Origin of the sequence: Psychrobacter sp. P11F6, from assembly GCF_001435295.1 — a bacterium.
Taxonomy (GTDB): domain Bacteria; phylum Pseudomonadota; class Gammaproteobacteria; order Pseudomonadales; family Moraxellaceae; genus Psychrobacter.
The window spans coordinates 692,060-922,745 of record NZ_CM003594.1 but is presented as its reverse complement, the minus strand read 5'-3'; the positions used below and the strand labels follow the sequence as shown (position 1 = coordinate 922,745).

Sequence of the window (230,686 nt, the reverse complement as noted above, 5' to 3'; positions counted from 1 at the left end):
GCTTACTTATCAGACATCCTATCGTCTCCCCTACAATAGCTATGCCCCAGCATTGATTCTAAATTGATAAAGTCAGCTATAATTAATGACAATAAATCATGGCATTATCTGTCTTGGAACGCTGATTATGGGCTATTTAGCGACACCTTATAAGCTTGTTCATCAGGCTTATAAGTAACAAAAAAGCTTACGGTCATCCTGTTTATACCAACAGGATGACCGTAAGCTTTTTTATGACAGTCGAATTATTTCTATTCGAGACATTGTAGCAGTCCTAGTCTGAGCAAACGTTTACTTCTTACCACTCTTTCTTTTTAATCGGGTCTTTTTTTGCATTTATCGATTCCCCATCGGTTGGCATTTTGCTAAGATAAGGCGTTAATTTTATGTCTGTCGCTCAGCCATCACCACTCTTATTAATACATTGTTTTTAAACAGAATGTTTAAGACAGGCTACTTAAAATGATGCATAAGATTTAGTGCAAGGTACAAGCGGTAGATACATTTGGTTTCATGATGCGGTGTAACGATATATGACAGTAAAGCGTGTAAAAAATCAGCTGGTGCAGCTGGTAGTCGGTGTGAGTATCTCTATGAGTGCAGTGATGGCAAACGCAGCCATCCAGCCGCCTGAGATGGATAATACCGCCTATGTATTGATGGATTATAATACTGGTGAGATTTTGGCACAAAAGAACGCCAATGAGTCGCTACCGCCAGCGTCTTTGACAAAAATGATGACCAGTTACATCATTGAGCAGCGCTTAGCATCAGGCGACCTTAAAGAAGATGACCAAGTCATAATGAGTCCAAATGCTTGGTGTCGTGGTAGTAGCAGCCAGTCTTGCATGTATGTGCCGGTAAATAAATCTGCGAGTGTTATCGACATGCTACGCGGTATTATTATTCAATCAGGTAATGACGCCTCAAAAGCTATGGCGGAGCATATCGCTGGTAGCGAAGCCTCATTTGCTATCTTGATGAATGAGCAAGCGGAAAAGCTTGGTATGAAAAACACCCATTTCGTCAACTCTACTGGTATGCCTGACGAAGGGCATGAGGCATCAGCACTAGATTTGGCCAAATTGTCACGCGCTATTATCAAGAATAGCGGCGACTATTATGGTATTTATGCAGAAAAAGAGTTCACCTATAACGGTATTACTCAAGGTAACCGTAATGCTCTACTTGCAACCGACCCAACCGTTGATGGTCTAAAAACTGGCCACACTGATGCCGCAGGCTATTGCTTAGCGGCTTCAAGCAATCGTGATGGCATGCGCTTGATTTCTGTGATTATGGGAACAGAGAGCCAGCAAGCACGTGCCGATCAATCACGTGAGCTGCTCAACTGGGGCTTTGGCCACTTCACTACTGTCACCAAAGCACCTGCCGGACAATTCGTCAGCAAAGTTCCGGTCTGGTTCGGTGAAGCTGATGAAGTCGAGCTAGTTACTGCGGATAATTTGCAAATTCTAACCAGCAAAACGCAAAAAAATAAAATCACGACTGTGGTAGATATTCCTGAGAGCCTAGAAGCACCCATCAAAAAAGGTCAAGAAATTGGCAAAATGATGGCCGTTATTGATGGTAAAGCGGTGGCTTCAGTGCCTATTATAGCGACCAGTGATATCGAGCAATCAGGCTTTATGAGCCGCACTTGGCAGCGTGTCGTACGTTGGGCACAAAATCTGTTTTAGAGAATATTAGTAGAAGCTATTTCTCAAGAACATTACTGACAAAAAAGACGCCTCAAAACTGGGCGTCTTTTTTATGTCCTCATTCACCGCACAGATTTTATTATTGCTATTAAGTAGTGTCATCATCAAACTGTGATAAACACTGATTTACTAGACTCAGTAAGCTTGCCCTCGTTCATCATACTTTTCAGATTAAAAGCAAGCACCTTTGTCGAAAATACGATGTTCGAAACTATTTACAGTAAATGAGAGGCAACGGATTACATTAAACGAGGTTAGTACAGTAAGCGTGACAAATACTTTGACCTATTACGTCCATACCAACCAGCGCTTAAGCAAGTCGCTTAATGCTTTATCTTTATAAGTGGCGCTATAACAGTAATCGACACCAGCTGCTTTCAAACCATGCTCAAAGCTATCTAACTGCTTCGCTCGATGTGGTGGATACCAATATACCAATAAAGCCCGATGTTCACTTTCAAATTGACGAATACGCTTGGCTAACGACTCAGCTTTACTTGGAAAAATATCTTCCGCAAACATCACCATATTCACCTGTTTTATACTCATCTCCTCTATAACCAGTGCTTCATGCTGACGATAAATGACCATCGCGCCTAAACGCTCTAGCTCCTTCGCTAAAAACCCAACTTCATGATAATAATAGTAAATAATAGTCAATCCAGCCAATAAATGCTGCTGCCGAGACTGCTGTTTATTGGTCATCGATATGGTCAGCATGAATTGGGTACCTGACCCTAACGTACTATCGACTTCTATAGTAGCGCCCATCAGCTGAGCCATTTGCTTGACGACTGGCAAACCAACACCTGAGCCTTCATATTGACGAGTTTGTGATGAATCCACTTGGAAAAACGGATTAAAAATATCATCGATATGAGTGCTATCGATACCAATACCTGTATCTTTCACACTGATTTGCCAGCGATTGCTTTTATCAAAATGAGTCAATTGCGACGTAATAGTCACCTGCCCCGCTGGAGTAAACTTAATCGCATTACTCAGTAATATCGATAATATTTGTTTTATTTTTTCCGCATCCCCTTCCAGACCATAGTCTATATGATGAATACGGCTGATCAACTCTAGCCTTTTTTGCCGAGCAATAGGCTCATATTCTGCCAACAGATCGGCGATTAACTGCAGTGGATTGAACGCAATACGATTAATACTCATCTGACCTTTTTGTATTTGATTCAATTGAATAATATGATCAAGCGACGACACCAATTTATCACTACCGTCACTGATAATTTCAACCGCATCTTTTTGTTCTCTATTGAGGGTATCGTAATCTAACAGCTGTAAACCGCCTACGATAGCATTTAGCGAGGTTTTCAACTCATGGGTGATCATGCTTTGAAAGTTATGCAGCTGCACATCGAGTGATACGTCTTTGTTGTGTAATTGCTGCTCAAAAATAGCAAGCGCCTCATAATCTTGTTGGACTTTCTGTAAACGATCAAACAATACAGCCAAAGTTTGCTTGATTTGCACCAGTTCCTGAAATTCAAAAAGCTGTGGAATCACTGGTAACTGCTCAAGCTCTGGGTTTTTTACAACGATGTGACAGACTTCTTTCAAAGCTTCAATATCTCTGATTGGCCATTTGAGTTTGCGCAGAATGTACAATACCCAAAGTACCGTCAATATCGTGGTAATGAGCCATAGCAATATATTGCTTCGAAACCAATGTGAACGTAGGGTGTTCACATCTAAAGTGAGATTAATATATCCAACTAACGCGCTATTTTTATTGGCCTCACTAGACGCTGACGATTCTTGCTCACTATTTGATAAAGTCGTGGACGATTGCTGACTGCTGTTTAACGTATTTAGCGCGCTATCATCACCGATATCGTCACTGGTAACGGGATAATTGAAGCTGACAGTATCTGCAAATAAGGCATTCTTCCAATCATCTCTGGATTGATTAACTTCATCAATAGGTTTGGGTGTTGAATAAAATAAAATACTTCTAATGCTGGGTTCACTTTCTAACAAGAATCTCACTTGCTCAGCCACGATATCAGCACCATCGGCTGTCGATGCGCTGGTGGTCAACATGGTAGCCAATTGCTGGATATGCTGACGCTTCTCTTTATAGTGGTATAACAAACCATAAACGATAGACATCAAGAAGCCTGCCAACACAGCCAAAATAATGGCTTGTACGACAGAACGCCAAATAAGCGTAGGGATGGTTTGAGAGGGACGGTTGTTCATATTACTTAACTGAGTTAAGAAAACTTTTGATTATAGTACAGGTATTTTGTAGGAGTAGTGAGGGAAATATCACATGTTAATAAAACTTAACAACGTATTAATATATCATGATGACCGATATAATCATCATGATATGGCACATTACAGAGAAGCATGAACAATAGAATAAAACAGTCTTTATTTACTACAACAATATAAAGACCGTCATCATTTTGCTAAATTAACGCTTTTTATCTTTATTGGTGAATTTCTGCTTATCTTTGGTAGTAAATTTCTGTGCCCGATTACGCTCGCGTTGGCGCAACTGTTGCGTCTTCGCTTTGGTTGGCGTATCGCTCTTGTTGGCATATGGGTTGTCATTTTGTTTAAGGACAACGTTGAGCGGCGTGCCTTCGAGCTTAAATACTTGACGGAATTGGTTTTCAAGATAACGCTGATAGCTCTTAGGTAGCGCGCTGGTTTGGTTACCATGAATGACAATCACGGGCGGATTGTGACCACCGATGTGAGCGAAGCGCAGTTTAATACGGCGACCAGCAACCGTTGGTGGTGGATTGGCTGTCACCGCGTCTTGCAGAATCTGAGTCAAGCGATTGGTTGATACTTCAAACATCGAAGATTTATAAGCACGCAAGATAGACGGGTATAGATTACCCACACCAGTGCCATGTAGTGCTGAGATTAGATGCACTTTTACATAAGGGATAAAGTTAAAGCGGCGATCCATCTCAATCTTGATATAATTTTTCTGATCAGCAGTCAGACCATCCCACTTATTAATCGCAACAACTAAAGCACGACCCGCATCAAGCGCATAGCCAATCATATGCAAGTCTTGATCAACGATACCTTCATGCGCATCAATAACAATAACGGTTACGTTAGAATCTTCGATTGCTTGCAGGGTTTTAATGACCGAGAATTTCTCTACTTTTTCATCAATTCTGCCGCGGCGGCGTACACCAGCGGTATCGATTAAGACGTAGTCCTTACCTTCACGTGTATAAGGAATATAAATACTGTCACGTGTGGTACCGGGCATATCAAAAACCACTACTCGGTCTTCACCCAATAGACGATTGACTAGCGTCGATTTACCAACGTTTGGACGACCTATGATCGCTAACTTCAAACCTTTTGGCTCTACGACATTCTCTTGCTCAGGCATATCAGCCGTCAATATTTCAAGCAAATTACCGACACCGCGACCATGACTTGCCGCCATCGGGTATGGCTCACCCAATCCTAATGCATAAAATTCGGCAGGTGCAGCGTCGTGAGCACCATCGACTTTATTGGCAACCACATAGACTGGTTTGCCAAGGGTGTGTAAAAACTTACCAATCTCCGCATCTGCGCCGATCATACCAGCACGAGCATCTACCACAAATACGATGATGTCCGCTTCATGAATCGCTGTATGTGATTGCTCAGACATATAGTCATCAATGTTGCCGCTACCGTCATCCGCCTCACCAATACCACCAGTGTCTACAACGATAAAAGATTTGTCTTCATAGGTCGCATCACCGTACTGACGGTCACGAGTCAGTCCTGACAAATCAGCAACCAATGCCTGCCGACTTTTTGTGAACTGATTAAATAAGGTAGATTTACCGACGTTTGGACGACCAATTAAGGCGACCACAGGCTTGATACTCATGGGTTACTCTCAGTGAAAGGCACAATGGCGGGCAGTACAGTTATTCTTATAACCAGTGATATAACAGTAGTCGTGAATAAGCTGCTCTTGACCGCAAATTAAAATGAATGATAAAACAATAGCAAAAATAATAGTCAGCTATTTTACAATTAGCAAGTGGTACATAGGATGACTAAATGATAAATATATATGGATAACACCTACGGCGCATCGGTCGCATAGAGTACGCGAAAGCCTGTATTTAAACAAGCAATTTACACAAGGCACTAAACGCTGACGAAGCAGCGTTTGTGTTCTCTAAAATTGCAATCAACCAGTTGGTTTAACGATAATATCAAACATACTATCTAAGTAAGCATTAACCGATAAAAAGCTTAGCGGGCTAATTGCCAAATAGCAACCTGTCCTGATGTGCTCTGTGTCATCAAACGGCTGCCTTGTACTTGCAAGCTACTCAAAGCGCCCTTAGTTTGTACACGGCTAACGATTTTACCGCTAGCTGGATCGAATAAGTGTACCATGCCGTCAAAATCACCCACGGCAATATAATTACCAATCATTACAGGATTGGTTAAATGACGATAAGCCAGCTCTTCACTTTCCCAAAGAACCTCACCATTACTGCGATTATAGGCAACCACTTTGCCCTCTAAGCTGGTACCAATCACTTGCTGGTTATTTACAGCAAGTGACTTTAAGCTGGCAAGCTCGTTGACAAACATGACTTGACGCGAAGCCAAATCAATACCTAATAACTGACCGCTATAACTGATGGCAAATAGCTGGTTTTTATCGACGATCGGCGTACCATCGACATCACTCATGCGCTCAACTTCACTACTACCAGTGCCAACGCCAACACGTCTTGACCACTGCGGTAAACCACTATCAGTCGTCACCGCATGTAAACGACCATCAGCAGTCGCCAATAATGCCGTTTTGCTATCTAATAACGTTGGCGCCGCACTACCGCGTACACTGATGGCTGGAACTTGTGTGGCAAACTGCCAGACAGACTGACCTGTCTGTAGTGACAAGCCATGTAAAAAGCCATCGTTCGCTGATAGAATGACACGGTTATTGGTAATTAAAGCGGGTGTCAATACTGATCCTGATAACTGCTTCTGCCAGCGTTTTGCGCCAGTCACACTATCAAATGCCATCACTTGACCGCCGCGTGTGCTAATAATCGCTGTTTGGCTTAAAGCATCTAAAGCAACGCCGCCCGTGATTTGATCGCCAACGTTGATCGACCATAAACGTTCGCCTGCACTGTTAAAACCGGTCAAATCCCCACCGCGCGATGCAGTGACGATTTGTCCATTGACATAACCTACTTGCAAGTCTAATGGATCTTTCTTACTGGCTTTTTTATTGCCAATATCTGTGCTAAAAACCGGTTGCAACACACTGATAGGCTCAGCAATCTGTACCAGCTTGACTGGATCATTGACGACGGGTTTAATACCGCGATTACACCCAATCACCGCAGTGCTCATCACTGCCAATACTGCCACATGCATCACCGTCGATTTGATGGTTTTAGCTTTTGATATCTTGCTAGAGCGAATAGATTGAGTCATTATGAGTTCTCACTACAAATAAATTATTATTAATTAGTAAATTGGTTATCAGTAAATATCAGATCGGCGCTTAGTATTCACCAAGCACATTCAATGAGTGCTGGCTGTCCATGCGACGCGATTGTTTTACTGCACCACTTAGCTTGTAGAACGGTTATAGATACGCGCTATTGACTAGCAATTATCAGGCATTAGGTAGAACGCAAACGCTATTATTGGTTAACAGCGCTTGTCACTGTACAATTATTGCGCAACCTCGGCAGCAGCATTTTCTTCCACTAAGGGCTGTGCAGCACTACTTGACTCTTGAATCAGACTGACTGGTTCGTCGATAGGCTCAGGTACGATGCCCAGACTCTCCATCTTTAATGCCAATACTGCACGCGTCTCTTGACGGTTGCGTAACAACTCCCAAGCATTATTATAAGACTTGATCGCTGAGTCTTTATTATCTTGTGCCAAATAAATATCCCCTAACAACTCTTGTTGGCTGGCTTCAAATGAGCTTGGCATATCATTGTTGGCTTCTGCTAATGCAGCATCCGCATCGCCTGCCGCTAGTAACGTTGTCGCATAGCGCAAACGAGTAATTGCCTGTAAGCCTGCATCACCTAAATCAATGGCCAATGCTTTTTTGAGGGTTTCACTTGCTTCGGTAAATTCATTATTATCTACTTGCTGACGCGCTTTAATCATCAGTGCCTGCCAAGCGTAAACCGACTCACCATGCTTGCTGACTAGCGCATCAATATCTTTATTTAGCTGGGTGCGACTTTGTGCAAGTGCTGCCTTTGCTTCTGCTTCCAAATCAGGGTTTTGTGAGGCCAAACTGACTTCTTCATTCAACCGCTGAATGTCTGCGTAATGATCTGCTGCAACGGTGTCTACGCGCGCATGGTTGTCCTGCCAATATGTCCAACCAAAATAAGCGGCCAGTGCCAACAAAATCGCAGTGACAATATAGCTGCCATACTGCTTTAACGCTTGCATTGAATTGTCTGCATTCGGCGAATTGGGTGTCAGAGCCATATGTGTTTACCTGATAAAATTGTTATGAAATTGCTAATGCTAAAACCGCAATCGATTACTGACGGATAAAATTTTCTTTGCTCGACAGCCAATCTGTCGCAACCGTCTGTTGTTCGCCCGTCTGCATGTCTTTAACGCTAAGGGTATTATCATCCAGCTCTTGCTGTGCAATAATAACGGTCAATGCAGCACCTGACTTATCGGCTTTCTTCATTTGCGCTTTTAGGCTCGTCGCACTCGCCATTTTCACCCGAATATCTGGGCGACTATAGCGTAGACGTTGAGCATAGCCAATGCCAGCACTATAAACTTCTGGATGTGCAACCACGAAAACATCGCAAGCGGGAACATCAGCAATCGGCGCAACCGCTTCCATTAAAAGTAATAAACGCTCAAGCCCCATGGCAAATCCAACAGCAGGCTCAGATTTTACTGGCTTATTGCCATGAGTACCGATGGATTTTAGTTGCCCGATCAAACCATCATAACGGCCGCCCGCACAAACGGTCGCTTGGCTACCAAGCTTGTCGGTCACCCACTCAAAAACCGTTTTGTTATAATAATCAAGACCGCGTACTAAGTGTGGATTGATCTCAAAATTAATACCCAGCTCTGTTAAATAGGCTTGTACTTGCTCAAAATGCGCCACGCTTTCTTCACCTAAAAAGTCAGCAAGCTTAGGCGCGTCTACCAATAGAGCTTGGGTGCTTGCTTCTTTGCTATCTAAAATACGTAGCGGATTGGTGGTCAAGCGGCGCTTGCTGTCTTCATCCAGCTGATCTTTTTTATCGGTAAGATAGGTGACCAATGCTTCGCGATAAGCATAACGCTCATCAATTTCGCCCAGACTGTTTAGCTCTAAACGCATCTCATCTTTTAGACCCAGCTCTTGCCACATCAGATGGGTCATGGCGATCAGCTCAGCGTCAGCGTCTGGTAAGGCACTACCAAAGCTTTCAACACCTATTTGGTGAAACTGACGATAACGACCTTTTTGTGGACGCTCATAGCGAAACATTGGACCGATATACCATAACTTTGGCGTATCACCGCGCAGCAAGTTATGCTCAATCACAGCACGTACTGCACCTGCTGTACCTTCAGGGCGTAGAGCCAACGGCGTTGGTGGCTCAGACTTATCGGTAAAGCTATACATCTCTTTTTCGACAATATCAGTCGCGCCGCCAATGGCACGCGCAAACAAATCGGTTTGCTCAACGATTGGCAAGCGAATATGCTCAAAGCCGTATCTGCCCAGTACTTCAGCCAATATCGCTTCTAAATGCAGCCATTTTGCGGACTGATCAGGCAAAATATCATTGAACCCTTTGATAGCTTTAATCATGGTACGGTCGTATCCTTAAAAATTTTAACAAGTGTCTCTTTTATTTTTTGCTCATAATAGTGTTTTATTTTACGCGGATAATCTCATTCTCGCGTTTTTTAGCCAAATCTTCGGCATGTGCGCGTACCATGCCTTCTATTTCATCGACCAAATTGTCGGTATCGATAAGATGGCTTTTTTCACCCATACGATATACCAAGGATCTTGGTGCGGCACCAACAATGCCAATATCGGCCTCTTTCGCTTCACCAGGACCATTTACCTTACAGCCGATCACAGACAGATTCATCGGTTCACGAATGTCTTCTAAGCGCGACTCTAAAGCGGTCATGACTCTAATCACATCAAACTCTTGGCGCGAGCAGCTTGGGCACGCAATAAAGTTGACACCATTAGAACGTATATTTAGCGATTTTAAAATATCAAAGCCGATTTTAATTTCTTCTTCAGGCTCTGCCGCCAGTGAGATACGAATGGTATCACCGATGCCATCTAATAATAAACCGCCCAGTGCAATCGCAGATTTAACCGCGCCCGTACGATAAACGCCCGCCTCGGTGACGCCTAAATGCAGCGGATTATCAATTTGGGCAGAAATCAGGCGATACGCATCCAAGGTCAAAAACACATTGCTGGCTTTAACCGATACTTTATATTGATCAAAATTTAGACGCTCTAATATATCAATATGGCGCATGGCTGATTCAAGCATCGCCTCGCCAGTTGGCTCGGTATATTTGCGCTGAATGTCTTTTTCGAGCGAGCCTGCATTAACACCGATACGAATAGGGATGTTGTAATATTTGGCACAGGCGACCACTTCACGTACTTTGGCATCGCTACCGATGTTACCTGGATTAATACGCAGACAGTCAGCCCCTGCTTCGGCAACTGCTAACGCAATTTTGTGGTCGAAATGCACATCTGCAATCAAAGGCACACTGACCAGCTTACGAATTTCGCCAAAAGCTTTGACCGTATCCATCGTTGGTGTCGACACCCGCATCAAATCCGCACCAGCTTCAACGCAGCGTTCGATTTGAGCGACAGTTGCTGCCACATCGCAAGTATCTGTATTGGTCATACTCTGCACACTAATCGGCGCATCACCACCAATCGCGACATCACCGACATATATTTTTTTGGTAAGGCGACGGTTAATAGGCGCTGACGTTGACATAGACAAACCCTTCAGTTAGAGCGAAAAAACGCAGAAAAAACACACTTATAATAGCTTGCAGATAGCAACTTTTAAAAATAAATCTTGTACAGCAGTCGATAAGACTAGCATTCAAAATTAGCCGCTTAAAAAGTTAAGGCGCTAACTCAAAATTGGCTTGCTTATCCGTTGCATAAGTATTTAGCGCAACCGCTTCTTGGTTAAGCATTATGCTGACATTATCGACATTATCAATTTGTACATTAAACGGCGGCGTACCTGACAGTTTATAATCCCCAGATGTCTGCGAGCCACTCATTAAACTACTACCAGAGGCATCAGTAATACTCACGACGGCAGTATCCGTCAGTTTGACATCTAAAGACGCTGGACTTGCATCGCCGCCCAAGTTTAGAGCAGAGCCAGAGGCACCAACGCCCATCTCATCAGTATTGATTGCCGCACCTTGCGCTTGCTCTATCGCTGAGACGTCTTCGACCGTCGATACTGGCTGCTCGGTATTCTCTTTACTTGCATTACTCACCATGCGAAATAAGAAAATCGCTAAAATAATGACACCAATAACGGCGATGATCAGTAGTGGGTTAAAACGAATACGATTGTGCGTATCACGTTGCAACGTGCCCATTGGACGCAGTGGCGTATCCGTGTTATTCACTGACTTTGCTTTCAGCTCCGTAGGATAAGCGGCATCAAAGCTGGTTGCTATTTTTACAGGATCCAAACCCAAAAACTTAGCATAATTGATGGCAAACCCACGGGCAAAAGCAGCTTGCGGCATCTCCGAAAAATTTTCATTCTCAAGCGCTTGCAAATGACGCTTTAAAATAAATAACTCGGCAGCTACCTCGTCTAAGCTGACTTGCTTATTTTTACGGGCTTGCTGCAACACGGCACCAAATGATCCCTGAGCGTTAGATTGAGTGTTTAATGATGGGGTGGTCATTTCCATGGTGCCTCTGGATTGTTAAGCCAAGTCTTAAGTTGTTTTGCTTCATCACTTAAAGGATAAGCAGATAAAAGCTGCTGTGCCAATTGCTGGCGCGTCGTTATGTTATTTTGTGCAGCGGCCAATTTGATACCTTGTAATAGCAAGCGCGGGCTAATGCCCTGCCCTTGCACCAGTATCAAGGTTTCATCATAAAGCCTTTGAGCCTGTGGAACACGTTGCTGCTCAAGCAGTAAGTCGACCAACTCGATATGGGCAATAATACTATTACGATTGCCATCAAGTGCCCGTAAAAATGCTTTAGCAGCCGCACTGCGATCCCCTAGCTGTAAGTAAGTGCGCCCTAGATTCTCTAGCGCACCAATACGACCTTCGTAACCTAATGCTGAACCTGCAATCTCAAACTGCTCTGCCGCCTCACGATAGCGCTTCATTTGTGACAAATAAACGCCATAGTTATTGTGGGCTTGCTCAAAATCTTTATCAAGCGTAATCGCTTTTTTAAAATACTGATCGGCCTTTTCGAGATTGAGTCGACTGCCCTCTTGCTGCAGCAAAACGCCCATCATATCATAGGCTGGCGCGTAACGGCTATCGGCAGCAAAGGCTTTTTCGAGTTGGCGCTGAGCGGTATCAAGCTCATTTTTGCGGATATATTGCGCGGCAAGTGAAGTGCGCACGCGAGCAATTTCTTGTTGGTCTAAGTTACGATTGTCATTGGGTCGCGTAGACGTTTGATAAGCCGCGATGTTTGTCAAATCATTGGTCGGCGTGCTTTGACAACCAGTGAGCAGCAGCCCTACCAATGCCGTCACTAATACCGTACGCTTCGACATCGCTACTGGGTCAATAGCCCCTAGTCCATTCGCTGTACTCAATCGCTTATAAGTCTGAGAAAATATTTTTTGATAATTGAACTGACAAGAATTTCTAGAAGTCATCATAGCCGCCATCATAAAACTGTGATTCAATGCGTTCGATCCTCGAGGCATCAGTTTAATAGATTTAGCCCGCATAAGTACAATTTAGTTGTCATTAATTGCTGTGCACATCCAAACTAATCGTTATTGCTACATTTTTATTACCATTGCGACAGATAAAAGACAAATACGATGCTACATCGAAAATGTCTATTCACCATTTATATGACCATCATACTAAACACTTTCACGATCCTTGATGCTTTGCTGCCATGCGGCTGAACGACGCGTTCTATCAGCAACTTGCCCAACCAATTGACCACATGCCGCATCAATATCATCACCGCGTGTTTGACGTATGGTACAAACAAAACCTGCTTCACTTAATATGTTGCTAAAGGCATGAATACGATTATTACTCGACTTATCATAATTTGCATGAGGGAACGGGTTAAATGGTATCAAGTTAATCTTACTTGGTAAATCGCCCAATAATGCGACCAATTGCTCAGCATGCTCATTACTATCATTGACACCATCTAGCATCACATATTCAATAGTCACGTGTTTTTTATGGCGCGGATTTACTTCAAAAACGTAATTTCTCGCTGCCGCCATGAGCTGCTCTAATGGATATTTTTTATTGATCGGCACTAATTCATTACGCAGCTCGTCGTTTGGTGCGTGCAATGAAATCGCTAAAGCCACGTCAAGCTCCTGTGCCAACTCGTACATTTTTGGCACCACACCTGAAGTCGACAAAGTAACGCGGCGCTTTGATAAACCATAAGCATGGTCACTGAGCATCAATTCCATCGAGCTGACAACGGGACGATAGTTTAATAACGGCTCGCCCATGCCCATCATGACAACGTTGGTGACATTGTTTTCCCATAAACTATGGTCAACATTTTCTAAACTATCATTTTCATCGGTCATATAAGAGGCATTTGCCACCCATAACTGTCCAAGAATCTCAGCCGCCGTCAAATCGCGCTCAAAGCCCTGCTTACCCGTACTACAAAAGCTACAGTCGAGCGCACAGCCCACTTGCGAAGAGACACACAAGGTTTTACGACCGTTTAATTTACTATCATCTGCGGGAATCAATACGGTCTCGACCAACGAGCCACCCGTGACTTCAAATACCCATTTACGCGTACCATCATCGCTGTATTGACGATGAATCACTTTTGGCGGAATGACGCAGGCATTGGCTGATAATTTATCACGCAAAGATTTACTCAGATTGGTCATTTGCTCAAAATCAGTGACACCCTGCTGATATATCCACTTAATGACTTGCGTCGAGCGAAACGGCTTTTCACCAATACTCTTAAAGTATTCCGCCAGCTGCGCTTGGGTCATACCTAGTAGATTGGTTTTCGCCTGCGCCTCGTCTACTAATTTTATACTCTTAGTAGTCTTAGCAGGTACATGTTGGACGTCAGTTTGAATAGGAGTTTGAGCAGTTGACATAATAAATAGCCTTTTTGCATCTACTGGTATGAGCGATGCAATTGTTGAGATGGGTGTTGCTAGACGTACTCAATATATGAGTGCATGAGCAATCCGTTATGAGCGCATTTTTTACCAAAAACTGAAAGTAATATGCTGATAAAGGATTGATAACGCTATATAAAACCAATAATGAGGGAGAAAAGTTGAAATTTCAACACATAGTCAGACTATTATAATAGCTAAAACGGCTTATACCAAAAGATATAAGCCGTCTTGCCACACTAATAATTTATAGTCAATTTTATAAGCTATTGGTGCATAGTGAATCAAATATAGAGCTGGTACAAGGAAGACAAGCGCCAATTGTACATTGAGTACATTAAGCGAGTCTGACACCGTAACAGACTATATTTGGTTTACTATATTAACGCGTACGTGCACAAACTTCTTCTTCATTGAAGAAGTAGCTGATTTCACGTGCTGCTGATTCAGCTGAATCTGAACCATGAACCGCGTTTTCATCGATGCTGCTAGCAAAGTCAGCACGAATAGTGCCTTCAGCGGCGTCTTTTGGGTTAGTAGCGCCCATGATGTCGCGATGCTTAGCGATCGCATTTTCGCCTTCTAATACAGATACCAATACTGGACCTGAAGTCATAAATGATACTAGATCGTTGTAGAATGGACGCTCAGCGTGCTCAGCGTAAAAACCGCCCGCTTTTTTATCATCAAGTTGCATCATTTTAGCGGCAACAATTTTTAGACCTGATTTTTCAAAACGATCGTAGATAGCGCCGATGTTGTTGCCAGCTACTGCGTCAGGTTTGATGATAGATAAAGTACGTTCGTTAGCCATGAAAAGCTCCTAATAAATAATGAATTCGATAAAAATGAGATGGTAAATACTTTGTTTTATCTTTGGCCGCAATGTTGACTTAGGCATATTTAAATAACTCATGGTCTATCAATGCGATAATATGAGCGCCAACACAGGATTGCTGCCTATTATAATGATTAGCGCTATAAATGATAGGGTTAATTTATGACCGCACCTTGCATAAAAGTAAATTTATTACCGCAGCGTATCTTAAGACAAAGTGAGCATTCATCAATAGCAGATTCTTACCCTACGTATCTCATCACTAACTATCTTTGTCATTAATAAGCATAAAACCAACTTGGCGAAAACTCTATGTAAGTGTTACCAACAAAAATCCCTCAGCATATAATGCTAAGGGATTTTATTAATACGCAGCTATGAAGGTCACTGCTTTCAAGCAATACTAAAAAACAACTACTCGCCTAAGCGGCTGTCGCGGCAACTGCCAGCGCTACATTCACGCACACGATCATTTAAGAAGTTCACTCGCTCAGTTGTCACCCGAGTCGCACAGCCCATATTGACAAAAAATCCTTCATCATTATTATAACTACATTGGTCATTACGCTCGCGTATCCACGCCAATTGTCCACGTTTGAGTTTGGATTTTTGCTGGCTATTTAACTGCTTAGCCAATTTTGCATAAGAATTATTCAGCTCTTTATCCGCTTCTAAATATACTTTCGTTAAGCAATATAAATCATCAAAATCATTGTTGGGTTTGTCACAGTTTTGCGCGCCCCATGACAGCATAGGAAACATAAAAGCCGCAGACGTTAGCAGCGCTAAAGCTGTTTTGCCTATAGAATGCTTGATAATAGTCGCTTTCATCACGTTTTCCTTTTTATATATTGATAAAGTTACATTCATTTATGACATAATATACCAATTAAACCAGAATAATGTTAGCAATTCTCTCTTTTATACTATTTTTTCTTATCTCAATTTATTCAATTGCCAGATATCTTGATTTTTTATCATTAGAGATTAATAGTGATTAACACTTTTTATCACTTGGCATTAATAATAGTTAGCATAATAAAAAATGATGAGAATTTACTTATAAGACATTATTCACAAGGTAATACTCATAAAAAAAATCCCAATGCTCAGCACTGGGATTTTTTATGAACGCTTAAACTAATTAAATTTTACGATAAGAAACTAAGCATCATACGGGTCACGCAATACGATTGTCTCTTCGCGATCAGGACCGGTTGAGATAATATCAACTGGGCAACCAATCAACGCTTCGATACGTTTGATATATTTTTTCGCATTTTCTGGAAGTTCATCATAGTTAGTGATACCAACGGTTGACTCACTCCACCCTTGCATCGTCTCATACTTAGGCGTGACTGACTCATAGAATTCAGCATCGTGTGCACCTGCACATTCAGTCTCAGGCAAGTTATAACCCACACCGATTAGTAACTCTTCAAGACCATCTAATACGTCAAGCTTAGTTAAGCAGATACCTGACATAGAGTTCAGTACCACTGCACGGCGTAATGCTTCCGCATCGAACCAACCACAGCGACGCGCACGACCAGTGGTCGCACCAAATTCATGACCGACTTTAGCCAAATGCGCACCAACATCATCAAATAGCTCAGTTGGGAATGGACCGCTACCGACACGGGTAGTATAAGCTTTAGTGATACCAAGTACGTAATCTAAGTACAATGGACCGATACCTGTACCAGTCGATACGCCGCCAGCGGTTACGCTTGAGCTGGTCACAAACGGATATGTACCATGATCGATATCAAGTAATGTACCTTGCGCGCCTTCAAACATCAGGTTCTTACCAGCCAAACGCAATTGATTAAGGTCTTCGGTTACATCAGTAACCATGCCTTTAATCTCCTCTTTCCACTCTTGGCAAAGCTTAAGTGTCTCATCAAAATCAATCGCTTCAACTTTATAATATTGAGTCAATTGGAAGTTATGATATTCGATTAAGTTGCGGAGTTTTTCTTCTAAATCATCACGGAACAAGTCAGCAAGCTTAATAGCACGGCGCGCCACTTTGTCTTCGTAAGCAGGTCCAATACCGCGACCTGTCGTACCAATTTTACCAGTACCGCGTTTGGCTTCGCGTGCTTGGTCAAGTGCCACATGATACGGCATGATAAGTGGGCAGTTTGGAGAGATACGCAGACGCTCACGTACTGGTACGTTGTTGTCTTCTAGCTCTTTCATCTCTTTTAATAATGCGTCAGGTGCTAACACCACGCCGTTACCGATGAAGCAGGTAACGCCTTCACGTAAAATACCTGATGGGATTAAATGTAGGATGGTGGTTTTGCCATCGACAACTAGCGTGTGACCAGCGTTATGTCCGCCTTGAAAACGTGCAACTGCTGAAGCTTTTTCGGTTAGTAAATCGACGATTTTACCTTTACCTTCATCGCCCCATTGGCTACCCAAAACTACGACATTCTTACCCATGATCAATCCTTACCTTTATGTATTGAGGTGTGTGCAATAACGGTTTAAAACCTGTGATAACTTTCGTTATCTTGATTTTAAAGACGTTAAAAAATGGTAATACTATTTAAATTAATGCTTAAATACTCTGTAACTGCCAATGATTATCTCTAAAGCTCAAACGATGCGTCATACCAACTGGGCAATCCTCTGCATTCAATGGCATGGTGACACGATAGCCTTGCTCACGTAAACTCTCAACCTGCTGTAGCAGTATCTGTCTCTGTTCTTGGTTCGCACTGCTCAATGCTTCATAGTCGACCAATACGATGATTGGTGCCTCAAGCTGCGTGTGTGCAAGCAAACGACTGACATCCATACTAAAACCAGTGGCTTCACGTGGCTGATTGATTGCTAACTGGTTGCCGCTTTGCATACCATCGAAACGACCGCCACGTACCAGAGGTTGCGTCTCACTATTGATATAGCCGTTGAATACGATACCCGTGTGGTAATGATAGCCTGATAATTCCGTCACATCGATACTCACAGGGCATTGCCACTGGTCTTGTAGATGTGTTTTTAAGCATTGTAATTCATTGATAGCAGTCGCGACTTGCGTGTCCTGCTGTGCAGTCTCTGACAATCTCGCCAATAGATTGGTAATATCATGACCAAAACGTGCCAAAGCATAAAAATCATCACCCATTGGCAATAACTGGCAGACACGCTTTAGCTCTGGTAGATTTTTATTGGCATATAAATGCATGAGTTGCTCAGTGTCATTATCAGACAACGCTGCCAACTCAGCCAAGCGTTTAAATATCGCCACATGACCCAAGTCTATATGTAGTGCAGCACTCATATTTAGCTTATTTATCATGCCAAATAACACATCTATCAGCTCAATATCTGCGGCAAGTGAAGCACAGCCAAATATTTCAGCGCCAAGCTGCAAAGGCGTACGTGAGCCAAACAGCCCTGATGGCAAGGTATGAATCACATCACCTGCATAGCAATAACGTGCAATACCTGTGCCGCCCCAATGCGCATCAATACGCAAAATCTGCGGGGTAATATCCGCACGCAGACCCATCAAGCGACCCGTTAGCTGATCGATAATCTTGAAAGTTTGACGCTTTAAATCTTCTGAGGCACCACTCAACAATGACTCAGTAAATTCAATCATTGGTGGATTGACCAACTGATAACCATGACCAATAAGTTGCTGAGTCAGCTGATACCTAAGCACTTCTTGCTTACGCGCATCTTCGAACAGCACATCCACCACCCCATCAGGCAACAGCCAGCTATTGGCAACGTCGCTGGCAAGGTTGTTCAAATATGGCATGCTAGTAGAGGTAGCAGTGTTTTCAGCAGGCTGAGCCGCCGCTTCATTAGTCGTATTTAACTGGGCAAGTTTTGCAGAATCAGAACTGACAGACACAATAAATCCTTGTTTGGCGTATCGCTTACCAAAAACGCGGTACTGATGCGGTACTTAAAGGTTATATTTACAATTGCATTGACGCCATGCATTTTTATTTTTAACGCGCAACATCATTGACCCAATTATTTATAAACAAACTAGGTAGCCGCAAAAGGGTGAGTAATAAGTATAATTTAGAATGATAAGACGAGTATCTTTATGCGCTAATAAACGGCGTTAAATAATCAAGGCACTTTATGCTTTAGTTTAGCATAGCAGCCAAGGTTCGCCTAGTGACAATTAGCCACAATTACTATCTAATTACGTCTTATCAGCACTTAATCTATGAAGGTTATCTATAGACTATATAAGTAATCGTTGACTCAAAAATGGTTACCATCATTTTATATCATGAAGAAAATAATGAGCAAAGTGAGAACAACGCCTTCGATACCGACTCATGGTACACTAAGCCATATTTTTATCTCGGAAGCCTTATGTCATCTGATTACCACCCAAACCCTGCCAACAATCAAGCCAATGTCTTAGGTACGGCACTTGCCAGCTGCTGCTTCGACCCTATTACCGGTTATTACCGCAACGGCTTTTGTCATACTGGCAACCATGACGTTGGTCAACACACCGTATGCGCCAAGATGACCAGCGAGTTTTTGAACTTTTCTGCCAGTCGCGGCAATGATTTGATTACGCCGCTACCTGAGTATGGATTTTCTGGCCTCAAGCCTGGTGATTACTGGTGCATTTGCGCGTTACGCTGGGTTGAAGCTTTGGACTTTGATATTGCCCCGCAAATCAAACTAGAAGCTTGCCACGAAAGCTTATTGAGCTTGGTCGATATTGATACTTTGAAAAGTTACGCCCTTTAATAACGATCATTATTAACAACAATCATTATAAGTTCTGATTGTGACACGTTTTTTACTTTATAAAGGGAGGGTGTATGGAAAACAATAACGACCAGTTGATCAAAAAAACCGCGCGTATTGCACCTGACTCTAATATCAATCGTATTTACGCCGATATGAATGATGCACATCTCTATCTAGACAATGATGACAGCTATATCTATGGCGATGCTGATACCACCACTGAGGACACTATCGAGACCATGACGGTCTACGATCCTGACTCTGAACGCTATGAAGATATTGACTCTTCCAGTGCTGATGAAGTCGTCAATTGCTATGCTTACTCACGTAAGACGGGTGAAAATCTCGATAAATTGGCGCTAAACGATGTTAGTCGTGCATTAAATAATAATGGTCAGTTTATTTGGCTTGGTCTCTATGATCCAAGCCTAGAGACCATGGTCAAAGTCAAAGAAGCCTTTGGGCTACATGAGTTGGCGATTGAGGATGCATTTGCCGATCACCAGCGTGCCAAAGTCGAGAACTATGACAATGACATGGTGTTTGTGGTATTGCGTACCGCTAAGCTTGAGGACAATGTCATTCGCTATGGCACCACCGCGATATTTATGGGCAAAAACTACCTGATTACCATCCGTAATGGTCCATCAAACTCCTACGCACCTGTCCGTGAGCATTGTCATCGTCGCCCTGAAAAGCTGCGCATGGGACCGATATTTGTACTGCATGCTATTCTCGATTTTATCGTGGATAATTATATGCCGATTACCGATCGTTTAGGTCGCTATTTGCGTGAGCAAGAACGTTACGTGTTTACCTATGAGTTTGATAAAGGTACATTAAAAAACCTTTATGAGCTCAAATCGCAACTCGTACATATGCGGGCGATTATTTTACCAGTACAGGATATCTGTAGTTTTTTTATCAATCATAAAAAAAGTGAGATGGTCTCTGGGTTTTCTCAAGCCGCTAAGCCCTACTTTCGCGACGTCAATGACCATTTGCTGCACTCATTAGACGCTATTAATGGTCTAAATGAGATGCTGAGTGTGGTCATGAATACCTATATGGCCATGGTTAATATGGGACAGAACGAGGTGGTGCGTAAGCTTGCTGCTTGGGCAGGTATTTTAGCTGTACCGACGGCCATTGCAGGTATCTATGGTATGAACTTTGATTTTATGCCCGAGCTGCATTGGCAATATTCCTACTTTGTCATCATGCTCATCATTGGGTCATTATGTGGCTATTTATATTACAATTTTAAAAGACTTAAATGGTTATAACTAAAATTTATAGTTGATGTTTCATTGATAGTCAGCGTTCAGCTTTTAAAAACAGCATCCTTCATGGTGCTGTTTTTCCACTTTATTATTGATAATAATTCTTATTTGTAATACTATTCACATTTATTATTGCTAAACTCTTGCCGCCATTTCTATTATTCCAACGCCACCATGTACGATTGACTCAGTCAACCGCACAAATCCTACAACCGTCGGATTTGTATGGGACGGTTTTGTTATTTTACGGCTGGCATACTGACATATTGTCAATTTGCATCTATCGAGGTTTTTATGCGTTTATCCCGTCTTACTCAAGCTGTCGCGGTCGTTACCGCAGCCTTGATTCTTACTGCTTGTGGCAATGATTCCGACACAGCCACTGCTATCATAGATGGGACACCGCCACTACTAACCACTGATAGCAACTTTACTGATGGCTATAGCGCGGTTGCAGCGGTATTTGTCTCAGGACAAGTACAAGATAGCAGCGGCGTCAAATCATTGACTTATATGCATAATAACGAATCAGCCCAAGCGCTAACGCTAGATACTGACGGTTATTTTGATGATCGTATTTTATTAACGCTAGGTAGCAATACCATTGTCTTAGAAGCCACAGACAATGCTGGTAATATCATGCGCTCAACCAAAACCATCTACGTAGGCGATACCATAGCGGCAGGTGGTTCGCATACCGCTGCCCTGCGTGATGGTCAGCTATATGGTTGGGGTCGCAACAACTATGGTCAGACAGGACTCGGTCTGACCACAAAAATCAGCGATATTATGGGACATCCAAACACGCCGATGCTGATGAACAGCGCACCAAAAGATTTGCTATCTATTGGCTTTAATCAAAATCATTCACTCGCTATTGCTCAAAATGGTCAAGTTTATAGTTGGGGCGAAGACAAATACGGGCAGCTGGGTCGCGGTGATGGGGGTCGTAATGACTGTAGCAAGACTGCAGACTGTCGTTTGGATATCAGCGCGATCGAAGGTATCGAAAATGCCGTCATGGTCGCACCCGGCTATAGCCATAACTTGGTATTGACCGAAGAGGGTACGGTTTGGGCCTTTGGTGCCAATGGGTATGGTCAACTTGGTAATAATACCAGCACCGATAGCAGCACCCCTGTCAAAGTTGACTTTACAGCAGCCACAGAGGCAGGACATATCGTGCAGGTGGTTGTCAGTGGCAATAGCTCTTATGCCTTAGATGACAAAGGTCAGGTTTGGGGTTGGGGCAGCGATGCTTACGCCAATCTTGGCAAAGGCAAAGTCTGTAACACTACAACCAACTGTATCAACGTCAATTCTACCCCTGTACGTATTCATGTCATTAATGAAACGATTAATCACGCCATTAATGCTAAGACAGATGACGCCACTCAAAAAGATGACGACCAACCCGCTATAGATGTAGAAAAAGTGACCCAATTGACGGCTGGCAAAGATCATATCTTAGCATTGACCAATAAAGACACAGTTTATGGTTGGGGATTAAATGCCACTAGTCAATTGGGCTACAATGGTGAGACATTTAATGGCAGCGAAAAGGCATGGGCAGATGTCATTACCTCACCGACCAAACTGCCTTGGTTTACAGATAAAGAAGTTCGCCGCGTCTATGCCAATGGCAATGCCAGCTATGCGTTATTGGATAATGTCGCCACTAATAATGGCTCATCAACAACGGATGGTATTCTCTATGCATGGGGCATGTTTGGGGAGACAAATGGCGCAGGCAAGACCATTTACAACGACCTAGATGAACCAACCAATAAGCTGCCGAATCTAAAGAATATCGATAATATGGCCATGGGTGCCATGCATCTTATTGCTCATGAAAAATCGTTTGACCAAGATAATAATACGCTGAAAGCTGGTCATTTATTTACGTGGGGCTGGAGCTTTGAAGGCTCACTCGGCAACAAAGACACCACTCATATTTGGATGTATAACAACCCTATCCCAGTTGCTTTACCTAGTCAGCTATAAGTGTTTTAAGTATGACGAAGCGAACAGTGCATAGTTGGTTGAATTTCCTATCATAAAATTCTCAAACAAGCAGCCTCGTTTATGCTGCTTGGTTGAGTCAATACGCCTAACTATTGCGCGGTAGCTTATCGCATAATCCTCAGGATATCCTCAATTAAATCGTCAGCCCTCTAAATAGGCTGACGATGAGGGTACACCCTAACCCCTTATATTTTAGCCATTTCAGGTCAGCCCATGTTTTTACGATCAAACTCGTCAACCATATCAAATTCTTCACTGTATACATCACCTCCTATCATACGTAACACGCTACTCAGTGTAAGTATGGCGATGCTGCTCACTGCTTGTGGTGGTTCAGATGATTCAAATAATTCCAGTAATGATGGCAATACTAATGCACCCAACCCACCCACTACTCCTGACACTCCAGAAATCGATACCAACTGGCAGCCAGCAGGTGGCAGTGCTACGATTGCCGCCAATGGATCACAGCCTTTTTTGCAAATCATGCCCAATCTACCGAGCAGCGCTTTAGGCGGGGTATCACCTGGACGTGAGTTATTTATCACCGAGTGGACACCAGCAAATGAGGGTCGCGTACTGTTCGATGGTGTGGGGCCACTGTTAAATGCCAATGCCTGTACCCAATGCCATAGCGCTGACGGTCGCAAACCCATTTATGCAGCCAATGGTCAGCTGAGTGATGCGATTTTATTCCGGTTGGGTAATAAGCAAGGCCTGCCACATGCTTATTACGGTGAACAGATGCAGCATCAAAGTATTGCCACAAGTATCAATCCCGAAGGGAGCATGCGCTACGCAGCAATGCCCAGTCAAAATGACAAGCCTGCTGGCATACAGTTTAGCTTTACTCCAACTGACCTTAATCAACCCTTAGGAAATACAGCAATTAGCGGACGTATCTCACCGCAGCTGGTCGGCATGGGCTTGCTCGACCTGATTCCTGAAGCGAATATCATTGCGGCAGCTGACCCTGATGATAACAATCAAGATGGTATCAGTGGCCGCGTACACTGGGTAAATAATAACAACCAACAACGAGTGGGACGCTTCGGCTGGAAAGCCATTAATACCAATCTACGTACCCAAAACGCCAATGCCATGTCGCAAGATATGGGCTTGACCACCTCGGTATTTATGGATCCTAACTGTACGGTAAATCAGCCTATTTGTTGGACAGCAGCGAATGGCGGCTCTCCAGAAGTCTCAGACAGCAGTCTAGACGCTGTGACTGATTTTATGACCGCCCTTGCCGTACCTGAAAGACGAATAGACGATTTATCAGATTTTAATAAAGGAGCGCAACTGTTTGCACAAGTCGGCTGTGCTGGCTGTCACACACCCAAGCAAAAAACAGGCAATAGTGATCGCTTCCCGCTCCTATCACAGCAAAACATTTATCCTTATACTGATTTATTACTGCATGATATGGGTGCTGGACTAGATGATAGCGTAAAAGAGAAAAATGCAGAAAGCTTTGAGTGGCGTACACCGCCATTGTGGGGAATTGGTATTGTGGCACGTGATCCAGAAGCGCGGTTTTTGCATGATGGTCGTGCCAGCAGCTTGACTGAAGCGATACTCTGGCATGGTGGTGAAGCAGAAGGTACAAAGACGCGCTTTACACAGTTATCCGCCACGCAAAAACAAACATTAATGACCTTCTTAAAGGGGATTTAACGCTCAAACAATGAAATGTGAGAGTTAAGAAGGCAAAAAAGGGCGACCAGTGGTAACCCTTTTTTATGCTGCTATTTAATAGTTATTCACGGCGATGCTTGGTATGACTATCAGGCGCTTGAGCATTATCAGGTAACAGCGCTTTAATCGTTAAGTTTGCATGCTGTTTATCTAGATTGTCCTCTGGACGGCCAAACGTTTTTGCTGTCCAAGTTAATACTACGATAGAACCGCTCAATAGCATAATGGCCACAGAAATTGTCGCCAGCAGCCATAAATGAAAATAGTCTGAGACCGCCTGTACATCGACCACCAAATGTCGTGATAAAGCAGTAATCGCGATAAATATTAAAAACTGTACCGGCAGACGATGGGTTTTAAAATAAATACCTATCATGGCGAGCAGCTCAAGATAAATAAACAACATCAATATGTCTTTTAAATCCGCTGAGCCTTTTTGAACAATACCAACGAATTCTTTGCCAGCGGTCCAAACGACAACCACACTGATTAGAAATAAAATAACGTAATGACAGACATCGACAAACTCTCTACCGATACCTTGTAGTCGCTCATGAACACCTACGTTTTTTTTAGCCATGTTTAGGTCCTATCAACTGAGATGTGGTTGATTTAGCCTGAGTATATATTACCTCAGGCCCCTTATTTATCGGCAATCAGTATTCGTATGACTCTCTTTTTAGCCGATATTCAAACCGGCAGATTTTTCAGCAGCATCAACCGTTTGGCGAATCAAGGTATTAATGGTCATTGGACCCACGCCGCCCGGTACAGGCGTATAAGCACTGGCGATATTTTCTACGCCTTGCAATTCGATATCACCAACGCCGCCATTATCCGTTGGATGAAAGCCTGCATCGATAACCACAGCGCCCGCTTTGATCCACTCCGCTTTGATCAGTTCAGGCACGCCCACTGCCCCAACCACGATATCCGCACGCTTAATATGAGACTCTAAATCTTGCGTTCTTGAATGGCAAATCGTTACGGTGCAGTTGGCATTCAATAGCATCATCGCCATTGGTTTACCTAAAATTGCACTGCGGCCTACGACCACGGCTTCTTTGCCAGCAAGCTCAATATTATTGTGCTCTAGTAAATGCATGATGCCTTGCGGGGTACATGAACCATAAGCGCTCTGCTGCATCGCCATACGACCAAATCCAAGACAGGTCACACCATCGACGTCTTTTGCCAAGTCAATCTGCTCAAAGCAAGCACGCTCATCGATATGTGCAGGCACTGGATGTTGTAGCAAGATACCATGGACGTCTGGATTACTATTGAGCTCATCTATTTTCGCTATCAGCTCTTCAGTGGTTGTCGCACTTGGCATCTCAACGCGTATAGAATCCATGCCGACACGTTTACAAGCATTACCTTTCATACGTACATAAGTCGCAGAAGCGGGATCGTCGCCGACCAATATCGTCGCTAAGCTTGGGGTGCGTCCTGTTTTATTCTTGATAGCGTCTACACGCGTACTCAGTTGCTGTTCTATTTGTTTAGCAAGTGCTTTACCGTCCAAAACGGTAGCAGATCCTTGGGCAGTTGACATAGTAACTCCAATAGAGGGTGCGATAAAAAAAAGAAAGACAGCGCCCGCAACTATTTGCATGCCTGTCTTATGCTTGATCAATGTATGATTAAGACTGATATTGTACCTGTCTGGGCTAAAAAATCCTAGCGTGAGATAAGACTTGGATACCTATAAATTTCTATCACTCGCCAATCCAGCAATATCATGTCATTACCGATGCAACCTTGACAACCTTTACCGTTTTATAAGAAAGTCCAATCAAAAATAAAAGTTAATAGCCGCAACTATTTATAAATACTCAACACGCCTTAATAAGCGATATTCTCACATTACTGAATCATTGAAGCAAACACGCGATCGATTGCATCTATCGTTTGCGCGATTTCGGCAGTGGTTAAGGTAGGATGAACCAAAAACATTAAGCTAGTCTCTCCCAACTGTTTTGCTATTAGCAGTCTGTTTTCTGGACGCAAGCCTGTATCATCGAATGCTTTTTCTAAATATACCTCTGAGGCAGACCCTGAATAGCAAGGCACGCCTGACGCATTTATTTCTTCAATGATGCGATCACGCGTCCAGCCCTCAGCTAGGTTATTTGGTTGCACATAAACATACAATTTATAATAGGCATGGGTAGAGTTTGGAAACTGATAATCTTGCTCTAATGTCGGCACCGATAGATAGCCTTTTTCTTCCCATTTAGCACATACCTCTAATATCGCTTGAGCATTAGCACTGCGCTTCGCTATCCAGTCACTCATATGTGCCAATTGAATACGCCCAATCACGCCTTGAATCTCGGTCATGCGCCAGTTGGTGCCAAAGCTCTCATGTAGCCAATTATAGCCGGGCAGCTGCTCGGTCTCATAGACCGCCGCATAGCTTTTGCCATGGTCTTTATACGCCCACATTTTTCGCCATAACTGCTCGTCATCGGTGGTGACCATGCCGCCCTCGCCGCCTGTGGTCATGATCTTATCTTGGCAAAAACTCCACGCGCCAATATGACCGATACTACCAACGCTGCGACCTTTATAGCGTGCACCATGCGCTTGTGCACAGTCTTCAATGACATATAAATGATGCTGATCTGCCAGTGCCATAATGCCATCCATATCACAGGGCCAACCTGCCAAATGTACACAGACGATGCCTTTAGTTTTGTCCGTCAATACCGCCGCTATCGACTCTGGAGTGATATTCCCTGTCGCCTCATCAACATCCGCAAAAATGGGCGTCGCGCCTGCATTAACCACTGAGGAGATACTGGCAATAAAAGTGCGCGGCGTCACGATAACTTCATCACCCACACCTATACCAAGTGCCTGCAATGCCGCGTCCAATGCCAAAGTTCCGTTGCCCAATGCAATCGCGTATTTGCTACCCGCCCAGTCAGCGAATTCCTCTTCAAACTGACGGCATTCTTGCCCTGTCCAATAATTGACCTTGTTGGATAACAATACTTGACTGACCGCATCCGCTTCTTGCTGAGTAAAACTAGGCCAAGGTGAAAAAGGAGTATTTAGCATGCGTTCCTCATCAAAGCGTGTTTTTATCGACGCTATTACCTGTGAATTTACTCATGGTCGCTTCACCATCAGCACTAATGCCATCTTTGATAATGACTTTTTTTACTGTTTTAACCAAGATCATAATGTCTAACCATAATGACTGATGATCGACATACCATGTGTCGAGCGTAAATTTTTCATGCCAACCAATCGCATTGCGACCATTAACTTGTGCGTATCCCGTAATACCCGGACGTACACGGTGGCGACGCGCTTGCTCATCATTATATAGGGGCAGATATTCCATTAATAGTGGTCGCGGCCCCACCAAACTCATATCGCCTTTAATCACATTCCATAGTTCAGGCAGCTCATCGAGACTGCTATTACGCAAGGTCTTACCAAATGCCGTCAAACGCTCATCATCCTCTAAAGGATTACCCTCTGTATCGATAGCATCTTTCATCGAGCGAAACTTAATCATCTCAAACGGCTTGCCATTTAGACCAGGGCGAGTTTGTTTAAATATCACTGGTGATCCTAAGTTTTTTTTGACTTTATAAGCCGTAATAGCATAAACAGGAGATAATATTACCAAGGCCGCCGTGGCCGCCGTGATGTCAAATAGTCGCTTTATCATTTTGCAGCCCGCCTTTTGTCGTTTACGCGGTCATCCCTATTACGTAAATAAAAACTTAAATAACTTTGCCACAATTGCTTGCGTTCAAAATTTGCAATGGCCCAGTCTCTTGCATCAGGATATCTTTTTTCAAATTCCTTATCAGTAGCAGCAGCACTGATCGCTTCGGCGACAGACGACATATCCTTAAAATTAAATTTTCGACCACTGATACCTTCTTTGACACTATCCTTTACACCAACGACATCATAGGCAAAAGTTGGAACAGCGCAACTTGCTGCTTCAATAGCGACACTGCCAAACCCTTCACGATAGCTCAAAAATAAATGTAAATCAGCACACTGAAAAACCTCGTGTACATTTGGATTGGCTGGTATATATACACCTCTATTATCTTTGACAACTTTCTCAACGACTACTTTTCCTACGTCGTCTTCACAGTCTCCTATGAACATAAAGTAGACGTTTTCTGCTCTTAGTTTTTCGGATATATACTCAATATCTTTGAAGCCTTTATCATCACAAACTCGTCCTACCACGCAAATCACAAAGGTATTTTCAGGTATCTTGTACTTCTTTCTTAACGCCTCTTTTTCTAGCTGAGCCATAGGTTGCAGCAAATCAGTATCGATGCCGTTAAATGAGCCATTATCAATGACAGTTGCCTTACTTTTTTTGAGGATATTTTCTGCTAAGCATACGCTGAGCAAAGACTCAGAAACAAATAAAACCTCGTGAGATAAGCCAAAGCTTAATATATCCAGACCCTGAAACACCCTCTTTTTTAAACCTGAAAAATTCTCATAGGCTCTACCCACGCTAAAAGCAATTCGTCTCTTTTGCAATGTAACAGCACTTGCGATACTCCCTAACAACAAGGCTTTAGGTGTTAAATAAACCACCACATCAAAACGATTCGATAGCATATAGCGGGTTAAAAGCGCGAGTGACTGAGCATCTTTAAACAAAGAAGGCTTACGCTGAAAATTTAAATTAATCACCTTGCCTATTTTGCGCTCACGTAAAATATCTAACTGCTGTTTATCGCCACCGCAGATTAAGGTGATCTCAACATCCGCGTGATCTCTAATGTATTCAAGCTGATCGCGATATAGCACATTAAATGACACCGCATCTGTCATTAGAAAGCATATCTTTAATGTCATTTCAGCACCTCAGCATTTTTTATATATTATTTTATCAGTGACATTTTATAAAAAATGTCATTTAGCACAAATACTATTTACCACTGACTGATGATGATTTCTTAGCGTGTCAGATATTGTTAATTTATTTCTTTTATTGGCTATCTTTTGTAATAATCCTATCGAATCTAAAAAATTGACTGTTGTCAGTTTTGCTGATAATTTCAAAGAACCTAAATAACTGTTTCCTTTATATTCACAGTACGTTTTAAAACTGTCTTTATATGATCTGGTTATTTTAGATAATGATAAATTCCCTTCTTCTCTATAATAGTATAATAAATCGGGCAATACCGCTAAATTTAAATCTTGATTTGAGATAGCTCTACACCACAAATCATAATCTTCAGACCTTGGATAATTTTCATTATATTTATTTCGTTCGTACCAACTCTTTTTTGCCAAAACAGCAGCATGCACAATAGGATACGCAGCGGCTATTTCTTTAAATTCTGTGTAAATTTGATCGATATGACGACAACCATAAACTTTATTAAAATTATCAATAGACACGACACCTGTAGAAACCAAATCATAATCTGGATTTTTTTCTAAAAAACTTAATTGAATCGCCAGTCTATCCGGATGAATTAGATCATCGGCATCCATGCGCGCTATATAATCATAGTTCGCTTCTTCAATAAGCTGATTTAATCGAGCAGGCAGTTTTTTATTTATCCCATCAGCAATGACCTTTATTCTATGATCAGACTCTTCAAAACGCTTGGCGATGGCCAATGACGCATCAGTAGAGCCATCGTCGATCAATATAAGCTCCCATAACTCATGCGTTTGAGCCAATATGGATTTGATAGCATCTTCCAAGTACGCTTCAGCATTATAAATGGGAATACCAATAGATATATATGTCTGATTTTTCATTAGAAAACCTCAAATATCGGATTGATAATATACGGACTCAAGTTACTAAATCTCGATGTCGTCAAGACAAAATACATGAGAAAAATAATGATACTCGCTATATATAAATAAATATTATTAATTCTTTTTAAAATCATAGGCAGTATCAAAACTAATGTCCATGTAAAATACGCAAGCAGCCTTTGAGGACCTGAAGGACTGGTGCCCAACATCGCTAACGGTATGATAAAAACCACGCCTGACGCATAAAATGTTATTAATTTTTGAAACTCTTTGTCTTTGATTTTATACAGATAACTGACCAAGATAATTAAAATCATGATAGCCGCGTAAAAACCAAGCGTTAAAAATCCGCCTGCTTCATCGGATGCTTTCGCATAACCCTCGTATCTATCGTTAGTAGAAGAAATATAAGCGACCAAAATCCCACTCACTAATAGCGACCCTAAAAATGTTGCCAAAATCTTATATAAGGGCTTTACTCTTAAATTGACGATAAAATAAAATGGAATCATAAATAATGCGGTTACATGAAACAATGAAGCAATTGCACAAATCAGCAGGTATGGAATAAATCGTTTTTCTAACAGATAAGGAATGGCCAAGGTAAAGATCGCCATTGCCAATCCTTGACGCAGTCCATTAAAAGAAAAAGTATAAACACCTAACGTAATAAATAAAAATACGGAAAACCAATAATTTACGCTGTATTTTTTAATCACTCTAAGATAGCAATAGACAATAATTAAACTGGTAATAACAAGCAGCCAAAAATAATGAGTGGTCATACGTAACAACGCATACTCTAATAACTGATAACCGAACTCAATGTCTTCGTTGAACCTAAAGTATTCGGCATTCAATTGACTGTTGAAATTTCTCGTATAGTTTCCTGTATCCGTACCAACTCGGTAGCTACGAAGGCCTGCAAACAATGTCAATATAATTAGCGGCAGCCAAAAAGACGTACGATTGAGAGATTTTTTCTCCAGTACGATCCAAAAAATAACAAGGCTAAGAACCAGCAGGTATGGAAGCATTTAACCCTCTATAAAAGTAGATGTCGTCAATCTTATATAAATCGGATATGGTGGCAGGTTTACACCGTCTAGTATCTTTTGTACCGTCCAATACCTATATAACTATAGCCTATCCACCTCGATTTTTTTCTCATTCCGTCCAAACTACCTTGAAACGACTATAAATAAGAAGCAACCACTCCGTCACACACTCAAGTACTTTTGCATTAGTATTTGCGCGTTGGTAGCAGCACTAAATCCATATAAATTCAGCGCTGCGGTTATGTCTTTTTCATTGGGCTTTGGCTGTTTAGGCGCTAATAAGCAATCAACCCAATCCTTGGCTGAGTTAATCGGTAAAAACTGTACTAATCCAAGTCCTAAATCTACTTCAGGCGATACTTGGTCAGAAACCAGCGCCTTTAACCCAACTGTTTGGCTCTCGACCAAGACGACAGGGAAACCCTCGTGCAACGAAGGCATGATCATATAGTCGGCGCTGGCCATTAATTCTGTGATATCCGTACGCATCCCTAAAAACTTGACCGTATCTAGGAGTGACTTATCTGCTACTTGTTGCCTGAGCCTCGCCTCCAATGAACCTTGTCCAACAATATATAAGGTAAAGGCGATCTGACGTTGTTTTAACTGCTCAGCGACCTCTAAAGAAAACTGATGGTTTTTAACCTCATTTAGACGACCAACTTGGATGATTTTTAGCCCCTCATCGCCAAATTCTTGGTCGATATACTGTCGTGATTGGTTAGCGACTGTCATCATCTGTTTTATGTCCACAGCATTGGGCAATAGCCACACGTCTTTTATGCTGCCAAATAGGTAATTTGCCGCTTGTTCACCGCAACTCATTTTATCCGTGGCCAATTTACGATTGGTAATGAACGCCCACTGTTCATATATTTTTTTAACAATATTGGTTTTACCATTACTGGTACTATGAGAATGTGAAATACGATGCGGCACGCCAGCACCTTTAGCAGCCAGCAGATGAAAAGCATTGTTTAATAGCATATGAGCATGAACGATTTGATAGTCAGGATGTTGTTTAAGGAAGTTTTTAAGCTTCCACATACGCGCTAATGAATGATCCGCTAAAATCGGTATAATCCTACCGCCCAGCGCTATTATTTCAGCATCATAGTCACCGACCTCGTCGGTAAAAGTGATAAAATCAAACTGCATCTGGCTATAATCTATATGGCGATATAGATTCATGAGCATGGTCTCTGCCCCAGCCCGATCCATTTTCCCCACGATGTGCAGCACTCTCTGAATAGTCATCTCTTTACCTATTAAGAAGCCATAAAACCAAACGTATTTTTCAAAACTATTCTGAATCTGTCATCCCTTGACCTTTAACCCTTGCTCTTTTGTCTAGCGCTTGACGAAGCACCTGTAACATCAGAAAGGCAACTTGCGTCGGCATACGTACGATATTACTAATCATCATATTTCTTACGGTCAAATCGCTCTTATAACCTTTTAGTCGTAACGTTTTATCTGCTTTTTTAGCTTGTGCCAATGCAGCTGCTAAATAGTCATTATCTATACGAGTAAGGATACTCCAATGACTTTGTTTAATTTTATTGGCGAGTGTTTTTTTAACCTCATCCGCTTGATAGTCCTCTACTAAACTGATGACTTCTGCGTGGATAACGAAAAGGTCTAATAGTTTTTTATCTGTTGACCCTGTGATCGACGTGCCACGCTGTCTGTATAGATAAAAATCAATGGGCAGGTGATACTTAATATTAGTAGCCAAGCCAAGATGCCAATGAAAAGGCCAGTCTTCGTAGTACAGACCCACTGGGAACTGTAACGAGGCAGACCGCACTGCGCTAGATTTAATAAATTTGAGCCATGCAAAATGCGGTAAGCTAAAATATGAGCCGTCTATTTCGGTTGCCTCAAATGCTAAATTGCTAGCGGGATACGGTAGATCTGTCTCCGTGATACCATCTTTGAACGGTGTAAAGCCATACGTCACGACCTCTGCATTCGTGGTGAGCGCACAATCCACACACGCTGCCACCAAGCGAGTGTCTATAATGTCATCAGAATCAACGAACATCATGTATTTGCCTATCGCAGACTTGATACCAGTATTACGAGCCGCAGAAAGACCGCTGTTTTCATGATGCTGAATGACTTTGATGCGCTCATCTATGAGATGTGACGCAAGTGCTTGTTTTGAATCATCAGTGGAGCAATCTTCTACAACGATAATTTCAATATTCTGATAAGTCTGCTGCTTGATGGATGCCAAGCAAGCATCGATATATGACGCAACGTTATACACTGGTACGATGATACTTACTAATGGCGTTTCGATAGTCGTCATATCGCTACCAGCGCTTTTTTTAGGTCATCATACTCAGCTATATCAACTGGAGACTCATCCATCGTACCGTGAGGCAGGGACAGAAGGCTATCGATGAATGTTGCAATATCAGCAATCTCTTCCAATTCTAAAAACACCAGCCTTGGATGACCGCCTAACCAGTCCAACTGCGTCTGTCTTATCTTATGATTGGCGTTCGGGAGTACCAAGCACGGCGTACCCGATAGCAAACATAAAATCATGCCATGCAGCCGGTCAGTCACGACCAATTTTGCAGCACGGAATTGACTAAGCTTGTCCGTCAGTAATTTTGTGCAATGTGCCTCATCGAGTTGCGAACCACCAGCGTGTGTATCGGTCTTTTCAATTTGATAGCCAGTATCTGCTAAGGCTTTGTCTATCATGGCGTATTGCTCAGCTGATAATGCGGCTTCTTTGTCATCTCGTAAGCAGCGCAAAATACCTGAAGGCGCTAAGCAATCTGTCGTACCCAGCACTGTTGCATTCGCGCTCATCACAATATCTGGTACGAGACCAATATGCACATTACTGTACTCAGCAAAAAGCTCGATGAGTTTTGCCGCTGTTATCGACTCTCTGGCAAAAACATGTATATCTGGATGCTTGGCGTAAACTTTCACAATACGCTGCAAGGCACGTTTAGATTGAATAGAATCATTCCAATCTAGTGTCTGAGGAAAACAAACGATTCGATTGGCAGGAAATGACTTGATGACTAATTGGCGCAGCTCCTCAATATCAGGATACGTGCCACCCATATTACCGCCGCCGATGATAGTGACGATATCCGTCTCTTTTATTTGCTGTTTAATTGAATTGAGCACAAATCTGGTTTGACTGATAGCCACACTAACAACGTCATAATCCGTCAGCACACGTTGCAAATACTGCTTTTGCGCGTGAGAAATAGCAATATCACCAATATTGCCATAGTCGGCGGCAAGAAAAACAAAGCATCGTTTACCAGTTGGTAATGGTAAACCTCTCGCTCCCATATAGGCGGCTAAGTGTTTTTTTAGTTTGAGTGGAATGAGCTTTTTTATAGCAGCAATATTCATTTTTAATACTCCCTTATTCGTTTCTCATTAACAGCTTCTTCACCCACATACGACGCCTTGAGCCAACAGGAAACAATCTATTCAAGTTAGGAGGCGGTTTACGTTTGAGTGCTTTTTCAATGTATGGCAGCCATTCAAGACCTCTACCCGTTTTAATCATCTCATGACGAATTAACTTCCAATCTATGCTGACAGCCCTGCCCTTTAGAGCCATTGATTTAAAAAGTGATGAGTTTATGGGCTCGCTAAAACATTGAGGGTTATCTATACCTGCAACCAAAAAATTGAGACGCGTCCTAACACATTTCTCACAGCGACCACAGTTGCTATCATTTTGATCACCCGCCCAACAGAAACGCAGGCCTTCAATACCCAAGGGCCATGCTGAAAGAGTTTGAAGCTTCTCTGAACGACTAAAGCCTGCACCATCATGAATCACTCTAAAGTCACCTGAACTTAGCAGCGGGTCAGTGATTGGGTGTGAGCCCCAAGGACTAATTAATACATCATAAGAATCACCACTACCAATGAGCCCAATTCCTGCATATCGTTTCAAGCCGCATAATACTGAGGCAATAGCAGCAGCATGATAGTCTTCCCAGTTGATAGACCAAAGCGTGCGAATATTTGTCTCAACTGGCAATAGCTCGATATTGATATCTGCGAGTGTGTTTGCCGCTATTTTTGCCGCACTGGCAAAGCCTTTTGTATCCTCTAAAGGTATATCAAAGCCATGCACAAAAACCCCTGCTTTAATATTTCGTGTGGCGTATCCTGCTCTGCCTGTCGCATGACGATAAGCGGTAAACTGAGCATCAACGCCACCAGAAAATGCAGCGATAGCACCATCTATATGGCAGTCTTGTTCTCTTATACGATCCACTTTTATATCAATCAAAAAATAACGCTCTGGCAACCACTTATTCCAAACATACTGTAGCTCTGTCAGGTTGGCTAATAGCTCATGCGACACGCTACCATGCACATGAATGGCTGCTCGCATCTGCATCGCGGGCAATAATGTGGCCAGTAAATAAGCATCACAATCATCGTCTTCTGGCATTGGCAAGTTCGCTGGATATACAAACCACAATGCCTTCTCAGTCATTTGCCCGCTAGCTGTTGTCTGTTGCAGTAAACAACAGCGCTTTTGGCCCTTTTCATCACTGCGTAAAGGCTGAGGCAACAAATCAATATTAAGCATATTTTTTCACCTTTGCTTTAGACCAAGACAGTTGAAGAATAACCAGCGTCATAACATACCAACGCCGTGAAAAACATAAAATCAATACACGAATGCCGCGTGCTGGATGCCTTTGATAATAATGCGGCAAACAGTTCTGATAAACGAAAGACTGGCGTATTTTAACCAGCTCTGCACGACGTTTTTTCATATCGATATGCGCCAAATTATTAAGTAAATATGGCAGCATATGCTCGACATAACTACGAGCAAAGTCCGATAATAGCACTTGCTTTTCAGTAGCACTGATCGACCAATCATGTATCCTGACTCTGGCTGTATAGTCCGCTTCAATGGATTCCAAAAGCCCTGATTTATATTGTGAGCTTGTTATCGAGGTCGCATTTTCATAGTAGTTGTATGGACAGTCTGGCAGCACCGATAAACGATTCGCTTTGCTTAGACATGCGATATTAAAAATACCATCCTCACCAAATTTGACGTCGCTATCGAAACGCAGCTCTGCGATTAAGTTTTTGCTATACACCTTGGTGCAGGCGTACCAATATATATGTCTATTCTCTGTCACTCTCAGTTGTAGCATTTCGATATCTTGCCGTGAGTATTCTGCCGTACTATTAGGACGCTCAATAACAGAGCCATCCAGCATCATGCGTTTATGACCAAATGCCAACATCTCGACATCTCGATCTACAGCTTGTTCAAAGACAAAATCAAAATACCAATCATCAATGGTGTCATCCGCGTCTATAAAAACGATGTAATTGCCGGTTGCGATATCGAGCCCAGTATTACGAGCCTCTGCCACGCCACCATTTTTTTGAGATTTCACCGTAATCCATGACCTAGCACTCGCCCAGCTATGCAATAGGCTAGCAGTATGATCTTTAGAACCATCGTCAATGACTATCAGTTCAATGTCGTGACTCTTTTTCGCAACGTCAATACTATTAATACAACGATCAATAGTAGCAGCGGCATTAAATGCAGCGATAATGACTGAAATCATAGTGAGCCTCTCAAGTTGAGACTTCTCATACATATCCTTTGTGACATTCAAAGCAGTCAAAAAACATACCTACTGCTCCACTTCATCGATATGAACAAGACGCCGAAAAGCGACATAAATGATAGATAAACTGAGCAACACCCCAACAAATGAGAAAAGGGCAATGGCTATCATATCTGACTCAAAAACGTAAAAACCTACATACAGCGCTGCAGCACGAAATACCACTGCGAACACTTCTCTAATCAAAAGGAATCGCTGTAAACGTAATGCTGGCAATGCCGCAGTACTCGCACCAGACACTAAACTGGTCAAAAGCCAAATAGACAGCCACTGCGAATAACTACCTGCCAATGCCCACTCTGCACCGAACACTAAAGAAAAAAGATAATCGCCAAAAACGAACACCGTACCGAATGGCACAATACCAACCACCAATAAAATCAACGTCACTTTTAATAAAAATTGATAAGCCTCAGGTGAATTTGCTGTGATGGCACGCGTAATTTTAGGATAGAAGACCTCTCCAACCGCCTGACCTAACAGCATCGCTGGCGCGCCAAGCACAAGGACAGCCAACGAATACTGCCCTGCAGAAGAGGCACTAAATAGTGATGCTAACAAGATAGTTGGCAACCCCACTGAAGCCGCATTCAGGATACTTTGTGGCATACGATATATAGCAAAATCACGCTGCGATATGGCAGCATGTCGAATACCCTTAGTGCCAAACCAATGACGGACATTTAATACACCTACTCTAGGTACACGAAGCATCTGCATGATAAAGTTTGTGAGCTGCCCTGCTATCGTCAATAAAATAAGCAACATCCCTGAAGGCGCTAGCATACCGCCTATCAGCTTACTACTATCTGTCACAAGCTTGCTTTCGACATAAGCTCGAGCTTTCGCTTTAAATAAGCCCACTCTAATAGCAGACTGATCAGCGACAGAAAGAAAGGCACCGACTAATAGCGTTAATGGTATGAGATATAGCATGTTTGGCGTGCTTTCCATACCCATCCAACTTGCCAAATGAAACTTGCCAACATAGACAACAATGAATGAGAAAACGGCTATCACCACACTGAGCAATATGGACAATCGGGCAATGGCCGCAGCATCCTCATCACTGTCAGGCATCACGATTGCATTGGCATAGCCCATAGTGGCAATCGGCGTAATAATGCTGACGATAGCAGTAAAGGCAGCAGCGATACCGAAATCCTCAGGTCTATATAGTCTGGTGAGAAATGGCATAAAAATCATGGCGATGGCCTGTCCAGCAGCAATCCCGCCACCGACCATGACCACATCTCGCACAAAGTGACTGGTTTTCAACCTATTTATTGTGCTCTGTATCGATGAAAATACTCCAGAGCTCATGACATATTGTCCAATTTAGTGACTCACAGAACTTGTAAGGAATTTATGACAGCGCGCCTCTCTCTATTAACCCATTTCATTGGTCAATGTGGTATCTACTTTCTCTACCTCAACATCTTTATCAGATCCTTCTCGGTAACCTTCGACAAAAAACTTAAACTGTGTTTTCAGCCAGACCACATCCTGCTGCTTTGCTTTTTCTGCAAATTCAAATAAAATATTTTCGATATCTTGCAAAGGAAAGCTGTGCTCCATTGCTTGCATAATCAATGGATGAAAAGTAGGTTCGATATTGTCTTCACCAATGATTAACTCCTCGTAAAGCTTTTCACCCGGTCTCAAGCCAGTAAATACGATTTCGATATCGCCATGGGGATTGCTATCATCTTTTAGCTCACAACCTGTCAAACGAATCATACGTTTTGCCAGATCAACAATTTTGACGGGCGCGCCCATATCAAGCACAAACACTTCACCACCGAATGCCATCGCACCTGCCTGAATAACCAAACTGGCCGCTTCTGGAATCGTCATAAAATAGCGTGTGATCTCTGGATGAGTGATGGTGATCGGACCGCCTTGCTCAATCTGTTTGGTAAATAACGGCACCACAGAGCCTGATGACCCTAAAACATTGCCAAAACGCACCATGCTAAAACAAGTCTGACTGTTACTTTGACTCAATCCTTGGCAGACCAACTCAGCCAAGCGTTTGGACGCTCCCATAACATTGGTAGGTCGCACGGCTTTGTCAGTAGAAATCAGCACAAAAGTCTCAACGCGAGCCTGTATCGCAGCACGGGCACAATGGTAGGTGCCTTTAGTATTATTAATGGTGCCCTCAAAGGGATTGGACTCAACAATAGGCACATGCTTATAGGCGGCAGCGTGATAAATCGTTTTTATATGGTTTTTTTCGAATATATTGATTAATTTTTTTTCGTTACTGACACTGCCGATGATGCTAATAATCTCAATATTTTGATAATCAGCATTCGCTGTTTTTAGATTACCAAGTTCTTGATCTATGGTGTATAAAGCATACTCAGACTGTTCATATAGCACCAAGCATTTAGGTTTATTTTTGATGATTTGCCGACACAGCTCACTACCGATTGAACCACCTGCCCCTGTAACGAGAACGTTTTTACCCGTGATGTTTTTTTGTAGCAACTCCGCAACAGGTTCGACTGTTTCTCGTTCGAGCACATCTAATATGTCAACGGGTCGTATATGACTGACAGTTACTATCTCATCAGCAAGCTCACGTAAGCTTGGCAAGTCTTTTATCTTAACGGAGATACCTGACAGACTGTCCATAATCTGTTTTTTACGACTACGGCTCATAGAGGGCATGGCCAAAATCACCTGCGCCACATTGAGTTTTTCTATCAACCACGGAAGCGCGTGAGCTGCATATATTTGTTTGCCATGTAAATAGGCCCCAGTAAGCTGCGGGTCATCATCGATATACGCCACTACATTGTACTGATAAGAATGTCTCAAACTTTCTAGCAACTCTCTACCAGCTTCTCCTGCACCATAAATAATCACGTTGTCACAACAGACATCTGGACGACGGCTTTGACCTGCACCTTGTAGACGTTTCAGTAACGCGCGGATCATGAGCCTACTATTCCACAGCCAAATAAAAAATAGGAATAAAAATATAACGGGGGCTGAGCGCGGTATCGTCGCTGATGGACTCAAATAAATGATGACTTGATAAACAATAATAAGTAAAAAAAACAGTTGCAGCACACGACCCATCACTGCATCAAAAAACCCTCGAGAGGCGCTGCGATAAAAACCAATAAGATATAAGCTAGCAACCGGCACGAATGCATAAAAAGCCAATGCTGCAAGACTGATATGAGAAGCCACATACCCTTGTCGTAGCATCAATGCCAATAATAGGCAAAAGATCGACATGGCAAAATCTATACTAAATAAGAGGGTGCTTTTAGTCAGGCGTGGTAATGACAATAAATACAGAGCCACACGCTTCGACCATTGATTAAAACCACTGGACGATTGATAAGCATTGTTTGACTCTGTTTTTATCAACATAATATCCACCCAATTAAGTTGGTTTGCTTATGAGCGACAACCACGCAAACTAGCGGTTATCTCCATAGGCATAATGATAGTGATAGCTATATTTATCCATAAGACCCTGCTGTACATCGTTGAGAATAATGCCATCTACTTGTACATTGGCTTTATTCATTTGCTTGATCGCATAAACCAGTTGCCCTTCTATTGAATGATTAAACTTCGTGACGATAAGCACTTTGTCTGCATGTTGCGCAAGTACCATAGCATCTGACGCCGCCAATATCGGGGGTGAGTCGATGACAATATAATCGTATTGAGTTTTTAATTCTGCCATCAAATGATTGAATTTTTCGCCCATCAATAAGGAGGTGGGATTATGCGGCTGCCGTCCGCGCGGTATGAAATCAATCAACTCCATACCAGTGGGATGAATAAAGCTTTCGACCCCTAAGCTAGGAACCTCACTGTCTGATCGAGTACCATCAATCGGAGAAAAATGCTTTTTATCCTGCAACAAATAATCGGCAAGACCATCATGTTGGCTCATATTAAACATTTTATGCAGCTCACCTAAACGCATGTCACCATCGATGACCAAGACTTTTTTGTTGAGCTGGGCAAATACCTCTGATAAATTGGCAGCGATAAACGACTTGCCCACACCAGGGCTCTCCCCAGTAATCAATATGACTTGCGCAGGCTGCCCGACCGCTATCCCCATTGGCATACCAAACATCAAATTGGTTCTTAAACTTTTGATCGCCTCATAACTCAAACTACTGTGATCAACATGAGCGAGCATGCGAGGGGTAGTATTCTTCTTTTTACTCAACCTCGACAGTAAGGGTGAGCGTGGAATCGTTGCAATGACAGGGATGCCCGTTGTGACCTCTAAATGCTCTGGATCTTTTACGACATTTCTAACAAGGTTCTTCAAGAGCACCAGCATCACCCCAAACATCATGCCTATCAATGTGGTCAACATCAGAATTTGTAGTTTATTTGGTGCAATGGCATTAAAGGTACTGGTCGGTGAATCGATAATACGGGCATAGCCGATTTGACCAGCCTTGACGATTTTAAGTTGCTCATAATTTTTGAGCAGCGTCAGATAGATTTCTCGATTGATTGCCGTATCTTCTGATAGCTTTAGAAACTCTCGCTGTATTTCAGGTAGACCTGCAATGGTATTATCTATCTCTCTTGTTCTATTATTAAGTACTTTGAGCTGTTCATTAATTTGAATGACCAGTGGATGTTCTTCGGTATAATAAGTGGTTAGGTCTGCTTTTTTGAGTTTAAGCTCATTGAGCTGCTCATCGATGCGAGACTTCTCATTCAATAACAACTCGGCTTCTTTACCCACATCAATCGTGCCATATTTTTTACGAAAGTCATTAAACAGTGCTTCAGAAGTCTCTAATTTTTCTTTTAATAGAGGGATCTGCGTTTCCATAAAGGCAAGTGTTTTGGTCGTTTCTTCAGAACCGCGAGATTGGTTTTGATCGACGTAAGATCGGACGATCTGATTGAGGATAGTCGTGATTTGCTCTTGGTTAGGACCCGTCATCGACAGCTGAATAATACCCGTTTTTTGACCTTTTTCTTCAACGGATAAGGCGCCGTTGATAGCGTCAGTCGCAGCCTTTATCGTCTGCTTACTAATATTAATGGGGTAACCATCAGCAGGTAACTCTGTGACAGTGATATTAATCTGACCGTCCAACCCTTTGAACTGATGCGCCTGACCAAGCTGACCTTTGAATTCATCAAAACCATTGCTCAAAACAAACCCTGTAGCAGATTTTGTTAGTATAAAAGATTGGTTCAAGTACGCTGGTGATACATCAAATTGGCGGACTTTTACTATGCCATTTTCGGTATCAAGTGACACATCATCCGGTGTGTTTAATTGCGTGTAAGTACGATTGCTTTTTATTCTATCAAGATGACCAATATTGGGATCTGTTAGCTTAATGCGTAGGTGCAATAGCTCAACCACCGGCTCCAATATCATACGTGATCGTATCAGCTCTGCTTCTGTCTCCGCTTTGCTGACTTCTGCACCAACCAACTCTGAGATACTCTCACCAAGCGCCTCTATTCCTTGAGTATTTTCTTCAATCTGTATCAGCGCATCTGATTTATAGATGGGATTCACATAGCGGGTATACAAAAGCCCTAGTAAAAGCCCCAATATCGCCATGAGAGCAATGATTTTCCAACCACGTAACAATACTAAAACCAGCGCCATTAAATCGATGTCGTCATTGTTTTTTTCGCCCGTAGACGTTGATAGGTCTTTTGAATCCATATTATTCATAACCATATACTCATCGCTCAATGTTGATCGTTTAATAGCATTCGCTGAACTTCAACGCTCTAATCGATGTCGTGTCGCTAATCTTGTCAGTCCATTGTTCAAGACTATCGATAATATCTTGTCTACTCTTCTCAAATGCTGAGTCATCCTGCTGATAAGGGTCAGCAATATCTTTATCAAGCCAATGCCCAATTCGAAAGACTTTTCCGCGACAGTGCGGCCACTGATTTTCAATCCATTTGGTTTGGCTGGTTGTCATCGTCAAAATTAAATCTGACTGACTGACTAACGCTTCATCAATTTGCTTGGCGATATGAGCACTGATGTCTATATTATGAGTGGCCATCAATGCAACCGCTTTGGCATCAGCTGCGTGACCTACGAGCGCTGACAAACCAGCAGAGTCGATGTGCTTTTCTGGATAATATGCCGTTAATATGGCAGCGGCCATCGGGCTGCGGCATATATTACCAACACAAACAACCAAGATCTGATCAAACGCTCCCATGACTGACTCCTATATCCCTGAAATCACATTGATTGCTGATGTTGAAGGCAGTATGGCGCTGATAATACGATTCCAGCGCGCCAAGCCAGTTGGATCAACATAAAGAATGTCATTGGCTTGCATGTCAAAACGACTGGCCAAGGCAAAACTCGTAATGCTCTGCATGTCGACATAATAAATATTGGTGTATTGATACTTTGGATTATCGCGAACAATATATACTTTGGCGGCGTTGGCCGTATTAGAATTCAATCCATTTGACTCACCTAATACATGCGCTAGGCTCAGCCCTTGCTCAGGAATAGCAACGGGCTCAATTTTGCCAAATTCTCCCAATACATAGACCTTATTGCGGCTTTGGCTATTGACATGAATAGCATCGCCGTCTTGTAAGTATATTTGATTGGCAGACAGCCCCATTTGATTTAATGATTGGATACCGAGCTTGTAACTTTTGCCTTGACGGTTTAATACGATATGGTTTGAATCACCCGTATCAGTCGTACCACCCGCCATAGAAATAGCGCCATATACTGAGATGGGCACATCTGCGATAGCAAACTCACCAGACTGCTTGACCTCACCATCCACAAAAAACTTACTACCACGGTAGTTGATGATTTTGACCTGAGGATCTGAGTATTTGAGATAGCGTTGAAGCTTGCTTTGCAAAGTGGCAGTGAACTGCGGCACACTGAGACCACTGGCTTTGACTCTCCCTATTAAGGGGAATTGTATAAACCCTTGCTGGTCAACGGTCAGACTAGACGTTGAGGCATTAATATCTGGATAATTGGTCAGGATAATATTGAGAACATCCCCTTTAGCAATGCCATAGCTGACACGCCCAGATGTTTTTACTAAATGATATAAATCTCGATCAAGGATGACGGCTTCTTTAGGTGGTAGATTAGCCAAACTCAAAGGTTGAATATAGAATTGTAGACCGTTTTCTGCAGTGAATGTCCCTGACTCGGGTAATTTTCCAGACTTAAGTCCTGAATTTATGGTGCAACTGCTGAGCAATACTGTCAGCAATAAGCAAGACGCACTTGCTATTAAGGAGCGCTTTTGTACAGAAATGAAATATTTATAAACCATAACAGTTACTCATATTTATATTCGTGAATCAAAAATAAGTGCCTTGCTGCTATCAATATATTCATAAAAAAGGATGTATTTATTGAATATACACCTAAACTATACATAACGCAATATTTATAAACATTGATGTAAGAACAATTTTCTTAGTTAATTTATTTTAGGTAAACCCTTTTTGTAAATGGCGTATAGCGCATATCAATGAAAACAAAAAGACAGAAAAATCTAAATCTAAAGACATATTCAAAGGAGTTAGCAGTATTTTTTAGGGTTCATGCTGTCGAAAATAGAAATTTGGTATTGGTTATGCTGCTTAACTGATCTTAATAACATTCAAAGAAACCACTGTTTTATTAAAAGATAAATATAAGCATTTGTGTGCAAATATCTTATTTTTATAACACCCTAATCAACTTTTATTTTAGAAATCTATTTTAATTTAGCAAACTTTCTTTTATTAATATAAAACGATAAATTGATACCGTTTGTAGATACTGGTTTGCGTGCTAAAGTCATCAAAATAGCGTAGAATAGTCAATCCAATTTTTTACATTGAGAAATGTAAACCCACCGACTCAAGGACATGATTATGAAAGATGAAAAATTACAGAAAGCCCTCGCCCGTATGGGTCTTGGCTCACGCCGTCAAATGGAAGAAGTCATAAAATCAGGGCGTGTTACTGTTAATAACGGACCTGCGACCATTGGTGATCGTGTTGAGCAAGGCGATGAGATTCGCGTTGACGGTCGTCAGATTAAATACACCTCTGAAAACGAGAAGCGTCGCCGTGTTATCGCTTACTACAAACCTGAGGGCGAAGTCTGCTCTGCTAAAGATCCAGAAGGCCGTCCAACCGTTTTTGAGCGTTTACCAAAACTAACTCATGATCGCTGGGTGATGGTTGGTCGCTTGGACATCAATTCAACTGGGCTATTATTGTTTACCAATGATGGTGAGATGGCGCACCGCTTGATGCATCCGTCTGGTGAAGTCACTCGCGAGTACGCAGTACGTGTATTGGGTGAAGTCACGCCTGATATCGCTCGTGCGCTAACGGCTGGCGTTATGCTAGAAGATGGCCTTGCAAAGTTTGAAGATATCAAAGAGGGCGGTGGTGAAGGCGTCAACAAGTGGTATCACGTCCAACTAAAAGAAGGTCGTAATCGCGAAGTACGTCGTTTGTTTGAATCACAAGGCCTGAAAGTAAGCCGTCTACTACGCACGCGCTATGGCACGATTGCTCTACCAAAAGAGCTACGTACTGGTCGTTTCTTAGAACTCGACAGAAAAGACATCAATACGTTGACCGATCTAGTGAGCTTGCGTCCTCGTTATGGTACGGGTCTGCATGGCGCAGCGAAAGAGAAACAAGAGCGTATCAGAAGCAAGCCGCTTAAAGCGCGTCGCGCTACTGACAGTCGTAGCGATAGCCGCAGTGGTAGCGACAATCGTAACAGCAGCGCGAAGCCTAAAAGTAGTGCTAGCCCTGCCAGCCGTGGTACGCGCAATACTCGTGACCGCAACGACAAGCGTTAAGTAATACCAAACCCAAAAAATACGATTAGCTGTGTCAAACTCGTTTAGTCTACAATGTGTAGTACTTGCACTTGTTTTCCTTGCTACTCTAATTTTTGTGAATGGTATCGTTTTAAAGTTATCGCTTTAAAGTAGACAACAAAAAAGCAGCCAATGATGAATAATCATTGGCTGCTTTTTTATGAGTCATTTATAGCAATTCATTGTAAGTCTGACGATGTATAGTCGATTCAATTTAAAAGTAGTACAAAGCAACCGAGTGTAGATATATATTCAATACTTCAAGAGAGGTTAACGCAGTAACACTTTTATAGTGGAATGACTATAGGCTTAACTATCGTGACTATTAATATAATTCCTCATTACTCGTAGCTCTTGCAACTGCTGACTTTCCATTTGTTCTAATAATCTATCTAGACGCTGCTCAATATTATTAAATACCTGCTGTAATAACTGATTGGCTTCTGCCTTTTTTTCATTATCTGCATTGTCAGCGCTTATATTAATATTCGCTAGATGATGATGACTGGCAAGCATTTCAGGGAGTCGAGTGTGCAACATCTTATTCAATACAAACTGTTGCTCGGTTACGGCAGGCGTTTTATGCTGAGCTTGTAGTGATTTTTGATACGCTTGATAGCGGGTTACTTTTTCATCGATACGTTTTAATTGGCGCAGCTGTAGTTCTGACAGATTTTTCAGGTGTTTTTTATTTAAGTTTAGTTGCTGCCAACTGAGTTTGGACAATGACAACGGTGCATCATAATCCTGATAAGTGAGTACACCTGGCGAAATACCGACCGCTTTGTGCAGCGCATGCCAGCCTTTTTTACCCAAATAAAAGGTGGTGACGGTCGTTACAATGCCAATGCCTATTAAGATGCTCATATACCCTTACTCTTCATCGTTTAATCACACCACTTTGCCTTTACAGTTTAATATTCTCAGCACTCACATTCTTACCAGTTGCGCCAGTTGGATTTTCAATCGCTTTAATTTCTATATCGGCATTAGCACTATTGACACTACTAACATTGCTATCGAGCTTTTGCATATCTGCAGTAGCAGCAGGATTATTAAAGCGTTTTTGTAGATAGCGGTTGGTCGCCAGCAGCTTTTGACCATCTTGATGATAAGAGGCATTCAGTAAATCATCAAACTGAGTATTAATGGTACGTAATACATCTAATAGCGCTTCTTTTCCAGTCACATTAGAGTGCTTGATTTTGGTCGTGTCAGCGCGCGCGCCATCGCCCACATCTAGGTCATGCAAGCGGCGATAGTCAGTCACAGCAAGTGGCACATGTCTGTCCATTAAATTTTGAATCATAATGTAGGTTTCATTGACCGTGTCCTTATCGTCTATCTTGCCATCATTATTGGTATCGCCATAAATGACCCGCAGCTTCTCCCCTTTTTCATTGATTTGGTCGAGTGCTGTTTTGACTTCAACAGGCAAGCTTTTTTCTGGGATGTAACCCAATTGCGGCATCGCTTTGTACTCAAGCATTTTAGGCGCAGTCATTTTTTTGATACCACGATACCCCAGATATAACCCAGCTACTGGTAACACTCCATATAAAATGAACATGACAAACATCGCAGTAACTTGAGTCATTAGAGTATCCTAATTGTTGAATAAAATGGCTTAGCTAAATAGCTTGGTAAATTTCTTATTATTTTAAATAGCTTATTATTCTAAATAAGATAGATAGTTATTATTAAACAAAAAAATAAGGCTCTATTAAAGCCCTATATTGTTATGCATTGCGTCGCTTGTGTGAAAACCGTGTTAGGGCGTGTCCCCAATTTAATCACAGCTCTGAATTATGTTAATTTTATAATGCCAATTAACAGGCATTAACTATTAGCCATTAACTTTTTGTCCGGCTTTTGACATAACGGTGCGTTGAAGCCAAACGATTCATCACCGTTTGATGCAGCTCATCTAACAATTCATCAAGCTCATAATCAATCTCTAAAAACAAATCCGTCAGCATGTCACCTGCCGTCATTTTTCCTTGCACCATATTGTTTTTGGTACGGTGCGGACTAAAACGCTGTAGCTGCTCATAATGATGTAGGGCTTCTGGAATGCTCTCTGAAACCAGCTTATCGATGACAAATTGGCGTTCATTATGTTGCTGTTGTTGCTGTTCGTTGAGCTCACTGCTCCACTCACGATAGCGTTTTAACTTACCATTGATACGGTCTAGTATCGCAACCGCCTCGATGGGCATGGCGTTTAGGGTGGCTTCATCGACCACATCAACAAGCTCAGTCATAATCGGGCAGCGTCCATGTTTGAGATACCATAAAGTATCGGGGTCAAAAGGTGGTCTATTGGTCGGGCGCATCTGAGCGCGATTGGACAGGTAGCGATCAGTCAATGGTGTCGGCGTTCTGATATCACTCACTTGCGCCAAAGCATCACAAATACGTTCGCTGCGCTCAGGCGGCGTCAGTACAGAACGCTGACTGACAGCTTGATCGTTTTTATCATTGTTTATACTATTATTATCAGTCACCCCTATATCTTGACTGATAGCCATCTCCTGAGCATTTTTGGCTGCTAGCGTTGGCAGGTCATCTTGAGCTTGCCCAAATGACTTTAGCATTCTTGTCAGACTTACCACCATGACCTACCTTGCCCCTCGTCCCGTGCACGCTTATTGCGCTCGTATTGCATAGATTTATTCAATAGCGTATCTTAACAGCTTTTTACCGCTCTGCCAGTAAGCAAAATGTCAACACCTCTCATCCGCCCCATGCTAAGCACACTATTATGAATGCGACCGACTACACCTCTGGATTCTTACTTGGGCTATCGCTCATTATCGCGATTGGCTCACAAAACGCCTTTGTACTCAAACAAGGACTCAAACGCGAGCACATATTTTTTGTCTGCTTATTTTGCGCGGTCAGTGATGCGCTGTTAATCTCTGCTGGCGTTGGCGGTTTTGGCGCGGTCACGGCGCAATATCCACAAGTGGTCAATATCGCAAAATTCGCTGGCGTCATATTCTTGCTAGGCTATGGATTGCATAGCTTATATGCCAGTGTGCGCGTCACACATGCACTCACCGTCGAGGGACAAGTCGTCACCAGCTTAAAAAAAGCACTGTTATTATGTTTTGGCTTTACTTGGCTCAACCCACACGTCTACTTAGATACATTGGTACTCGTCGGCATGGTTTCAACGGGTGCTAGTAGTAAGCTGGCATTTGCAGTCGGTGCAGTCAGCGCCTCATTCTTTTTCTTTTTTGCGTTAGGTTATGGGGCGCGATTACTCAAACCATTATTTGCCAAACCAAAAGCGTGGAATATACTCGATGCTTTGGTAGGGATACTCATGTTGTATTTGGCGTGGCATCTGTACCAAAGTTAAAAACAGCGATAAAGGCAAAAATAGGTGATAGGCTAAACCATTAACACAGTCCCTACATATGAATATAAGTATAAAAAAAGCCAAACACCTTGTATAAATGCGTTTGGCTTTTTGGAATCTGACACTTTTACTATTTACGATACTTTTTTACGCTTTTTAGGCTTAACGAAGGTTAAGTTCAAAAAATGCTCAAGCGAGTCATCAAGGACGTCCAACCAAGGCTCTGGCAACTCAGGCGATAGCGTGCCTGTTAACGTAGAGCGATACGCCTTTTCTCTAAAGGTCATGATATTATCGGCTTTATCTTTTTGCCATTCTTTTAAGATTTCACCTTGTTTTTCAACAGCAAATTCTGGATAATCGGTCGCATTGGTTAAATCACGAATATAAGCGGCTTGAAAATCGATTGAGTCACTGACCGTCACGCACTTCACGTAAGTTGCCAACCACTTTTTCTCATCTGCTTCACGGTGTACCAATTCAGGCAATTCGATATCGCCCATCATCACATCACGTGCATACCATGCTTGAGCGTCAAACATATTAAAGGTGAAATACTGATCCTGCATACCTAAATAAATGGGCTTTGGGTTTGGCTGCCAGAAAATCCCTTTGTACAAGTTGGCTGGATATAAGCAGTTATGCGTTTGCAGACGTAGCTCATCGGGCATAAAGGGGAAATGAAACAGGTAACCAGTACACATAATAATGGCATCAAATTTTTGGCTGCTACCATCGGCAAAGTGCGCCACATCTTCTTCAAAATGGGTGACCAAAGGCACTTCTTTGATGCCATCTGGCCAATCATAGCCGAGCGCTTGCGTGCGATAGCTGATAGTGACTGATTTGGTACCATACTTATAGCACTGCGTGCCAATGTCTTCGGCTGAATAACTACTGCCGATGAGCAAAATATCTTCGTCTTTGAACTCTAAGGCGTCACGAAAATCATGCGCGTGCAGAATGCGACCGGGGAAAGCTTCTAACCCTTCAAAGTAAGGCATGTTGGGCGTGGAGAAATGACCCGTCGCCACGACGACATAATCAAACTCTTCCACTTCTTGCTCATTGGTTTTATGATTCATCACCGTCACGGTGAATTTTTGCGTCTCATCATCAAATGACACCCAACGTACTGAGCATTCAAAACGGATGTATTTTTGGATATCTTGTTTATCGATACGCCCCATAATGTAGTCTTTTAGGACTTCACGCGGTGGGTACGAGGGGATCGCTTCACCAAAATGCTCGTCAAACGAATAATCAGCAAATTCTAAGCACTCTTTGGGACCATTGGACCACAAATAACGGTACATACTACCGTGAACAGGCTCACCATTTCTGTCTAATCCTGTGCGCCAGCTATAGTTCCACATGCCACCAATAGCGTTTTGCTTTTCATAACACACTATCTCAGGTAAGTTTTTTGCGCCAGCCAAACGAGCCGCTTCAAAAGCGCGTAATTGTGCTAAACCACTTGGACCTGCACCTAAAATAGCAATTCTTTTATTACTCAAGACTAACTCCTATGATAATAGTTGTCTGTCCACTGTAACATATTTTTATGAATGGTGTTTTTTCGAATACTTTTGGTGATTAATTAGCCATAGCTTAAGACATGACTATTCTCCAAAAATGACTTCTAACCGAATCTTTGGTGTTTAAATTTGATATGAGTTAACACGTGCTTTTCATTAAGGCGTATTAAACATTCATAAATCAGCACTGTCAGTGCTAGGGTTGAATACACAACACGCCCTAAGAGGAATAAGTCAAAAAAATGACGGACAAACATAACGTAGCAGCGTCATTACACTAAATCAGGAAATAAAGTGCGTAAGCCATTAACGATAATTTCGATAGAAACTGCCGCCAATAACATCCCCATAATTCGGCTCATGATGTTCAATCCAGTATCACCCAGCAAGCGACTGATACGACCTGCCGCCATCAGTGCTAGATAACAAAACAGACTGATAAATAAACCAGCAATCAATATGGCAGATACCTGCAAAATACCAGAGACTTGTGAAGAATAAATAATCACCGTCGAGATACCACCTGGTCCAATCATCATTGGAATAGCGATCGGCACAACCGCTGCTGCCATGGTGGGCGGCGCGTCTTGCACATGGTCAACATCGAAGTTTTCTTGATCGGGCTTCACGGGATTACCGTCGCCATTCATCATATTAAGAGCAATCAAAAACACCAAGATACCACCTGCCAGCTGAAACGAGCCGATAGAAATACCAAGTGCTTTTAGTAATGTCTCGCCTGCTACCGTAAAGAAACTAATAGTGATAAAAATCGTCAAACAAGCAACACGCGCCACTTTGCGTCGATTATTCATCGAATAACCACGGGTCAAATCCAAAAATAACGTCAAAGCGCTAAAGGGATTAATCAGTACCATAAAGGCTAAGATTATCTTGATGATTTCAGTATTCACTGAGCGCTCGCTTGTCTATTAGTCAAATCGGGCAAAAAGATAAGGTCATCGTGCGAGTGCAACGATGACCCAATAGATGGTTAACAATAACTTTGTAGTTTATATTGTATCATAGGCAGATAAGCTAATTAAATCATTAACTTTGCTTACCTTTCTGACAGCAGACTATCTATAAAAACAGATACTTAACATTGACCAGTCAACCACTATTTGGCGGGTAAAAAACCTCATAAAGCCTAATCGCTAAAACAGGTATGTGAAGACAGGCAGGTGAAGACAGCCATGTTGAAAATCATGCACTAAAATCAAGACCAATATCTAATGCCGTGGTACTGTGCGTCAAATAACCCATGGCAATAAAATCAACACCCGTTTTTGCCGCGGCTTGCACCGTTTCAGGAGTAATACCACCTGAAGCTTCTGTTCTAGCGCGACCTTTACACATCGTTACTGCCTGCGCTAGCATTTCAGGGGACATATTATCTAATAGCACCAAGCTCACGCCAGCGTCTAATGCCTGCGCTAGTTGCGCTAAATTATCGACTTCTACTTCGATGGGAATTAAATGCCCAGCGAAGTTTTGTGCTTGTCTAATCGCAGTCTTTATATCACCAGCGATAGCAATATGATTGTCTTTGATTAAAATAGCATCATCCAGTCCCAAACGATGGTTGCGCCCGCCGCCGCAGCGTACCGCGTACTTTTGTACAATGCGCAAGCCTGGAATGGTCTTACGTGTACAAGTAATTTGCGCAGGATACTCTGCCACACTATCTACAATTTTTCTGGTATCTGTCGCAATGCCACTCAAGTGGGTCATAAAATTGAGCGCGGTACGTTCTGCTGTCAGCAAATGGCGCGCATTACCACGCACACTAGCCAAGACTGTACCCGCATCAACCCATTCACCATCAGCAACTTGAGCCACAAACTCAATCTGAGAATCAACCATCGCAAACGATAAACGTGCCAAATCCATACCACATATCACGCCTGCTTGCCGCGCTTTAATCTCTAACTTCGCTTGCATATCGGCTGGAATGGTGGCTTGTGATGTGACATCCCCGCGTCTGCCCAAATCCTCAGTTAGCGCAGCTTCAACTAAAGGTTTGAGCAATACGTCATCCAATGCTGGTTCTTTTTTAACTGTCATTTTTAACCCTTAAATAAACGTGGCGTTCATATATGCTGATGCAATTAAACTCAAAATGAGCATAAATATAGCGTAAAGTTAACAGCCTCGCAAGGAACCGTCATCATTTTGTGCGGCCGATAGGGTTTTATAATCATCAAAATAAAGATGGCAAGGTAGTATATTGACGCCTATTTACGCTTAGGCAACTTACTATCCATCAATAAGCTTTGTAGTTCAATATCATGACGAAATCGATAAAGCTTGGCAGGACGACCACGTTGGGCGCTACTACTCTGTCCTGTTTCCATCACAAGTTTTTGTGAATCTAGCAAACGACGGAAATTTTGCTTGTGCAAGCGCACTCCTGAGAGCGCTTCTACGCTTTGTTGTAATTGTGACAAGGTAAATACATCTGGCATCAAGCCAAAAATAAGCGGTCGGTATTCAATTTTGGCACGCAGCCGTGAAATAGCCGTTGCAATCACTCGGCGATGATCATAATACATCGGCACCCCAATGAGCTGTGACCAGTTTTCAGGTAGCTTATTCTGATGGCTCGGTTGGTGAGCACTTTGATGGACGCTTTGATGATTCATTGAATAGCTGGGTGGATAGTTTGGTGCTTCCGGTATCAGCCCCGCTTCATACAGCATCTCATAGCGCAGTAACACATGCTCAGCGACCCACTCTCTATTTTCATAATGCTCATAGGCTGTGTATTCATTATCCGCATTTTCACTTGTGGTCATATCACCCACTAAGAGCGCTTCACTTACACCCCAACATAAACCAATACGCTGACGGCGGCGCTGCTGGATGCCTGAATCTTTAGCGCTATCTGCCCAGCTCAATAATCCTGGCACAATATTACTCATAATGATGCTAGGTATGCCATCCAAATGATTTTCCCAAGGAAAGTAATCATACCAATCGCGCCACAATGCTTGGCTTTGTAGCTGCTGCGTTTGTGTCTCTTGCACCAGTCCCAAATAGCTCACGTAGACCAATGCGTGACCATCAACATTGCGCCTATTGGTATCGACAAAGGTATAGAGCTGCTCCAAATAACCAAGTGGTTGCTGTGTTTGCTCCTCAACCCATTGGCGCACACCCGCTTGCAATGAGCGATGCAACGGCATCAATGGACCATTGGGTAACAGCTTTCCTTGATCAACGGTTAAGACCCGAGCGGTATGCTCAGTAATGGCGACTAGCACGGCCACGACTTCTGTGGTGCCACTACCTTGCTGATGCGCGTGTGAATAAGACAACGTCATGACTTTAGTGATTACCTTTTATTTTAATTATTAAATAAAGCTCAACTGCTAAGCTGTTGACCATTTGCTCAGTATAGCTTGAATCAACGACTATCATAGTTCGTGGTTGTAATTATATAAAATGAGTCTTTGTAAATCATAAATGTACAAATCATAAATGTATAAAAAATACTTGTATTTATGCTCAAAATGAGCATAATTAAAACATCTGATTAGCCAGCGGTATTAATTGACTTATTTTTAGCGGCATATTGCTTGTCGTTACTGCCTAAAAGGTTTGCATCTATGAAAACTTATCCTTACGACGCGCCCATCATGAGTAATGACAATCGTATTGCCACTCAAATGAATATTGAATATGCCAAAGCTAAAATGCCAGCAGACTTGCCGCGTTCTGAACGTCTCACAGTCGAGGAAAACATTAAACAGCTATTAAATGCGCATAATGCAGTATTGGTCGCCCATTATTATGTCGACCCCTTTATTCAGGATTTGGCATTGGCAACGGGCGGCTGTGTGGGTGATTCGCTGGAGATGGCACGCTTTGGGCAAGCGCATAGCGCCCAGACCTTAGTGGTCGCTGGCGTCCGCTTTATGGGTGAGTCGGCGAAAATCTTAAGTATGGAAAAAACAGTACTGATGCCAGACCTAGAAGCCGAGTGTTCGCTTGATTTGGGCTGCCCTGCTGACGAGTTCTCCGCATTTTGTGATGCTCACCCTGAGCGTACAGTTGTCGTTTACGCCAATACCAGCGCCGCCGTCAAAGCTTGTGCCGACTGGGTGGTGACGTCATCGGTTGGCATCGACATCATTCGCCATTTGCATGCTAATGGTGAAAAAATCATCTGGGGGCCTGATCGCCATTTAGGTAAATATATTGCTGCTGAGACTGGCGCAGATATGCTGCTTTGGCAAGGCTCGTGCCTCGTACATAATGAGTTTAAAGCGACCGAGCTGATGCAATTAAAAGAGGATCATCCAAACGCCAAAGTATTGGTGCATCCTGAATCCCCTGATAGCGTGGTGGCGCTCGCCGATGTGGTCGGCTCGACCAGTAAGCTGTTGCAATCGACTTATGAGATGGATGCCGATACCTTTATCGTCGCCACCGATTTGGGTATTTTGCACGAAATGCAAAAACGCTCACCATATAAGCGCTTCTTAGCTGCACCTACTGCAGGTGAAAGCGCCAGTTGTAAGAGTTGCGCGTTTTGCCCATGGATGGCGATGAATGGTCTACAAGGTATCGAGCAATGCCTGATCAATAATAGCGGTGAAGTATTAATGACACCTGAGCTGGCAGTCGCGGCTAGAAAACCCTTGCAACGCATGCTTGATTTTGCCGAATCACAAAAACAGCGTGTGACAGCGAGCGGCGATATTGTCAAAGACCGTGAGTTATTTGCCAATGTCGGGGCTGCCTAATATGAGCGCGGCATTGAAAGCGGAATCATTAGGTCTCGATAGCCCTGCTGCTATGGTACAAAATGACGTACTTATCATTGGCGCGGGATTAGCAGGCTTAAGCACGGCTCTAGCATTACCAAAATCGCTAAACATTACCGTATTGAGCAAAGCCGCCTTGGAAGTCTGTTCCAGTCATTATGCCCAAGGTGGTATCGCGGCAAGCTTGGATAAAGAGGACTCTGTCGCTGACCATATCGCCGATACCCTAATCGCTGGCGCAGGGTTATGCGAAGCTGACAATACCAGCAGCATTTTAAGTGCCGGGCAACAGGCCGTCCAATGGCTATGTGAGCAAGGTGTGCCTTTTACCCAAATACCGCAAGAAGATAATGCAAAACCTGTCACCAAACTACAGACTGAACTACAAACTGCCGACTTACATTTAACCAAAGAAGGCGGGCATGGTTGCAGGCGGGTCGCACATGCGGATGATGCGACTGGTCGACACATAATGGAAGCCTTGACTATAAAGGCGAAAAACGCTGCCAATATCACTATTTTACCTTATCATGAAGCGCTGAGCCTTTTAACAGACAGTGCCAATACAAATAAGCAATGCCAAGGGGCGCAAGTTTTTGATCATAATAATCAACGACAACTGACTTTTTATAGTCGCGCAGTCGTACTGGCTAGTGGTGGCATGGGTCAATTATTTAAGCGTGCCAGTGCACCCAACGTCTGTGTCGGCGATGGTGTGATGATGGCGTGGCAAGCAGGCTGCCGATTAGCAAATTTAGAATTTATCCAATTTCATCCGACGGGCTTAGCAGTGGCAGACAGCAGTTTTTTAATATCTGAAGCCTTACGCGGTGAAGGGGGGCATCTGACCTGTCCACAAACCGGTGCGCGCTTTATGTTGGAAATTGATGAGCGGGCAGAATTGGCACCGCGCGATATCGTCGCTCGCGCCATCGCTGAGCAGATCAGTAATAACGGACTTGGCTACGTACATTTAGATGTCAGTCATTTACCAGATCAATTTTTACGAGAACACTTCCCGCAGATTTATAAAACGCTATTAGAGCTTGGTATTGATATCACGAAACAACCTATCCCCGTTGCCCCGACTGCGCATTATAGTTGCGGTGGCGTGGTTACTGACGCCAATGGTGTAACCGATGTAGCAGGGCTTTATGCAGCTGGCGAAGTTGCCTATACAGGTTTGCATGGGGCTAACCGCTTAGCAAGTAATTCACTTTTAGAATGTGTAGTCGTTGGGCGCAATATCGCCGCTGACTTACCACGATATTTAAAAGCATTAGAAAACCTAACTCCCGTTGCCAGTTATGATCACTCGAACTTATTAGCAACTGCCATTTGGACAGCACCAACGCTCAAAGATATTCAAACTATTAAGCTTCCTTCTTCTCCTACCATTCTATTTAATTTATCTCATTGTGATGACACTGATATCATTACCCATGATTATGCTGGCAAAATAGTCACAGAATTGAAAGTTTTAATGACTTCCTATATGGGTATCACCCGAAATGCCGAATCATTAGAGCAAATGTTAATACAGATACAGCAATGGCTTGAAAAAACTAGGTTAAATCAGTCCAGTATGAGTACTTTAGATAGTACTATCACTGCTAATGAGCTGACACTATTTCAATTAGCACGACAATTACAATTAGCCACATTGGTTATTCAGTCAGCTTATCAGCGTTATGAGAGTCGCGGTGGTCACTATCGTCAAGACTATCCACATTTGGCATCCACACCTCAAACCAGTGTGATTGCGCCATTATCGAAGTTGAGAGAAGCTGACAAAACAGGTAGCAAAGAGGGTGGCATTGATTGGCTGCTTCAGCCTATAATCGATGACACAGAGGCTAGAGTGGTAAATACAATTGCTAACATCTAACAGCAATTGGAGGCTGCCACTTTAGCCATGACAAAACGGTAATTCACCGTTTTCTATTGAACTCAAAGTGCTAAAAACATGGCTTCTGATTTACGGTTTGTGATCGTTCTAATGCTAGTCGTCAGTTCGGTTTGGGCGATGCTTGCCCTACCTCGCTTACGTCAGCGCTTACCGAAAATCTATTTAATCGCGCGCTCATGGTGGCTCATGTTAGCGGCGCTTTGTGCTTGTTATGTCATCGCTAAGGTAACGGATCATAGCCAACCCTTACAGGCTCACACATACCCCTACCAGTGGCTGCTCATCGCTTTTTTCGTTTTAATTGGTCTGCGTGGCGGCTATGAGATCAAACGCTTATGGTGTCTGCGCAACAAAGCTGTGCTGATTGAGAAACTACAAGCGCGCGGTCTACAACCCAAGATATTGCCTTTTAGCCAAACCTCTTCCCATTCTACTCCAGCTTATACGCGTCTAAATCTGTTAGACCTAATCTTTAGCTTTGCTTTTATCACAATGATTGTCAGTCTCATTGCTTTACAACAATTAATCTGGCAGCGCGAGCAGTATGGCGTTTTATTTTTTGTGTTATTCGCCAGTCAATTTAATGATATTGCCCAGTATTTATGCGGACGATTGCTTGGTCACAAGCTGTTTACGCGTGGTCTTGCCCCAACCATTAGCCCGAATAAAAGTATCGAAGGCGCTCTTTTCGGCAGTATGCTAGCAGCGATATTGGCAACGCTATTAGGCATTTGGCTCACGCCTTTTAACTGGTGGATTTGCTTATTAGCCGCTTACGGCTTAGCGGTCAGTGGTATCGCTGGAGATTTATTAGAGTCCGCCTTTAAACGTCAGCATGGGGTTAAAGACACGGGTACGATGCTCGCCGGACATGGCGGCGTATTAGACAGAGTAGATAGCTTGCTCATTGGCGTGCCGCTATTTACCTTGTTTTATTGGCTGCTTGGGTAACCTGTTATCAAGTAATTTTATCCAATTTACTGCGCAATATCCAGTTAAGCATAGGCTTAGGTAAATGATTCAGCGCCCGTGTGATATAGCGCATGGAGCATGGAAATATGGCCAGCTCAATATTTTTATCAATGGCTTGCATAACATGCTTCACCGCCGTTTGCGTATTTATTATGAATGGCTTATGACTGGCATCGCCGTCATTCAAATCGCGTAATGCTTGAGTATCGATATAGCCTGAGGCGATGCAGTTGACTTGGATGTGATACGGCGCAAGTGCCGCTCGATAAGCGCTTGCAGTCGCAATCATCGCGCGTTTGCTTTTGGCATAAAGGCTGGCATAAGGATAATCCATAGTACCGGCGATAGAAGCGATACAAATCAGGCTGAGTTTGTTGCTTTTATTAAAATCCACTGAATAACTTTGCTGTTTTAATTGCTCACTTGCCCACCTAAAAACTTGCTCGAACGCTTGCAGATTAATCGCTAGCATTTTATCGCTGTCAGCTTGACTCAGATGATGAATACGCTCATTGGTGTAACTACCCGCGCTATAAATTACTCTTTGAAAACTAATATCTGACAAGTTATCTACCAACGTTTGTGTTTGCGCGCTATCGGTTAAATCACAGCAGTGAGTAGCAATATCAGGATACTGACTATTGATACGGGCTATCTTCTCTACGCTATGACCAACCACGCTCACTTGCCAGCCAAGCGCCTGATGATGCAGCGCCAACGCCAAGCCAAGTCCACTCGTACCGCCAAAAACGACAATATGCGATGGCTTATGAGTGGAAGTAGATTGTGTAATATTTTTCATTTGTGCGTTCATAGACCATGCTGCTGTATATATTCAGCCGTACGCTGATAGCCATATTGCCATTGCGCCTGCATTTGCTGCACAAAACCGTCATAGTCACTGTGAAGGAGCTCAACAGTCAGTTGTTTTATGTTAAAACGCTTTTGTACATGCTGTCCTGCCAACTGCTGACCATTATCTGCAAAGGGTAACCAATGCAATTGATGGCTATTTCTTTCTGACTTCATAAGTGATGACGTTTCCATTGGCTCATAACCATGCACCTGTGCCAAACGCTCATTGGGGTCAAAACCAAAAACGCGCTGAATCGCAGGTGCCGCCAGCCATGAATCATAACCTGCCTTGGTCTCTGCAAATACCGTCTGCCCTAGCTGACATGCCAGCTCGATCGGAGTGAGATTAATCACCCCACCTAAGCACCACCCCAAATCGTCTATATGCGTTGGCGGTAGATAATACATATCTGCCATAGAAGCACGAACCGCTGGATTGAATTCCCACTGCTTTACGATATTTACTGACTGATGAATACGCCTATCGGCAAACGTATGCGCAGGTGCGTTAAGTATTTCATCAAAATGCTCTGATACTCCCAAACACGGTGGCGCAAATAATAACTCTTGTAGTTTAAACTCATCGTAAACAGAGCTGTCAGTAGTAAGCGTTTGATTGCTGGGTTGATTGGGCGCTTGATACAGTCGACTGGCAATAATGGCTATCTCTGGCGCGGTAGGGTTATATAGATTATTGTGATTAGGAGAAAAATGAGACAATTCATCGAGCCATTGCCCCTCGTTATCTATCCGAAACATCGCTAAATACTGCAACTCATCCAATAGTCGTTTGTAGCTGTCTGATTGCTGCTGTTTTTGTCTTTTACCTCTTTGTTTTGATAACTGCCAACGTTTAAGCGCCTGAGTCATATAACGCATTTTTAAACGTTTATTGGCTTCGTCGGGCGCAACATGTCTAATCGCAATAATGACACGATACAACTCACGACTGCACATGAGCGCCTGTAAATCCTTGGGGTCAGGCGCTAAATTAACCAAATAAGCCGACAGACTACCACCGCAAGTGCCAACAATCATATCTGGCTTTAAATCATGGGCAACCAATGCCGCATAACTGCCCAAATAATAGCCAAAACATGAACCGCCCCCTGAAAAAAGTTGCACACGCTCATAGGGCTTGGCATGCGTATTATTCATGATTGGTTGAGGTGATTTTAATTGCCAATGACACGGTAAAGATACCAAAACGATCGATACGCATAGCGACTTTCTTAAAGCCAGCATTTTCAACCAATTGATCCATTTCCGCTTGCGAGCGACAGCGCATCACCCAACTGCTACCGCGATGATTGTTTAAGGTTTTACTAATGAATTCCTGCTCAGGATGCCAAGGCTGATTGGTATAAAGTACATAACCACCAGATTTTAAACTTGCATAAATGCCTGCCAATGCCGTCGTTGGTAGCGTATTGTCAGAAAATAATTCAAAAACCCCAGAAGCAATGGCGATATCAAATTTTTTATCGTCAAGGCCTTTAGCATCAAGGCCTTTAGTCTTGTCACTTCCCTTCTGTTCATGAGAATAACTAGCAGGGTCAAATGCATCTTTTTGACAAGTCGTCATGCGATCAGCAATCTCTAATTGCTCCGCCTTTGCCTGTAACGCTTGGATATTATGCTGCTCATAATCGCGTAGCTCAGCATATAAGTTTTCAAACTCTGTCAATAAATCAAACGCATAAAAGCCATGTCCACTAGCGATATCTAGTAGTTTTGGTTGGTATGGTTTAGTAATGCTCTGGTTTTTGTCTTCAATATCTGCCAGAGCCTCCCGTGCGAGTTCTAATATATGCTCGCGGCGAATACGAATTCCTTGCCAACCAATATTGCTTAAGTAAAACTTATCGACCGCCTGACCAAATTTATTTTGACCACTAGGCTGATTATAATAAACGTGATCGAGCGAGTGACCAGAATCAAATCCATGCTCCAGTCCTGTAGCAATCGCGTCGCTGACATGACCAAATTTTTGTATGGCAAATCGAGTAATGGCAAAGCTTGGGTTAAAGGGTTTAATCGCTAAACGGTCAACCTTATCTTTACTGGCACTATTCATATGCGCCAAGCTCAAATCAGGCGCTTCAGTGTCCTTACTGAATACTTGCTCAGCGAAATTAATACAATCGGCGAAGACATCCGCTTTATTGGTCTCATGAAAGATTGCATGATAGCTGTCTGGATATAATTGCCAGCGTTTATCAGTCGTATTAATTGCCTCATAAAAATCGCGCTCTGCCTGCTTGTCGACCACGTAATCTTTACCTGCACATAATACAAACGTCGGTACAGTAATAGCGCTAGCATCATCGAGCAAGCGTTGACCGGTTGCATGAGTATCGATAAGCAGATCAGTTGAAATACTATTAGAAATCAGTGGATCGGCATTATAAGCTTGCTGCGCTTCTTTATCATGGGTTAATACTTGCGCCTTGACGTAGCTGCTCACGCGTGACATCAGTCCAAGCGCGCGAGCCACCTTTAGCGACGGTATGGCAAATGGCATGTATAAACGAATACTCAACGCTGGTGTACCCAATATCATGCCGCGAATATTTGGCGCATAATCATGTACCCATGCTGCTGCGAGTACTGCGCCGATACTACTGGCAACGATTAACGTATCCTCGATAGCAATGCCCGTTTGCCCGATAACCAATTGTACAAAATCGTCTAAATCGCGCTCAAGCTCGGTGACACTTTCGGCATGGTCTTTGATACCACCTGAGCACCCATTACCGCGCGCATCCCAAGCGAATACTTGATAGCCTGCAATGGCAAACTGCTCTCCAAGTTCTGCTAAGCGTCCCGAATGCTCGTGACCACGATGTAACAGAATGACTTGACGCAAAGGCTGACTGGCTTGTTTGATACCCTCTAAAGGCATCGTCAGCCAATAGCGGTAATAAATCGCCGTGCCATCGTAAGCATTGTAGCAACTTTCACCGCTTATCAATTTGGAAGACGATAAATTGAGCGTATCGCTAACCTGCTCCACTTTTTCATGACTATCGAGAGGGGTGGTTGGCATTGTCTTAGGCTCCAAAAAGGAAGTTTTAATAGCAGAATTTGATAAAGGGACATTTAATGAAGAAAAATTTGATAGAGGATAGCTTAATAAAGAATAATTTGATGAAACAGCATCGAAAAATAGCGTATTGGGTTGACCAACATTCTCTTGGCAACCAAGAAGAAAAACTGATTTATGCGATGATTCTGCTATTGACTCAATACTGTCTAAACAGTTTGAGCGTAGCACAGGTGGTTTACGCATCAAGTATAAATTTGCCATATAACGCAGCCGATTCAAGCAGGTTTTTAGTAGCAGCGCCTCTGTCAGTATCAATAGTGGACTCACTTTGATATGCGATAGCATGATCGGCATTTTAGTCGCCATGAAAGCGCCAAGCAAACCTAGTAGAAAAGCACGATCGCTTTTGCCTAAAGGCCCTTGGTTTGCTCTAATGTCTAACATCGTATTACTAGTGATACCTAGTAACTCAGTGCTGATACTAAGCGCAATCAGACCGATAATATGACGCTGATGGATTGATATACGGTTTGGTAAATTGACTGCCGACGCTTGTAAGTTACCATTAGCAAGATGAGGAGCTAAACTTGCGATAAGCGCCGTATCAGCCACGATATCGCCCACTTCATTCAAAACTGCCCCAAGCCTTGAGGCTTGCCCATGCTCACGCGCCATCATGCCATCGATAGCATTGAGCGCCATACGCACAAACAGTGATGAAGGTAACAGCAACCATAATGCCTGCTGCTCAGTTGCGGGTTTGGCAATCATATAGGCCGTACCAAGGCTCAGTACTACGGCTGACACCGTCACTTGATTGGCAGTCACCTTTTGCTCGACCAACGCATCACTTATTGGGCGCAGCTGATCTTGAAACTGAGACTTGAGCTGATATAGCGACATGAGGCAAGCCAAATATAGTAAGTCTATTAATGTAGCAACAAAAGTTGGTCAGGTAAATACTTAAGCGTTGTTAGCAGTCAAATTATCATGAGTGAAATCCTGACTTACGGCTTAGTGATTTAGGATTTTATCTTAACGCTCAATAGTTGGTCGTTAAACAGTCGGCTTTTACAAGGAATCTTAGCCGCTCATGGCAGCATTGATCGTTTCATGTGATACAATTTCCAGCTTCTTAAAAACGCCTTTGAAAATGCCGCGAGCCAATCACCATGCAAAGCCTAGTTACCCTTGTTCTGGTATTAATGCCAATGTTTATTGGCTTTGCCATTCCTTCTCATCCAACCATGACAAAGCTTGCAGATAAAGGCTTATCTTATCTGGTATTTATCATCTTAGCGCTGATTGGTATCGAGCTGTCACAAGTTGAAGGACTTGGCAGTCAGATAGGCGAAATTGCCCTTTATGTGACTATATTATCGATATTGACAATTGGCAGTGGTTTGTTTGCCCTGATGCTATTTGACCGAATGCGTCCATGGCATGCCAAAAAACCCAGCGTAAAATCTAAAGAACATCGCGTGAGTATCCGTGGTAGCCTCGCTCAAGTTATTTGTGTGGTCATTGGTATGGTGATTGGTTATTTCTTACCAGACAATTATATGCCGCCTGAAAATACCATGACGGTGATGCTGATGATATTAATTTTGTTGGTCGGCATTGGCTTAAAAGGCTCAGGTATTACGCTAAAAGAAGTGCTGCTGAATAAGCGCGGCGTTGAGATGAGTGTCATCTTTACACTAGCTGTACTGGTTGGTGGCTTGATATTTTCGCTGATATTCAGTGAAGTATCGTGGACCAAAGGCTTGGCACTGGCGTCAGGATTTGGTTGGTATTCGCTATCAGCAATCGTCATGACCGATGCTTATGGCGCGGTTTGGGGCAGTGTCGCGCTATTTAATGACTTGGTGCGTGAGTTTTTTGCGTTGATATTTATTCCCGTGTTTATGCGTAAATATCCATCAGCAGCCGTAGGACTTGGCGGCGCGACGAGCTTGGACTTTACCCTGCCAATCATTCAACAATCAGGTGGTCTAAAGGTCGTGCCATTGGCGATTAGTTTTGGCTTTATTATTAATATTGTCTCGCCAGTGCTGATGGTGGTATTTTCGGCGTTGGGGTAGTTTTTATTACTTTCAAAAACTATTAAAGTCAAAATATCTGACAGCTTTCTCCATTACTATTATTGAAATTACTATTATTGAAGTTTTCAATATTATTTTTGGTATCAACGAATACTGCATATAGGCGACGGTTGTATCGGTCAGTTTCTTCAGTATCAGAAGAAGCAACAGGTTGCTCTGCCCCATAACCATGAGTTTTAATGCGATTACAATTGACTTGATATTTAGAAATCAAAAAGTTTTTAAATCTTTCGGCACGATTGTTGGCAAGGGTTTGATAGCCCTGGCTTTCTTCGCGTGTACTTATATGAGCCTCAATAACTATCATTATATCTAAGCGCTTTTGCATTAGCGCACCTACTCTATCCAACTCTTCAAAATACTTGCTATCTATCTCACTACTATTTTCATCATAATAGACTCTAACTTCTCCTTTTATGAAATTCTTGTCAGTAATTTCTAATGAAGGTGGGCAGCCGTTCTCATCTATCATAACGTTTGAAGGTGTGTTTGGGCAATAATCCAATTTGTCCGAAACACCATCGCCATCTGAATCAATCTCTGCTTGCATCGTCCTGATATTTTCATCTTTAGGTATCTTTTTAGACGGCGCAGTTGTAGTAGTTTGACAGCCAGCTAAAGCAATAGATGCTATTAATAATAAAACGCTATAAAGTCTCATCAGTAGACTTCCTCTATACAATTCAATACTACTTTAGCATTCGTAAAAAATTAATTAAGAAAAGTATAATCTAAGCCATCTCTAGATTTTTTTCCACCTGACAAACTCTATCATGCCACTCGATAAAAGCATCAATAGCTTGCGTAGCTGCTGTATTTCTATCAATCGTTTCTTTACCAGAAAAACTCTCGACATAATGACAAGCACGATAGCCTTGGGTAAAACGATCATAGTCAACAATCCACTGTTTACGCGCTTTTAACTCATCTTGACGTTGCTCAATGCTACTATCTATATCTGTGTTCTCAGAGCCAAACCCAAAATTCTTAGCAGGGATATCTTTAGCTAACTTCTTATTTTCAACTTCATTCATACGCCACGGCTTGGCAGTAATCCGCGCTCGAAAGCACTGTTGCACCTGACACAGACGAACGTAATTGGTATCCGCATGGAAATACGCAAACCATTCTTCGACCACGTTATCACTTGGCGAAATGATATCGTGTGTGGCAATAATGCGAAATCCTGCTGGCGTTTGATATAAACGAAAACATTCGATAGGATGATTCGCAACACGTTTTTTGATTAAATCCGTCATATAGGGCAGTAGTAAGGCGGCGTCATCGGCATATTTTTGCGCGCGGGTCTTGTCTCTGGCACTGGCTTGTTGCCACAAATAAGCAGTGGCACCAAACATAACTACTAACAGCCATAACCATGACAACCCCAACCAAGCGATAACACTGGCGATGAGTATAAAAACAACAACAAAAAACCAAATTTTAATTTTGCTGGCGGGATTGTTTTGATTAATGAGAAAGGCAGGCATAAAGCCATGATGGTTATAATCATCAGGATAGATATGACTCAATAAATCTTCATTATCAACATCAATAATAGCGATGTTATCAACGTTGGCGACTTGTGCACCGTAGCTGTTACGCGTAACGATAAGCTTCGTTACTGCTGCACTATTATTAGATAATTCATTTTCTGGAAAATCATGCTTATCAATAATCTCTTCACGAATAGGAATGCTATTGCCTTCGTTATACTCTTCCTTGCGCTCACGACGTAAAATATCTTCACCTGCCAGCCAGCGATGATGCGCCTCATTGACTCGTGATTTAGCATGGGATAGCGCTTCCATTTGGCTGATATCTGACCAACCATAACGTTTAATGGTCGCTTGTCTAGCAGGCTTGTTAGGCGTCTCGCGCAATTCAAAGCGCTGCTTGTATTGCGCCCAGTATTTGGGGATGAGCATGGTGTTTTGCCTTGGAGTATTTGGATTAAACGACTGGTCAATAATTGATAAAAACTTGATTTAAAATTTAACGCAGATGCCGTTTTTTAAATTGATAGGATACTCATTATCAGGTTCAGTTAATAAACCATAGACCCGACGATTAAAAGACCTCCCCTCATCCGTATCATTGGGTGCGATAGGCGCTCTAGCCTCACAATTTAAAGGCGTCAAACGACTAGGCTCTATATTATGTTTTAATAAAAGATAGTTTTTGACCATCAGCGCCCTATTTTTAGGTAATGAGGGTAACTTTTTATTAATTTCATCTTCTGAAGCATGGGCTTCAATTTTAAAGATAGCGATATCATACTCTTTCATTCTTGCCGCTACTTTATCCAGCTCAACATGATATTTAGATGTTAATTCACTGCTGCCCTTAGCAAAAAAGGCACGGTATTCCATTTTTAGGCCTATCCCTGGCATCGTAAAAGGACAACCCCTTTCATCTGTTACCACATTTCTTGGAGTGGCTGGACATTGATCCAAATCATCAGGCACGCCGTCACCGTCGCTATCCAAATTAACTACAACTGTTGGTATGTTGACGGTTGGACTTGTTTGCTTAGACACATCCGCCGTTTGGCAACCTGTTAGCCCTAATGCACCTATCATGATTGGCGCTATTGTCAATAATTTAACGTTCATATTTCACTTTTCCGTAAGTTAAAGCTATTCCTAAACCCCACTCGCCTGCTTAGCAAACAGTCTCATTAATGGCTTAATTTTGCCAACGCGATACATACCTTCATTACGAATTTGTTGAATAGGACGCATCTGTGCAAGTGACCCTGCGAATAGCCAATTAAGCGCGGAAAAGCTGTGCATCATTATACTATTATGCGGACGACGCAAACGCTCGTAACTACGCAACGTTTGATTGCTGCCCCAACTGGTTCCACCACTACGTTCAAAATCATGTGCCAATTGCTCGCTTAAGGCCTGTACATCGAGCATGCCTAAATTCAACCCTTGACCCGCCAGCGGATGCACGCCATGCGCCGCATCACCGATCAAGACTAAGTTGTCCGCGACGTAGCTTTTCGCTTGTTGCGCGGTCAGTGGAAAGCTAGCGATTGACTCAATCTGAGTGATAGCACCTAGCTCATAGTTACTGGCAGCAGCCAATTTATCAGCAATGACGCGCGCGTCCTCCTCTATCAACGCCAATGCTTGATTGCGAGGCAATGTCCATACGATCGACTGCCAGTGCTCTGGGTTGGCTTTGTCTTCATCAGTAATATCAGCGAGCGGCAATAGTGCCAGCGTACCTGTGGGCAGCATTGCTTGGCGCGCAGTCGCTTGATGCGGTTTTTCGGTGTGAATCGCACAGCAAATAGCGGTTTGCTTATAATCAAGTGTATCGAGCCCAATCGCCGCTTGCTGACGCACAAATGAGCCACGACCATCGGCACCAACCAGCAGAGCCGCTGCTATAGCAGTATGATCATCTAAAGTCACACGGTAGCCTTGCTCTGCACCCAGCCAATCCATATTGATAACTTTATGTCCAGCGATGACGGTTAAATAGTCACTGACATCATCCTCAGATAAACGCTGCCATAACGCATGTTCAATGACGGCAGGCTCAACCATGCTGCCGAGCATTTGCGGTAGCGTAGTATTAGAATGATTATCACCACTGTCGCCAAATAATAGCTCGCCCATGCCGTTTAGCTGCCACACCTGCATTTGTGAGTAGTCCGCTTTACGCTCAGAGGCAGCAATTTTTTGCCACGCGCCGACATCGTTGAGCAAGTTAATACTGGCCAGGCTCAGTGCATAAACGCGCGCATCCCGCTTGCCAAGCACCTGTTGCCATTCTGAGTCATCACGTGCAGGGCGAGCATCAATTAACGTCACAGGCATTTTTGCTTGTGCCAACTTTAAAGCAAGCGTTGCCCCAACAATACCGCTACCGATAATCAGCGTATGATTATTCTTCATAAGTTATTCCTACATTTAAGTGCAATCGTATAGAACATTGGTCTAGACCGTTAATATACCGTGATATGGCAAACTAAGACTTTAACCCCATCGCGTAGTTAGCGACTAGTGGCTTAATATTTGGCAGTTTATCAAAGGCAACCAAGGCTACATTTCGCGCCAACTTGATGACTGGGTTAGGATGGGTAAAACCATGTACCACGGCATCACAGAACCGGATAACACGTTTTTGATCGCTTAGACGTGCTTTCTCATAGCGTTTTAACAGTTGCGTATCGCCGATGTCTTCGCCTTTTAGCACTTGCGCGCTCATCATTTGTGCCAGCACATGGGCATCGCGCATACAGAGGTTAAAACCTTGACCAGCGACAGGATGCAAAGTGTGGGCGGCATTACCCATGATGACACAGCGACCCTCTACTTGCTTGTCTGCCAGCACGCGTGTCAATGGATAAGCGCCGCGACGACCAGCAGCGACAAACGTGCCAGCGCGCTCACCGAAAGCTTGCTGTAGGGTCTGTAAAAAGTGTGCGTCATCCTCTAGATAATTGGTCTCTTCACCTTTTGGACAAACCCAAACCACCGAGCGTCTATAGCCTGTCTGATAGTCGTCATTTCCATCGCCGTCTGGATCGGTCAGTGGCAACACCGCCAGTGGCCCTGCTGGACTAAAACGCTCAATCGCCACATGTTCGTGTGGCTTGTCAGTTTCTACCACACCGACGATAGCGGTTTGCTGATAATCAAAAGTCGTCGTGCTAATATTTAATAATTGGCGTACCGTCGAATCGCGACCATCACAAGCGACCAACACGCTGGCCTGCAATTGCTGCTCATGCTCCTCTTCACCATAATAGTTAAAGCTGAGCGTCACCCCATCTGCTTGTTGGGTCACGGCGCTGACACTGGCATTATCGATCAAAGTGATTAATGGCTCTTGCTGCGCGGCTACTAAAAGCTTACGTCCGAGCCACGCATTTTCCATCACTTGTCCAAATGACTCGACCCGCTCTTCAGCTTTGTTTAATTGTGCACGCCCAAAGCTGCCTTGCTCACTAATTTGCACCGCATCGATACGACAAGCATGACTTTGCAACTCATCCCATAACCCAATTTCTTGATAGATCTGTACCGTACGACGTGACAGTGCTGTATTGCGGCTGTCTAAATAATGGCTGCGATTGCTGTCATCATTTGGACTGATGGTTGGGTAGCTATTTTTTTCTAATAAGGTGCTAGCAATACCGTGATGCGCTAGTAACAGTGCAAAGGACAATCCCACATGACCACCACCAGCGATGAGAACTTGCTGCTCAGTCATTGCCTTTGTATTTTCAAACGAGTTTTTAGCATTCGATAAATTTACATCAGTATTTTGCATTATTATTCCTAATTTTTATGTCTATTTTACGCTGTTGGGCGCACGCACTATAAGCGATGAATAATCGCTAGAATTCTTTTAATTTTTTAGGGAATACTGAACATTCACACATCGGCATAGCCTTAGTCGAATGCGTAATACGCCCTAACCTTCGTCAGCTTTCATCAGCCTTTATCATTTTATTCATATTTTAAACTCAGCGATAAAGCACTATGACATCACCCATAGATTACCACAAATCACTCATCATTCTGTGGCCTTAACAGTAGCCAAAACGTATAACTGAAACGCTTGATTTCGTCACGCTCCAAACGTTATTTGACATGCCGTAACCCGCTCAAAAGTAGACATAAAAATATCAAGGTCGAAAAGCGGTTGCAATCGTCGTACAAAAACAGTGGCATCTGTTCGACGTATGGCTTGAAATTTAAAATCTATCGACCATAATAAAGGCAAGACCGTTACTTATCATCACTCCTAAAACGAATAATAATTCTATTGTCATTTCTATCTCTATAACGTAAAGCCAAGACCATAACTACCGACCATTTTATTTCTTAAACCCGCAATGCCATCAAAACCAAATCATAACGTTGGGGTACATAATAAAAGGATAATCGCTTGACTGATTCCATGAGCCGCCGTATAAAGTTTGAATCATTGACACCAGCACAGCTCAAAACCGTACTTGGTGAATACAACAACCACATGAAATATATCCAACAACGCCTCGATATCAAAATCATGCAGCGTCAAGGTGACTTCTGTTTGAGTGGCGACATATCGAATGTCGAGCGCGGTGAACGTATTATTTATAAACTGGTAGATGAGGCACAGAATACCAAGGACATTAGTGCAGCGGAGCTACATCTTATTATCCAATCGAGCATTTCTCGTGATGAAGATATGGAAGCGGATGAGCAATTGGCAGATGACGAAGATAACTTAAGCCCAGCCAGCGACTTTACGCCTACTAGCCTGCGTACTCGAAATGGTAAAATTGTACCGCGCGGTGGCAATCAGCAGCGCTATGTTAAAGATATTTTATCCTCCGATGTGTCATTTGGTATTGGTCCTGCCGGTACAGGTAAGACTTATCTAGCTGTCGCTTGCGCTGTCGATATGCTTGAGCGTAACGAAATCGAGCGTATTTTACTGGTGCGTCCGGCGGTAGAAGCTGGTGAAAAACTGGGCTTTCTGCCAGGTGACTTGACGCAAAAAATCGATCCCTACTTGCGTCCATTATATGATGCGCTATATGAGATGATCGGCGTTGAAAAAGTGGGCAAGCTGATTGAAAAACAAGTCATCGAAATCGCACCCCTTGCCTATATGCGCGGTCGTACGTTAAACAACTCGTTTGTCATCTTAGATGAAGCGCAAAACACCACGCCTGAACAGATGAAAATGTTTTTGACCCGTTTGGGTTTCGGTTCACGAGCAGTAATTACAGGTGATATTACACAGGTCGATTTGCCACGTGGTCATAAGTCAGGCTTAGCGCAAGCAATGGAAATCTTAAGTGGTATTGAAGAAATTCATATCACCAAGTTTGATTCAAAAGATGTGGTACGTCATCAATTGGTACAGAAAATTGTAGAAGCCTACGATGTTTATGATGAAGAACAAGTAGCGTTAGAAGAAAAGCGTAAGTTTGAGCGCAGAAAAGAGCAAGAGCGTAAACAAGTTATTGCTAATGCTGCATCCAAGCTATAAACGGTCTAGCCTGCTACTTAATGTTATAAAAATGCAAAGCCGGATTACTGTCAGTAATCCGGCTTTTTACGACGAGAGCTTTTTAGATTTAGTCATAAGTTCTATCAGATGATAAAGCACACCATCTTACAATAAAGTAAAAGGATAATGGCATGAGCCAAGAGAAGGGTAACAACAGCTTTGACAACCATGATACAAATGAGCGTGCTGGCGATGATGCCAGTTTGGCAGCACTGGATATCAGTGCCACCAGTAGTATTGATGATGACATACTAGACACTTTTTATGATCGTAAGCACTTACAGTCTGTGATGATGGCAGCGTTGGATTATATCGATGGGCGCATTAAAGAAGGTCTAACGCTACCCTATTTTTTAGATATCGACCCTGAGCTGTGGCAAGAGAAATCTAAAGTATTAGACATATACATTACCGATGAAATTGAGGGTCAGGCATTAAATCTGGAAGCACGCGGTAAGGATTATGCGACCAATATTTTATCTTATCCAAGTGATCTGCCAGCCGCAATTATTGAGCTGATGCCAACGCTACCTCTCGGTGAGCTGGTCATCTGTCATGGTGTCATAGTACGTGAGGCTGCAGAGCAAGAAAAGACAACCGCACAGCACATTAGTCATTTACTGATACATGGGGTGCTGCACTTATTGGGTTTTGATCATGAGCTTGGACAAGCCGAGCAAGATGAGATGGAACGGTTTGAAATTAAGATTTTAGCAGGTCTCAGCCTTCCAAACCCTTATACTTAGTTCGAATTTTTAGCGACTAATCTTTGGTCATCGGTAGCTTTTGTGCTTGACTCATCTGATTAATCATCTGATCCAGTCCTTTGACATGGACATTACGCTGCGGGAATGGAATGTCGATTTTTTCATCATCTAAGGCGTATTTGAATTGCTCCAGCAAATCACACTGCATGGTCCACCAGTCAGCATTGGTTGTCCAAATATTGAGCGTCAAGTCTACTGAGTTATCACCCAAATTGGTGACGCGTACGATAGGTTCAGGGTCTGTAAAGGCCAACGGATTATTTTTTGCCAAATTCAACATCACGTTTTTGGCAGTTTTGATATCGGCATCATAGCCAATACCGACCGTGATATCGACACGGCGGTTGGGTAGCGCCGTATAGTTCGTCACGGCTGAAGTCGTAATATCACTATTTGGGATAATGATATCGTGATTGTTTATCGTCGTTAGGTGGGTATTGACCAAAGTGATTTCTGTTACGGTCCCTGTGTAGCTGCTGATTTGCACATAATCGCCGCGCACAAAGGGGCGAAACGTCACAATCATGATGCCAGCGGCAAAGTTAGACAACTGATCTTTTAGTGACAGACCAATGGCTACTGCGGCACCGCCCAATATAGCGACGACTGAGGTGGTCTGTACGCCAACCTTACTCAAGGCAGCTAATGCAACCACGACCAGTAACACTCCGTAGATTAAACGACCTAAAAAGTTCGCAACGGTGTCATCTAAGCGACTACGCAACATCATTTTGTGAGCAACGGTGACTGCCTTTTTGGCAAGCCAGCGACCTACGACGAATATTAATATCGCTAGCGCAACTTTAATGACCAAGCTTAATGCGTTACTGGTTAAGTTGGCAACATCTATTGTAAAACCTAAAAATTCCATACTGACTCTTTATTTTATAGCGGTGTGTGGTATTCGTTTGTTATAAATATTGGTATCTTATCTGTTTGCAGCGTAGCTAACGCTCATCATCTATATATTCAACACGCCCTAATAAGTAACATCCACTTTATCGCTGTAACGATAGGTACGTATCAAACGCAGCTCAACAATATCTTCCATGTCTTTGGTGAATTTACCAAAGGGTGCTGCTTGGCGCACCGACTGCTTTGCTGCTTCATCTAGTAATGTGGAGTTGGAGCTTTCAAGCAGACGTATGGCTTTAATATTACCATCACTACTGATGATGACCATAAGGCGCACTTCGCCCGTGATACCTTGAGCCCGTGCCTGCATGGGATAATGCAAATTCCCAATGCGTTCGACATGCTCACGGAAGGTATTAATATAATCAGCCGCGGCACCACGCGTCGTCGAGTTGCTATCGACCGTCACGACTTTTGATTTGGTTGCATAGACTTGCTGACGTTGAGACAGCTGTGTCTCTAAAGTAGCAATTTGTTTACGCAGACGCTCTTCTTGCGCCATCATATCATCTTGTGCTTGCTTGCTATCATTATCAGACTCCACGCTCGCTTGACGCCAGCTTAAGGTGGTACGCAGATAGCTTTCTTGATAATGCTGCTGGCGGACTTGACGCTGCAGGCTAATCACATCTTGCGTCTCACTTATTTGCTCAGCAGACAATGGGCTGATTTGGTCGTTCTCTTGTCTTAATTGCTCCTCCACTGTGCCGCCACCTTCTTGGGAGGCATTAGCAATAAAGTGAGCGTCTTCATTTGGCTGCATATTGTCGGTTAGCGCTTTTGCCACATCTTGCATCATTGCTGCAGGATCTTTGCCCATCGAAAAGCCAATACCAAAAATAATAATGGCGTGTACGGCCACAGCGATAACGATAGCCACTGGTAAACTAACATCCCGCTTAGGTGCTTGCGCGGAAAAATGATAGCTTTGTGAATCTTTGATATAGGCCACAATGGGTCTCAGCTTATGAATATGAGCTTATAAATACAAGACAGCAAGTAATAAGCGTTATGATAATGGGCAGGATTTATGCTGGCGCTATCATAACATGACATAGAATTCTGTCGCTAGCACAACCGTTGCCGACTTATTTTAATCCGCTCACACATTACTTATCTTCTTTGGTCAATTTATTGACGAGCGTAACCAGCAAAAATGATATAACACCAATACGGTTATGTCATCGCTAGACCGCATTTTGAACATATAAGCATTGCCAATTAAATGATTTGCGACAAAACCCATGTGTCCATTTTGAAGCCATCATATTTGTTATATACTGTTTTATAATTTTTGTGTCATTAGGGCGGGTTAAACAGGCGTGAATAGACAGGGCTGATTTAGCAAAAACGCATACAATGACCACTAGCCAGCTTTCATTAAAGAACAGTCTGTCTGTCATTTTTTAATCAGTCGCTCTTTATGCCATTGAGTCAGCTACCTCCCCTATAATTATAAGGATAATAAGTTTGAGTGATTTTGATAACAGGGATAATTCAGACAATTTTGATGAATTTTTTGAAAATATGGGCTATCGTTTCGACGAATCATTTAGCGATGGTTGGGAGCGCCTTACCCAATCAATCAAACAGATATATCATAGAACGACTGATAAATTCGAAGATGAGTTGTCGCTGCCAGTGGCACAGATTTATGTCAATGATGCGCTGCAGAAGTTCGTCACTGATAATGTAAAAGCCATCTTAGAGCTACGTGTTGAGATGCATGATGACTGGTTTCGCTTATACTGTACGGTCGATGCTGGTGGCATTTATGCAGAGGTGGCGAGTAATTTTAGTTTGATTCAGGTACAGCTCGATCGTAACGTCCAGCGATTTGTCTTTGGTCAACAGACTTATACTGATGTGCTAAATCTACGTTGTGAGTCGTTTATTAAGCGCCAAGGTATCAAACTGTTTATTTGGTTTTATCACACTATTCTGAAAAAAGACCCATTAGGCTTTATTCTCTCCTATATCAATATCGCCCGTGCAAAAGACGAGGTTATCTACCTTGACATCAATCGCTGGTTAAAAAAGAACAAAAAAATTATGAGCACTTTACATAAAGTTCAAGTCAACTATGGCGAGCTTGAAGAAGAGCAAATGATTTTGAAAACTCAAATCAATTATCGTGATTTATTGGCTGCCAGCAGTAACGAAGATATTATCGGCGATGATGATGAGCCTGAGCTGATGCAAGGCCCTATTAACCCAATAGATGATGCGACCGAACCGAGTCAAGTATAAATCCCTCAGTATAAAAAGACGTTTTTGACTTAGCAAAAAAGCGCTAACACTTAGAGACTATTGTTGTCTTTTAGCGTCAGCGCTTTTTTATCATGCAAATTTTCAATGGCTTCTAAAGCGTGCCGTCATCAATCATGCAACTACCAGTAATTTTCTACCGCAATATTGCCCTCGCCGCGACGATTCATCACCAAACCTAAAGTCTTGAGCGCTTCTTTGGTATCTTCCACCATGTCTGGATTGCCACATAACATGACGTGCGTGCTATCAACATCCAAGGCAATCCCTGCTCGCTCTTGCAGCGTACCATCTAGCAGCAGCTTGGGCAGACGCTCTGTCAGGGCGCCTTCGACAGGTTCACGGGTAACGATAGGAATAAAGATTAGTTTTGCAGGATTTTCAACCAAAGAACCAAAGTCTTCTTGCAAACTTTCAATCTTGTCGATATAGGCAAGCTCTTCTATCGAGCGCGCACTATAAGCCAAGATGATGTGCTCGTAATCTTCCCACGTCTGCAAATCTTGTAACATTGATAAAAATGGTGCCAATCCCGTTCCAGTCGCGAGCAACCACAAGTCTTTTGGTAAAGGCTTTTGATAACGTGCTAACGTCAAAAAACCAAACGGCATGGTATTAAGCAGCAGCTCATCGCCCACTTCTAAATGCTGCAACTGCGACGTAAATGCGCCATCAGGAATTACGATAGAGAAGAATTCTAGCACCTCATCAAAAGGTGAAGAAACGATGGAATAAGCCCGAAAGATGTCTTCGTTTAGTTTTTCATTCTGTTCTTGATTAGCAACTGCATTACCTGCTGCACACTGCTGTTTATAATATTTTAATTGACTGGGATTGACGCCCAAACGCACAAATTGACCCGCAGTAAACTTAAAGCTATCAGGACGGCTGACAGTGAAGCTAAATAGATTTTGCGTCCACGTGGTCTTACTAAGCACGGTTACTGTCTGAATATTATCACTCATAAGAATTATCGACTCACTTTTTAGTAATCATTATTTTTATCAAGACTTTGAACGACACAAAATAAAAGATGCGCCAAGCTTATCATAAAGCTGGCGCATCTTGGGTTTCTGACCGTAATAACAGATAAGCAGCGGTATCAGTATACCCCTACTTACCCTTTTGCTATTTACCAAATACGTGCCAGACTTGCCCATTCAATCATGCTGTTTGGCAAGATACCAAAGAAGATAATCATCGCGGTCACCGCAATAACCATGATCCCGCCAGTACGCATCGCCCATTGGCTAGAAACGTCAAACTCAATGAACTGTTTCGGACGTTTAAAGAGGGTGAGCATCACGCGCAAGTAATAGAATAAGCCGATCGCACTACCCAAGATAATCATCGCTGCCAAGAACCAATTAGTTCCTTGTACCGCTGCCAATATCGCAAATAGCTTGGTAATAAAGCCTGCCGTCAAAGGAATACCCGCCAATGACAACATCATAATAGTCATAACCGCAGTCAATACGGGACGACGCCAAAACAGCCCTTGATAATGGGTCAGCTCATCAGCCTCACCAGATAAACGATAAGGGCTCGACATCAAGGTCACAACACCAAAGGCACCGATAGAGGTTAATGCATAAACAGCCATATACATACTAGAGATACTATCCGCTGCCGCGCCGATACTGACGATGACAATCAACACATAACCCATATGGGCAATGGATGAATAACCCAATAGGCGTTTGAGGCTGGTTTGACGTACTGCTAATAAGTTACCGATCAAAATAGATAAAGTTGCCATGACCATTAACAGCATTTGCACCGATGGCAATGCCAATAAAGACGTATCAATTAAGAAACGAACCGCCAAGCCCATCATGGCTACTTTTGATACCGATGCTAAAAAGGTAGCGATTGGTGCTGGAGCGCCTTCGTAAACATCTGGTGTCCACATATGAAGCGGCGCAGCAGAGAGTTTGAAGGCGATACCGAACATCATCATCGCCGCACCAAGTATCAGAAGTGGCGACTCAAAAACATCACCTAATACCATACTGATTGGCTTAAAGGCGAGCGAGCCTACTTCGGCATAGATAAATGCCATACCCATGAGCAATGTCGCCGATGCCGTCGCTGATAGCACCAAGTATTTCAGCCCTGACTCGAGTGAGCGGTTGCGCATATAGGTATATGACAGCATGCCGTATAGCGGTATAGACAGCATCTCTAAGCTCATAAAGAATGACGCTAAATGCTGAGCACTGACCATCAGTAAAGCACCAATCGTCGATAGCAACATTAGCAAATATAGCTCTTCTTTATTATCCTTGAGGTTGGCTAAATACGCATAAGAGAGCGTACAACAAGCCAATGCACAGATAAAAATAATCACCATATTAAACTGAGCAAAGTTATCGATCACGAATAACTGCTCAGCATTAGGCACAAGAGTACCGCTATTTACCATACCTGTCATTTGCCCAATGAGGGTAAACAGACCAATATTTAAGCCGACGACCGTTATCGTACCAGTCACCATATGTGAGCGTTTAATTGCGATGGCAATCATGACCACCAATACCGTAATAACGACGGCAATGATTGGCGCATAAGGCAACAATCCCATCAAATCATTCATCGTAATATCATTCATGACTTAACGTGCCTCCATTGCATCAAGCAGTTGCGACGCATCTACTTGTGTGACTTGACTGTATATATAAGCGTTATTGATCCACTGCATTGCATGACTTGAAGTATCAAGGAACGGCTGTGGATATAGACCGAGCCAGACCAAACCTGCAGCGAGCATCAATAACAATGACAGCTCACGCTTGCCCAAATCTTTTAATGGACGCGTAGGCAAACCATGTGACTTGGTTTCTTGCATGGCGACTGCTTCGATGTTGTTTTTGCCAAATAGTGCACGGTGAATCAAAATAAGCGAGTATAGCCCTGCTAGTACCAGACTGAATGTTGCAAAGACCACAAATACTGGATACTGAGCAAAAGCACCAAATAAAATCATGAACTCGCCGATGAAGTTACCTGTCCCCGGAATACCGAGCAACGCGGCACAGAAGAACATCAGTATCGGTGCGTAGTAACGGAACTGACCCCACATACCACCCATCAAGGTTAGATCGCGCGTATGTAGACGCTCATATAACTGCCCTGCCATGATGAATAGCGCTGCTGAGCTTAAGCCATGTGCCAGCATCTGAATCATCAGACCTTGTAAGCTGAGTAAAGTTCCAGCATAAATTGCTAATACCACAAAGCCCATATGCGAGATACTGGTATAAGCCAGCAAACGCTTCATATCGGTCTGCATAAAGGCGAGCCATGCACCATAGAAGATACCAATCGTACCTAAGGTCATCGCAATCGGCGCAAAATCTTGTGATGCTGCTGGGAATAACGGCAACACGAAACGAATCAAACCATAAGCGGCGGTTTTAATCAAAACCCCTGCCAAATCCACCGAACCTGCCGTTGGTGCTTGTGCATGCGCATCTGGCAACCAACCGTGGAACGGGATAATAGGCAGCTTAACAGCAAAGCCAATAAAGAAGCACAGCATGATCGGATATTCCCAGCCGCCAAGTGACGTACCGAGCAAATCATTATAATTAAAGCTAACCACCCCTTTTTGAGCGTAGCTGATAATGACCAATATCAAAATGCCGACCAGCATAATAAGCCCAGACGCTTGAGTATAAATAAAGAACTTAGTCGCTGCGTATTCCTTGGTTTTGCCAACCACATCATGACCCCAAATAGCGATCAAGAAGTAGATAGGAACCAGCATCATCTCCCAAAAGAAGAAGAATAGGAACAGATCAATGGCTAAGAAAACACCAATGACGCCGCCCAAACTCCACAAAAGGTTGAGATGGAAAAAGCCGACTCGACGCTGAATCTCATTCCACGAACAAGCCACTGCAGCAATACCGAGCAATCCTGTCAACGCCACCATCATCAGTGACAAGCCATCCATCGCTAAATGGAAGCTAATACCAAAAGTCGGTATCCATGGCACACTAAATTCAGCGACCCAAGGCACAGCAGCGTCTGGCGCAATGACTTGTTTACTCATACCGCTAAAGTCGCCGTATTGCCACATCACTAGCGACAATACAAAGGTCAACGTCATACCGATTAGAGCAATCCATCGCGGCAGACGTTTATTAAAGCGCTCGACCAACCAACATAACAACCCGGCAATAAAGGGAATTGCAATTAATGCTGGTAGCATCCACGTTTGTTGTAACTCAATCATCTTATACCACCGTCATCATTACCAGCACTAGTAATACAGCCATGCCCAAGCCAAAGCTTGCAGCGTAACCTCGAAGTGACCCAGTTTGCGTCGCAGACAATACCTTATTACCAGCAGATGCCAGCTTAGGCAAGACGAGCCACGCTTTATCGATAGGGTCGGCTTTAAATAAGCGGCCGATGAACAAAAAGGGTTTTACAAAAATTACATCGTATAGCGCATCAAAACCTAGACCATGATAACACCAGTGATATAGCGCCCCACCAACACGTGAGTGCTTAAAGCGGGTGAGCATGCGACCTTTATCCACCACATATAATAGCGCCGCTAATATCAAGCCTGCTGCCATCGCACCCATGGCGATAAACTCAGCCGTATGCTTACCATGCGCTTGACCAGCGACTTCCAATAAATGCCCAACACTCTCTGGCAAGACGCCTTGTAATGGCGGGGTAATAAATGCGCCCACTGCCGTTGATAATACGAGCAACACACTAAGTGGCAGCCAATATGACACACCTGATAATTTGTGTGCATGGGTCTTTTCTTCACCAAAGAAAATAATCCAAATCATACGGAAAGTATAAAGCGCGGTTAAGAAAGCACCGAATACACCCATATAGAATAAAACCATGTGACCGGTTGCATAACTCTCCCAAAGAATCGCTTCTTTAGAGTAAAAACCGACCGTGACCCAAGGTATCGCCGCAAGGGCACCGCCACCGACGATATAGCACCAAAATACCAACGGTATCTTTTTACGTAGACCGCCCATCTTAAAGATGTTTTGCTCATGGTGTACCGCAAGGATAACCGCACCTGATGATAAGAATAACAGGGCTTTAAAGAAAGCATGGGTCATCAAATGGAAGATAGCGCCTTGCCACGCGCCAACGCCGAGTGCTAAAAACATATAGCCGATTTGGCTCATCGTTGAATAAGCAAGAATACGTTTGATGTCAGTTTGTGCCAGTGCACAGAATCCAGCAACGACCAACGTCAACGCCCCTACGCCGCCGACCCAATATAATAAAATACCAGGGGTCAGCTCAAACAATGGATGTAAGCGAGCGATTAAATAAACACCTGCCGTGACCATCGTTGCCGCGTGAATAAGCGCTGATACTGGCGTCGGACCTGCCATCGCATCAGCAAGCCATGTATGTAATGGCAGCTGCGCTGATTTACCCATCGCGCCGCCAACCAACATCATGGTGGTCAACATCATCGTTGGATTGTTGATATCAAACACTTCTGGCGCACGAGTAATAATTTCTTGAATATTAAGCGTACCGAATTCGCGGAATAACAAAAACAGACCGAAGGCTAAGAATACATCACCTACGCGCGTCACCGTAAAGGCTTTCATCGCTGCAAGACCATTGGCGCGGTCATGGTAATAAAAACCGATCAGTAAGTACGAACAGATACCAACGCCTTCCCAGCCAAGATAAAGCAAGAACAAGTTATCTGCCAAGACTAGCAATAACATGCTGGCGACGAACAAGTTCATATAGCTAAAGAAACGGGCAAAGCCAGTGTCACCTTTCATATACCAAGCGGCAAAGAGATGGATTAAAAAGCCAATCCCAGTGATGACACCCGTCATCGTCAGTGCCAAACCATCAAAACTCAGACCGAAACTTGGGGCAAAATCTCCGACTTGGAACCATGTCCACAGCGGAATCTCTATGACCGTTCCTGCTGGATTATTGGTCAAAAAAGTATAACTAACGATTAGCGTGCATAGTGCTGATAACAGCATACTACCGACACCGACAATCGCTGCCACCTGCTCTGTTAGCTTGTCGCGCATAAAGGCTAAAATCAAAAAGCCAACGAGCGGGAATATAAAGGTTAATGGTAATAAACTCATGACATCATCCTTTCATCTCATTGGCGCTATCGACATCGAGATGCCCACGCTGATGATAAAACCGCAATAATATTGCCAAACCAATGGCGGCCTCTGCTGCTGCCAAGGTCAAAATAAAGATAAACATAATCTGTCCATCTGGATCAACCCAACGACTGCCTGCCACCACAAATGCTAATGCTGTTGCATTCATCATGATCTCAAGGCTCATTAGCATAAATAGGAAGTTACGTCGTACCATGACGCCGCACAGACCAATGGCAAATAAGATACCTGCCAAAATCAGTCCATGACTCATGGGTATCATGCCCAGTACATTCTGCGCCTCAGCAACGGGCTGTACTAAGCCTGCTACCTCGTGGGCAAACGGCACGTTTGACACATCTTGTGCCACGCTCGCTGCTAGTACCATTAGTCTGACTCCTTGCGCGTGACTTTATTCACACCCAGCTGCGTACCTACATTCATACTTACATAGTCATGCGGGTCAACATCTTTATATTCGTAAGGTTCTGCCATTTTCGCCGCGTCAGCATCTATCGGCATGCCGTGATCATCGTAGTGTTTGATACTCGCAACATTAGCATTAGATCCTTGACTACCATTACTGTGGTTTGCATTAACAGTAACCTCATCAGCGATAGACTCTTTGCCCAGATGATAAGCGGCGACTAAGGCTGCCAATAGTAGCAATGCAGCCACTTCTATCAACATCACATATTTAGTAAATAGCACCGTACCGACTGCTTTGGCAGATATTGTCGAGCCACCAATCATTGCCGCTTCGTCATGACCCATACCAATCATCGCATACAGCACAACCGCGATAATAATCGTTAACCCTGTCGGTAGCGCCCAAGTACCAGCATCAAGCCAGCGCTCTTCACGCTCATCATTGCTCATACCTAAATTAAGCATCATGATGACAAAGACGAACAGCACCATAATGGCGCCGGCATAAACGACCACTTCAAGCGCACCAGCAAATGGCGCGCCTAGTACAAAAAATATCCCTGCGATTGCCAGTAACGACACAATCATCGATAAGATAGCATGCACTGGATTGGCTTGAGTCACGACGCGCAGACTGGCAAATATGGCCACTGCTGCAAGCGAATAAAACCCAGCCAGTTCAGGATGGTTCAAAATATTCATCATGGTAGCAAGCTCCTTAGATCAATCGGTGCAGCTTCGTTTTGTGCTGCGCCTTTTGGTTTGTCCGCTACCGCCATACCCGTCACACGATAATAGTTATAATCAGGATATTTACCCGGCCCTGAAATGAGCAAATGCTCTTTTTCATAGACCAAGTCTTGGCGCTTATATTCACCCAACTCAAAGTCAGGCGTCATTTGAATGGCTGTCGTTGGACACGCCTCTTCACACAATCCACAAAAAATACAGCGCGAAAAGTTAATTCGAAAAAACTCTGGATACCAACGACCGTCTTCACGTTCCGCTTTTTGTAAGGAGATACACCCTACCGGGCATGCCACCGCACACAAGTTACAAGCCACACAGCGCTCGTCTCCATCAGGGTCACGCGTTAGGACAATACGTCCACGAAAACGCGGCGGCACAGGTACTGGCACCTCAGGATAAAGGATGGTGTCACGTGGCCTAAGCGCATGACTATTGACCATCCACATGCTGCGGACAATGGTAAATAGTCCAATGACGGTCTTTTTTATGGTAGTAAACATGGGATTATTATCCTTATCAGCTTTACCCTAGTTCATCAATGATGGCTAGTGATGGCTACTAGTGATGATTACAACGTTGGGGAAAAGATCAAAATGACCGCAGCAGTAACCAACAGATTAATCAGCGTTACTGGCAGACAAACTTTCCAGCCAAAGTTCATCACTTGATCATAACGCGGACGCATGAGTGAGCCTCGAGCCAAAATAAACATGGTCATAAAGAACAGCGTTTTAATCATGAACCAAAAAGCTGGTGGAATAAATGGAATATCTAAATTAAAAGGTGCCAACCAACCGCCAAAAAACAAGCAAGTCATCAATGCAGAAATCAGGACAACGTTGACATATTCTCCGATAAAGAACATACCAAACTTCATGCCAGAATATTCAACATGATAGCCTTCAGCCAGCTCTTGCTCTGCTTCTGGCTGATCAAATGGATGTCTGTGCGTTACTGCCACGCCAGCTACCACAAATGTCAAAAAGCCAAAAAACTGCGGAATGATATACCAGCCGTCGATTTGCGCCTCAACAATGGCGCGCAAGTTAAATGAGCCGGTTAATGCCACTACACCCATCAGTGATAAGCCCAAGAAGACTTCATAACTGATCGTCTGTGCAGCAGAGCGCAAACCACCAAGTAACGAGAATTTGTTAGCAGAGGCCCAACCACCGAACATGACTGCATAGACGGCAATACCTGCCATCGAAAAGAAGAACAGAATACCGATATCCCAATCAGCCACACCAAGCGTTGGCGAGATAGGAATGATGGCAAATGAGGCCAATGCGGTAAACATTGCGACCGCAGGTGCCAACGTGAACATAAACTTATCGGTAAAGTTTGGCGTCCAATCTTCTTTAAAGAAGATTTTTAGCATATCAGCAACCAGCTGCAACGAACCAAAGGGTCCGACGCGGTTTGGACCGTAACGGTCCTGCCATAAAGCTAGCATGCGGCGCTCATAGACAATCATCATAGCGGCAACCATAACCACGACCAAGAAGATGACCAGTGATTGCCCGACCATAAATAAAATGGACCAAGCATCAAAGCTCATGCTACCAGCCAAGAAGCTTGGCACATCAGGGATAATACGGGTAACTTGCATATTACACCTCCTGTGTGGTGGTCGGTGCTGTGTTCATTTGCGCAGCATCGTTATTGTTCATCATATCGTTAGCCATGCTACCCAACATCGTCACTGGTGCATCCACTTTGCGAACCGACGCTGGCATTGATGGATGAATAATACTCACCTGACCAACTGGGTAACCAATACAGCCTTCTGCTAAATAACCGACAATCTGTACTGGCAAGGTGATTTGTTGCTTATCAATCTCAATCGCTAAGTAATCGCCATTAGCGATGTTCCAGTCCTTAGCATCATCCATCCCGATACGCCATGCAGCAACAGGCAGTTGCTCCGCAACCACTGGGCTACGTGACGCCATCATAGAGCTGGCATAGATATTATGGATAGGCACCAGTTTGGCTTGTCCTTGCTGCATATCCGTCGTCGTCGCAGACATAGCATCTGGTGCAACATATTGACGTGTTTCTAAACGTGCTAGCTGATCGAACATGCGCACACCTGGGTCGCCATTTTTTAGATGACCACCGACCTTGTCTTGGTATTTATTCCACGCTTGTGGTGAGTTCCAACCTGCCGCATTGGCAAAAGGAATCATCGAGCTTGGCGTTTCTTTACCACTATAACCTTCCATTGAAAAGGTCAAACCGGTGTCTAAATCTTTTGGCTGCATCGGCTCATGCACAGATATCGGTGCACGCATAGCGGTACGACCTGAATAACGGCGCGGCTGACGTGCAATCTTAAGACCCGTCATACGGTAATCGGCATCAGGAGCAGCATTTTTAATACCAGCAAGCTTAGGATGTGTAGCAATTAATGCATTGATGACGTCATCTAGCTGCGTCCAATCGACATCACGACCTTCGATGCTGCTATGCACGGCATGTAACCAGCGCCAGCCTTCTTTAATACTGCTCATTGGATGATAGTATTCGTTGTCGTAAACTTGGAAGAAGCGCTGTGCACGACCTTCAGCCGATATCAACGTACCGTCTGCTTCTGCAAAACTAGCCGCTGGCAATACAATATCGACACCTTTATGCCAATCAAGGAGCTGATGATCTAACGCAATGACGGTTTTGTCGGCTAATAGTTGAGTCAACTTACTGGCATCGATGGCATCTGTTAGCTGATTTTCGGCAACAATCACCACATCAAAATCAGTGGCCAGCAGCTCTTCTACTGATTGACCGCCAAGCATGCAAACACCCATGCTATTGGCATCGATAACTGTTAAGTAAATACCTGCTTGTGCCTGATATTTATTATTCACTTCTTTCAGCTCAAGTTTTTTAGCAGGAGCGCGTTCTACATTGTCTTGCGTTTCTGTATCAACACCGGTTTCAGGTTTGTTTGGCTTAGCAGATAGCTCTTTATCTTCTATTTGCGCTTGCTCATCACGAACTTGAGCATTATGCGTGTCCACTTGCTGCTGTTCAGTCGCTTTAATGGCTGAGCGTTTTTGGGTCAATGCTTGAGTAATCTGCGCCGCTGCTTCTATCAGTGCGGTAGACGACAAACTACTGCCCGAGATAACCAGTGGCTTATCCGCTTGAATCAAGTCATAAGCGATTTGCTTCGCTAATGCTTGCATACCGTCAGTCTCAGTACTGGCACTAGTACTAATAGCAGTATCGACATCTTGCTTAGCTGCTTGTAGGTCTGCGATTTCTGCGAAATCATCAGCGAAATTGGCAATTTCATCAGCGACTTTAAAGCCAAGTTTAGTGATGTCTTCAGGCGTTGCTACGACACTGACTTTACTGATGTCTTCTAGCTTAGTCTGTACCACGTCGATGACATAAACTGGGCTTAACGCATCTTGAGCAATACGTTTAACAGGCTCGGCAAGCCACGGCTGCGTTTGCAACGCCGCTGCCATTTTCAGGCCTTCATTTTTTGCCGCTTGGCGTACTGACAACGCGACACGTGATGAAGTTTGGGTGATATCTTCACCCAATACCAACACCGCATCATAACTTTCGATATCAGTCATGCTAGGGTTATAAATGCCATCAGTACTTAATACTTCGATGCATTTATTGACCAGTGCTTGCTGCTGATGATTGAGACCCGTTGAAAACTTATCAAAGCCAACGAGGTTTTTTAGCGCAAAGTTGGTCTCTAAACTGGCACGCGGTGAGCCAATGCCAATGACTTTTTTATCTTTGATACGTTTGATGGTCTCATCGAGTGCATAGTCAATATTGATTTTGACATGCTTATCGTTGATACGTTCAAGCGCTTGGGTTGGGCGATCGTCACGATTGACATAGCCATAACCGAAGCGGCCACGGTCACATAAGAAATAGCGGTTTACTTCACCGTTATAGCGGTTTTCAATACGGCGTAATTCACCATAACGCTCACCCGGTGAGATATTACAACCTGCTGAGCAACCATGACAGATGCTTGGCGCATACTGCATGTCCCATTTACGGTTATAACGCTCAGAGTGCGTTTTATCGGTAAAGACACCCGTTGGGCATACTTCCGTTAAGTTACCTGAGAATTCGCTTTCGAACTGGCCATCTTTATCACGACCAAAGTAGACGCGATTGTTTGAGCCGTAAACACCCAAATCTTCGCCGCCTGCGTAGTCTTTATAAAAACGGACACAGCGATAGCAAGCGATACAGCGGTTCATCTCATGCGCGATGAATGGGCCAAGCTCTTGGTTATGATGCGTGCGTTTGGTAAAGCGATAACGACGACGGCTATGACCTGACATATAGGTCATGTCTTGCAAATGGCAATGTCCGCCCTCTTCGCAAGTTGGACAGTCATGTGGATGGTTGGTCATCAGTAACTCAACCATCGACTTGCGGAATGCTTTGGATTCATCGTCAGTGACAGAGATATACATGTCATCGCCCGGAGCGACCATACATGACATCACAAGACGACCACGACCTGCTTCCATATCTTCTTTATTTTGAAACTGCTTGACCGCGCACTGACGGCACGAGCCTACTGAGCCAAGGGCTGGATGATAACAAAAATACGGCACATCAATGCCGAGTGATAAGCAGGCTTGTAGCAAGTTATCTGCGCTATCTACTTCGACAGTGGTTCCATCAATATGTATGACTGCCATGCCGCTCTCCTTATTTCACTTCTGGCTGTTGATTGGCTGCCGCATCAATGACATCGACACCAACCGCCTGCGCGATCTTTTGATCAAACTCTGGACGGAAATATTTAATCGCACTCATCAGTGGTTCCATCGCACCCGGCGCATGTGCACAGAATGTTTTACCAATCCATAAGTCACGCGTGAGGCCTTCTAGTTTTTCTACATCACCCACTTGCCCTTCACCATCATTAATAGCGGTAAGCAATTTGACACCCCAAGGCAGACCGTCACGGCATGGCGTACACCAACCACAAGATTCACGTTGGAAGAAAATCTCGAGATTACGAACGAGTGGCACCATATCTTGTGCTTCATCCACGACCATAATCAGACCAGTACCCATACGGCTACCTGCTTTTTGAATGGTGTCAAAATCCACCACCACATCTAAATGCTCAGTGGTTAAAAAGTCAGTAGAGGCACCGCCCGGCAGCCAAGCTTTTAATGTTTTGCCATCGATCATACCACCCGCTAAATCTTCAATGATTTCGCGTGCTGTATAACCAAACGGTAATTCCCACAGGCCTGGATCGTTAACTAAGCCTGAACAACCGAACAGTTTGGTACCCGGTGTCTGGCTCTTGCCTTTGATGTTAGATAATGACTGATACCATTCGACGCCATGGTTTAGAATGGCTGGCATGTTACACAAGGTTTCAACGTTATTGACTACCGTTGGACGACCCCATGCACCAGAAATTTGTGGGAATGGGGGTTTAGTACGTGGATTAGCACGGCGACCTTCCAAGCAATTAATCAGTGCCGTTTCTTCACCGCAAATATAGCGGCCAGCACCCGTATGCACGTGCAAGTTAAAGCTAAAGTCTGAGCCTAGAATGTTCTTGCCCATTAGATTATTGGCCAAGCATTCTTCGATAGCAGCGACCAAACGCTGGGCAGCTAAAATGTATTCACCACGGATAAAGATATACCCGTCCGTTGCACCAATCGCATGTGCGGTAATCAACATACCTTCAATCAGCTGAAACGGTAGACGCTCCATCAATAGACGATCTTTAAACGTGCCCGGTTCCATCTCATCGGCATTACAAATGAGATAACGTGGCAAGCCATCTGGTGGTGACATGAATGTCCATTTCAAACCAGCATTAAAGCCTGCACCGCCGCGACCCCTGACGTTGGCAGCTTTAATCATATTGCCAACTTCTTTAGGCGATTGACTCAAAGCTTGCTTTAAGCCATCAAAGCCTTTTAACGACTCATAGGTGGTCAAATCTAGTACGGCATCATGATGTGCTAGACGCCATGTTAACGGTTTTGTTTCGCTAGTCGCTGTTGCTTTATCACCATAAATTGGAATGCGCTGCTCATTAAGCTGGCTAGGTGCTTTGCCTTGGCTACGTTGAGCAATCTGCTCTGAAAGCGTTAATCTCATGCGTATAGCTCCAATAATTGCGTGACTTCTTCGGGCTGGACAGGGCCATAGGTGTCTTCGTCAATCAACACAGCAGGGCCTTTGTCACAGTTACCTAAGCAGCAAATTGGCAATAGCGTAAAACGACCATCAGCCGTCGTCTGACCATACTCAATACCCAGCTGCGATCTGATTTCAGCTGATAACGCTTCATAACCTGTCAAAAAACAAGCCACTGAATCACAAATAAGGATGACGTGGCGACCGACAGGCTGACGATAAATACGGTTAAAGAAAGTAGCAACCCCGTCCATATCTGACATCGGAATGTCTAGAATATTGGCAATGGCATTCACTTGTGCGTCATCGACCCAGCCGTTGCGCTTTTGCACGATTTTTAGCGCGTCTAGCGAAGCAGCACGTGCTTGCGGGTAATGGTGCATAAACTCATGAATAGCCGCAATTTCCTCGCTAGTGAGAATGCTTGCCACATCTACTTTTGGCATTTTGTCGGAAACAATTTTCATAGTCTTCTATCTGTCCTCACTCATCACGCTTTATCAGCTAATAGCGACAGTCTTATAAGTGTCGCTATATGGCAAGATATCAGCATTTTGGTGTGCCATTTGGCAATGATATATTGATAAACGTATTTCTTTAATAAAAATAATTTTCTGATCAAAGTATTAGACTAAAGTATTAGCGATCACAGTCAGCCATTACAATATCAATCGATGCCAAATACATAATGGCATCAGAGACGAGCGAGCCATTAATCACCGATGGCATCTGCTGCAAATGCGCAAATGTCGGCGTACGAATACGGGTACGATAGCTCATCGTCGCCTTATCCGAGGTGATGTAATAGCTGTTCAACCCTTTGGTCGCTTCTACAATCGTCGTACACTCGCCCGCTGGCATCACAGGACCCCAAGATACTGAGATAAAGTGATTAATCAAGGTTTCAATATCGTTTAAGGTACGGTCTTTTGGCGGTGGTACCGCTAGTGGATGATCGGCTTTATAAGGGCCTTGTGGCATGTTATCCATGCACTGGCGGATGATACGCAATGACTGACGCATCTCTTCGACTTTTACCATACAGCGATCATACGCATCACCGTTGTAACCCACTGGCACTTCAAAGTCGTAATTTTCATAACCCATATACGGACGTGCTTTACGGAGATCAAAGTCAACGCCTGTTGCTCGCAGACCAGCGCCCGTCACGCCCCAAGCAAGTGCTTGCTTAGCATTGTACTGAGCAACACCTTGGGTACGACCTTTGAGCACGCTATTTTGCAATGCCGCTTTGACATATTCGTCCAAGCGTTTTGGCATCCAATCTAAGAATTCGCGAACCAGACGCTGCCAGCCACGTGGTAGATCAGCAGCCGTACCGCCGATACGGAACCAAGCGGGATGCATACGATAACCAGTCACGGCTTCTATGACATCATAGGCTTTTTGGCGATCGGTAAACATATAGAATACCGGGGTCATGCCGCCCGCATCCTGAATAAACGTACCGACGAACAGTAAGTTATTGGTAATACGGAAAAACTCACTCATCATTACGCGGATAGTCTCAGCGCGCGGCGGAATGGTAATCCCTGCAAGCTTTTCGACCGACATGATGTACGGCAGCTCATTCATCACGCCACCGAGGTAATCGATACGGTCGGTATAAGGAATAAATGAATGCCAAGTTTGACGCTCAGCCATCTTCTCTGCGCCGCGATGGTGATAACCGATATCAGGGATACAATCGACGACTTCTTCACCATCAAGCTGTAGCACTAAACGGAATGCACCGTGAGCAGAGGGATGGTTAGGACCGATGTTCAAGAACATAAAGTCTTCATCACGACCTGAACGCTTCATGCCCCACTCTTCTGGGACAAAACGCAGGTTTTCTTGCTCATATTGTTGCTTGGCGGTATTCAAGAAATACGGGGTAAATTCAGTCGCGCGCGCATGATACTCTTTACGCAGCGGATGACCTTCCCAGTACTTTGGTAATAAGATACGCGTTAGATGCGGATGACCCGTAAAGACAATACCGAACATGTCCCACACTTCACGCTCGTACCAGTTGGCATTTGGCCAAATCTGCGTAGCGCTCGGTACATTGACATCGTCTTCACTCAGCGCGACTTTAATACGTACGTCACTATTACGCTCAAGCGACATCAAGTGATAAAACACCGTAAAATCGCTGTCAGGTAAACCTTGGCGATGCTGGCGCAGACGCTCATCTATCGCTGACAAGTCAAATAGCATGACGTATGGCTGGGGCAATTTACGTAGGAATAAGAGAACATCTAATAAGTCTGCACGCGCGACCCACACTGTTGGAATCTCATCCACAGTGTGCTGCACGACAAACTTACCGGCATACTTCTGCTCCAGCTCGGTGATAACCGCTGGAACAGGCTTAATATTAGGATCTATGTTTTCAACTACCGTGACCATGAATGATGTATTCCTTCATTAATCATCATTGAGCTATGTTGAGCCTAACCGAGCTATGTTAATCATAACTGAACTACGCTAAACATAAGCGAACTACGATGAATATATGCGTACTGAGCACTTTTACGGATTGTGTATGATTGAGCCAAACTAGAACATGATATAACTAAACAATTTATGCCTAATATGCTATTTATCACATGCAGTTTGGCTACAGGCTCGCTGATTAGATACTGTCTGGGCTACGCAAGTTTTTCACAGCGATACGATCTGCTTGCTTACGGTCACGCTCAGGCGTCATTTGTGGCTGATAGATACCCTGATCATTGACATGAATACCTAGCGGGCGACGCTCTTTAGTAATCGACTCTTGCAGCAACATCAAGCCTTGGATCAACGCTTCTGGACGCGGCGGACAACCGGGCACATAGACATCAACAGGGATAATTTTGTCCACGCCTTGCACGACCGAATAGATATCATACATACCACCCGAGTTAGCACAGGCACCCATCGAGATAACCCATTTTGGCTCAAGCATTTGCTCATAAAGGCGCTGAATAACCGGTGCCATTTTGACAAAACAAGTACCAGCAACGATCATCACGTCTGCCTGACGGGGCGACGCGCGAATAACTTCGGCACCAAAGCGTGACAAATCATGAACGGCGGTTAGGGTGGTGGCATATTCGACATAACAGCAAGAGGTACCAAAGTTAAATGGCCAAAGTGAGTGCTTGCGCCCCCAGTTTGCTGTTGAATGGACAAGGTCTTCGAGACGACCCATAAAGACGTTTTTATTCACTTCGTCTTCGATTGGATCATTGACCGTTTGACTGGTCTGTGCAGGATAGACATCTGCATCAGGGTTGGCTTTTGTTAATGTGTATTTCATAACATACAACCTTTATATTAGGCGAAGCGCAGCAATCATCTTGCTTCCGCTATCGCCTTAACTTCTATTATTAATAAGCGACCATTTTGCAGTAATGTGCCACAAGACCGTCAAAAGCGATTAGCGTTTGACTTTGTCTTGTTGCGCAGATGTGGCAAAATCCATGGAAGTCACATTACCAGTAGTATTAATATGATCGATATTTTGCAAGTGACGACGGTTGGTCTCGATATTGTTCGAGACATTAATCTGCCCTGAAGACTGGGCTGGTATCTTGCCAGTTGGATCGACCATCAGCTCATCGACGCCATCAAACTGCGTAATATCTGCCAAATTAAAACCTGCCGGAGCTGCATATAGACGTGGTTGCTTGCGGCGCTTGTCCGATGGTGCCCAATTCATCGCACCCAGACTGAGCTCGTATACCAAGCCTATGATCAAGATGGTAATGAATATCGCGGCTGCGGCAAAGCCCAGCCAGCCTGCTTCACGTACTGAAACGGCATAAGCGTATAAATATAGCGCTTCTAAATCAAAGATAACGAAGAAGATTGCCACCAAATAGAATTTGGCAGACAAACGAATACGGGCGTTGCCAGCTCCGACAACACCCGCTTCAAATACTTCTTCTTTTTGTGAGCCCTGAGAGCGACCGCCAAGCAAACGCGGCACAACCAGCATAAAGACCACTAGCCCAATGGCGGCTAAGATAAAAGCAATGGCTGACCAATTAAAAGCAGACATGATAATACGTGCTCCTCACCCAATCGAGTGTCAAGCGCAGCGCACATACTCACAAACTATAGAGTGGTAATGGCGACTGGCATAACGCAGACGAAAACACAAAGTAACTCCCATTGGGTCTTAATAACTCAATGGCTCATATAGATACTGTGCTGGTAATAACCAATTATCAAGCTTATTGACGACGATGTCAGACATGACCAACTATAGATACTCCGATATATAACGGAGAAAGGCTGGTCGCCTAACGCATCTTCTAACAACGTAAGATCAACGTATTAAATCAATATCATATTCGATAGTTTATTTAATTGATTTAATAGCTCATTACACGTGGTCAACAATGACGAGACAACTGGCATAAATTATTTACGTACTATACGCATATCAGTGTCTAAAAGCTAGTTTTTAACTGTATTGAACGGTCACTTTATAGGTGAAAGAAACATGTTTTTTTTGCCATGAATTATGATATAGACGTTACCTTATATTAAGCCCAAATCCACATTTTTGAATGGACGCTAGTATATATAGTATAAGTCACGAAAAATTAACGCTTTTTTACTGGGTGCCGATCCTTGAACTCCTCCCCAATGTGACGGTTTTTGCTTTATAATAACCCGCCTAATTGCATGCTAGTATCAGCGGCTGTTTTAACGATGGCGCTCTTGATTAATTGTCACAAAATATTAATGGTCATGAGCGTGATTAGCGGATAGGTTGATTAACCTTATCGACGCCATGTTTTGATATCGAGATGATGCAACGAACTATAATGCTATGTTGCCGTCTTGCGCTATCGATCTGCATCATACGTGCCGTTTTTATCTCACTGAGCAACGCTTGATATCAACACTCGTCTTTTTTGCTTTCTTTTTGCTTTTGTCTTACAGGTCACCTTATGAGTCAACTTAATCCCAAACAACAAGAAGCGATGCTTTACGTATCCGGTCCATTGCTTGTGCTAGCAGGTGCCGGCTCCGGTAAGACATCGGTGATTACCCGCAAGATTGCCTATCTAATCGAAGAATGCAACATGCCAGCCGAGCGCATTACCGCGGTGACCTTTACCAATAAAGCGGCGCGCGAGATGAAAGCCCGTGTCAGTAAATTACTGCCGAGTGAAAAAACTCGCGGGCTGACGGTGTCTACCTTTCACCAATTTGGGCTACAGTTTTTGCGCTATGAGCTGATTCATACCCCGCTCAAAGGTAACTTCTCCATCATGGACAGCGACGACAGTAAGCGTTTGCTGATGGAGCTGATGATGCGCGACAATTTAAGCGGCGCTGAAAGTCGTGAATTGGTCGGCAAAGCCATTAAAATGATTTCTGACTGGAAAAACGATCTGATTGAACCAGATAAGGCGATGGAAACCTTAGACGATCCAGAAGACATGATTTTTGCAACCCTCTATGCCTTATATGAGCGCAATTTGCGTGCTTATAACGCCGTTGATTTCGATGATTTGATTGTCCTGCCGACCAAGATATTACGTGAAAACAGAGAGCTGCGCGATAAATGGCAAAACCGTATTCGTTACTTGCTCGTCGATGAATATCAAGATACCAACACCGCCCAGTATGAGATGATTAAATACTTAGTCGGACCGCAAGGGCGTTTTACCGTCGTTGGCGATGACGATCAATCTATCTATGCGTGGCGCGGGGCAAAACCTGAAAACATGGCGCTACTCAAAGAAGATTTCCCAAAACTCAAAATCGTCATGCTTGAGCAAAACTATCGCTCGACCACGCGTATTTTGACCTCTGCCAATGCCGTTATTACCAATAACGAGCATTTATTTGAAAAGAAACTCTGGTCAGATAAAGGTCAAGGCGAAAAAATTCGCATTATTAACTGTCGTAATGATGATGATGAGTCTGAGCGTGTGGCAAAAGAGATTGTCACTCATAAACTGCGTTTCGGTAATGAATGGGAGCAGTACGCCGTTCTTTATCGCAGTAACTTTCAGGCGCGCATGCTAGAGGCGCAGTTGCGTCAACTGCAAGTGCCTTATAAGTTGTCGGGTGGTCAGTCGTTCTTTGCGCGTAGTGAAATTAAAGACATCATGGGCTATCTGCGTTTGATTCTGAACCCTGAAGACGACAGTGCTTTTTTACGTATTATCAATACGCCTAAGCGTGGAATGGGGCCAGCAACGCTAGAGAAGTTAGGCTTATTTTCACAAGAGCATAGCATCTCGCTACTCGCTTCTTGTACGCATGCAGGGCTCGCGCATGTTTTGCCGTCGAAGGCTTATGGTACGATAAAGGAGTTTGGTGAGTTTATTGAACATTATACGCGTGAGCTGGATCAGCATCCTGATCCTGTGCCTATCGTACGCCAAATGATTGATGAAACGGGTTATATCGACTTTGTGCGTAGCGACGCCAAAACCCCGCAACAAGAAAAAAACCGTATCGATAATATTGATATGCTCTACACTAGTATTCAATCATTGATTAATCGCGCCGAAGAAGACGAAGATCGCACCATTGATACCATCATTCGTAAGCTGGTGTTGCTAGATATGCTCGAGCAACAGCAAGAAGAAGAAAATACCAACAAGGTTAACTTGATGACCTTGCATGCAGCAAAAGGCTTGGAATTTGATTTTGTGTATATCATGGGGCTTGAGGAAGAAATGCTACCGCACCGCAATTCCATCCTAAGCGAGACGGTCGAAGAAGAACGGCGTTTGATGTATGTGGGTATTACTCGTGCGCGTCGAGAGCTGACATTGACGCTCGCAACTCAGCGCCGTGCGGGCGGTCAGATGCGTGTCACTTCTGAGTCAAGGTTTTTAGATGAGTTACCAGAAGAGCATATTGACTGGCCAGCCAAGGCGAAAAAGAAAAAAGCGACTAAAGACCCAGAAGCCGTTGCTGATGAATACTTGGCTAATATTCGCGCTTTATTGGGTAATCGTTAGCGTTAGGCTCAACGCTTGAGAGCATCACCAATTAGCGACATGAGAAATTAGCACTTATTCGACATTTTAGTGTTTGTTATTATTTATACTTTCTAAAAACTTTGGAACCTTTATGCCTACCCCTATGCCTGATCAGGAACGACCATCTACGCTACAGGGAGATTACAATCCAGCAGAGTATAGCGGCGAATATAAGCTTCTATACCTGCAAAGTTTGGTTGCTGACAAGGCATACGAGGCGATTACTGAGTTTTTAGAAAAGCAGTCCAAATATGAGATTGCGAGCCTATTAGAATCGTTCCCTAGCCAAAATCGCTTATTGATTTGGGCACAAGTACCAGAAAACATCAAAGGCGAAGTACTTGCCGAGTTAGAGTTTGATACACGCCAGCCGCTGTTAGAAAACGTCTCATCGAAAGATATTTCCTTATTTACTCAAGACCTTGATGCGCAAGACATCTCTGAGATTTTAGATACTGTCACCGAAAGTGTGCGTACCTCGGTCATGGCAACCTTGGATGAAGACATCCGATTGCAGGTCAACAAGCTTGACACCTATGCTGACTGGGAAGTCGGTCGTTATATGGATCCTGACCTCATTCAGATCAGGGATGATATCACCCTTGCAGAAGTACAGAACTGGCTACGAGAAAATGACGATTTGCTCGATGATGAAAGCCAAGAGCTGCTGGTCGTCGATCAAAGCCAACAATTACTCGGGCTGCTCAGTCTGGTCGATTTGATTAAACATGATCAAACTACTTTAGTCTCAGAATTGATTGATAACGCCATCACCATTAATGATCGCTTAGACATCCAAGATGCCGCAGCGATTTTCCGCTCAGAGGACATTCGTTTTGCCCCCGTTATTAATAGCCATGGTGAGTTGGTCGGTCAGTTAAATGGCGAGGACATCATGGAAATTATCCAAGATGATGTCGATAGCACCATGAAAAACCTCGCGGGTGTCAGCCAAGATGAAGAGCTGTTTGCGCCTATTTTAACCAGTGCTAAAAGCCGCAGTATTTGGCTAGGTATTAACCTGTGTACCGCCTTATTGGCTGCGGCTGTGATTGGTCAGTTCGAGGCGGTACTGGCAAAAGTGGTGGCGCTGGCGATACTCATGCCTGTGGTCGCGAGTATGGGCGGTATTGCTGGGTCGCAAACTCTGACAGTGGTTATTCGTGGTATGGCGATGGGTCAAATCGGTGGTTCCAACCGTTTGTGGTTATTAAATAAAGAGCTGTGGGTTGGCGCGATAAACGGTATCATATGGGCGATAATCATGGCGATTATTGCCCAACTATGGTTTCATGACATTAAAATCAGTGCCGTCATTGGTTTTGCCATTGCCATTAATATGACCGCCGCCAATGTGTCAGGCATTAGTATTCCACTGCTCCTAAAACGCATGAATATTGACCCTGCCCTATCCGCCTCGGTTATCTTAACCACCGTGACAGATATCGTCGGCTTTATGTCATTCTTGGGTTTGGCAAGTGTGTTGATACTATAATCACATAGCCAAGGTTCAAACTATATTATTTAGAAATCATATAGTTTAGAAATTATCTTATTTAGAAACAATATTATTTAGAAATCATATAGTTTAGAAATTATCTTATTTAGAAACAATATTATTTAGAAACTATCTAACCGTTAAGTGAGTGCGTTATGCAAGCTGTACAAGTTAAAGTATTAAACCCTAAAATTACTGAAGATAAAGCGTTCTCGTTACCGACACGCGCCACTGATGGCAGCGCTGGTATCGACTTGCGCGCTTGTATTGATGAGCCATTGACGATTAAAGCAGGTGCCACGCATTTAATTGGTACTGGTTTGGCGGTTTATATCCAAGATCCTAACTTTGCAGGGATGATTTTACCGCGCTCAGGTCTTGGTCATAAGAACGGTATCGTCTTGGGTAATTTGGTTGGCTTGATTGATGCCGATTATCAAGGTGAGCTGATGGTCAGTATTTGGAATCGCAGTAATGAAGACTTTGTGTTGAATCCTGCGGAACGTATGGCACAATATGTAGTCGTACCCGTTGCCCGCCCTGAGTTTGAAGTGGTATCAGAGTTTAGTGATACCAGTGCACGCGGTGCTGGCGGCTTTGGACATTCAGGCCGCCAATAATCAGTCGTCATTACTGATTTGCCATGTTAATTGTATTTTAGTCATCACCAAATCACCATCACGTGAATCACGCCATAAGGAGAGTAAGCGATGCCGTCTTTTGCTGCGCAGCAATGCTTATTTCGTGCTTATGATATTCGTGGTTCACGCCAGCATTTTACCAATGACTTTATTCAAGCATTGGGCAAGGCATTTGCTCAGCTTTATAGTGTCGCAAATTGCAACCCAACCGCAGCTCCTGCCAAAGCCTGCCTGCCAAAACCAAGTATTGACCGTAAAAGAACCGTCATTGTGCTTGGTTATGATGTGCGTCTCGGTAGTGATATTATCGCTCAGAGATTGGCTAATATACTGACTGAACATGGCTTACAAGTTATCCGACTGGGGTTAATCACTACCCCCATGATGGTTTTTTGGGCAGAGCAATACTCGGGTCATGGCATTATCGTCACCGCCAGTCATTCTGCTAAAGACATTTTAGGTATCAAATGGTTGGTCAACCATCAATCTCCGAGCCATGCAGAGATTCAGTTGCTTTGGCAAAAAACACGGGCTAACTATGCTTGCCACCTCAATCACTCTCAAGCACAGGTTGATGCTCAAAATACGCTGACAAATACAATTGCTAAGTCTATTTGCAATCAGCCGTTCAATTTATCTGATACACAAGTCGCGACGATTTATATTGAGGCTATCGCTCAAGTCTTTAAGCAAATCCATCCCTGTAATAAACCACTTCTCAAAGATAACCAACAACCATCTGGCATCCTTGATGTGGTGGTCGTCATAGACTGCATGCATGGGGCGACCAGCAATATCGCCCAGCGTTTATTTGAACATTTTTGCCAGCAGGTCATCATGCTTAATGACATCGCAGATGGGAGTTTTCCCTCTGGCAATCCTGATCCCACTGAACCACACCGTCTCGAACAATTACAGCGAAGTGTGCGTCAACATCAAGCAGATATAGGTATCGCTTTTGATGGCGATGGCGATCGCTTAATGATCGTCGATAATAGCGGTAAAGTTGTCACGCCCGATCACTTGCTATATTTATTAGCGCAAGTGGCGCTGACCGAACACCCTGAAACGCTGTGTTATAAAAGCCCAGTCCATTCACAACTGCCCTCTCAAATCCTTTTTGATATTAAATGCTCCCATCATCTACCGAAACTCTTGTCTGAGCTTGGCGCAACACCTGTGCTCAGTAAAACGGGCAGCAGCTTTATGCGCCGACAGATGCAGCAGTCTGCTGGTCAAATCGTCTTTGCAGGTGAATTGTCAGGGCATTTCATATTTAACGACAGCCGCTTTATTATTTATGATGACGCCATGTACGCGGCCTTGCGATTGCTGCATTGGCTAGCGGCTTACGATGCTTACGGTAAAAAATCTCTGACTGATATTACAGAGCAATTGCCTGCTATGGTCAGTACGGCGGATCATTATTTGCCGATGCCTAAAACCCTTAAAAAAGACGATGCTATCGTCGAGCAGCTGACCAAATTTTGTCAGTATTTACGCCAACTCGTAGAAGCGACTGTAGCAAAAGATTCTGGTGATCATTGGATAGCTACTAGCCAGCCATCGCTTTGCCGTTGTTCGATGAGTCGGCAATATATGACGTCCAAGCAAGCCAAATGCTTATTGCCAGTGGGGACGAAGCTGAGCTGTATTGATGGCGTGCGTTTGGATTTCGCCCATGGTTTTGGGGTGCTCCGCCAATCAAATACCAGTCACAATCTTACCGCACGCTTTGCTGGTGATAGCATAGAAGACTTACGCGACATCCAAGCAAAATTTGCCGCTTTATGTCGCCCATTTGATAAAAAACTGGCGGAACAAATTGTCGCTATTCCTGCCGAATAGTTTTGATCAAAATAGTTACCGTCAAAGTAGTTGCTGTCAAATAAAAATATGACTTTTTAATACCATAACTTAGGAGTTTATAATGACGCTTAATTTAGATGATGCCAAAAACACTGCTGAAGTATTGACCACAGCGCTGCCTTATATCCAACGCTTTGTCGATAAGCTTATCGTGGTCAAATACGGCGGCAATGCGATGACGGATCCTGCGCTTGAAAGCTCATTTGCCCGCGACATCGTCTTGTTAAAAACCGTTGGCATTCATCCCGTGGTCGTGCATGGCGGTGGTCCACAAGTGGATAATTTATTAAAAGAGTTGGGGCGTCAGTCAGACCGTATCGATGGGATGCGCGTCACCGATAAAAGCACCATGGATATTGTCGAGATGGTTTTGGGTGGTAGTGTCAACAAATCTATTGTTAGCTTAATCAACAAACACGGTGGCCGCGCCATTGGTCTGACGGGTAAAGATGCCAATTTAATCCTAGCCAAAAAACTGATGATGGAAAAAATTGGCGCAGATGGAATTGCTGTGCCCGTCGATTTAGGGTTTGTCGGTGATGTGGTCAGTGTCAATAAAGACGTGATTAACATGCTCATTGCCTCTGATTTTATTCCCGTCATCGCGCCACTTGGGGTCGATAGCGAAGGCAATACGTACAATATCAATGCCGACTTGGTTGCAGGTAAAGTAGCGGAATTTTTGCAAGCTGAGAAATTAATGCTATTGACCAATATCAAGGGTGTGCTGGGTCGTGACGGCGAAGTCGTGACTGGACTCACGCCAAAGAAAGTCGACAGCCTCATTGAAGACGGCACTATCTCAGGCGGTATGATTCCCAAAATCCAATGTGCACTTGATGCGGTACGTAGCGGCGTAAAAAGCGCGGTGATCGTCGATGGTCGCGTGCCTCATGCCACGCTGTTAGAGATTTTCACCAATGAAGGGGTTGGTACATTAATCAGTCGTGATTTAGGCTCATCATTGGCCGAGTAGCAGGAGTAAATCATGGCATTGTGGCTCTGGTGTCTACTTTTTATCTTAGAAAGCTTGTACTGCTGGTGGATTATTGGCTATGGTGGCGCAAAATGGATAGAAGGGTGGAAGTCATTTTTCCTCATTGATTGGTTTGCACTAGATTGGAATGCTGAACAAATTCGCTTTTACGTCTTGCTTATATGGCTCGCAAGTGTGATTTGGTTTCTTTTAGGTGTTATAAAGCCCGAGCTAAGAGGTTCTTAGCTCGGGCTTTATTGATGATAGCCGTATTCTTTTACGAAAAAACTTTATCAAACTCAGCTTCATCATAACCGCATAGTAATATAATCTTGTTTTTATCAGTCAGCTCACCTTCAACTATCGGACGCTTAATCATACTGGTATTTTCTACGAGCAAATCAATGGCGTTATCTAGACTAGCATCAGCCGCCTGCTTTTGACTGTCGTCTAGTTTGCGCCATGTCGTACCGCGCTTATTGAGCACTTTATCGATGCCTAATTTATCTACCCAACGCTGAACGCTATCTTTATCGATACCTTGTTTTTTATAATCATGAAATTCATAGCTGACGCCTAGCTCATCAAGCTTAGTAAAGGCTTTTTTCATGGTGCTGCACGATTTGATACCGTAAATAGTGATGGTCATAAAAACTCCAAATCAATGATCATTATTCTGTTTATTATACCTAAGCCTATGGGTATTTGGTTTATGATAACCAAAACATTAAAAACCCGCTCAAATTTTCGAATTTGTATTCTTCTTCATGCGCAAACGCCCTATCATATCGTCGCAATTTTCGCCAAATTACGCTATGCTATGGCATTGTGAAATTTCACCCAATTTATTCGTATTAATCAATCTCGAGCCAACTATGAGCAATACTGTGACATCTGACCAAGCTGAAAACAATCATTATAACCCACAAGCGATAGAAGCGGCGCAGCAAGCCAAATGGGCAACTGACAAGCGCTTTGAAGTGAGCAATGAGCCAAGCGATAAGCCAAGTCGCTATATGCTGTCGATGTTCCCTTACCCAAGCGGTAAGCTGCATATGGGTCACGTGCGTAACTATACGATTTCTGATGTACTGAGCCGTTACTATCGCCTCAAGGGCTATGAAGTCATGCAGCCTATGGGCTGGGATGGTTTTGGCTTGCCAGCAGAAAACGCGGCGATTGCTAACCAAACTCCACCTGCCAAATGGACGTTTGCCAATATTGACAGCATGCGCGCGCAGCTTAAACTACTGGGCTTATCAATCGACTGGTCACGTGAATTTGCCACTTGCAGCCCTGAGTATTATCAGTGGGAACAGTGGTTGTTTTTACAGTTATACAAAAAAGGCTTGGTCTACAAAAAACTGTCAACAGTCAATTGGGATCCTGTTGATAATACCGTTTTAGCCAACGAGCAAGTCATCGATGGTAAAGGCTGGCGTAGTGGCGCTGCGGTCGAAAAGCGCGACATTCCGATGTATTACTTTAATATCACTGATTATGCTGACGAATTGCTCGATGATTTGGATCAGCTAGAAGGTCACTGGCCATCAGAAGTATTGACCATGCAGCGCAACTGGATTGGTCGTAGCGCAGGTATGGAAGTACACTTCCCTTATGAGCTTGCTGGCGAGACCAATACGTTAGATGTGTTTACTACTCGCCCTGATACTTTGATGGGTGTGACTTATGTGGCGGTCGCGGCCGAACATCCGCTAGCGCAGTATGCGGCTGAGCATGATGAAGCGATTGCGCAATTCTGTGCTCTTTGCAAAAAAGGCTCAGTTGCAGAAGCAGACCTAGCTAAAGCTGAAAAAATCGGTATGGCTACTGGTCTTACGGTCACGCACCCACTCACCGGCGAAGAAGTGCCAGTATGGGTTGCCAACTATGTGCTTATGAGCTACGGCTCAGGCGCAGTGATGGCTGTCCCTGCTCATGATGAGCGTGATTATGAGTTTGCAATTAAATACAGCTTACCTATTAAACAAGTCATCGATATCCCTGTCGGCTATTTCGATGCGTTAGAAGCAGATGCAAAGGCGAACGATACTGAGATTAATCGTGCTTATACCGAACGCAATACTTTGGTCAATTCAGGTGAATTTGATGGGTTAGACTTTGAGCAAGCGTTTGAAGCGATGCTGACCAAACTAGAACCACAAGAGCTTGCAAAGAAAAAAATCCAATACCGTCTCCGTGATTGGGGTGTCTCTCGCCAGCGTTATTGGGGCTGTCCTATCCCAATGGTTAACTGTGAGCATTGCGGCACCGTACCTGTCGAAGAGCAAGATTTGCCCGTTGTCTTACCGACTGATGTCGTTCCTGACGGTCGCGGAAATCCGTTAAAAAACATTCCAGAATTTGTCAATACGACGTGTCCTAAATGCGGTAATCCTGCTGAGCGCGAAACCGATACCTTTGACACCTTTGTGGAGTCAAGCTGGTACTATGCACGCTTTGCAAGCCCAAATGATGCGCAAAGCATGGTCAATAAATCTGCCGCCAATAAGTGGCTGCCTGTCGATCAATACATCGGTGGTGTTGAGCACGCGGTGATGCATCTACTTTATGCACGCTTCTTCCATAAACTGATGCGTGATGAAGACTTGGTGTCAGGAAATGAGCCGTTTGCTAATTTGATGACGCAAGGCATGGTATTGGCAGGAACATTTTATCGCCTAAATGCGGATGGCAGTACCACGTACTATTTTGCAGAAGACATTGATATCGACTATGACGAACGTGGTCAACCGATTAAAGCCATCTTAAAATCTGATGGGCAGCCCGTGACCATTGGCAAAATCGAAAAAATGTCTAAGTCAAAAAACAACGGTGTCGATCCACAAATCACCATCGATAAATACGGCGCTGATACCGTTCGTCTCTATACGCTCTTCACCGCGCCTGCGGATCAAACGCTAGAATGGTCAGATGATGCGCTCAAAGGCCCTTATAACTTCGTCAAAAAAGTATGGCGTATTGCTACTGAACACATGCAAGCGCTTACTGCTGCGAATCTAAGTATCGAGGCGCTGAACAATGGAGCTTTGAGCACTGATGGCTTAAGCAAAGAAGCCAAAAACTTACGCCGTAAAACCCATGAAACGATTGCTAAAATCGATAGTGATTTGGGTGATCGTTTGGCATTGAACACACCTGTATCAAGTTTGATGGAGCTTGCCAACGAGCTGACTGGCTTTAAGGCCAATAGCACGCAAGACCTACAGGTACAGCATGAGGCATTGACGGATCTGCTGATTATGCTATCCGTATATGCGCCGCACATTGGTGAACATTTACTTGAGCAATTGGGTTTAGATACCATTACCTTGAATTATCCAGAAGTTGATAAAAGCGCTCTGGTACAAGATATGATCACGATGGTAGTACAGGTCAATGGTAAAATGCGCGGTAAAATGGACGTAGCCCCAAATAGCGATCCAGAACAGCTAAAAGCACAAGCACGCTCGATGGAAAGTGTGGCAAAATTCTTGACTGGCGACATCAAAAAAGAAATCGTCGTCCCTAATAAGCTGGTAAACATCGTGGTGGTAGGCTAGATTTTTTAGGCTCAGTACTTTTTATTAGTTTAATGATTAGTCTGAGCCTTTTTATAATATTAGGATAGCGATTATGTCGTATAAATATCGAGCAGGTCAGTCCCCCAAAGCCAGCTTAAGCAAAAAAGACGCTTTTGCTAAAAAATCAAACGGACAAAAACTGGCGGCGGCTTTTCTGACTGCCCTGCCAATGTTTACGCTATTAGGTGCAACGGCAGCTATTAGTGGCTGCGGCTTTCAACTGCGTGGCTATGATGCGCCAATGCTGCTTGATGTCGCCAAAACAGCCGTGATTCTAGAAGACAATCGCACCTCATTTCCGCTTAAGCTGCCATTGACAAGACGCCTAAAAACTTTAGGTGTTGAGGTCATTGACAACATGACAGCAGCTGATGTTGCGAACAATAACAAACAAGCAAGTGCTGAACCCATTGCCGCTATTACCATCAATAACGTGCGTTTTAAGCGTTATGAGCTGGTCGGTGTCTTGACAGAGATTCGCTTGGTACTTTCAGCAGATGTCAGCTATCAGACCATGGAAAATGGCAAACCAATTACGCTAAGCAACCCCATCCAAGTCGAGCGTAGCTATCAATATAATGAAGCATCGGTAAGCACTGATGATCAGCAAGGCGATCAAATTCGTGACTGGCTCTATGACAGTTTGGCACGCCGAATTACTGATCAATATGTCGCCATCTCCCTACCAAAGGTCAGCTCTTCTGGAGTCAGACAATCTGTGCAAAGCGGTAATGGCTCAACGTCGATCGCGGTGGTAGTGCCAAACCCATAGTTTATAATGCGCAACATATTCCACGTTTATTTTCATCAATCTGTGTACTTATTACCCTATGCAAGATACCTTTATACAAGCCTACCCAAAGCTACTACAGCCTTCCGTTGCAGTCGCGGGCTTGTGGCTGGCGCATGGTGATGAGCCACTACTCAGTCAATGGCTCATTGATGCCCTGCGACCACATTGGCGCGCGCAGAATTACGCGATTAAGCGTATTGAGCTGATATCGGTCAAAAGCTGGCAAGAAGTATTGTCAGAGCTTGGTAGCCAGTCTTTATTTGATGATGCCAGTGCACTCATCGTGACGGGCAATCATAAGCCTGACAAGGCGGTCATCACTGAGCTTGAGCGCTTTGCCGTTGAAGCTCAAACAGGGACGCACAGTCATAGTTTATTATGGCTCACGCCCAAACAAGACAAGCGAGCGCAAAGCAGCAAGTGGTTTACGCCATTTGCTCAATATGGTCATGTCATTGATTGCAATTTATATAATGAGCAGCAACGACAGCAGCTACTGCAAATACAAGCTCAGCAGTTTGGTTTACGACTATCGCAAGAAGCCTGGCAGCTGCTTATGTCGCATACTGAGCACCATCTGCTAAGCGCTTATCAGACCTTATGGCGGCTCTCCTACTTATTTGCGCCGCAGTTAGTCGCTAAGAATATTGAGGCTAGTCAACAGACTGACCATTCTACACAACTGAAAAACAATATTGCCTTAGACATTAAGGATCTACAAGCTGCGTTGGTCAGTGATGCACAGTTTAGCGTCTTTGATTTATCGGATGCCATGCTTGCCGGTAACAGCACTCAAGTCGCCAAAATCATGTTTCAGCTGAAAGCCACTGACGAGCCAACCACCTTGGTATTATGGGCAATCAGTAAAGACATGCGGCAAATTATGCAATTGATGGATGGGCAAGATCCGCAAGCGCTTGGTATTTGGCGTAGCAAACAAGGGTTGTACCAGCAAGCTTGCCGTCGCCAGTCAAAAACTCAAACGGCTGAATGGCCTGCCCTGCTTTATAAATGTGACCAAGCCATCAAAGGACTCGTGCGTCAGCCAGCGTGGGAGTTATTATTGCAAGCAGCGCTTGAGTTATCAGGTAAGCGGCTGTTTGCCGTTTGATTGGTTGAAAAAATTCAATAACTTATTTAACCAAGTTTTCTTATCGTAAGTTCTATTATTAACTGAATAAGGAAAGTTTTTTAAAGTTTCTGTTATATCCGCTTCTTTTTTTCTACCCCATTCATGATTTAGCTGCGTCATAAGTTCAATTTGCTTATTAAAGCGTATAACTCTTTGATCTTCACTCATGACACTATTCTCTTGCTCATACTCGCCTGCTACCCTAGACGTTACCATCTCAAAAAACCTATAGATAAAATCATCTACGTCCCTAGAAGATTTTCTAGTGAGTTCACTACCTCGTTCACATATTACATAGTGGTAATAGCCACCGCTTATCTCCAAGTGTGGCCCACCAAATCCAGAAGGCATATCTCTTAAAATAACATCATCAATATTTAGCCCTATCTTTTTACTATAATCGTTAATTATTTTTTGAATTTGCTGATGGTTTAACATTACATTCTTTCTTTGTTTATTATTTCCATAATATAGTCTGCCTTATCTCTACTGCTGAACTTCTTAACCTTTCGTAAACTAATTACCATTCCCTTTTGCAGGTGAAGTCTCTACTATATCTACACTTGATTTCATTGTGACTGGATTGTTGTTATGCGCAAAATAAGCAAAAAGTCTGCTATCAAATGGGGTGTCATCGCCTTAATCATCGTAGCATTAGGGGCTTTGGCCTATACTTTTTTAAAACCAGAGGAAGAAAAACCCAGTTATTTAACCGCACCTGTTGAGGTTGGTGATATCGAAAACAATGTCATGGCATCAGGTAAAGTTAAAGCACTTAATACCGTTGATGTCGGTGCACAGGTTTCTGGTGAGGTCACAAACCTCTATGTAGAAGTGGGTGACGAGGTGAAACAAGGCGATTTGATTGCACAGATTGATCAAGTGACTCAGAAGAACAGCCTGAGCAATGAACAAGCCAGTCTTGAGCAAAGCGAAGCCGCGCTACAAAGTGCGCAAGCAGAATCGTTAAGCAAACAAGCGAGTCTAAAAAGTGCCTATGCTGATCTTGCCAGCCGTCAGTCTGAGCTTAAACAAGCACAGTCTGATTTTGCACGCCTGCAAGGACTACTCGCTATCGATGCGATATCACAACAGGATTACGATACACAGGCAACAAAAGTTCAAACAGCGCAGGCAGCGGTCGCCAATGCACGCGCTGCTATTGATACGGCACAAGCCGCCATTGCAACAGCCACTGCAAACATCAATAGCCAACAAGCAGCATTACGAAAGTCTCAAACCAATGTCGCAACGGCTCAAGAAGACCTTAGCTATACAACGATTCGCGCGCCAATATCAGGTACTGTCGTCTCAGTGACCACAGAGCAAGGAACGACGGTCAATGCCAATCAAACAGCCCCGACCATCGTAACTTTAGCAGATTTGTCTACTGTTAGAATCAACGCACAAATCTCCGAAGCCGATGTTATCAATGTCAATGCTGGTATGCCCGCCTACTTTAATATCATCGGTAATCCAGACAAGCAGTATGATGCGACACTGACAGCGATTGAGCCGGCACCTGAGGAGATTAGCAAGACCAGCTCAACCGATTCTGCGATCTACTATGTTGGCTATGTTGAAGTAGCTAACCCTGAGCGATTATTTCGTATTGATATGACCGCCCAGATTTATATCATCATCGATCAAGCCAAAGACGCGTTGCTTGTGCCATCAGCAGCCATACAAGAAAGACCCGCGAGAAATCAAACTGAAGGTCAAGCAAAAACCAGCAAGGTTGTACGCGTACTAAGTGATGACGGCACAGTAGAACCTCGCACAGTAGAAGTAGGCATTGATAACCGAGTAAATGCGCAGATTTTAAGTGGTTTAAAAGAAGGTGAGCAGGTTATCATCGGCGAAGGTAGTGCCAATGCTTCAGGTAAAGGTGGTGGTCGTACTCGTATACCTGGTGGTACTCCAAGGATGTAATTAATTCTTTGACTATGTTAACGATGAAAGGGCTTGAGCAACTTAGCCCTTTTCTCACGACACTCACTATCTTTGATTAAAGACATTGCTATGACTATATCTCAATCTGCTAAACAGCCGACCGACAGCACTAGCGCTTCGATAGAAAACGACTCATCGAATGATACTGCAGCTACCGCTGACAAGCCCATTATGGAGCTATCGGGTATTATTCGAGAGTTTGCTGCCGGCGAGCAAACCATTCGCGTATTGCACGAGGTTAATTTAACGATTAATCAAGGTGAAATGGTCGCGATTATCGGGCAATCTGGCTCTGGTAAGTCTACTCTAATGAATATCTTGGGTTGCTTAGATCAGGCGACAGCAGGTGACTATAAGATTTATGGCCAATCAGCAAACAAACTAGAGGCAGATGAGCTGGCTGAGTTACGCCGAGAGCATTTTGGCTTTATCTTTCAGCGCTACCACCTACTCGGTGACATTAGCGCTAAAGATAACGTTGCCGTCCCTGCCGTATATGCTGGTATGAACACTGAGGCACGAATCAATCGCGCAGAAAAGCTCTTGACCGATCTAGGTCTTGGTGAAAAGGTAAATAATCGTCCTAGCCAGCTCTCAGGCGGCCAACAACAGCGTGTTTCTGTTGCTCGCGCTCTGATGAATGGTGGCGATGTCATCTTAGCTGATGAGCCAACTGGCGCACTAGATAGCAAATCTGGCGAAGATGTGATGGCGATCTTACATGATCTAAATGCTAAAGGTCATACCATTATCATGGTCACTCATGATCCCAAACTTGCCGCACAAGCCGAACGGGTTATTGAGTTAAAAGACGGTTACGTCATTGCAGATTACAAAACTGAGCATTATAAACCGACAACTCAACACCCAGAATCTATCCTCGGTGGACATCGTAAAAGTGCCTTTGGCAGTTTTGTGGATCGTTTGCTCGAAGCTTTTAAAATGTCCTTACTTGCCATGCGTGCACACAAGATGCGCACCTTGCTGACTATGTTAGGTATTATCATCGGTATCGCTGCGGTTGTGTCTATCGTTGGTCTTGGTCAAGGCTCTCAGCAGCAAATTCTCGCAAATATTAGCTCGCTAGGAACCAATACTATAACAGTGAATGACGGCTACCCTAGAGGCGACCCGCGACGTAAATATAATGACGACAACCTCACACCAGAAGATGCAGAAGCGGTCAGCAGTCAACCGTATGTTATCAATGTGAGCCCTCAAGTCAATACCAGCTCTAGTGTACGCTATCGCAGCGTGCAGGAAGACTCGACCATCAATGGTGTTGGTGAGTATTATCTAGAGGTCACTGGTGAGACGCTGGCATTAGGTCAAGGTTTCGATTCGCAAAGTATCGACCTTCGCAGTCAAGATATTATTATCGATGACAATGCCAAGAGTGCTTTTTTTGCAGATATAGATAACCCTATCGGAGAAGTCATACTCATCGGTAGTGTGCCTGGACGAGTGGTTGGCGTCCTTGAGGCAAGCGACAGTGGCTTTGGACCAAGTAGCACGACACCTGTCATATATATGCCTTATACCACTGTGATGTCACGTATAACTGGTAGTGCAAATATTGATAGTTTTATAGCACTGTTAGATGATAGTGTCTCATCTAGTGTAGCTGAGTCAGCTATTTCCGACATAATAGAAGGTCGCCATGGTAAAGATGATTTTAATATTATTAACTCAGATTCTATTCGTCAGACCATTGAATCAACGACAGGTACTATGACACTGCTCATCTCATCGGTTGCTGTTATCTCATTGATCGTTGGTGGTATTGGTGTGATGAATATTATGCTAGTATCGGTCACGGAACGCACTAATGAAATTGGGGTACGTATGGCAGTTGGGGCTCGTCAAAACGATATCATGCAGCAGTTTTTGATAGAAGCCGTACTCGTCTGTATTTTGGGCGGCTTATTAGGTATTGGACTGGCCTTTGCTATTGGTGAAATCATTAATAATTTTGCTGGTGATAGCTTTAAAGTGATTTACTCATCAACCTCTATTATTGCTGCTTTTATTTGTTCAACCTTGATTGGTGTCGTATTTGGATTCTTGCCAGCGCGTAATGCTGCTAAATTAGATCCTGTTGAAGCACTGTCTAGGGACTAAAACGTCGCGGCTGACGTTTTAAATAGGCATTTACTGCCATGAAACAGCCACCAATAAGCCAAATTATATAAAAAAACGCATTTTTTCGCATTAATTGCACTTTTTTTATATTACGGGGTTGTAATTGTCCTGATAGTGTATATAATGTGCTCTCACGTTTAGGGATAGAAATTCTTTAAACGTTGAAACAAACTTAATGCCTCTTTTAATGTTGATTGACCTAATATTAAAAATTAAGTTTAAAGACATTTTTTAGATGTCTAGTTTTAATAAGTTTGCCTTCAAGGAAGCTTATCTTGTAGTAGATATAAACCTAGCAAAGGTATAGAGTTTTTAGAATTTACGAAAATGTAAATTCTCTTGTACTCAGATGAAGTACTACTTCATTTTATCTTCGCTTAGGGCCGATAGCTCAGTTGGTAGAGCAGTTGACTTTTAATCAATTGGTCCCGCGTTCGAGTCGCGGTCGGCCCACCATATTTAGTATTATGCTCGTTATGTACATTGCCCTATCAGGTATTGGCATAATAAGTAACAAAGTTTAAGAAGCTTTCTTTTAGAAAACTTCACCGAATTTACGAAGTTGTAAATTCACTTGCAGAGTTAAAAAAGCCATGCTTTTTTATATACTCTTCAGGGCCGATAGCTCAGTTGGTAGAGCAGTTGACTTTTAATCAATTGGTCCCGCGTTCGAGTCGCGGTCGGCCCACCATATTTAGAAAGCCCAGTCATTATATTAATAGTGACTGGGCTTTTTTTTGTTTAAAATTTCACTTTATTTTTTACGGTTTCGTTTGAAAATAGTGAAGTCAGCGTCTTTTCGCCACAGTAGCTTATGCCTAATCGTGTCTTTGATCGTCCGTGGATGCTTGGGTGCTTGCGTAATCAGCATATCAAAAGTTGCTGCATCTATTGCCAGCTCACATCCATGTGCCATCATAACCATAGAAGGTTTTAACGCCTTTATTCTTTGTAGTGACTGAATATAGACTTTAGGATCATAAATAGGAAAAGGCGCCACAAACTTATGACGCAGTTTGATAATGAGGTCGGCCGTATAGACTTGCCGACTTGGTATATGAAATAGAGATAAATCACGATCTGTATGTCCGGGTGTTTCCAGCACTTGCCATTCATCAAATTTCGGCACACTATCCCCATCTTTAACGGTGATATCAGGTGTAAGATGAGCAGGATAATACAGATTTTTAAGGGAGCGACCTTGACGTCTCGCCACATAATGCGCAAGGTTTATATCCACAAAATGCATGGCATGCCCACCGATACCGCTATACCATTGACGCTTTTTTTCTGCCGAAACAATGATACAGCCCGTCTCTTTTCTGAATTGATGAGCGCCGCCTGCATGATCAGGGTGCATATGGGTCACTACGACGACTTTTAGATCGCTGATTGGTCGCTGTAACGTCGTTCTAATATAATCTAATACCATCACTACATCAGGGCGGCAACCACCGTCCAGTAGCATAATTTTATCTGGATATACCGCAAGATAAGTACTTTGGATATATCCTTCTAAACGTACAATTTCACATAAACTCATTTGCATTCCCTGCTACATGATTGCTCACTGTTATAGCATCCCTACTATAGGAGACGCTTTTAACGCGCCTTAATAGGATTTAGTATAACGCCCACCATTCAACTTGTAATGACTTTGAGTGAACGCTTGTGGCTATAAATTGCTTTTTTATAAAACTTGCCATCAAAAAAAACCCAGCGCTAAAGCTGAGTTTTCGTTAAATTAGTAAAATTTTAAAAGTATCAGAAGTTTAAACTTAATACTACCTTATGCCAAGTCACGAACCTTTGGCTCACGTTCCCACAGACGAGATTTGGCATTCTCAATAAAAGTATCCAATTCAGCCAGTGGCGTGACAAAGGCGTCTTTTTCGATAGGTAGCTTACTTAAGATAAACTCATCAGTCGCCCCGCAATAAGCAATCGCTTTGCAATGTCCATAGGCATCATTGAACCAATCTAGTGCTGAGCTGTCTTTTGCTAGCTTTTTAGCTTGGTCTGGCATAATAATACTAACGACTGCGTCAAACATCACTGAAGGGCCGCCAGCGAGACGCTCATCTGCTTGTATGCGAGTGTCGTCATCTAAGACAACTTCTTTATTGGGCGCAACGATTTTCACGCTAGCACCCTGCGCTTTTGCCGCCTCTTCGAACTTTTTGATTTCACTATGCTTAGAGCCTTCAGCGACCAAGATACCAATCAAACGGCCTTTTAAACTCTTAGGCGTTAGACCAATGGTTTGTACTGCTTTCGATATCGCCATATCCTGTACAGGAGCAGCGGCATCAGCAGGCTCTAGCAGTTCCATACCTAGCGCTGTTGCCACACGATTTGCCAAGTCTTCATCGATATGCGGCAGATGACTCAGCATACGAGTACGTACATGAGCCGTATCTACTTTACCTAGCTCAAAGGCATAAGCAGAAGCAATGTGCGCTTGCTCAGCTGGCGTCTGGCTACGATAGAACATCCGCGGTTGACTATAATGATCGGCAAAACTTTCTGCACGCACGCGACCTTTTACACCATCATCCAACTGCTCATGGAATGATTCAAAGCCACGTTTGGCGCTTTCACGTGGTCTAGTCGGATCTAAGCTTTGCGGCTCATAGAGTACACGAGTCTTAGGTACTTGCATCTGCATATGACCATCTTGCTGATTATTGGCAAACGGGCATTTCGGTGCATTGATTGGAATTTGGGCAAAGTTAGGCGAACCTAAACGTGATAACTGGGTGTCTAGATAACTGAACAAACGACCTTGTAATAATGGGTCATTACTGAAATCAATGCCCGGTGGCAGATGCGATGGACAGAACGCCACTTGCTCCGTTTCTGCAAAAAAGTTATCGGGATAGCGGTTCAGCACCATTTTACCCACGACTTTCACTGGCACCATCTCTTCTGGAATCAATTTGGTGGCATCTAGATGATCAAACGGGAATTTATCAGCCTCTTCTTCAGTAAATAGCTGTACGCCAAACTCCCATTCAGGATAGTCGCCATTATTAATGGCTTCAAATAAATCACGGCGATGATAATCAGGGTCAGCGCCTGAGATTTTTACCGCCTCATCCCACGTGGTTGACTGCACACCGAGTACAGGTTTCCAATGGAAACGGACAAAGGTGCTCTTGCCTTCTTTGTTGATTAAGCGATAGCTGTGAATACCAAAGCCTTCCATCATGCGTAAACTGCGTGGTAGTGCACGATCACTCATCAGCCAAATTAAATTATGCATGGTCTCAGGACTTAATGACACAAAGTCCCAAAACGTATCGTGCGCCGAAGCAGCTTGCGGAAATCCACGATCTGGTTCTGGTTTGACCGCATGAATGAGGTCTGGAAACTTCATCGCATCTTGAATAAAGAAAATCGGCATGTTGTTACCAACGATGTCCCAATTGCCTTCTTCGGTATAAATCTTCACAGCAAAACCACGCACATCACGTGGCGTATCTTTTGAGCCTTTGTTACCAGCAACAGTAGAAAAACGGGTAAATAAAGGCGTCTGTTTACCTGTTTCAGTCAAAATTTTCGCCGTGGTGTATTTTTCGAGCGACTCAGTGAGTTCAAAATAACCGTGAGCAGCACTACCACGCGCATGAACGATACGCTCAGGAATACGCTCATGGTCAAAATGATGAATTTTTTCTCGTAATACAAAGTCCTCTAGCAATGTGGGGCCACGTGCGCCTGCTTTTAGAGAGTTTTGATTGTCAGAGATGACGACACCTTGTTGGGTCGTTAGCACTTTAGTGTCATCCCCTGCGCGCTGGTGAGTCTCACCGCCATTGCCACGTTCCGTATTCATATCTTTAGCGGGGTCAGTATGATCAATATTATTTTTCATTATGCATCCTAGCTAGTAATTAAAAGTAGGCTCTATTTCTTTAGAACCTTTGTATAGAGCTGTCTTTAATATTAGCCAAAAAATATGACTAATTCATGGCTCTCCTTGTTGATATTTGGTTAAAGTTTGCAGCCGTGATAAAGCCGTAATTTCAGCGTATTTAAAGAGAGTTTTAACGTTAACGATAGATTCTTGTCATGTGGTGATTTTTTAAGGTATGCTCTTATGAAGCATTAAAACAGTTGATAAATAAAATGGGCATGGTTTTAGCCAACTATTTATCTTTTTTATACGATTATAAGGCGACCTACCATGTTATCAACTTCAAAGACTACGTCCAAAAAACCTTATCACTCATTGCTAATGGGTGCGTCAATCGGACTAATGGCACTTACTTTTAGTCAAACGGCTGCCGCCATTACAACCAAAAATATTACCTATACCGTGGATGAGCAAGCATACGAAGGCTATTACGCCAAAGCCGACAAAGCGAATGCGCCTTTTATCTTACTCATTCATGATTGGGATGGATTGACAGACTATGAGCGTAAACGTGCTGACATGTTAGCAGGCGAGGGCTACAACGTATTGGCGGCAGACATGTTCGGGCAAGGCGTTCGCCCTACTTCCATTGAAGAAAACAAACGCTTAACTGGGGAGTTATACGATGATCGCAATAAAATGCGCCGCATACTTCAAGGTGCGTTGAATGCCGGACGACTACAAGGTAATGATGTGCGTAAAGGCACTACCATGGGATATTGTTTTGGAGGTACCGTTGCTCTGGAGCTGGCGCGCTCAGGATTTGAGCAAAAAGCATTTGTACCCTTCCATGGTGCCTTTGATATTCCAACAGGTCAAAGTTATGACAAGACAACTGGAGAAATCTTAGTATTCCACGGCTCTGCTGATGAATCTGTTTCTCTAGAGAGCTTCGCAACTTTGGGTAAGACATTAGAAGCCGCCAACGTACCGCATGAGATGGTGACATATAGTGGTGCACCACATGCCTTTAGCGTGTTCGGCAGTGATAGATATGATGCACGTGCAGATGAGCGCTCATGGAAACGCTATTTGGATTTTTTAGCAAATGAATATAAATAACTTTAATTTATATTTTATAGGAACAGCGACCCTTATTCATTAACCAGCCTATCTCATTGATAAATGAGTCGATTAAAAGCCAAGGAGGCCAATTATGTTATTGAAGAACGACGTATTGCGTGCGCGTGTTAGATTGTTAGGCGCATTTTTAGGTGAGGCCATTTCTCGCCAATCTGGTGAGGATACCCTACGTACTATCGAAACATTGCGCAAAGGCTTTATTCAGGAGCGCCGTGAGCAGAATCCAGCACACAAACAGCAGCTGATTGATCTTATTGCCTCATTAGACAATCAAACCTTAAAAAACGTCATTCGCGCATTCTCTATTTACTTTTTCCTCGCCAATTTAACGGAAGAAAACTATCTGCGTGAGCAACGCCGTACTATGCGTGCTCAGTCCAATCAAAGCTGGGAGGGCTCCTTTCGCCGCACCTTGTTAGAATGCCGTGAGCGGCAAATCGAACCTGCGCAAATCAAAGAGCTTATTGATCACCTTAAATTTATTCCTGTTTTTACGGCTCATCCTACCGAAGCCCGTAGACGCACCACCATGAATATCTTGCAAACCCTCTATGAGCATACCGATGCCATGAGCGACTATCCCGAAGGCAGCCTAGCCTTTATGCAAGCTAAGCAAAAGACAGCAGAAACCATTGACTTGCTGTGGTCGTCAGACGAAGTTCGCAGCCGAAAACCTTTGGTTTATGATGAAATAAACAACGGCTTACACTATTTTGATGCCAGCTTATTCACTGCCATTCCCAAAGTATATCGTAATATAAAAGACGCTATCGTCGATATCTATCCTGAGTTAATCGACTACCCTTTACCCGCCTTTGTCAGTTTTGGCTCTTGGATTGGCGGCGATAGAGATGGCAATCCATTCGTCACCCATGAAACCACTGAAATGGCGGTATTGATGCATGCCAATACTGTACTGCGTCATTATCAAGTATTGGTCAGAAAATTGCGTCGTGAGCTGATTCATAGCGATACTATCGTCGATATCGCGCCAGAGATTTATACCCGTATCAAAGACTACAACACACTCGATCAAAAAGTCTTTTGCTACAATCCTGATGATTACAATAATGAGCCGTACCGAAGATTGCTGTCCATTATTCTGGCTAAAATAAAAGCGACCAACCAGCATATCCAAAGCCAAGGCACAGATGAGGAGGCTGCAAAAGAGGCTTACTCAACACCGACAGCCTTGTTAGATGATTTACGCCTTATTCGCAAAAGTGTCAATACTCATGACAAAGCACATGGCGAAGGCTTACTGCTTGATACCATTCGCTTAGTCAAAACCTGTGGATTCCATTTAGCCTCGCTAGATATCCGCCAAGATTCAGGATATCACGGCGAAGTTATTGCAGATATTTTTGCTAGCGCCTCGAATCTACCCGACTATCGTACCCTCAGCGAAACAGAGCGCCAAGAATGGCTAACACGTTTGCTAGAAAAGCCCGGTGCACCGCTGATTTATACCGACAATTTAAGCGCGCAAACACATGAACAGCTTGCTCTGATGAATTCTGTCGCTAAACTGCGTAAACTGGTCGGCGACGATACTTTTGGTAGCTATGTAATTTCGATGACCAATAACGCCAGTCAGCTATTAGAGGTACTGCTACTGATGCGTTTTGCAGGCTTATCGGGTATTGATAAAAACGGGCATTTATTTTCTGCCCTACCAGTTGCGCCACTGTTTGAAACTATCGAAGATTTAAAAAATATCGATAAGATTATGCCAATGGTGTTGGACAATCCGCTATATCGGGAGTTACTTGAGCACTCAGGAAACATTCAAGAGATTATGCTTGGCTACTCAGACTCTTCTAAAGATGGCGGCATTATTACCTCCGCTTGGCAGTTATATAGTGCCCAGCAAACCATCACCGATATCGCCAATCAATATGGTATCACCACCCGCCTGTTCCATGGTCGTGGTGGTTCCGTCAGTCGTGGTGGTGGCTCAACCCATCAAGCCATCGCCGCGCAGCCTGCTGGCACTTTACATGGACAGATCAAGTTCACTGAACAAGGCGAAGTACTTTACGCCAAGTATGCCAATCCAGATACTGCCGTGTTTGAATTAACCATGGGAATCACGGGGGCGCTAAAAGCCAGCTCGTCACGATTTGTCGAACAACCCAAACAGCTAGATAGCTATGAAGCGTTGTTTGCTGATTTGGCAAATGCAGGCGAACAGCAATATCGAGAGCTGACGGATAATACAGAGGGCTTCTATCAGTTTTATTCTGAGGCCACACCAGTACAAGAGATTTCATTGCTCAATATTGGCTCGCGTCCTGCTCACCGTAAAAAAGGACTGCCGAGCAAATCGACGATTCGGGCGATACCGTGGGTATTTGGCTGGTCATTGGCGCGCTTTACCCTTCCCGCTTGGTATGGCGTGGGCAGTGCTTTAGATAGCGTCAAAAAAGACGAAGCGTTAATGAAAGAGATGAATAAAAACTGGCCATTTTTCAATGTCTTTATCAGTAATATTGAAATGGCTTTTACCAAATCCGAGATGAATATCGCCCGTGCATACAGTCAACTGTGTAAAGACGAAAGCTTGCGTGAGCAAGTCATGCAGGCAGTGATTGATGAGCATGAACTGACGCATGCAGGTCTCAACTCCTTGCTAGCACAAGCGTCTTTACTCTCAAACCAACAAGACTTGGCTCATTCATTAGAATGGCGTAACGCCTATTTAGATCCCATCAACTACATCCAGATTGAGCTACTCAAGCGTATGCGCCAGCCTGATAACGCTAGTGATGATAAATTGGAAAATAACGAGAGACTTGCTGTCGAAGATGCATTGATTCGTAGTATCAACGCCTTGGCAGCAGGGCTACGCAATACAGGTTAGTATTTATAAATAGGTTGGTCTTTACGGATTCAAACTTATATAAAGCTGAGTTGATTCACTGTGATAACACTATGAATCAACTCAGCTTTTTACGTTAATAGAGTTTTTCGAATACTAATATTTGATTGTTAGATGGCATCTCATAACGCTTACTTAACATTAAATGATGTGTATTTGCCAAATTTATAACGTCTTCTAAATGACGGATGCCACTGTTAGCATCGCGCTGGCGCAAGCTATGATCAAACTGACGATTGCTTGCGCTGCTATAACTGCCATTTTCGTTAAATGGGCCATAAACGATAAACTTACCATTTAAAGGTAGCATGTCACCGATTAATTCAAATAACTTACTAACCAAAGACCACGACATAATATGTAAAGTATTGGCGGTAAATACTGCATCATAAGGCGCATCGGCAACCTCATTGACTGGCACTGAGTTACACGATACATCAAAAGTGAGCGGTGCATATAAATTAGGGGCAGGATAAGCAGCATGCCAAGCATTGATGGTGGCGTGATTAGCCAACATATCACTGGTCTGCCATGTTAAATGAGTCAATCTAGGGGCAAAATACATACTATGCTGACCCGTACCTGACCCAACCTCTAACACATGAATAGAACCTTGCAACTCTTGCTGTAAAACTTCTAGAATCGGCTGCTTATTATTTTCACACGCTTGAGAAAATGCTATTCCAGTAGGAGCAATCGATTGGCTATTATCTAAATCATCATTCAACACTGCTAATATCCTTATATGTCTTCATTACTGTAGCTTTGATATTAATAATGGCGACAAGCAAAGCGTCGAAAAAACTAAGGGGCTGTCCTAGATAACTAGTTCAGTTCTTATTTAACCCATTGTTTTAGCTGATGTAATTGACGTTTCGGATCACTGTAGTTAAAACGCCACTCACATTCCTTTAAAAATAGATGGAAATGCTCTTTTGGGATGCCATTATATTTACGCATATGTCGCTTGGCTTGGCTCCAAAAGTTCTCTATTCCGTTGATATGGTTTCTGTCTTGTGCAAACTCTTTTGAATGATTGATACGGTAATGGGTGAACTCACTGATATCAAGTGCGTTGTAACTTCTAAAGGAGTCAGTGTAAACAATACTATCAGGCTCTACTTTCTCTCTTATAATAGGGATTAAGGTATCGGCTCTGGCATTAGGGATAATACAAGCGTAGATGCTACCATTACGCTTAAGCAGTCCAAACACAGGCACTTTGTTACCAGCACCGCGACCACGTTTTCCTTTGCGCCTGCCGCCAAAGTAGCTCTCATCAACTTCTATTTCGCCTTCTAGAAGGCCAGGTTCCTGACTATTTTCATAAATCAGTAGTCTTAGCCTGTGAAAGTAATAGCTGGCTGTTGTTTTATTAACACCCACTAAGCTTGATGCTGTTCTTGCGGTAGAACCTGCAACAAATAGTTCGATAAGCTTAGTTTGTTTGTACCAACTTAATCTACTCTTTCTCATATGACTATCCTAGATTATTTTACTTATCTAGGACAGCCCCAAAACTAATAAATACCCGCTTCTACCCCAGCTGCCATTGTCATCGCTAACTCTTCGACTTGCTCAGCAAATACCTCTTGCCAATCGCCTTGTAAAATTAGCGCCTCTTGAATCCATGACCAGCGCAACCCAGTAGTAATCGTCTTAATAGCAAGCTTAGTACCCGTACCATCATGTCCTGCACGAATATATACCGCAAAAGGCATGCCTTGCTTTTTCTCTAACACCGGATAATAACAACGATCAAAGAAGTCTTTGGTCAGCCCTGCCATATACGCCAAATTCTCAGTCGTGCCTAACAATAACGCATCAGCAGCTAGCACATCTTCAGGTTGCGTATCTTGAGGAGATTTAAGTACGACTTTGATATCTATATCAGGGTGATTGGCACCATCGTAGGCCGCTTGTGCTAATTTTTTAGTATTCGGCGATGGCGCATGCGCAACGATCAGTAAGGTTTTGCTAGCCATATCAATCACCCTTATAGAGGTTACTAGTTTTTGGAATTAGTAGTTCTTGAAATTAATAGCTTTTGGAATGAATAGTCACTTTTTGAATGATATCAGGATGGATGCTTTTCGCAACCGGGCAAGTAAGCGCGGTGTTATAGAGTATCTTTTGCGTTTTATCATCTAACTGTTGATTAAAAGTAATTGCAACATGTACTTCACTAACACGTCTTGGGTCAGCCGCCATTATTTTTGTCACCTCGCTCGTAGTACCTGCAATATCGAGATCCATATCACGAGCTTTAATACCGATAATCGTCAGCATACAACTGGCTAAACTCGTCGCCAATAAATCAGTCGGCGAAAATGCTTCGCCTTTGCCGTGATTATCAACTGGTGCATCGGTGATGATTTCATTGTTTGATTGCAAGTGTATGGCAGTGGTACGCAAATCGCCTTGGTAAGTTACTTTTGAGGTTGTCATATTTTCTCCTTTGATATTTATTATTTTTGGATTGTCAGTTTTTTAAAATACTGTAGGTAAAACACTGATCTATATTAAGTAATTTTGGGTTTTTGGTTAAAATATAATGTTATGCGCTTCCAGCTTTCTGAATAATACTTTATGTCTAGCAATTCATTAAGATAAAAAAACTTAAGTTCATTAAAATTATATTGAAATTTTAGCTATAAACCTCCATATGAGTTATTCAAATTCAACTATATTAAGGAACTAACAATGTTAAATAAAATAGCTACAACTCAATACAATGACTGGGTCGGTGGAGCTGCATTTGATGATGCAGATATTAGAACACTTTCAGATTATGTGAAAGATGCTGGATACATTCAGTCTAATGAAGTTATATTCAGCTTTGAAGCAACATATAGCAATACAGCTAGAAATTTTACGGTAAATATTAGCTATACAGATATGAGCTATGATGAGTTTAAAAATTCTGGCACTACTTTGTCTAATGCAAGTTTAGAGTTAACACTGGAAGAGTTTTTCGTCTTATTCAAGCGTGCTAACTTTGCAGTAGCAAAAAAGGGTTTGTAAACACAAGAATATTCTTTAGGTTTAAAAACTCATACTATCTAAGAACTCAACCATTATAATGGTAAGTGGTTAGTTATATAACGTTTGCGACTAGGACATAAAGTAAGAAATGTCCTTTTTTGCATTTTTTATCGTTCTTTTCTTACATTATAGATTGTCTCAGCCATAATTTGGGTAGTGGTTTGTTTATCATCACTAGTTCTATATCTCGTATTGGGTTTATAGTCACCATTTTTATACATTTCCCATTCAGCCATCAGTAGCTTCTCTTCAAAATGATTTAAATTAAGATTAAGCCACATTGAGAGCTGTTGAAAATTATGAGCAATTTTTTCACCTTTTTGTTCTTTTAAAAAAGATTCTAACTGTATAGGATATTTACGTTTTTCTGCCGCCATAATAGCCGTTCGCGCTGTCATTAATAATTGCTGACCAGTGAATTGCATTGAGAAATCCATAATTTCGTGACGGAGACCGTATTCAATTCTCAATCTCTTAGAGTGTGACCAATACCTATCTTCTAAAAGTAAGAGTCGTTTATAATATGTCTTTAAAATTTCAGTTTCAATTAGTCCCTTGGTATCAATTTTCAATTCATCAAAGGTTTTAAGTTTTACATTAGTATTATTAGCTGCCTCAAAAGCGCCACTCTGAAATCCTGCTACAGATATAATAAACCCGCGGTCTGCACCTATATCATCTACAATTGATCTTAGTGTCAATACTTGAGCCTTAGTTACTTTGCTTTTCCAATATTTTGCTTCAACAATCCAAGTGATATTTTCACCCAAAAATCTAGTTTTGACAAATATATCTATATCATGGCAAGTTCGCACACCTTGAATTCTAACGTTAGTTTCTGCATCAGCTCCTAGCGAATTAAAATGTTCTTTAATATTTTCTTGGAACTCATACCAGCTTGGTTCTCTATCCATAGATGTCCTTACGCTTAATCATGTGAAACTAACAGTTTACTATCCTAGCAATATAGCAATAAAATCTTCATCATGCATTCTTTCAAACTATAGATAATGTACTATCTAGAGACATTTAACATTAAATTTAAGCCGCACGCAAAGAAAACCCCCTTCTGCATAAGCAGAAGGGGGTTTTACTTTGAATAGAGAGCTGACGATGACCTACTCTCACATGGGCGAACCCACACTACCATTGGCGCAATGATGTTTCACTTCTGAGTTCGGGAAGGGATCAGGTGGTGCCATCATGCTATTGTCGTCAGCAAAGGGGGTTAGATATGAGTCTGTTATTTTTATTGTTTGACTATAAGTGTTTAGTTTATGGTCGATCAACTTGTAACCTAACTGAATCAAGGTTAAAGGTGATATCGAAATATTCTTTCTTTTATTCTATAAGCTTTCGCTTATACAAGATAGATTAATTAGAGCTTTCATACAAACCACTTGGGTGTTGTATGGTCAAGCCAAACGAGCAATTAGTACAGGTTAGCTACATGCATCGCTGCACTTCCACACCCTGCCTATCAACGTCGTAGTCTTCAACGGCTCTTTAGGGAAATCTAATCTTGAGGTGGGCTTCCCGCTTAGATGCTTTCAGCGGTTATCCCATCCGAACGTAGCTACCGGGCAATGCCACTGGCGTGACAACCCGAACACCAGAGGTTCGTCCACTCTGGTCCTCTCGTACTAGGAGCAGATCCTCTCAAATTTCCAACGCCCACGGTAGATAGGGACCGAACTGTCTCACGACGTTCTAAACCCAGCTCGCGTACCTCTTTAAATGGCGAACAGCCATACCCTTAGGACCTGCTTCAGCCCTAGGATGAGATGAGCCGACATCGAGGTGCCAAACACCGCCGTCGATATGAACTCTTGGGCGGTATCAGCCTGTTATCCCCAGAGTACCTTTTATCCGTTGAGCGATGGCCCTTCCATACAGAACCACCGGATCACTAAGACCTACTTTCGTACCTGCTCGACTTGTGGGTCTCGCAGTTAAGCGCGCTTTTGCCTTTATACTCTACGACCGATTTCCGACCGGTCTGAGCGCACCTTCGTACTCCTCCGTTACTCTTTAGGAGGAGACCGCCCCAGTCAAACTACCCACCATACATTGTCCTCGGTATTGTTATACCTGAGTTAGAACCCCAACATGACCAGGGTGGTATTTCAAGATTGGCTCCACCGAGACTAGCGTCTCGGCTTCAAAGCCTCCCACCTATCCTGCACAAGTCAGGTCAAAGTTCAATGTAAAGCTGTAGTAAAGGTTCACGGGGTCTTTCCGTCTAGCCGCGGGTACACAGCATCTTCACTGCGATTTCGATTTCACTGAGTCTCTGCTGGAGACAGCGCTGCCATCATTATGTCATTCGTGCAGGTCGGAACTTACCCGACAAGGAATTTCGCTACCTTAGGACCGTTATAGTTACGGCCGCCGTTTACTGGGGCTTCGATCAAGAGCTTCGCTTACGCTAACCCCATCAATTAACCTTCCAGCACCGGGCAGACATCACACCCTATACGTCCACTTTCGTGTTTGCAGAGTGCTGTGTTTTTAATAAACAGTTGCAGCAGCCTGGTATCTGCGACTGCCAACAGCTCAAGGAGCGTGTCCTATCACCATCAGCAGCGTACCTTCTCCCGAAGTTACGGTACCATTTTGCCTAGTTCCTTCAGCAGAGTTCTCTCAAGCGCCTTGGTATTCTCTACCTGATCACCTGTGTCGGTTTAGGGTACGATTCGTTTATAACTATTGCTTAGAAGCTTTTCCTGGAAGCATGGTATTTGCCACTTCACTGTACAAGTACAGCTTGCTATCAGATCTCAGCCATGTAACAACCCGGATTTACCTAAGTTGTAAGCCTACATCCTTTCACCTGGACAACCAACGCCAGGCTGACATAACCTTCTCCGTCCCTCCATCGCATTATAAACAAGTATCGGAATATTAACCGATTTCCCATCGACTACGCCTTTCGGCCTCGCCTTAGGGGTCGACTCACCCAGCCCCGATTAACGTTGGACTGGAACCCTTGATCTTCCGGCGTGCGAGCTTTTCACTCGCATTATCGTTACTCACGTCAGCATTCGCTCTTGTGATACCTCCAGCATGCCTTACGACACACCTTCACAGGCTTACACAACGCTCCCCTACCACTTGAAAACAAATTCAAATCCGCAGCTTCGGCTCCTAGTTTGAGCCCCGTTACATCTTCCGCGCGGGCCGACTCGACTAGTGAGCTATTACGCTTTCTTTAAAGGATGGCTGCTTCTAAGCCAACCTCCTAGCTGTCTATGCCTTCCCACCTCGTTTCCCACTTAACTAGGAATTTGGGGCCTTAGCTGGCGGTCTGGGTTGTTTCCCTCTCCACAATGGACGTTAGCACCCACTGTGTGTCTCCCGGATATCACTCATCGGTATTCGGAGTTTGCATCGGTTTGGTAAGTCGGTATGACCCCCTAGCCGAAACAGTGCTCTACCCCCAATGGTGTTCGTCCGAGGCGCTACCTAAATAGCTTTCGGGGAGAACCAGCTATCACCGAGTTTGATTAGCCTTTCACCCCTATCCACAAGTCATCCCCTGGCTTTTCAACGACAGTGGGTTCGGTCCTCCGGTGCCTGTTACGGCACTTTCAACCTGCTCATGGATAGATCACTCGGTTTCGGGTCTATACCCTGCAACTAAACGCCCTATTAAGACTCGGTTTCCCTACGGCTCCCCTAAACGGTTAACCTTGCTACAGAATATAAGTCGCTGACCCATTATACAAAAGGTACGCGGTCACCCTAATAAATTAAGGCTCCCACTGCTTGTACGCACACGGTTTCAGGTTCTATTTCACTCCCCTCACAGGGGTTCTTTTCGCCTTTCCCTCACGGTACTGGTTCACTATCGGTCAGTCAGGAGTATTTAGCCTTGGAGGATGGTCCCCCCATCTTCAAACAGGATTTCTCGTGCCCCGCTCTACTTAATATGTTAACGCTAATGTTTCGAATACAGGACTATCACCTACTACGGTCAGCTTTCCCACGCTGTTCTTCTACATTAGCATTAATCGGCTTCTCCCCGTTCGCTCGCCGCTACTAGGGGAATCTCATTTGATGTCTATTCCTAAGGGTACTGAGATGTTTCACTTCCCCTCGTTCGCTTCTTGTACAAGTACAAGATACCTACCTTATGGTAGGTGGGTTTCCCCATTCAGAAATCTCCGGATCACAGGATATTGCCGCCTCCCCGAAGCTTATCGCAGGCTGTCACGTCTTTCATCGCCTCTGACTGCCAAGGCATCCACCATGTGCGCTTCATTACTTGACCATACAACCCCAAGTAGTCTAACTTATAAATAAGTGTTGACTTCAAAGTGTCATAAGATCTAATTATGATAACGATATCACCTATGTTTATACGCTTGATTCAGTTCTCTTTACTTTTTTAATCACTCACCCCTGGGATAACAACTGATGTCGTTAAGAGGTGAGTGATTAAGGTTAAGAGGTGCGCGTGAACACGCTCCTCCTAACCCAGACTCATATCTATGTTTTTAAATAGTCTCTATGCTCTCGTCGAGTCACAGATTTCCGTATAAAACAGAAAGAAGTAATCGTGTCTTTATTCAAAGATAAATCACTTGTTTCTATTTATACTATTAGCACTTAAAGCTTATTCGTCTATAGTGGTGGAGCCAAACGGAGTCGAACCGTTGACCTCCTGCGTGCAAGGCAGGCGCTCTACCAACTGAGCTATGGCCCCATTATAAAATGGTGGGTCTAAGTGGACTTGAACCACTGACCCCCGCGTTATCAACACGGTGCTCTAACCAGCTGAGCTACAGACCCAATTACGCTTGTTAAAACGTAAGCTTAAACTAAAGAACAACTTGTTGTGAATTCTTGCTGACCGAATGCCATCTATAAGGAGGTGATCCAGCCGCAGGTTCCCCTACGGCTACCTTGTTACGACTTCACCCCAGTCATCAACCACACCGTGGTGAACGCTCCCCCGAAGGTTAAGCTATCCACTTCTGGTGCAATCAACTCCCATGGTGTGACGGGCGGTGTGTACAAGGCCCGGGAACGTATTCACCGCGGCATTCTGATCCGCGATTACTAGCGATTCCTACTTCATGGAGTCGAGTTGCAGACTCCAATCTGGACTACGATAGGCTTTTTGAGATTCGCATCACATCGCTGTGTAGCTGCCCTCTGTACCTACCATTGTAGCACGTGTGTAGCCCTGGTCGTAAGGGCCATGATGACTTGACGTCGTCCCCGCCTTCCTCCAGTTTGTCACTGGCAGTATCCTTAGAGTTCCCGGCTTAACCCGCTGGTAACTAAGGACAAGGGTTGCGCTCGTTGCGGGACTTAACCCAACATCTCACGACACGAGCTGACGACAGCCATGCAGCACCTGTATTCTAATTCCCGAAGGCACTCCCGCATCTCTGCAGGATTCTAGATATGTCAAGACCAGGTAAGGTTCTTCGCGTTGCATCGAATTAAACCACATGCTCCACCGCTTGTGCGGGCCCCCGTCAATTCATTTGAGTTTTAACCTTGCGGCCGTACTCCCCAGGCGGTCTACTTATTGCGTTAGCTGCGTCACTAAGTCCTCAAGGGACCCAACGACTAGTAGACATCGTTTACGGCGTGGACTACCAGGGTATCTAATCCTGTTTGCTACCCACGCTTTCGAGCCTCAGTGTCAGTATTATGCCAGAAGGCTGCCTTCGCCATCGGTATTCCTCCAGATCTCTACGCATTTCACCGCTACACCTGGAATTCTACCTTCCTCTCACATACTCTAGCTCTACAGTTTCAGATGCAGTTCCCAGGTTAAGCCCGGGGATTTCACATCTGACTTATAGAGCCACCTACGCTCCCTTTACGCCCAGTAATTCCGATTAACGCTTGCACCCTCTGTATTACCGCGGCTGCTGGCACAGAGTTAGCCGGTGCTTATTCTGCAGCTAATGTCATCGTCCATGGGTATTAACCATGGAGTCTTCTTCACTGCTTAAAGTGCTTTACAACCAAAAGGCCTTCTTCACACACGCGGCATGGCTGGATCAGGGTTTCCCCCATTGTCCAATATTCCCCACTGCTGCCTCCCGTAGGAGTCCGGGCCGTGTCTCAGTCCCGGTGTGGCTGATCATCCTCTCAGACCAGCTACAGATCGTCGCCATGGTAGGCCTTTACCCCACCATCTAGCTAATCCGACTTAGGCTCATCTAATAGCGAGAGCAGTAAACTGCCCCCTTTCTCCCGTAGGTCGTATGCGGTATTAATACGAGTTTCCCCGTGCTATCCCCCACTACTAGGTAGATTCCTAAGTATTACTCACCCGTCCGCCGCTCGTCAGCGAGAAGCAAGCTTCTCCTGTTACCGCTCGACTTGCATGTGTTAAGCCTGCCGCCAGCGTTCAATCTGAGCCATGATCAAACTCTTCAGTTTAATCTTGCTATGAAGCTCTTTAAAGAAGCTTCTAAACTTGGCTCATCTAATCTGGCAAAATCGCTAAAAATTATGTTCGTAATGAATTAACTTTGAGTTTTTCTGCTGTCTTAAATGATAATTTTTATAGTTAGAATGAACTCCGAAAAGGAGTTAAAACCAACTTTATTTTTTAGCATTCTGAATCAGCAAAAATCCACACAAGTTGTTCTTTAGTTATGCTTTTAAATAGTGCTCAATCACTGTCGTCCAGTAACTGATATATAGGGTAATTCTCTTGCTGTTTAGTCTCAAACCCTTTCAGGTCAAGCTATCTAGCGAGCCGACTATCTTATCATAATGATTTGATTTGTCAAGCTTTTTTATGTTTTGTCTTAGCTTGGTAATCTAAGTAATAAGTTGGTTAACTTACTGCTTAGCTTCCTTTGCTGTGGGGCGTATTATATAGAGTTTGAATCTTTAGTCAAGGGCTATTTTAGCTTAATTCAAATAAACTTGGTGATTAGACTAAATTGGCAGAATGGCGACGCTACTTTTGCTTTAACTATGTAGTAGTGTATGTTTATTTGCGCTGGGCTGAGGTAAGCTCGTAAATAAGAGTACTTATTTCATCTCAATTACAGTAGGTTTCTTTAACGAGCCGTTATCAATGATCATTAGCTAAAAAATGAGTTGGTCCTTCTTTATTTTATCGTGATGAATACACTGATAGCCGGTTTGATATATAAAGCGTATAAAAAAAAGGAACTTACCCTACGGTAAATTCCTTAATATGACACGAACAGTCAATTCTAAAAATTTGCTTTTGCTTTAATCGTCGTAACAATACCCGATAATGCATAGATAATACCAATGGCTAAAATACCGACAGGTATGTCATAGAGCACAATACTCATGACCAACACACCGATTATTAGAACCACAAAAGGTACTTTCTTTTTATCAAACTCTTTAAAGCTATAGTATTTGACGTTACTAACCATCAGTAAACCACAAATCACCACCCAAGCGGCGAATAAGAACATGACCGCCGTATCGTACTGACCAATCCATTCATTATGGTCGACAGCGACCATAACCGCTGCCGTTACTAATATAGCAGCAAGTGGACTGGCCAAACCGACAAAGTATTTTTTATCAACAATACCGACCTGAACGTTAAAACGTGCCAGACGGAAGGCAGCACAGGCAGTAAAGACAAACGCACAGCCCAAGCCAATGCGACCTAACGGCTGCAACGCAAAACTATAAACTAAGATTGCTGGTGCAACACCAAAAGCCAGCATATCGGCAAGCGAATCATATTGCTCACCAAACGGGCTTTGCGCATTAAGCATACGCGCCACTCGCCCATCAGCACCGTCGAGAATAGCGGACAAAAAGATGGCTAAAGAAGCTTTGTAGAACTCGCCTTGCGTACTGGCCAAAATCGAGTAAAAGCCAGATAGCAGTGACAAGGTTGTAATTAGGTTTGGCGCTAGATAGACACCGCGACTGACTACTCGCTGCCCTTCAGCAACTTCTGCTTCAATCACTTCAAAGGTCAAGCCATCATAACTCTCATTATCCGCTAAGCGAATATTGAAATCATGCTCATCGACAAAGGGCGGCTGGGCGGCTGCGCTGTCTTGTAACATTCCATCATTTAGAGGCGGATGATTTGATTCGTCTTTAGGTGATTGCACGTTAGTCATCTCAATATCCTTATTTGCCGGCATAGTTATTCACTAACATGGTTATTCGCCGACTAGCCAGCGTACATTGGTTGCGCTATCAGGCGTTAAGTCTGGAGCATCAGCCACTTTTAATGCAGGCTGTAAGAAGCGTAATATCTCACGTGCATGATTATCAAATTGCCAAGGTGGATTGATGACCAGTAAACCTGTACCGTTAAGACCAACCGCCACATCATTTGGATAAATATTCAACTCACAAACCAACTGGCGGCGCATTTCAGTACGCTTCAGTTTTTTGTAAAACAATTCAACGGCTTCAACGTTCTTAATAGGGAACCAAAGCGCGTAAGTGCCTTGTGGCCATTTATTATAAGCAGCAACGAGTAGATTTATAAGGCGTGTAAAATCTTTGTGCTCTTGCTCATAAGGCGGATCAAGAAAAATCAGACCGCGCTTTTCTTTTGGTGGAATAACGGCGGTAATACCTTCAAAGGCATCACGATGCTGTATACCGATGGGTAACTTGTGCAACTGATAATTTAGCGCATCATATTCGCTAGCTTTGGCTTCAAAAGCTTCACCGCGCACGCCCGCATCTGGATTTTTCTCGATATGATGGGCAACCCACCAAGGAGAACCAGGATAGACTTTATTGTCATAAGTGAAACGGGCTTGCTTAATGCCTTCCATATAATCTTTGACAGCAGCGGGTGCCTTGTCGGTATTGGCATTTAGTAACGCTTGGATACCACCTTTGGCCTCACCTGTCTTGCGCGCTTCTTCACTGCTCAGTGAATACAGTCCGCGACCACCATAAGCATCAAGCACATAAAAAGGTTTGTTTTTTTGTCCCAATTGATTAAGGAGTTGTACCAATAAAATGTGTTTAACCACATCAGCAAAGTTACCAGCGTGGTAGGCGTGTTTATAGTTCATAATCTCAAAAGTTTAAATAAGAAAAATTACATCTATGGTAGCATAGGCAGAGTAAAAGATAACGATGGTTTTGGTAAAAAGGCATTGATTGGCTATGTATTGCTAGCTAACTGACCATAGTGAGACGAAATGACAGAGATTATTAGCAATCTTGATGTGACAAAGTTGGTGATTGATCATCCAATAGGAGAAGATAATCCACCATTATTATTTCCTCATAGCGACGACCCAAGCCAAAAACCACTGACTCAGCGCCTATTACAACAGTCTGATTTCGATATCAGTTGGCAAGACAAGCTGACTGATACACAACTGGATATATTCGTTGATGATGGTTGGATCATTATTGATGAGGTCTTTGAAACAAAAGCGCTGTTAGCCTTGCAAGCAGAGAGTGGTTTTATTGACTATCGTGATGCAGAGCTGACGGCTGGTATTCGTGTCAGTGATATTCGCGGTGATCGCATCCGCTGGATTACGGAAAATTTCTTTGCTGGGTTTTATTATTTGCAAAGTATCAATGCGCTTGCTAGCTTATTTAATCGCAGTTTATTTGCTGGTATTCGTCACAGTGAAGCGCATTATGTTTGCTATCCGGTGGGGTTTGGCTACCAATGGCATAGTGACAATCCAGCTGGGCGTGATGAACGCGTTATCTCTGCGGTGTTTTATCTCAATGATGAATGGGAACCAACTGACGGCGGCGCACTAGAAATCATTGATAAACATGGCGTTCATCATAACGTCATGCCTGTCGCCAATAGATTGGTGATATTTGACAGTGACCTAAAACATCAAGTGCAAATTGCCCAGCGGCAGCGTTATTCTATCGCCACTTGGATGCGCCGCGATGGTTTAGTCCCCTTTGTTGAAGACAATATTTAAAACGCATTAGCAAGTAACAAGCAACGACTGATTTTATCGTGGCTGCCAATTTTAAAAAATTATCATCTTAATTTATAATAAAAAGGTTTATTCATGTCGGACTTTAATAAACAAACCATTCATCAACAACAAAACCGTCAGCAGCAAACGCTAGATTTAAGTATTGCGCTACTTGAACGTCCCTCCGTCACCCCAGATGATGATGGCTGTCAAGACATCTTGTCAAAACGATTATCACAAGCTGGATTTGACTGCGAATTTATGTATTTTGGCGATAGAGATCAAAGCGGCGAACATGCAGAAGTCAAAAATCTATGGGCACGCCGTGGCACCACTGATCCAGTTATTTGTTTTGCTGGTCATACCGACGTCGTGCCTACGGGTGATGAAAAAAATTGGACGTATCCGCCATTTACCCCGACCATCGCTGATGGTTACCTATGGGCTCGCGGTGCGGCTGACATGAAAACGGGGATTGCGGCTTTTACCGTCGCTGCCGAGCGTTTCGTCGCTAATTATCCTGAGCACAATGGTTCGATTGCTTTTTTAATCACCTCAGATGAAGAAGGCCCGTCAATCAATGGTACAGTCAAAGTCATTGAAACCTTGGAAGGGCGTCAAGAAAAGATCACCTATTGCTTGGTTGGCGAACCATCAAGTACCGATACGCTAGGCGATATCATTAAAAATGGTCGTCGTGGCTCATTGGGTGCAGAGCTTACCGTTACTGGTAAGCAAGGTCATGTGGCTTATCCTCATTTAGCTTGCAACCCTATTCATGCAACGATGATAGCTTTGGCAGAACTGACTGCCGCTACTTGGGATAGTGGCAATGACTACTTCCCTGCGACTTCACTGCAAATCTCTAATATCAATAGCGGTACAGGTGCCACCAACGTCATTCCTGAGACGTTAAAAGTTATCTTCAATTTCCGCTTTTCTACGGAAACGACTGAAGATGAGCTAAAAGCAAAAACGCACGCTATCTTTGACAAATACTTTACTAATAGTAAGGCCAGTTATGATATCCATTGGAAATTATCTGGTCAGCCGTTTTTGACTCCTGAAGGTAAGTTGGTTTCTGCCTGTCAAAAAGCCATCAAAAAGGTAACCGATACTGACACGACACTATCTACATCAGGTGGTACTTCTGATGGACGCTTTATTGCACCAACGGGTGCACAAGTCGTTGAACTTGGCGTAAGAAATGCGACCATCCATCAAGTTGACGAAAAGGTAGAAGTCGATGACCTAGGCAAGCTTGCGCAGATTTATGAAGGGATTTTAGAGAACTTACTACTAAATTAATCATTCGTTGAAGTAAGCAAAAAAAAGCGCCAAATCTTAATTAGATTTGGCGCTTTTTTTTGTTTTGACTGATTTATTCAATACTAATTTTACTCAATACCAATATAGAGATCAACTTGACCATACTCTAGATTACCACCGATATAATGCTCAAAATCGACATCAAAAGTTCGGGTATGTTCACAGCTGCGATCATTAAAATAGGTCCAAGCCTTTTCCCAAGCATTCATCACCGTGTATGGCATTCTACCCTGCTCAGAGAATACTATATACTTTCCTGCAGGAATATCTACTGTTACTAGGTTTGCAGCCTTAGACATATTTTCACTGTCTGATGGCTCTTGCTCACTGGCTACTTTCCAACTGGCAACCACGTCAAAAGCGCCGACCAAATCATCGCTCTCATAGTTATGATAGACACCATAAATGTCTTCGCCTTTAGGCAGATCACTGGCATGGTTTTGGTAAAACTTTTGCCATAAACGACCCAGTTTCGCCGTGTCTTCGCTAATCTCAGCGTTATTGGTCGTACGAACGCTAATACCTTGACAAGTTATTGCTTCAGGCAACTCTTTAATTTGTGACGTCATGATCTGTAAGTCCTATATATTTATTCAGTTTTCTATTTGAGATGGTATTAAAAATAGCGCTTCAGGATATAAATCTAATCTGCTTCATCAATCCAATTCATCTGAATGGCTTCCAAGATACCTTCGTTTGATTTTTGTGGATCATCATCAAAACCTTCAAGCTCAGTCACCCAGCGATGTAAATCAGTAAAACGGATGTACTGCGGATCGGTCTCTGGAAACTTCTCATACAGCTCAATAGCGATATCTAAGCTGTCTGTCCATTTTAATTTTTGCGGGGTCATGATGGCTCCTTAACTTTTAATCATTTTTATACATGTCATCAAATCAGTGGGCAATTTGACTGGTGATTTGATTGGCAACTTAATAACCGCTATCCTACCAAAATTCGCCTGCTGATTATAGAGAAGTTCGTTATACAGCACTTGTCGTTTTACTCGTTTCAGCAGATTTGGCAGATTTAATCGCCACTTGATGCTGATTCCAAGAATCAATGACCTCATTCAACCGCTCGCCTATCATATCCAATATCTCTGGCGCACATTTGCCTTTTTTATTGGTCAATACAAACTTAGTCATACCAACGCCCATCAGCTGGTTTTTTACAAAAAAGCGTGTTTCAAAATAAACGTATTTTTTATCCCAGCCAACAAGCGTGCTAATCACCGTCATTTTATCTAAAAATTTAATTTCTTTCAGATAAACCATTTCTTGCATGGCGATAACCCAATTTAATGGCTTAATACCTTTTTGATGACAGCAAGCCATCAGCCAGCGAGTAACGTTTAGCTCAATAAAAGACAGATAACGATAATTAGGCAGATGATTCCGAAAGCCCATATCATGCAGCAACACTCGATAATGGCGAACAGTGGGTGCCATCAATGACTCTATACTAATTGTCTCACTCGTCGATTGCTGCTTGAGCTGTTGCTTGAGCAAACTGACCATAATAAAAAAACGCAGTAACATATTCATAAAAAACTCTCTAATTTTATTTCATTATAGTTATCATTGGCGATAATATTCGGTAATGCCATCTCGGCCATAAATGCCGCACACTTTAACGCAAAAAAAGCCACCTCAGTGACTTTTTTATTTGAAAATGTACGCTTATAACTTAGATTAAGCCTCTTATATTAGAGATTAATGACCAGCGCCGTTAATACTGCGAACCATCTCTTCAACCATCTTCTTCGCATCGCCAAAGATCATCATGGTTTTATCCATGTAGAACAGACTATTATCAAGCCCTGCATAACCGGTATTCATTGAGCGCTTGATGACCATGACCGTTTGGGCTTTAGTGACTTCTAGAATCGGCATACCAAAGATTGGCGACGATGGATCATCTTTTGCAGAGGGGTTGACCACATCATTTGCACCGATAACCAAGACCACATCCGTACTCGCGAAGTCTGAGTTGATCTCATCCATCTCTAAAATATCATCATAAGGTACGTCCGCTTCAGCCAACAGTACGTTCATGTGACCTGGCATACGACCAGCGACTGGATGAATCGCAAAGCGTACATTCACGCCTTCTTCTTTTAGCAACTCATACAACTCTTTAACCGCGTTCTGTGCACGACCTTGCGCCATGCCGTAACCCGGAACAATAACCACACTACTGGCATTGGCCATCAAGAAGCCGGCATCTTCTGCTGATCCTGCCTTATAGTTCTTCGGTGCGCCATCATCAGCGCCTGCTGCCACAGCTCCTGTACCCATACCGCCAAATAAGACGTTGAGTAATGAGCGGTTCATGGCTTTACACATGATATAAGATAAAATCGCGCCTGATGAACCGACGAGCGACCCTGCGATAATGAGCATCGAGTTGCCGAGGGTGAAACCAATTCCTGCCGCTGCCCAACCTGAGAACGAGTTCAATAGCGAGACAACCACTGGCATATCACCGCCACCGATCGGCGCAATCCACATCCAACCAAATATCACGGCAATCACTGCCATCGCATAAAACGCTGGTAATGAGTCAGTGACGAAATACACGCCACCGAAAGCAATCATCGCAATGAATAGTAGCGCTTGGACAGGTTTTACCCAGCCGCCGACCAGTGTCTTCGCCCAGCTTTTCGCTGCCAATTTACCAAAGGCAAAGACCGAGGCTGAAAAGGTAATCGCACCGATGAAACAACCAATAAACAGCTCAACTCGCGCAACCGCGCCATGCTGTTGTTCCGTATGCAGTACCGTTGCCAATGCAATGGCGACCGCAGCTAAACCGACAAAGGAATGCATTAAAGCAACGGTTTCCGGCATTTGAGTCATTGCAACCGTCTTTGCCTTCCACATGCCGACGAGAGCACCCAAAATCATCGCACCGATAATCAACCAAAGGACAGGGCCTTCTGCTAAGAAGAATGTCGTGACGACCGCAATCGCCATCGCCACCATACCAAAGCGGTTACCACGGATAGCGGTCTTAGGGCTGGATAAACCACGTAAGGTTAAAACGAAAAGGATAGCGCCGACCAGATAGAACCAATCCGCATTTGCCGCAATCATTGCTGAGAAATCATTCATGCGTCACCTCCAACATCAGTGGTTGCTACTGGTGCTTTTTTTACTTTCGGTTTAAACATCGCAAGCATACGCTCAGTCACGGCAAAGCCACCGAAGATATTGATACTGGCTAAGAATACGGCAAAAGCGCCAAGGATACTGGTCGGTGTAAAGACAGAGCCGTCAATAGTGACGGTCTGTAGCATGGCACCGACGATGACGATACTCGATAGTGCGTTGGTGACAGCCATTAATGGTGTGTGCAATGCAGGCGTGACGCCCCAAACGACGTAATATCCGACAAAAATAGCGAGTACAAATACGGTAAAAATCGCTACAAATGGGGTGCTACTCATGGCCGCACCAGCTGGCGCTGCCGCTAAAATAGTGGCAATCATCTAATCCTCCTAAAAATTTATTCGTTACTGGCAAATGTGTAGTGAAAGGCAGTTAAAACTTAGCGTTTGGCTAGTCGTACCTGACTGTCATGTGTCACTGCCAGTGCGCCTTGAATCTCGTCTTCCATGTCTAATTTAAGTGCCAAATTAGCTGATGCGTCACTTGCTGACGCGTCATCGCTAGCAGGCGCAATTAATGTGGTGATAAAGTTAACCAAATTGTTGGCATACAAATCTGAAGACTGCGCGGCGAGCATCGATGGGATGTTGGCAGCACCAACGATACGTACGCCGTTGTCTGTAGTAATGGTCTCATTAGGCACACTGCCCTCAACATTACCACCAGTACCAGCAGCCATATCGATTAGCACGGAACCTGCTTTCATTTTGGCAAGGGTTGCACCGTGTACCAGACGCGGGGCATTGCGACCAGGAATCTGCGCTGTGGTAATGACGATATCCGCATTGCTCAAGGCTTTGTCTACGACAGCCGCTTGATCTTTGACATATTGCTCAGATGGTGTCCACGCATAGCCACCTGTAGATTTGGCTGTTTCCGCCTCCTCTGCACTCATTGGAACATCCAGCCATTTACCACCGAGTGACTCCACTTGCTCGCGAGCGGTTGGACGTAAATCACTGGCTTCTACCACTGCGCCTAAACGCTTGGCTGTCGCAATCGCTTGCAAGCCAGCAACCCCAACACCTAGAATAACGACTTTGGCAGGCTTAACCGTACCAGCTGAGGTCATAAACATCGGGAAAGGACGCGAGTATTCATTGGCCGCTAGCAATACTGCTTTATAACCAGCAAGGTTGGCTTGCGATGACAGTACATCCATATTCTGTGCGCGTGACAATGTACGAGGTAAAAGTTCCATCGCAAAGGCAGTGACACCTTTGGTCGCATAAGTATCAAGCTGAGTATTACGATATGGGTCGAGCATGCCAATGACGATCTGACCTGACGTTAAGCCTTCAATAGCTGCAGCAGGTAAGTCATTGACGGTGGTAATAATTCGAGACTGTGTGATTACCTCGGCGCTGCTGCTGGCAATATCGGCACCTGCAGCCTGATACAACTCATCAGCATAGTACGCTGCTTGACCTGCACCTGACTGTATGACGACTTCAAACCCAAGCTTACGCAATTTTTTGACTGCGTCTGGGGTTATCGCTACACGGCTCTCGCTCGCGATATCTGCACTGATTACACCGATTTTCATACCGTCTCCTTACTTACGTCTAATGACTATACTTACGTCTCACGACTACCTTTAACACCCTCAACGCACATTTAAAAAGCATAGGGGACAAAAAAACCTTTGGTCATGGTTGGTTCAAAATCACGACCAAAGATTATCAATTTAATAAATGATAGCGACTTTGCCATCATGCCTTTTTATTATAGAGACATCATCTGCCAACTTTCATTGCCTAATGATGACCCACAAGTAAAATAAAAAGTTAGGCATTTACACCATCTGCATAACTTTTATTGTTATATTAAAAATTTTTCCTTTTCAATTAAACGCTAGACTTGACAAGCTATCGGCTTATATCACTCAAATATCTGTCCTTTTTAAGGATAACGTTAAAAAACACGAAATAACGACGGGTAGGTCAAGATACAATGCTGCATATCGTATAATAAGAAAACTTGATACATAAATAGAATACCCATTGACTCACTATAATAAGGAATGACGATGTATTTTTTACTTTCCCCTGCCAAATCTTTAAATGAGAAAGATGCGGTGCCAGTGAACTTAGACAAATATTATAGTCAACCAGAGCTCATCAAACATGCGCAAGCATTGATGAAAAACTTAAAATCAAAAGAACCGATTGATTTACAAGAACTGATGAGCATATCTGATGATTTGGCACAGCTCAATGCCAAGCGCAATCAAGAGTGGCGTTGGAGCAACGATAAGCCCTTTACTTTAGACAATGCCAAACCTGCAGGTTATTTATTCGATGGCGATGTTTATACTGGACTTGATATGTATCACATGGATAAAGACACCGCCATTTACGTCAATAAGCACCTGGGTATCTTGTCTGGATTATATGGCGTACTGAAACCGCTCGATTTAATTCAACCCTATCGTTTAGAGATGGGTACCAAACTGAAAAATGAACGTGGTGATAACCTTTATGAGTTTTGGGGCGAGAAAGTAACTGCCATTATTAATGCACGTATGGCAGATAGTGATGATAATATTTTGATTAATCTGGCGTCAAATGAATATTTCAAAGTGGTCAAGAAGAAAGCGCTGAATGCGGAAGTTATCACGCCACGATTTGAAGATGAAAAGAATGGTCAATACAAAGTGATTAGCTTCTATGCCAAAAAAGCACGTGGACTGATGGTGAAGTATGCTGCTGATAATAAGCTGACCAATACTGAGCAGCTAAAGCAATTTGATTTGACGGGATATTATTACTGTGAAGAGGCTTCTGATGATAAAACGTGGACGTTTAGACGGGATGCAGCCAGTCAGTAGTTTAAAAAAATCTAATTTGTATAAATAAACCCCGATATGCTGAGCCTATCGGGGTTTTTCGAAAAAATATTATCACTAGTTGCCGTAAAACCTCTCAATGATTATACGGTAAAGCGCAATTTATCTCTTGAAACATCAAGTACGACAGTTTGATCATATACGTTATAGGTATGGAGACGATCGATCTCGTTTTCCCAATTGGGTTCGATATAACGCACAAAGGTTTCTTTGTAAGATGTCGGTGTCAACTCTTCTACCAGATACAAAGCCACTCTACGCCCATACCTAATAGTGCCATCTTGAGCCGTACGAAACAGCTGACCATCTCTCTTAAATAGTGCACCTGCTAATCGTGACCCACGCACGTCAATTTTTAAAGGCGCAGAGGGATGAATGGTCCAGTTATCTGACTCCAACTTATCAGACGTATAAATATGCAATTCTAAATCCATCGTAAGAACTGAAATTGAACCATGCGTGGTAAAAAGATACCATAAGCCATTGTGCTCAATAACGGCACTATCTGCTGCCTGAACCCCAGACACCAACTCATGAACTTTTTCCCACTTCTGCGGAAAATCCGTCGCTTTTAATAGGTTAATACAATTGGTCTTGGCGGCTTCTGGAATCATATATACAGCGTTTTCATGCTCGAATACATTAGGAAAGCTTAAATGAGAGCTAATACCTAAATCGACTGGTCCAGAATTGATAACTTGATGGTGCTCATCCAGCTCCACCCACTCTATGCGGCCGACACCTTCTTTATAATTTAAGCTCTCAAAAAATATATAACGCCTTGAATCTCGCTCAATATAAAAAGGGTCAGCCCAAAAACATCCTTTTTCAGGCAATAGCTCAGTGTATGTTTGCATCGACTGATCAATAGAACCAATCAAAATACTCCAGTTATTGTGATAAAGACTCTTATAGAAAGTCTTTATCGTATAGTTTTTAAAAAAACCCATCAAATGCCGTATGGCAGTCAGTTGCTGGAGTTCTTCATAAATTGCATCGTCAAGCATTAAATTCGTCGAATCTCCATCTTTAACGCCAATTTTATTTTTATGGAAATACCAATACAATATCGATGCTGTGACACCATTTAATTTATGCTCGGTTAAATTATAGTCCCAGTAAAATAAAGAGCCATACCCTCTCCCAACGACTTTATCACCATTAAGACGCTCATTTAATAGATGTAGCGTGACTACGCTATTCTCCCATTGTTCAGCAAACTGCCAATACAATGCTGATCCGCGTCCTTGTTTGGTTTCATCGCCGTAACGAAATAACAGAATACCTTTTTTTGAAACACTCAGAACTCTCCCTGCCAAGGTTCGAAAGCCGAATTTGATCAGATAATCTAGATTGGCGGCTTCAAGTTTCTCAATCACTGAATCCTCAATCTCATCATAAATTTTATCCTGATTTGCGACTGATATTACGATGGGCATCGTACCATTAGCCACCAAGTCATGAATAGAATAACGCTTGCTATTACTCTTATTTCGAGAAAGAAAAGAAAATAACGTTTGATTAATGGAAGGAATAACTTTGGATAGACGAGACATGTGAGACGCTTGTTTTTTATCCCGTTGGACAGCAATACAAACCTCAACCTTGCCTTCATCGACGAGAGATTTTAATGGTTTGAACTTATACCATGCCAATGCTTCCTCTTCGATGAGAATCCCAAGCCTAATTTTTTTCATCATCATCACCTTGAATTGCACAAGAGTTTGTGGCTGGACAGCCATAACACATGCTCAATTGTCCTTTGATAAAGTATCAGTCCATTGATTATATTTATTAATTACATTTAAATAATAACATATATAAAAAAACTTTATATATTCAATGCTTTTGATAATGTCAGGTCGATTTTGTCGATCTAATTGGCATTGTACTTGTTGAAGTTTTTAGAAATGCATCAAAGACCATGAGTAAATAGTAGGTAGAGTGTCACCACTGAGTCTGGGAAACATCAACGCCCTCACTATGTCTGTCAATTGGCAACCTTTCCAAACATAAAACACTTATCTAGCACTATCAAATGAATGTATATAAAACCGTGAATACCTCATATACCAATGAGTAGCGCTATAAAAATTAGGCAAAAAAAAGCCCTGCTATCTTCCGATAACAGAGCTTCTAATGAGCAAATACACTTTATAACAAAATCATAATTCTAGCGAAAAGCGATTTGTCGAGGAAGATGCGCAAAAATAGTACCTATTGTACATTGAGCACATCTGACGAAAAAAAATCGCTTTGTAGCAGAAGTAAAATTACATCATGCCGCCCATTCCACCCATACCGCCCATTCCACCAGCACCGCCCATGCCAGCCATACCGTCATCACCTTGTGGCAAATCAGTAATCATGACTTCGGTCGTTAGCATTAGGCCTGCAACAGATGCTGCATTTTCTAGCGCTGAACGAGCTACTTTAGCTGGATCAAGAATACCCATCTCTAGCATATCACCGTATTCGCTAGAAGCTGCGTTGTAACCGTAGTTACCGCTGCCACTCTTCACTTCGTTTACTACTACTGATGCTTCTTCGCCAGCGTTGGTAACGATTTGACGTAATGGTGCTTCCATTGCGCGACGTAAGATATTGATACCCGCGTTTTGGTCATCGTTGTCACCACGTAGCTCAGACAATGCATTCATTGCACGAACCAAGGCTACACCACCACCAGGTACAACGCCTTCTTCAACCGCTGCACGAGTCGCATGTAGCGCATCGTCAACACGGTCTTTCTTCTCTTTCATTTCAGTTTCAGTCGCAGCGCCAACTTTGATAACGGCAACACCGCCTGCCAGTTTAGCCATACGCTCTTGAAGCTTCTCTTTATCGTAATCAGACGTTGATTCTTCAACTTGACGTTTAATAGATTCAACGCGATTTTCGATGTCAGCAGAGTTACCAGCGCCATCAACGATCACGGTATTTTCTTTACCGACAGTGACTTTTTTAGCCGTACCAAGTTGCTCAAGAGTAGCAGTCTCTAAACTTAGACCAATCTCTTCAGAAATCACAGTACCGCCAGTTAGGGTAGCGATGTCTTCTAACATAGCTTTACGACGATCGCCGAAACCTGGTGCTTTTACGGCACAAGTTTTTAAGCCGCCACGCATGTTGTTGACAACCAATGTCGCCAATGCTTCGTTTTCTACGTCTTCAGCGATGATTAGCAATGGCTTGCTCTGCTGCATCACTTGCTCAAGTAATGGCACGATTTCACGAATATTGCTGATTTTTTTATCAACCAACAAGATATATGGGTTTTCAAACTCAGCGGTTAAGCTGTCTTGCTTATTCGCAAAGTATGGGCTGATATAACCACGGTCAAACTGCATACCTTCGACAACTTCTAAGGTATCTTCAAAGCTTGAACCTTCTTCAACAGTGATAACGCCTTGCTTACCGACTTTTTCCATCGCTTGAGCAATTAGCTCACCGATTTTGGTGTCTGAGTTGGCAGAGATAGAACCAACTTGAGCAATCGCTTTTGAATCGTCAGCTGGTGTAGCCAGCAAATGAATTTGCTCAACAGCAGCGCGAACCGCTTTATCGATACCGCGTTTTAGATCCATTGGGTTCATGCCAGCGGCAACTGACTTCATGCCTTCTTGCAAGATAGATTGCGCCAATACAGTCGCAGTCGTCGTACCATCACCAGCGACATCATTTGTGCGGCTAGCCACTTCACGGACCAATTGAGCGCCCATGTTTTCGAATTTATTTTCAAGCTCGATTTCTTTGGCAACCGAAACACCATCTTTAGTGATGGTAGGCGCGCCAAATGACTTATCGATAACCACGTTACGACCTTTAGGGCCTAGGGTTACGCGTACAGCGTTTGCTAGAACGTTTACACCGTCCATCATTTGTTTACGGGCATCAATGCCGAATTTTACGTCTTTTGCCATGTTAAATTACTCCACTATGATAAGTATGAGAATGCAATTAAATGTTTCAATGATTTTTCAATAATGTTGTCAAAATGCGCTGAGTATAAAAATACTCAAAAAGGACTAGCCTTCTAACACACCCAATACATCAGATTCTTTCATAATCAATAGTTCTTCGCCGTCAACTTTCACGGTTTGACCAGCATATTGACCGAACAAGACTTTGTCGCCAGTTTTTACATCTAACGCGCGAGTTTCGCCGTTGTCACGAATCTGACCGTTACCAGTTGCTAGCACTTCACCTTGTGAAGGTTTTTCTTGAGCAGAACCAGGAAGCAAGATACCACCAGCCGTTTTTGTTTCTTCTTCTATACGGCGGACAACGATGCGATCATGTAAAGGACGAATATTCATCAATATGTCTCCAATAATTTGGTTATTTGCAGTAAGGGTTTATTTGAATTAATGGTCTCAATACCAATATCTATAGGCATTACTGCCTAAAACAGCATTCTAAAGATAAGCTTTGAGCTTGTATCAAAAAGTGGGGGCAAAGTGAGTTAGCTTCAAGTGTAAAGCCCAAAAATTTACAAGAATTTTGCATATCGTGAATTATTTAGTTGGTAATGACGTTTATGAACAGTCATTTGATTGGATTGCACCGTATTAAAGGTCTTAGCAAGATTTTAAAAGCAGCCATATGAGTGCCAAATTTCAACACCGATAAGTTACAGCATATCATTTACAACTGACCGATTACCTTACTCCTGCTTACTCAAGTTACAGCAACTGACGCCTGATGATATCGCGCTCGATGCCAGCAACCTTGACTACAATAGCAACACCACAGGGACAGCTGGCACTCTTGAAAAGATAGCAGGACATGACCATTATAGTCCTTGAGAAAATAACAATAGTTATAAGCAATGCCATAAATAGCAATTAAGGAATGTCCATGAGTTTTTTATCAAACGATCAAAAGTCGTTAACAACCGATACTAATAACACCAAACGCAGCAAGTCTAAGTTTTTAACCGCCCTAACCACTGGAGCCAGTATTGCTACGATTGGAGCGATAAGTATGACTGCACCTACCCTTGCCAGCGCAAAGAATATCGAACCTTCAAGCGCCAACTACAGCTTTACGGTTGAAGACAAATATAAAGGTACTGCCACTCGTACTTTGGAAAAAGCTGGTAATACTTGGAAATATAATGTCAATGCTCGGGTGGCAGGTGTTGCAAGTGCTTCGCAAAACAGCACTTTTACCATCAACGGTAATAATGTCATTCCGACTCAAGCCAGCACCACTTATAAGCTATTAGGCGTTGGTCGCACGCACAAATTAGACTTCAATCCAAGCAGTAAAAAGGTAGTGAGCAACTATAAAGGCAAATCGACGACCATGAACATGGCACAACAAGCTTTTGATGATTTAAGTTTGGAAGTGCAAATTCGCCAAGATTTGTTGAACGGTAAATTCTCTGGCAACTATTACATGGCGAAAAAAGACAAGATAGAGAAAACCCCTTTCAAAAAATCTGGTAACACCAAGATTACCGTTCCAGCTGGCACATTTGATACCGTACGTGTCGACCGTATCCACGATGACAATAGTCGTTCTACCAGTTTTTGGCTCGCACCAAGCTTAGATTACCTACCAGTAAAAGTTAGCCAAATTAATGATGGCAAAAAGATGGATTTAGAATTAACCAAAGTAAATTAAGCTTTTTATTAAATAAGCAGAAATAGCATAAAAAAAGCGGCGCTCTAAATAGAGCGCCGCTTTTTTTGTCTTAAACTTCGCTAAATCAACTAACGTGGCTGCTTAACGACGTTGTTCATTGAAGGAAGACGCTTTAGTAGAATAAATAACCAAATATTGATTGCCAGTAATAAGACAAAATCAAGCAGATAAACCACTATCTCTGCCCAACTGCTGCCGTAAACGCGGGTAAACAGCACCACACCACTCGCCCCCAAATAAACCAAGGTAAGCATACTGCCTATCAATAGCACATACGGCGAACGACCCCGTAGTATCGCGGGCGTCAAAATAAATGCTGGCACTAGCCATAATGCTTGCCAGGCGATACCGCCAATGACATCAGGACTACTGGGATTAAAAACATTGATAAAAATAGGTAGCCCAAGCAGTCTATAAACCAACCAAATCAGCCAAGTCACCATCAAGCGCTGACGAATGGGCGTAATTGGCTTTTTAAGCTTAGCAGCTTTGGCAGATTTTTTGGCTGGTGCGCTTATCTCACTATCGGAGCGGTTTGTGACCATTAGATATATTTACTTCCTAATTAATAGCGTTATATAAGACGTTGCATGCTATAAAAATCCGCTTAGCGAGTCCAGTTAGCTTGCGCCAATGCAGTAGCACTAATAGCCAAGCGCCGACCTTGGGCGATAGCCAACTCGCGCTCATCTGCTGAGACGGGTTGATCATGCAACGCCCCACTCACGTGGCTGGCACCATAAGGCGAGCCACCACGATGAGTACGATTAAGCGCAGGCTCAGCATAAGGCACACCAACAAGGATCATGCCGTGATGCATCAACGGCAACATCATGGTCAGCAACGTTGTCTCCTGCCCGCCATGCATCGAGCCGGTCGCAGTAAATACAGCAGCAGGTTTGTTCTGTAAATTACCTGCCAGCCAAATAGTGACCGTATTGTCCCAAAAATATTTCATGGGGGCAGCCATATTACCGAAGTGCGTCGGGCTACCAAGCGCCAAACCCATACAGTCTTTTAGATCGTCCATAGTGCAATATAAGTCACCTTCATCAGGTATCGCAGGCTTGCTCGACGTGGTCTCGGGTGCAACCGTTGGTACAGTACGGATACGGGCTGTCATACCAGCATCCTCAATACCTTGAGCGATAGCATAAGCCAATGTCTTAGTCGTACCGTAATTTGAATAATAGAGCACCAAAACATAAGGGGCGGTCTGACTCATTAGCAATACTTCCTCATAAAACCATGAATGTTATTGTTGATTCCAATTACCTACAACAGCTTCTATGCAGTCTATTTCTTTAGCGTAAAGCCTTACTGATTATGTAGCTATAGTCGATTCAATTTAAAAATAGTACTAGTACAAGGCAACCGAGTGTAGATGTATATTTAATACTTCAAGCGAGGTTAACGCTGTAATAATTTTATAGTGGAATGACTATATACATAATCTGTGACAGATACTGCAATATAGGCATATATTATGCCCCAGTCATTCACCGACATGCAAACAGCCTTGGTACACCTTGTCGCTAATAACCTGCTAGAGAGGTTGCTGCTGTGCATTTTGACACAATTAAACCGCAGATGGTAACAGCTTATCTTTGTTACACTACTGTCACTCAAACACCTGCTAAATGGTCGATATGGAAAACTTATCAAAAAAAATCCCGTTTTTACATCAACGCTGGTTTCAATTCTTACGATTCTTGACTCGGCACTTTTTTGAAGACAATTGCCAGCAAAAAGCGGCATCGCTGACCTACACGACTATGTTGTCAATTGTACCCGTCCTAACCGTCCTATTGATGATCCTATCTTCTGTACCCGCACTTGCGTCCGTTAGAGCACAGATATATGAAGTGATTTATAGTAACTTACTACCACAATCAAGTATGCAGGTCAGTGAGTATATCAATAGCTTCGCTGAAAAATCCTCAAATCTAACCATCATTGGGGCAATGGTGTTATTTTTTACGACCATTATGACGTTAACAACTATTGAGCGCGCTTTTAACCAAATCTGGCGGGTAGAAAATCGCTCTGGCGGTATGAAAAGTATGCTGCGCTATTGGACCATCGTCACGTTAGGACCGTTAGTACTGGGTACGGCATTTCTTGCTTCAAGCGCGGTACAAAGTTTGAGTTTTTTAAACCGACAAATTGCTGGTTATGGCATTGACTGGTCTTTTTGGGTACAAGCCGTATCCATTGGTATCACTGTCGCAGGCTTTATTGGTATGTACTGGTTCATCCCAAAAGCACGCGTACCCGCAAAAAATGCAGCCATTGCTGGTCTCTTCGTCGCTATCGTATTCGAGCTGATGAAGCACCTGTTTGGTACAGTAATGGCAAATTTCACTAGTTATGAAGCGATTTACGGGGCTTTTGCGGCACTGCCCATCTTCTTATTATGGATATATTTGTCGTGGAATTTAATTCTATTAGGTGTTGAGATTAGCTATACCTTGACGATTTTTGAGACTGAAGAGGTCTATCCACGCCACCCGCTCCTAAGTTTGCTCGATATGCTAAACCTCGTTTATACCCATCATTTAAAAGGGGAAGCGGTAAGCGAACAAGCGCTACGTAATGTGCTAGGACGCAAAGAGCTACCAAAATGGTATACCTATATTAATTATCTGCAAGACAGCAATTTAATCACCATGACTGAAGATAATGATTATGTGCTCAAGAGAGATTTGAGCAAAATGACATTATGGGATTTTTATCGCACCCTACCTTACCCCTTACCTATCAAAGATGAGCTAGATGAGATGGGGCCAGAGGATCAAAAACCTTGGCTTAGCTTGCTAGTCAACCGTTTTGAAAATACGGAAGCTTATGCCAAGCAACAGTTAGATCTACCGTTAAATGCTATTTTTGCCAATAGTGAGCCACGTAAAAAAGCTGATTCTAATGGAAAAGGCATCAAAGGCGGTCAATCAAATTTATTTAGAAAAACCTCGGCGACCACTGCAGCATTAGACAAGAATGAGCCGATCAAAGACACCCCACACTTTGACCCAATAGCTTATGATAAAGACAGTGATATTGAATGCGATGAGCAGGATAATGAGATTCTTATTCCTAAAGATTTGAATGACTCTCAAGCTAAAACCAATGGTAATCTCTTTAATTATAAAGGCGATATCATTACTGAATCAGATAACCCAAAAACAAATTAAGAAAAGCGTTAGTAATGAATGAGGCATATCAAATAATAAAAATTAGTTTTCACTAGAGGTTGTAATATAACTTATTATTATACATCGAACAAAAGTCGTACGAGATGCTAACACAGCTGTTATATTGCCTTAAACTATTATTAGGGCAATAAATTGAAAAACACAATAGCATTTCCAGTAAAAGCGCTAAGCATTTGTGTCGTATCCATTATGCTTTCTGCTTGTGGTGAAGGTGATGGCAGCACATCATCACTTGTACCACCAACCGTTAATCTACCAGTAGAAACGCCGCCTGTTAAACCACCCGTCACTACGCCTGTTAAGCCGCCAGTAACGAGTCTTCCTGCTACGCCACTTGAGCCAAGTACTCCTATTAAGCCGCCAGCAACGAGCATTCCTGCTACGCCACTTGAACCAAGTACACCTATTAAGCCACCGGTAACGAGTATTCCTGCTACGCCACTTGAACCAAGCACGCCTGTTAAGCCGCCAGCAACGAGTATTCCTGCTACGCCACTTGAACCAAGCACGCCTGTTAAGCCGCCAATAACGAGTATTCCTGCTACGCCGCTTGAACCAAGTACGCCTGTTAAACCACCAATAACGAGCATTCCTGCTACACCAATTGGGCCAAGTACGCCTGTTAAGCCGCCAATAACGAGTATTCCTGCTACGCCAATTGGGCCAAGTACGCCTGTTAAGCCGCCAATAACGAGTATTCCTGCTACGCCAATTGGGCCAAGTACGCCTGTTAAACCACCAATAACGAGCATTCCTGCTACACCAATTGGGCCAAGTACGCCTATCAAATATCCAGAACCCAAAAAGGACATCGCTGATTTTTATTTATTAGGGTTTTTTGATCACGATGGTAGAGCGGGAGAAATTCGTACTATTCGTCCGGACTTGGTTGGCGATTTTCAAGCGATGATACAGTTTGGGCAGAATCATACCGTTGATCCACAAGGCAACGAAGATAAAAATATGCCGCGTCTGACGGCAGAAAAAGAGGCGTTATTATTAGTGACGCCTACGCTTGAAATGGGTGACATTAATAAATTAGCGGCTGAAATTTACAAAGACGGGGTTTTATTACGAACTATCAATTTAGCCGATCCGACTCAAATCCCAGACACGGATCAGACTAACACTGATCAGCGCGCACGCGTTGCTTACAGTAAGCGTGCTTGGTCAACCAAACTCAACTGGGATGAGGTACAAGGTGGTCTCAAAATTCGCATTATGGATGACCAAAATCGTAGCGGTGAATTGTCAGAAGATAACATAGATTTTGCCGCCCCTGGTGAGTTGGTATTGACCAATATCCGTCTGGGCATGTTAACGGATGCACCTCAATCTTGGGGTCATTATATGCTACGCGATCCAGAAAGAGCGGGTTCAGATTACTTCCAAACCATTCCAGCAGCACAAATGACCGTTGCTAGCTATGATGACATGAAGCTCGAACGAGTAATGGTCGCCAATGGCACTATTTATGATTCAGTCAGTGACTCAAATGATGCTGGCGTTTATGCTGGTGATATGCGCGAAAACACCGCGAAATCAACCTTTGGTGTTGGCATTAATTTAGCCAATTGGGGCGTCACCAGTGCTTCAATGCAAAGTCAAGAGCAACCGCAATTGACCCAGAACGTCAATGCGCATCACGCTCGCGGTAAATATAAGAATGGTGAATATAACCACGGCTTAAGCGGCGGTAATGGTATGTTGACCCTAATCGACTCTCAAGGTAATGAATTCAGCCACGAAATCGGTCATCATTATGGCTTGGGTCATTATCCTGGTGAACAGAACGGCGATTTCTTTTGGGCCGAGCATCATGCCAATAGTGGCTGGGGCTATAATGGCGTCAGAAACAAAATGCGCAGCAACTTAGACTGGCCACGACAGGTCGAGGGTGATGGTCTCACTGGTAAACCTCTTTTCTTAGCCACCTATGGCTATGGTCGCGATGCGATGTCTGGTGGATCACAGAGTGGCGCTTATTCAAACTATACTCACTATACGGGTTATAGTACAAAAATTAAGATACAGCCAGCATTTGATAAAGCAATATTTGACGCTGACTCACCAACTGGCTATAAGAAATGGAATGCTGAGCTTAGAAAGATGGAAGTCATCCAGCCTAAAGTGTGGAAAGAATCCAAAAACGTTTGGTACAACAGTACCGACGGTAATTACTTAAAACCACGCTTACAAGGCGTGCCAGTATTCACCATTTTAGGCGGTTATGACCCTGTCGCGCAAAAAGGCATCATTTATCCAGAAGCACGTGGTAACTGGGGCAACGTTTTTGAGTTACCGACACCGAATAACTCGCTTGAATCAGCAAGCTGCTGGTTAAGCGTTACTTATAGTAATAACACGATTAATGATATTGCGTTGGCTCCTAATCGAATGACCAGTAACGCCAATAAGTTCCATGTTAATTTAGCGATTGCAGACAACCCGAAAAAAGTAGATTTGTACTGTAAAAAGGTCAATGAAGCACAAGTACAGCTTTCAACCATTGATATTCGTCAATATAGTGATGCGATTAAACCCGCGGTTACCTTTGGTAAAGAACAGGGCTATACGGCACTAAGAAAGGTAGAATTGCCAATCTTAGAGCAGAAACTTCTTGCTCAAGCAGAAAATTCGACTATTAGTTTAGACGCCAACGGTCAGTTGTTATATGATTCTTACAAAGAGTATCGTGATGAGCTTAGCCCTTTAGCACTCCAAACATTAGAGCGTTATGAGAAGCAGCAAGAAACTCTAAATCGTCTAAACCGTTGGGTCAATGTCTATCGTACGGATTTAATCAAAAAAGAGCCTGAAGCACTTACCGAATTTCAAAAGTTTGTTGTAGATTTAGAGCTACAAGATGACAAACCTTTAGATAATGTGACTACTATCCGTAATGGCAACAACTGCCTTAAAGTTGAAACTCTAGAAGATGGTAAGTTAAATAGCTTTATTAGCGGCCCAAGTGGCTGTACTGGTGATGACTCTGAACAGTGGATTTACGATCTTAAAGGTAAAATTCACAGCAAAATGGCATTAGATCAGTGTTTAACGGAACAAGGTTCTTGGGTCGTTTTAGGCGCTTGTAGCTTGGACTCGCCAGCGCAAGTTTGGGAGATGAACGGTGCTGACCAAATCAAACAGGGCAACAAATGCTTTGATTTGCGTACTGGTAATTTAGTAGATAATCGCGGAAGCTTAATTACTTACAATTGTAGTGGTGGCTGGAATCAAAAGTGGACAACGCTGACTAAAAACCCAAGCTTTATCTTAGGGACCGCTGGTAACAACCTACCATTAATTGTGGATAGTATGCAAAAACAACCAGTGACGATGGGTAAAATGCAAGCGCGGTCATTAAGTTTAGATAGTAAAGAAGAGCCTTCAGTATTAGCAAAACTAAGCACTGCGATAAGCACTTGGATTGACAATCTAGTCAGTTAACAAAACAATCCATCATGCTAAAAATAAGCTCCTATGATAGGGGCTTATTTTTTACTAAGTTTTTAATCTTTGTGGCTTATATGGTAAGGTAATTTACTCTTAAGAGGTTTTATTAGCCAAATAAAATCCTAGCTTAGTAATAAAAAATGGGTCGCTTTTTAGGTCATTTGTGGAGCATATAATATTGAATAGACACCCTGAAAGTGGCTGGTTTAACTCTGCATTGCTGACAATAACGCACAGACTAAAGCAGTTTGCCCAGTTATGGTCGCTACAGACACTGACCGATATGCCTGATCGACTAAGAAACTTATGGCAGCAGCTTATTGGCTCTTATTGGTTTATCCCAACGGCGTGCGTCATCGTCGGGATATTGCTAGCGCCTTTATTGGTCACTATCGATCAACACTTTGACCGCGAAACAGTCCGAGAGATTACCTTTGCTTTTACGGGTGACGACGATGCTGCGCGCGCTATCATGACTGCCATCGCAGGCGCAGTATTAGGCGTAGCAGGCACGACATTTTCTATTACAATCGCGGTACTGTCGATGGCCTCTTCGCAATTTGGCCCACGGCTATTGCGCAATTTTTTAACCGATACACCCAACCAGTTTGTATTGGGGGCGTTTATTGGAACCTTTAGTTATAGTTTATTAGTGTTAAAATCCATCCATAAATATGACGTGGCTTTTGGTGTGCCACAGCTTGCTGTCACCTTTGCCATTATTATGGCAATTATCTGCGCACTTTTGCTGGTGTACTTTGTCCAGCATATGGTACATGCCATTCAAGCCTCACATGTGATTCAAAACGCCAGCAATGATGCGATTAATAATATTCACTATTGGTATCGCGATCATTGCGATATCCAGCATCAACGCGATATAGAACATCATGACATTGAACAGTTTCATCACTGGTCAGCGATGCCCATCTATCCACCAAGCTCAGGTTATGTCCAACAATTTTACCTTGAGTCGCTGATTACACTGACACAAGACTATGGCGGCGTGGTGCAAATGCGTATTAATCTTGGCGATTATGTCACTGACAAAAACGTCATCGGCTACTTTTACCAGCGTCCAGCAGGTCATCCAAATAATCGACAAAAAACAGCGACACCATCTTTAGCTGTTGTGCCGCGCGCGCCTGACGGAATTTTTTGGCAACGCTTTGCCGGCTGTATACGTATCGAACAACGACTGGCTCATTCTAACGATATTGCTTATAGCTTGGGACAAATGACTGAAATCGCCGTCCGCGCCTTATCGCCTGGTATCAATGATCCAAAAACAGCGGTCAACTGCGTACAATCACTGACCAGTTGCTTAAGTATTATGATGCGTCGTCAGCCGCCCAGTCCCTATCATTTTTATACACCAGCACAAAACGATGATTCATCGAAAGCCGAAGTTGACCAGCGACGCTTGGCGATATTAGCCATAGTTACTCATACTCCCAAAATATCTGATTTTATCAATACATCACTAGGCGAGATACGTCGGTATGCAGCAGCAGATTTGATGGTCTTAAAAGCGCTATGTCAGGCGATGGTCAATCTAAGTTATGCTCGCGTAAATAACGCACAGCAGCAAACCTTATTGCATGAGATAAAACTGATTGAGCGCGCAGGAGAAGAAAACCTAAGCTATCAAGAGCTGATAGATGACTTGAGCGCGATGTGCCAACAAGCCCAACAATTCATACTTAGCAACGATGCTCATCATCAGTATTTTGACTATGTTAGCGCGTTTGACACCCATATTCGCCAAGCATTACAAACGCAATCAAAATAAAAAGACAAACGATAACTAAACTAAAATCAAACCTATTTAGTGTTTGTAAGCGCTAAGCTTATGACAATTTTAAACTCACTTGAGAATTTTTTCATGGCCCCTACCAGTAGCCTAACCATACTTGAAATCAGCGCGATATTCTTATCAATCACAGCCCTATTAACTTACGTTAACCATCGCTTTATTGGCCTACCGACCACGATTGGCGTGATGGTTATCTCCATTTTATTATCTATTGGCGCGATATTTTTGGGATTTTTGGGATTTGATCAGCTGATTGATTATGAAGTAAGCTTATTAGAGCAGCTTGATTTTACCGAAGTCTTATTAGATGGCATGCTCTCTATGCTGTTATTTGCAGGGGCGCTGCACGTCAATATCAGCGATTTAAAACGTTATAAACTGCCTATTGGTATCCTTGCTTGCGTCGGTACCATCGTCTCTGCGATGCTTATCGCCACGGCGCTTTATTTTATGCTGCCGCTGCTTGGTTTCGGTTTGCCGTTTCTTTGGTGTTTGCTATTCGGTGCTCTAATATCACCGACCGACCCCATTGCCGTGATGGGCATCCTTTCATCGGCTGGCGCGCCAAAAAGTATAGAAACGGTCATCGCGGGTGAATCATTATTTAACGATGGTATCGGCGTCGTCATCTTTGTATTGCTGCTAGGGATTTTATCCAGTGGTGATATCCCAACCGCCAATTATGTGGCGCATACCTTAGCGGTTGAAGCTGGTGGCGGCATTATTTTTGGCTTAGTACTTGGGGCGATTTTGTATTACATGCTGAAAAGTATCGATAGCTATCAAGAAGAAGTGTTATTAACGCTTGCTGGTGTGATAGGTGGTTATGCACTCGCCAGCCATTGGCATTTATCAGGACCACTCGCCATGGTGATGATGGGATTAATGGTTGGTAATCGCGGACGAGCATTGGCGATGAGCGATAAAACACGGCATTATATTGATTTATTTTGGGAATTAATTGATGAAATTCTCAATGCTATTTTATTCGTACTCATCGGTTTAGAAGTAGTGATGATTGCTTATTCGGGTAATTTATTTATCGCCGCTGGCTTGACGATTGTCATTACCCTACTTGCGCGTTTTATCGTTGTAGGTATGACGACCAAAACCTTTCATCGTCAGCTCGATTTACCGACTGGTGCATGGAAAGTGCTGACATGGGGCGGATTACGTGGGGGTATTTCGGTTGCTTTAGTATTGCAGCTGCCGCTGGGAACCGAACGCGATATCTTGTTGGCACTCACTTATGCAGTGGTGATATTCTCTATCTTGGTACAAGGTTTGAGTATTGGCAAAGTCGCCAAAAGCATTCGCACTGATAAGAGTACAGCAAAGCCATAATTTGTAACCAGTTTTAAGCCAATCGTTTTAGCAAAAAAAAGCCAGCATAAGATACTATCTTATGCTGGCTTTTTCATACACATTCAGTTTTTTTGATAGGCACTATAATAAGCCCTTTTTATATCAAGCCTTTACGCTTCATATTACGATAGACCACGACCACAATAAGAAGATTCGAGACTAATATCCCAAGTTTAAACCAATCAAATGGGCTAACGATTAGATAGTAAAGCTCAATAGGAATAAACACCCCATAACCCAGCACACCAAACCAATACGCCCATGTTTTATCTTGCCATAAGCCATAAGCCTCAAGAAAACGTAGGCTAGCGTAAGCAAAGATTAATAACAAGAATAATGACCAGTTTTTACTTGCCTGCTGGGCAATCCGTACTGCACTGTCAACTTGCGGTGCCAGTAGCTGTCCAAAAGTCTGTTGCCAAGAAGCAGTCGCTGTCGTCAGCCAATGCTCAAGGTCAGTATGCCATGACCATAAAGCCCCCGCCCCTAATAGTGCACCGACCCCTTTAACCACCTCATAGATTGCTACCGCTTTGATAGATTCACTGGCAGTACCGTGCGACTTGATGGTTTGGTTGTGCAAGTGATGATCGTTATCCTTCGAGGATGGTTGCAGACTATCATCCTGCCTAGGCAAATTAGCCAAAGAAAGTCTCCACAACGCGGCCTTGCAACTGCTGATTAAAGAATGGGGTGTTTTTACCATTGGACAGCATGGATTGGGCGGTTACTTGCCATTCGAGGTTTGGATCAACCAGTACAGCGCCGCCGATACTCTCATACTGCTCACTGATACCCGCAATTTTTGCCGGATTGAGACAAATTTTATCGACAAGTTGCTCTAAGGTTAACACCTCATCATTGACTAGCTGACAAGCCAGCGCCATAAAGGTATCAAAATTTGAGATGCCTGGTGTGCTCTCAGCAAATGGGGCTTTTTTAGCGGTACTGTTCAATGGTTCATGATGGCTACATATCGCATCAATGGTGCCATCTTTTAGACCACGGCGGATGGCTTGCTGATCGGTATTACTACGCAGGGGTGGTAATACATAGGCTTGAGCATTAAAACCCTCTAAATTGTCATCGGTCAAATACAACTGATGCATCGCCACATCACAAGTCACGGGCAGACCTTTATCTTTTGCCCAGCGCATCAATTCGATTGAAGATTTACAGGATAATTGACTAAAGTGAGCAGCAATGCCTGTTTCTTCAACCATTAGCAACTGCGTTGACAAGGCAACCGTTTCAGCGATCCAAGGAATCCCTTGCAAGCCATGATATGACGCGATATAACCTTCATGCGCCACGCCATCACCAGATAGACTTGGTTCATCAGGATAAAAGAATACTTTCATATTAAAAGTCGCGGCGTATTCCAGTGTACGCAGTAATACTAAATCATTGCGAAAAGGGCGGCGCGCATTAGAAACGGCTATACAACCGCCTTTTTTAAGCCCAGCGATATTTGATGGACGCTCGCCTTCTAAACCAGCAGTCAACGCACCTAAAACATGCAAATATATGCCGCCATCACCAAGCGCGCGCTCACGTAAGCCCTTTAATAATGAACCGTTCTCTAAGATAGGATTGGTATCAGGCGGAATGACCACATGCAGAAAACCATTGCCACGAGCAGCGCGTCCTTCTGACTCCAAAGTGCCATGTTGTTGTTGACCCGGTTCACGTAGGCGGGCGCACAAATCAACCAAAGGCGGCAGTAGCCACATTTCACGCCCAGCTTCGAGTGAAGCCAACTTATCTGCTGTAGCACTTGATAGTGAGTCTTTAAATGATTGAGGAAGATGGTTAATTATCGGTGCATCCATATTTAACATAGTTGTCATGAGCGTTATTACCGTATCAATAAAATGGGATAAATAAATATAAAACAGCGAGGCAGAGGATTATTTGCTCTCAGCTTGGTGAGCGCGCTGACCTTCCATAGCTAACGACAGTACTGCCATACGAATAGCGATGCCGTTATTCACCTGTTTTAAAATCACTGACTGGTCGCCATCGGCAACGCTTGATGCAATCTCAACACCGCGGTTCATCGGCCCTGGATGCATGACCAACGCATCGGGCTTGGCCAATGCCATGCGCTCTGGTGTAATACCGTAGTGTTTATAATATTCACTCGATGATGCCAGCAGCGGCGAGCCGATACGTTCGTTTTGAATTCTTAATCCCATAATGACATCACAGTCCGTGACACAGTCATTCATATCTTCATAGACTTGTACCCCAAAACGTTCAATGCCTTTCGGTAATAAGGTACGCGGCGCACAGACACGGATGTCTTTAACGCCCAAGGTTTGTAGCGCACTGATATCTGAGCGCGCCACTCGCGAATGCTTGATATCGCCAACGATAGCCACTGACAGCTCCTCAAATGGACGCGGTGCTTCACGATGAATGGTGAGCATGTCGAGCATCCCTTGCGTTGGATGCGCATGCCAGCCGTCGCCGCCATTAATAATGGCAATATCGGGTGTCACCTCTGTTGCCATAAAATGGGCAGCACCTGATGCTGAATGCCGTACTACAAAAATATCTGCCGTCATGGCTTGTAGATTCCACAGCGTATCGCGCAAGCTTTCGCCTTTTTTAGTGCTAGAGCGCTCGATATCGATATTGAGCACATTGGCACCGAGACGCTTTTCGGCTACCTCAAAGGTCGTACGGGTACGCGTCGATGGTTCAAAGAATAAATTCATCACCGTATAGCCTTCGAGCTCAGGACGGTTAATGAGCTGTCCGTTATCATCAAAAAACGTCTCTGCTTTGGCAATAATCGCCTGTAACTGCGCTTTATTAAGACCTTCTACCCCCAAAAAATGGCGAATGCTACCATCAGCATTCAGCTGCGGACGACTCAACGACGCATCAAGTTTCTCATGAATGGTATCAGGATCAAATTTAGCATAATCCGTTGGCGAGACTGTTTGAGTTGAGCGGCTATCGATAGAATTTGGCATAATGGCAGGTCTTTATTGTTGGTTTATATGATTTAATAATCATTATTTATGCGTTTTTTGGCGATTTATAGTCGACGATAAGCACAGAGACAAGGACATTTTGGCACTTATTTGCTACAATTTACCCCAGTGGCAGTGAGAGACATAGCGCCGTAAAAAACAGCCATCGTCATCCTCTTGGGCAGTAGCCATAGACCTGTCAAAACCATCATCAAAAATCCGCTTAGCCAAACGATAAATAAATAATAATAATGATAGTGTAGCTGATTTTGTGGTCAGGACAAAGATGCCGTGCGAGGTATTTAAAAATTTACCAGATTTAGGTCTGTAACGTGCGACCTAACCGATTTTCCGACCCCTTATTTAATCCTTAGTTTCAGTAGCCTTTATTTTAACAGCATTTATTAGGAAGCCTTATGACAACCCTTACAGACTATCTCAATGATTATTCACCCAATCCTGCACTGAGTGACGTTATTACGACTGTCACTGACGTGGGTAAAACCATCTCACAATTATTGAGAAAAGGAGCGCTAGCAGACATTCTAGGCGAAGCTGGCAACCAAAACGTCCAAGGTGAAGACCAAAAGAAACTGGACGTACTGGCCAATGACTTATTATTAGATGCTTTGGCGAAAAATACCCATTGTGCAGGCGTTGCCTCAGAAGAGCTTGATGATGCTACCCCTGCCAATGCAGATGGCAGTTTGTTGGTATTGTTCGATCCGCTTGATGGTTCATCAAACATCGATATTAATATGGCCGTTGGCACTATCTTTTCTATTTTACCGTACCAGCGCCAAGGTCAAGTCAGTGAAAATAGCGACTTCTTGCAAGCTGGTAATCAACAGTTAGCAGCAGGCTATTTATTATATGGCACCTCTACCGTACTAGCGCTAACTATCGCCGATCATGTCGTGATGTTTAGCCTAGACCCTGACACTAACGATTATGTACTCATACAAGAAAACGTGCAAATCGATGCCGATACCAGCGAATATGCCATCAATGCTTCAAACTACCGCTACTGGCGCGCACCCATGCAGCAGTATATCGATGAGTTAATTGCTGGCGAAACGGGTGTCCGTGGTCGCGATTTCAATACACGCTGGGTGGCTGCTATGGTCGGTGATGTGCATCGTATTTTATGTCGTGGTGGTCTCTTCACTTATCCGTTCGATACCAAATATGCCAATAAAGCGGGCAAATTACGCTTGATGTATGAAGCCAATCCAATGAGCTTATTGATTGAGCGTGCGGGTGGCGCTGCTACTGATGCAGTCAATCGCATTTTAGACATAGAGCCAACCGATATTCACCAACGCGTCCCAGTGGTACTAGGCAGCAAAAATGAAGTCGATTATGTTAAAAATCTGCATGTAACTTACGCTGATAAATAAGCCCTTTAACGTTACTTTGATAATAATCAGTATAAAGCCAGAGCATTTGTAATACTTTATACTGATTGTTTAATTTTTTTATATTTTTTTCTAAGCGATCCACTATGGTAGCAAATCCCACCGAGCTTATTACCTCAGATAAAAATACGACCGTTAAACTTGTCAAATCCTTGTTAACGCAAGCGCGGCAGCGGAAGAAGCAAGGTCAAACGGTGATTGAGGGCGTGCATCTCATCGATGCTGCGCTGCGTAGCGACTACCCGTTTGTCCAAATCCTACTCGCAGAGTCTGCGCACAACCATCCTGAGGTTCAGCAAATTTTGACGCGCTTGCCTACTTATACGCCTATTTTAACGTTATCAAATTCGCTGTATGAGAGCATTCGTAGCTTAGGTACTGGTATCGATATCATGGCAATCATTAAAGTACCAACGCCTCGTTTATCGATGATTGATAATGACTGCTTGATTTTAAATGATGTGCAAGACAGCGGCAATGTGGGCACCCTATTACGCACCGCAGCAGCGGTTGGCATCAAGAACATACTCTGTACCAGCACTACGGCACAAGCGTGGTCCCCTAAGACATTACGAGCAGGCATGGGCGCTCAGTTTGCTCTGACTATTTATGAAGGTCTAAGTGTGCAAGATGTTTTGAAACATGTACAAACACCGCTATTTGCCACCAGCTCCCATACTGATACAGTCATTTATCAACATGACTTAAAAAAACCTATTGCTTGGATTATGGGTCATGAAGGTCAAGGCGTTTGTGATGAGCTGATGCAGTGCGCCACCCCTATCGCTCTACCACAGCCTAATGGTCAAGAAAGTTTGAATGTCGCCATTGCAGGCTCATTATGCTTGTATGAAACGCTACGTCAAAGAAATTATAACTAATGTTGTTTGACTGAATCAAAAACATACCTCTCAAATACGAAAAACCCGCTATAAATAATAGCGGATTTTTATACTTAACTAATCACTAAATAACGATTAAACCTTGCTAGTAAGCTCAGGCAATGCTGTAAATAAATCCGCTTCTAAGAAATAATCAGCAACGCTAGCGATAGGTGCTTCTGGGTCATTGTTGATAGCAACAATAACTTTAGAATCTTTCATACCCGCTAAATGCTGAATCGCGCCTGAAATGCCCGCTGCGATATATAAGTCTGGTGCAACGATTTTACCCGTTTGACCGACCTGCATATCGTTTGGTACATAGCCTGCGTCAACAGCGGCACGTGATGCGCCAACAGCAGCGCCAAGTTTATCAGCCAATGGTTCGATATATTTGGTGAAGTTCTCGCCATTTGCTAAGGCACGACCACCAGAAACCACGATGCCTGCTGAGGTCAATTCAGGACGATCAGATTTCGCCATCTCTTCATTAACGAAGCTTGCTTTGCCAGTTTCTTGCACGTTGTCGATTGTCTCAACAGTAGCTGATCCACCTTCGCTTGCTACTGGGTCAAAAGCCGTGGTACGTACTGTCATGACGACTTTATCTTCTGTGGTCTTAACAGTTGCTGTGGCGTTGCCAGCATAGATAGGACGCTCAAACGTTTGCGCATCTACGACGGCAGATATTTCTGATAGCATGCTTACGTCAAGTAAAGCGGCAACGCGTGGCATAAAGTTTTTACCAGTAGTGGTAGCAGGTGCAAGGATATGGCTGTAATCACCAGCGATATCAGCAACCAATAGCGCGACGTTACCCGCCAATTGATGCTCATAAGCAGCGTTGTCTGCTAATAATACTTTAGTCACGCCTTCTGCTTTAGCTGCTTGGTCAGCGACAGCTTGAGCACCACTACCTGCAACCAACACATGGATATCATCACCCATTTGCTTAGCAGCAGCGATGGTATTCAAAGTTGCCTTTTTTAGACTGGCATTGTCATGTTCTGCATATACCAAAATTGCCATGATTTTAATCCTTTTTTATTCGTATCATCTATTCATGCGGTTGTTTGTGTACAAAGCTGTTTGAGCAACTATTATTTTATATAAAATAAATCAGTTAAATCTATAGCCTTGTACAGGATATGCCGTAGCGAAGTATCCAATCATTGAAACATTAAATGACTTTTGCTTCGTTTCTTAGCTTATCGACCAACTCATCCACTGAACCCACTTTGATGCCAGCTTTACGTTCAGCAGGTGGCACAACTTTAATGATCTCTTGCTTAGAGGCCATATCAACACCAAAATCAGCAGGCGTTTTTTCGTCAAGTGGTTTTTTCTTCGCTTTCATGATGTTAGGCAATTTAGCATAACGAGGCTCATTTAAACGTAAATCAGTGGTAATAACCGCTGGTAGCTCAAGTGCTAGCGTCTGTAAACCACCGTCGATTTCACGAGTCACGTTTACTTTATCGCCTTCAACCTTCACTTCTGATGCAAACGTACCCTGACCGATACCCATCAATGCCGCTAGCATTTGACCAGTCTGGTTGTTATCATCATCAATGGCTTGCTTACCCAATAAGATAATATCAGTGCCTTCACTCTCGGCGATATTTTTGAGGATCTTAGCAATTTGTAATGGATACGGCTTGTCATCAGTCAACACTAAAACACCACGATCAGCACCCAATGCTAACGCTGCACGAATTTGCTCTTGTGATTCTTTTGGACCGATTGAAGCAACAATGATTTCGTCAATCACACCCGCTTCTTTTAGACGAACCGCTTCTTCTACTGCAATCTCATCAAAAGGATTGATTGACATTTTAGTGTTTGATAAATCAACGCCAGAGTTGTCAGCTTTTACACGAACTTTTACGTTGTAATCAATGACACGCTTGACCGCTACTAATGCTTTCATACGTTCCTCGTTTATTAATGTTATGAATTAAAAATTGTCAGTTAAGAACCAAAGGTTCATTTTTTTAAACTGTCGTTCAAAATACTACTTAGGGTTATTACTGCGTCAACAGATAGTAGTTAATTAAGCGAGAAGAAACAATACCGAAAATGGTATTAGTATCACACTACTCATTGATAAAATCTGCTAAAGCTAAGCCAACCATTATTATCAGACCCCTGTATCTTGCGTGACCACAGGCATAAGGTCAAGACAACGCCGTGAATAATGCGTCATAAATTTGTCACCATTCTATAATAAATAGTTTATAAGTACACAATTTTACAGTCTTCTTTAACCTACATTCTCAATGTTTCACCTATTTTTAGCACTGTCAACACGATAGTTACTTAATAGATTGTTGTAATCTATCTCGTTAGCATCAATCGAGAACAACAATCGAGCACAACAACTAAAAACTCAAAATCTATAATTTGCTGTTTTTAGTGGAACCAATCAGCAACTCACTGTCGCGTATATCATCGAATAATGACCAGTCAGGCGTAACTTCATTGTTTTTGATGACACTCATATCCCCTGTGGTTTCCATAATGACAGCAAATACTTCCGTTTTAGACTTGATCCCATTCTTGCGCAAAACCTGTTGAACATCACTGGTACTGAGATTGGCCTCTTTTAAATTTCCACTAAAATACTCGCCATGCGCCATTAATATAATGGCTCGATTGTCTATCAGAGATTTTAACGGTTTGAATTTACGCCTGATAAATGAGATAACACCTTGAATCACAAACAATACTGCGACAGCAAACAGCCCTTGCATTAATGACGGTGTGTCTGATAGCACCGTTGAAGCGAGTATACTGCCAATACCGACAGTCATCGCAAAATCATGGCTTGAGAGCTTGGAGAAACTTCGCAATCCCATCAATCTTGTAAACAACATTAACCCTAAATAAAAACCGATTGCAGATAGAGAAATACCCAGCACTTGCTGCCAATCGATTGAAAACCATGCCTCCCACTTCATAAAACAACCTTATTTTGTTAGATCTTTTTTGAGTCAGTGCTGATGACTGACAGCTAATATCAGTATGCTTTTGATGATTTTACGTTTATAGCGAAAAAAATGGCATAAAAAAAGCAACCTGATAAGAGGTTGCTTTTTTTTAGAGTTGAAACAGTATTTTTATTGTTTTAACAAACAAAGGCATCAATGCATATTGATAATCTTACTGTCATCAAGCTTACTGACTAATCAGCTTACCAGATGTCAAATGAGATTAGATAGCTTCGATTTGCTCGGCTTGTGGGCCTTTTTTGCCATCACCTAAGATGAAAGACACTTTTTGGCCTTCGGCTAGAGTTTTGAAACCACCACCTTGGATAGCGCTGTAGTGAGCGAATACGTCTTGTCCGCCATTGTCTTGAGCGATAAAACCAAAACCTTTAGCTTCATTAAACCACTTTACAGTGCCTTCAACTTTATCTGACATAAATTTTCCTAACTCTTTAACTGTTGGCGAGACGTGTGTCATCACCGATTAATTGATATATACCCAAACTATTTTCTGCTAAATGCAACAGTCAATACGATCAAAATATCGTTAGATAGCTTGAAATTACGACCTAAAATCTTTTGAGTACAGCCTGATTATAGCAGCTTTTTATAATCGCAACAGGTTAAATTGATGATTTTTGTAAATAACGATAATCCGTTTTGAAAAGTCACGAAAGCCAATTAAATACTATCTAATACATTGATAAGAAAGATATTTTATATCATTTACTATCTATCATTCTAACGTAAAGGTGTCATTTAAGTTGGTGACAGCATTATCTCAAATAATAAATAGGTGATAAGTCAGCATATGCTTCATTGAGATATCGGTAGCCACGGTGAACTTAATACTAACAAACAAAGCGCAAAAAATATCAGCGAAAATGACTGACTATAGGCGATGTATTTAGCAGGTATCACCAAGTCTTTAGGAGAATCAGGAATACCTTTACGTTTTAGTAAACGCGTCCCGTATATCCATCCAAAGGTAGTATAGATGCCATAAGCAGCAGGTACTGTAATGGCTAGTGGCGTCAAATCAATCACATATAATATGACAACGGAAATAAAGAACCACAAAGTATCCAAGAGTGAGCTGATTTGAAAAAACTTAGACTTAGGCAATTTGCCATCGGTTTTTTTGAGCATCTCCCCTTCTATCCATATTAAAACAGCTACCACAGCGCTAAGAGTAATATATACGAATTGCGGCGTTAGCCAGTCTGGATAAGATATTTGCACAACACACAACCTATAATCTATAAAAAATAAGAACGCGCAACTCAATCGTCTTGATAATTAACCAGCAATTGGTTGCACTAAGAATATTCAAAAAAATCAATGAAGGCTAAATATATGAGGCATCGATTGGTGGTTTTCAACCAACACCAAAGCGATTGTGGTTAAAATTTCACTAAAGTAGTGCAAACTAAAAAAGCCCACACTATTAAGTAATAGCATGGGCTCTTAGGTCTATATCAGCGATTAATCTCTTAATAGCTTAATACTGAATTAGTTTTTTTCTTTATCGATGATTTTGTTACCACCGATCCAAGGCATCATGCCACGTAGCTTAGCGCCAGTGATTTCGATTTGATGCTCTGCATTGTTACGACGACGAGCAGTCATTGATGGATAGTTGGTTGCGCCTTCAGAGATAAACATCTTCGCGTACTCACCAGACTGAATGCGTTTTAGGGCATTACGCATGGCTTCACGTGATTGCTCATTGATGACTTCAGGACCAGTTACGTATTCGCCATATTCAGCATTGTTACTGATTGAATAGTTCATGTCAGCGATACCGCCTTCATACATGAGGTCTACAATAAGCTTTAACTCATGTAAGCACTCAAAGTAAGCCATTTCTGGGGCATAGCCAGCTTCAGTTAGGGTTTCAAAGCCCATTTTCACTAGCTCTACTGCACCGCCGCAAAGTACCGCTTGCTCACCAAATAGGTCAGTTTCAGTTTCATCTTTGAACGTGGTTTCGATGATACCTGAACGACCACCACCAACACCAGCAGCATAAGACAAGGCTAATTGCTTGGCTTGACCTGAGGCATCTTGATAGATAGCGATCAAATCTGGAATACCGCCGCCTTTAGCAAACTCTGAACGTACCGTATGACCGGGTGCTTTTGGCGCAACCATGATGACATCAAGATCACCACGTGGTACGACTTGGTTATAATGAATCGCAAAACCATGAGCAAAGGCTAGGGTCGCGCCCTCTTTGATGTTAGGCTCAATCACGTCGTTATAAAGCTCTTTTTGAAACTCATCAGGCGTCAAAATCATGATGACATCAGCGGCTTTTACCGCTTCTTCTACTTCAGCTACTTTTAGACCTGCGTTTTCCGCTTTTTTCCATGAGCCAGAGTTAGCACGTAGACCAACGGTCACATCAACGTCTGAATCTTGTAGGTTAAGCGCGTGTGCATGGCCTTGTGAACCATAACCAATGATGGCAACTTTTTTACCTTGGATGATTGATAGATCACAATCTTTATCATAATAAACGTTCATAAACAGAGTCCTTTTCCTAAATCATGGCTTGCCATGGATAAATAAACACTTAAATTATAATCACCTTATCGAAGTGATAGGTGAGATAAGCGCTATGTTAATGTTTGAATAAATAATTTGACCTACAATAGGTACAGTAAGCACCCATTATAAACTGAGCGTTTTTTCGCCGCGTGCAATACCAATCACACCCGAACGCACCACTTCCATAATACGTTCACGACCAATCACATCAATAAAGCCGTCAAGTTTGGCTTTATCACCAACGATTTGAATGGTATATAGATTGGCGTTCACATCAACGATTTGTGCACGGAAAATATCGGCACTGCGTTTAATCTCTTCACGTACGCCACCCGTTGCCCGTACTTTTATGAGCATCAACTCGCGCTCGACGTGTACGGTATCTGATAGATTAAGCACTTTAACCACTTCAATCAATTTATGCAATTGCTTGGTGATTTGTTCTATTTTTTCAGGTGACGTAATAGTGGTCAATGTTAAGCGAGAAATACTCGAATCGTCTGTTGGCGCAACGTTCAAAGTTTCAATGTTGTAGCCACGTTGAGAGAACAAACCGACCACTCGCGACAACGAACCCGCTTCGTTTTCCATCAATACCGAAATCAGATGTTGTTGTTGCATTAGGTACGCTCCCCTTTTGTTAACCACATATCACGCATTGCTTGCCCAGCGATTTGCATCGGATATACATGCTCGTTACGATCGACATAAACGTCAATAAATACCAATCTATCTGTTATTGCCATGGCTTCCGCCAATTGGGCTTCCATGGTCGCAGGATCAGTAATCTTGATACCGACGTGACCATAGCTTTCAGCGAGTTTGACAAAGTCTGGTAGTGAATTCATATAAGAATGGGCATGACGACCTTCATACAGCATATCTTGCCATTGCTTCACCATGCCTAATTGGGCGTTATTTAGATTTAAGATTTTAACTGGCAAATTATATTGTAAGCAGGTTGAGAGCTCTTGGATATTCATCTGAATGGAGCCTTCACCGGTAATACAAACCACATCACGCTCAGGATTAGCAAGTTTTGCTGCCATTGCGTATGGCAGGCCGACGCCCATGGTACCAAGACCACCTGAGTTTAGCCATTGACGTGGCTCATTATAAGTATAGTAAAGGGCGGCAAACATCTGATGCTGACCGACGTCACTGGTGATAATAGCGTTACTATTAGTCACTTTATCTAAGGCTTGCACGACCGCTTGTGGCTTAATACCATTATCGGTACTGGTGTCATAACGTAGGCCATGACGCTTACGCCACTCATTAATCTGTGACCACCAATCTAACAATGCTTGTTGCTCTAGCTCTTTATCTTCACCGACAATTTCTATGATATCGGTAAGCACAGATTTAACATCGCCTACGATCGGAATATGCGCATTAATCGTTTTTGAAATAGAGGTAGGATCAATATCAATATGAATAATCGTCGCATTCGGACAGAATTTTTTGACATTATTAGTGACACGGTCATCAAAACGTGCGCCAACTGCCAAGATGACGTCGGCATGATGCATGGTCATATTGGCTTCATAAGTGCCATGCATACCGAGCATACCCAAGAACTGACTATCAGAACCAGGGAACGCACCCAAGCCCATTAAGGTATTGGTTACTGGTAAATTTAAACGGTGCGCAAGATTAGTAAGCTCTTTATGCGCATTGCCTAACACAACACCGCCACCAGAGTAAATAATCGGACGCTTTGCAGCAAGCAGCGTTTCAACCGCTTTTTTAATCTGACCACTATGACCTTTTAATGACGGCTGATACGAACGTATAAACACTTCTTCTGGATAAGCGTAAGCAAACTTTTCACTTGGCGCAGTCATATCTTTTGGCACATCAATGACTACAGGACCTGGGCGTCCAGACTGGGCAATATAAAAGGCTTTTTTGACAATCATTGGGATTTCGCTAGCGTGGCGCACTTGAAAGCTATGCTTCACGATAGGACGTGATACACCGACCATATCTGTTTCTTGGAAGGCATCTTCCCCAATTAGGCTGCTAGGTACCTGACCTGCGATGACCACCATCGGCACAGAATCCATAAACGCTGTTGCGATAGCCGTTACGGTATTAGTAGCACCCGGACCTGACGTCGCTAATACTACACCTGTCTGCCCTGTGACTCGCGAATAAGCATCTGCCATGTGACCGGCTGCTTGCTCATGACGTACTAAAATATGCTCGATATTTTCTTGTTGAAACAAAGCATCATAGATATGAAGAACCGCACCACCTGGATAGCCAAAAATATATTTGACTCCCTCATCAGTCAGTGATTGCACCAACATCTCAGCACCAGATAGCATTACAGGTTGCTCACTACCTTCAGCGAGGCGTTGTTGCTTTTCTTCAAAATTTTTGGCGGCATTCCCCGTTTGGGTATGTCCCGTCATATTCGGACTTTGCGTGGTTTGCGTCACTGTCATCACCTTTTTTTTGTCAAGAGTTGGCGTTCATTTATAAGAGAAAACCACGCTATTTACACAAGATGGTTCATCTTATAGAAATGGCTGCAAATCCTTATCCATATCAAGAATGTGTGCCCACTATCTCTAAGTAACGCTGTTTTATAAGACAGCAGGCTACTCAAACACAGCAATATATGTAGGGTCAGTTTTATGGCAGGAGTCTATCGATGTACAGTGACAAGATGCGCGTGCATCTATAAAAGAAGCTTATTATTGATAAATAGCAGACAGCATTTACAACAGATTGATTTATACAGAGGCATCGATATTCACAATTTAAATCACTCTCACAACCAATACTAATTTGTAAAATGGTTAGATTTTACGACAGGCTTATTAAAGAGATTTAATTGCTGAATATTTTTCCATGTTTAATACAACCGCTAGAGTCACGCTTAGCGCATTTCAAATAATAAGTTTATCTTAGTCATTGTAGACAGATAAGTCCGGAGACAATACATAAAGTCATCGATAACAATCGTTATGATTACTATCTTTGCAATATCATTGTCACAAAGAAACGAAAACTGCGTAAGCCACTGATAAGTAACCTATCGTCCTCATTTTCAAGTGCCACGGCAATATCATAAAAGCCGCTCACTGACCAATCAACTGCTATTATATTCGATGGTTTGTGAGCTATTGTCAAGAAAAACTTCTAAAGCCCATCCCTAACTATTAGTTATTAAATAATATACATTCATAAGGATTATTTGTTAGAATCGAAAGCTGGTACATTTTTAGTACCATTCCAACACTTAAATGTTATATTGACACATATATACACATCTGTTTTTTACCCCTTGAGAGGATTGCTACTATGGCATATGCGTCTAAAATAAATACTGCTACCAAACTGCTTATGAGTACTGCGTATGTGCTAATGCTGTCGATGAATGCCAGTCATGCTATTCAAGTTTATAAATCTGTTGGTGCACATGGTGAAGTCAAATACAGCCAACATGCGCCGCAAAATGGTAAAAACATTGAGCTGATTGAATTTCGTAGTGATGGCAGACAAAGCAATGCAGGACAATTGGCTGGCAAAACAGATGCCAATCAAAGTACTAATACTCAAAGCGTAGAAGAACAAAGAGTTGCAGCGCTTGAAGCACGTATTAAAGAACAAGAAGCACAAGCCAATGCACAGCGTTGCCAGTCACTCCGCAATAATTTGACCAACTTGAATGTCGGCGGACGTATTTATGAGATGGATGCAAATGGCAAGCGTCAATATTTAGACGGTCGTGAAATTGAGCTCAAACGTGAACGCGTACAGCAGGCAATTGATCAGTATTGTGGCAGCTCAACTACCTAGGCTTAATGCTAATTATAGACGTTAATCAATAGCTGCATCATATGACGAATGGCTGCTGGCATATCCTGAGCTTGTAGTCCTCGTTGTCCAACTAATAACGTATTATTACTCTGATTGACCAGCGTATCCCCTGCTAATCCATGTATAACAACCGCTTGATGCAAGCTTTGCATTCCTGATGATAAATCTTGTTGTGCTAGCAGACCAGCAATGACACCAGATAACACATCACCCATGCCAGCCGTCGCCATCCCAGCATTACCGGCAGCACAAACATAAACGTGGTGCTCATCTAAGCCCTGCTCTAATATCAAAGAACCTGCGCCTTTTAGCACCCATTCACCACCATAAGTTGTAGCGCACTGTTTTATCGCTTGTAGTCTATTGCTTTCTACTTCACTGATTCTCTTATTCAGTAATCTAGCAGTTTCGCCACTGTGCGGGGTCAAACAAACTTGATGATTAACGCTATATTCTCGCAGCTGACTGACCAATTCATGATGCTCTAATTGCAATGATGCCAAATGATAAAGTCCATCAGCATCAATCACTATTGCCTTTTTAGCTGTCATCGCAGTTTGTAGATACTTTATAAATAACACTTTTGCTCTTTCATCACGACCAAGCCCCATACCAATCGCAATCACAGTGGCTGACTTAATTAACTCCTGCACTCCATCCACATCATGCAAATTAATCGTCATTGCATCTGGTAGCGAAGTTAATAAGGCGCTATGAAAAGCCTCATGGCAAGCAACTGTAATTTTACCCGCTCCTGCCGCCATCGAGCTCGAAGCAGACAATATCGCAGCGCCGCCCATACCTTGTGAGCCATCGATACGATTACCGCCAATAATCAGTACATGACCATAGCTACCTTTGTAGCTATTTTGACGGCGAGGACTTAGACCATATGCAGTAGTAATTAGTGTTGCTACTGGGATGAACCTTTTATCATTTATTGGATAAGGTATCAGCGGTATATCAATTACCTTGCCGCTATGATCCATACCATCCTTGGTATGCAAACCGAATTTCCGTGCAATTAAGCATAGCGTTATATCAGCTTGTATAGCCACATGCTCAAACACTTCGCCAGTCGAAGCCACCAAACCACTTGGAATATCAACCGCAATGGCCAAGGTGTTATTTCCTTTAGATAACTCATTAAAAGTGCTAATGGCTGTTTTATAAATACCTGTAGGCGCACGATCCAGTCCAATACCAAACAACGCATCAATATAAACTTCGGCTTGCAGATTACCATCTATTCCTTCTTCTAGATCACAAGCACTATTTTCAAAGCGTCGATAAGGGCAATTGGCCAATAGCGCCTCTTTTAGGGCTTTTTTTGCGTCGGAGAATACTGTTATGTTACTGGTATCAAAATCATCACTCTCAAAACCCACTGTTATCACTTGTACCTGCCAACCCATTTGCTGTAAATAATAAGCAATGAGCCAACCGTCGCCACCATTATTACCCTTTCCAACCCAAATGCTCACTCGATGCTGACGAGGCACATAAGTAGTGGCTGATGGATATATATTTAATTGCTTTTGTTCATATAATTGTTCTATGTGTTGCGCCATTTGCCAGGCTGCTTGTTTCATCAACCCAAAACTATCATGCCCCTCTACAAACCATGCTTGCTCCATCGCATAGAGTTGTTCACTGCTATATAACGGGATAGGTTTTGTACTTTTTATAGGTGATAAATTGATCTGATTTTTCATAACTAATCCTTGAGTATTTTTTGCTGATTTTTTATTTTATTGAGATATGATTGCTATCATTTAACATCAGCTTAGCAAACACTTACATCAACGTATGTATCAATATGAATGTGAAATTATTTGCTTTTATACTTGCGCTCTTAGCTCACTGGCTTATTATATCGGTATTCACTCTATCGCCTACTGTCACACATGAATAACCTTCCTAAAGTAAACTTACCTATCTCTTCAACCCAGCAGAAATCAGCTAAGAAAATCTCTTTTGAACCTAAGCCTGCGTCCGAAAAAAAGATTAAGGTGAATAATAGCCCAACATTTACCACCACAGTGGATGTCAAACAATGGATTAAAGACCAAGCACAGGCTTTAGGATTTGCCGACTGCGGTTTTTTATCGGTGCATCATCCTTTATTTGCTAAGCAGATTGTACAATTGCAACAATGGCTCGATAAAGGCTATGAGGGACAACTGCAGTTTATGCATAACAACCATGAACTGCGGGCAAATCCTGACCAACTGGTAGAAGGGGCAAAAACCATCATCAGTGTCCGTATGGATTACCTGACTCAAGCACCAACCCCACGTACGATTACTGACAATGACTACCCCAATCAAGGTATCATTGCTCGTTATGCCAGAGGACGCGACTATCATAAAACGATGCGCAGTCGTTTGAAGCAATTGGCGCTAAAGATAGAAGCCATGCTTCCTGAGTGGCAACACCTCAATATAGGCTCAGAGCAAGATTTTATTTTTAGGCCTTTTAGCGACTCTGCTCCTATTTTCGAGCGACCCATTGCCGATGCTGCTGGTCTTGGCTGGACAGGAAAGCATACCTTATTAATCAACAAGCAAGCGGGTTCATTTTTTGTATTGGGTGAGCTATTTATTAGCCTCGAATTACCTGATGACAAACCTGTTAAAGAGCATTGCGGCAGTTGTAGCGCTTGTATCGACATCTGTCCCACTCAAGCGATTGTCGCGCCCTATGAGCTCAATGCTGCAGCTTGTATCTCCTACCTCACTATCGAGCACGACGGTATTATTGATATAAAATACCGCCGCGCGATTGGTAATCGCATCTTCGGTTGTGACGACTGTCAACTTATCTGTCCTTGGAATCGCTACGCCAATCTTACACCTGTAGAGGACTTCGCACCACGGCATAACCTTGATAGCAGCAGTTTGCTTGAGCTGTGGCAATGGCAAGAAGCTGAATTTATGAAAAAAACTGAAGGCAGCCCGCTTAGACGTACAGGCTATGTGAACTTTTTGCGTAATATCGCGATTGGTCTTGGAAATGCTAATGGTAATGAAGAAACCATTACTCAGTTACAATCAAAGTTGGGCGTACATAACGAAATGCTCGATGTACATATCAATTGGGCCATAGCTGAACAGTACGAGAAGTTCAAAAACCTCTAAATCTTAAGTTTATATTTCTATACGCCAAAAAAATGCCTCTTATTATAGTAAGAGGCATTCTTTATTTTATTAACACATATCTCTGACAGTTCAAAAGCCTATTATGGCTTAGGAATACGCAGTACTTGACCAGGATAAATCTTATCAGGGCTAGATAGCATCGGCTTATTGGCTTCAAAGATTTTCATATAATCATCCGCTGAACCATAAACCTCTTTTGCGATCTTAGACAAGCTATCACCAGATTTCACTGTATACATCGTTGACTCAGGCGCATCTTCTTCGATATCAATATTATCGATTACCTTGGCCACATTTTGTACATTACCAATGGCGATAATCGCTTTTTCGCGGTCTGCTTGCGTTTTAGCTTTACCGCTGATTTCTGCAGTATCTGTTGAGCCGTTATACTTGATTTTCAAATCGCTGATATTAAGATTCTGCTGCTGAATACGACGAAGTAAAATATTGGCAACTGATTGCGCAGAAGGTTCGCTACTCTGTACTGGCGTATTAGCGTCTGCTTTTGTTTCTGACTTGGCATCGTGTTTGGCGTCATCACGATTGAAAATTTTATCACCGATATCTTTTGCAAAACTGAACATACCCATTTACATACTCCTTTAAATATTGTTATTTATTATTCATCATTATTTTTTTAATGGCATATACTTTCATATATAACCACACTTTATATATAACTACACTTTGTTACTGCTTACCATTATGAGTATAGACAAAGATAGGTGAGGTAGATAGTAATAGTATGTTGAGTAATGTTGATTTGGCGTAGCTTATGTTAACGTATTGATTAGTCATATAACCACCTGTTGCCATAGCAAATTATCAACATAAAAAAACCGCCTATCTCTACAGATAGGCGGCTAAAATAACTCGCTGAGCCACTAGCTAATTATAGCTGCGCTTGTACATAATCAATCGCTTTTTGAACAGTCGTTAATTCTGCTGAATCTTCATCAGGAATGGTAATGCCAAAGTCACTTTCAAATGACATGACCAATTCGACTAGGTCTAACGAATCTGCACCTAAGTCTTCCATAAATGATGCATCATTGTTGATATCTTCAACATTCATACCCAATTGCTCAGCTACTGCAGCTTTAACTCTTAGCTCGGTATCATTACTCATGTAGATTTCTCCTTTTTGATCTATTATTTTGGCAAATTACCATAGTCCTATCATTAGGCTCTACAGCATTGTATATAAAATTATATCTTCAGATTAGCACAGCTATCTGAGTACTTTGTAACTTGTTTTATAGCTGGTTATACGTTTTGACAGATGTCTAGTAAAGCCCTGCTATAATACAGGGCTTTGACATAAAAGTATCCGTCATTATAACACCCTTTATTATAGTTTACACTCGTGCACAGAGTTTTTTATTATAACTATGTAACACTTATTTATCACCTACATATACATACCACCATTGACAGGGATAACAGCGCCTGTGATATAACTGGCCTCATCGCTGGCTAAGAAATGTACGGCTGCTGCAATGTCTTCTGGCTGTCCAAGGCGACTGATAGGTACCGCGTCTAGCATAGAGTTCAATAGGCGCTCATCAAGCTCGTCCGTCATATCCGTTTCGATCAGACCAGGGGCTACGCAATTAATCGTCACTTGTCGTGAGCCAATTTCACGCGCGAGCGTACGGCTGAACCCTTCGACGCCCGCTTTGGTCGCCGCATAGTTAGATTGACCGGCATTACCCATTTGCGCAACAACAGAGGTTATATTGATGATGCGACCACGGCGTGCTTTCATCATACCGCGCACAGCACGTTTACTCATGCGGTATACCGACGTCAAATTGGTATCGATAACATTTTCCCAGTCGTCATCTTTCATACGCATCAGCAGACCATCTTGGGTGATACCTGCATTATTGACCAAGACTTGTACTGCGCCGTAGACGCTCTCAATCTCTTCAAACAGCTTATCAATTTGTGCGGTATCACGCACGTCTAAAACACGTCCAATACCGCCACTATCGTGGAGATAACCATCAATCAGCTCAGCACCTTTTTCCGTAGTGGCTGTACCAATAACAAAATGTCCTTCTTTGGCGAAACGTTTGGCAACGGCTTTACCAATACCACGGCTAGCACCTGTCACTAGAGTAATCGTACGACTCATGATAACACCTCCATTAATTTATCAAGACGAGCGGGCTTGTCAGTAGGATAGCTCGTAATTGGCTGTGCTTGGCGCTTCGCCAAGTTGCTCAATACATTACCACTGCCGCATTCGATTAAAATATTAATTTGTTTGTCAGCCAGCTCTTGCATGGTTTTTGACCATAATACTGGTTGGCTTAATTGCTCTGTTAATGCCTGCTTGATACCGACCGCACTGCTCTCAACACGCGCATGTCGATTTTGGATAACAGGAATCGTCGCTTGATCAAATTTTATGTCTGCCAGAATCTCAGCCAATGCACTACTGGCTGGCTCCATAAGCGCGCAATGTGATGGTACGCTGACCTTTAGCGGGATAGATTTTTTGCCAGTGTTTTGCACTTTATCAATAACTGCATTCACACCAGCAGCATTACCCGATATCACCACTTGTCCTGGACTATTAAAGTTGGCTGCACCTACAATGGCACCTTCGACATGTTCAGTCGCTTGCTCACACAAGTTTTCTACTCGATTGTCCTCAAGCCCTAACACTGCTGCCATGGCAGTATCGACACCTACAACGGCTTCTTGCATCAACTGACCGCGCTTATGTACCAATTTAACCGCATCAGCAAGCGATATGACTTCAGCCGCACAAAGCGCACTGTACTCACCTAGAGAATGACCCGCTAAATAACAAGGCGCTGTGGTTATTTTTTGTTTTAAGATACGCCAAATGGCGATGCTGGCCGTCAGTAATGCAGGCTGAGTATATTGTGTTTGATTGAGTTTTTCTTCATTTTGACAGATTGCCCATAAGTCTTCACCAAGCGCGGCGCTAGCTTCAGTAAAGGTATCGAGAATCTCTGGATAGATTTCAGCAAGCTCACTAGTCATCCCGACTACTTGCGATCCTTGACCAGGAAAAATTACCGCAATACGTGTCGGCGGCTTTTTTACCATATCGGGTACAGAGGCCATAACCAATATTCCTTATTTAATTGGAAATATCCCTAAAAACAATTGGGGTTTATTATATTATTAGAGGCGATATAAAGCCGTTGCTTTAGTATTTGTCTAAAAAAACGGATTATCGATAAACTATACACTGACGCACACTATTATCATAGTGGATGCTACTGAAACACGTATAGTAAAAGATACCACTCAAATTAAAACGGTAGAGTATATCGGTTCATTTTCATATTTTCTAAAGGCACATGGTAACATGGTAAAAGGTTGTTCAAATACCTACCATAAAAGCCAATAGCAAAAAGCCAAGTTATCTAGCCACATAATATATGATAGCGAAATAACTTGGCTTTCTTCAGCTCAAAGCATATTACCTAATAACAGCGTTGCAAAAATAATGACAGTCACCAGTACTATCATTATTTTTACAATCAGCTATTGAATAGCCAACAATTTAAGCGTCTTGACTAACTTTAAACAACTGGCGACCACGGTAGAAACCATCTTTAGTCATGTGATGACGACGATGTTTTTCACCAGTGGTAGCATCTACGCTTATCTCAGCGATTTCCATACGATGATGTGAACGGCGCATGTCACGACGAGAACGACTTTTACGACTTTTTTGAACGGCCATGATATAGCTCCTATACTTAAAAGGGGATAAGCTTGAAATTCAGCTTTAATCGACACTGACAGAGGCTATATAATCACAACAACCTAAGTCTTACGCATCATTAGTTAAATAGATTGCCACGTATTAAAGTGTTGATTACGTCTAAAATCTATAGTTAGTCTGCAAGATCAGCATCTATCTGCCAGTAGCAGATTGCTAGAATGCAATAAACGGGACATTATACGCATGTTTAGCGGATTAATAAAGCCCTGCTTCTCACTCTTTGGTAGAAAGCTGATGAAAGGTATCATAAATTTATTAAGTAGTACATTTATATATGACTTGTCTCTTAATAAGATTACAACTTGCCTTTTAGCGAGGCTAAAGCAGCAAAAGGATTTTCGCTTTCTTCCTCTTCTGGAATCTCACCAAATTGCTCTACCGTCATTTCACAGTGGTCATGTTTTGGCGACATTGGCGTCTTCAGTAATATCTCATCTTCTACCAATTTTTTGAATGGCAATAAAAGCTCTGGTGCAGGCTCAGTAATAATTTCATCAAGTAATAAATAGTCTTGTTCATCATTGATTGAACGTGCTTGGCTCTCATCTTCTAATAGCGCAATATTATAATCATCAGACAAATCGATAGCCACTGGCTGTAGGCAACGCTGACAGGTTAACCAAACTTCACCCGTCAATGTGAATGCCAAATGTAAGACATTATTGCGGCGATACAGATTGGCATTAAGCGAGATGTTTGCTTGTTCATGTTCGGTGGCTAAGATAGCAGCAAGACGTTTGAAAGCGCTTGGCTCTACCTCTCCTGTCCATTCATAACCAGTATCTGCCCATTTATCCAAAGAAATAGATTCAGGCATACTAGTAGATAAAGGCGCTTTTTTATTATCAGCATAACCTGCTGACGGTTTACTTTCTGGAGTGCTTGACATGCGCGACCTCATTCATCAAAACGGTGTATAATATTGCCTGCCATACTAACGGAAAGCATTGAGCGACGCTAGCGCTAGTATGTTAAATTTATTTGATATGAGCTCTATTTTCATCTCTTTATTTCGCCTATTTATATTCAAAGATAGTTCTTCTTTTTATCTTTTATTTGACCAGTGTTTTACCTATGAATGTGTTTAATGATAAACCTGACTTCTCGAACCTACTTTCTGCACTTGAAGCAAAAATACTATTGCAACGTCTCACTACGTTAACCAGTAATGTGAATGCCTCTTCCACTGACTCGTGGAACCCTAACAACAATCAGTGCTTAGAGGATGTAAAAAGTGAATGGCAAAGGTTAGAAAGGTTAGCTGCTATCAAAGGCTTAGATGGCACTCCATCATTGGTTAATAAATACGAGCAAGCGGCTACTGATTGGCTCATCCAATTATTCAATAATTTATTCGCTCATCAAAACGTTACATTGGTTCGTGGACAAGGAGAACCAGAGTACTTTCCAGCACAAAATAATGAACCCGCAAAAATTGAATTCGCTCATGGATTTTTTGCTAGTGCGTTGCATGAGCTGAGCCATTGGTGTGTGGCTGGAGAGGCTCGTAGACGTTTGGCTGACTTTGGCTACTGGTACGCACCAGATGGGCGTACCGCCGCTCAGCAGCAAGCATTTGAGCGCGTAGAGATTAAGCCACAAGCGTTAGAATGTTTATTTACTCTCGCTTGCGAACGATCATTTGAGGTGTCACAAGATAATTTGTTTGCTGACTTTGATACGAGCAATAGTACATTCGCAAATGACGTCTACCGACAAGTGCAACAATACATCGCTAAGCCCAATATATTACCATCTGATGCTAAGACTTTATTACACGCCTTACTCAGTGTCTCTATAGCTGATCCAGAGTAACAGCAGCATATCAGCATAAAGGTGTGGCATTTTTGCGTTAACGATTGTCTACGCATAGTAACGGCTTGCAATCAAACTTATATTGGCTTTGCGCTATACTAAGAAGGCAGTGATGCTTTTTTAGTAAACTTAGTGAAAGAAGCATACGCGCCACAAATGTTCTACTTAGTCAAAAACTTCACATTTAAAAACCTATAACTATAAAATAAGGAACTGCTATGCAAGTATTTTATATTCATCCAGAAAATCCACAGCCACGGCTGATTGAGCAAGTGGCGGATCTGTTACGTAAAGACCAGCTCATTATCTACCCTACCGATACCAGCTATGCTTTTGGTTGTCGCTTAGGGGCAAAGGATGCACTCGATAAGCTCAAACAAATTCGTGAGCTTGATGATAAACACCAGTTTACCTTGCTATGCCGTGACTTAAGCGAAATTGCCAACTATGCCGCAGTAGACAATGTACAATTTAAACAGCTTAAAGCACTTACTCCTGCGCCCATCACCTTTATCCTCAATGCCACAAAAGACGTACCAAAAAAATTGGCACATGCGAAGAAAAAAACCATCGGTATTCGAGTACCTAGCAACCCTATTGCGCAAGCGCTTTTAGAGGCCATGGATGAACCTATCTTAACCAGTTCATTAATACTGCCTAACCGTGATGACATACTGGATGATCCCTTTGAGATTGAGGATTTATTAGGCAATCAAATCGACGGTTTGATAAATGCAGGTATAAAAACCACTAAGCTCACTACGATTGTTGATATGACTGGTAGCCAGCCTGAAATTATCAGACAAGGTGCTGCGGATGTAGATTCACTACTACGGTAATAAACTAAAACATCAGACACAAAAAAAGCTCCAATTCAATTGGAGCTTTTTTATATACATCTTTTGCTTATTGTAAAATTAGTCGCGATCAACCAATTCTACATATGCCATTGGCGCATTGTCACCATCACGGTAACCACATTTTACGATACGCAAATATCCACCTGGACGGGTCTGGTAACGAGGACCTAACGTGCCAAATAGTTTACCTACCATAGCTTTGCTACGCATACGGCTAAATGCCAAACGACGGTTAGCAACGCTGTCTTCTTTAGCCATAGTGATTAATGGCTCGGCAACGCGACGTAACTCTTTTGCTTTTGGTAAAGTTGTTTTGATCAGTTCATGCTCAAATAATGAGTTAGTCATGTTCTGAAACATTGCCTTACGATGACTGCCGGTACGACCCAGCTTGACTCCACTCTTACGATGGCGCATAGTCAAAAATCCTTAAAGTTTAACGGCTACGATAAGAAAAGCGATCATCAACACGAAGGTCAGCTGGTGGCCAGTTATCTAGGCGCATACCGAGCTCTAAATCTTTAGACGCTAGTACGTCTTTGATTTCCGTTAATGATTTCTTACCAAGATTTGGGGTTTTTAGAAGTTCAGTCTCTGAACGTTGTACCAAATCACCGATATAGTAAATGTTTTCAGCTTTCAAGCAGTTGGCTGAGCGAACCGTTAGTTCAAGATCGTCCACAGGGCGTAATAGCACCGGATCAACCTCTTCTTTCTCTTTCACAGGCTCAGGCGCTTCTTCAGCTTCTAGGTCAACAAAGATAGAAATCTGTTGTTGTAAAATAGTGGCTGCTTTACGAATTGCTTCTTCTGGATCTATAGTGCCATTAGTTTCAAGCTCAATGATAAGACGATCAAGATCAGTACGCTGCTCTACACGAGCGTTCTCAACCTGATAAGCAACACGAAGCACAGGACTAAAACTTGCATCAAGCTTTAAACGTCCGATTGCTTTAGTATCACCATCTTCACGGCGCTGGTTTGCTGGCTCATATCCACGACCCATTACTACACGCAAACGCATCTTAAGATGACCACGATCACTCAATGTACCCAACACCAATTCTGGATTGACGATGTCTACATTATGCGGTAACGCGATGTCTGCAGCAGTAATAGTGCCTGGACCTTGTTTATCCAAGGTCAAAAATACTTCATTTTGGTCATGAAGGGTAATAGCCAAGCCTTTTAGGTTCAAAAGCAAGTCAAGTACATCTTCTTGTAGTCCTTCAAGCGTTGAGTATTCATGGTCAACACCATCAATCTCAGCTTCAATGACTGCAGCACCAGGTAATGAAGATAACAAGATGCGACGTAAGGCATTACCAAGGGTATGCCCAAAGCCGCGTTCTAACGGTTCGAGCGTGACTTTCGCAATCGTTTCATTAACCGTATCCACATTAATGGCATTCGGCGTTAGAAACTCAGTTGCATTTAGCATCATGATGTCACCTCGATTTATTAAACTGGTTTAATTAACGTTGATTGCTCAATGCCGTTTTCACGACATCGAGCAGTACGTCATTACTTAGAGTATAGCTCAACGATCAAGCTTTCGTTGATTTCAGCAGGTAGATCAATACGATCAGGCGCTTGTTTAAACGTGCCTTGTAATTTGCTGTGGTCAACATCTAGCCATTCTGGAATACCACGTTGGGTAGCCAGCTCAATTGCGTTTTTAATACGTAATTGCTCGCGAGACTTCTCTTGGATAGCGATGACATCACCATCTTGCAACTGAATTGATGGAATGTTCACACGAACAAACTCATCACGGCCAGCTTTTTTTACCATAACAGTACGATGACTGACTAGCTGACGTGCTTCGGCGCGAGTTGAGCCAAAGCCCATGCGATAAACAACATTATCTAGACGGCTCTCAAGCATGGCTAACAGGTTTTCACCAGTAGCACCGCGCTTACGAGCAGCTTCTTTATAGTAATTAGCAAACTGACGCTCTAATACACCATAGATACGCTTAACTTTCTGCTTTTCACGCAGCTGTAAAGCATATTCTGAGGTCTTGTTACGGCTTACACCGTGTTGACCTGGTGGACGACCAGCTTTTTTCGTTTTTACGTCGTATGGTTTAACGCCAGACTTAAGACCTAAGTCCGTGCCTTCACGACGTGATAATTTGAGTTTTGGTCCAATATAGCGGGCCATTGTTATGTCTCCTATAAGCTTTTGGGATAAAAAGCTTCGTCTTTAATATTAGACGCGGCGCTTTTTCGGCGCACGGCAACCATTGTGTGGGATTGGGGTTACATCAGAGATGCTGTTAACTTTATAACCCAATGCACCTAGTGCTCTTACCGCAGACTCACGACCCGGTCCTGGTCCTTTGACCAAAACGTCGATATTCTTAACACCATATTCTTGAGCCGCTTTACCAGCGACCTCAGCTGCAACCTGAGCTGCAAATGGTGTAGATTTACGTGAACCACGGAAGCCTTGTCCACCTGAAGTGGCCCAAGCCAGTGCATTACCTTGACGATCGGTAATCGTAACAATGGTGTTATTAAAAGACGCATGGATATGGGCAATGCCCTCCGATACTGAACGACGAGTCACTTTCTTGCGACTACGAGTGTCTTTAGCCATCTTTTAGCTTCCTAAGTTAATTATCTTTTGAGAGGGCGTGTCGGACCCTTACGAGTACGAGCGTTGTTCTTAGTATTCTGACCTCTAACTGGTAGGTTACGACGATGACGGATGCCACGGTAACAACCAAGATCAACTAAACGCTTAATATTCATTGACACTTCACGACGAAGATCACCTTCAGTCATGTAATTTGCAACTTGTGCACGGATAGCATCTAACTGTGTATCATCTAACTGACTAACTTTAGTAGTAGGGGCAATGCCAACTGCTTCTAAGATTTTCTGAGCAGTGGTACGACCTACACCAAAGATGTAAGTTAGTGAAATAACAGCATGCTTATTATCCGGAATGTTTACGCCGGCAATACGAGCCATTGATTTCTCTCCATTAAAGAAAAATAAGCGTTATTTATCAATAAGGCTTTATTTTTCAGATTTGTTGCTGTCAATACTAAAGCTTTTATAATTATTATCGCTGCTTTGACTTAGTTACAAGCCTATTCATTGACGGTCTTATAAAAGTTTTTGCATAAACTACGGCAAGTGGCGGATGATATCCCATCCGCCGTCATTTTTCAAGTATTAATTGAGATAGTAACAAAAGTCTAAGACTTTATAATACTAAATATTAACCTTGACGTTGCTTGTGGCGAGGTTCTGCTGTACAGATGATATGTACACGGCCTTTACGGCGCACAACTTTACAGCTACCACAAATCTTTTTAACTGATGCTTGAACTTTCATAGCATGCTCCTTTGAGATATCGTACCGCTCATTTAAGGTTGAGTGGGCGATTGAATTAACGTCTGATCATGATATTGATGGGTCATCAAATGCGCTTGGATTTGCGAAATGAAGTCCATTACCACAACCACCATAATCAGTAAAGACGTACCACCGAGTTGAAACGGCACACCAAACGATGACTGGACGACCATTGGCATTAAACAAATAACCGTCATATACATCGCGCCAATAAAGGTCAGTCGGTTTAATACATGATCTAGGTAACGCTGAGTTTGTTGTCCGGGGCGAATACCTGGGATATACGCACCACTACGTTTAAGGTTTTCAGCTACTTCACGTGGGCTAAATACCAATGCCGTATAGAAGTAACAGAAGAAAATAATCATCGCGCCAAACAGAACCAAATATAGCGGCTGTCCTGGAGACAACACCAATGCCATATTCTGTAGTATTTTTTGTGTAAGGGTAGGATCAGTTGATTGACCCACCCACTGCCCTAAACTTGCTGGAAACAACAACAACGAGCTGGCAAAAATGGCTGGGATAACCCCTGCCATATTAAGCTTCAGCGGCAAATGTGACTGCTGCTGAGCATATATTTTGCGACCTTGTTGCTGCTTCTGTGCATAGTTCACTGGAACACGGCGCTGAGCACGTTCAATATAAACGATACCAGCAGTAACCGCGATGCCTAGTAGCACAAAAATAAACAGTACAATCAAGTTCATCTGCCCTTGATTGACCTGTTCAATAGACTGCGAAATCATACCTGGCGTACCAGCCACAATACTCGCAAAAATGAGCATTGAAATACCATTACCTACGCCGCGCTCTGTAATCTGCTCACCAAGCCACATCAAGAACATAGCGCCCGCTACCAATGAGGTAACCGCTGGAATATAAAAGGTCAGACCAGAAGATAAGGTAAGATTTTGACTGATTAAGCCAGCACACATTCCTAATGACTGTACTAGGGCTAAAGCAAGTGTCCCTTGACGGGTATACTTGTTCAACTTACGTCGTCCCGCTTCGCCTTCTTTTTTGAGGGCTTCAAGCGATGGCAATACTGCAGACATCATCTGTACAATAATCGATGCTGAAATATACGGCATAATGCCGAGCGCCATAATGGACATACGCTCTAGTGCACCACCTGAGAACATGTTAAACATACTCAAAATGGTGTTTTCGTTGCGCGAAAACAGATCAGCCAAGTTGACCGGATTGATACCCGGTACTGGAATATGTGACCCTAAACGATAAACAACCAATGCGCCGATTAAGAATAATAAACGCGTCCACAATTCATCATACTTGCGTATGAATGCAAATGGATTGAGCGGTATACCAGTCGATGACATTGATTGTTTTGACACGTTACTACTCCTCGATGCTACCACCAGCAGCTTCGATTGCTAGCTTAGCGCCTTTAGTCACTTTGATACCTTTAAAGGTATAAGCCTTAGTGACTTCGCCTGACAACATAATACGGGCACGCTTCATGTCGTGACGGATTAGGTTAGCAGCTTTAAGTGTTTCAAGGCTAACCACATCGCCATCAATTTTATTTAGTTCAGAAAGACGTACTTCAGCCGTCTTCATTGCCATTTTACTGGTAAAACCAAATTTCGGTAGGCGACGATATAAAGGCATTTGACCACCCTCAAATCCTGAGCGAATGCTAGAACCTGAACGAGATTTCTGACCTTTTACACCACGACCACCAGTCTTACCAAGACCTGAACCGATACCACGACCACGACGTTGGGCAGTTTTCTTTGCGCCAACACCTGGTGATAATTCATTTAATCTAAGACCCATTACGCTTCCTCCACTTTTACCATGTAGTTAACGCGATTGACCATACCACGTGTTGAAGGTGTATCTTCTACTTCAACAGTATGATTAATACGGCGTAAACCCAATCCTTTCAAGCTCGCTTTGTGGCTCTTTAGGCGATGGGCACCCGATTTAAATTGAGTGACTTTCATTTTTTTCATCGTAACTCACCTAGTCTAAGTTAACCCAAGATTTCGTCTACAGATTTACCACGTTTTGCTGCCATCTTCTCTGGAGTTGACATATCACGTAAACCGTTAAACGTTGCGCGAACAACGTTAGCAGTATTGGTAGAACCATAACATTTAGTCAAAACATCTTTGACACCAGCAACTTCTAATACAGCACGCATTGCGCCACCAGCGATTACGCCAGTACCTTCAGATGCAGGCTGCATATAAACTTTACTAGCACCATGACGTGCTTTGATCGGATGATACAAAGTTGCATCATTAAGCTCAACAGTAATCATATTACGTTTGGCAGCTTCTAGTGCTTTTTGGATAGCAGCTGGCACTTCACGTGCTTTACCGCGACCAAAACCAACACGACCATTGCCATCGCCCACTACAGTCAATGCAGTGAAAGAGAAAATACGACCACCTTTAACAACTTTTGCAACGCGATCAACGGTAACTAAGCGTTCTACTAGACCGTCAGTCTGTTCATTTTTATCATTTTTATCATTTCTAGCCATGATTAAAACTCCAATCCGTTTTCGCGAGCTGCTTCTGCTAAAGCTTTAACTCGACCATGATATTTAAAACCACTACGGTCAAAGGCAACTTTAGTGATACCAGCTGCTTTTGCGCGTTCTGCGATCATTTGGCCCACAGACGTTGCTGCATCAGCATTGCCAGTCGCGCCTGAGCGCAAGCTGCCGTCTAAGGTAGATGCCTGAGCAATCACTTCACCACCGGTAGGAGAGATAATCTGGGCATAAATATGTTTTGGCGTGCGAGTAACCGTTAAGCGATGAACGCCTAAGAAACGGATATGCGCGCGGGTTTTCTTAGCTCGACGCAGACGAGCTGCTTTTTTATCAAACATTTCAACTCACCTTATTTTTTCTTGGCTTCTTTGCGAATCACATGCTCGTCACTATAACGAATACCTTTACCTTTATAAGGCTCAGGTGGGCGGAAACCGCGGATATTAGCCGCTGCTTGACCAAGCTGCTGTTTATTGTTTGATTTCAAAACAATTTCAGTTTGCGTTGGGGTTTCAGCTGACACACCTTCAGGCAACGTATATTCTACTGGATGAGAGTAACCAACGTTCAAAGTTACCTTGTTACCAGCAACTTGTGCGCGATAACCAACACCAATTAACTGAAGACGCTTTTCAAAGCCTTCATTCACGCCTTTAACATAGTTGTTAACAAGAGCGCGCATGGTGCCAGTGTGCATCATAGCTTCTTTTGAATCGACTGTAGGTGAGAAAATGATCGCATCATCTTCCTGTTTCAGCTCGACCAATTCATGCAGGCGTAAAGACAAAATGCCGTTCTTGCCTTTCACTTCGACCTGCCGATCGTTCAAAGTAACACTTACGCCGTTTGGCAGTGTCACTGGGGCTTTAGCCACACGAGACATAGGAATATTCCTTAAAAAATTAACTTCTTTATATTAGCGAAAAAACTAACAGGCTAAAAAGCGTGTTAGTTTAGCATAGTTGACTGCGTTAGACACCTATCAATTTGAAATAATTCATTATTACTCAATCAATAGAAGTCTAACAATCATCAAATAGACTTTATCGTCGTGTAGCTTACGCTACAAATGCGACGATTTCACCACCGATACCAGCAGCACGTGCAGCACGATCACTCATGATGCCTTGGCTAGTTGATACGATAGCAACACCCATACCTTGCTTAACAGTAGGGATAGCGTCTTTACCGCGGAACTGGCGTAAACCAGGACGGCTAAAACGTTGAATCGTTTCGATGACAGCGCGGCCTTCGAAGTATTTCAATTCGATAGATAGGGTTGCTTTATTGTTTGCTTCTTCAGTAACAACAGCGCTCGCCACATAACCTTCGCTAACTAGCAAATCAGCAATTGATTTACGTAATTTAGAGCTCGGCATTGCTACCGATACTTTGTTAGCCATTTGTGCGTTACGAATACGGGTTAGCATATCCCCAACGGTATCTTGCATACTCATATAGTTACCCCTTACCAGCTTGCTTTACGAACACCAGGCACATCGCCTTGCATGACACGCTCACGCAGCATATTGCGTGATAAGCCAAACTTGCGGAAGTAACCGTGAGGACGACCGGTGATAGCACAACGATTGCGCAGACGTACTGGCGATGAATTGCGTGGAAGAGCTTGTAGCTCTAGCATCGCTTCCATACGAGTTTCGTCACTTGCAGTCATATCACTGATAGTTTCTTTTAGCTTGATACGCTTATCAGCGTACTTAGCAACCATTTTTTCGCGCTTTAATTCGCGGTTAATCATGCTCTTCTTTGCCATAACGTCTTTACCTTATTTAAATGGGAAGCCGAATGCTTTAAGCAACGCGCGACCTTCTTCATCAGATTGAGCTGACGTGGTGATTGTCACATCCATACCGCGGATACGATCAATCTTGTCAAAATCTACTTCTGGGAATACGATCTGTTCTTTGATACCCAATGAGTAGTTACCACGTCCGTCAAAGGCTTTAGGTGAAAAACCGCGGAAATCACGAATACGAGGAATTGCAATGGCAATGAGACGATCTAAAAATTCGTACATTTGCTCACCGCGTAGCGTTACTTTGCAGCCAATTGGCCATTCTTCACGAATTTTAAAGCCAGCAACTGATTTACGCGCTTTGGTGACGACAGGTTTTTGACCAGCGATAGCGGTCATGTCAGCTACTGCACCTTCAAGCAATTTCTTGTCTTGAGACGCGCCGCCTACACCCATGTTAAGTGTGATTTTAGTGATTTTAGGCACTTGCATCACATTAGCCAAACCAAGCTCTTCTTTGATTTGCTGCTTCAATTCTTCGTTATATAAAGATTTTAATCTTGCCATTACCATTACACCCTTAGTGTCTTACGCAGTCGCCACTACTTCACCGTTCGAACGATAGACGCGTTGTTTCTTGCCGTCTTCGCCGAACTGATAAGTAATACGATCAGCTTTTTGGGTTTGCGCATTTAATATTGCGACATTTGAGATATGTAGAAAAGCTTCTTTCTTAAGAATGCCACCTTCAACGCCAGTTGCCTGATTTGGCTTCTGATGTTTAGTGACAATATTAATGCCTTCAACTTTAATACGATCATTTTTTACAGCTTGTACAGTACCTTGCTTGCCTTTGTCTTTCCCAGCAATCACGATAACTGTATCGCCTTTACGTAATTTTGACATGGATTACCTCACAATACTTCTGGTGCTAGTGATACAATTTTCATAAACTGATCACCACGTAGTTCACGAGTTACCGGTCCAAAAATACGAGTTGCAATCGGTGCTTTATTTTGGTTCAACAATACCGCAGCATTGTCGTCAAAACGCAGAACAGAACCATCAGGACGACGAACGCCTTTTTTGGTACGTACAACTACAGCATTCATCACGTCGCCTTTTTTAACACGACCGCGAGGAATGGCTTCTTTAACCGTTACTTTAATAATGTCGCCAACTGATGCATAACGACGATGAGAGCCACCCAGTACTTTAATGCACTGAACTCGTCTTGCACCGCTATTATCTGCAACTTCCAGCATCGATTCAACCTGAATCATAGCGTTACTCCACACGTATGAGCAATAAAAACCAGTTGCTGCCGCTAGCACAGTATGAGTAGTCGGCATTTTAATAATAATAACCGCTGCTACTCTTAATGTGAGTGATATACGCTCGGCGCAATCAGCATCCTTAAAAAGGCGGCTATTTTAACAGCTTCTGGCTTTTAATGCAATTTACTTAGATTTTTTCTACTTTTTCAACCACTTCAACCAAAGTCCAAGACTTGGTTTTAGAGATTGGACGCGTTTCTTTGATGCGGACAAGGTCGCCTTGTTGGCAAACGTTATTCTCATCATGGGCTTTGATTTTTGTAGAACGACGAAGCTGCTTGCCATACAAAGGATGACGAACCAGACGCTCAATCAAAACTGTGATGGACTTGTCCATCTTGTCACTGACAACTCGTCCTGTCAATACGCTAGCATTAGCTGTTTGATTGTTATCGCTCATGAGTCGCCTCGTTGTTTCTCGTTAATCAAAGTCTGAAGCTGAGCAATCGCACGACGATTAACACGTACTTCATGGGTATTACCCAACTGACCAGTTGCTTTAGCCATACGAATACGGAAAGCATCAAGTTGCTTTTCATCAAGTAACTGAGTCAGTTCTTCTAATGATTTATCACGTAATTCACTGATCTTCATTACATTATCGTCCGCTTAACAATGGTAGTTTTAAAGGGCAGTTTTGCTGCAGCAAGCGTGAACGCTTCGCGAGCAAGTTCTTCTGAAACCCCTTCGAGTTCATATAGCACTTTACCAGGTTTGATTTCGCATACCCAATATTCTACAGGACCTTTACCTTTACCCATACGTACTTCTAGTGGTTTATTAGTAATTGGTTTGTCTGGGAATACACGAATCCAAATCTTACCACCACGCTTAATTTTACGAGTGATGGTACGACGTGCTGCTTCAATTTGACGGGCAGTCATACGACCACGAGTCAACGATTTTAGACCAATTTGTCCGAATGCAACGGTGCTTCCACGATGAGCTAGCCCAGTGTTACGACCTTTGTGCATTTTACGAAACTTGGTACGTTTTGGCTGTAACATAGTTTAACCTCTGTCTGTGTTTCGACGGTTTCCGTTTCCACGACCACGGCGTTTTGGCGCACGAGTCTGCTCTTCTTTAACGGGATTGTATACACTGTTCATACCGTCAAGGATTTCGCCACGGAAGATCCAAACTTTTACACCGATGGTGCCGTAAGTAGTTTCCGCACGTACTGACGAATAGTCGATATCAGCGCGTAGTGTATGCAATGGCACACGACCTTCACGGTACCATTCAGTACGAGCAATCTCAGCACCGCCAAGACGGCCAGACAGCTCAACTTTAATACCTTTAGCACCAGAACGCATGCTGTTCTGTACGGCGCGCTTCATAGCACGGCGGAACATAACACGACGCTCAAGCTGACTTGCGATACCTTCCGCTACTAAATGAGCATCAAGATCAGGCGAGGTGATTTCTTCAATGTTGACCTGAGCAGGTACGCCCATAATTTTGGTCAATTCTTTTTGAAGTCTTTCGATGTCTTCGCCTTTCTTACCGATAACGATACCAGGACGCGCAGTGGCGATGGTAATCTTAGCAGCACCTGTAGGACGCTCAATCATGATTTTGCTAATCATAGCACTATCAAGCTTTTTGCGCAGATATTCACGAACTTGAATGTCGTTGATTAGGTATTCTGAGTATTGTTTAGGGTTAGCATACCAGTTTGCGTTATGCTTCTTTACAACACCAAGACGAATTCCGATTGGATGTACTTTTTGACCCATAACTTATTCTCCTACCTTTATAGTGATGTGACAGGTACGCTTACTGATACGATCAGCGCGACCTTTAGCACGTGGTAGGATACGTTTTAGCGTAATGCCTTCATCAACGTAGATGGTTGATACTTTAAGGGTATCAATATCTAGACCGTTGTTGTGTTCGGCATTGGCGATGGCTGAGTTAAGACATTTCTTAACAAATACAGCGCCTTTTTTATTACTATACGTTAGGATATCCAAAGCACGCTCGATAGATTTGCCACGAACTTCATCGGCAACGAGTCTAACTTTTTGTGCCGATATGGCGGCACCGCGTAATTTTGCAGTTACTTCCATGGTAAGCACCTTATCTCTTAGCTTTTTTGTCAATGCCATGACCACGATACGTACGAGTCGGGGCAAATTCACCTAGTTTATGACCAACCATCTGTTCACTCACGATAACCGGTACATGAGTACGGCCATTGTGAACAGACAAGGTTAAGCCAACCATTTGTGGTAGGATCATCGAGCGGCGCGACCAAGTCTTAATTGGCTTGCGTGAGTTGGTGTCTAATGCATTCTCAACTTTAGCAAACAAATGCGCGTCTATGAATGGACCTTTTTTCAATGAACGAGGCATGAAATTCTTCCTTTATTTCTTCTTGGCGCGACGGCGGATGATCATATTGTCAGTACGCTTATTACTACGCGTTTTAAGTCCTTTAGACTTCTGACCCCAAGGGCTGGTTGGATGGCGACCTTTATTACGACCTTCACCACCACCATGTGGGTGATCAACCGGGTTCATAGCAACACCACGAACAGAAGGACGAACACCACGCCAACGTGAAGCACCGGCTTTACCAAGTGATTTCAAGTTGTTCTCAGTGTTAGAAACTTCACCAATAACGGCACGGCAGTTCACGTGTACACGGCGAGTTTCGCCAGAGCGCATACGTAGAATAGCATAAATACCTTCACGACCTAACAACTGAACGCTAGCACCCGCAGAACGAGCCATCTGTGCGCCTTTACCGATTTTAAGTTCGATATTATGGATCACAGTACCCAATGGGATATTTTTCAGCGGTAAACAGTTACCTGGACGAATTGGTGATAGCTCACCTGACATTACTGTATCGCCAACTGCTTGTTTTTTAGCAGCAATAATATAGCGACGTTCGCCATCAGCGTACTTAAGTAAAGCAATGTGCGCAGTACGGTTAGGATCGTATTCAATACGCTCTACCGTGGCTGGGATATTGTCTTTAGTACGTTTGAAATCGATAATACGATAATGCTGCTTATGACCACCGCCAATATGACGAGTCGTTATGCGACCATTATTGTTACGACCACCAGTTTTACTTTTTGATTCGAGAAGCGCTGCAAACGGACGACCTTTATAAAGGTGTGGATGCACCACTTTTTCAACAAAACGACGGCCTGGTGATGTTGGCTTTGCTTTTACGATAGGCATGAGTGTAATCCTTATTCGTTGTTCGCTGTTTCACTAGTAGAAGCAGTCGTATTCGCGACCTCTTCACCAGCATCAGCCATTTGTACATCTTGACCAGCTTTTAAGGTAACGTAGGCTTTTTTGTAGTCATTACGACGGCCGATACTTTTACCAAAACGCTTTGTCTTACCTTTAACATTCAAAGTGTTTACTTTTAAAACTTCAACACCTTCAAACATCATCTCAACCGCTTTTTTGACTTCAAGCTTAGTAGCGTTAGAGTCAATTTTAAATACCTGCACACCAAGTGAGTCGCCAAGCATTTGAGATTTCTCTGAGAATACAGGTCCTCTTAGGATCTGATAAAGTCTTGCGTTATTCATGCTAGTGCTTCCTCAAATTGTTTCGCAGCTTCGACTGTCATGATCACTTTATCAAAAGCGATCAAGCTCACTGGATCCACTTCACTTGTATCAAGTACATTGACATGTGGGATGTTGCGAGCAGCTAAGTATAAGTTTTCGTCAACTTCTTTAGTGACGATTAATGCACGTGATGCATTTAACTCACCTAACTTTGCAATCAACTCTTTAGTCTTAGGTCCAGAAACGCTTAGCTCTTCGACCAAAATCAAACGCTCTTGGCGAATCAATTCGGCTAAGATACACTGCATAGCACCGCGATACATTTTACGGTTAACTTTCTGTGACCAATCTTGTGGTTTAGCCGCGAATGCACGACCGCCCCCACGCCAGATTGGGCTACGAATAGAACCTGCACGAGCGCGACCAGTACCTTTTTGGCGCCATGGCTTAATGCCACCACCAGAAACTTCGGCACGGGTTTTTTGAGCGCGTGTACCTTGACGAGCACCAGCAAGATATGCGGTGACGACTTGATGCACTAGTGCTTCGTTGAATTCACGACCGAAAGCCGTATCAGAAAGCTCAACTGCCGCCCCTGTAACTGTTTTTAAATCCACGTTAATCCCCTTGCTTAGGCTTTGACTGACGGACGTACGATGACATCGCCACCGGTGGCACCTGGGATAGCACCCTTGATGACAAGTAACCCTTTTTCAACATCAACCGATATCACTTCTAGGCCCTGAACGGTAACGCGTTTGTTACCCATCTGACCTGGCATTTTTTTGCCTTTGAAGACTTTACCTGGTGACTGGTTTTGACCAGTTGAACCAATGGCACGGTGAGATACTGAGTTACCATGAGTGGCATCTTGCATGCTGAAGTTGTGACGCTTCACGCCGCCTTGAAAGCCTTTACCTTTACTGTTACCTGTGACATCAACCATCTGACCTTGTTCGAACAAGTCAGCTAGGATCTCACCACCAATTTCACGACCTTCAAGATCGCTATCATTGGCACGAAATTCCCAAACACCACGACCAGCGGCAACGCCAGCTTTAGCGAAGTGACCTTTTTGAGCTGCTGCTACGCGGCTGTCACGACGGGTACCTGTGGTAACTTGGATGGCTTGATAGCCATCTACATCAGTATTTTTTACTTGAGTAATGCGATTAGCACTGATCTCAACCACTGTTACAGGGATAGATGCGCCTGCTTCAGTGAAGACACGGGTCATGCCGCATTTTTTACCGACTAAACCGATCGCCATTTTAGACCTCTTTATATCTTATATTAATGGGTTGGGTGTTTATGTGCATTAACCCAAAGCAATTTGAACGTCAACACCCGCCGCCAAGTCAAGCTTCATTAGCGCATCCACAGTTTTGTCGGTAGGTTGAACGATGTCAACCATACGCTTATGAGTACGGATTTCGTACTGATCACGAGCGTCTTTGTTTACGTGTGGTGAAGTTAGAACGTTGAAGCGCTCAATGCGAGTCGGCAACGGTACAGGACCACAAACTTGCGCACCGGTGCGCTTTGCAGTATCAACAATCTCTTGTGCAGATTGATCAATCAGACGATGATCAAAAGACTTAAGACGGATACGGATTCTCTGGTTAGCCATGCCAGCAAGCTCCTAATATGTGCTTTTGTCATTTTTGCTTTGCAAAGATATGATCAAAAGCCGTTTGGTTAAATATTCACTTAAAGCGGCCTTCTGTTCTTAACCAGAATGAGTTCTTTATCCGAACTTGTAGCGTGCCAAAAGCAAAATAGTTTAAAGCCCCGCCGACCCTTCCATTATAGGATGTCAGCAAAGGCATAATGAAATAGTGCTAGAAACGATGCTCTAGCTGTCATAGCGCCCGCTGTTTGATTGGCGGCGCATATATAATTCAGTGGTGTATATTATACATAGTATTTCAATCATTGCAAGGGTAATATCTGTAGCGACTTATGATATTACCCTTTATAAACAGTAATATGTAAACAACCGTATCTGTGCTTAATAATCACGCTTATATGAATCGATAACTATGCACTGTTAATCTAAAGCTATGAAACATCAATCCAAAACAATGTCATATTGCTCTTGAGTATAGAGATTTTCGACATCAAAGGTAATCACTCTACCAAGTAAATACTCTAAATCTGCCACCGTGTCTGACTCTGAAGTGAGAAGTAAATCAATGACTGCGGCATGGGCAACGACCGTAAATTTCTTGGGAGAGTTATAAGTACGAGCACAACGCATGATTTCACGGAATATCTCAAAGCACACTGTCTCAGCCGTTTTAACAAAGCCGCGTCCTTGGCACGTAGAGCACGGCTCACATAGCTGCTGCCCGAGCGACTCACGCGTACGTTTACGCGTCATCTCTACTAACCCAAGCTCACTGACCTGAGTAATCTTAGTTTTGGCATAGTCTTGTACTAGCTGTGATTGCAGGCTCTCTAACACATCATCTTTATGCTGCTGTTCAAGCATGTCAATAAAGTCTAGGATGATAATACCACCTAGATTACGCAAACGCAGCTGACGGGCGATTGCATGAGTTGCCTCAAGATTGGTTTTATAAACCGTATCTTCTAACGAACGCCCGCCTACGAATGATCCCGTATTGACATCGATTGTGGTCATCGCTTCTGTTTGGTCGATAATCAGATAGCCACCTGATTTTAAATCTACGCGGCGTTTTAAAGCATCACGCAAATCATCTTCGACACGATGGACATCAAACAAGGATGGCTCAGCGGTATAATGGACAATACGGTCATAGACAAAAGGCACAAACTCTTTGGCAAAGGATCTGACTTGTTCGTAAATTTGTGCATTATCGATGATGACTTTCTCGGTATCCGCGTGTACCAAATCACGGATAGAGCGCAGCGGTAATGATAGCTCTTGATAAATAAGCTCAGAACTTTGATGTTGTTTCATCTCTTGGCGACGCGCGCAGATGGTACGCCACAGCTGCAGTAGATAATAAATGTCTTCTTCAAGCTTATCGACAGGGACACGTTCAGCAGCGGTACGAGCGATGAGACCGCCTTTTAGATTGACCGTTTGCATCAGGCTACTAAGCTCAGTCTTCAGACGAGTGCGCTCTTCTTCGCCATCAATGCGCTGAGAGATACCAATGTGTTCGCTTGAGGGCAGATACACCAAATAGCGAGATGGCAAGGATATATTGGTGGTCAAGCGAGCGCCTTTACTGCCCAACTGATCTTTGGTCACTTGCACTAAAATACGTTGGCTTTCATGCAAGCGATGTTGAATCAACGTTTTAGACACAGGGATGACTTCGGTATTTTGTATACTAATCACCGGTGGCGTGACAGCCAAGTTATTAGTACTATTTTCTACCACAGCATCTTCTATATTGCTATCCGAGTTTTTATCGCTATTGTCAGCCGCTTTACTCTTATTTTCTGCTACTGGACGCGGCTCACGCTGCATATCATTGACATGTAAAAATGCTGTCCGCGACTGCCCGATATCAACGAATGCTGCCTGCATACCAGGTAAAACGCGTACGACTGTACCCAGATAGATATTGCCGACCAGACCCAATTTATGATGACGTTCAATATAAATTTCGCCCAAGATGCCATTGTCTAAGACTGCGACACGGGATTCCATTGGACTAATATTAATCAGCAGCTCTTCGGACATAATGTTTTTCTCTTATCTCTCAGCTTTCTTGTTAGACGTTCATCGTCTATTATCTTTATAGTGTAACAAATGCAGCTGGCTCTCGCCCATTACTCTCGCGTGTTATTATGTGCAGCAGGTTAGAGTGACAGCCAATCTCTGAGAGACCAATAATCTACATCAGGGTCTGTCTGGTATTTTACTTGACACTAATATCTGTGACGTTTTTAATTAACGCCAGCGTTTGTGGAAGTGGTAAACCCACGACATTGGTATAGCTACCATTGATACGGCTGACCCAAATAGCACCCAAACCTTGTATACCATAACCACCCGCTTTATCAGCAGGCTCACCACTTTCCCAATAGTTACTCATCATCTCTGCAGTGAGCGCTATAAAGGTCACTTCGGTACGCTCAGTGATTCGTTGCTGATTAATGATTTGAAATACTGGCTCATGAGTTGAGCTGTTAGCCACTTTAGAAGATAATGATACATGCGTTGCTTGAACTGCTGTCCATACTTCATGGACACTATCAGACATCTGTTGCCACATGCTATAAGCGTGCTCACGATCGACTGGCTTGACCAGCACTGTTTGACCATCTGCCAGCACACCGATGGTATCAGACGTTAGAATGATAAACGAGTCAGAAAAACAGCTTTTATCCGTTTTCAAGCGTGATGCTAGTTGCTGTATGGCAGCCTCAGCTTTAGTGGCGACCATGCGCTCGATATAGTCTGTAGGTGACTCATCATCATGCTTTGTTTCATCGACATCTACACTCAATGTGCTAAATTCTAGTTGTGCTCTTTCTAACAGCTCACGACGGCGCGGCGAACCAGAAGCTAAAATAATATCCATCGCTACTCTCTTTATATCTGAATTTATCTGCCTACTACCGAAAACTGCTGCCTGTTAGTGCATTAACATTAGTTAGTCATGATTAATAAACACCAGCGCTACAATCTTATTGGTTATTAGCAGAATTTTTCTTATGACGCAAATTTACGCAAAGCCAGTAGTACCAATGGCCAGCTGATTATACTCATCAACAGTGATAAGGTAGATTGTGCGACAAAGACATTCTGGATAAACATCTGCAATATCCATAAACATAATTGAAAAATAAACAATCCTAAGCTTGCTAATAACCATGCACTGATGGTATTTAGTTGCCTAATATAAATACTGGTTATTTTTATGAAGAAGGCGACTGCCACGGCGGCAAAGGCTTGCTGTCCCAAATGGGTATCCATGAGTAAGTCAGCAATGAGACCGATGGTAAATGCTGTAAAAATACCAACATAGCGTGGCTGAAATAATAACCAAAAAATCAGCACCATGATCATGACCATAGGGCGTAAGGTAGCCATACTAGGACTTAACGGATAGACATTAAGCGATGACGCAATAACAAAACTTAGAATGATGGTAGCAATCAGTAGTACCGTTGCATTCTCAGAATCAGGATACGACATGGGTACTTACCTTAACGAATGTATTGATGGCTGCTGTTAAAGCATGAGTGGGCATTGATGGGATAAAAACCATGGCTAAAAATGTATCGACAAACAGACCAGTTAATAAATAGATGCCAGCCATTATCTGATTGATGCTTACGTATTGAGCGCCTAAATTCTTAACGGTCATTGAGGGTAATATTATTTTTATTCACCAGCTTATCTTGCAGGACTAATACATATGCATTATCGATAAAGTTCGCCGCTGGGGTCACTTCTATACTTCTAAAGTTATCGGCTTGAGTATCTTTAATATGGGCGATACGCCCGACACGATACCCTGCTGGAATACGCCCACCCAATCCTGATGACACCAGCTCATCACCCACACGCACGTCTGAGGTTTTGAACACATAATCAAGGCTTAATGAGGTTGGTATACCTTGCCCTGTCACGATAGCGCGTTGACCTGTGCGCTTAACCGTAACTGCAACCGATTGCTGCTCATCAGTAATCAATAGCAGGCGACTGGTATTGGGATAGACATTAATAATCTGCCCTAAAATACCGTCCTCATCAATCACTGTTTGTCCAACTTGAACCCCGTCTTGAACGCCTTTATTGAGCACCACGATTTGTCTGAGTAAGTTGGTGTCTGTACCGATTACCTGTGCCAAATTAAGATCAAATTGTTCAGGCTTGGTCGTTGATAAAATACCTTGCAGCCGCGCATTTTGTGCCAAAATATAATCTTGCTGCTGCAACTTGGCTTGCGCATGGATGAGCTGAGACTTCAATTGCATGTTTTCGCGGCGCAGCGCTTCTTTAGACTGTAAGCTGCCACCTGCCCAATGCTTGGCATAACTCGGTAACAGTGATAGCTCATAAATAGGCTGCATAGCGGCATGACTGGTACTACGTACTGGATTAAACCATTCTGAATTTTTGCTATCGAACCACATCAGTATTAGAGCTGCTATTAATACAATGGCAGTCTTACGAAGTGCTAACGGCTGGCGCGCAAAAATACTTGGGGTCATAAGTCGTCTAACTCAGGAGTTATAAAATAAGCAGTAGCCAGTACTGGGTTCTAGTTGATTAATGCAATTAAAGGCAGCGCAACTGGCTACCTTTAATTTTATACTGTTTTAACCCACTATTTTTACGCAAGCTATCATCAAGCACGACGAAGATGATTTATCAATACCGCAGTGCTTAACTAAAGCAATCTAAACAAAAATCATGTTCAAGCTTTTGTTATTGATAAAATCAAGCGCAATACCACCGCCGCGGCTAACACAAGTCAGCGGATCTTCGGCAACGGTCACAGGTAGACCTGTCTCTCTTGAAATTAATTTGTCCAAATCACGTAACAGCGCACCGCCGCCCGTCAAGACAATACCACGCTCTGCGATGTCTGATGACAGCTCAGGTGGCGTCTGCTCAAGTGCAGCTTTCACCGCGCTAACAATGCCGCTCAGCGGATCACTCAGGGCTTTTTGTACTTCTTCTGAATTAACAGTAAAGGTTTTTGGCACGCCTTCTGCCATGCTACGACCGCGAACTTCAACTTCTAGCTGACTGTCTTCATTCAAAGCAGAGCCAACTTCATGCTTGATACGCTCAGCTGTCGTCTCACCAATCACGCAACCATGGGTACGGCGTACGTGGGTGATAATCGCGTCATCAAACATATCGCCACCGATACGAATCGACTCAGCATAAACGCAACCAGATAACGCGATAACGGCTATCTCCGTCGTGCCGCCACCAATATCAACCACCATCGAACCGCTGGCCTCATGAACTGGCAAGCCAGCACCGATGGCAGCAGCCATTGGCTCTTCTAACAATAGTACTTTACTCGCACCTGCCGAAGATACCGCTTCACGAATCGCTTTACGCTCAACCAGAGTAGACTTACAAGGCACACAAACCACCACATTAGGCTGCGCCATAAAACGCTTGGCTTTTACCTTCGTGATGAAATGCTTGAGCATTTTTTGCGTCACTTCAAAGTCAGCAATCACACCGTCTTTTAATGGGCGAATCGCTGTAATATTGGCAGGTGTACGACCAAGCATCTGCTTGGCATCAATACCAACAGCCGCAACGGTAGGGTTTTGTGTACGATTACTTCGTAACGCAACCACCGTAGGCTCGTCAAGTACGACGCCTTTATTAGGAATAAAAATGAGAGTGTTCGCAGTACCGAGGTCGATAGCGATATTATTTGATAAAAATCCAAACAGGTTCATGACTAATATTTCCAGCGTATTACAAATGAGGCGAATGAGATTGACTGAGATTGACTGAGGCGTTACTCGTCAGCGTTGAGCAGGTCGTCGTTAGACATTACTTATGGCGAAATTTGAACCTCGCAACAAGTCAAACCTAAGCAATAATGATGCAATGGAAAAACTGAGCTAAATTATACCGATTTGGCTCAAAAAAAACACAGATATTTGCATCAGTAAGTCAGGATTTCGGTCTTAAACGCTAAAAGTTGTTACAAAGTTTAAAATAGCAGTAAACACCATTCGACTTAATGAAACATCATTTAATTCAATAACTAACAAGGCTCTACAGGCAAATGATAATTTTGCTTAGCAGCACAGGTGCATACTGTAACGTATTTCAGAACGTAATGGGTAAGCAATTGAGAATCAATCGTGAATTATACGGTCAATTTTGCAAATCACGCCATCTTGGTTGATATTGTGCATCAATCAAGCGTCATGCTCTGTAAACTTAAGCCAGATGCTTTATAATAAAGCCACTATATATACATCTTAAGATAAACCCCTTGTTTTAGTTTGTGTTAATAATTATCTATATCTAATGCTTGTCTATTTTAGCCGCATTCTACTCTAACAAAAACTGTCCTTCACTGGAGAAACTATGTCACAGCAACCAGCAACGTCTGACAGCAACGTCAGCCGTGAAGAAATCCTAGAAGTTGCCAACCTTGCACGTTTGGGTGTCGATGAAAGCACAGCCGATAGCTATGCCGACGATATTAGTAAAGTATTAAAACTTATGAATACGCTATCTAACGTGGATACCACAGGCATCAAACCCTTAGCAAACATTCATGAAGCTTGCCAAGAATTGCGGGCTGATGTGGCCAAACACGATATCAACCGCGCGCGCAATCAGTCAGTCGCCCCAGCTGTTGAAGATGGCTTATATTTGGTTCCACAAGTGATTGAATAAGCAGCGTGCTGCTTTAATCGCTACCCTATTTTACTTTATGCTACTCACATTTTGACGGACGACACCTTATGTCAGAACTTCATTTATTAAGTACCCAGCAGCTTATTACGGGCTTGCAAGACAAACAATTTAGCAGCCTTGAGCTGACAGAACACTACATCAAACGTATAGACGCGCTAGACAATAAAATTAACAGCTTTATCACTCATACTTCTGAGACAGCACGCGCGCAAGCAAAGGCAGCAGACGAGATGCGCGCACAGGGCGATCAGCGTCCCTTACTTGGCGTACCGATGGCGCACAAAGACATTTTTTGTACCCAAGGTGTACTGACGACTTGTGGCTCTAAGATGCTGCATAACTTTGTCTCGCCTTATGATGCTACTATCGTTTCTAATATCGACAAAGCAGGCATGATTAGTTTAGGCAAGCTCAATATGGATGAGTTTGCGATGGGCTCAGACAACAGTAGCTCTTACTATGGCACTGTGCAGAACCCTTGGAACCTAGAGCGCGTCCCTGGTGGTTCATCAGGTGGTAGTGCTGCCGCTGTTGCTGCTGGCTTTGTCCCAGTTGCTACAGGTAGTGATACTGGTGGCTCTATTCGTCAGCCTGCCTCATTCTGCGGCTTAACGGGTATCAAGCCTACTTATGGCCGAGTATCACGCTTTGGTATGATTGCCTACGCTTCAAGCCTTGACCAAGCGGGTAGCATGGGACGCAGCGCTAAAGATTGTGCCTATCTGCTACAGCCAATGATTGGTCACGATCCACGCGATGCGACTTCTATCAAATACGATATGCCTGACTACGTACAAGACATTAATGATGCTGAAGCCGCGGCTGGTGATAAACCATTTGCTGGCTTGCGTATCGGTGTGGCAAAAGAATACTTTAGTGCTGGATTAGACGCTGAGGTAGAAACGGCCGTACGTGCTGCTCTGAAAAAATATGAAGAGCTGGGTGCGACGATTGTGGAGGTGAATATCACTGACCCTGAGATTACCCTTGCCACTTACTACATGCTAGCCCCTGCCGAAGCATCATCAAACCTGTCACGCTTCGATGGTGTACGCTTTGGCTATCGCTGTGAGAATCCAACCGATCTGCTCGATCTATACACGCGTTCACGCTCTGAAGGCTTTGGTCCTGAAGTACAGCGCCGTATCTTGACCGGCACTTATGCACTTTCGGCAGGTTACTTTGATGCGTACTATACCAAAGCCCAAAAAATTCGCCGCTTAATCGTCAAAGACTTCGATGAAGCCTTTGCTAGCTGTGATGTGATTGCTAGCCCAACAGCACCAACCGCTGCTTACAAGCTTACTGACAACCTTGACCCTGCGACGATGTACTTGGGTGACGTTTATACCATCGCGGTCAACTTAGCTGGTCTGCCCGCGCTTAGCCAACCTGTTGGTCTAACCTCAGAAGGTTTACCTGTTGGCTTACAATTAATCGGTAAGCATTGGCAAGAGAGCCAATTGCTCACAACTGCTCATTTATTCCAGCAGCATACCGACCATCATCTACAACACTCTGCCATCGCAAAGGAGACGGTATAATGAGTACAGCTACTACTGATAACAATGCCGTGCGCGAGCATGCCGTGCGTAAGGAGCTTTTCGTCGATGGTTATGAAGTGGTCATCGGCATTGAGATTCACTGCCAGCTAAATACGGAAAGTAAGATATTCTCAAGTGCGCCGACTGACTTCGGTCATGAGCCAAACAGCCAAGCTAGTATCGTCGATTTGGGTCTGCCTGGCGTATTGCCAGTACTCAATGCTGGCGTGGTCGATCGTGCCCTAAAATTCGGTATCGGCGTCAACGCTGAGTTGGGTCTATTTAATACGTTTGACCGTAAAAACTACTTTTACCCTGATTTGCCTAAAGGCTACCAAATCACTCAGATGGCAAACCCTATCGTGGGTGAAGGCTATATCGATGTCGTGGTCAATGAAGGTGAGAAGAACGAATATCCGAAACGTATGGGCATCACCCGCGCGCATTTAGAAGAAGATGCGGGTAAATCTGTGCATGATGCCGTCGATGGTATGACGGGTGTTGATCTTAACCGTGCTGGTACGCCATTGATTGAAATCGTCTCTGAGCCTGATATGCGCTCGGCTCATGAAGCGCTTGCCTATATCAAAGCCATTCATCAGCTGGTCACGTGGCTAGGTATCTCAGATGCGGTCATGGCAGAGGGTTCATTCCGCTGTGACTGTAACGTCTCTGTGCGCGAGCCTGGCGCAGAATTGGGTACGCGTACTGAACTCAAAAATCTAAACTCGTTCCGCTTTATCGAACGCGCCATCAATCGTGAAATCGAGCGTCAGATTGACATCTTAGAAGACGGTGGCCAAGTACTGCAGGCGACGATGCTTTATGATCCAGAGCGCGACGAAACTCGTGTGATGCGTACCAAAGAAGATGCCAACGACTATCGCTACTTCCCTGATCCTGACTTGCTACCAGTGCGTATCGAGCAGCACACCGTTGATAGCATTCGTGCAGCAATGCCTGAACTACCCGTTGCTCGTCGTGCCCGTTTTGAAGAAGCGCTTGGTCTATCAGAATATGATGCTCGTATCTTGACTGGCAGCCGTCAAATTGCCGATTATTTCGAAGCTGTGGTCGCAGAAGTTGGGCAAGCAGATGCCAAAATGGCGGGCAACTGGGTCATGGGCGATTTGCTGGGTGCGCTAAATAAAGATGATAAAGAAATTACTGACTCCCCTATCAGCGCCAAGCAATTGGCTGGTATGCTAGCGCGTATCAAAGATGACACGCTATCTGGCAAATTGGCGAAGAAAGTCTTTAGTGCGCTCTATGAGCGCGAAGGCGGTGATGCTGATGACGCAGCTGATAAAATCATCGAAGAAAAAGGCCTTAAGCAAGAAACCGATACGGGCGCTATCAAAGCCATCGTTGAAGAAGTCATTGCAAAAAACCAAGCGATGGTCGAAGAATATCGCGGCGGTAAAGAAAAAGCCTTTAACGGTCTGGTTGGGCAAGTGATGAAAGCCAGTCGTGGTAGTGCTAACCCGCAGCAAGTCAACCAAATCCTAAAAGAGCTACTCGGTTAAGGATAATTGCTGATTGGTTATGCTGACTGTGATACGTAAATTGGGGTCATAGATTTTGGCTAAAATAAATAGCTCTTGCAATATGCATAATTTTGCGTAAAATAGTCAGTCATTCGGGGCGTAGCGCAGTCTGGTAGCGCACTACACTGGGGGTGTAGTGGTCGCAGGTTCAAATCCTGCCGTTCCGACCAAACATAGCAGTAAAGAGAGAAGCCAATCATTGTTTTCAATGGTTGGCTTTTTTTTGTGCTAAATTTGACTGATGATTATATGATAATTAAAGAAAGAAATAGTAAAATTTGAGCAGGACTAGGATTCATTACTCAAAAGCCAGCCAGCCACACACCTTTAGGCTGGTACTGACTTGCAACTACTATAATTTAAGGGTGTGTAAAGGTGTAAATTATGGTTAATTCTAGAGAGGGCTTTTCAGATGCTGACCTTCAAAAAATTCTCGAACAAGCCGAACGAATAGAGTTTGAAAGATTGCAACATAGAACCACTATACCCACAGTATTTATAAAAGAATTACTAGATAGCCCACCTAACTTCTTACTAAATCGTAATTTTTTTGACGTAGGTTATAAAGATAGGAAGAGAATATCAATCATTCATGAGCTAATAGAAAAGATAGAGAATATTGCTATTGAAGACTGCAAAGAACTTTTAGAAGAACAGGGTTATCGTGTAGATTTTGAGAAAGAAGAATCTATTATGTATAGAGGATTATCTGTTCATATTATGCTCAGTAACAAAGATATTTACTTAGAGTCAAAGGAGCTTAAATGCTTGAACTTTCATAAACTATGTGACTGTATCAGTTTAAAAGCTTTTGCTAGACTTTATTTTGAGAGTCAACAATATGAGGCTAGTTTTTACTGTATCAACTTAGTTGGCTATGTTTTTGGTGCAGGAACAAATGAAGTTAGAGGCGATAACGATTTTCAAAAAAAACTATCAAAGTCCAACAAGAAAAAAGCGAATAAAAGATGGTCAAAACACAATCAAACCAGACCTGAAAAAAAGAAACTATACCTAGAAATTATGGATCAACAGAACTTCACTACTTTTGCTGAAGCAGCCGAATATATTAAACAGCACATTGAAACAGATAAAAAACCATCTTATGACACTATCAAACGATGGTTAAGCCAAGCCAACAAAGGCGATTTTTCATAACCTATCATACTGTGGTATGCAGGCATACAACACGCTATGCATGCATAAGTATTTAGCTATAACCATACAACCTATAACATAAATCCATGAACCGTTACGCACCGTTGTGTAACGGCATAACATGGAGCTAGACATATGACACACTTAGAAAAAGCTAGAGTCTTAACCAGTACAAAATCACCAGTCCAAAAGTTACTTAATAAGCCGCCCAAATGGTCGTTTGCTGTATTGAAATTTTTGATCGTTATCCTAGTACCGCTATTATCAAATGCACCAGATATTCAGCTTAATTTTTATATCGTTAACATCCTATTTTAAGTTGAAAACCCACATAAAAAAACCAGCCATTGCATCCAATGACTGGTTTTTTTATGTTTATTACTCTTCATTAAGTATTACAGAGGCGCTTTAGTAATCGCACTCAGCGCTTCATTGATGATAAATACTTTAGACTTGATATCAGTAAAGCCAAATGAGGTCAGTCTCTGGGTATGCTTCTCTAAGTATCTGTTGGCATCCTCTAAGTTATCAAACACATAAATACCGCCCGCTTCTTGCGTTGCTTCGTTTTCTGTCCATAGCTTGTAGACCAGACCGTTCTCGTTTGCGATGTCTTCAGCCAACTCTTTCATAGACTCAAAGAATTGATCGCCAAAAGGTCCGCTATAAGGAAAGTCGATTTGCAAAAGATATTTCATTATTGAATCCTCATTATTATTAAATAATCGGCAAAATATATGCTGCCAGATACTTTCAATCTTAACATAGTACGATTGACTATAGACTTTTGGCAAGCGAACAGCTAGGGTAAATGTACCACTTTATGAAGGTTCAACCCATGTCTGAGGCTATCGCTCAGCCCTTCTCGACTTACCTTATAGATGACGCACCTTGGGACGTATACCAGCGACCTTATGTGCGTGATTTGGCGTATGTGCTTGCCTGCCCTAACGTCTTGACTGAGTGGCTGGACTTTGCGCCGCATCAGAATACACATACCGTATCGGTACATAGCGCACACTTTTGGCAACAGCAGTTTGCAGCGTATCAGCAGCGTTTAGAAGAGCTAGATAGCACCAATGCTTATCAGGTGCTGACCCGCTATTTACTCAAGCGGCCTAGCCCTAATCGCTTGGGTTTTCATTTTGAAGGCTTACTGTCATTTTGGCTAGCAGATGGCTTTGCGCGCAAGCTACACCCGTATGAGACCCTAGCCAGTAACGTCCAGTTGTATAACGGTAAGCAGACGACTGGTGAGCTGGATTTAATCTTATATAATCATGGAGAAAATCTGGTCGAGCATTGGGAGCTAGCTATTAAGTTTTTTATGGGATCAGCGCCGTTTGCTCCTGAGAACTGGGTTGGGATTAATTCCAAGGATAATCTACAACGCAAAATGACCCATATGCAAACCAAGCAGTTTCGTACCGTATGGGTAGATACCGAAAAGCATGGACAAATTAAAATTGATAAGCGTTATGGCGTGATTAAAGGGCGATTCTTTTTGCCAATCAACACCACTAACTTTAATTATCCATCTTGGTTAGCACCAAGCTTTCCGATGCACGAATGGTGTGATAAAGATGATAAGCTTAATCTTGCGAAGATTGATATAAGGGCATTACGAACCGCCCATTATATCGAATGGTTTACTAGGCGTGATTTTTACGATGGACGCCAATCGCCACTCACTAACTCCGAAACTGACATACCAAAAACGGGGTTATACTTTAAAGGCGATAGACCTATTGTTATTTATCCTAAGCTGCGTAATACATCTAATGATAAATCTAAGTGACAGTTATAGACACCAACTAGAACTGAATTTACTTAGTGATATATGCTCATTAAACTACCAAGCATAACGCCCATATAGGCTAACTTCACTACGCTTGGCTTTTTCCGAGTCAAGACTATCGGTAAGCAATTTGATACCACCATATTGACTGTCTAAAGCAAGACCCAATGCTTGCGTTTGCGGCTCTATTAAGCCCGTCACCGTAATGGGGAAAGCATCATTGGACGTTTGGTAGCCTGCGGATAATTGATACAAGCCTTGAATATCATTTACTTGACCATGTAGACCGAGCTGCCATTGACTGTCTAGCTGATGCTGAAGGCTACCTTCAACTCGCCATGGCAATGTCTGTGTGACATCATCAGTACTAAGCTGCCCTTCAATCGTATAGAGAGGTCTGCCGTTGACGTCATAATCCAATGCATAACGAGTGCTCGGCATGTCTTTCCAGCGCATGCGTCCAAGGATATCGTAGCCACTCAGAGACAACTGCGTACTATCAGACAACTGACCTGTGAGCTGCAAATCGAGCGAATAACCATATCCCGAAGGTTTCGCGGGGTTCCAGTCTAAATTTTCTTCCCCTAAAGCTGGTTCATCATAGTAATAATCGATGTAAGCGTTGGTTTTATCCAAACTGTCTCGTATATCTGTCACCTCATTATTTGGTAACACTCTGGTGCTTAAATCGCCAACTATCTTACCTTCTAATGCATGCAGTCCTTGCCAGAGATTGGCCCGAGTCGTCAATTGCCAGTTAGGCATGAGCTGCTGCGTCAGACCGATATTAGCACCGAATCTTTCATTGTGCTTGGCTTCCAAAAATAACGGATAATCTTGACTGGTACTTGAGGGCTGTTTATTTTCATACTGCCAATAAACTTCGGCAGTCTCTTTGCTAAACGTCATTAAATAATCATAACGCCAACCTAGACCGTAGCTAATCGCACTGCCCGCAGGACGAATCTCAAGCGACGTTCGACCTTGGGCATAAGCATGATCACCCGAATCCAAAGGAGCATTCCAATCATCTAAAAATGCTGAGATAGGCTGTGTTGGACTATGAGCCGTTGCCATCAGACTCCACTCTATCTGCGCGTTTGACTGAGCAATATGACTGTCTAGCAACCCTGTCGCTTGGGGGTAGAAGTAAAAATTCGTATCAGCAGCTGGTATATCTGCACTATCAGCAACCGCAGCGCTGGATATCATCATAGCGGCAATCGCTGGCGTAGTGATTAACTTGGTACGGCTGTATAAATGCGATGCTAAGCTTTTAGGTAAAAAACCATAGAGACTTGAAACGTTATATGGCATAAATTTCTCACGTTTATTAGAGAGCATAAAAAAGAGACAGTAATCTGTCTCTTTTTTTTGTTGCTATACCTCAATCGCTACTAACAACGTTTGAGAGTCGATGTGACACATGATTTGATTATAGAATAATTAAACTGTTATCAGTAAACTTGGCAGTAACTTTGCCATCATTATCCATTAAATCACCGTAGTCTTTACCGTTAACCATGATATCGCCGAGCTTGCCCATTTTATCTTTGATAAAATCACCATTGGCATCGACATTTAACTTGATCGACGCTTTATTTTGCTCAACAGTAAACTGGGTGCTAACCACATCATAGTTATTATCTAAGCTTGACTTACCGGTTACAAATAGCTTCTTACCCTCTACGCTAGCAGTCAGACCTTGTAGCTCAATAACATTACGAGCAGTACGCTTAAGATTGGCTTGGAAATCAAGCGGAATCGTCGTTGTACTCTCTTTCGTTACCTTACCTTTAATCGCCAATACTATTTCCATACCTACGTATTTATTGGCGGCCTCTTCGATATCACCGACTTCATCGATTATGATAAATTTCTTTATATCAGCGTCATTGGCAGTCGCGTTCAGTGTAATCTCTACATCAGTCATCGGTTTTTGCTTGGTCATCTTGCCCGTTATAGCAAACTTATAAGGGATTGTTCTAACCACCAGACTGTTATCTGCCAGCTTTCTGCTGACATCCAGCGCAGCAAATTCAAAATCTTTTGCTTCAATCACGCTATCATTAGCCGTCAACTTCAGGCTGCTTAATTTGATGACTGCCTTTTCTAGCGTGATGCCTTCTTTATTTGCATCATTGATATCAAACTCATCATTGACCACGACTTTATCACTGAATTGACCACTGACTGTTGCGCCTTTAGTATTTGAGCTGAGGGCAACGATATCAGTGCCAGTGCCAATTTTAATACTCTTGAAACCCAAACTACCGTTAAAGTTATCTGTACTGGTGTTTGAGCTTAACGCATCTTCATAACCATCAAACACTACGGTGAAAACGTCTTTGTTATCAATAACAGGGTCATACAAACCTGTTTGCGGATTATATACGTAATCGTATTCTTCGATATTGACTGTGGTGCTACCAGTCAAGGTAAACTTCCCGTCAGCATTTAGTGTCGCTAAAAAGTCATCACTAGGTTCTAACTTACGATCATAGAATCGATCCCAATAAAAATCGCTTGTTAAATCAGGATTATTCTCTAGGATATCCTTAGTATCACCATGTTCTCCTAAATAGATAATATCATCTGCATCTAGACGACTGATCGAGTTCTCACGCATATAGCCAGCAAGGCCTTGTGGAATATCAAAGGTATAACCCAGACGTGTATCTTGCTTTTCTGTAAGGATATCACTTACATCTTCGTAAGCATCTGTAACCGCTTTATTGTCACTGACAAATAACTTGGCGGTACGAATCATCTCTTTCGCTTGCTCGATCTCAGACAAACTATTATCGACAGGTGGTTTGACTGGCACATCTGGCGTATTAGTACCATTACCAGAAGAGCTATTATTATTGTCATCACCACAGCCTGCTAACGCTAACGTGCTGGCTAACGCTAATGCGCTCAATTTAAAAAATTTCATAACACAGTCCTTTATAGAGTAATTTTAAAAACTAGAAGCATCAAAATTTTTATATAATTAAGCAAATAATGTCTTAATTCAAAAAATCGCCTCTTAATTTAGAAAACTTAAGTTTGCTTTAAAATAAAATAATAATACTCTTATTTAAGCAACTTATCTATAAAGTAAACGAATATAACAGCAATGTTACACAAAAAAGTAAATGCCGTTGTTGCGACTAATCTTGACTGTCTACCAAAGATACTTTATCAATAATTTTCAATCACTTGCATCAGCTCGTACCTGAGCATATCTGCGCTTGGCATGCGCTCAGCGTGAAAGCGCACAATAGCAATACCGGCACTAGCAAGGGCTTTGTCTTTTTTGTCATCCGCCTTTTGACGCGCTTTACTCGTGTGTGTCCAATCATCAAGCTCGATAGCAACCAGCGTGGTCTGCGCATCAATATCCACAATCACATAATCGACGCTTTGACGACAGATACGATTGAACCAAAAGCTACGCTCGGACGCCTCACTGCTATTGCCTTCGATAATGCGTGACAGTTGAACTTGAACGAAAATATGATATTCTGGCAACGCACTTTTTAGCTTATTAAAGAAAATGACTTCCGTATCCGTCATAATCGGCATCGGCGCAAACGGCCAAATAGCCAACTCATCGCCGCGTACTGGCTTTGGATCAGGCTCAACAACTGGGGGTTTTTTCAACAGCTTTGGTACGGTAATCAGCCCTAAAAACCCAACGGCCAATATTAAAAATATAACACCAAATGACATGGTTTTACCTCATACATGATTAAGGCAGCCAAATATGTATGACGACTTCCATAAAGTGACATACATACTCAACTGCGACAGGGCAGCCCTTATAGGCTGACCCGTTATACAGAAAAAATCAGGGGCAGTCGGCGCACATCGTAGCTAAGCTTACGCCAATCAGCAAACACTAAAACAAAAAACACGACAATAAATGTCGTGTTTGAATAAAAATCAGATAAAACAATAAAATCTAACCAAGACTCTGCTGTTTATTTAGCAATAACAGTCATCCGATTATAGTGATTTTCACACTATTTTAGCGCCAGTATAAAACCCAAGCACTGGTCGTATTGACCTTAGGATCACTATTGATTTTATCTTTTAACGCTAACGCTGCCACTTTACCGCGCTCAGGACCGACGATGACGCGAACCCCACGGCTGGTAGGGCTGGTCTTAACTTGGTAGCCTGCGGATTTAAATTTCTTTGCTAGTTCGTCAGCTTTGGCTTGATCGTTTGCCAATGCTACTTGCACCCCAAAGCTGCCTTTAGCGTCAGTTTCTTTGACTTCTTTACGGGCTTCGCTGAGTTTCTGCTGTGCTTCACGTTTAGCATCCGCTGATTTTTTGGCTAAAGCCTCTTCTTTCTGACGCTTGTCTTCGCGTGCCTGCTCAGCCGCTGCCGCTTCACGTGCTAATCGCTCTACTTGCTTACGTGATGGAATGGTGATGTTTTGACCCAGTTGTAGCGATGTCGACGGTGACAGATCATTCGCTTGTGCCAATACTTCTACTGGCATATTGTATTGCCGCGCCAGTTTAATCAGCCCATCTCCTCTTTTGACTTGATAATCAGAAGGCGATTTTGGTGGCTCATTTTTAGCCGCTTCTGCTGCCGCTTGTTTTTTCTCAGCCGCAGCATCCGCTTGTTTCTTAGCATCCGCTTGTTTCTTAGCATCCGCTTGTTTCTTAGCATCCGCTTGTCTTTTTGCTTCCGCTTCTTTTTTACTATCTGCTAGTTTCTTAGCTGCAGCCTGCTCTTTAATCGCCGCTTGCCTTTGAGCCTCTTGTTGCGCTTGGGCAGCTTTTTGCTGGTCGCCAGTGTTTGTCTCACTTTCAGCTGACTCAGCAGCGCTAGTCTTTTTTATTGGCGTTGTAGCGTCATTTTTTTCCGCATCGGATTTGGATTTATCACTCTCTTCAGCAGCTGCCGCACTACTGGCCATATACTGCTGACTTTCTGCACGGGCTTTTGCCAATGCTTCCGCCTCAGCGGCTTCCTGTTCAGTTAAGAACTGCTGGGCACGTTTTTCTTGTTCAGCCACACGAGCAGCGCGCTCTTTTTGTTTTTCTGCCAAGATACGTTTTTCAGTCTCGATATCCGTCGTCAGCGGCTGAGGAGACTCTTGCTCAGGGCTTGGCTTATCTACCATTGCTGACGCTGGTTGTGGTTCATTACTATCACCAATCTGTTGCACCATGGCGTATAGCATCACGCTACCGCCGATAATCATCCCAATGCCCAATAAGGCTTGTCTCGAAAAGTTCATCCGTTTACGTCTCTTAGTTGGTAATAAGGTTGATTGAGCGGCGCAACTGCCGTCTCAAAACTGTGTTTAGATAGTTTTAATAGCCTTGATAGGTGTCATTGCCACCAGTTGCGTCCATCCGTTTTTAAATGTTATGCCAAGCGTTTAATGCCATTATAGAGCAGCTTGCCAAATCACTTTGATTATAAAGCATATTTTTCATACTGTCTGCCATCATGCTACTGCTAAGATTAACATTAAATAAGCACAATTTTAATGTTAATTATCAACCGCCAGTGCTGCCAGTGCCTCACCGATCGTATGAAAGGAGCCACATACCACGATGAGGTCTTGCGGCTGACTGGCATTGATAACCGCATCGGTCGCTTCTGATAAACGTTTAAATTCGTGTATTTGAGCATTGTCGACATAGCTTGATAGGATATCTTGCAAGTGCTCATTGCTCGCAGCACGTGGATAATCAATCTCAGCGATATACCAATCGCTAATCGGTAAGCCCGCTATCGTCAAATGCTGCACGACTTTATTGATATCTTTATCACCCAACATAGAAAACAGCATTTTAATGCTGGCAGGTTTTCCTGTAGTTTGATTTTTTTTGCTACTATTTGGATTACTGCTTTGATTGAGAGCATCAGAGCTGTCTTGATTGGTTAAATGCTGTTGCCAAAGCGGTAATAGTTGCGCCAATAAAAACTCAACGCCTTGCTCGTTATGCGCGACATCAAACAGCCAATGGCGATTGTGGGTCTCACGATAATCAAAGCGACCGGCGAGCCTTACCGTTTGTAATGCTTGCTCGATAGCAGTGCTATCGACATTTAACGAACTTGCGAGCACTGCTGATAACGCAGTGGCAGTATTGGTCAATGATAGTGCTGGGCGCGGTAATTGCATGGTGACCGCAGCATTGCTATATTGCCAAGCGCTTGCATCCACTTCACGATAATCAAAATCTTGCCCAACTTGATAACAAGTTGCTTGATGCTTATCAATCGCTTGCTGCACACTGACTGGCATCGCGGTAGCACCATAAACCACGCTGATACCATCACGTAAGATACCTGCTTTCTCACGGCCAATATCTTCGACATTGTCACCCAGCCAATCGACATGATCGATAGCGATATTGGTAATCACTGCCATATCAGGATCAACGATATTGACCACATCTAAGCGCCCACCCAGCCCGACTTCCAACACCCAAACATCGCAGTCTGCTTCGGCAAATATTAATAATGCAGCAAGTGTGGTCATCTCAAAAAATGATAAGGTCAGCTCACAAACTAATCGCGCTGCTTCTATCTTGCTAAAGGCTTCAATTAACGTCTCGTCACTGACCATCTCGCCATTAATACGCACGCGCTCATTAAATACACTTAGATGCGGTGATTGATACAGAGCCGTTTTATAACCTGCTGCTTGGCACATCTGCGCGATGACAGCCGTCGTTGAGCCTTTACCATTGGTGCCTGCCACCGTGAATACATAAGCATCATCTTTGGCTGACTGTACCACGCCTAACGCCTCGGCAACTGGCAGAACTCGCGACAACCCCATGTCTATTGCCGATACATGAATCTGCTGCATATAATCGAGCCATTCGGTCAAGCTAGAATGCTTGTTGGGAGTGTTAGGGTTAGAAAGTAGAGAGTCAGACATGGATAGAACCTATATATAATTTTTCGAATAAAAAATAGAGGATTAGAAAGCATTCATTAAGAAAGTAGAGACAGTATATAACTACCTGCCCAAAAAGCAAAAATAGCATTTACCGCTGTTGACGATAAATGCTATTGCTTGATCTTAGTTAGTCAGCAAAATTGATCATGCTACTAATTATAAGTCGTGTGGAATATTAAACTCAGTTATCCATTAGTCAAGCCGATGAGCAAGTTAGGCATCAACATTAGGCATGCGGCTTAACTTTGCTAGCAGACGGTAAATGGTATCAATCAATTGATGACGATGCACCACTTCATCGACCACGCCATGCTCTAACAAAAACTCAGCACGCTGGAACGGCTCTTCTAGCGTCTCACGAACCGTTTGCTCAATCACACGCTTACCAGCAAAACCAATCATGGCTTTTGGTTCTGCTAAATGAATATCACCTAACATAGCGAGCGACGCAGTCACACCGCCATAAACAGGATTGGTCAATATAACGATATATGGCACGCCAGCAATTCTCAAACGCTCAATCGCTGCGGCAGTACGAGCCATCTGCATCAAAGACAGTAAACCTTCTTGCATACGTGCGCCGCCAGAGGCAGCAAAGCAGACTAAGGGCACTTTATCTTTAAGGGCTTTCTCAGCCGCCTCTACGAAACGGTCACCAACTACAGAGCCCATAGAACCGCCCATAAAGCGGAAATCAAAGGCACAAGTAACGATATCAAGATTGCGCAGCTTACCATACAGCACAATCAGTGCCTCAGACTCGCCTGTCTTATCTTGTGCTTCTATCATACGCTGCGGATACGGCTTGCTATCCATAAATCTTAGCGGATCTTTGGCAGTAAATTGTTGCCCAAGCTCACCGTCTACTTGATCGAGTAGCCAGTTTAAACGCTCACGAGCACTCATCGGTAAATGATGATCACAATGCGGACAAACATAGCAGTTAAAAATCAGTGCCGTATTGGTAATCATCGAATGACAATTACTGCACTTGGTTGACGGTTCAGTCTCTACTGCTGTCAAAGGCGCTGTCAATTGCTGTTTAATACCCGGTATCGGGCGATTAAACCACGATTGCCCAGCAGCATTACCGTTTGGCTCAGCGTTGCTTTTTTCAGTATGGTTCAGAGTCGTCATATCAGGTTTTATTATCGTATCAGTCATATTATTCGCCATTATCAAAGGCTTATCGACAAGCTGGCTCATGCGCTTGTCCCTAAGAATCGATTTATAAGGATCAGTTTAATCGTCACATATTCTCATAACTTTCGCAGTTATAAAGCGCAGTTATAAGGCACGCTTACGTGAAACTGTAACAATTTATATGTGATGTTAGTTTACACACGTAAACTAACTTTAGCAAAGTCATTTAACCCTGTCTTTATAAACATTGTTATTCATATTGCCATGACGATTTAAGTGACGATAATTTAACTTTATTTCACTCAGGCACTCAAACTATCAAGTGCACCGCGTAGCTCATCCATTTTTGCCAAGATTTTTTGCTGAGCCGCGGCAACCGCAGTGCTATCATTGGCATCTATATCAGCAAAATTTTGAACCAAGGCACTACCGACAATAATACCATCCGCATGCGCTCCAATTGCTTTGGCAGACGTTGCATCACGAATACCAAAACCCACACATACTGGCAAATCAGTCGCTGCTTTAATCGCTTGCACTTGAGTCGCAACATCATCAGTATCAAGCGTTGCCGAACCCGTCACGCCTTTTAATGACACATAATAAATATAACCACCGCAATGGGTCAATACTTGCTCACGGCGCTCAGGTAAAGTGGTTGGTGACAATAAGAAAATTTCATTCATCGAATGGTCAGTTAAATGCTGGGTAAAGCTGCCCGCCTCGCTTGGTGGTAAATCAACCATTAAGATGCCATCGACACCTGACTGCTCACATAGCGCGACAAAGTTGTCATAGCCAATGATTTCCACGGGATTGAGATAACCCATCAAAATAATGGGGGTCTGCGTGTCTTGCTGACGGAATTCCGCGACCATTTTTAGGGCATCACGTGTACTCGTACCTGCGGCTAATGCACGCTCTCCAGCTAAAGCGACGACTGGGCCATCTGCCATAGGATCAGAGAACGGTAAGCCTACTTCGATCATATCGGCGCCGTGCTTCACTAGGTCATGTAGCAAGCCAACGAAGTTACTTGGATTAGGATCGCCTGCCATGACATAAGGAATCAGTGCTTTTTTATTTTGTGCTTTTAAGGTTTCAAAAGTGCTTTCAATACGGGTCATAGTGGTCTCTTTAGTTATCTATCTCTTCAGACAAGTTATTATTTAAATTTTATATTGATAATAGTGTCGCCATTTTGACCTTGTACTAACCATGCTCCATTCATAACCTTTTCTAGATTATTGAAACCAGATAATACCTGTTCCTGCTTACTGATATTACCCTTGTAGACTGTCTTAATAACTTTATTAGCTATCAATAAATAAGTCTTACAGATTAGTTTGCTATGCTCTTCAATAGTTAACTTAAGGTCAATATTATTACTTTCGTCATTTTTAGGGTTAAAATATGTCAGCTCATAATCATCGAACTGTAATCTAACAGGTACAAACATTTCAGTCTCAGAATCACCTTGGATAGTATAATTAATACTATGAGCACCTAGCTTATGACGAGCTTGTGTTATAGATAAATTATTGAATTCTTGTTTTATAGATTTTGGATTTGGACAATTGAATAGCTTAAATATATGTAGAATAGCTTGTTGCTGTTGGTAAACAGCATTCAAAACTCCATATAATCTCAGATACTTCTCACCCAAATCATTATATTTGGTAGGACCTGATAAACCAAACTTCAAAAAACTTTTTAAGGCTTCATTAGAGTCTTCTAAAATATCCTCAGAAGCAATAATTTCGTTCCAATCATTTTTCGAATTTAGCTTAAATTTTTGTTGAGCAAAGCCTAGAAAGTCATCGGTTTCTTTAGAAAATACCTGCTCCCTTGTAAACTCAATAAACCTATCGTTTATTAAGTTTACTAAGTCCACCATATCTGTCTTCAAAAAAAACGTCCTTTTACAACTCAATCCCTTCCGCCTTCATCACTGAATGCAAATCTTTGTCGCCACGACCCGACATGTTCACAATAATCGTTTGATCAGGGGTCATCGTTTTAGCTAGCTTCAATGCATAAGCGACGGCATGCGCAGATTCGAGCGCAGGGATAATGCCTTCTTTGCGCGTCACTTCATGGAAGCCTTCTAGCGATTCTTTATCGGTACAGCCGACATATTCAACACGCTTCATGTCTTTTAAGAAGCTGTGCTCAGGACCAACGCCAGGATAATCAAGACCCGCTGAGATAGAATGCGTCTCTTGAATTTGACCTTCATCATCCGCCATGAGATAGGTACGGTTGCCGTGCAGTACACCGATACGACCAGCAGCTAATGGTGCGGAATGACGACCCGTTTCGATACCGTCCCCTGTCGCTTCAACGCCATACATTTTAACGTCAGTATCGTTTAAGAAATCAAAGAACAAGCCAATAGCGTTCGAGCCACCGCCAACACAAGCGACCAAGGCATCAGGCAATTTACCCGTCATTTGCAGATGCTGAATACGTGCTTCTTTACCGATAATCGCTTGGAAATCACGCACGAGTAGCGGATAAGGATGCGGGCCTGCAACCGTACCGATAATATAATAGGTGCTATCGACATTAGTAACCCAATCACGCATCGCTTCATTCATGGCATCTTTTAGGGTACGCGAACCAGAAGTCACTGGCACAACCGTTGCACCGAGCAAACGCATACGATAGACGTTCATCTTTTGACGCTCGACATCGTCCGCGCCCATATAAACGATACACTCAAGCCCTAAGCGCGCAGCAATCGTCGCCGTCGCAACGCCATGTTGCCCTGCTCCAGTTTCCGCAATAATACGTTTTTTACCACTCATTTTGGCAAGTAGCGCTTGTCCAATGGTGTTATTAACTTTATGTGCGCCAGTATGGTTTAAGTCTTCACGTTTAAAATAAATCTGCGCACCGCCTATCTCATCACTGAGACGCTTAGCATGATATAAAGGCGTTGGGCGGCCGACATAGTTGACCAAATCATTGTGATATTCTTCCCAAAATGCAGGGTCTTTTTTGACTGTGTTATATAACGTTTCTAGCTCTTCTAGTGCTGCCATCAAGGTTTCAGAGACAAAGCGACCGCCATGCACGCCGAAATGTCCACGGGCATCAGGATATTGATTGAAATCTTGTACGCTTTCTGGATTAGTAAAGGTGTTGATTGCTTTAGCAGTGGTAGATAGATCTTTGCTCGCGACATGACTCATGATAATTCCTACTATAATAAGTGGTATTTTTTAAGATAAATAAGGGGGAAATTTTTCCAAGTAATTAGCTATTTAACGGATAAAAAGTTCACGGCTAAAAAACTAGTTACTGATATTCGAAGGTTCGCCAAGCGTCTCATTTTGCCATCGGTCGCGTTTTACCGCTTTCATAAAGGCACGCATTTTGGCAGCGTCTTTTTTGCCTTTGTCAGACTCAATCCCACCGCTGACATCAACCGCATAAATAGGCAAATCTAAAGTGGCAGCGACATTATCGGCATCCAGTCCGCCCGCTAAAATAATAGGTAGCGAGCTGTCTTGCGGTAGCAAACTCCAATCAAAACGTGCCCCTGTGCCGCCATATTTATGGGGATGGTAAGCATCCAATAAGATACTGTTCGCGCCAGCGGCGGCAAACTCATTAATCTCGGCACTTACGCTAGTGGCGGTGTGTTGGTCAGCATTGATACGCAGCGCTTTTATCCAGCGTTTATTGACCGCACTGGCCAGCTGCGCACATTGCTCTGGTGTTTCATCACCATGGAATTGAATGATATCAAAAGCGACCTGATTCGCTAATTCTATCAGCTCTGCGCGCGGCATATTCACCACTAGAGCCACTATACTTATAAAAGCTGGCAAAGACGCACTTAACGATTGCGCCTGCTCGATAGTAACAGCGCGTGGACTGGGCGGATAAAATACCAAGCCAACCGCATCAACACCCAACTGGGCGGCAATTTTAATATCATTAGGCTGGGTAAATCCGCAAAACTTAACGTGCATGATGTGACCTTAGATATAACACTCAGTACGACATTATTAGACTGTCTTCGCTACATTGACGGCAAGTAAACGTCAATTGCCAACGCTAAAGCGTAAATATGAGGATTTGTTAATTGAATGGTAAATCCATTGCATCCAAAAACTTATCCTAGCATACTTTTATTACCAGTTTTGTTTATGATTGCGATTGATTAATAGAGGGATAGTTGAATGTCTAAAACGGCGGCGGAAACGTCTCATAACACCGATAGCACAGATAGCACCGAAACACGCAATGTCAACAATAACGCCGATGCCACTAGCGTAAATCCAGCGCATTACCTAATGTGGTTTCGTCGTGACCTGCGAGTTCATGATAATACCGCGCTAGCTGCGCTTTGCGAGCAGGCAAATGCGGATAACGCCTCAGTAAGCGCTATTTACTTCGTGACGCCTGAACAATGGCAAGCACATGACATGTCGCTGACACAGCTCGACCATATCGCACGCACCTTGCCTATCCTAGCCAAATCTCTGCAAACACAATTAAACATCCACTTAACAGTACAGCTCTGTCCAAGCTTTTCTGACTGTGTTGAGGCGATGCTAGATATCTGTAGCGCGAACCAGATCAGCACTGTGATGGCAAATCACGAGTACGAAGGCAATGAGATTAAGCGTGATGAACAATTAACCAAACAGCTTGCAAACAACGATATAGAATTTATCCGCTGGCATGATCAATGTATCTTGCCACCACAAACCATCACCACGAACGATGACAGCATGTATCAGGTGTTTACCCCATTTTATAAAAAATGGCGGCATACCTTGGATATCAGCACCATACAAATGCATGAGGCATCCGCCATAAGTGACAACACTAAAGTCAAACTAGAAGTCTCAAACGCCAGTGCTACTATCGAAGATATAGAAAGAGTAACTAAAGAAGTAGTCGAAGATTATCAAAAGGCACTGCAAAATGCTGGTTTATTAGAGCCCATGGATATAGACGTACAGCTTGAGCACGCTCGGGCAGCCTACCCTGCTGGCGAAGATGCAGCTTGCCAGCGTTTAGAGGACTTCATCGCTGAGGATATTGATAACTACGATATCAGTCGCGATGTACCCAGTTTAAATGCCACCAGTCAGCTATCTGCCTACCTGACTATTGGCGCAATCAGCCCAAGACTTTGCTACTTACAAGCTACCCTACAATTGAGCAAAGCACTGGGAGAATTACATGGGAATGGCGGTGACACCTTAGACAGCGGGGATAGCTTTAACAACACTGATAATAACGACATTAACCGCTGGATAAGTGAGCTAGCTTGGCGTGACTTTTATCGCCATGTTTTAGACTATAAGCCCGAATTAATACGCCATCAAGCGTATAAAAAGGAAACCGATAGCAAGATTAATTGGTCATATAATCAAGACGATTTTGAGGCATGGTGCATAGGTAAAACTGGCGTGCCGTTAGTCGATGCGGCAATGCGCTGCCTGAATGCGACGGGCTTTATGCACAATCGCTTGCGAATGGTCACGGCGATGTTTTTGACCAAGGATTTATTGATTGATTGGCGATTAGGTGAGCGTTATTTTATGCAGCAGCTCATAGATGGTGACTTTGCGTCCAATAATGGGGGTTGGCAATGGAGCGCGTCGACTGGCACCGACTCTGCACCTTACTTTCGCATTATGAACCCTTTTAGCCAAGCCAAAACCCACGATACCGATGGCGAATTTATCAAGACGTGGCTGCCTGAGCTAAAAGCCATTCCTACCACCATCTTGCATAGCGAGGATAAAATGCGTCAAGCACTAGCAAAGGGCGGTAAATTTGCTGACATTGATTACCCATTACCGATGGTCGAACATAAAGCGGCTCGCCAATTAGCGATTGCTGAATTTAAAAAATAGCGACGCATTATATCAACACTAAAACCTCAATTTACTAAGAGTTTCAGCTATGGCATCTTACTCACATTATCTACCCTTACTAGGGCGTGTCTTCATTTCAAAAATGGTGATAAAAATGAGATAAATTACCGTCAAACAAGGAAAGTAGCGCACATAATATCGAGATATTAAGAAGCTATTTGACGATGTTTGGCAAAATTTAGCTATTTTTAGCCCATTTAGAAAGTAATCGATTGAATTGAGGACACGCCCTAATATCAGCTGGCTGCTTATAATATACGGGTTTGGATAACATAAAGAGCATAGGCTAATAAAGTGAAGCTTATAATTAATAACACCCATGTCGCAAAAGAAAGCGATTCTTTCGTTTTAGGACGCTTATTAAGCTGACGTTCAGGCTTAGAAGACGGTTTATTATTAAGAGTTGTCATATACGCCACCTTTTATGTAGGGTTATATTCCCAACGAAATTCATAAGTTGATTATGAATAATAGATAAGCTCTACTATACAATATAAATGGCGTTACTTTAAGTGTTTCCAATTAATAAGCTAACGTATGACTATCTAGTCTATGGCTCTAATAAAATTATGTATGCATTATTTTACTGGCATCTGGCACGCGCCTGCACCTTGAGTCGTTACCGTCACTACTGCACCAGTTAACGAAAATAGCTGTTGCAGTTGGGTTTGCGCATTTTCTAGTGCCATGTTCATGACATCACCACGACAAGCGCGTTCGAGTACTTCTTTTTTTGCCATACTTTGCGCTTGTTGCAAGATTTTTGGATCGACTTGCATCATGCCAAAAGCACCCGTCTGCCAATCATAAATCTCGATATCGTCTAGATAAACCGAAAATATCTCTGATGGTGGGATGGTAATATTGATTTGCGGCATCACTGAGACTGGCGTATTGGCACCCGCTTCTTGTACCTCATCGACGTTAATTTCAGGCTGCACCACTTGTACCATCTCAGGGGTAAGTGCACTTAAATCAATCCCCGCCTCCACTCGTCCGCGCGCGATAAACAAACCCTTTTGCTCGTCTTGCCACAGCTTCATCCAACTGCCAGGACGTTGACTGGTAATGACGGTATCGACACTGAACGCCACCGTTTCCAAACGATTCAATTTTTGGATTTGTGTGACCACGCCTTCACGAGTAATGGTTTCTATCGGCTCTTCCTTGGTTATATTCTGCACACTATAAATAGCAAAAACGATAGCTGCTAAACCGATGAGCCATATCATCCACGACATCATCGCAATGGGTTTTTTCGCTTGTGAGTTAGTCGCATCATTATTAATAGGAGATCGGTTGTCAGGATTATTCATATAAACACCCTCAGAGTTTTATCATTTATTTTTATTAAACGTATAACAAATAACTGTCTAAATGATAAATGCTACTTTTGAGCAGCAACTTCAAGTAATAACTACCAATACGCTACATAATGACTAGCACTACCATTTACTATAAATACCCTAAAAACTGGTAAATAATCGAGTTGTAGTGACCTCATTTGCTCGTTTAAGTCACGTTCTGTCTGAAAAAACAAAAAGTCATTGCGTCTTAGGCTAACTTTACCTAACATAGTCAGATTGTATAAGCAAAATGTTGGCGTACATCTATTTTTCTGGTCTTTATGCGTAAAGTATGACGCTGCCAACATCGACGTTTTAATGCAAAATGAAAAGTTCCAGCCTTTTTGTAAGGCGTTTTATGAACGCACTTTCTATTCATGTACTGTTTGTCGCAGTACTTTTTAGCTAGGCATGTCCTAGACTATTACCAAGTGATACAAAGGTAAGCTTGCGTCGGCCATCAAAGCACACGCTCAATATCCTACTATTTCTTATTTATTTTATCGTTGATAAGGTTACGCTTTATTTATGAAAGCCAGTCAATTTTTATTTGCCACTCTAAAAGAAACCCCAAGTGATGCCGATATCGCCTCAAGCCAATTGATGGTGCGTGCCGGTCTTATCCGAAAGATTGCTTCTGGGTTATATATTTGGTTGCCCATGGGGCTACGCATCTTGCAAAAAGTCGAACGTATTGTTCGTGAAGAGATGCAAGAAGTTGGTGCACAAGAAGTGCTCATGCCGATGACCCAGCCTGCCGAGCTTTGGCAAACGACCGGACGCTTTAACGATTATGGTCCTGAGCTATTGCGCTTCAAAGACCGTCATGATCGCGACTTTGTGCTTGGTCCGACTCATGAAGAAGTCATCACCAATCTGGCGCAAGGCGAGCTGCGTAGTTATAAACAATTACCAATCACCTTTTTCCAAATTCAGAACAAATTCCGTGATGAGATTCGTCCACGTTTTGGTGTGATGCGCGCACGCGAATTTACCATGAAAGATGCTTATTCGTTCCACGTTGATCAAGCGTCACTCGCCAAGACTTACCATGATATGTATGACGCTTATACGCGTATCTTTACCCGTTTGGGCTTAGATTTCCGTGCAGTACAAGCGGATACTGGTTCTATTGGCGGTTTTGCTTCACATGAATTTCATGTGTTGGCAGACAGCGGCGAAGATGATATCGCCTTCTCTGATTCTTCTGATTATGCGGCCAACGTTGAGCTTGCCGAATCAGTAAGCACCGCTGAGCGCCAGCCACCGAAAATGGCGCGCGAAGACGTCCTAACGGAAAATATGACCAGCTGTAAAATGGTTGCTGAACATTTAGGCTTACCATTAGAAACGACGGTCAAAACGTTAATCGTCCATGGTCATACCGAAAATGATGAGCCACAGCTTATTGCTATCGTATTACGCGGTGATCATCAGCTAAATACGATCAAAGCTGAGAAAATCGAAGAGGCCAATGTACCGCTGACAATGGCTTCTGATGAAGAACTGAAAGCTGCTGGTCTGCATAAAGGCTATATTGGCGTTAATTTGGATATACCTGTCTTCGTTGATCGTTCGGCAGCAACTTTGTCAGACTTTGTATGCGGTGCCAATGAAGTCAATAAACACACCACTGGTATGAACTGGGCGCGTGATGCGAGCATTACACGTGTCGTTGATGTACGCAATGTACAAGAAGGCGACCCTTCTCCTGATGGTAAAGGCAGCCTAAAAATCAAACGTGGTATCGAGGTCGGTCATATCTTCCAGTTGGGTGATAAGTACTCGCAAGCGTTAAATGCTACCGTATCTGGTGAAGATGGTAAGCCTGTGACCCTAATGATGGGTTGCTACGGTATTGGTGTGAGCCGTATCATTGCCGCTGCTATCGAACAAAACAACGACGAAAACGGTATCATGTGGCCACAAACGCCAACGGTTAATGATTCAATCGCTCCTTTTGAGGTCGCTATCATACCGATGAAGTCAAAAGAAGAGACCGTCATGCAGACAGCGACGGCACTCTATGAAGAGTTAAAAGCACAAGGCATCAATGTGCTTCTTGATGATCGTAACGAGCGTCCAGGTGTTAAGTTTGCTGATCTTGAATTGATTGGTATTCCTCATCGTATCGTGGTTTCAGACCGTAACTTGGCTGAAGGCCAGTACGAATACGTCAATCGCCGTGAGACAGAAAAGCAAATGCTGAGCCGTGAAGAAGTCATTGCAAAAGTAAGCGGAAAATAGTTTTTCAATAAAAACTATGCCATAAAAAGCGCCTATCTCATTAAATGAGATAGGCGCTTTTTTTACTTCTAAAAAAATGAAAATTGTTATTTGATATTATATTTTTTGGCAATCGCCTTACTACGTTTCTGTGTTTCATTAGCGGTGCAAACATTAGCGCTAATCTGAGCGTATACCACAGAATTATTCATTGGACCTTCGTAGTCAAAATCACACTTATCGCTGCGAATCTTTAACCATATACGCTGTTCTTTATCCAACTGCTGTTGTTGTGTCTTATTCAAAGTACGATAAACGCTCATATAGATTTTATTAAGGCGATTTTTTTCGACTACAATCGCATCGTTACCACAATCATAAGCCACTTCCATATAAGCATCTTCACAGTTATATTGATTTTCCACAAATGCAGCCTGTGCCAACTGCAAGGTAGCTAGAGACAAAGTAGCAGTCCCTAGAGCAGTTGAAAAGCTGGTTTTTAAATTCATAACTGCATCTCAATATTCATAAAATAAGGTTTATTGAGTATAGAAAAGAACGCGCATCAATGAAAGCTAAAAATTAATATTTATTTACTGCCTAATCAAGCGGCTTGGCTGTGGCATTAAGCGGATATCACTCACACGACAAGGGTTGATATCGATACCGCCTCGGCGTGTATACCAAGCGCGAACCATCAGCTCACTTGGCTCATAGTATTGACTCAAATCAGCAAATATCTGCTCCACACATTGCTCATGAAAACCATTATGCTGACGAAAACTTAAAATATAACGCAGTATATTAGCCGTATTAATGGGCTTATCCGTCGTAATCGAAACCGCCAACGTCCCCCAATCTGGCTGATTGGTCACCGGACAATTACTGCGTAGTAAATTAGAATAGAAAATATAAGGCTCAGTGCCAGTATTTTCTAAAATAGAGCTACTGTTTAAATCTTTATCACTACTTAGCAATGACGCATCAGGATGCTCACACAATGCGACTTTTTCGCTACTATTAGCAAGCGCGTCATCAATACAAACACCCTCAGGTTGAGCCACCAATAATCCTGATGTCTTATTATGCAGGTCGTCATTTAAGCCAAACAACTCAACTTGCACGTCTGCTTTTACACAGGCTGATAAGTCTTTAGCAATCAGCGCTTGCACATCATTCCAACTAGCGAATTCAGTAAAGTTGATACTGTTTAGATAGAGCTTAAGTGACTTTGACTCAACGATAAATGGCGAGCTGGCTGGAATACCAAAACGCGCGATAGCCACTTGCGAGAGTCCTTTCGGATTCAACCAAGACATCTCAAATGCCTGCCACCAATCGATGCCAACCACTAACTTATCGTCTTGCCAGCCAATGACATCGCGACCCATACTGCGAGCGATAGGATACAAGGTCTCTGGACTATACTCGGTTGGATAGTCAGTGGTTTGCTCACCCAAGATACCGTGAATACTCATAAGTTACTTACCTTTCATGCTTAAATATAATGAAATAAAAACCAGTCATTTTACAGCAATGGGCTATTTTATGGGAATCATTTGCCAGTCTGATGCAGAATCTGTCTTTACATAGTTAAAGCGTACTCGGTAAGCAGCAGTATCGCTATCGTTCATTTTGAAATAGAAATCTACCAATAAGCTCTCATTGGTAATCCATTCAACCTCTACCTTGCGAACCATTGGACTATCTTCGCTACCATTATAAAATTTTAAATGTTGTCGGAATTTATCGTAATCCCTGTTATTTTTTTCGTCATACTGGTAAGCATCGCTCTTATCTTTTTTCCAGATCATGACATTTTCTTCTCCTGGAAACTCAACTTTAACCGTAGCTGCATAAGTCATATCTGGTGAAAACGTCAAATGAGATCCTTCAAACTCTTGCTTGAAGCCTGAATCTAAATCAATCAATACTGTATTGTTAGTCTCATATATTTGCCCAGATAAATAAAGCCAGTTGTTATCTGCATCATAATGGTCTAAAAGATAAACATATCTAAGCTCTTTTTCCCCTTCTGCAAAATCGTCCATCAATATGATAAGGTCATGATTTGGTACCTTTATGATAGTCTTGTTTAGCTTGCGAGAAATGTATTCTGATAAACCCCATTTCTTGATGAGTCTTTGATTATAAATCATCAAGCTTTTATCTAAGCAATCTTGATAAATCCGCTCATCTTCACTACTGCAATTCTCACCCCAGTTAGGATAAACGGGCTTGTCTAGTACCTCCCAAACATAGTCATCCATCGCCGCTTTGGGCAGGTCTGCTTGCGCAGGCACCGATAGCATCAGTAGCAATGCACTCGCCATACAGATGCGAATTGAGGTGGCGACTGATAGAGTTATTTGCATATGAGAGCTAGACCTTTTTATTGTTTTTTAATCGTTGATATTAGCATCAGGTAAAACTCTCTGCCATTCACCCTCTTTATTATTAGCCGCATAAATATAGCGCACGCGAAATGCTACCGTGTCAGTGGGATTGACTCTGTAATAAAAATCAACGTTAACTTTATTATCGCTTGTCCAACTGATATCTCGCGCTTCGTACACCTCATGTTTTTTGTCATTATCATAATCTTGTTCATATAATTCATTACTAGCAAATATCGTTGCATAGCGTCCGTCATTGTCAGCTTTTTGACGCTCCCATATTATGATATCTCTGGTCACACCTTGCCTACCATTAAACCCTACCACTTGATTCATGTCGCTAGAAAACTTAAGATTGGTCGCATACAGCTCTTGCCAGCGCCCTGTGTTTAAATCGACAATGACAGTCGCTTGAGTCTCATACATCGTATGTAGTAACTGTAATAAATGATGCACTTTATCGTAGTACTGCAATTCATAGTGAGCGCTATGTTCCTCTTCAAACGGTACAAGATAATCTTTAAATACTAATGGCTGCTTTTGATTCGGTATACTGATATAAATGGTGTCCTTTTCTCGAACGACTCTGTCACTCAAGCCCCACTCTCGGCTTTGTGCATTATCAGCTTGGGCTAACGATTCAAAAATACAGTTTTCATAATCTGTAAATGTTTGATATTCAGTATGATCGTATCGACAGCTGCCTTCATACCAGTCTATGGCTACAGGCGCAGCGACTTTTATCCATATCTCTTCACCTGTCGATGGCTTTAAAGCTAAAGGCGCTGCCTGTGCATCTAAGGATGCTATTGTGGTCAATATAAATAGTCCTGCGACAGTCAACACCGTCTTTATACAATGAGAGATAGCGATCATTTACCTACTACCTTCATACAGTTGCCACTTATCCGTTGAGGCATTTTTAATAAAGGTATATCGTACTCTAAAAGCCGCTGAATCCGCTTCATTCAACTTATAAAAAGAATCTGCATAAAACTTATCACCATTTACCCAAGTAAAGATTTCGCTATCATAAACCTGCTGTGCTTTATCTGCTTGATAAAACTTTTTATGATTGTCGTAGTTTTTTGAATCGTCACTACTGCTATAGACTTGTTTATAGTAGCCTTCATAGTAACCGCTATCTTGTCGCTCCAAAATATTGACGTGTTCCGTCGCTCCCATTTCACTTTCAAAACCGACTATATATCTCATATCAGGAGAGATACTTAGCTTTCTGAGACTAAAATCTTGCCAAAACCCAGTAGCCAAATTGACTAGCGTCAAGCTCTCTCCTTCATAAAATCTTTGATGTATTGTCAGTAATTTCCGTGATTTATCGTAGTCTTGTAGCGAATAATAAGGATTAAAATCCTCCTCATAAGGACTGGAGTAATCAACAAATACTAGTGGGTTTTTCCGATTAGCGACTTTGATATAAATGGCATTTCTCTCTCTAACGACTTTATCGCTGATACTCCATTGCTTACTAAGCGCATTATCCGCATCTTCCCTCAAGTTATACAGACAGTTTTGTAGCGCATCATAAGTTTCATATTTGTAGTCGTTATGGCAATCATACTTATACGTTGCAGGATCTACAGGCGTCTCCATGACGACCCAATCATAATCATCCATTGCCGCAAATGGTGCTGCGATAGCAATACTAGATACTGCCATCAACAAACCTGTGGTAAGAATCTTACCTATATTTGTTATTGAAATTTTTTGCATAAAAAAGCCCAACAATGTTGGACTCTTATAATAAGGTGACAAGCTACATTTTACAAACTAATCTACAAGCGCACACGTGAGCCATTACTGAGTAAACGATAGGCAATGGTATAGAATACCGCACAGAAGACAAAAATAGCCGCCATCGAATACCAGACATTCACATCAGAATAACCAAGAATACCGTAACGGAATGAGTTCACCATATAAACGATAGGATTTAATAGCGAAATATTTTGCCAAAATGGTGACAAGTTTTCCATAGAGTAAAACACACCACCAAGATAGGTCAATGGCGTAAGCACAAAGCTTGGAATGATAGAGATATCATCAAATGAGCGAGCAAACACGGCGTTGATAAAGCCACCAAGTGAAAATAAGATAGACGTACCCAGTACCGTAAATACCGTCACAAATAAATGCTCAATGCCAAGGTCAGTAAAAAATAGTGCGACTATTGAAACGATGATACCAATGGCCAGTCCACGAAAGATACCACCACTGATATAACCCATCAAAATCGCATGTTTGGATACTGGCGAAACCAATAGCTCCTCGATACTGGAGGTGAATTTGGCACTAAAGAAGCTCGATACCACATTGGAGTAACTGTTGGTAATAATCGACATCATAATGAGGCCAGGCACGATAAACTGCATGTATGGTACGCCGCCCATTTCACCGACACGCGAGCCGATCATCTTACCGAAGATGACAAAATAGAGACTCATCGTAATAACTGGGGGCAGCAAGGTCTGTGGCCAAATACGCAGAATTCGGCGAACCTCTTTTAATAAAATGGTGCGAAAAGAAATCCACTTTTTATTCCATGACATGGTTTTATTAGGATCTATCATTTCTTGACTCACAATCCTGCCTCCTTCATGCTGTCTGCACTTTGGATATTTTTGTCTACTAAGCGCATAAATAGCTCTTCCAGTCGATTGGCTTTATTACGCATACTGGCTACCGTGATACCTTGCTCAGATAACTGGTCAAAAACACCATTCAACGATTCACCTTCAGTCAGTGTGACTTCAAGCGTCTGATCATCAGGCTGCGATGTGTCTGTCACTCCTGCCAAAACCAATTGACGCGTAAGCGGTGTCTCCAAATCAAAAACAAAAGTCTCAACCGATAGCTGCGCTAGCAAGTCCTTCATCTCGGTATTAATACGAATCTCACCATGATCCAAAATCGCAATGCGTTTGCACAGCTGCTCCGCTTCTTCAAGATAATGAGTCGTCAGAATAATCGTGGTGTTTTCTTCGATATTAATCTGCTGCATAAACTCCCACATAGAGCGGCGTAACTCGATATCTACCCCAGCGGTTGGCTCATCCAAAATCAATAATTTTGGCTTATGAATCAGCGCCCTTGCAATCATCAACCGGCGCTTCATACCACCTGATAGCTCACGTGACTTGCTATTGCGCTTGTCCCACAGACCTAGCGCCATTAATAATCGTTTTGCCCGTGGGCGTGCTTCTTTGGCAGGAATACCAAAGTAACCGGCCTGTGTAATCAAAATATCTTCGACTTTTTCGAACATATTAAAATTAAACTCTTGTGGGACGATACCAAGATACTGTTTAGCGATAGACGGATTCTCTAGTAAGTCGGTGCCAAAGATCTTTACGCTGCCAGTTGTTGGTTTAAAAAGCGAGCTAATAATACCAATCATGGTTGATTTACCAGCACCATTTGGCCCCAGCAACGCAAAAAAACCTCCTTGCGGGACGGTTAAACTGACATCTTTGAGTGCCGAAAACCCATTGCTATAGGTTTTGGATAAATTCTGGATAGCAAGTGCTGGTACCTCAGACATGAAAACCTCTTTATTGGTTATAAATTTATGTAAAATCGTTTTTAGAATATAAATAGACAGAAGAGACTGTGTAGTGTCATAAAGTGAGGCTAGTATCGGTGAATTTCAACTGTAATGCCTTAGAAGTACTGTATTGATAATACTCATCATTAAAAAAGCGCCTATCTCATTTAATGAAATAGGCGCTCCACTGATATATAGGGTAAAAGGCTTAGCCAGCTATTCAATAAAATTAGCTTGCTTCACCAACCATATAATCGACAGCGTTTTGAACTTCCTCATCAGGGATATCAGCACCACCTTTAGCAGGCATGGCGTTAAAACCATTGATAGCATGAGTATATAATGTTTCTTTACCCTTGGAGATACGTGGTCCCCATGCACCAGCGTCACCTAAGATTGGTGAGCCAAGTAGACCTGCCGCATGACAAGTCTGACATACCGCGTTGTATACTGCTTTGCCATCACGAGGGCCGTCACCCGCTGATGGGCCAGCGGCGCGTGCCGTCACATCACAAACTTCATCGTCTTCAAAGCACACTTTAGCAACTGGCTGAATGCGAGCAATTAAGTTAGGATACAAAGCAATCAGCTTTTGCACTTGCGGCGTATCTTGCGGAATAGGCTCTTCATCAACCGCAGGTGCGGCAGCAGCAGTTTCTGCCGCAGGTGCCTCGCCATCAGTCGTATCTGCAGCAGCTTGGGTATCATCACCCAACTGCTCAGGCGCATTTGTTACCACTTCCTGCGCTGCTGCTACATCAGAAACAGTTACAGGAGTGTCTACAACACTTTCAGCTTGGCTCACCGCGATACTAGCGATTCCTAGAATGGCAGCTGCCGATAACATAACTACTTTTCTCATTCGTCACGTTCTCTTATTACATATACAAAGGCTTATACGGCTCAGACATTCTGCTTGTCCTCCTTTGACAACCAAATAGTTATCAATAGCAAACAGCCATCCCGCGTACTAGCACACTTGTAATCGGTGATTATAAATATGAATTCTCCCTGTCATTATAAGGGAAAAGGCAGGTAGATTGCCATGCCTGTTTAATGACTATCCTGTTTTTTCTTAAAAAACATCAATCACTGTCTTCATTCATTGGCTTTATGGATTTTATTTGTTAGACTAAGCGGTCTTTATTTTTCGACATCTTTACTGCTCATAACGCTCGTTTAGGCATGATGTTGATAATACCGTATGCCGTTGTTATTATGCGCTCGTAGCTCAGTTGGATAGAGTATCGGTCTCCGAAGCCGAGGGTCGTGGGTTCGATTCCCGCCGAGCGCACCAATCATCATATTACAGCCTTCCCTAGCATTACCAAAAACCTCTAAACCCCTTTATATTAGTCGCTTTATGTCTTTTGATATAACTTGTCATTACCTAGTAGCACCTATAGAATGTTGTACATAGCGTTGTACATACACAACATTGCTATTCTATGACTCTTAGAGGTGTGATGATGAATAAGCGCAAAAACTATCTACTAACTGACAATGGTGTAAAAGCAATAGCCAAACAGTCAGCA

At 43.1% G+C, this 230,686-nt stretch carries 205 protein-coding genes, 6 tRNA genes and 3 rRNA genes (1 of these 214 only partly in view); 54 read left to right on the top strand and 160 right to left on the bottom strand.

Features of this window, described 5'->3' with window-relative positions; translation table 11 throughout:
* Positions 1-533 precede the first annotated feature (533 nt).
* Positions 534-1,700, top strand: coding sequence for a D-alanyl-D-alanine carboxypeptidase family protein (locus tag AK822_RS03905; RefSeq protein ID WP_045444873.1), 1,167 nt, complete (start codon positions 534-536; stop codon positions 1,698-1,700).
* Between the two features lie 309 nt (positions 1,701-2,009).
* Here AK822_RS03905 and AK822_RS03900 read toward each other — a convergent pair whose 3' ends face one another.
* The 13 genes from AK822_RS03900 to AK822_RS03840 form a co-directional block, all read right to left on the bottom strand.
* On the bottom strand, positions 2,010-3,947 hold the full coding sequence (locus AK822_RS03900; protein ID WP_060490625.1) for a sensor histidine kinase: 1,938 nt from the start codon (positions 3,945-3,947) through the stop codon (positions 2,010-2,012).
* A 220-nt stretch (positions 3,948-4,167) separates the two neighbouring features.
* Positions 4,168-5,610, bottom strand: a complete 1,443-nt coding sequence (gene der / locus AK822_RS03895; RefSeq protein ID WP_055124475.1) for a ribosome biogenesis GTPase Der — start codon at positions 5,608-5,610, stop codon at positions 4,168-4,170.
* A gap of 374 nt (positions 5,611-5,984) precedes the next feature.
* Positions 5,985-7,193, bottom strand: coding sequence for an outer membrane protein assembly factor BamB (gene bamB / locus AK822_RS03890; protein ID WP_045451756.1), 1,209 nt, complete (start codon positions 7,191-7,193; stop codon positions 5,985-5,987).
* Positions 7,194-7,436: 243 nt separating this feature from the next.
* Positions 7,437-8,222: a YfgM family protein gene (locus AK822_RS03885; RefSeq protein ID WP_060490624.1), complete on the bottom strand. Its 786-nt coding sequence runs from the start codon at positions 8,220-8,222 to the stop codon at positions 7,437-7,439.
* Positions 8,223-8,277: 55 nt separating this feature from the next.
* A complete protein-coding gene (gene hisS / locus AK822_RS03880; RefSeq protein WP_060490623.1) occupies positions 8,278-9,567 on the bottom strand; it encodes a histidine--tRNA ligase in 1,290 nt (429 codons plus the stop codon).
* A gap of 64 nt (positions 9,568-9,631) precedes the next feature.
* The gene (gene ispG / locus AK822_RS03875) at positions 9,632-10,747 is read right to left on the bottom strand and encodes a flavodoxin-dependent (E)-4-hydroxy-3-methylbut-2-enyl-diphosphate synthase (RefSeq protein WP_055124478.1); all 1,116 of its coding nucleotides are present in this window, start codon (positions 10,745-10,747) and stop codon (positions 9,632-9,634) included.
* A gap of 133 nt (positions 10,748-10,880) precedes the next feature.
* On the bottom strand, positions 10,881-11,693 hold the full coding sequence (locus AK822_RS03870; protein ID WP_060490622.1) for a helix-turn-helix domain-containing protein: 813 nt from the start codon (positions 11,691-11,693) through the stop codon (positions 10,881-10,883).
* Positions 11,690-12,640, bottom strand: a complete 951-nt coding sequence (gene pilW / locus AK822_RS03865; RefSeq protein ID WP_227678069.1) for a type IV pilus biogenesis/stability protein PilW — start codon at positions 12,638-12,640, stop codon at positions 11,690-11,692. The genes AK822_RS03870 and pilW overlap by 4 nt, the downstream gene beginning before the upstream one ends.
* Positions 12,641-12,853: 213 nt before the next feature.
* A complete protein-coding gene (gene rlmN / locus AK822_RS03860; protein ID WP_060490621.1) occupies positions 12,854-14,095 on the bottom strand; it encodes a dual-specificity RNA methyltransferase RlmN in 1,242 nt (413 codons plus the stop codon).
* 406 nt (positions 14,096-14,501) lie between these two features.
* Complete coding sequence (ndk, locus tag AK822_RS03855) at positions 14,502-14,933, bottom strand: nucleoside-diphosphate kinase (protein ID WP_055124481.1); 432 nt, start codon at positions 14,931-14,933, stop codon at positions 14,502-14,504.
* A gap of 438 nt (positions 14,934-15,371) precedes the next feature.
* Complete coding sequence (locus tag AK822_RS03850; RefSeq protein WP_060490620.1) at positions 15,372-15,788, bottom strand: lysozyme inhibitor LprI family protein; 417 nt, start codon at positions 15,786-15,788, stop codon at positions 15,372-15,374.
* 333 nt (positions 15,789-16,121) lie between these two features.
* On the bottom strand, positions 16,122-17,411 hold the full coding sequence (locus AK822_RS03845) for an adenylosuccinate synthase (RefSeq protein WP_045444847.1): 1,290 nt from the start codon (positions 17,409-17,411) through the stop codon (positions 16,122-16,124).
* Between the two features lie 118 nt (positions 17,412-17,529).
* Positions 17,530-18,837 (bottom strand): ATP phosphoribosyltransferase regulatory subunit, encoded by a 1,308-nt coding sequence (locus tag AK822_RS03840; protein WP_060490619.1) that lies wholly within the window; start codon positions 18,835-18,837, stop codon positions 17,530-17,532.
* Between the two features lie 479 nt (positions 18,838-19,316).
* Here AK822_RS03840 and AK822_RS03835 point away from each other — a divergent pair, with 479 nt between their 5' ends.
* The 4 genes from AK822_RS03835 to AK822_RS03820 all read left to right on the top strand — a co-directional run bounded on the left by AK822_RS03835 (position 19,317) and on the right by AK822_RS03820 (position 24,697).
* On the top strand, positions 19,317-19,706 hold the full coding sequence (locus AK822_RS03835; RefSeq protein WP_045451983.1) for a DUF2237 family protein: 390 nt from the start codon (positions 19,317-19,319) through the stop codon (positions 19,704-19,706).
* A gap of 74 nt (positions 19,707-19,780) precedes the next feature.
* Positions 19,781-20,995: a magnesium/cobalt transporter CorA gene (gene corA / locus AK822_RS03830; protein ID WP_060490618.1), complete on the top strand. Its 1,215-nt coding sequence runs from the start codon at positions 19,781-19,783 to the stop codon at positions 20,993-20,995.
* Between the two features lie 291 nt (positions 20,996-21,286).
* Positions 21,287-22,996: an RCC1 domain-containing protein gene (locus tag AK822_RS03825; RefSeq protein WP_060490617.1), complete on the top strand. Its 1,710-nt coding sequence runs from the start codon at positions 21,287-21,289 to the stop codon at positions 22,994-22,996.
* A 324-nt stretch (positions 22,997-23,320) separates the two neighbouring features.
* Positions 23,321-24,697, top strand: a complete 1,377-nt coding sequence (locus tag AK822_RS03820; RefSeq protein WP_167541665.1) for a di-heme oxidoredictase family protein — start codon at positions 23,321-23,323, stop codon at positions 24,695-24,697.
* Between the two features lie 82 nt (positions 24,698-24,779).
* Here the strand turns inward: AK822_RS03820 and AK822_RS03815 are convergent, their stop codons facing one another.
* From AK822_RS03815 to AK822_RS03735, 17 genes are all read right to left on the bottom strand, one after another.
* The gene (locus AK822_RS03815) at positions 24,780-25,298 is read right to left on the bottom strand and encodes a phosphate-starvation-inducible protein PsiE (protein WP_045451736.1); all 519 of its coding nucleotides are present in this window, start codon (positions 25,296-25,298) and stop codon (positions 24,780-24,782) included.
* Positions 25,299-25,397: 99 nt separating this feature from the next.
* Positions 25,398-26,276, bottom strand: a complete 879-nt coding sequence (folD, locus tag AK822_RS03810) for a bifunctional methylenetetrahydrofolate dehydrogenase/methenyltetrahydrofolate cyclohydrolase FolD (protein WP_060490615.1) — start codon at positions 26,274-26,276, stop codon at positions 25,398-25,400.
* A gap of 311 nt (positions 26,277-26,587) precedes the next feature.
* Positions 26,588-27,787: a DegT/DnrJ/EryC1/StrS family aminotransferase gene (locus tag AK822_RS03805; RefSeq protein ID WP_060490614.1), complete on the bottom strand. Its 1,200-nt coding sequence runs from the start codon at positions 27,785-27,787 to the stop codon at positions 26,588-26,590.
* A 10-nt stretch (positions 27,788-27,797) separates the two neighbouring features.
* Positions 27,798-28,409 (bottom strand): sugar transferase, encoded by a 612-nt coding sequence (locus tag AK822_RS03800; protein WP_060490613.1) that lies wholly within the window; start codon positions 28,407-28,409, stop codon positions 27,798-27,800.
* A complete protein-coding gene (locus tag AK822_RS03795) occupies positions 28,406-29,575 on the bottom strand; it encodes a glycosyltransferase (RefSeq protein WP_087945554.1) in 1,170 nt (389 codons plus the stop codon). The genes AK822_RS03800 and AK822_RS03795 overlap by 4 nt, the downstream gene beginning before the upstream one ends.
* A 57-nt stretch (positions 29,576-29,632) precedes the next feature.
* A complete protein-coding gene (locus AK822_RS03790; RefSeq protein WP_060490611.1) occupies positions 29,633-30,496 on the bottom strand; it encodes a glycosyltransferase family 2 protein in 864 nt (287 codons plus the stop codon).
* On the bottom strand, positions 30,496-31,536 hold the full coding sequence (locus AK822_RS03785) for an EpsG family protein (protein WP_060490610.1): 1,041 nt from the start codon (positions 31,534-31,536) through the stop codon (positions 30,496-30,498). Before AK822_RS03785 ends, AK822_RS03790 begins: the two co-directional genes overlap by 1 nt.
* Before the next feature lie 183 nt (positions 31,537-31,719).
* On the bottom strand, positions 31,720-32,814 hold the full coding sequence (locus AK822_RS03780; protein ID WP_228139054.1) for a glycosyltransferase: 1,095 nt from the start codon (positions 32,812-32,814) through the stop codon (positions 31,720-31,722).
* A gap of 46 nt (positions 32,815-32,860) precedes the next feature.
* Positions 32,861-33,874 (bottom strand): glycosyltransferase family 2 protein, encoded by a 1,014-nt coding sequence (locus AK822_RS03775; RefSeq protein WP_060490609.1) that lies wholly within the window; start codon positions 33,872-33,874, stop codon positions 32,861-32,863.
* The gene (locus AK822_RS03770) at positions 33,871-34,953 is read right to left on the bottom strand and encodes a polysaccharide pyruvyl transferase family protein (protein ID WP_060490608.1); all 1,083 of its coding nucleotides are present in this window, start codon (positions 34,951-34,953) and stop codon (positions 33,871-33,873) included. The genes AK822_RS03775 and AK822_RS03770 overlap by 4 nt, the downstream gene beginning before the upstream one ends.
* A 13-nt stretch (positions 34,954-34,966) precedes the next feature.
* Entirely contained in the window at positions 34,967-36,157 is a 1,191-nt protein-coding gene (locus AK822_RS03765; RefSeq protein ID WP_060490607.1) for a hypothetical protein, read from the bottom strand.
* Complete coding sequence (locus AK822_RS03760) at positions 36,150-37,166, bottom strand: glycosyltransferase family 2 protein (protein ID WP_060490606.1); 1,017 nt, start codon at positions 37,164-37,166, stop codon at positions 36,150-36,152. Before AK822_RS03760 ends, AK822_RS03765 begins: the two co-directional genes overlap by 8 nt.
* A 69-nt stretch (positions 37,167-37,235) precedes the next feature.
* On the bottom strand, positions 37,236-38,552 hold the full coding sequence (locus AK822_RS03755) for an oligosaccharide flippase family protein (RefSeq protein WP_087945552.1): 1,317 nt from the start codon (positions 38,550-38,552) through the stop codon (positions 37,236-37,238).
* A 66-nt stretch (positions 38,553-38,618) separates the two neighbouring features.
* A complete protein-coding gene (locus AK822_RS03750; protein ID WP_060490604.1) occupies positions 38,619-40,622 on the bottom strand; it encodes a nucleoside-diphosphate sugar epimerase/dehydratase in 2,004 nt (667 codons plus the stop codon).
* 49 nt (positions 40,623-40,671) lie between these two features.
* Positions 40,672-42,933 (bottom strand): polysaccharide biosynthesis tyrosine autokinase, encoded by a 2,262-nt coding sequence (locus tag AK822_RS03745; RefSeq protein WP_060492161.1) that lies wholly within the window; start codon positions 42,931-42,933, stop codon positions 40,672-40,674.
* Positions 42,934-42,964: 31 nt separating this feature from the next.
* Positions 42,965-43,441: a low molecular weight protein-tyrosine-phosphatase gene (locus AK822_RS03740; protein WP_060490603.1), complete on the bottom strand. Its 477-nt coding sequence runs from the start codon at positions 43,439-43,441 to the stop codon at positions 42,965-42,967.
* Between the two features lie 9 nt (positions 43,442-43,450).
* On the bottom strand, positions 43,451-44,542 hold the full coding sequence (locus AK822_RS03735; RefSeq protein ID WP_060490602.1) for a polysaccharide biosynthesis/export family protein: 1,092 nt from the start codon (positions 44,540-44,542) through the stop codon (positions 43,451-43,453).
* Positions 44,543-45,131: 589 nt separating this feature from the next.
* On the opposite strand from AK822_RS03735, the gene rluB reads away from it, so the two are divergent.
* Positions 45,132-46,079 carry a 23S rRNA pseudouridine(2605) synthase RluB gene (gene rluB, locus AK822_RS03730; RefSeq protein WP_060490601.1) on the top strand — a complete coding sequence of 316 codons (948 nt, stop codon included), beginning with the start codon at positions 45,132-45,134 and terminating at the stop codon, positions 46,077-46,079.
* A 330-nt stretch (positions 46,080-46,409) separates the two neighbouring features.
* Here the strand turns inward: rluB and AK822_RS03725 are convergent, their stop codons facing one another.
* The 3 genes from AK822_RS03725 to AK822_RS03715 form a co-directional block, all read right to left on the bottom strand.
* Positions 46,410-46,967 (bottom strand): hypothetical protein, encoded by a 558-nt coding sequence (locus AK822_RS03725; protein ID WP_060490600.1) that lies wholly within the window; start codon positions 46,965-46,967, stop codon positions 46,410-46,412.
* Between the two features lie 40 nt (positions 46,968-47,007).
* Positions 47,008-47,697, bottom strand: a complete 690-nt coding sequence (locus tag AK822_RS03720) for a hypothetical protein (protein ID WP_060490599.1) — start codon at positions 47,695-47,697, stop codon at positions 47,008-47,010.
* Positions 47,698-47,953: 256 nt separating this feature from the next.
* Entirely contained in the window at positions 47,954-48,697 is a 744-nt protein-coding gene (locus AK822_RS03715; protein ID WP_060492160.1) for a hypothetical protein, read from the bottom strand.
* 167 nt (positions 48,698-48,864) lie between these two features.
* Here AK822_RS03715 and AK822_RS03710 point away from each other — a divergent pair, with 167 nt between their 5' ends.
* Positions 48,865-49,467, top strand: a complete 603-nt coding sequence (locus tag AK822_RS03710) for a LysE/ArgO family amino acid transporter (RefSeq protein ID WP_060490598.1) — start codon at positions 48,865-48,867, stop codon at positions 49,465-49,467.
* A 134-nt stretch (positions 49,468-49,601) separates the two neighbouring features.
* On the opposite strand, the gene AK822_RS03705 is transcribed toward AK822_RS03710, so the two are convergent.
* The 4 genes from AK822_RS03705 to AK822_RS15085 all read right to left on the bottom strand — a co-directional run bounded on the left by AK822_RS03705 (position 49,602) and on the right by AK822_RS15085 (position 54,331).
* Positions 49,602-50,984, bottom strand: coding sequence for an NAD(P)-binding domain-containing protein (locus AK822_RS03705; RefSeq protein WP_060490597.1), 1,383 nt, complete (start codon positions 50,982-50,984; stop codon positions 49,602-49,604).
* Between the two features lie 293 nt (positions 50,985-51,277).
* Positions 51,278-51,919 carry a MarC family protein gene (locus tag AK822_RS03700; protein ID WP_083475671.1) on the bottom strand — a complete coding sequence of 214 codons (642 nt, stop codon included), beginning with the start codon at positions 51,917-51,919 and terminating at the stop codon, positions 51,278-51,280.
* A gap of 292 nt (positions 51,920-52,211) precedes the next feature.
* A complete protein-coding gene (gene nadC / locus AK822_RS03695; protein ID WP_060490596.1) occupies positions 52,212-53,072 on the bottom strand; it encodes a carboxylating nicotinate-nucleotide diphosphorylase in 861 nt (286 codons plus the stop codon).
* 170 nt (positions 53,073-53,242) lie between these two features.
* Complete coding sequence (locus AK822_RS15085) at positions 53,243-54,331, bottom strand: NUDIX hydrolase (protein WP_060490595.1); 1,089 nt, start codon at positions 54,329-54,331, stop codon at positions 53,243-53,245.
* 285 nt (positions 54,332-54,616) lie between these two features.
* Between AK822_RS15085 and nadA the strand changes: the two genes are divergently transcribed.
* From nadA to AK822_RS03675, 3 genes are all read left to right on the top strand, one after another.
* Positions 54,617-55,756, top strand: coding sequence for a quinolinate synthase NadA (gene nadA / locus AK822_RS03685; protein ID WP_060490594.1), 1,140 nt, complete (start codon positions 54,617-54,619; stop codon positions 55,754-55,756).
* 1 nt (position 55,757) lies between these two features.
* The gene (gene nadB, locus AK822_RS03680) at positions 55,758-57,665 is read left to right on the top strand and encodes an L-aspartate oxidase (protein WP_060490593.1); all 1,908 of its coding nucleotides are present in this window, start codon (positions 55,758-55,760) and stop codon (positions 57,663-57,665) included.
* Positions 57,666-57,743: 78 nt separating this feature from the next.
* Positions 57,744-58,637 carry a phosphatidate cytidylyltransferase gene (locus tag AK822_RS03675; RefSeq protein ID WP_060490592.1) on the top strand — a complete coding sequence of 298 codons (894 nt, stop codon included), beginning with the start codon at positions 57,744-57,746 and terminating at the stop codon, positions 58,635-58,637.
* Positions 58,638-58,644: 7 nt separating this feature from the next.
* On the opposite strand, the gene AK822_RS03670 is transcribed toward AK822_RS03675, so the two are convergent.
* From AK822_RS03670 to AK822_RS03660, 3 genes are read right to left on the bottom strand one after another with little or no spacing between them, the layout of a single operon-like run.
* Entirely contained in the window at positions 58,645-59,460 is an 816-nt protein-coding gene (locus AK822_RS03670) for an SDR family NAD(P)-dependent oxidoreductase (RefSeq protein ID WP_060490591.1), read from the bottom strand.
* An 8-nt stretch (positions 59,461-59,468) separates the two neighbouring features.
* Positions 59,469-60,671, bottom strand: a complete 1,203-nt coding sequence (locus AK822_RS03665; protein WP_060490590.1) for a patatin-like phospholipase family protein — start codon at positions 60,669-60,671, stop codon at positions 59,469-59,471.
* Positions 60,664-63,465, bottom strand: a complete 2,802-nt coding sequence (locus AK822_RS03660; protein WP_060490589.1) for an alpha/beta fold hydrolase — start codon at positions 63,463-63,465, stop codon at positions 60,664-60,666. The genes AK822_RS03665 and AK822_RS03660 overlap by 8 nt, the downstream gene beginning before the upstream one ends.
* A gap of 269 nt (positions 63,466-63,734) precedes the next feature.
* Between AK822_RS03660 and AK822_RS03655 the strand changes: the two genes are divergently transcribed.
* Positions 63,735-64,646, top strand: a complete 912-nt coding sequence (locus AK822_RS03655; protein ID WP_060490588.1) for a LysO family transporter — start codon at positions 63,735-63,737, stop codon at positions 64,644-64,646.
* Between the two features lie 28 nt (positions 64,647-64,674).
* Here the strand turns inward: AK822_RS03655 and AK822_RS03650 are convergent, their stop codons facing one another.
* From AK822_RS03650 to AK822_RS03630, 5 genes are all read right to left on the bottom strand, one after another.
* Positions 64,675-65,328 carry an OmpA family protein gene (locus AK822_RS03650; protein ID WP_060490587.1) on the bottom strand — a complete coding sequence of 218 codons (654 nt, stop codon included), beginning with the start codon at positions 65,326-65,328 and terminating at the stop codon, positions 64,675-64,677.
* A gap of 70 nt (positions 65,329-65,398) precedes the next feature.
* Positions 65,399-66,595 carry a hypothetical protein gene (locus tag AK822_RS03645; RefSeq protein ID WP_060490586.1) on the bottom strand — a complete coding sequence of 399 codons (1,197 nt, stop codon included), beginning with the start codon at positions 66,593-66,595 and terminating at the stop codon, positions 65,399-65,401.
* Between the two features lie 60 nt (positions 66,596-66,655).
* Positions 66,656-67,282, bottom strand: coding sequence for an OmpA family protein (locus AK822_RS03640; protein WP_060490585.1), 627 nt, complete (start codon positions 67,280-67,282; stop codon positions 66,656-66,658).
* 30 nt (positions 67,283-67,312) lie between these two features.
* Complete coding sequence (locus AK822_RS03635) at positions 67,313-68,581, bottom strand: FAD-dependent monooxygenase (protein ID WP_060490584.1); 1,269 nt, start codon at positions 68,579-68,581, stop codon at positions 67,313-67,315.
* Between the two features lie 73 nt (positions 68,582-68,654).
* Complete coding sequence (locus tag AK822_RS03630; RefSeq protein ID WP_205628073.1) at positions 68,655-69,902, bottom strand: FAD-dependent monooxygenase; 1,248 nt, start codon at positions 69,900-69,902, stop codon at positions 68,655-68,657.
* A 693-nt stretch (positions 69,903-70,595) separates the two neighbouring features.
* Here AK822_RS03630 and AK822_RS03625 point away from each other — a divergent pair.
* Both AK822_RS03625 and ybeY read left to right on the top strand, forming a co-directional pair.
* Positions 70,596-71,678 carry a PhoH family protein gene (locus tag AK822_RS03625; protein WP_060490582.1) on the top strand — a complete coding sequence of 361 codons (1,083 nt, stop codon included), beginning with the start codon at positions 70,596-70,598 and terminating at the stop codon, positions 71,676-71,678.
* A 152-nt stretch (positions 71,679-71,830) separates the two neighbouring features.
* Positions 71,831-72,445, top strand: coding sequence for an rRNA maturation RNase YbeY (gene ybeY / locus AK822_RS03620; RefSeq protein WP_060490581.1), 615 nt, complete (start codon positions 71,831-71,833; stop codon positions 72,443-72,445).
* Between the two features lie 16 nt (positions 72,446-72,461).
* On the opposite strand, the gene AK822_RS03615 is transcribed toward ybeY, so the two are convergent.
* Together AK822_RS03615 and AK822_RS03610 are read right to left on the bottom strand one after the other, a co-directional pair.
* A complete protein-coding gene (locus AK822_RS03615) occupies positions 72,462-73,337 on the bottom strand; it encodes a mechanosensitive ion channel family protein (protein ID WP_045451667.1) in 876 nt (291 codons plus the stop codon).
* A 108-nt stretch (positions 73,338-73,445) separates the two neighbouring features.
* Positions 73,446-74,333 carry an energy transducer TonB gene (locus tag AK822_RS03610; protein ID WP_060490580.1) on the bottom strand — a complete coding sequence of 296 codons (888 nt, stop codon included), beginning with the start codon at positions 74,331-74,333 and terminating at the stop codon, positions 73,446-73,448.
* 518 nt (positions 74,334-74,851) lie between these two features.
* Between AK822_RS03610 and AK822_RS03605 the strand changes: the two genes are divergently transcribed.
* Complete coding sequence (locus AK822_RS03605) at positions 74,852-75,631, top strand: hypothetical protein (protein ID WP_060490579.1); 780 nt, start codon at positions 74,852-74,854, stop codon at positions 75,629-75,631.
* Positions 75,632-75,771: 140 nt separating this feature from the next.
* On the opposite strand, the gene AK822_RS03600 is transcribed toward AK822_RS03605, so the two are convergent.
* The 14 genes from AK822_RS03600 to ndhC form a co-directional block, all read right to left on the bottom strand.
* A complete protein-coding gene (locus AK822_RS03600; protein WP_060490578.1) occupies positions 75,772-76,614 on the bottom strand; it encodes a ferredoxin--NADP reductase in 843 nt (280 codons plus the stop codon).
* A 167-nt stretch (positions 76,615-76,781) separates the two neighbouring features.
* The gene (gene nuoN, locus AK822_RS03595; RefSeq protein ID WP_060490577.1) at positions 76,782-78,260 is read right to left on the bottom strand and encodes an NADH-quinone oxidoreductase subunit NuoN; all 1,479 of its coding nucleotides are present in this window, start codon (positions 78,258-78,260) and stop codon (positions 76,782-76,784) included.
* 3 nt (positions 78,261-78,263) lie between these two features.
* Entirely contained in the window at positions 78,264-79,889 is a 1,626-nt protein-coding gene (gene nuoM / locus AK822_RS03590) for an NADH-quinone oxidoreductase subunit M (protein WP_060490576.1), read from the bottom strand.
* 1 nt (position 79,890) lies between these two features.
* On the bottom strand, positions 79,891-81,765 hold the full coding sequence (gene nuoL / locus AK822_RS03585) for an NADH-quinone oxidoreductase subunit L (RefSeq protein WP_060490575.1): 1,875 nt from the start codon (positions 81,763-81,765) through the stop codon (positions 79,891-79,893).
* Positions 81,766-81,769: 4 nt separating this feature from the next.
* The gene (gene nuoK, locus AK822_RS03580) at positions 81,770-82,078 is read right to left on the bottom strand and encodes an NADH-quinone oxidoreductase subunit NuoK (protein WP_045445153.1); all 309 of its coding nucleotides are present in this window, start codon (positions 82,076-82,078) and stop codon (positions 81,770-81,772) included.
* Positions 82,079-82,176: 98 nt separating this feature from the next.
* Positions 82,177-82,923 carry an NADH-quinone oxidoreductase subunit J gene (nuoJ, locus tag AK822_RS03575; protein ID WP_060490574.1) on the bottom strand — a complete coding sequence of 249 codons (747 nt, stop codon included), beginning with the start codon at positions 82,921-82,923 and terminating at the stop codon, positions 82,177-82,179.
* Positions 82,920-83,468 (bottom strand): NADH-quinone oxidoreductase subunit NuoI, encoded by a 549-nt coding sequence (gene nuoI, locus AK822_RS03570; RefSeq protein WP_045444743.1) that lies wholly within the window; start codon positions 83,466-83,468, stop codon positions 82,920-82,922. Before nuoI ends, nuoJ begins: the two co-directional genes overlap by 4 nt.
* 68 nt (positions 83,469-83,536) lie before the next feature.
* Positions 83,537-84,529: an NADH-quinone oxidoreductase subunit NuoH gene (nuoH, locus tag AK822_RS03565; RefSeq protein ID WP_205628072.1), complete on the bottom strand. Its 993-nt coding sequence runs from the start codon at positions 84,527-84,529 to the stop codon at positions 83,537-83,539.
* Positions 84,530-84,581: 52 nt separating this feature from the next.
* Positions 84,582-87,662: an NADH-quinone oxidoreductase subunit NuoG gene (nuoG, locus tag AK822_RS03560; protein WP_060490572.1), complete on the bottom strand. Its 3,081-nt coding sequence runs from the start codon at positions 87,660-87,662 to the stop codon at positions 84,582-84,584.
* 10 nt (positions 87,663-87,672) lie between these two features.
* Positions 87,673-89,097 (bottom strand): NADH-quinone oxidoreductase subunit NuoF, encoded by a 1,425-nt coding sequence (gene nuoF, locus AK822_RS03555; protein WP_060490571.1) that lies wholly within the window; start codon positions 89,095-89,097, stop codon positions 87,673-87,675.
* Entirely contained in the window at positions 89,094-89,603 is a 510-nt protein-coding gene (gene nuoE / locus AK822_RS03550; RefSeq protein ID WP_045444735.1) for an NADH-quinone oxidoreductase subunit NuoE, read from the bottom strand. The genes nuoF and nuoE overlap by 4 nt, the downstream gene beginning before the upstream one ends.
* Before the next feature lie 172 nt (positions 89,604-89,775).
* The gene (gene nuoC / locus AK822_RS03545) at positions 89,776-91,551 is read right to left on the bottom strand and encodes an NADH-quinone oxidoreductase subunit C/D (protein ID WP_060490570.1); all 1,776 of its coding nucleotides are present in this window, start codon (positions 91,549-91,551) and stop codon (positions 89,776-89,778) included.
* 226 nt (positions 91,552-91,777) lie between these two features.
* On the bottom strand, positions 91,778-92,446 hold the full coding sequence (locus AK822_RS03540; RefSeq protein WP_025653094.1) for a NuoB/complex I 20 kDa subunit family protein: 669 nt from the start codon (positions 92,444-92,446) through the stop codon (positions 91,778-91,780).
* Positions 92,447-92,566: 120 nt separating this feature from the next.
* Positions 92,567-93,190, bottom strand: a complete 624-nt coding sequence (gene ndhC, locus AK822_RS03535) for an NADH-quinone oxidoreductase subunit A (protein ID WP_055124534.1) — start codon at positions 93,188-93,190, stop codon at positions 92,567-92,569.
* 901 nt (positions 93,191-94,091) lie between these two features.
* On the opposite strand from ndhC, the gene AK822_RS03530 reads away from it, so the two are divergent.
* The 6 genes from AK822_RS03530 to AK822_RS03505 all read left to right on the top strand — a co-directional run bounded on the left by AK822_RS03530 (position 94,092) and on the right by AK822_RS03505 (position 101,376).
* Positions 94,092-96,125, top strand: a complete 2,034-nt coding sequence (locus AK822_RS03530) for a UvrD-helicase domain-containing protein (protein WP_060490569.1) — start codon at positions 94,092-94,094, stop codon at positions 96,123-96,125.
* Between the two features lie 112 nt (positions 96,126-96,237).
* Positions 96,238-97,641, top strand: coding sequence for a magnesium transporter (gene mgtE, locus AK822_RS03525; protein ID WP_087945548.1), 1,404 nt, complete (start codon positions 96,238-96,240; stop codon positions 97,639-97,641).
* A 158-nt stretch (positions 97,642-97,799) separates the two neighbouring features.
* Entirely contained in the window at positions 97,800-98,264 is a 465-nt protein-coding gene (gene dut, locus AK822_RS03520; RefSeq protein ID WP_060490568.1) for a dUTP diphosphatase, read from the top strand.
* A gap of 90 nt (positions 98,265-98,354) precedes the next feature.
* Positions 98,355-100,133: a phosphomannomutase/phosphoglucomutase gene (locus AK822_RS03515; RefSeq protein WP_060490567.1), complete on the top strand. Its 1,779-nt coding sequence runs from the start codon at positions 98,355-98,357 to the stop codon at positions 100,131-100,133.
* Positions 100,134-100,215: 82 nt separating this feature from the next.
* Positions 100,216-101,130, top strand: coding sequence for an acetylglutamate kinase (gene argB / locus AK822_RS03510; protein ID WP_055124537.1), 915 nt, complete (start codon positions 100,216-100,218; stop codon positions 101,128-101,130).
* 12 nt (positions 101,131-101,142) lie between these two features.
* On the top strand, positions 101,143-101,376 hold the full coding sequence (locus tag AK822_RS03505) for a hypothetical protein (RefSeq protein WP_060490566.1): 234 nt from the start codon (positions 101,143-101,145) through the stop codon (positions 101,374-101,376).
* 31 nt (positions 101,377-101,407) lie between these two features.
* On the opposite strand, the gene AK822_RS03500 is transcribed toward AK822_RS03505, so the two are convergent.
* Positions 101,408-101,779: a Spx/MgsR family RNA polymerase-binding regulatory protein gene (locus AK822_RS03500; protein ID WP_060490565.1), complete on the bottom strand. Its 372-nt coding sequence runs from the start codon at positions 101,777-101,779 to the stop codon at positions 101,408-101,410.
* Positions 101,780-102,005: 226 nt separating this feature from the next.
* Between AK822_RS03500 and leuS the strand changes: the two genes are divergently transcribed.
* The 3 genes from leuS (at position 102,006) to holA (ending at position 106,618) form a co-directional block, all read left to right on the top strand.
* Entirely contained in the window at positions 102,006-104,693 is a 2,688-nt protein-coding gene (gene leuS, locus AK822_RS03495) for a leucine--tRNA ligase (RefSeq protein ID WP_060492158.1), read from the top strand.
* A gap of 73 nt (positions 104,694-104,766) precedes the next feature.
* Positions 104,767-105,486, top strand: coding sequence for an LPS-assembly lipoprotein LptE (locus AK822_RS03490; protein ID WP_083475674.1), 720 nt, complete (start codon positions 104,767-104,769; stop codon positions 105,484-105,486).
* A 58-nt stretch (positions 105,487-105,544) separates the two neighbouring features.
* Complete coding sequence (gene holA / locus AK822_RS03485) at positions 105,545-106,618, top strand: DNA polymerase III subunit delta (RefSeq protein ID WP_060490564.1); 1,074 nt, start codon at positions 105,545-105,547, stop codon at positions 106,616-106,618.
* Here the strand turns inward: holA and AK822_RS03480 are convergent.
* Positions 106,592-107,077, bottom strand: coding sequence for an Imm63 family immunity protein (locus tag AK822_RS03480; protein ID WP_060490563.1), 486 nt, complete (start codon positions 107,075-107,077; stop codon positions 106,592-106,594). The genes holA and AK822_RS03480 overlap by 27 nt on opposite strands.
* A gap of 153 nt (positions 107,078-107,230) precedes the next feature.
* On the opposite strand from AK822_RS03480, the gene AK822_RS03475 reads away from it, so the two are divergent.
* The 4 genes from AK822_RS03475 (at position 107,231) to AK822_RS03460 (ending at position 111,425) form a co-directional block, all read left to right on the top strand.
* Complete coding sequence (locus AK822_RS03475; protein ID WP_055124543.1) at positions 107,231-108,571, top strand: efflux RND transporter periplasmic adaptor subunit; 1,341 nt, start codon at positions 107,231-107,233, stop codon at positions 108,569-108,571.
* A 192-nt stretch (positions 108,572-108,763) separates the two neighbouring features.
* Positions 108,764-110,713 (top strand): MacB family efflux pump subunit, encoded by a 1,950-nt coding sequence (locus AK822_RS03470; protein WP_045445145.1) that lies wholly within the window; start codon positions 108,764-108,766, stop codon positions 110,711-110,713.
* A gap of 401 nt (positions 110,714-111,114) precedes the next feature.
* Positions 111,115-111,190 (top strand) — tRNA-Lys (locus tag AK822_RS03465).
* Positions 111,191-111,349: 159 nt separating this feature from the next.
* Positions 111,350-111,425 (top strand) — tRNA-Lys (locus AK822_RS03460).
* Between the two features lie 63 nt (positions 111,426-111,488).
* Here AK822_RS03460 and AK822_RS03455 read toward each other — a convergent pair.
* Both AK822_RS03455 and AK822_RS03450 read right to left on the bottom strand, forming a co-directional pair.
* Complete coding sequence (locus AK822_RS03455; protein ID WP_060490562.1) at positions 111,489-112,277, bottom strand: MBL fold metallo-hydrolase; 789 nt, start codon at positions 112,275-112,277, stop codon at positions 111,489-111,491.
* Positions 112,278-112,523: 246 nt separating this feature from the next.
* Positions 112,524-114,611 (bottom strand): catalase, encoded by a 2,088-nt coding sequence (locus AK822_RS03450; protein ID WP_060490561.1) that lies wholly within the window; start codon positions 114,609-114,611, stop codon positions 112,524-112,526.
* 312 nt (positions 114,612-114,923) lie between these two features.
* On the opposite strand from AK822_RS03450, the gene AK822_RS03445 reads away from it, so the two are divergent.
* Both AK822_RS03445 and ppc read left to right on the top strand, forming a co-directional pair.
* The gene (locus AK822_RS03445; RefSeq protein WP_087945546.1) at positions 114,924-115,715 is read left to right on the top strand and encodes a dienelactone hydrolase family protein; all 792 of its coding nucleotides are present in this window, start codon (positions 114,924-114,926) and stop codon (positions 115,713-115,715) included.
* A 94-nt stretch (positions 115,716-115,809) separates the two neighbouring features.
* Entirely contained in the window at positions 115,810-118,599 is a 2,790-nt protein-coding gene (ppc, locus tag AK822_RS03440) for a phosphoenolpyruvate carboxylase (RefSeq protein ID WP_060490560.1), read from the top strand.
* A 94-nt stretch (positions 118,600-118,693) separates the two neighbouring features.
* On the opposite strand, the gene AK822_RS03435 is transcribed toward ppc, so the two are convergent.
* From AK822_RS03435 to AK822_RS03420, 4 genes are all read right to left on the bottom strand, one after another.
* Positions 118,694-119,347, bottom strand: a complete 654-nt coding sequence (locus tag AK822_RS03435; protein WP_087945545.1) for a DUF938 domain-containing protein — start codon at positions 119,345-119,347, stop codon at positions 118,694-118,696.
* A gap of 107 nt (positions 119,348-119,454) precedes the next feature.
* Complete coding sequence (locus AK822_RS03430) at positions 119,455-120,093, bottom strand: IS1595 family transposase (protein ID WP_060490559.1); 639 nt, start codon at positions 120,091-120,093, stop codon at positions 119,455-119,457.
* Positions 120,094-120,137: 44 nt separating this feature from the next.
* On the bottom strand, positions 120,138-120,602 hold the full coding sequence (locus AK822_RS03425; RefSeq protein WP_060490558.1) for a flavodoxin family protein: 465 nt from the start codon (positions 120,600-120,602) through the stop codon (positions 120,138-120,140).
* A 52-nt stretch (positions 120,603-120,654) separates the two neighbouring features.
* Positions 120,655-121,065 carry an OsmC family protein gene (locus tag AK822_RS03420; protein ID WP_060490557.1) on the bottom strand — a complete coding sequence of 137 codons (411 nt, stop codon included), beginning with the start codon at positions 121,063-121,065 and terminating at the stop codon, positions 120,655-120,657.
* A 255-nt stretch (positions 121,066-121,320) separates the two neighbouring features.
* Between AK822_RS03420 and AK822_RS03415 the strand changes: the two genes are divergently transcribed.
* The gene (locus AK822_RS03415) at positions 121,321-121,641 is read left to right on the top strand and encodes a hypothetical protein (protein ID WP_045451621.1); all 321 of its coding nucleotides are present in this window, start codon (positions 121,321-121,323) and stop codon (positions 121,639-121,641) included.
* 128 nt (positions 121,642-121,769) lie between these two features.
* On the opposite strand, the gene AK822_RS03410 is transcribed toward AK822_RS03415, so the two are convergent.
* From AK822_RS03410 to AK822_RS03375, 8 genes are all read right to left on the bottom strand, one after another.
* Positions 121,770-122,576: a restriction endonuclease gene (locus tag AK822_RS03410; RefSeq protein WP_060490556.1), complete on the bottom strand. Its 807-nt coding sequence runs from the start codon at positions 122,574-122,576 to the stop codon at positions 121,770-121,772.
* A gap of 191 nt (positions 122,577-122,767) precedes the next feature.
* A 5S ribosomal RNA gene (gene rrf / locus AK822_RS03405) occupies positions 122,768-122,882 on the bottom strand.
* A gap of 191 nt (positions 122,883-123,073) precedes the next feature.
* A 23S ribosomal RNA gene (locus tag AK822_RS03400) occupies positions 123,074-125,935 on the bottom strand.
* A gap of 359 nt (positions 125,936-126,294) precedes the next feature.
* Positions 126,295-126,370 (bottom strand) — tRNA-Ala (locus tag AK822_RS03395).
* A 9-nt stretch (positions 126,371-126,379) separates the two neighbouring features.
* Positions 126,380-126,456, bottom strand: a tRNA-Ile gene (locus AK822_RS03390).
* Positions 126,457-126,531: 75 nt separating this feature from the next.
* Positions 126,532-128,070, bottom strand: a 16S ribosomal RNA gene (locus tag AK822_RS03385).
* Together the 16S, 23S and 5S rRNA genes with 2 tRNA genes alongside form the textbook arrangement of a ribosomal RNA operon.
* A gap of 791 nt (positions 128,071-128,861) precedes the next feature.
* Entirely contained in the window at positions 128,862-129,764 is a 903-nt protein-coding gene (gene pssA, locus AK822_RS03380) for a CDP-diacylglycerol--serine O-phosphatidyltransferase (protein ID WP_060490555.1), read from the bottom strand.
* A gap of 42 nt (positions 129,765-129,806) precedes the next feature.
* Positions 129,807-130,682 carry a 23S rRNA (adenine(2030)-N(6))-methyltransferase RlmJ gene (locus tag AK822_RS03375; protein WP_045446718.1) on the bottom strand — a complete coding sequence of 292 codons (876 nt, stop codon included), beginning with the start codon at positions 130,680-130,682 and terminating at the stop codon, positions 129,807-129,809.
* 129 nt (positions 130,683-130,811) lie between these two features.
* Here AK822_RS03375 and AK822_RS03370 point away from each other — a divergent pair, with 129 nt between their 5' ends.
* Both AK822_RS03370 and dapE read left to right on the top strand, forming a co-directional pair.
* Positions 130,812-131,567, top strand: a complete 756-nt coding sequence (locus AK822_RS03370; RefSeq protein ID WP_060490554.1) for a 2OG-Fe(II) oxygenase — start codon at positions 130,812-130,814, stop codon at positions 131,565-131,567.
* A 93-nt stretch (positions 131,568-131,660) separates the two neighbouring features.
* The gene (dapE, locus tag AK822_RS03365) at positions 131,661-132,875 is read left to right on the top strand and encodes a succinyl-diaminopimelate desuccinylase (protein ID WP_060490553.1); all 1,215 of its coding nucleotides are present in this window, start codon (positions 131,661-131,663) and stop codon (positions 132,873-132,875) included.
* Positions 132,876-132,964: 89 nt separating this feature from the next.
* Here dapE and AK822_RS03360 read toward each other — a convergent pair whose 3' ends face one another.
* The 6 genes from AK822_RS03360 to AK822_RS03335 all read right to left on the bottom strand — a co-directional run bounded on the left by AK822_RS03360 (position 132,965) and on the right by AK822_RS03335 (position 137,615).
* The gene (locus tag AK822_RS03360; protein WP_060490552.1) at positions 132,965-133,465 is read right to left on the bottom strand and encodes a GyrI-like domain-containing protein; all 501 of its coding nucleotides are present in this window, start codon (positions 133,463-133,465) and stop codon (positions 132,965-132,967) included.
* Positions 133,466-133,539: 74 nt separating this feature from the next.
* A complete protein-coding gene (gene iscX, locus AK822_RS03355) occupies positions 133,540-133,749 on the bottom strand; it encodes a Fe-S cluster assembly protein IscX (protein WP_021812734.1) in 210 nt (69 codons plus the stop codon).
* A gap of 130 nt (positions 133,750-133,879) precedes the next feature.
* Positions 133,880-134,443 (bottom strand): acyl-CoA thioesterase, encoded by a 564-nt coding sequence (locus AK822_RS03350; protein ID WP_060490551.1) that lies wholly within the window; start codon positions 134,441-134,443, stop codon positions 133,880-133,882.
* 168 nt (positions 134,444-134,611) lie between these two features.
* A complete protein-coding gene (locus AK822_RS03345) occupies positions 134,612-136,012 on the bottom strand; it encodes an NAD(P)(+) transhydrogenase (Re/Si-specific) subunit beta (RefSeq protein WP_045446703.1) in 1,401 nt (466 codons plus the stop codon).
* The gene (locus tag AK822_RS03340; protein ID WP_201540922.1) at positions 136,009-136,347 is read right to left on the bottom strand and encodes a proton-translocating transhydrogenase family protein; all 339 of its coding nucleotides are present in this window, start codon (positions 136,345-136,347) and stop codon (positions 136,009-136,011) included. The genes AK822_RS03345 and AK822_RS03340 overlap by 4 nt, the downstream gene beginning before the upstream one ends.
* Positions 136,348-136,448: 101 nt before the next feature.
* Positions 136,449-137,615, bottom strand: coding sequence for an NAD(P) transhydrogenase subunit alpha (locus AK822_RS03335; RefSeq protein WP_060490550.1), 1,167 nt, complete (start codon positions 137,613-137,615; stop codon positions 136,449-136,451).
* Positions 137,616-138,098: 483 nt separating this feature from the next.
* On the opposite strand from AK822_RS03335, the gene yaaA reads away from it, so the two are divergent.
* Positions 138,099-138,899, top strand: a complete 801-nt coding sequence (yaaA, locus tag AK822_RS03330) for a peroxide stress protein YaaA (protein ID WP_060490549.1) — start codon at positions 138,099-138,101, stop codon at positions 138,897-138,899.
* A 101-nt stretch (positions 138,900-139,000) separates the two neighbouring features.
* On the opposite strand, the gene AK822_RS03325 is transcribed toward yaaA, so the two are convergent.
* The 3 genes from AK822_RS03325 to AK822_RS03315 all read right to left on the bottom strand — a co-directional run bounded on the left by AK822_RS03325 (position 139,001) and on the right by AK822_RS03315 (position 143,239).
* On the bottom strand, positions 139,001-140,659 hold the full coding sequence (locus AK822_RS03325) for a glucosamine inositolphosphorylceramide transferase family protein (protein ID WP_060490548.1): 1,659 nt from the start codon (positions 140,657-140,659) through the stop codon (positions 139,001-139,003).
* A gap of 531 nt (positions 140,660-141,190) precedes the next feature.
* The gene (groL, locus tag AK822_RS03320) at positions 141,191-142,840 is read right to left on the bottom strand and encodes a chaperonin GroEL (protein WP_045456067.1); all 1,650 of its coding nucleotides are present in this window, start codon (positions 142,838-142,840) and stop codon (positions 141,191-141,193) included.
* A 105-nt stretch (positions 142,841-142,945) separates the two neighbouring features.
* Positions 142,946-143,239 carry a co-chaperone GroES gene (locus tag AK822_RS03315; RefSeq protein WP_041757514.1) on the bottom strand — a complete coding sequence of 98 codons (294 nt, stop codon included), beginning with the start codon at positions 143,237-143,239 and terminating at the stop codon, positions 142,946-142,948.
* 538 nt (positions 143,240-143,777) lie between these two features.
* On the opposite strand from AK822_RS03315, the gene AK822_RS03310 reads away from it, so the two are divergent.
* Positions 143,778-144,548: a DUF3108 domain-containing protein gene (locus tag AK822_RS03310; protein ID WP_060490547.1), complete on the top strand. Its 771-nt coding sequence runs from the start codon at positions 143,778-143,780 to the stop codon at positions 144,546-144,548.
* An 89-nt stretch (positions 144,549-144,637) separates the two neighbouring features.
* On the opposite strand, the gene AK822_RS03305 is transcribed toward AK822_RS03310, so the two are convergent.
* Together AK822_RS03305 and wrbA are read right to left on the bottom strand one after the other, a co-directional pair.
* Entirely contained in the window at positions 144,638-145,114 is a 477-nt protein-coding gene (locus AK822_RS03305) for a hypothetical protein (protein WP_055125291.1), read from the bottom strand.
* A 62-nt stretch (positions 145,115-145,176) separates the two neighbouring features.
* The gene (gene wrbA / locus AK822_RS03300) at positions 145,177-145,794 is read right to left on the bottom strand and encodes an NAD(P)H:quinone oxidoreductase (protein WP_060490546.1); all 618 of its coding nucleotides are present in this window, start codon (positions 145,792-145,794) and stop codon (positions 145,177-145,179) included.
* A 424-nt stretch (positions 145,795-146,218) separates the two neighbouring features.
* Here wrbA and AK822_RS03295 point away from each other — a divergent pair, with 424 nt between their 5' ends.
* The 4 genes from AK822_RS03295 to AK822_RS03280 all read left to right on the top strand — a co-directional run bounded on the left by AK822_RS03295 (position 146,219) and on the right by AK822_RS03280 (position 154,397).
* Complete coding sequence (locus AK822_RS03295) at positions 146,219-147,760, top strand: YihY family inner membrane protein (RefSeq protein ID WP_087945676.1); 1,542 nt, start codon at positions 146,219-146,221, stop codon at positions 147,758-147,760.
* Positions 147,761-147,913: 153 nt separating this feature from the next.
* Positions 147,914-151,231 carry a M66 family metalloprotease gene (locus AK822_RS03290; RefSeq protein ID WP_372885789.1) on the top strand — a complete coding sequence of 1,106 codons (3,318 nt, stop codon included), beginning with the start codon at positions 147,914-147,916 and terminating at the stop codon, positions 151,229-151,231.
* A gap of 184 nt (positions 151,232-151,415) precedes the next feature.
* Entirely contained in the window at positions 151,416-153,029 is a 1,614-nt protein-coding gene (locus tag AK822_RS03285) for a DUF2254 domain-containing protein (protein WP_228139053.1), read from the top strand.
* A 93-nt stretch (positions 153,030-153,122) separates the two neighbouring features.
* Positions 153,123-154,397, top strand: coding sequence for a cation:proton antiporter (locus AK822_RS03280; RefSeq protein WP_060490543.1), 1,275 nt, complete (start codon positions 153,123-153,125; stop codon positions 154,395-154,397).
* Between the two features lie 118 nt (positions 154,398-154,515).
* On the opposite strand, the gene AK822_RS03275 is transcribed toward AK822_RS03280, so the two are convergent.
* From AK822_RS03275 to AK822_RS03265, 3 genes are all read right to left on the bottom strand, one after another.
* A complete protein-coding gene (locus AK822_RS03275; RefSeq protein WP_060490542.1) occupies positions 154,516-155,064 on the bottom strand; it encodes a DUF2127 domain-containing protein in 549 nt (182 codons plus the stop codon).
* A complete protein-coding gene (locus AK822_RS03270) occupies positions 155,057-156,238 on the bottom strand; it encodes a dihydroorotase (protein WP_060492155.1) in 1,182 nt (393 codons plus the stop codon). The genes AK822_RS03275 and AK822_RS03270 overlap by 8 nt, the downstream gene beginning before the upstream one ends.
* Positions 156,239-156,328: 90 nt before the next feature.
* Positions 156,329-157,402 carry an aspartate carbamoyltransferase catalytic subunit gene (locus AK822_RS03265; RefSeq protein ID WP_060490541.1) on the bottom strand — a complete coding sequence of 358 codons (1,074 nt, stop codon included), beginning with the start codon at positions 157,400-157,402 and terminating at the stop codon, positions 156,329-156,331.
* A gap of 416 nt (positions 157,403-157,818) precedes the next feature.
* Here AK822_RS03265 and AK822_RS03260 point away from each other — a divergent pair, with 416 nt between their 5' ends.
* Together AK822_RS03260 and AK822_RS03255 are read left to right on the top strand one after the other, a co-directional pair.
* On the top strand, positions 157,819-158,802 hold the full coding sequence (locus AK822_RS03260) for a class 1 fructose-bisphosphatase (protein WP_045454425.1): 984 nt from the start codon (positions 157,819-157,821) through the stop codon (positions 158,800-158,802).
* A gap of 104 nt (positions 158,803-158,906) precedes the next feature.
* The gene (locus tag AK822_RS03255; RefSeq protein ID WP_060490540.1) at positions 158,907-159,701 is read left to right on the top strand and encodes a TrmH family RNA methyltransferase; all 795 of its coding nucleotides are present in this window, start codon (positions 158,907-158,909) and stop codon (positions 159,699-159,701) included.
* A gap of 96 nt (positions 159,702-159,797) precedes the next feature.
* Here AK822_RS03255 and AK822_RS03250 read toward each other — a convergent pair whose 3' ends face one another.
* From AK822_RS03250 to AK822_RS03215, 8 genes are all read right to left on the bottom strand, one after another.
* Entirely contained in the window at positions 159,798-160,730 is a 933-nt protein-coding gene (locus AK822_RS03250) for an electron transfer flavoprotein subunit alpha/FixB family protein (protein WP_045446673.1), read from the bottom strand.
* A 151-nt stretch (positions 160,731-160,881) separates the two neighbouring features.
* Positions 160,882-161,631 (bottom strand): electron transfer flavoprotein subunit beta/FixA family protein, encoded by a 750-nt coding sequence (locus AK822_RS03245; protein ID WP_045446670.1) that lies wholly within the window; start codon positions 161,629-161,631, stop codon positions 160,882-160,884.
* Positions 161,632-162,097: 466 nt separating this feature from the next.
* Entirely contained in the window at positions 162,098-162,661 is a 564-nt protein-coding gene (locus AK822_RS03240) for a DUF421 domain-containing protein (RefSeq protein WP_060490539.1), read from the bottom strand.
* 253 nt (positions 162,662-162,914) lie between these two features.
* Positions 162,915-163,127, bottom strand: a complete 213-nt coding sequence (locus AK822_RS03235; RefSeq protein WP_010196799.1) for a cold-shock protein — start codon at positions 163,125-163,127, stop codon at positions 162,915-162,917.
* 380 nt (positions 163,128-163,507) lie between these two features.
* The gene (locus tag AK822_RS03230) at positions 163,508-163,933 is read right to left on the bottom strand and encodes a hypothetical protein (RefSeq protein ID WP_045454429.1); all 426 of its coding nucleotides are present in this window, start codon (positions 163,931-163,933) and stop codon (positions 163,508-163,510) included.
* 270 nt (positions 163,934-164,203) lie between these two features.
* The gene (ilvC, locus tag AK822_RS03225; RefSeq protein ID WP_045446660.1) at positions 164,204-165,220 is read right to left on the bottom strand and encodes a ketol-acid reductoisomerase; all 1,017 of its coding nucleotides are present in this window, start codon (positions 165,218-165,220) and stop codon (positions 164,204-164,206) included.
* A gap of 147 nt (positions 165,221-165,367) precedes the next feature.
* A complete protein-coding gene (ilvN, locus tag AK822_RS03220) occupies positions 165,368-165,865 on the bottom strand; it encodes an acetolactate synthase small subunit (RefSeq protein ID WP_045454430.1) in 498 nt (165 codons plus the stop codon).
* Positions 165,865-167,697 carry an acetolactate synthase 3 large subunit gene (locus tag AK822_RS03215; protein WP_205628057.1) on the bottom strand — a complete coding sequence of 611 codons (1,833 nt, stop codon included), beginning with the start codon at positions 167,695-167,697 and terminating at the stop codon, positions 165,865-165,867. The genes ilvN and AK822_RS03215 overlap by 1 nt, the downstream gene beginning before the upstream one ends.
* 862 nt (positions 167,698-168,559) lie before the next feature.
* Here AK822_RS03215 and AK822_RS03210 point away from each other — a divergent pair.
* Positions 168,560-169,057: a DUF4124 domain-containing protein gene (locus tag AK822_RS03210; protein WP_045454433.1), complete on the top strand. Its 498-nt coding sequence runs from the start codon at positions 168,560-168,562 to the stop codon at positions 169,055-169,057.
* 8 nt (positions 169,058-169,065) lie between these two features.
* Here the strand turns inward: AK822_RS03210 and AK822_RS03205 are convergent, their stop codons facing one another.
* On the bottom strand, positions 169,066-170,793 hold the full coding sequence (locus AK822_RS03205) for a bifunctional ADP-dependent NAD(P)H-hydrate dehydratase/NAD(P)H-hydrate epimerase (RefSeq protein ID WP_060490537.1): 1,728 nt from the start codon (positions 170,791-170,793) through the stop codon (positions 169,066-169,068).
* A gap of 192 nt (positions 170,794-170,985) precedes the next feature.
* Here AK822_RS03205 and queG point away from each other — a divergent pair, with 192 nt between their 5' ends.
* Positions 170,986-172,218 (top strand): tRNA epoxyqueuosine(34) reductase QueG, encoded by a 1,233-nt coding sequence (gene queG / locus AK822_RS03200; protein WP_060490536.1) that lies wholly within the window; start codon positions 170,986-170,988, stop codon positions 172,216-172,218.
* A 101-nt stretch (positions 172,219-172,319) separates the two neighbouring features.
* On the opposite strand, the gene lysM is transcribed toward queG, so the two are convergent.
* From lysM to AK822_RS03170, 6 genes are all read right to left on the bottom strand, one after another.
* Complete coding sequence (lysM, locus tag AK822_RS03195) at positions 172,320-172,829, bottom strand: peptidoglycan-binding protein LysM (RefSeq protein WP_055125278.1); 510 nt, start codon at positions 172,827-172,829, stop codon at positions 172,320-172,322.
* A gap of 302 nt (positions 172,830-173,131) precedes the next feature.
* Positions 173,132-173,368, bottom strand: coding sequence for an acyl carrier protein (gene acpP, locus AK822_RS03190; protein WP_025652201.1), 237 nt, complete (start codon positions 173,366-173,368; stop codon positions 173,132-173,134).
* Positions 173,369-173,650: 282 nt separating this feature from the next.
* On the bottom strand, positions 173,651-174,379 hold the full coding sequence (fabG, locus tag AK822_RS03185; protein WP_045454442.1) for a 3-oxoacyl-ACP reductase FabG: 729 nt from the start codon (positions 174,377-174,379) through the stop codon (positions 173,651-173,653).
* Positions 174,376-175,344 (bottom strand): ACP S-malonyltransferase, encoded by a 969-nt coding sequence (gene fabD / locus AK822_RS03180; RefSeq protein WP_060490535.1) that lies wholly within the window; start codon positions 175,342-175,344, stop codon positions 174,376-174,378. Before fabD ends, fabG begins: the two co-directional genes overlap by 4 nt.
* Positions 175,345-175,789: 445 nt before the next feature.
* Positions 175,790-175,972: a 50S ribosomal protein L32 gene (gene rpmF, locus AK822_RS03175; RefSeq protein ID WP_011512869.1), complete on the bottom strand. Its 183-nt coding sequence runs from the start codon at positions 175,970-175,972 to the stop codon at positions 175,790-175,792.
* A gap of 337 nt (positions 175,973-176,309) precedes the next feature.
* On the bottom strand, positions 176,310-176,903 hold the full coding sequence (locus AK822_RS03170) for a YceD family protein (RefSeq protein WP_060490534.1): 594 nt from the start codon (positions 176,901-176,903) through the stop codon (positions 176,310-176,312).
* Between the two features lie 185 nt (positions 176,904-177,088).
* On the opposite strand from AK822_RS03170, the gene AK822_RS03165 reads away from it, so the two are divergent.
* Positions 177,089-177,829 carry an elongation factor P hydroxylase gene (locus tag AK822_RS03165; RefSeq protein ID WP_060490533.1) on the top strand — a complete coding sequence of 247 codons (741 nt, stop codon included), beginning with the start codon at positions 177,089-177,091 and terminating at the stop codon, positions 177,827-177,829.
* Positions 177,830-178,047: 218 nt separating this feature from the next.
* Positions 178,048-178,668 (top strand): L-threonylcarbamoyladenylate synthase, encoded by a 621-nt coding sequence (locus AK822_RS03160; RefSeq protein ID WP_060490532.1) that lies wholly within the window; start codon positions 178,048-178,050, stop codon positions 178,666-178,668.
* 78 nt (positions 178,669-178,746) lie between these two features.
* Here the strand turns inward: AK822_RS03160 and rplQ are convergent, their stop codons facing one another.
* From rplQ to AK822_RS02995, 33 genes are all read right to left on the bottom strand, one after another.
* Positions 178,747-179,106 (bottom strand): 50S ribosomal protein L17, encoded by a 360-nt coding sequence (gene rplQ / locus AK822_RS03155; RefSeq protein ID WP_021813387.1) that lies wholly within the window; start codon positions 179,104-179,106, stop codon positions 178,747-178,749.
* Positions 179,107-179,125: 19 nt separating this feature from the next.
* Positions 179,126-180,133, bottom strand: a complete 1,008-nt coding sequence (locus AK822_RS03150; protein WP_045446643.1) for a DNA-directed RNA polymerase subunit alpha — start codon at positions 180,131-180,133, stop codon at positions 179,126-179,128.
* A gap of 80 nt (positions 180,134-180,213) precedes the next feature.
* Positions 180,214-180,855, bottom strand: coding sequence for a 30S ribosomal protein S4 (gene rpsD, locus AK822_RS03145; RefSeq protein ID WP_010196731.1), 642 nt, complete (start codon positions 180,853-180,855; stop codon positions 180,214-180,216).
* Positions 180,856-180,903: 48 nt separating this feature from the next.
* The gene (rpsK, locus tag AK822_RS03140) at positions 180,904-181,293 is read right to left on the bottom strand and encodes a 30S ribosomal protein S11 (RefSeq protein ID WP_045454458.1); all 390 of its coding nucleotides are present in this window, start codon (positions 181,291-181,293) and stop codon (positions 180,904-180,906) included.
* A gap of 20 nt (positions 181,294-181,313) precedes the next feature.
* Entirely contained in the window at positions 181,314-181,670 is a 357-nt protein-coding gene (gene rpsM, locus AK822_RS03135) for a 30S ribosomal protein S13 (RefSeq protein WP_021813384.1), read from the bottom strand.
* Positions 181,671-181,923: 253 nt separating this feature from the next.
* A complete protein-coding gene (gene rpmJ / locus AK822_RS03130; protein ID WP_010196721.1) occupies positions 181,924-182,040 on the bottom strand; it encodes a 50S ribosomal protein L36 in 117 nt (38 codons plus the stop codon).
* A gap of 32 nt (positions 182,041-182,072) precedes the next feature.
* Positions 182,073-183,404, bottom strand: coding sequence for a preprotein translocase subunit SecY (secY, locus tag AK822_RS03125; protein WP_173936727.1), 1,332 nt, complete (start codon positions 183,402-183,404; stop codon positions 182,073-182,075).
* Between the two features lie 19 nt (positions 183,405-183,423).
* On the bottom strand, positions 183,424-183,864 hold the full coding sequence (rplO, locus tag AK822_RS03120; protein WP_045446637.1) for a 50S ribosomal protein L15: 441 nt from the start codon (positions 183,862-183,864) through the stop codon (positions 183,424-183,426).
* Entirely contained in the window at positions 183,864-184,043 is a 180-nt protein-coding gene (gene rpmD, locus AK822_RS03115; protein WP_010196714.1) for a 50S ribosomal protein L30, read from the bottom strand. The genes rplO and rpmD overlap by 1 nt, the downstream gene beginning before the upstream one ends.
* A 20-nt stretch (positions 184,044-184,063) precedes the next feature.
* On the bottom strand, positions 184,064-184,579 hold the full coding sequence (rpsE, locus tag AK822_RS03110; protein ID WP_010196711.1) for a 30S ribosomal protein S5: 516 nt from the start codon (positions 184,577-184,579) through the stop codon (positions 184,064-184,066).
* 2 nt (positions 184,580-184,581) lie between these two features.
* Positions 184,582-184,932, bottom strand: a complete 351-nt coding sequence (rplR, locus tag AK822_RS03105; protein WP_021813381.1) for a 50S ribosomal protein L18 — start codon at positions 184,930-184,932, stop codon at positions 184,582-184,584.
* Positions 184,933-184,943: 11 nt separating this feature from the next.
* A complete protein-coding gene (gene rplF, locus AK822_RS03100; protein WP_045446634.1) occupies positions 184,944-185,477 on the bottom strand; it encodes a 50S ribosomal protein L6 in 534 nt (177 codons plus the stop codon).
* A 175-nt stretch (positions 185,478-185,652) separates the two neighbouring features.
* Positions 185,653-186,051, bottom strand: coding sequence for a 30S ribosomal protein S8 (rpsH, locus tag AK822_RS03095; RefSeq protein WP_045446631.1), 399 nt, complete (start codon positions 186,049-186,051; stop codon positions 185,653-185,655).
* An 11-nt stretch (positions 186,052-186,062) separates the two neighbouring features.
* Positions 186,063-186,368 (bottom strand): 30S ribosomal protein S14, encoded by a 306-nt coding sequence (gene rpsN / locus AK822_RS03090; protein ID WP_021813378.1) that lies wholly within the window; start codon positions 186,366-186,368, stop codon positions 186,063-186,065.
* 12 nt (positions 186,369-186,380) lie between these two features.
* A complete protein-coding gene (gene rplE, locus AK822_RS03085) occupies positions 186,381-186,917 on the bottom strand; it encodes a 50S ribosomal protein L5 (RefSeq protein ID WP_011512858.1) in 537 nt (178 codons plus the stop codon).
* A gap of 21 nt (positions 186,918-186,938) precedes the next feature.
* Positions 186,939-187,256: a 50S ribosomal protein L24 gene (gene rplX, locus AK822_RS03080; RefSeq protein WP_045446626.1), complete on the bottom strand. Its 318-nt coding sequence runs from the start codon at positions 187,254-187,256 to the stop codon at positions 186,939-186,941.
* A gap of 8 nt (positions 187,257-187,264) precedes the next feature.
* The gene (gene rplN, locus AK822_RS03075; protein WP_010196702.1) at positions 187,265-187,633 is read right to left on the bottom strand and encodes a 50S ribosomal protein L14; all 369 of its coding nucleotides are present in this window, start codon (positions 187,631-187,633) and stop codon (positions 187,265-187,267) included.
* Between the two features lie 181 nt (positions 187,634-187,814).
* Positions 187,815-188,087: a 30S ribosomal protein S17 gene (gene rpsQ, locus AK822_RS03070; RefSeq protein ID WP_045446623.1), complete on the bottom strand. Its 273-nt coding sequence runs from the start codon at positions 188,085-188,087 to the stop codon at positions 187,815-187,817.
* Positions 188,084-188,281, bottom strand: coding sequence for a 50S ribosomal protein L29 (gene rpmC, locus AK822_RS03065; protein ID WP_011279794.1), 198 nt, complete (start codon positions 188,279-188,281; stop codon positions 188,084-188,086). Before rpmC ends, rpsQ begins: the two co-directional genes overlap by 4 nt.
* The gene (gene rplP, locus AK822_RS03060) at positions 188,281-188,694 is read right to left on the bottom strand and encodes a 50S ribosomal protein L16 (protein ID WP_055125273.1); all 414 of its coding nucleotides are present in this window, start codon (positions 188,692-188,694) and stop codon (positions 188,281-188,283) included. Before rplP ends, rpmC begins: the two co-directional genes overlap by 1 nt.
* Positions 188,695-188,697: 3 nt before the next feature.
* Positions 188,698-189,426 carry a 30S ribosomal protein S3 gene (rpsC, locus tag AK822_RS03055; protein ID WP_045446618.1) on the bottom strand — a complete coding sequence of 243 codons (729 nt, stop codon included), beginning with the start codon at positions 189,424-189,426 and terminating at the stop codon, positions 188,698-188,700.
* A gap of 3 nt (positions 189,427-189,429) precedes the next feature.
* Positions 189,430-189,759: a 50S ribosomal protein L22 gene (gene rplV / locus AK822_RS03050; RefSeq protein WP_045446615.1), complete on the bottom strand. Its 330-nt coding sequence runs from the start codon at positions 189,757-189,759 to the stop codon at positions 189,430-189,432.
* A 10-nt stretch (positions 189,760-189,769) separates the two neighbouring features.
* Positions 189,770-190,045, bottom strand: coding sequence for a 30S ribosomal protein S19 (gene rpsS / locus AK822_RS03045; protein WP_010196682.1), 276 nt, complete (start codon positions 190,043-190,045; stop codon positions 189,770-189,772).
* 12 nt (positions 190,046-190,057) lie between these two features.
* Positions 190,058-190,885: a 50S ribosomal protein L2 gene (gene rplB / locus AK822_RS03040; protein ID WP_055125272.1), complete on the bottom strand. Its 828-nt coding sequence runs from the start codon at positions 190,883-190,885 to the stop codon at positions 190,058-190,060.
* Positions 190,886-190,896: 11 nt separating this feature from the next.
* Positions 190,897-191,247 carry a 50S ribosomal protein L23 gene (rplW, locus tag AK822_RS03035; protein ID WP_010196677.1) on the bottom strand — a complete coding sequence of 117 codons (351 nt, stop codon included), beginning with the start codon at positions 191,245-191,247 and terminating at the stop codon, positions 190,897-190,899.
* On the bottom strand, positions 191,244-191,846 hold the full coding sequence (gene rplD / locus AK822_RS03030; RefSeq protein ID WP_045446611.1) for a 50S ribosomal protein L4: 603 nt from the start codon (positions 191,844-191,846) through the stop codon (positions 191,244-191,246). The genes rplW and rplD overlap by 4 nt, the downstream gene beginning before the upstream one ends.
* A 14-nt stretch (positions 191,847-191,860) precedes the next feature.
* Positions 191,861-192,499 (bottom strand): 50S ribosomal protein L3, encoded by a 639-nt coding sequence (rplC, locus tag AK822_RS03025; protein WP_055125271.1) that lies wholly within the window; start codon positions 192,497-192,499, stop codon positions 191,861-191,863.
* Between the two features lie 48 nt (positions 192,500-192,547).
* Positions 192,548-192,859, bottom strand: a complete 312-nt coding sequence (gene rpsJ, locus AK822_RS03020; RefSeq protein WP_010196670.1) for a 30S ribosomal protein S10 — start codon at positions 192,857-192,859, stop codon at positions 192,548-192,550.
* Between the two features lie 441 nt (positions 192,860-193,300).
* The gene (locus AK822_RS03015) at positions 193,301-194,911 is read right to left on the bottom strand and encodes an Rne/Rng family ribonuclease (RefSeq protein WP_060490531.1); all 1,611 of its coding nucleotides are present in this window, start codon (positions 194,909-194,911) and stop codon (positions 193,301-193,303) included.
* Between the two features lie 178 nt (positions 194,912-195,089).
* On the bottom strand, positions 195,090-195,755 hold the full coding sequence (locus AK822_RS03010) for a Maf family protein (RefSeq protein WP_060490530.1): 666 nt from the start codon (positions 195,753-195,755) through the stop codon (positions 195,090-195,092).
* A gap of 131 nt (positions 195,756-195,886) precedes the next feature.
* Positions 195,887-196,372, bottom strand: a complete 486-nt coding sequence (gene mreD, locus AK822_RS03005) for a rod shape-determining protein MreD (protein WP_060490529.1) — start codon at positions 196,370-196,372, stop codon at positions 195,887-195,889.
* Positions 196,373-196,533: 161 nt separating this feature from the next.
* On the bottom strand, positions 196,534-197,394 hold the full coding sequence (mreC, locus tag AK822_RS03000; RefSeq protein WP_060490528.1) for a rod shape-determining protein MreC: 861 nt from the start codon (positions 197,392-197,394) through the stop codon (positions 196,534-196,536).
* A 189-nt stretch (positions 197,395-197,583) separates the two neighbouring features.
* Positions 197,584-198,612 (bottom strand): rod shape-determining protein, encoded by a 1,029-nt coding sequence (locus tag AK822_RS02995; RefSeq protein ID WP_083475748.1) that lies wholly within the window; start codon positions 198,610-198,612, stop codon positions 197,584-197,586.
* A gap of 643 nt (positions 198,613-199,255) precedes the next feature.
* Here AK822_RS02995 and gatC point away from each other — a divergent pair.
* The 5 genes from gatC (at position 199,256) to AK822_RS02970 (ending at position 203,840) form a co-directional block, all read left to right on the top strand.
* Positions 199,256-199,570 carry an Asp-tRNA(Asn)/Glu-tRNA(Gln) amidotransferase subunit GatC gene (gene gatC / locus AK822_RS02990; protein ID WP_045446594.1) on the top strand — a complete coding sequence of 105 codons (315 nt, stop codon included), beginning with the start codon at positions 199,256-199,258 and terminating at the stop codon, positions 199,568-199,570.
* A 68-nt stretch (positions 199,571-199,638) separates the two neighbouring features.
* The gene (gene gatA, locus AK822_RS02985) at positions 199,639-201,135 is read left to right on the top strand and encodes an Asp-tRNA(Asn)/Glu-tRNA(Gln) amidotransferase subunit GatA (RefSeq protein WP_060490527.1); all 1,497 of its coding nucleotides are present in this window, start codon (positions 199,639-199,641) and stop codon (positions 201,133-201,135) included.
* On the top strand, positions 201,135-202,661 hold the full coding sequence (gatB, locus tag AK822_RS02980) for an Asp-tRNA(Asn)/Glu-tRNA(Gln) amidotransferase subunit GatB (protein ID WP_060490526.1): 1,527 nt from the start codon (positions 201,135-201,137) through the stop codon (positions 202,659-202,661). The genes gatA and gatB overlap by 1 nt, the downstream gene beginning before the upstream one ends.
* A gap of 114 nt (positions 202,662-202,775) precedes the next feature.
* Positions 202,776-202,852 (top strand) — tRNA-Pro (locus tag AK822_RS02975).
* Positions 202,853-203,066: 214 nt separating this feature from the next.
* Positions 203,067-203,840, top strand: coding sequence for a hypothetical protein (locus tag AK822_RS02970; RefSeq protein ID WP_060490525.1), 774 nt, complete (start codon positions 203,067-203,069; stop codon positions 203,838-203,840).
* 395 nt (positions 203,841-204,235) lie between these two features.
* On the opposite strand, the gene AK822_RS02960 is transcribed toward AK822_RS02970, so the two are convergent.
* Positions 204,236-204,538 carry a monooxygenase gene (locus AK822_RS02960; RefSeq protein WP_060490523.1) on the bottom strand — a complete coding sequence of 101 codons (303 nt, stop codon included), beginning with the start codon at positions 204,536-204,538 and terminating at the stop codon, positions 204,236-204,238.
* 140 nt (positions 204,539-204,678) lie between these two features.
* Here AK822_RS02960 and AK822_RS02955 point away from each other — a divergent pair, with 140 nt between their 5' ends.
* Positions 204,679-205,638: a DUF1853 family protein gene (locus tag AK822_RS02955; RefSeq protein ID WP_060490522.1), complete on the top strand. Its 960-nt coding sequence runs from the start codon at positions 204,679-204,681 to the stop codon at positions 205,636-205,638.
* Between the two features lie 54 nt (positions 205,639-205,692).
* On the opposite strand, the gene AK822_RS02950 is transcribed toward AK822_RS02955, so the two are convergent.
* The 10 genes from AK822_RS02950 to AK822_RS02905 all read right to left on the bottom strand — a co-directional run bounded on the left by AK822_RS02950 (position 205,693) and on the right by AK822_RS02905 (position 217,695).
* Positions 205,693-206,955 carry a DUF5723 family protein gene (locus AK822_RS02950; protein ID WP_157292352.1) on the bottom strand — a complete coding sequence of 421 codons (1,263 nt, stop codon included), beginning with the start codon at positions 206,953-206,955 and terminating at the stop codon, positions 205,693-205,695.
* Positions 206,956-207,073: 118 nt separating this feature from the next.
* A complete protein-coding gene (locus AK822_RS02945; protein WP_060490520.1) occupies positions 207,074-208,576 on the bottom strand; it encodes a hypothetical protein in 1,503 nt (500 codons plus the stop codon).
* Between the two features lie 248 nt (positions 208,577-208,824).
* Positions 208,825-209,355, bottom strand: a complete 531-nt coding sequence (locus AK822_RS02940; protein WP_055125260.1) for a DUF2726 domain-containing protein — start codon at positions 209,353-209,355, stop codon at positions 208,825-208,827.
* A 298-nt stretch (positions 209,356-209,653) separates the two neighbouring features.
* Positions 209,654-210,886, bottom strand: a complete 1,233-nt coding sequence (locus tag AK822_RS02935; RefSeq protein ID WP_060490519.1) for a LysM peptidoglycan-binding domain-containing protein — start codon at positions 210,884-210,886, stop codon at positions 209,654-209,656.
* Between the two features lie 258 nt (positions 210,887-211,144).
* A complete protein-coding gene (gene folC, locus AK822_RS02930; RefSeq protein WP_060490518.1) occupies positions 211,145-212,548 on the bottom strand; it encodes a bifunctional tetrahydrofolate synthase/dihydrofolate synthase in 1,404 nt (467 codons plus the stop codon).
* 234 nt (positions 212,549-212,782) lie between these two features.
* Entirely contained in the window at positions 212,783-213,745 is a 963-nt protein-coding gene (gene accD, locus AK822_RS02925; protein ID WP_205628071.1) for an acetyl-CoA carboxylase, carboxyltransferase subunit beta, read from the bottom strand.
* Between the two features lie 269 nt (positions 213,746-214,014).
* Positions 214,015-214,839: a tryptophan synthase subunit alpha gene (gene trpA, locus AK822_RS02920; RefSeq protein ID WP_060490517.1), complete on the bottom strand. Its 825-nt coding sequence runs from the start codon at positions 214,837-214,839 to the stop codon at positions 214,015-214,017.
* A gap of 38 nt (positions 214,840-214,877) precedes the next feature.
* Positions 214,878-215,621 carry a hypothetical protein gene (locus AK822_RS02915; protein WP_060490516.1) on the bottom strand — a complete coding sequence of 248 codons (744 nt, stop codon included), beginning with the start codon at positions 215,619-215,621 and terminating at the stop codon, positions 214,878-214,880.
* Between the two features lie 13 nt (positions 215,622-215,634).
* Complete coding sequence (gene trpB / locus AK822_RS02910; RefSeq protein WP_060490515.1) at positions 215,635-216,909, bottom strand: tryptophan synthase subunit beta; 1,275 nt, start codon at positions 216,907-216,909, stop codon at positions 215,635-215,637.
* A 102-nt stretch (positions 216,910-217,011) separates the two neighbouring features.
* The gene (locus tag AK822_RS02905; RefSeq protein ID WP_060490514.1) at positions 217,012-217,695 is read right to left on the bottom strand and encodes a phosphoribosylanthranilate isomerase; all 684 of its coding nucleotides are present in this window, start codon (positions 217,693-217,695) and stop codon (positions 217,012-217,014) included.
* 210 nt (positions 217,696-217,905) lie between these two features.
* Here AK822_RS02905 and AK822_RS02900 point away from each other — a divergent pair, with 210 nt between their 5' ends.
* Positions 217,906-219,597 (top strand): cryptochrome/photolyase family protein, encoded by a 1,692-nt coding sequence (locus tag AK822_RS02900; protein WP_060490513.1) that lies wholly within the window; start codon positions 217,906-217,908, stop codon positions 219,595-219,597.
* Between the two features lie 269 nt (positions 219,598-219,866).
* Here the strand turns inward: AK822_RS02900 and AK822_RS14815 are convergent, their stop codons facing one another.
* Together AK822_RS14815 and AK822_RS02895 are read right to left on the bottom strand one after the other, a co-directional pair.
* Complete coding sequence (locus tag AK822_RS14815; protein ID WP_157292349.1) at positions 219,867-220,028, bottom strand: hypothetical protein; 162 nt, start codon at positions 220,026-220,028, stop codon at positions 219,867-219,869.
* Between the two features lie 168 nt (positions 220,029-220,196).
* Positions 220,197-220,934: a DUF4230 domain-containing protein gene (locus AK822_RS02895; protein ID WP_060490512.1), complete on the bottom strand. Its 738-nt coding sequence runs from the start codon at positions 220,932-220,934 to the stop codon at positions 220,197-220,199.
* Positions 220,935-221,492: 558 nt separating this feature from the next.
* Between AK822_RS02895 and AK822_RS02890 the strand changes: the two genes are divergently transcribed.
* Positions 221,493-223,211, top strand: a complete 1,719-nt coding sequence (locus tag AK822_RS02890; protein WP_060490511.1) for a proline--tRNA ligase — start codon at positions 221,493-221,495, stop codon at positions 223,209-223,211.
* Between the two features lie 86 nt (positions 223,212-223,297).
* Here AK822_RS02890 and AK822_RS02885 read toward each other — a convergent pair whose 3' ends face one another.
* From AK822_RS02885 to AK822_RS02850, 8 genes are all read right to left on the bottom strand, one after another.
* Positions 223,298-223,699, bottom strand: a complete 402-nt coding sequence (locus AK822_RS02885; RefSeq protein ID WP_060490510.1) for a lysozyme inhibitor LprI family protein — start codon at positions 223,697-223,699, stop codon at positions 223,298-223,300.
* 84 nt (positions 223,700-223,783) lie between these two features.
* Positions 223,784-224,668, bottom strand: a complete 885-nt coding sequence (queF, locus tag AK822_RS02880; RefSeq protein ID WP_060490509.1) for an NADPH-dependent 7-cyano-7-deazaguanine reductase QueF — start codon at positions 224,666-224,668, stop codon at positions 223,784-223,786.
* Positions 224,669-224,731: 63 nt separating this feature from the next.
* Positions 224,732-225,565 carry a hypothetical protein gene (locus AK822_RS02875; RefSeq protein WP_060490508.1) on the bottom strand — a complete coding sequence of 278 codons (834 nt, stop codon included), beginning with the start codon at positions 225,563-225,565 and terminating at the stop codon, positions 224,732-224,734.
* Positions 225,566-225,592: 27 nt separating this feature from the next.
* On the bottom strand, positions 225,593-226,462 hold the full coding sequence (locus AK822_RS02870) for a hypothetical protein (RefSeq protein WP_060490507.1): 870 nt from the start codon (positions 226,460-226,462) through the stop codon (positions 225,593-225,595).
* On the bottom strand, positions 226,463-227,320 hold the full coding sequence (locus tag AK822_RS02865; protein WP_060490506.1) for a hypothetical protein: 858 nt from the start codon (positions 227,318-227,320) through the stop codon (positions 226,463-226,465).
* A 62-nt stretch (positions 227,321-227,382) separates the two neighbouring features.
* Positions 227,383-228,156: an ABC transporter permease gene (locus AK822_RS02860; protein WP_060492153.1), complete on the bottom strand. Its 774-nt coding sequence runs from the start codon at positions 228,154-228,156 to the stop codon at positions 227,383-227,385.
* A gap of 29 nt (positions 228,157-228,185) precedes the next feature.
* Positions 228,186-229,148, bottom strand: a complete 963-nt coding sequence (locus tag AK822_RS02855; protein WP_060490505.1) for an ABC transporter ATP-binding protein — start codon at positions 229,146-229,148, stop codon at positions 228,186-228,188.
* Between the two features lie 232 nt (positions 229,149-229,380).
* On the bottom strand, positions 229,381-230,013 hold the full coding sequence (locus AK822_RS02850) for a c-type cytochrome (protein WP_060490504.1): 633 nt from the start codon (positions 230,011-230,013) through the stop codon (positions 229,381-229,383).
* 358 nt (positions 230,014-230,371) lie between these two features.
* On the opposite strand from AK822_RS02850, the gene AK822_RS02845 reads away from it, so the two are divergent.
* A tRNA-Arg gene (locus AK822_RS02845) sits at positions 230,372-230,448 on the top strand.
* Positions 230,449-230,620: 172 nt separating this feature from the next.
* A protein-coding gene (locus AK822_RS02840; RefSeq protein WP_060490503.1) for a tyrosine-type recombinase/integrase crosses the window boundary here: on the top strand, positions 230,621-230,686 show its start. 1,398 nt of this gene lie beyond the right edge of the window; the window shows 66 of its 1,464 coding nt (coding positions 1-66); the start codon lies at positions 230,621-230,623; its stop codon lies beyond the right edge, outside the window.

Coding starts and splice junctions, on each gene's coding strand:
- rplW (WP_010196677.1), bottom strand. CDS start 191,247: ATGAATAACGCAAGACTTTATCAGATCCTAAGAGGACCTGTATTCTCA.
- secY (WP_173936727.1), bottom strand. CDS start 183,404: ATGTCATCGACTGGTATACCGCTCAATCCATTTGCATTCATACGCAAG.
- AK822_RS02885 (WP_060490510.1), bottom strand. CDS start 223,699: ATGAATTTAAAAACCAGCTTTTCAACTGCTCTAGGGACTGCTACTTTG.
- AK822_RS03360 (WP_060490552.1), bottom strand. CDS start 133,465: ATGACGTCACAAATTAAAGAGTTGCCTGAAGCAATAACTTGTCAAGGT.
- rplR (WP_021813381.1), bottom strand. CDS start 184,932: ATGTTTGATAAAAAAGCAGCTCGTCTGCGTCGAGCTAAGAAAACCCGC.
- AK822_RS03735 (WP_060490602.1), bottom strand. CDS start 44,542: ATGGTTTATAAATATTTCATTTCTGTACAAAAGCGCTCCTTAATAGCA.
- rplV (WP_045446615.1), bottom strand. CDS start 189,759: ATGGAAGTAACTGCAAAATTACGCGGTGCCGCCATATCGGCACAAAAA.
- AK822_RS03650 (WP_060490587.1), bottom strand. CDS start 65,328: ATGAGACTTTATAGCGTTTTATTATTAATAGCATCTATTGCTTTAGCT.
- AK822_RS03250 (WP_045446673.1), bottom strand. CDS start 160,730: ATGGCAATTTTGGTATATGCAGAACATGACAATGCCAGTCTAAAAAAG.
- acpP (WP_025652201.1), bottom strand. CDS start 173,368: ATGAGTAATGATACCGAGCTAAGAGTTAAAGCTGCAGTAGCTGAGCAA.
- dut (WP_060490568.1), top strand. CDS start 97,800: ATGCAAGCTGTACAAGTTAAAGTATTAAACCCTAAAATTACTGAAGAT.
- AK822_RS03015 (WP_060490531.1), bottom strand. CDS start 194,911: ATGTCCGAAGAGCTGCTGATTAATATTAGTCCAATGGAATCCCGTGTC.
- AK822_RS03455 (WP_060490562.1), bottom strand. CDS start 112,277: ATGAGTTTATGTGAAATTGTACGTTTAGAAGGATATATCCAAAGTACT.
- AK822_RS03745 (WP_060492161.1), bottom strand. CDS start 42,933: ATGAATAATATGGATTCAAAAGACCTATCAACGTCTACGGGCGAAAAA.
- nuoI (WP_045444743.1), bottom strand. CDS start 83,468: ATGTTTACTACCATAAAAAAGACCGTCATTGGACTATTTACCATTGTC.
- AK822_RS02995 (WP_083475748.1), bottom strand. CDS start 198,612: ATGAACCTGTTTGGATTTTTATCAAATAATATCGCTATCGACCTCGGT.
- AK822_RS02890 (WP_060490511.1), top strand. CDS start 221,493: ATGAAAGCCAGTCAATTTTTATTTGCCACTCTAAAAGAAACCCCAAGT.
- AK822_RS02865 (WP_060490506.1), bottom strand. CDS start 227,320: ATGCAAAAAATTTCAATAACAAATATAGGTAAGATTCTTACCACAGGT.
- der (WP_055124475.1), bottom strand. CDS start 5,610: ATGAGTATCAAGCCTGTGGTCGCCTTAATTGGTCGTCCAAACGTCGGT.
- AK822_RS03280 (WP_060490543.1), top strand. CDS start 153,123: ATGGCCCCTACCAGTAGCCTAACCATACTTGAAATCAGCGCGATATTC.
- AK822_RS03670 (WP_060490591.1), bottom strand. CDS start 59,460: ATGAAAAATATTACACAATCTACTTCCACTCATAAGCCATCGCATATT.
- AK822_RS03340 (WP_201540922.1), bottom strand. CDS start 136,347: ATGAGTAGCACCCCATTTGTAGCGATTTTTACCGTATTTGTACTCGCT.
- rplE (WP_011512858.1), bottom strand. CDS start 186,917: ATGGCAAGATTAAAATCTTTATATAACGAAGAATTGAAGCAGCAAATC.
- AK822_RS03010 (WP_060490530.1), bottom strand. CDS start 195,755: ATGGATATTATTTTAGCTTCTGGTTCGCCGCGCCGTCGTGAGCTGTTA.
- trpB (WP_060490515.1), bottom strand. CDS start 216,909: ATGAGTCATGTCGCGAGCAAAGATCTATCTACCACTGCTAAAGCAATC.
- rpsM (WP_021813384.1), bottom strand. CDS start 181,670: ATGGCTCGTATTGCCGGCGTAAACATTCCGGATAATAAGCATGCTGTT.
- leuS (WP_060492158.1), top strand. CDS start 102,006: ATGAGCAATACTGTGACATCTGACCAAGCTGAAAACAATCATTATAAC.
- holA (WP_060490564.1), top strand. CDS start 105,545: ATGCAAGATACCTTTATACAAGCCTACCCAAAGCTACTACAGCCTTCC.
- corA (WP_060490618.1), top strand. CDS start 19,781: ATGGAAAACAATAACGACCAGTTGATCAAAAAAACCGCGCGTATTGCA.
- AK822_RS03260 (WP_045454425.1), top strand. CDS start 157,819: ATGACAACCCTTACAGACTATCTCAATGATTATTCACCCAATCCTGCA.
- rpsN (WP_021813378.1), bottom strand. CDS start 186,368: ATGGCAAAGAAGAGCATGATTAACCGCGAATTAAAGCGCGAAAAAATG.
- AK822_RS03845 (WP_045444847.1), bottom strand. CDS start 17,411: ATGGGTAAGAATGTCGTAGTTTTGGGTAGCCAATGGGGCGATGAAGGT.
- AK822_RS03305 (WP_055125291.1), bottom strand. CDS start 145,114: ATGGTCACAAACCGCTCCGATAGTGAGATAAGCGCACCAGCCAAAAAA.
- nuoJ (WP_060490574.1), bottom strand. CDS start 82,923: ATGATGAATATTTTGAACCATCCTGAACTGGCTGGGTTTTATTCGCTT.
- gatC (WP_045446594.1), top strand. CDS start 199,256: ATGTCACAGCAACCAGCAACGTCTGACAGCAACGTCAGCCGTGAAGAA.
- AK822_RS02935 (WP_060490519.1), bottom strand. CDS start 210,886: ATGAACTTTTCGAGACAAGCCTTATTGGGCATTGGGATGATTATCGGC.
- AK822_RS03785 (WP_060490610.1), bottom strand. CDS start 31,536: ATGCTTCCATACCTGCTGGTTCTTAGCCTTGTTATTTTTTGGATCGTA.
- queF (WP_060490509.1), bottom strand. CDS start 224,668: ATGAGTATTCACGGTATCTTGGGTGAGCAAACCACTGACTATCCAACC.
- AK822_RS03640 (WP_060490585.1), bottom strand. CDS start 67,282: ATGAACGTTAAATTATTGACAATAGCGCCAATCATGATAGGTGCATTA.
- pssA (WP_060490555.1), bottom strand. CDS start 129,764: ATGACTAACGTGCAATCACCTAAAGACGAATCAAATCATCCGCCTCTA.
- nadA (WP_060490594.1), top strand. CDS start 54,617: ATGAAAACTTATCCTTACGACGCGCCCATCATGAGTAATGACAATCGT.
- nuoE (WP_045444735.1), bottom strand. CDS start 89,603: ATGAAAATTGTTTCCGACAAAATGCCAAAAGTAGATGTGGCAAGCATT.
- AK822_RS03850 (WP_060490620.1), bottom strand. CDS start 15,788: ATGAAAGCGACTATTATCAAGCATTCTATAGGCAAAACAGCTTTAGCG.
- AK822_RS03755 (WP_087945552.1), bottom strand. CDS start 38,552: ATGAGCTCTGGAGTATTTTCATCGATACAGAGCACAATAAATAGGTTG.
- AK822_RS03370 (WP_060490554.1), top strand. CDS start 130,812: ATGACAGAGATTATTAGCAATCTTGATGTGACAAAGTTGGTGATTGAT.
- rpmJ (WP_010196721.1), bottom strand. CDS start 182,040: ATGAAAGTTCAAGCATCAGTTAAAAAGATTTGTGGTAGCTGTAAAGTT.
- hisS (WP_060490623.1), bottom strand. CDS start 9,567: ATGATTAAAGCTATCAAAGGGTTCAATGATATTTTGCCTGATCAGTCC.
- AK822_RS03715 (WP_060492160.1), bottom strand. CDS start 48,697: ATGCTAAAGTCATTTGGGCAAGCTCAAGATGACCTGCCAACGCTAGCA.
- trpA (WP_060490517.1), bottom strand. CDS start 214,839: ATGACCCGTATTGAAAGCACTTTTGAAACCTTAAAAGCACAAAATAAA.
- AK822_RS03820 (WP_167541665.1), top strand. CDS start 23,321: ATGGCGATGCTGCTCACTGCTTGTGGTGGTTCAGATGATTCAAATAAT.
- AK822_RS03505 (WP_060490566.1), top strand. CDS start 101,143: ATGGCATTGTGGCTCTGGTGTCTACTTTTTATCTTAGAAAGCTTGTAC.
- rpsJ (WP_010196670.1), bottom strand. CDS start 192,859: ATGGCTAACCAGAGAATCCGTATCCGTCTTAAGTCTTTTGATCATCGT.
- AK822_RS03245 (WP_045446670.1), bottom strand. CDS start 161,631: ATGAAAGCATTAGTAGCGGTCAAGCGTGTCATTGATTACAACGTAAAA.
- AK822_RS03415 (WP_045451621.1), top strand. CDS start 121,321: ATGTTAAATAAAATAGCTACAACTCAATACAATGACTGGGTCGGTGGA.
- rpmD (WP_010196714.1), bottom strand. CDS start 184,043: ATGAAAAAAATGAAAGTCACTCAATTTAAATCGGGTGCCCATCGCCTA.
- ppc (WP_060490560.1), top strand. CDS start 115,810: ATGTTATTGAAGAACGACGTATTGCGTGCGCGTGTTAGATTGTTAGGC.
- gatB (WP_060490526.1), top strand. CDS start 201,135: ATGAGTACAGCTACTACTGATAACAATGCCGTGCGCGAGCATGCCGTG.
- AK822_RS03720 (WP_060490599.1), bottom strand. CDS start 47,697: ATGACTCAAGTTACTGCGATGTTTGTCATGTTCATTTTATATGGAGTG.
- fabD (WP_060490535.1), bottom strand. CDS start 175,344: ATGGCCTCTGTACCCGATATGGTAAAAAAGCCGCCGACACGTATTGCG.
- AK822_RS02950 (WP_157292352.1), bottom strand. CDS start 206,955: ATGCCATATAACGTTTCAAGTCTCTATGGTTTTTTACCTAAAAGCTTA.
- AK822_RS03790 (WP_060490611.1), bottom strand. CDS start 30,496: ATGAAAAATCAGACATATATATCTATTGGTATTCCCATTTATAATGCT.
- AK822_RS03780 (WP_228139054.1), bottom strand. CDS start 32,814: ATGACTATTCAGAGAGTGCTGCACATCGTGGGGAAAATGGATCGGGCT.
- AK822_RS14815 (WP_157292349.1), bottom strand. CDS start 220,028: ATGACAACTCTTAATAATAAACCGTCTTCTAAGCCTGAACGTCAGCTT.
- AK822_RS03170 (WP_060490534.1), bottom strand. CDS start 176,903: ATGTCAAGCACTCCAGAAAGTAAACCGTCAGCAGGTTATGCTGATAAT.
- AK822_RS03215 (WP_205628057.1), bottom strand. CDS start 167,697: ATGACAGTGACGCAAACCACGCAAAGTCCGAATATGACGGGACATACC.
- AK822_RS02875 (WP_060490508.1), bottom strand. CDS start 225,565: ATGCAAATAACTCTATCAGTCGCCACCTCAATTCGCATCTGTATGGCG.
- AK822_RS03235 (WP_010196799.1), bottom strand. CDS start 163,127: ATGTCAGATAAAGTTGAAGGCACTGTAAAGTGGTTTAATGAAGCTAAA.
- AK822_RS02940 (WP_055125260.1), bottom strand. CDS start 209,355: ATGTCATTTGGTGTTATATTTTTAATATTGGCCGTTGGGTTTTTAGGG.
- AK822_RS03885 (WP_060490624.1), bottom strand. CDS start 8,222: ATGGCTCTGACACCCAATTCGCCGAATGCAGACAATTCAATGCAAGCG.
- yaaA (WP_060490549.1), top strand. CDS start 138,099: ATGTATTTTTTACTTTCCCCTGCCAAATCTTTAAATGAGAAAGATGCG.
- AK822_RS03660 (WP_060490589.1), bottom strand. CDS start 63,465: ATGTCGCTATATCAGCTCAAGTCTCAGTTTCAAGATCAGCTGCGCCCA.
- AK822_RS03805 (WP_060490614.1), bottom strand. CDS start 27,787: ATGCTAAATACTCCTTTTTCACCTTGGCCTAGTTTTACTCAGCAAGAA.
- nadC (WP_060490596.1), bottom strand. CDS start 53,072: ATGACAGTTAAAAAAGAACCAGCATTGGATGACGTATTGCTCAAACCT.
- AK822_RS02870 (WP_060490507.1), bottom strand. CDS start 226,462: ATGATCGCTATCTCTCATTGTATAAAGACGGTGTTGACTGTCGCAGGA.
- iscX (WP_021812734.1), bottom strand. CDS start 133,749: ATGACCCCGCAAAAATTAAAATGGACAGACAGCTTAGATATCGCTATT.
- fabG (WP_045454442.1), bottom strand. CDS start 174,379: ATGAGTCGTACGATTACTCTAGTGACAGGTGCTAGCCGTGGTATTGGT.
- AK822_RS03375 (WP_045446718.1), bottom strand. CDS start 130,682: ATGAACTATAAACACGCCTACCACGCTGGTAACTTTGCTGATGTGGTT.
- AK822_RS03795 (WP_087945554.1), bottom strand. CDS start 29,575: ATGACATTAAAGATATGCTTTCTAATGACAGATGCGGTGTCATTTAAT.
- nuoL (WP_060490575.1), bottom strand. CDS start 81,765: ATGAGTTTATTACCATTAACCTTTATATTCCCGCTCGTTGGCTTTTTG.
- AK822_RS03825 (WP_060490617.1), top strand. CDS start 21,287: ATGCGTTTATCCCGTCTTACTCAAGCTGTCGCGGTCGTTACCGCAGCC.
- mreD (WP_060490529.1), bottom strand. CDS start 196,372: ATGTCGTATCCTGATTCTGAGAATGCAACGGTACTACTGATTGCTACC.
- AK822_RS03500 (WP_060490565.1), bottom strand. CDS start 101,779: ATGACCATCACTATTTACGGTATCAAATCGTGCAGCACCATGAAAAAA.
- rpsE (WP_010196711.1), bottom strand. CDS start 184,579: ATGGCTAGAAATGATAAAAATGATAAAAATGAACAGACTGACGGTCTA.
- AK822_RS03760 (WP_060490606.1), bottom strand. CDS start 37,166: ATGATTTCAGTCATTATCGCTGCATTTAATGCCGCTGCTACTATTGAT.
- AK822_RS03750 (WP_060490604.1), bottom strand. CDS start 40,622: ATGTTGATAAAAACAGAGTCAAACAATGCTTATCAATCGTCCAGTGGT.
- folC (WP_060490518.1), bottom strand. CDS start 212,548: ATGTCTGACTCTCTACTTTCTAACCCTAACACTCCCAACAAGCATTCT.
- AK822_RS03740 (WP_060490603.1), bottom strand. CDS start 43,441: ATGGGAGCGTTTGATCAGATCTTGGTTGTTTGTGTTGGTAATATATGC.
- AK822_RS02960 (WP_060490523.1), bottom strand. CDS start 204,538: ATGAAATATCTTTTGCAAATCGACTTTCCTTATAGCGGACCTTTTGGC.
- AK822_RS03870 (WP_060490622.1), bottom strand. CDS start 11,693: ATGACCACCCCATCATTAAACACTCAATCTAACGCTCAGGGATCATTT.
- AK822_RS03425 (WP_060490558.1), bottom strand. CDS start 120,602: ATGGCTAGCAAAACCTTACTGATCGTTGCGCATGCGCCATCGCCGAAT.
- rluB (WP_060490601.1), top strand. CDS start 45,132: ATGAAAGATGAAAAATTACAGAAAGCCCTCGCCCGTATGGGTCTTGGC.
- AK822_RS03540 (WP_025653094.1), bottom strand. CDS start 92,446: ATGAAATACACATTAACAAAAGCCAACCCTGATGCAGATGTCTATCCT.
- ispG (WP_055124478.1), bottom strand. CDS start 10,747: ATGTCAACGTCAGCGCCTATTAACCGTCGCCTTACCAAAAAAATATAT.
- AK822_RS03295 (WP_087945676.1), top strand. CDS start 146,219: ATGGAAAACTTATCAAAAAAAATCCCGTTTTTACATCAACGCTGGTTT.
- AK822_RS03770 (WP_060490608.1), bottom strand. CDS start 34,953: ATGAATATTGCTGCTATAAAAAAGCTCATTCCACTCAAACTAAAAAAA.
- AK822_RS03165 (WP_060490533.1), top strand. CDS start 177,089: ATGAATGTGTTTAATGATAAACCTGACTTCTCGAACCTACTTTCTGCA.
- AK822_RS03470 (WP_045445145.1), top strand. CDS start 108,764: ATGGAGCTATCGGGTATTATTCGAGAGTTTGCTGCCGGCGAGCAAACC.
- ndhC (WP_055124534.1), bottom strand. CDS start 93,190: ATGTCTGCTTTTAATTGGTCAGCCATTGCTTTTATCTTAGCCGCCATT.
- AK822_RS03675 (WP_060490592.1), top strand. CDS start 57,744: ATGGCTTCTGATTTACGGTTTGTGATCGTTCTAATGCTAGTCGTCAGT.
- AK822_RS02850 (WP_060490504.1), bottom strand. CDS start 230,013: ATGAGAAAAGTAGTTATGTTATCGGCAGCTGCCATTCTAGGAATCGCT.
- AK822_RS03725 (WP_060490600.1), bottom strand. CDS start 46,967: ATGAGCATCTTAATAGGCATTGGCATTGTAACGACCGTCACCACCTTT.
- nadB (WP_060490593.1), top strand. CDS start 55,758: ATGAGCGCGGCATTGAAAGCGGAATCATTAGGTCTCGATAGCCCTGCT.
- nuoN (WP_060490577.1), bottom strand. CDS start 78,260: ATGAATGATATTACGATGAATGATTTGATGGGATTGTTGCCTTATGCG.
- mreC (WP_060490528.1), bottom strand. CDS start 197,394: ATGACCCCAAGTATTTTTGCGCGCCAGCCGTTAGCACTTCGTAAGACT.
- AK822_RS03160 (WP_060490532.1), top strand. CDS start 178,048: ATGCAAGTATTTTATATTCATCCAGAAAATCCACAGCCACGGCTGATT.
- bamB (WP_045451756.1), bottom strand. CDS start 7,193: ATGACTCAATCTATTCGCTCTAGCAAGATATCAAAAGCTAAAACCATC.
- AK822_RS03645 (WP_060490586.1), bottom strand. CDS start 66,595: ATGCTCATCCCCAAATACTGGGCGCAATACAAGCAGCGCTTTGAATTG.
- rlmN (WP_060490621.1), bottom strand. CDS start 14,095: ATGTCAACTGCTCAAACTCCTATTCAAACTGACGTCCAACATGTACCT.
- dapE (WP_060490553.1), top strand. CDS start 131,661: ATGTCGGACTTTAATAAACAAACCATTCATCAACAACAAAACCGTCAG.
- wrbA (WP_060490546.1), bottom strand. CDS start 145,794: ATGAGTCAGACCGCCCCTTATGTTTTGGTGCTCTATTATTCAAATTAC.
- accD (WP_205628071.1), bottom strand. CDS start 213,745: ATGGCGAATAATATGACTGATACGATAATAAAACCTGATATGACGACT.
- AK822_RS02945 (WP_060490520.1), bottom strand. CDS start 208,576: ATGAAATTTTTTAAATTGAGCGCATTAGCGTTAGCCAGCACGTTAGCG.
- AK822_RS03210 (WP_045454433.1), top strand. CDS start 168,560: ATGGCATATGCGTCTAAAATAAATACTGCTACCAAACTGCTTATGAGT.
- AK822_RS03800 (WP_060490613.1), bottom strand. CDS start 28,409: ATGATAAAGCGACTATTTGACATCACGGCGGCCACGGCGGCCTTGGTA.
- nuoG (WP_060490572.1), bottom strand. CDS start 87,662: ATGGCAGTCATACATATTGATGGAACCACTGTCGAAGTAGATAGCGCA.
- rplF (WP_045446634.1), bottom strand. CDS start 185,477: ATGTCTCGTGTGGCTAAAGCCCCAGTGACACTGCCAAACGGCGTAAGT.
- argB (WP_055124537.1), top strand. CDS start 100,216: ATGACGCTTAATTTAGATGATGCCAAAAACACTGCTGAAGTATTGACC.
- mgtE (WP_087945548.1), top strand. CDS start 96,238: ATGCCTACCCCTATGCCTGATCAGGAACGACCATCTACGCTACAGGGA.
- queG (WP_060490536.1), top strand. CDS start 170,986: ATGAATAACCTTCCTAAAGTAAACTTACCTATCTCTTCAACCCAGCAG.
- rpsD (WP_010196731.1), bottom strand. CDS start 180,855: ATGGCCCGCTATATTGGACCAAAACTCAAATTATCACGTCGTGAAGGC.
- rpsS (WP_010196682.1), bottom strand. CDS start 190,045: ATGCCTCGTTCATTGAAAAAAGGTCCATTCATAGACGCGCATTTGTTT.
- AK822_RS03710 (WP_060490598.1), top strand. CDS start 48,865: ATGAATGCGACCGACTACACCTCTGGATTCTTACTTGGGCTATCGCTC.
- AK822_RS03635 (WP_060490584.1), bottom strand. CDS start 68,581: ATGAAGAATAATCATACGCTGATTATCGGTAGCGGTATTGTTGGGGCA.
- AK822_RS03420 (WP_060490557.1), bottom strand. CDS start 121,065: ATGACAACCTCAAAAGTAACTTACCAAGGCGATTTGCGTACCACTGCC.
- groL (WP_045456067.1), bottom strand. CDS start 142,840: ATGGCAAAAGACGTAAAATTCGGCATTGATGCCCGTAAACAAATGATG.
- AK822_RS03600 (WP_060490578.1), bottom strand. CDS start 76,614: ATGAGTGATAATATTCAGACAGTAACCGTGCTTAGTAAGACCACGTGG.
- AK822_RS03490 (WP_083475674.1), top strand. CDS start 104,767: ATGTCGTATAAATATCGAGCAGGTCAGTCCCCCAAAGCCAGCTTAAGC.
- AK822_RS03255 (WP_060490540.1), top strand. CDS start 158,907: ATGGTAGCAAATCCCACCGAGCTTATTACCTCAGATAAAAATACGACC.
- AK822_RS03835 (WP_045451983.1), top strand. CDS start 19,317: ATGTCATCTGATTACCACCCAAACCCTGCCAACAATCAAGCCAATGTC.
- AK822_RS03150 (WP_045446643.1), bottom strand. CDS start 180,133: ATGATGCTAAATGCAACTGAGTTTCTAACGCCGAATGCCATTAATGTG.
- rplB (WP_055125272.1), bottom strand. CDS start 190,885: ATGCCTATCGTAAAAGCAAAGCCAACATCACCAGGCCGTCGTTTTGTT.
- AK822_RS02955 (WP_060490522.1), top strand. CDS start 204,679: ATGTCTGAGGCTATCGCTCAGCCCTTCTCGACTTACCTTATAGATGAC.
- AK822_RS02905 (WP_060490514.1), bottom strand. CDS start 217,695: ATGCACGTTAAGTTTTGCGGATTTACCCAGCCTAATGATATTAAAATT.
- AK822_RS03475 (WP_055124543.1), top strand. CDS start 107,231: ATGCGCAAAATAAGCAAAAAGTCTGCTATCAAATGGGGTGTCATCGCC.
- AK822_RS03815 (WP_045451736.1), bottom strand. CDS start 25,298: ATGGCTAAAAAAAACGTAGGTGTTCATGAGCGACTACAAGGTATCGGT.
- nuoH (WP_205628072.1), bottom strand. CDS start 84,529: ATGAGCTTTGATGCTTGGTCCATTTTATTTATGGTCGGGCAATCACTG.
- AK822_RS03265 (WP_060490541.1), bottom strand. CDS start 157,402: ATGCCAAATTCTATCGATAGCCGCTCAACTCAAACAGTCTCGCCAACG.
- AK822_RS03900 (WP_060490625.1), bottom strand. CDS start 3,947: ATGAACAACCGTCCCTCTCAAACCATCCCTACGCTTATTTGGCGTTCT.
- AK822_RS03430 (WP_060490559.1), bottom strand. CDS start 120,093: ATGAGAAAGAGTAGATTAAGTTGGTACAAACAAACTAAGCTTATCGAA.
- AK822_RS03530 (WP_060490569.1), top strand. CDS start 94,092: ATGAGTCAACTTAATCCCAAACAACAAGAAGCGATGCTTTACGTATCC.
- rplQ (WP_021813387.1), bottom strand. CDS start 179,106: ATGCGCCATCGTAAGAGTGGAGTCAAGCTGGGTCGTACCGGCAGTCAT.
- AK822_RS03665 (WP_060490590.1), bottom strand. CDS start 60,671: ATGAATAATACGCATGCCAAGCCCTATGAGCGTGTGCAACTTTTTTCA.
- AK822_RS03325 (WP_060490548.1), bottom strand. CDS start 140,659: ATGGCTGTCCAGCCACAAACTCTTGTGCAATTCAAGGTGATGATGATG.
- AK822_RS03445 (WP_087945546.1), top strand. CDS start 114,924: ATGTTATCAACTTCAAAGACTACGTCCAAAAAACCTTATCACTCATTG.
- pilW (WP_227678069.1), bottom strand. CDS start 12,640: ATGATGACTTCTAGAAATTCTTGTCAGTTCAATTATCAAAAAATATTT.
- ilvC (WP_045446660.1), bottom strand. CDS start 165,220: ATGAACGTTTATTATGATAAAGATTGTGATCTATCAATCATCCAAGGT.
- AK822_RS03410 (WP_060490556.1), bottom strand. CDS start 122,576: ATGGATAGAGAACCAAGCTGGTATGAGTTCCAAGAAAATATTAAAGAA.
- AK822_RS03480 (WP_060490563.1), bottom strand. CDS start 107,077: ATGTTAAACCATCAGCAAATTCAAAAAATAATTAACGATTATAGTAAA.
- nuoF (WP_060490571.1), bottom strand. CDS start 89,097: ATGAGATTAACGCTTTCAGAGCAGATTGCTCAACGTAGCCAAGGCAAA.
- AK822_RS03335 (WP_060490550.1), bottom strand. CDS start 137,615: ATGAAAATCGGTGTAATCAGTGCAGATATCGCGAGCGAGAGCCGTGTA.
- AK822_RS03240 (WP_060490539.1), bottom strand. CDS start 162,661: ATGAAGTGGGAGGCATGGTTTTCAATCGATTGGCAGCAAGTGCTGGGT.
- rplO (WP_045446637.1), bottom strand. CDS start 183,864: ATGGGTCTTAGATTAAATGAATTATCACCAGGTGTTGGCGCAAAGAAA.
- rpmF (WP_011512869.1), bottom strand. CDS start 175,972: ATGGCCGTTCAAAAAAGTCGTAAAAGTCGTTCTCGTCGTGACATGCGC.
- AK822_RS02855 (WP_060490505.1), bottom strand. CDS start 229,148: ATGTCTGAGGTACCAGCACTTGCTATCCAGAATTTATCCAAAACCTAT.
- folD (WP_060490615.1), bottom strand. CDS start 26,276: ATGTCAACTGCCCAAGGATCTGCTACCGTTTTGGACGGTAAAGCACTT.
- rplX (WP_045446626.1), bottom strand. CDS start 187,256: ATGTCAAAATTACGTAAAGGCGATACAGTTATCGTGATTGCTGGGAAA.
- nuoM (WP_060490576.1), bottom strand. CDS start 79,889: ATGATTGAGTTACAACAAACGTGGATGCTACCAGCATTAATTGCAATT.
- ilvN (WP_045454430.1), bottom strand. CDS start 165,865: ATGCAACAACAACATCTGATTTCGGTATTGATGGAAAACGAAGCGGGT.
- gatA (WP_060490527.1), top strand. CDS start 199,639: ATGTCAGAACTTCATTTATTAAGTACCCAGCAGCTTATTACGGGCTTG.
- AK822_RS03775 (WP_060490609.1), bottom strand. CDS start 33,874: ATGACGACTATCGAAACGCCATTAGTAAGTATCATCGTACCAGTGTAT.
- AK822_RS03905 (WP_045444873.1), top strand. CDS start 534: ATGACAGTAAAGCGTGTAAAAAATCAGCTGGTGCAGCTGGTAGTCGGT.
- AK822_RS03450 (WP_060490561.1), bottom strand. CDS start 114,611: ATGAAAAATAATATTGATCATACTGACCCCGCTAAAGATATGAATACG.
- AK822_RS02970 (WP_060490525.1), top strand. CDS start 203,067: ATGGTTAATTCTAGAGAGGGCTTTTCAGATGCTGACCTTCAAAAAATT.
- AK822_RS03630 (WP_205628073.1), bottom strand. CDS start 69,902: ATGACTGAGCAGCAAGTTCTCATCGCTGGTGGTGGTCATGTGGGATTG.
- AK822_RS15085 (WP_060490595.1), bottom strand. CDS start 54,331: ATGACGTTGTCTTATTCACACGCGCATCAGCAAGGTAGTGGCACCACA.
- AK822_RS03615 (WP_045451667.1), bottom strand. CDS start 73,337: ATGGAATTTTTAGGTTTTACAATAGATGTTGCCAACTTAACCAGTAAC.
- ybeY (WP_060490581.1), top strand. CDS start 71,831: ATGAGCCAAGAGAAGGGTAACAACAGCTTTGACAACCATGATACAAAT.
- rpsH (WP_045446631.1), bottom strand. CDS start 186,051: ATGAGTATGCAAGATACCGTTGGGGATATGCTAACCCGTATTCGTAAC.
- AK822_RS02895 (WP_060490512.1), bottom strand. CDS start 220,934: ATGAATAATCCTGACAACCGATCTCCTATTAATAATGATGCGACTAAC.
- rplP (WP_055125273.1), bottom strand. CDS start 188,694: ATGTTACAGCCAAAACGTACCAAGTTTCGTAAAATGCACAAAGGTCGT.
- AK822_RS03345 (WP_045446703.1), bottom strand. CDS start 136,012: ATGAATGATTTCTCAGCAATGATTGCGGCAAATGCGGATTGGTTCTAT.
- rplC (WP_055125271.1), bottom strand. CDS start 192,499: ATGGCGATCGGTTTAGTCGGTAAAAAATGCGGCATGACCCGTGTCTTC.
- nuoC (WP_060490570.1), bottom strand. CDS start 91,551: ATGGTCACGGTAGTTGAAAACATAGATCCTAATATTAAGCCTGTTCCA.
- rpsC (WP_045446618.1), bottom strand. CDS start 189,426: ATGGGTCAAAAAGTACATCCAATCGGAATTCGTCTTGGTGTTGTAAAG.
- rpsQ (WP_045446623.1), bottom strand. CDS start 188,087: ATGAGCGATAACAATCAAACAGCTAATGCTAGCGTATTGACAGGACGA.
- rpmC (WP_011279794.1), bottom strand. CDS start 188,281: ATGAAGATCAGTGAATTACGTGATAAATCATTAGAAGAACTGACTCAG.
- AK822_RS02860 (WP_060492153.1), bottom strand. CDS start 228,156: ATGTCATGGAATAAAAAGTGGATTTCTTTTCGCACCATTTTATTAAAA.
- AK822_RS03625 (WP_060490582.1), top strand. CDS start 70,596: ATGAGCCGCCGTATAAAGTTTGAATCATTGACACCAGCACAGCTCAAA.
- AK822_RS03765 (WP_060490607.1), bottom strand. CDS start 36,157: ATGCTTAATATTGATTTGTTGCCTCAGCCTTTACGCAGTGATGAAAAG.
- AK822_RS03310 (WP_060490547.1), top strand. CDS start 143,778: ATGAGTTTTTTATCAAACGATCAAAAGTCGTTAACAACCGATACTAAT.
- lysM (WP_055125278.1), bottom strand. CDS start 172,829: ATGGGTATGTTCAGTTTTGCAAAAGATATCGGTGATAAAATTTTCAAT.
- ndk (WP_055124481.1), bottom strand. CDS start 14,933: ATGGCTAACGAACGTACTTTATCTATCATCAAACCTGACGCAGTAGCT.
- AK822_RS03205 (WP_060490537.1), bottom strand. CDS start 170,793: ATGAAAAATCAGATCAATTTATCACCTATAAAAAGTACAAAACCTATC.
- AK822_RS03655 (WP_060490588.1), top strand. CDS start 63,735: ATGCAAAGCCTAGTTACCCTTGTTCTGGTATTAATGCCAATGTTTATT.
- AK822_RS03515 (WP_060490567.1), top strand. CDS start 98,355: ATGCCGTCTTTTGCTGCGCAGCAATGCTTATTTCGTGCTTATGATATT.
- AK822_RS02900 (WP_060490513.1), top strand. CDS start 217,906: ATGTCTAAAACGGCGGCGGAAACGTCTCATAACACCGATAGCACAGAT.
- AK822_RS03350 (WP_060490551.1), bottom strand. CDS start 134,443: ATGAATATGTTACTGCGTTTTTTTATTATGGTCAGTTTGCTCAAGCAA.
- rpsK (WP_045454458.1), bottom strand. CDS start 181,293: ATGGCTAAAGACACTCGTAGTCGCAAGAAAGTGACTCGTCGTTCAGTA.
- rplN (WP_010196702.1), bottom strand. CDS start 187,633: ATGATTCAGGTTGAATCGATGCTGGAAGTTGCAGATAATAGCGGTGCA.